Origin of the sequence: Microbacterium sediminicola, from assembly GCF_039531125.1 — a bacterium.
In the GTDB taxonomy this organism is placed as follows: Bacteria; Actinomycetota; Actinomycetes; order Actinomycetales; family Microbacteriaceae; genus Microbacterium; species Microbacterium sediminicola.
Genome location: NZ_BAAAPL010000002.1, coordinates 790975 through 1017695, shown reverse-complemented (window position 1 = coordinate 1017695; position 226721 = coordinate 790975). Strand labels below are relative to the sequence as shown.

The 226721-nt window shown below is 68.1% G+C and carries 223 protein-coding genes (2 of these 223 only partly in view); 78 read left to right on the top strand and 145 right to left on the bottom strand.

The features are described from left to right. From ABD206_RS13410 to ABD206_RS13215, 40 genes are all read right to left on the bottom strand, one after another. Positions 1–2768, bottom strand: partial view of a lamin tail domain-containing protein gene (locus ABD206_RS13410; RefSeq protein ID WP_344073439.1) — the 5' portion only. The gene continues 1120 nt to the left of window position 1, outside the view; the window shows 2768 of its 3888 coding nt (coding positions 1–2768); its start codon is at positions 2766–2768; the stop codon falls past the left edge of the window. Between the two features lie 301 nt (positions 2769–3069). Further along, the gene (locus ABD206_RS13405; RefSeq protein ID WP_344073437.1) at positions 3070–3750 is read right to left on the bottom strand and encodes a DsbA family protein; all 681 of its coding nucleotides are present in this window, start codon (positions 3748–3750) and stop codon (positions 3070–3072) included. Between the two features lie 78 nt (positions 3751–3828). After that, complete coding sequence (gene map, locus ABD206_RS13400; RefSeq protein ID WP_344073435.1) at positions 3829–4665, bottom strand: type I methionyl aminopeptidase; 837 nt, start codon at positions 4663–4665, stop codon at positions 3829–3831. 16 nt (positions 4666–4681) lie between these two features. After that, a complete protein-coding gene (locus ABD206_RS13395; RefSeq protein ID WP_344073433.1) occupies positions 4682–5287 on the bottom strand; it encodes an adenylate kinase in 606 nt (201 codons plus the stop codon). Beyond that, on the bottom strand, positions 5284–6606 hold the full coding sequence (gene secY / locus ABD206_RS13390) for a preprotein translocase subunit SecY (RefSeq protein ID WP_344073431.1): 1323 nt from the start codon (positions 6604–6606) through the stop codon (positions 5284–5286). Before secY ends, ABD206_RS13395 begins: the two co-directional genes overlap by 4 nt. 101 nt (positions 6607–6707) lie before the next feature. Beyond that, positions 6708–7295, bottom strand: a complete 588-nt coding sequence (gene rplO, locus ABD206_RS13385; RefSeq protein WP_344073429.1) for a 50S ribosomal protein L15 — start codon at positions 7293–7295, stop codon at positions 6708–6710. Beyond that, entirely contained in the window at positions 7295–7480 is a 186-nt protein-coding gene (gene rpmD / locus ABD206_RS13380) for a 50S ribosomal protein L30 (RefSeq protein ID WP_344073427.1), read from the bottom strand. Before rpmD ends, rplO begins: the two co-directional genes overlap by 1 nt. After that, positions 7480–8172 carry a 30S ribosomal protein S5 gene (gene rpsE / locus ABD206_RS13375; protein WP_344073425.1) on the bottom strand — a complete coding sequence of 231 codons (693 nt, stop codon included), beginning with the start codon at positions 8170–8172 and terminating at the stop codon, positions 7480–7482. The genes rpmD and rpsE overlap by 1 nt, the downstream gene beginning before the upstream one ends. Continuing rightward, positions 8169–8528 (bottom strand): 50S ribosomal protein L18, encoded by a 360-nt coding sequence (rplR, locus tag ABD206_RS13370; protein ID WP_344073423.1) that lies wholly within the window; start codon positions 8526–8528, stop codon positions 8169–8171. The genes rpsE and rplR overlap by 4 nt, the downstream gene beginning before the upstream one ends. Before the next feature lie 2 nt (positions 8529–8530). Next, positions 8531–9067, bottom strand: coding sequence for a 50S ribosomal protein L6 (rplF, locus tag ABD206_RS13365; protein WP_344073421.1), 537 nt, complete (start codon positions 9065–9067; stop codon positions 8531–8533). Between the two features lie 6 nt (positions 9068–9073). Next, the gene (gene rpsH / locus ABD206_RS13360) at positions 9074–9472 is read right to left on the bottom strand and encodes a 30S ribosomal protein S8 (RefSeq protein ID WP_344073420.1); all 399 of its coding nucleotides are present in this window, start codon (positions 9470–9472) and stop codon (positions 9074–9076) included. A gap of 93 nt (positions 9473–9565) precedes the next feature. Continuing rightward, positions 9566–10156, bottom strand: a complete 591-nt coding sequence (rplE, locus tag ABD206_RS13355) for a 50S ribosomal protein L5 (protein WP_344073418.1) — start codon at positions 10154–10156, stop codon at positions 9566–9568. After that, positions 10156–10515, bottom strand: coding sequence for a 50S ribosomal protein L24 (gene rplX / locus ABD206_RS13350; RefSeq protein ID WP_344073416.1), 360 nt, complete (start codon positions 10513–10515; stop codon positions 10156–10158). Before rplX ends, rplE begins: the two co-directional genes overlap by 1 nt. Before the next feature lie 2 nt (positions 10516–10517). Next, positions 10518–10886, bottom strand: a complete 369-nt coding sequence (rplN, locus tag ABD206_RS13345; protein WP_344073414.1) for a 50S ribosomal protein L14 — start codon at positions 10884–10886, stop codon at positions 10518–10520. Positions 10887–10921: 35 nt separating this feature from the next. Further along, positions 10922–11260, bottom strand: coding sequence for a 30S ribosomal protein S17 (gene rpsQ, locus ABD206_RS13340; RefSeq protein WP_344073412.1), 339 nt, complete (start codon positions 11258–11260; stop codon positions 10922–10924). Beyond that, complete coding sequence (gene rpmC, locus ABD206_RS13335; RefSeq protein ID WP_344073410.1) at positions 11260–11571, bottom strand: 50S ribosomal protein L29; 312 nt, start codon at positions 11569–11571, stop codon at positions 11260–11262. Before rpmC ends, rpsQ begins: the two co-directional genes overlap by 1 nt. Continuing rightward, positions 11571–11990 (bottom strand): 50S ribosomal protein L16, encoded by a 420-nt coding sequence (gene rplP, locus ABD206_RS13330; protein ID WP_018171451.1) that lies wholly within the window; start codon positions 11988–11990, stop codon positions 11571–11573. The genes rpmC and rplP overlap by 1 nt, the downstream gene beginning before the upstream one ends. Beyond that, complete coding sequence (rpsC, locus tag ABD206_RS13325; protein ID WP_344073408.1) at positions 11990–12748, bottom strand: 30S ribosomal protein S3; 759 nt, start codon at positions 12746–12748, stop codon at positions 11990–11992. Before rpsC ends, rplP begins: the two co-directional genes overlap by 1 nt. Beyond that, positions 12748–13143, bottom strand: coding sequence for a 50S ribosomal protein L22 (gene rplV / locus ABD206_RS13320; protein WP_344073405.1), 396 nt, complete (start codon positions 13141–13143; stop codon positions 12748–12750). The genes rpsC and rplV overlap by 1 nt, the downstream gene beginning before the upstream one ends. Before the next feature lie 22 nt (positions 13144–13165). Continuing rightward, positions 13166–13447: a 30S ribosomal protein S19 gene (rpsS, locus tag ABD206_RS13315; RefSeq protein ID WP_194423760.1), complete on the bottom strand. Its 282-nt coding sequence runs from the start codon at positions 13445–13447 to the stop codon at positions 13166–13168. Positions 13448–13460: 13 nt separating this feature from the next. After that, entirely contained in the window at positions 13461–14300 is an 840-nt protein-coding gene (gene rplB, locus ABD206_RS13310; protein ID WP_344073401.1) for a 50S ribosomal protein L2, read from the bottom strand. A gap of 24 nt (positions 14301–14324) precedes the next feature. Next, entirely contained in the window at positions 14325–14624 is a 300-nt protein-coding gene (gene rplW / locus ABD206_RS13305; RefSeq protein ID WP_344073399.1) for a 50S ribosomal protein L23, read from the bottom strand. Then, the gene (rplD, locus tag ABD206_RS13300; protein WP_344073397.1) at positions 14621–15280 is read right to left on the bottom strand and encodes a 50S ribosomal protein L4; all 660 of its coding nucleotides are present in this window, start codon (positions 15278–15280) and stop codon (positions 14621–14623) included. Before rplD ends, rplW begins: the two co-directional genes overlap by 4 nt. A gap of 2 nt (positions 15281–15282) precedes the next feature. Further along, entirely contained in the window at positions 15283–15942 is a 660-nt protein-coding gene (gene rplC, locus ABD206_RS13295; RefSeq protein WP_344073394.1) for a 50S ribosomal protein L3, read from the bottom strand. Positions 15943–15953: 11 nt separating this feature from the next. Next, positions 15954–16262, bottom strand: a complete 309-nt coding sequence (gene rpsJ, locus ABD206_RS13290) for a 30S ribosomal protein S10 (protein WP_013584016.1) — start codon at positions 16260–16262, stop codon at positions 15954–15956. A gap of 510 nt (positions 16263–16772) precedes the next feature. Then, entirely contained in the window at positions 16773–17474 is a 702-nt protein-coding gene (locus tag ABD206_RS13285; RefSeq protein WP_344073392.1) for a hypothetical protein, read from the bottom strand. A gap of 525 nt (positions 17475–17999) precedes the next feature. Beyond that, complete coding sequence (locus tag ABD206_RS13280) at positions 18000–18488, bottom strand: hypothetical protein (RefSeq protein WP_344073390.1); 489 nt, start codon at positions 18486–18488, stop codon at positions 18000–18002. Positions 18489–18789: 301 nt separating this feature from the next. Continuing rightward, positions 18790–19983 (bottom strand): elongation factor Tu, encoded by a 1194-nt coding sequence (tuf, locus tag ABD206_RS13275; RefSeq protein WP_344073388.1) that lies wholly within the window; start codon positions 19981–19983, stop codon positions 18790–18792. Between the two features lie 162 nt (positions 19984–20145). Next, a complete protein-coding gene (fusA, locus tag ABD206_RS13270) occupies positions 20146–22260 on the bottom strand; it encodes an elongation factor G (RefSeq protein ID WP_344073387.1) in 2115 nt (704 codons plus the stop codon). Between the two features lie 105 nt (positions 22261–22365). Continuing rightward, complete coding sequence (rpsG, locus tag ABD206_RS13265; RefSeq protein WP_344073385.1) at positions 22366–22836, bottom strand: 30S ribosomal protein S7; 471 nt, start codon at positions 22834–22836, stop codon at positions 22366–22368. 5 nt (positions 22837–22841) lie between these two features. After that, positions 22842–23210, bottom strand: coding sequence for a 30S ribosomal protein S12 (rpsL, locus tag ABD206_RS13260; protein ID WP_013584051.1), 369 nt, complete (start codon positions 23208–23210; stop codon positions 22842–22844). A 272-nt stretch (positions 23211–23482) separates the two neighbouring features. After that, entirely contained in the window at positions 23483–26236 is a 2754-nt protein-coding gene (locus ABD206_RS13255) for a fibronectin type III domain-containing protein (protein WP_344073383.1), read from the bottom strand. Between the two features lie 138 nt (positions 26237–26374). Beyond that, a complete protein-coding gene (locus ABD206_RS13250; RefSeq protein WP_344073380.1) occupies positions 26375–27694 on the bottom strand; it encodes a DUF5684 domain-containing protein in 1320 nt (439 codons plus the stop codon). A 22-nt stretch (positions 27695–27716) separates the two neighbouring features. After that, on the bottom strand, positions 27717–28373 hold the full coding sequence (locus ABD206_RS13245) for a spermidine/putrescine ABC transporter substrate-binding protein (RefSeq protein ID WP_344073378.1): 657 nt from the start codon (positions 28371–28373) through the stop codon (positions 27717–27719). 65 nt (positions 28374–28438) lie between these two features. Next, positions 28439–29398, bottom strand: a complete 960-nt coding sequence (locus ABD206_RS13240; RefSeq protein WP_344073376.1) for an ABC transporter — start codon at positions 29396–29398, stop codon at positions 28439–28441. Positions 29399–29519: 121 nt separating this feature from the next. Then, entirely contained in the window at positions 29520–30134 is a 615-nt protein-coding gene (locus tag ABD206_RS13235) for a hypothetical protein (protein ID WP_344073374.1), read from the bottom strand. Positions 30135–30330: 196 nt separating this feature from the next. Further along, entirely contained in the window at positions 30331–34203 is a 3873-nt protein-coding gene (gene rpoC / locus ABD206_RS13230; protein ID WP_344073372.1) for a DNA-directed RNA polymerase subunit beta', read from the bottom strand. Between the two features lie 42 nt (positions 34204–34245). Next, a complete protein-coding gene (rpoB, locus tag ABD206_RS13225) occupies positions 34246–37737 on the bottom strand; it encodes a DNA-directed RNA polymerase subunit beta (protein WP_344073370.1) in 3492 nt (1163 codons plus the stop codon). Positions 37738–37978: 241 nt separating this feature from the next. After that, the gene (locus ABD206_RS13220; RefSeq protein ID WP_344073367.1) at positions 37979–39631 is read right to left on the bottom strand and encodes a 5-oxoprolinase subunit B/C family protein; all 1653 of its coding nucleotides are present in this window, start codon (positions 39629–39631) and stop codon (positions 37979–37981) included. Positions 39632–39665: 34 nt separating this feature from the next. Further along, a complete protein-coding gene (locus ABD206_RS13215; protein ID WP_344073364.1) occupies positions 39666–40421 on the bottom strand; it encodes a 5-oxoprolinase subunit PxpA in 756 nt (251 codons plus the stop codon). A 43-nt stretch (positions 40422–40464) separates the two neighbouring features. Between ABD206_RS13215 and ABD206_RS13210 the strand changes: the two genes are divergently transcribed. The 3 genes from ABD206_RS13210 (at position 40465) to ABD206_RS13200 (ending at position 42557) form a co-directional block, all read left to right on the top strand. After that, entirely contained in the window at positions 40465–41337 is an 873-nt protein-coding gene (locus ABD206_RS13210) for a spermidine synthase (protein WP_344073362.1), read from the top strand. A 154-nt stretch (positions 41338–41491) separates the two neighbouring features. After that, positions 41492–42025 carry a hypothetical protein gene (locus tag ABD206_RS13205; protein ID WP_344073360.1) on the top strand — a complete coding sequence of 178 codons (534 nt, stop codon included), beginning with the start codon at positions 41492–41494 and terminating at the stop codon, positions 42023–42025. A gap of 43 nt (positions 42026–42068) precedes the next feature. Continuing rightward, on the top strand, positions 42069–42557 hold the full coding sequence (locus ABD206_RS13200) for a SprT-like domain-containing protein (protein ID WP_344073358.1): 489 nt from the start codon (positions 42069–42071) through the stop codon (positions 42555–42557). Positions 42558–42682: 125 nt separating this feature from the next. On the opposite strand, the gene ABD206_RS13195 is transcribed toward ABD206_RS13200, so the two are convergent. From ABD206_RS13195 to ABD206_RS13185, 3 genes are all read right to left on the bottom strand, one after another. Continuing rightward, positions 42683–45412: a LamG-like jellyroll fold domain-containing protein gene (locus tag ABD206_RS13195; RefSeq protein ID WP_344073356.1), complete on the bottom strand. Its 2730-nt coding sequence runs from the start codon at positions 45410–45412 to the stop codon at positions 42683–42685. Between the two features lie 47 nt (positions 45413–45459). Then, a complete protein-coding gene (locus tag ABD206_RS13190) occupies positions 45460–47001 on the bottom strand; it encodes an Ig-like domain-containing protein (RefSeq protein WP_344073354.1) in 1542 nt (513 codons plus the stop codon). A 189-nt stretch (positions 47002–47190) separates the two neighbouring features. After that, the gene (locus ABD206_RS13185) at positions 47191–47736 is read right to left on the bottom strand and encodes a 2-phosphosulfolactate phosphatase (RefSeq protein ID WP_344073352.1); all 546 of its coding nucleotides are present in this window, start codon (positions 47734–47736) and stop codon (positions 47191–47193) included. A gap of 43 nt (positions 47737–47779) precedes the next feature. On the opposite strand from ABD206_RS13185, the gene ABD206_RS13180 reads away from it, so the two are divergent. Next, positions 47780–48301 carry a hypothetical protein gene (locus tag ABD206_RS13180; RefSeq protein ID WP_344073350.1) on the top strand — a complete coding sequence of 174 codons (522 nt, stop codon included), beginning with the start codon at positions 47780–47782 and terminating at the stop codon, positions 48299–48301. A 171-nt stretch (positions 48302–48472) separates the two neighbouring features. On the opposite strand, the gene ABD206_RS13175 is transcribed toward ABD206_RS13180, so the two are convergent. Continuing rightward, positions 48473–49849 (bottom strand): aminotransferase class I/II-fold pyridoxal phosphate-dependent enzyme, encoded by a 1377-nt coding sequence (locus tag ABD206_RS13175; RefSeq protein ID WP_344073348.1) that lies wholly within the window; start codon positions 49847–49849, stop codon positions 48473–48475. Between the two features lie 140 nt (positions 49850–49989). On the opposite strand from ABD206_RS13175, the gene ABD206_RS13170 reads away from it, so the two are divergent. From ABD206_RS13170 to ABD206_RS13130, 9 genes are all read left to right on the top strand, one after another. Next, a complete protein-coding gene (locus ABD206_RS13170) occupies positions 49990–50838 on the top strand; it encodes a nitrilase-related carbon-nitrogen hydrolase (protein WP_344073346.1) in 849 nt (282 codons plus the stop codon). After that, a complete protein-coding gene (hydA, locus tag ABD206_RS13165; RefSeq protein ID WP_344073342.1) occupies positions 50835–52271 on the top strand; it encodes a dihydropyrimidinase in 1437 nt (478 codons plus the stop codon). Before ABD206_RS13170 ends, hydA begins: the two co-directional genes overlap by 4 nt. Positions 52272–52284: 13 nt before the next feature. Next, positions 52285–53301 (top strand): TIGR03842 family LLM class F420-dependent oxidoreductase, encoded by a 1017-nt coding sequence (locus ABD206_RS13160; RefSeq protein WP_344073340.1) that lies wholly within the window; start codon positions 52285–52287, stop codon positions 53299–53301. Positions 53302–53325: 24 nt separating this feature from the next. Further along, positions 53326–54219, top strand: a complete 894-nt coding sequence (locus tag ABD206_RS13155) for an ABC transporter permease (RefSeq protein ID WP_344073338.1) — start codon at positions 53326–53328, stop codon at positions 54217–54219. Further along, positions 54216–55016 (top strand): ABC transporter ATP-binding protein, encoded by an 801-nt coding sequence (locus ABD206_RS13150; RefSeq protein WP_344073336.1) that lies wholly within the window; start codon positions 54216–54218, stop codon positions 55014–55016. Before ABD206_RS13155 ends, ABD206_RS13150 begins: the two co-directional genes overlap by 4 nt. Continuing rightward, positions 55013–55807: an ABC transporter permease gene (locus ABD206_RS13145; RefSeq protein WP_344073334.1), complete on the top strand. Its 795-nt coding sequence runs from the start codon at positions 55013–55015 to the stop codon at positions 55805–55807. The genes ABD206_RS13150 and ABD206_RS13145 overlap by 4 nt, the downstream gene beginning before the upstream one ends. Before the next feature lie 74 nt (positions 55808–55881). Continuing rightward, complete coding sequence (locus ABD206_RS13140) at positions 55882–57051, top strand: ABC transporter substrate-binding protein (protein ID WP_344073332.1); 1170 nt, start codon at positions 55882–55884, stop codon at positions 57049–57051. Positions 57052–57126: 75 nt separating this feature from the next. Then, positions 57127–58446, top strand: a complete 1320-nt coding sequence (locus tag ABD206_RS13135) for an aspartate aminotransferase family protein (protein WP_344073330.1) — start codon at positions 57127–57129, stop codon at positions 58444–58446. Between the two features lie 9 nt (positions 58447–58455). After that, positions 58456–59538, top strand: coding sequence for a threonine aldolase family protein (locus ABD206_RS13130; protein ID WP_344073328.1), 1083 nt, complete (start codon positions 58456–58458; stop codon positions 59536–59538). A 1-nt stretch (position 59539) separates the two neighbouring features. Here the strand turns inward: ABD206_RS13130 and ABD206_RS13125 are convergent, their stop codons facing one another. From ABD206_RS13125 to ABD206_RS13115, 3 genes are read right to left on the bottom strand one after another with little or no spacing between them, the layout of a single operon-like run. Then, positions 59540–60073: a bifunctional nuclease family protein gene (locus tag ABD206_RS13125; protein WP_344073327.1), complete on the bottom strand. Its 534-nt coding sequence runs from the start codon at positions 60071–60073 to the stop codon at positions 59540–59542. Beyond that, positions 60066–60920: an AlbA family DNA-binding domain-containing protein gene (locus tag ABD206_RS13120; RefSeq protein ID WP_344073326.1), complete on the bottom strand. Its 855-nt coding sequence runs from the start codon at positions 60918–60920 to the stop codon at positions 60066–60068. Before ABD206_RS13120 ends, ABD206_RS13125 begins: the two co-directional genes overlap by 8 nt. An 11-nt stretch (positions 60921–60931) precedes the next feature. After that, positions 60932–61591 (bottom strand): NUDIX hydrolase family protein, encoded by a 660-nt coding sequence (locus tag ABD206_RS13115; protein WP_344073325.1) that lies wholly within the window; start codon positions 61589–61591, stop codon positions 60932–60934. Positions 61592–61613: 22 nt separating this feature from the next. Between ABD206_RS13115 and ABD206_RS13110 the strand changes: the two genes are divergently transcribed. The 6 genes from ABD206_RS13110 (at position 61614) to ABD206_RS13085 (ending at position 72670) form a co-directional block, all read left to right on the top strand. Further along, a complete protein-coding gene (locus tag ABD206_RS13110; protein ID WP_344073323.1) occupies positions 61614–62270 on the top strand; it encodes an alpha/beta hydrolase in 657 nt (218 codons plus the stop codon). Between the two features lie 85 nt (positions 62271–62355). After that, positions 62356–64920 (top strand): cation-translocating P-type ATPase, encoded by a 2565-nt coding sequence (locus ABD206_RS13105; protein ID WP_344073321.1) that lies wholly within the window; start codon positions 62356–62358, stop codon positions 64918–64920. 34 nt (positions 64921–64954) lie between these two features. Then, entirely contained in the window at positions 64955–68227 is a 3273-nt protein-coding gene (locus ABD206_RS13100) for a transglutaminase family protein (RefSeq protein WP_344073319.1), read from the top strand. Next, the gene (locus ABD206_RS13095) at positions 68224–70737 is read left to right on the top strand and encodes a circularly permuted type 2 ATP-grasp protein (protein WP_344073317.1); all 2514 of its coding nucleotides are present in this window, start codon (positions 68224–68226) and stop codon (positions 70735–70737) included. The genes ABD206_RS13100 and ABD206_RS13095 overlap by 4 nt, the downstream gene beginning before the upstream one ends. Positions 70738–70747: 10 nt before the next feature. Further along, a complete protein-coding gene (locus ABD206_RS13090; RefSeq protein WP_344073314.1) occupies positions 70748–71629 on the top strand; it encodes a transglutaminase family protein in 882 nt (293 codons plus the stop codon). A gap of 57 nt (positions 71630–71686) precedes the next feature. Further along, positions 71687–72670, top strand: a complete 984-nt coding sequence (locus tag ABD206_RS13085; protein WP_344073312.1) for a zinc-binding metallopeptidase family protein — start codon at positions 71687–71689, stop codon at positions 72668–72670. Position 72671: 1 nt separating this feature from the next. On the opposite strand, the gene ABD206_RS13080 is transcribed toward ABD206_RS13085, so the two are convergent. Further along, positions 72672–73151, bottom strand: a complete 480-nt coding sequence (locus tag ABD206_RS13080) for a cupin domain-containing protein (protein WP_344073310.1) — start codon at positions 73149–73151, stop codon at positions 72672–72674. Between the two features lie 238 nt (positions 73152–73389). Here ABD206_RS13080 and ABD206_RS13075 point away from each other — a divergent pair, with 238 nt between their 5' ends. Further along, on the top strand, positions 73390–78099 hold the full coding sequence (locus ABD206_RS13075) for an Lhr family ATP-dependent helicase (RefSeq protein WP_344073307.1): 4710 nt from the start codon (positions 73390–73392) through the stop codon (positions 78097–78099). Next, positions 78086–78859 carry a DNA-formamidopyrimidine glycosylase family protein gene (locus ABD206_RS13070; RefSeq protein ID WP_344073566.1) on the top strand — a complete coding sequence of 258 codons (774 nt, stop codon included), beginning with the start codon at positions 78086–78088 and terminating at the stop codon, positions 78857–78859. Before ABD206_RS13075 ends, ABD206_RS13070 begins: the two co-directional genes overlap by 14 nt. A gap of 21 nt (positions 78860–78880) precedes the next feature. Here the strand turns inward: ABD206_RS13070 and ABD206_RS13065 are convergent, their stop codons facing one another. Both ABD206_RS13065 and ABD206_RS13060 read right to left on the bottom strand, forming a co-directional pair. Further along, positions 78881–79492: a YitT family protein gene (locus ABD206_RS13065; RefSeq protein ID WP_344073305.1), complete on the bottom strand. Its 612-nt coding sequence runs from the start codon at positions 79490–79492 to the stop codon at positions 78881–78883. 26 nt (positions 79493–79518) lie between these two features. Beyond that, positions 79519–80064, bottom strand: a complete 546-nt coding sequence (locus ABD206_RS13060; RefSeq protein WP_344073303.1) for a hypothetical protein — start codon at positions 80062–80064, stop codon at positions 79519–79521. A gap of 180 nt (positions 80065–80244) precedes the next feature. Between ABD206_RS13060 and ABD206_RS13055 the strand changes: the two genes are divergently transcribed. Next, a complete protein-coding gene (locus ABD206_RS13055; RefSeq protein WP_344073301.1) occupies positions 80245–80652 on the top strand; it encodes an LbetaH domain-containing protein in 408 nt (135 codons plus the stop codon). A 39-nt stretch (positions 80653–80691) separates the two neighbouring features. Here ABD206_RS13055 and ABD206_RS13050 read toward each other — a convergent pair whose 3' ends face one another. Continuing rightward, positions 80692–81078: a DUF1304 domain-containing protein gene (locus ABD206_RS13050; RefSeq protein ID WP_344073298.1), complete on the bottom strand. Its 387-nt coding sequence runs from the start codon at positions 81076–81078 to the stop codon at positions 80692–80694. Between the two features lie 49 nt (positions 81079–81127). On the opposite strand from ABD206_RS13050, the gene ABD206_RS13045 reads away from it, so the two are divergent. Further along, positions 81128–81751, top strand: coding sequence for a LysR family substrate-binding domain-containing protein (locus ABD206_RS13045; RefSeq protein ID WP_344073296.1), 624 nt, complete (start codon positions 81128–81130; stop codon positions 81749–81751). 13 nt (positions 81752–81764) lie between these two features. On the opposite strand, the gene ABD206_RS13040 is transcribed toward ABD206_RS13045, so the two are convergent. The 8 genes from ABD206_RS13040 to xylA form a co-directional block, all read right to left on the bottom strand. Continuing rightward, a complete protein-coding gene (locus ABD206_RS13040; protein ID WP_344073294.1) occupies positions 81765–82253 on the bottom strand; it encodes a glutaminase in 489 nt (162 codons plus the stop codon). Next, the gene (locus tag ABD206_RS13035; RefSeq protein ID WP_344073292.1) at positions 82250–83437 is read right to left on the bottom strand and encodes a cation:proton antiporter; all 1188 of its coding nucleotides are present in this window, start codon (positions 83435–83437) and stop codon (positions 82250–82252) included. The genes ABD206_RS13040 and ABD206_RS13035 overlap by 4 nt, the downstream gene beginning before the upstream one ends. A 21-nt stretch (positions 83438–83458) precedes the next feature. After that, entirely contained in the window at positions 83459–85261 is a 1803-nt protein-coding gene (treZ, locus tag ABD206_RS13030; protein WP_344073290.1) for a malto-oligosyltrehalose trehalohydrolase, read from the bottom strand. Next, positions 85258–87666 carry a malto-oligosyltrehalose synthase gene (gene treY, locus ABD206_RS13025; protein WP_344073288.1) on the bottom strand — a complete coding sequence of 803 codons (2409 nt, stop codon included), beginning with the start codon at positions 87664–87666 and terminating at the stop codon, positions 85258–85260. The genes treZ and treY overlap by 4 nt, the downstream gene beginning before the upstream one ends. Position 87667: 1 nt before the next feature. Then, on the bottom strand, positions 87668–89881 hold the full coding sequence (glgX, locus tag ABD206_RS13020) for a glycogen debranching protein GlgX (RefSeq protein ID WP_344073286.1): 2214 nt from the start codon (positions 89879–89881) through the stop codon (positions 87668–87670). 58 nt (positions 89882–89939) lie between these two features. Further along, the gene (locus ABD206_RS13015) at positions 89940–90629 is read right to left on the bottom strand and encodes a GTP pyrophosphokinase (RefSeq protein ID WP_344073284.1); all 690 of its coding nucleotides are present in this window, start codon (positions 90627–90629) and stop codon (positions 89940–89942) included. Positions 90630–90744: 115 nt separating this feature from the next. Continuing rightward, positions 90745–92061 (bottom strand): xylulokinase, encoded by a 1317-nt coding sequence (locus tag ABD206_RS13010; RefSeq protein ID WP_344073282.1) that lies wholly within the window; start codon positions 92059–92061, stop codon positions 90745–90747. A gap of 40 nt (positions 92062–92101) precedes the next feature. Continuing rightward, the gene (xylA, locus tag ABD206_RS13005) at positions 92102–93289 is read right to left on the bottom strand and encodes a xylose isomerase (protein ID WP_344073279.1); all 1188 of its coding nucleotides are present in this window, start codon (positions 93287–93289) and stop codon (positions 92102–92104) included. Positions 93290–93379: 90 nt separating this feature from the next. Here xylA and ABD206_RS13000 point away from each other — a divergent pair, with 90 nt between their 5' ends. Beyond that, positions 93380–94552, top strand: a complete 1173-nt coding sequence (locus tag ABD206_RS13000; RefSeq protein ID WP_344073277.1) for an ROK family transcriptional regulator — start codon at positions 93380–93382, stop codon at positions 94550–94552. A 128-nt stretch (positions 94553–94680) separates the two neighbouring features. On the opposite strand, the gene ABD206_RS12995 is transcribed toward ABD206_RS13000, so the two are convergent. Further along, the gene (locus ABD206_RS12995) at positions 94681–95052 is read right to left on the bottom strand and encodes a response regulator (protein WP_344073275.1); all 372 of its coding nucleotides are present in this window, start codon (positions 95050–95052) and stop codon (positions 94681–94683) included. 90 nt (positions 95053–95142) lie between these two features. Here ABD206_RS12995 and ABD206_RS12990 point away from each other — a divergent pair, with 90 nt between their 5' ends. From ABD206_RS12990 to ABD206_RS12960, 7 genes are all read left to right on the top strand, one after another. Continuing rightward, entirely contained in the window at positions 95143–97179 is a 2037-nt protein-coding gene (locus ABD206_RS12990; RefSeq protein ID WP_344073273.1) for a sensor histidine kinase, read from the top strand. Positions 97180–97277: 98 nt separating this feature from the next. Further along, complete coding sequence (locus tag ABD206_RS12985; RefSeq protein ID WP_344073270.1) at positions 97278–97676, top strand: DUF4259 domain-containing protein; 399 nt, start codon at positions 97278–97280, stop codon at positions 97674–97676. Between the two features lie 60 nt (positions 97677–97736). Beyond that, complete coding sequence (locus ABD206_RS12980) at positions 97737–98096, top strand: YidH family protein (protein ID WP_344073267.1); 360 nt, start codon at positions 97737–97739, stop codon at positions 98094–98096. After that, a complete protein-coding gene (locus ABD206_RS12975) occupies positions 98093–98437 on the top strand; it encodes a DUF202 domain-containing protein (RefSeq protein WP_344073265.1) in 345 nt (114 codons plus the stop codon). Before ABD206_RS12980 ends, ABD206_RS12975 begins: the two co-directional genes overlap by 4 nt. A gap of 211 nt (positions 98438–98648) precedes the next feature. Further along, positions 98649–99194, top strand: a complete 546-nt coding sequence (locus tag ABD206_RS12970) for an NADPH-dependent FMN reductase (protein ID WP_344073263.1) — start codon at positions 98649–98651, stop codon at positions 99192–99194. A 32-nt stretch (positions 99195–99226) separates the two neighbouring features. Next, the gene (locus ABD206_RS12965; protein ID WP_344073261.1) at positions 99227–99751 is read left to right on the top strand and encodes a flavin reductase family protein; all 525 of its coding nucleotides are present in this window, start codon (positions 99227–99229) and stop codon (positions 99749–99751) included. A gap of 90 nt (positions 99752–99841) precedes the next feature. After that, a complete protein-coding gene (locus ABD206_RS12960) occupies positions 99842–100819 on the top strand; it encodes a Gfo/Idh/MocA family protein (RefSeq protein ID WP_344073259.1) in 978 nt (325 codons plus the stop codon). Positions 100820–100897: 78 nt separating this feature from the next. Here ABD206_RS12960 and ABD206_RS12955 read toward each other — a convergent pair whose 3' ends face one another. Continuing rightward, the gene (locus tag ABD206_RS12955) at positions 100898–102394 is read right to left on the bottom strand and encodes a multicopper oxidase family protein (protein WP_344073256.1); all 1497 of its coding nucleotides are present in this window, start codon (positions 102392–102394) and stop codon (positions 100898–100900) included. Positions 102395–102537: 143 nt separating this feature from the next. On the opposite strand from ABD206_RS12955, the gene ABD206_RS12950 reads away from it, so the two are divergent. The 5 genes from ABD206_RS12950 (at position 102538) to mtnB (ending at position 108453) form a co-directional block, all read left to right on the top strand. Continuing rightward, a complete protein-coding gene (locus tag ABD206_RS12950) occupies positions 102538–104622 on the top strand; it encodes a copper-translocating P-type ATPase (RefSeq protein ID WP_425561197.1) in 2085 nt (694 codons plus the stop codon). A 159-nt stretch (positions 104623–104781) separates the two neighbouring features. Continuing rightward, positions 104782–106011, top strand: coding sequence for an aminotransferase class I/II-fold pyridoxal phosphate-dependent enzyme (locus ABD206_RS12945; protein WP_344073254.1), 1230 nt, complete (start codon positions 104782–104784; stop codon positions 106009–106011). Next, on the top strand, positions 106008–107117 hold the full coding sequence (locus tag ABD206_RS12940) for a translation initiation factor eIF-2B alpha/beta/delta subunit family protein (RefSeq protein WP_344073252.1): 1110 nt from the start codon (positions 106008–106010) through the stop codon (positions 107115–107117). Before ABD206_RS12945 ends, ABD206_RS12940 begins: the two co-directional genes overlap by 4 nt. Further along, positions 107114–107824, top strand: coding sequence for an acireductone synthase (gene mtnC, locus ABD206_RS12935; protein ID WP_344073250.1), 711 nt, complete (start codon positions 107114–107116; stop codon positions 107822–107824). Before ABD206_RS12940 ends, mtnC begins: the two co-directional genes overlap by 4 nt. Beyond that, the gene (gene mtnB / locus ABD206_RS12930; RefSeq protein ID WP_344073248.1) at positions 107821–108453 is read left to right on the top strand and encodes a methylthioribulose 1-phosphate dehydratase; all 633 of its coding nucleotides are present in this window, start codon (positions 107821–107823) and stop codon (positions 108451–108453) included. Before mtnC ends, mtnB begins: the two co-directional genes overlap by 4 nt. A 15-nt stretch (positions 108454–108468) precedes the next feature. Here mtnB and mtnK read toward each other — a convergent pair whose 3' ends face one another. The 4 genes from mtnK to ABD206_RS12910 are packed head-to-tail and all read right to left on the bottom strand — an operon-like array spanning position 108469 to position 113391. Continuing rightward, on the bottom strand, positions 108469–109695 hold the full coding sequence (mtnK, locus tag ABD206_RS12925; protein WP_344073246.1) for an S-methyl-5-thioribose kinase: 1227 nt from the start codon (positions 109693–109695) through the stop codon (positions 108469–108471). After that, on the bottom strand, positions 109692–110741 hold the full coding sequence (locus ABD206_RS12920; RefSeq protein WP_344073244.1) for an ABC transporter permease: 1050 nt from the start codon (positions 110739–110741) through the stop codon (positions 109692–109694). The genes mtnK and ABD206_RS12920 overlap by 4 nt, the downstream gene beginning before the upstream one ends. Continuing rightward, positions 110738–112300: a sugar ABC transporter ATP-binding protein gene (locus ABD206_RS12915; protein ID WP_344073242.1), complete on the bottom strand. Its 1563-nt coding sequence runs from the start codon at positions 112298–112300 to the stop codon at positions 110738–110740. The genes ABD206_RS12920 and ABD206_RS12915 overlap by 4 nt, the downstream gene beginning before the upstream one ends. Further along, entirely contained in the window at positions 112297–113391 is a 1095-nt protein-coding gene (locus tag ABD206_RS12910) for a substrate-binding domain-containing protein (RefSeq protein ID WP_344073240.1), read from the bottom strand. The genes ABD206_RS12915 and ABD206_RS12910 overlap by 4 nt, the downstream gene beginning before the upstream one ends. Positions 113392–113648: 257 nt before the next feature. Between ABD206_RS12910 and ABD206_RS12905 the strand changes: the two genes are divergently transcribed. Further along, complete coding sequence (locus tag ABD206_RS12905) at positions 113649–114236, top strand: 1,2-dihydroxy-3-keto-5-methylthiopentene dioxygenase (protein WP_344073238.1); 588 nt, start codon at positions 113649–113651, stop codon at positions 114234–114236. Positions 114237–114430: 194 nt separating this feature from the next. Here ABD206_RS12905 and ABD206_RS12900 read toward each other — a convergent pair whose 3' ends face one another. Beyond that, on the bottom strand, positions 114431–115135 hold the full coding sequence (locus tag ABD206_RS12900) for a TIGR00266 family protein (protein ID WP_344073236.1): 705 nt from the start codon (positions 115133–115135) through the stop codon (positions 114431–114433). 49 nt (positions 115136–115184) lie between these two features. Further along, the gene (locus ABD206_RS12895) at positions 115185–115553 is read right to left on the bottom strand and encodes a winged helix-turn-helix transcriptional regulator (RefSeq protein WP_344073234.1); all 369 of its coding nucleotides are present in this window, start codon (positions 115551–115553) and stop codon (positions 115185–115187) included. 78 nt (positions 115554–115631) lie between these two features. Between ABD206_RS12895 and ABD206_RS12890 the strand changes: the two genes are divergently transcribed. After that, positions 115632–116348 (top strand): SDR family oxidoreductase, encoded by a 717-nt coding sequence (locus ABD206_RS12890; RefSeq protein ID WP_344073232.1) that lies wholly within the window; start codon positions 115632–115634, stop codon positions 116346–116348. A gap of 46 nt (positions 116349–116394) precedes the next feature. Here ABD206_RS12890 and ABD206_RS12885 read toward each other — a convergent pair whose 3' ends face one another. The 6 genes from ABD206_RS12885 to ABD206_RS12860 all read right to left on the bottom strand — a co-directional run bounded on the left by ABD206_RS12885 (position 116395) and on the right by ABD206_RS12860 (position 122437). Next, positions 116395–117396: an IS481 family transposase gene (locus tag ABD206_RS12885; protein ID WP_344073230.1), complete on the bottom strand. Its 1002-nt coding sequence runs from the start codon at positions 117394–117396 to the stop codon at positions 116395–116397. 96 nt (positions 117397–117492) lie between these two features. Beyond that, on the bottom strand, positions 117493–118326 hold the full coding sequence (locus ABD206_RS12880; protein WP_344073228.1) for a creatininase family protein: 834 nt from the start codon (positions 118324–118326) through the stop codon (positions 117493–117495). Beyond that, positions 118323–119573, bottom strand: coding sequence for an amidohydrolase family protein (locus ABD206_RS12875; protein WP_344073226.1), 1251 nt, complete (start codon positions 119571–119573; stop codon positions 118323–118325). The genes ABD206_RS12880 and ABD206_RS12875 overlap by 4 nt, the downstream gene beginning before the upstream one ends. Next, positions 119570–120889, bottom strand: coding sequence for an amidohydrolase family protein (locus ABD206_RS12870; RefSeq protein ID WP_344073223.1), 1320 nt, complete (start codon positions 120887–120889; stop codon positions 119570–119572). Before ABD206_RS12870 ends, ABD206_RS12875 begins: the two co-directional genes overlap by 4 nt. Then, positions 120882–121844 (bottom strand): PDR/VanB family oxidoreductase, encoded by a 963-nt coding sequence (locus ABD206_RS12865; RefSeq protein WP_344073221.1) that lies wholly within the window; start codon positions 121842–121844, stop codon positions 120882–120884. Before ABD206_RS12865 ends, ABD206_RS12870 begins: the two co-directional genes overlap by 8 nt. Continuing rightward, positions 121841–122437 carry a helix-turn-helix domain-containing protein gene (locus ABD206_RS12860; protein WP_344073219.1) on the bottom strand — a complete coding sequence of 199 codons (597 nt, stop codon included), beginning with the start codon at positions 122435–122437 and terminating at the stop codon, positions 121841–121843. Before ABD206_RS12860 ends, ABD206_RS12865 begins: the two co-directional genes overlap by 4 nt. A 164-nt stretch (positions 122438–122601) precedes the next feature. Here ABD206_RS12860 and ABD206_RS12855 point away from each other — a divergent pair, with 164 nt between their 5' ends. Beyond that, positions 122602–123927 (top strand): FAD-binding oxidoreductase, encoded by a 1326-nt coding sequence (locus ABD206_RS12855; RefSeq protein ID WP_344073216.1) that lies wholly within the window; start codon positions 122602–122604, stop codon positions 123925–123927. Beyond that, positions 123927–124553 carry a pyridoxamine 5'-phosphate oxidase family protein gene (locus tag ABD206_RS12850; RefSeq protein WP_344073213.1) on the top strand — a complete coding sequence of 209 codons (627 nt, stop codon included), beginning with the start codon at positions 123927–123929 and terminating at the stop codon, positions 124551–124553. Before ABD206_RS12855 ends, ABD206_RS12850 begins: the two co-directional genes overlap by 1 nt. A gap of 4 nt (positions 124554–124557) precedes the next feature. Here the strand turns inward: ABD206_RS12850 and ABD206_RS12845 are convergent, their stop codons facing one another. The 3 genes from ABD206_RS12845 to sigK form a co-directional block, all read right to left on the bottom strand. Then, positions 124558–124968, bottom strand: a complete 411-nt coding sequence (locus ABD206_RS12845) for a DUF4383 domain-containing protein (protein WP_344073211.1) — start codon at positions 124966–124968, stop codon at positions 124558–124560. A gap of 89 nt (positions 124969–125057) precedes the next feature. Further along, positions 125058–125786 carry an anti-sigma factor gene (locus ABD206_RS12840; protein WP_344073209.1) on the bottom strand — a complete coding sequence of 243 codons (729 nt, stop codon included), beginning with the start codon at positions 125784–125786 and terminating at the stop codon, positions 125058–125060. After that, positions 125783–126373 (bottom strand): ECF RNA polymerase sigma factor SigK, encoded by a 591-nt coding sequence (gene sigK, locus ABD206_RS12835; protein WP_344073207.1) that lies wholly within the window; start codon positions 126371–126373, stop codon positions 125783–125785. Before sigK ends, ABD206_RS12840 begins: the two co-directional genes overlap by 4 nt. A gap of 188 nt (positions 126374–126561) precedes the next feature. On the opposite strand from sigK, the gene ABD206_RS12830 reads away from it, so the two are divergent. Both ABD206_RS12830 and ABD206_RS12825 read left to right on the top strand, forming a co-directional pair. After that, positions 126562–127230, top strand: coding sequence for a fasciclin domain-containing protein (locus tag ABD206_RS12830; RefSeq protein ID WP_344073205.1), 669 nt, complete (start codon positions 126562–126564; stop codon positions 127228–127230). A gap of 4 nt (positions 127231–127234) precedes the next feature. Further along, positions 127235–128767 carry a molybdopterin-dependent oxidoreductase gene (locus ABD206_RS12825; protein ID WP_344073203.1) on the top strand — a complete coding sequence of 511 codons (1533 nt, stop codon included), beginning with the start codon at positions 127235–127237 and terminating at the stop codon, positions 128765–128767. Between the two features lie 12 nt (positions 128768–128779). Here the strand turns inward: ABD206_RS12825 and ABD206_RS12820 are convergent, their stop codons facing one another. After that, positions 128780–130126: an MFS transporter gene (locus ABD206_RS12820; RefSeq protein WP_344073201.1), complete on the bottom strand. Its 1347-nt coding sequence runs from the start codon at positions 130124–130126 to the stop codon at positions 128780–128782. 113 nt (positions 130127–130239) lie between these two features. Here ABD206_RS12820 and ABD206_RS12815 point away from each other — a divergent pair, with 113 nt between their 5' ends. Then, complete coding sequence (locus ABD206_RS12815; RefSeq protein ID WP_344073199.1) at positions 130240–131904, top strand: DUF389 domain-containing protein; 1665 nt, start codon at positions 130240–130242, stop codon at positions 131902–131904. Positions 131905–131939: 35 nt separating this feature from the next. Here the strand turns inward: ABD206_RS12815 and ABD206_RS12810 are convergent, their stop codons facing one another. Both ABD206_RS12810 and ABD206_RS12805 read right to left on the bottom strand, forming a co-directional pair. Continuing rightward, a complete protein-coding gene (locus ABD206_RS12810) occupies positions 131940–132815 on the bottom strand; it encodes a GTP-binding protein LepA (RefSeq protein WP_344073197.1) in 876 nt (291 codons plus the stop codon). A gap of 28 nt (positions 132816–132843) precedes the next feature. Further along, a complete protein-coding gene (locus ABD206_RS12805) occupies positions 132844–133500 on the bottom strand; it encodes a DUF2461 domain-containing protein (protein WP_344073194.1) in 657 nt (218 codons plus the stop codon). Positions 133501–133552: 52 nt separating this feature from the next. Between ABD206_RS12805 and ABD206_RS12800 the strand changes: the two genes are divergently transcribed. After that, a complete protein-coding gene (locus ABD206_RS12800) occupies positions 133553–134200 on the top strand; it encodes an IMPACT family protein (RefSeq protein WP_344073192.1) in 648 nt (215 codons plus the stop codon). Positions 134201–134222: 22 nt separating this feature from the next. Here the strand turns inward: ABD206_RS12800 and ABD206_RS12795 are convergent, their stop codons facing one another. Together ABD206_RS12795 and ABD206_RS12790 are read right to left on the bottom strand one after the other, a co-directional pair. Beyond that, a complete protein-coding gene (locus ABD206_RS12795) occupies positions 134223–134789 on the bottom strand; it encodes an ATPase (RefSeq protein WP_344073190.1) in 567 nt (188 codons plus the stop codon). Between the two features lie 3 nt (positions 134790–134792). Then, complete coding sequence (locus ABD206_RS12790; protein WP_344073188.1) at positions 134793–135152, bottom strand: TA system antitoxin ParD family protein; 360 nt, start codon at positions 135150–135152, stop codon at positions 134793–134795. A gap of 140 nt (positions 135153–135292) precedes the next feature. Here ABD206_RS12790 and ABD206_RS12785 point away from each other — a divergent pair, with 140 nt between their 5' ends. Further along, positions 135293–135994, top strand: a complete 702-nt coding sequence (locus tag ABD206_RS12785; protein ID WP_344073186.1) for a DUF2202 domain-containing protein — start codon at positions 135293–135295, stop codon at positions 135992–135994. Between the two features lie 23 nt (positions 135995–136017). On the opposite strand, the gene ABD206_RS12780 is transcribed toward ABD206_RS12785, so the two are convergent. The 5 genes from ABD206_RS12780 to ABD206_RS12760 all read right to left on the bottom strand — a co-directional run bounded on the left by ABD206_RS12780 (position 136018) and on the right by ABD206_RS12760 (position 141181). Beyond that, positions 136018–137145, bottom strand: a complete 1128-nt coding sequence (locus tag ABD206_RS12780; RefSeq protein ID WP_344073184.1) for a sensor histidine kinase — start codon at positions 137143–137145, stop codon at positions 136018–136020. Then, positions 137142–137864, bottom strand: a complete 723-nt coding sequence (locus ABD206_RS12775; RefSeq protein WP_344073182.1) for a response regulator transcription factor — start codon at positions 137862–137864, stop codon at positions 137142–137144. Before ABD206_RS12775 ends, ABD206_RS12780 begins: the two co-directional genes overlap by 4 nt. A 220-nt stretch (positions 137865–138084) precedes the next feature. Beyond that, a complete protein-coding gene (locus ABD206_RS12770) occupies positions 138085–139680 on the bottom strand; it encodes a glycerol-3-phosphate dehydrogenase/oxidase (protein ID WP_344073180.1) in 1596 nt (531 codons plus the stop codon). Further along, on the bottom strand, positions 139677–140510 hold the full coding sequence (locus ABD206_RS12765; RefSeq protein ID WP_344073178.1) for an aminoglycoside phosphotransferase family protein: 834 nt from the start codon (positions 140508–140510) through the stop codon (positions 139677–139679). The genes ABD206_RS12770 and ABD206_RS12765 overlap by 4 nt, the downstream gene beginning before the upstream one ends. Continuing rightward, positions 140507–141181 (bottom strand): class II aldolase/adducin family protein, encoded by a 675-nt coding sequence (locus tag ABD206_RS12760; protein ID WP_344073176.1) that lies wholly within the window; start codon positions 141179–141181, stop codon positions 140507–140509. The genes ABD206_RS12765 and ABD206_RS12760 overlap by 4 nt, the downstream gene beginning before the upstream one ends. Positions 141182–141229: 48 nt before the next feature. On the opposite strand from ABD206_RS12760, the gene ABD206_RS12755 reads away from it, so the two are divergent. Together ABD206_RS12755 and ABD206_RS12750 are read left to right on the top strand one after the other, a co-directional pair. Continuing rightward, entirely contained in the window at positions 141230–141859 is a 630-nt protein-coding gene (locus ABD206_RS12755; RefSeq protein WP_344073174.1) for a TetR/AcrR family transcriptional regulator, read from the top strand. A gap of 41 nt (positions 141860–141900) precedes the next feature. Beyond that, the gene (locus ABD206_RS12750; RefSeq protein ID WP_344073172.1) at positions 141901–142698 is read left to right on the top strand and encodes an SDR family NAD(P)-dependent oxidoreductase; all 798 of its coding nucleotides are present in this window, start codon (positions 141901–141903) and stop codon (positions 142696–142698) included. Positions 142699–142797: 99 nt separating this feature from the next. Here the strand turns inward: ABD206_RS12750 and ABD206_RS12745 are convergent, their stop codons facing one another. Genes ABD206_RS12745 through ABD206_RS12725 form a run of 5 tightly spaced genes read right to left on the bottom strand, consistent with a single transcriptional unit; the run spans position 142798 to position 148240 of the window. Further along, on the bottom strand, positions 142798–143022 hold the full coding sequence (locus tag ABD206_RS12745; RefSeq protein WP_344073170.1) for a three-helix bundle dimerization domain-containing protein: 225 nt from the start codon (positions 143020–143022) through the stop codon (positions 142798–142800). A gap of 32 nt (positions 143023–143054) precedes the next feature. Beyond that, entirely contained in the window at positions 143055–144662 is a 1608-nt protein-coding gene (locus tag ABD206_RS12740; RefSeq protein WP_344073167.1) for a GMC family oxidoreductase, read from the bottom strand. Continuing rightward, entirely contained in the window at positions 144659–146392 is a 1734-nt protein-coding gene (locus tag ABD206_RS12735) for an aldehyde dehydrogenase family protein (protein WP_344073165.1), read from the bottom strand. The genes ABD206_RS12740 and ABD206_RS12735 overlap by 4 nt, the downstream gene beginning before the upstream one ends. Before the next feature lie 43 nt (positions 146393–146435). Continuing rightward, positions 146436–147650 (bottom strand): MFS transporter, encoded by a 1215-nt coding sequence (locus ABD206_RS12730; protein WP_344073561.1) that lies wholly within the window; start codon positions 147648–147650, stop codon positions 146436–146438. A gap of 2 nt (positions 147651–147652) precedes the next feature. After that, the gene (locus ABD206_RS12725; protein WP_344073163.1) at positions 147653–148240 is read right to left on the bottom strand and encodes a TetR/AcrR family transcriptional regulator; all 588 of its coding nucleotides are present in this window, start codon (positions 148238–148240) and stop codon (positions 147653–147655) included. Between the two features lie 127 nt (positions 148241–148367). On the opposite strand from ABD206_RS12725, the gene ABD206_RS12720 reads away from it, so the two are divergent. After that, on the top strand, positions 148368–149399 hold the full coding sequence (locus ABD206_RS12720; RefSeq protein ID WP_344073161.1) for an SDR family NAD(P)-dependent oxidoreductase: 1032 nt from the start codon (positions 148368–148370) through the stop codon (positions 149397–149399). A 23-nt stretch (positions 149400–149422) separates the two neighbouring features. On the opposite strand, the gene ABD206_RS12715 is transcribed toward ABD206_RS12720, so the two are convergent. Next, entirely contained in the window at positions 149423–149998 is a 576-nt protein-coding gene (locus ABD206_RS12715) for an NADPH-dependent F420 reductase (protein ID WP_344073159.1), read from the bottom strand. A 109-nt stretch (positions 149999–150107) separates the two neighbouring features. Here ABD206_RS12715 and ABD206_RS12710 point away from each other — a divergent pair, with 109 nt between their 5' ends. After that, entirely contained in the window at positions 150108–150614 is a 507-nt protein-coding gene (locus tag ABD206_RS12710) for a MarR family winged helix-turn-helix transcriptional regulator (protein WP_344073157.1), read from the top strand. 6 nt (positions 150615–150620) lie between these two features. On the opposite strand, the gene ABD206_RS12705 is transcribed toward ABD206_RS12710, so the two are convergent. The 3 genes from ABD206_RS12705 to ABD206_RS12695 form a co-directional block, all read right to left on the bottom strand. Then, positions 150621–151670 carry a zinc-binding dehydrogenase gene (locus ABD206_RS12705; protein WP_344073155.1) on the bottom strand — a complete coding sequence of 350 codons (1050 nt, stop codon included), beginning with the start codon at positions 151668–151670 and terminating at the stop codon, positions 150621–150623. 125 nt (positions 151671–151795) lie between these two features. Next, a complete protein-coding gene (locus ABD206_RS12700; protein ID WP_344073153.1) occupies positions 151796–152227 on the bottom strand; it encodes a cupin domain-containing protein in 432 nt (143 codons plus the stop codon). Next, positions 152227–152529: a hypothetical protein gene (locus tag ABD206_RS12695; protein ID WP_344073152.1), complete on the bottom strand. Its 303-nt coding sequence runs from the start codon at positions 152527–152529 to the stop codon at positions 152227–152229. Before ABD206_RS12695 ends, ABD206_RS12700 begins: the two co-directional genes overlap by 1 nt. Positions 152530–152605: 76 nt before the next feature. Here ABD206_RS12695 and ABD206_RS12690 point away from each other — a divergent pair, with 76 nt between their 5' ends. Beyond that, a complete protein-coding gene (locus tag ABD206_RS12690; protein WP_344073150.1) occupies positions 152606–153280 on the top strand; it encodes an aspartate/glutamate racemase family protein in 675 nt (224 codons plus the stop codon). Between the two features lie 60 nt (positions 153281–153340). Here ABD206_RS12690 and ABD206_RS12685 read toward each other — a convergent pair whose 3' ends face one another. Genes ABD206_RS12685 through ABD206_RS12670 form a run of 4 tightly spaced genes read right to left on the bottom strand, consistent with a single transcriptional unit; the run spans position 153341 to position 157067 of the window. After that, a complete protein-coding gene (locus ABD206_RS12685) occupies positions 153341–154384 on the bottom strand; it encodes a TRAP transporter substrate-binding protein (protein ID WP_344073148.1) in 1044 nt (347 codons plus the stop codon). 38 nt (positions 154385–154422) lie between these two features. Continuing rightward, the gene (locus ABD206_RS12680; RefSeq protein ID WP_344073146.1) at positions 154423–155175 is read right to left on the bottom strand and encodes a FadR/GntR family transcriptional regulator; all 753 of its coding nucleotides are present in this window, start codon (positions 155173–155175) and stop codon (positions 154423–154425) included. A 42-nt stretch (positions 155176–155217) separates the two neighbouring features. Further along, complete coding sequence (locus tag ABD206_RS12675) at positions 155218–156489, bottom strand: TRAP transporter large permease (protein ID WP_344073143.1); 1272 nt, start codon at positions 156487–156489, stop codon at positions 155218–155220. After that, the gene (locus ABD206_RS12670; protein ID WP_344073141.1) at positions 156486–157067 is read right to left on the bottom strand and encodes a TRAP transporter small permease; all 582 of its coding nucleotides are present in this window, start codon (positions 157065–157067) and stop codon (positions 156486–156488) included. The genes ABD206_RS12675 and ABD206_RS12670 overlap by 4 nt, the downstream gene beginning before the upstream one ends. Positions 157068–157217: 150 nt before the next feature. Between ABD206_RS12670 and ABD206_RS12665 the strand changes: the two genes are divergently transcribed. The 3 genes from ABD206_RS12665 to ABD206_RS12655 are packed head-to-tail and all read left to right on the top strand — an operon-like array spanning position 157218 to position 159927. Next, entirely contained in the window at positions 157218–158252 is a 1035-nt protein-coding gene (locus tag ABD206_RS12665; RefSeq protein WP_344073139.1) for an alcohol dehydrogenase catalytic domain-containing protein, read from the top strand. Further along, positions 158249–159007: an SDR family NAD(P)-dependent oxidoreductase gene (locus ABD206_RS12660; RefSeq protein WP_344073138.1), complete on the top strand. Its 759-nt coding sequence runs from the start codon at positions 158249–158251 to the stop codon at positions 159005–159007. The genes ABD206_RS12665 and ABD206_RS12660 overlap by 4 nt, the downstream gene beginning before the upstream one ends. Continuing rightward, positions 159007–159927, top strand: coding sequence for an AEC family transporter (locus tag ABD206_RS12655; protein WP_344073136.1), 921 nt, complete (start codon positions 159007–159009; stop codon positions 159925–159927). The genes ABD206_RS12660 and ABD206_RS12655 overlap by 1 nt, the downstream gene beginning before the upstream one ends. Before the next feature lie 4 nt (positions 159928–159931). On the opposite strand, the gene ABD206_RS12650 is transcribed toward ABD206_RS12655, so the two are convergent. Next, positions 159932–160231: a MarR family winged helix-turn-helix transcriptional regulator gene (locus ABD206_RS12650; protein ID WP_344073134.1), complete on the bottom strand. Its 300-nt coding sequence runs from the start codon at positions 160229–160231 to the stop codon at positions 159932–159934. On the opposite strand from ABD206_RS12650, the gene ABD206_RS12645 reads away from it, so the two are divergent. After that, positions 160137–160544 (top strand): IclR family transcriptional regulator domain-containing protein, encoded by a 408-nt coding sequence (locus ABD206_RS12645; protein ID WP_344073132.1) that lies wholly within the window; start codon positions 160137–160139, stop codon positions 160542–160544. The two genes, ABD206_RS12650 and ABD206_RS12645, sit on opposite strands and share 95 nt — an antisense overlap. Positions 160545–160560: 16 nt before the next feature. On the opposite strand, the gene ABD206_RS12640 is transcribed toward ABD206_RS12645, so the two are convergent. From ABD206_RS12640 to ABD206_RS12625, 4 genes are read right to left on the bottom strand one after another with little or no spacing between them, the layout of a single operon-like run. Further along, positions 160561–161343, bottom strand: a complete 783-nt coding sequence (locus ABD206_RS12640) for an IclR family transcriptional regulator domain-containing protein (protein ID WP_344073130.1) — start codon at positions 161341–161343, stop codon at positions 160561–160563. A gap of 29 nt (positions 161344–161372) precedes the next feature. After that, complete coding sequence (locus ABD206_RS12635) at positions 161373–162542, bottom strand: thiolase family protein (protein ID WP_344073128.1); 1170 nt, start codon at positions 162540–162542, stop codon at positions 161373–161375. 2 nt (positions 162543–162544) lie between these two features. Continuing rightward, positions 162545–163201: a 3-oxoacid CoA-transferase subunit B gene (locus ABD206_RS12630; RefSeq protein WP_344073126.1), complete on the bottom strand. Its 657-nt coding sequence runs from the start codon at positions 163199–163201 to the stop codon at positions 162545–162547. Further along, entirely contained in the window at positions 163198–163950 is a 753-nt protein-coding gene (locus tag ABD206_RS12625; protein WP_344073124.1) for a 3-oxoacid CoA-transferase subunit A, read from the bottom strand. Before ABD206_RS12625 ends, ABD206_RS12630 begins: the two co-directional genes overlap by 4 nt. 256 nt (positions 163951–164206) lie before the next feature. Between ABD206_RS12625 and ABD206_RS12620 the strand changes: the two genes are divergently transcribed. The 6 genes from ABD206_RS12620 to ABD206_RS12595 are packed head-to-tail and all read left to right on the top strand — an operon-like array spanning position 164207 to position 169757. Then, positions 164207–165685: an MFS transporter gene (locus ABD206_RS12620; RefSeq protein ID WP_344073122.1), complete on the top strand. Its 1479-nt coding sequence runs from the start codon at positions 164207–164209 to the stop codon at positions 165683–165685. Positions 165686–165722: 37 nt separating this feature from the next. Further along, the gene (locus ABD206_RS12615) at positions 165723–166235 is read left to right on the top strand and encodes a hypothetical protein (RefSeq protein WP_344073119.1); all 513 of its coding nucleotides are present in this window, start codon (positions 165723–165725) and stop codon (positions 166233–166235) included. Between the two features lie 27 nt (positions 166236–166262). Continuing rightward, positions 166263–166751 carry an HtaA domain-containing protein gene (locus ABD206_RS12610; protein ID WP_344073117.1) on the top strand — a complete coding sequence of 163 codons (489 nt, stop codon included), beginning with the start codon at positions 166263–166265 and terminating at the stop codon, positions 166749–166751. A 54-nt stretch (positions 166752–166805) separates the two neighbouring features. After that, positions 166806–168014, top strand: coding sequence for a cytochrome P450 (locus ABD206_RS12605; protein ID WP_344073115.1), 1209 nt, complete (start codon positions 166806–166808; stop codon positions 168012–168014). After that, positions 168014–169054 carry a zinc-dependent alcohol dehydrogenase gene (locus ABD206_RS12600; protein ID WP_344073113.1) on the top strand — a complete coding sequence of 347 codons (1041 nt, stop codon included), beginning with the start codon at positions 168014–168016 and terminating at the stop codon, positions 169052–169054. The genes ABD206_RS12605 and ABD206_RS12600 overlap by 1 nt, the downstream gene beginning before the upstream one ends. A 46-nt stretch (positions 169055–169100) precedes the next feature. After that, positions 169101–169757, top strand: a complete 657-nt coding sequence (locus tag ABD206_RS12595) for a TetR/AcrR family transcriptional regulator (RefSeq protein WP_344073111.1) — start codon at positions 169101–169103, stop codon at positions 169755–169757. On the opposite strand, the gene ABD206_RS12590 is transcribed toward ABD206_RS12595, so the two are convergent. The 11 genes from ABD206_RS12590 to ABD206_RS12540 all read right to left on the bottom strand — a co-directional run bounded on the left by ABD206_RS12590 (position 169744) and on the right by ABD206_RS12540 (position 181205). Next, positions 169744–170124: an HtaA domain-containing protein gene (locus ABD206_RS12590; protein WP_344073109.1), complete on the bottom strand. Its 381-nt coding sequence runs from the start codon at positions 170122–170124 to the stop codon at positions 169744–169746. The genes ABD206_RS12595 and ABD206_RS12590 overlap by 14 nt on opposite strands. After that, the gene (locus ABD206_RS12585; RefSeq protein ID WP_344073107.1) at positions 170121–171212 is read right to left on the bottom strand and encodes an NAD(P)-dependent alcohol dehydrogenase; all 1092 of its coding nucleotides are present in this window, start codon (positions 171210–171212) and stop codon (positions 170121–170123) included. The genes ABD206_RS12590 and ABD206_RS12585 overlap by 4 nt, the downstream gene beginning before the upstream one ends. 2 nt (positions 171213–171214) lie before the next feature. Further along, positions 171215–172429: an NAD(P)/FAD-dependent oxidoreductase gene (locus tag ABD206_RS12580; protein ID WP_344073105.1), complete on the bottom strand. Its 1215-nt coding sequence runs from the start codon at positions 172427–172429 to the stop codon at positions 171215–171217. Then, positions 172429–172635: a ferredoxin gene (locus ABD206_RS12575; RefSeq protein ID WP_344073103.1), complete on the bottom strand. Its 207-nt coding sequence runs from the start codon at positions 172633–172635 to the stop codon at positions 172429–172431. Before ABD206_RS12575 ends, ABD206_RS12580 begins: the two co-directional genes overlap by 1 nt. 14 nt (positions 172636–172649) lie before the next feature. After that, positions 172650–173924, bottom strand: a complete 1275-nt coding sequence (locus tag ABD206_RS12570) for a cytochrome P450 (protein ID WP_344073101.1) — start codon at positions 173922–173924, stop codon at positions 172650–172652. A 47-nt stretch (positions 173925–173971) separates the two neighbouring features. After that, positions 173972–175396 carry an aldehyde dehydrogenase family protein gene (locus ABD206_RS12565; protein ID WP_344073098.1) on the bottom strand — a complete coding sequence of 475 codons (1425 nt, stop codon included), beginning with the start codon at positions 175394–175396 and terminating at the stop codon, positions 173972–173974. A gap of 14 nt (positions 175397–175410) precedes the next feature. Then, positions 175411–176832 carry an aldehyde dehydrogenase family protein gene (locus tag ABD206_RS12560; protein WP_344073096.1) on the bottom strand — a complete coding sequence of 474 codons (1422 nt, stop codon included), beginning with the start codon at positions 176830–176832 and terminating at the stop codon, positions 175411–175413. A 29-nt stretch (positions 176833–176861) separates the two neighbouring features. Then, complete coding sequence (locus ABD206_RS12555) at positions 176862–177158, bottom strand: hypothetical protein (protein WP_344073094.1); 297 nt, start codon at positions 177156–177158, stop codon at positions 176862–176864. A 41-nt stretch (positions 177159–177199) separates the two neighbouring features. Then, positions 177200–178330: an oxygenase MpaB family protein gene (locus tag ABD206_RS12550; RefSeq protein ID WP_344073092.1), complete on the bottom strand. Its 1131-nt coding sequence runs from the start codon at positions 178328–178330 to the stop codon at positions 177200–177202. Between the two features lie 85 nt (positions 178331–178415). Next, the gene (locus ABD206_RS12545) at positions 178416–180416 is read right to left on the bottom strand and encodes a DUF7064 domain-containing protein (RefSeq protein ID WP_344073090.1); all 2001 of its coding nucleotides are present in this window, start codon (positions 180414–180416) and stop codon (positions 178416–178418) included. A 192-nt stretch (positions 180417–180608) separates the two neighbouring features. Then, complete coding sequence (locus ABD206_RS12540; protein WP_344073087.1) at positions 180609–181205, bottom strand: TetR/AcrR family transcriptional regulator; 597 nt, start codon at positions 181203–181205, stop codon at positions 180609–180611. Between the two features lie 114 nt (positions 181206–181319). Between ABD206_RS12540 and ABD206_RS12535 the strand changes: the two genes are divergently transcribed. Then, on the top strand, positions 181320–182027 hold the full coding sequence (locus ABD206_RS12535) for a tyrosine-protein phosphatase (protein WP_344073085.1): 708 nt from the start codon (positions 181320–181322) through the stop codon (positions 182025–182027). On the opposite strand, the gene ABD206_RS12530 is transcribed toward ABD206_RS12535, so the two are convergent. Next, entirely contained in the window at positions 182020–182775 is a 756-nt protein-coding gene (locus ABD206_RS12530) for an IclR family transcriptional regulator (protein WP_344073083.1), read from the bottom strand. The two genes, ABD206_RS12535 and ABD206_RS12530, sit on opposite strands and share 8 nt — an antisense overlap. 145 nt (positions 182776–182920) lie before the next feature. Between ABD206_RS12530 and ABD206_RS12525 the strand changes: the two genes are divergently transcribed. From ABD206_RS12525 to ABD206_RS12510, 4 genes are read left to right on the top strand one after another with little or no spacing between them, the layout of a single operon-like run. Next, complete coding sequence (locus ABD206_RS12525; protein ID WP_344073081.1) at positions 182921–184465, top strand: pyruvate carboxylase subunit B; 1545 nt, start codon at positions 182921–182923, stop codon at positions 184463–184465. Continuing rightward, the gene (gene accB / locus ABD206_RS12520) at positions 184455–184949 is read left to right on the top strand and encodes an acetyl-CoA carboxylase biotin carboxyl carrier protein (RefSeq protein ID WP_344073077.1); all 495 of its coding nucleotides are present in this window, start codon (positions 184455–184457) and stop codon (positions 184947–184949) included. Before ABD206_RS12525 ends, accB begins: the two co-directional genes overlap by 11 nt. Then, entirely contained in the window at positions 184942–186303 is a 1362-nt protein-coding gene (accC, locus tag ABD206_RS12515) for an acetyl-CoA carboxylase biotin carboxylase subunit (protein WP_344073075.1), read from the top strand. The genes accB and accC overlap by 8 nt, the downstream gene beginning before the upstream one ends. A 43-nt stretch (positions 186304–186346) precedes the next feature. Continuing rightward, positions 186347–186979, top strand: coding sequence for a biotin transporter BioY (locus ABD206_RS12510; RefSeq protein ID WP_344073073.1), 633 nt, complete (start codon positions 186347–186349; stop codon positions 186977–186979). Between the two features lie 18 nt (positions 186980–186997). Here ABD206_RS12510 and ABD206_RS12505 read toward each other — a convergent pair whose 3' ends face one another. Further along, complete coding sequence (locus ABD206_RS12505) at positions 186998–187654, bottom strand: SDR family NAD(P)-dependent oxidoreductase (RefSeq protein ID WP_344073559.1); 657 nt, start codon at positions 187652–187654, stop codon at positions 186998–187000. Between ABD206_RS12505 and ABD206_RS12500 the strand changes: the two genes are divergently transcribed. The 4 genes from ABD206_RS12500 to ABD206_RS12485 all read left to right on the top strand — a co-directional run bounded on the left by ABD206_RS12500 (position 187582) and on the right by ABD206_RS12485 (position 189820). Next, positions 187582–188289, top strand: a complete 708-nt coding sequence (locus ABD206_RS12500) for a LysR substrate-binding domain-containing protein (protein WP_344073071.1) — start codon at positions 187582–187584, stop codon at positions 188287–188289. The genes ABD206_RS12505 and ABD206_RS12500 overlap by 73 nt on opposite strands. A 47-nt stretch (positions 188290–188336) precedes the next feature. Then, positions 188337–188726 carry a DUF2510 domain-containing protein gene (locus ABD206_RS12495; RefSeq protein WP_344073069.1) on the top strand — a complete coding sequence of 130 codons (390 nt, stop codon included), beginning with the start codon at positions 188337–188339 and terminating at the stop codon, positions 188724–188726. 158 nt (positions 188727–188884) lie between these two features. Further along, positions 188885–189250, top strand: a complete 366-nt coding sequence (locus ABD206_RS12490; RefSeq protein ID WP_344073067.1) for a carboxymuconolactone decarboxylase family protein — start codon at positions 188885–188887, stop codon at positions 189248–189250. A gap of 150 nt (positions 189251–189400) precedes the next feature. Next, the gene (locus tag ABD206_RS12485) at positions 189401–189820 is read left to right on the top strand and encodes an OsmC family protein (RefSeq protein ID WP_344073065.1); all 420 of its coding nucleotides are present in this window, start codon (positions 189401–189403) and stop codon (positions 189818–189820) included. Between the two features lie 78 nt (positions 189821–189898). Here the strand turns inward: ABD206_RS12485 and ABD206_RS12480 are convergent, their stop codons facing one another. Genes ABD206_RS12480 through ABD206_RS12465 form a run of 4 tightly spaced genes read right to left on the bottom strand, consistent with a single transcriptional unit; the run spans position 189899 to position 193316 of the window. Beyond that, positions 189899–190864, bottom strand: coding sequence for a PDR/VanB family oxidoreductase (locus ABD206_RS12480; RefSeq protein WP_344073063.1), 966 nt, complete (start codon positions 190862–190864; stop codon positions 189899–189901). Beyond that, positions 190861–191925: an aromatic ring-hydroxylating dioxygenase subunit alpha gene (locus tag ABD206_RS12475; protein ID WP_344073061.1), complete on the bottom strand. Its 1065-nt coding sequence runs from the start codon at positions 191923–191925 to the stop codon at positions 190861–190863. The genes ABD206_RS12480 and ABD206_RS12475 overlap by 4 nt, the downstream gene beginning before the upstream one ends. 6 nt (positions 191926–191931) lie before the next feature. Beyond that, complete coding sequence (locus ABD206_RS12470; protein WP_344073059.1) at positions 191932–192402, bottom strand: Rieske 2Fe-2S domain-containing protein; 471 nt, start codon at positions 192400–192402, stop codon at positions 191932–191934. Next, the gene (locus tag ABD206_RS12465; protein ID WP_344073057.1) at positions 192399–193316 is read right to left on the bottom strand and encodes a hypothetical protein; all 918 of its coding nucleotides are present in this window, start codon (positions 193314–193316) and stop codon (positions 192399–192401) included. The genes ABD206_RS12470 and ABD206_RS12465 overlap by 4 nt, the downstream gene beginning before the upstream one ends. A gap of 213 nt (positions 193317–193529) precedes the next feature. Between ABD206_RS12465 and ABD206_RS12460 the strand changes: the two genes are divergently transcribed. Further along, complete coding sequence (locus tag ABD206_RS12460; RefSeq protein ID WP_344073055.1) at positions 193530–194054, top strand: MarR family winged helix-turn-helix transcriptional regulator; 525 nt, start codon at positions 193530–193532, stop codon at positions 194052–194054. Here ABD206_RS12460 and add read toward each other — a convergent pair. From add to ABD206_RS12425, 7 genes are all read right to left on the bottom strand, one after another. After that, a complete protein-coding gene (gene add / locus ABD206_RS12455; protein WP_344073052.1) occupies positions 194039–195028 on the bottom strand; it encodes an adenosine deaminase in 990 nt (329 codons plus the stop codon). The genes ABD206_RS12460 and add overlap by 16 nt on opposite strands. After that, positions 195021–195941: an ABC transporter permease gene (locus ABD206_RS12450; RefSeq protein WP_344073050.1), complete on the bottom strand. Its 921-nt coding sequence runs from the start codon at positions 195939–195941 to the stop codon at positions 195021–195023. The genes add and ABD206_RS12450 overlap by 8 nt, the downstream gene beginning before the upstream one ends. Next, positions 195938–197251 (bottom strand): ABC transporter permease, encoded by a 1314-nt coding sequence (locus ABD206_RS12445; RefSeq protein ID WP_344073048.1) that lies wholly within the window; start codon positions 197249–197251, stop codon positions 195938–195940. Before ABD206_RS12445 ends, ABD206_RS12450 begins: the two co-directional genes overlap by 4 nt. Continuing rightward, the gene (locus ABD206_RS12440) at positions 197248–198798 is read right to left on the bottom strand and encodes an ABC transporter ATP-binding protein (RefSeq protein WP_344073046.1); all 1551 of its coding nucleotides are present in this window, start codon (positions 198796–198798) and stop codon (positions 197248–197250) included. Before ABD206_RS12440 ends, ABD206_RS12445 begins: the two co-directional genes overlap by 4 nt. A gap of 65 nt (positions 198799–198863) precedes the next feature. Then, entirely contained in the window at positions 198864–199946 is a 1083-nt protein-coding gene (locus ABD206_RS12435) for a BMP family lipoprotein (protein ID WP_344073044.1), read from the bottom strand. A 79-nt stretch (positions 199947–200025) separates the two neighbouring features. Beyond that, positions 200026–200598 (bottom strand): TIGR00725 family protein, encoded by a 573-nt coding sequence (locus ABD206_RS12430; protein ID WP_344073042.1) that lies wholly within the window; start codon positions 200596–200598, stop codon positions 200026–200028. Beyond that, the gene (locus tag ABD206_RS12425; RefSeq protein ID WP_344073040.1) at positions 200595–201599 is read right to left on the bottom strand and encodes a carbohydrate kinase family protein; all 1005 of its coding nucleotides are present in this window, start codon (positions 201597–201599) and stop codon (positions 200595–200597) included. Before ABD206_RS12425 ends, ABD206_RS12430 begins: the two co-directional genes overlap by 4 nt. Before the next feature lie 136 nt (positions 201600–201735). Between ABD206_RS12425 and ABD206_RS12420 the strand changes: the two genes are divergently transcribed. Further along, the gene (locus ABD206_RS12420) at positions 201736–202521 is read left to right on the top strand and encodes a GntR family transcriptional regulator (RefSeq protein ID WP_344073038.1); all 786 of its coding nucleotides are present in this window, start codon (positions 201736–201738) and stop codon (positions 202519–202521) included. A 15-nt stretch (positions 202522–202536) separates the two neighbouring features. Here the strand turns inward: ABD206_RS12420 and ABD206_RS12415 are convergent, their stop codons facing one another. Further along, the gene (locus tag ABD206_RS12415) at positions 202537–203550 is read right to left on the bottom strand and encodes an aldo/keto reductase (protein WP_344073036.1); all 1014 of its coding nucleotides are present in this window, start codon (positions 203548–203550) and stop codon (positions 202537–202539) included. 111 nt (positions 203551–203661) lie between these two features. Between ABD206_RS12415 and ABD206_RS12410 the strand changes: the two genes are divergently transcribed. Continuing rightward, entirely contained in the window at positions 203662–205020 is a 1359-nt protein-coding gene (locus ABD206_RS12410; protein WP_344073034.1) for an NtaA/DmoA family FMN-dependent monooxygenase, read from the top strand. Continuing rightward, positions 205017–205919, top strand: a complete 903-nt coding sequence (locus ABD206_RS12405; RefSeq protein ID WP_344073032.1) for an amidohydrolase family protein — start codon at positions 205017–205019, stop codon at positions 205917–205919. The genes ABD206_RS12410 and ABD206_RS12405 overlap by 4 nt, the downstream gene beginning before the upstream one ends. Positions 205920–205992: 73 nt before the next feature. Here the strand turns inward: ABD206_RS12405 and ABD206_RS12400 are convergent, their stop codons facing one another. The 6 genes from ABD206_RS12400 to ABD206_RS12375 all read right to left on the bottom strand — a co-directional run bounded on the left by ABD206_RS12400 (position 205993) and on the right by ABD206_RS12375 (position 212244). Further along, positions 205993–207066: a Rieske 2Fe-2S domain-containing protein gene (locus ABD206_RS12400; RefSeq protein ID WP_344073030.1), complete on the bottom strand. Its 1074-nt coding sequence runs from the start codon at positions 207064–207066 to the stop codon at positions 205993–205995. Further along, the gene (locus ABD206_RS12395; protein WP_344073028.1) at positions 207053–208552 is read right to left on the bottom strand and encodes an FAD-dependent oxidoreductase; all 1500 of its coding nucleotides are present in this window, start codon (positions 208550–208552) and stop codon (positions 207053–207055) included. Before ABD206_RS12395 ends, ABD206_RS12400 begins: the two co-directional genes overlap by 14 nt. Positions 208553–208559: 7 nt before the next feature. After that, the gene (locus ABD206_RS12390; protein ID WP_344073026.1) at positions 208560–209321 is read right to left on the bottom strand and encodes an ABC transporter ATP-binding protein; all 762 of its coding nucleotides are present in this window, start codon (positions 209319–209321) and stop codon (positions 208560–208562) included. Continuing rightward, positions 209318–210133, bottom strand: coding sequence for an ABC transporter permease (locus tag ABD206_RS12385; RefSeq protein ID WP_344073024.1), 816 nt, complete (start codon positions 210131–210133; stop codon positions 209318–209320). The genes ABD206_RS12390 and ABD206_RS12385 overlap by 4 nt, the downstream gene beginning before the upstream one ends. Positions 210134–210188: 55 nt before the next feature. Beyond that, positions 210189–211376 (bottom strand): hypothetical protein, encoded by a 1188-nt coding sequence (locus ABD206_RS12380; protein ID WP_344073022.1) that lies wholly within the window; start codon positions 211374–211376, stop codon positions 210189–210191. A gap of 112 nt (positions 211377–211488) precedes the next feature. Continuing rightward, positions 211489–212244, bottom strand: a complete 756-nt coding sequence (locus tag ABD206_RS12375; RefSeq protein WP_344073020.1) for a GntR family transcriptional regulator — start codon at positions 212242–212244, stop codon at positions 211489–211491. A gap of 90 nt (positions 212245–212334) precedes the next feature. Between ABD206_RS12375 and ABD206_RS12370 the strand changes: the two genes are divergently transcribed. From ABD206_RS12370 to ABD206_RS12355, 4 genes are read left to right on the top strand one after another with little or no spacing between them, the layout of a single operon-like run. Then, a complete protein-coding gene (locus ABD206_RS12370; protein ID WP_344073018.1) occupies positions 212335–213690 on the top strand; it encodes an amidohydrolase family protein in 1356 nt (451 codons plus the stop codon). Continuing rightward, on the top strand, positions 213687–214403 hold the full coding sequence (locus tag ABD206_RS12365; RefSeq protein WP_344073016.1) for an FAD binding domain-containing protein: 717 nt from the start codon (positions 213687–213689) through the stop codon (positions 214401–214403). Before ABD206_RS12370 ends, ABD206_RS12365 begins: the two co-directional genes overlap by 4 nt. Then, positions 214393–214935, top strand: coding sequence for a (2Fe-2S)-binding protein (locus ABD206_RS12360; RefSeq protein ID WP_344073014.1), 543 nt, complete (start codon positions 214393–214395; stop codon positions 214933–214935). The genes ABD206_RS12365 and ABD206_RS12360 overlap by 11 nt, the downstream gene beginning before the upstream one ends. Beyond that, complete coding sequence (locus ABD206_RS12355; protein ID WP_344073011.1) at positions 214932–216962, top strand: xanthine dehydrogenase family protein molybdopterin-binding subunit; 2031 nt, start codon at positions 214932–214934, stop codon at positions 216960–216962. The genes ABD206_RS12360 and ABD206_RS12355 overlap by 4 nt, the downstream gene beginning before the upstream one ends. Here the strand turns inward: ABD206_RS12355 and ABD206_RS12350 are convergent. Genes ABD206_RS12350 through ABD206_RS12335 form a run of 4 tightly spaced genes read right to left on the bottom strand, consistent with a single transcriptional unit; the run spans position 216956 to position 220546 of the window. Next, positions 216956–217738 carry a creatininase family protein gene (locus tag ABD206_RS12350; RefSeq protein WP_344073009.1) on the bottom strand — a complete coding sequence of 261 codons (783 nt, stop codon included), beginning with the start codon at positions 217736–217738 and terminating at the stop codon, positions 216956–216958. The genes ABD206_RS12355 and ABD206_RS12350 overlap by 7 nt on opposite strands. After that, positions 217735–218502, bottom strand: coding sequence for a cysteine hydrolase family protein (locus ABD206_RS12345; protein WP_344073006.1), 768 nt, complete (start codon positions 218500–218502; stop codon positions 217735–217737). Before ABD206_RS12345 ends, ABD206_RS12350 begins: the two co-directional genes overlap by 4 nt. After that, positions 218499–220040 (bottom strand): AtzH-like domain-containing protein, encoded by a 1542-nt coding sequence (locus ABD206_RS12340; protein ID WP_344073003.1) that lies wholly within the window; start codon positions 220038–220040, stop codon positions 218499–218501. The genes ABD206_RS12345 and ABD206_RS12340 overlap by 4 nt, the downstream gene beginning before the upstream one ends. A gap of 23 nt (positions 220041–220063) precedes the next feature. After that, positions 220064–220546, bottom strand: a complete 483-nt coding sequence (locus ABD206_RS12335) for a cupin domain-containing protein (protein WP_344073001.1) — start codon at positions 220544–220546, stop codon at positions 220064–220066. A 127-nt stretch (positions 220547–220673) separates the two neighbouring features. Here ABD206_RS12335 and ABD206_RS12330 point away from each other — a divergent pair, with 127 nt between their 5' ends. After that, on the top strand, positions 220674–221393 hold the full coding sequence (locus tag ABD206_RS12330; protein WP_344072999.1) for a GntR family transcriptional regulator: 720 nt from the start codon (positions 220674–220676) through the stop codon (positions 221391–221393). Between the two features lie 86 nt (positions 221394–221479). On the opposite strand, the gene ABD206_RS12325 is transcribed toward ABD206_RS12330, so the two are convergent. The 6 genes from ABD206_RS12325 to ABD206_RS12300 all read right to left on the bottom strand — a co-directional run. Then, the gene (locus tag ABD206_RS12325; RefSeq protein WP_344072997.1) at positions 221480–222274 is read right to left on the bottom strand and encodes an SDR family NAD(P)-dependent oxidoreductase; all 795 of its coding nucleotides are present in this window, start codon (positions 222272–222274) and stop codon (positions 221480–221482) included. Between the two features lie 104 nt (positions 222275–222378). After that, positions 222379–222948: a TetR/AcrR family transcriptional regulator gene (locus ABD206_RS12320; RefSeq protein ID WP_344072995.1), complete on the bottom strand. Its 570-nt coding sequence runs from the start codon at positions 222946–222948 to the stop codon at positions 222379–222381. 44 nt (positions 222949–222992) lie between these two features. After that, positions 222993–223997, bottom strand: a complete 1005-nt coding sequence (locus ABD206_RS12315) for an amidohydrolase family protein (RefSeq protein ID WP_344072992.1) — start codon at positions 223995–223997, stop codon at positions 222993–222995. Then, positions 223994–225127: an FAD-dependent monooxygenase gene (locus tag ABD206_RS12310; protein ID WP_344072989.1), complete on the bottom strand. Its 1134-nt coding sequence runs from the start codon at positions 225125–225127 to the stop codon at positions 223994–223996. The genes ABD206_RS12315 and ABD206_RS12310 overlap by 4 nt, the downstream gene beginning before the upstream one ends. A gap of 35 nt (positions 225128–225162) precedes the next feature. Continuing rightward, positions 225163–226155 carry a cyclase family protein gene (locus ABD206_RS12305; RefSeq protein ID WP_344072987.1) on the bottom strand — a complete coding sequence of 331 codons (993 nt, stop codon included), beginning with the start codon at positions 226153–226155 and terminating at the stop codon, positions 225163–225165. After that, positions 226152–226721, bottom strand: partial view of a fumarylacetoacetate hydrolase family protein gene (locus tag ABD206_RS12300; protein WP_344072984.1) — the 3' portion only. 402 nt of this gene lie beyond the right edge of the window; the window shows 570 of its 972 coding nt (coding positions 403–972); the start codon falls outside the window, past its right edge; it ends in the stop codon at positions 226152–226154. Before ABD206_RS12300 ends, ABD206_RS12305 begins: the two co-directional genes overlap by 4 nt.

The following is a 226721-nucleotide window of genomic DNA, read 5'->3' as shown; positions in this document are numbered from 1 at the left end:
GGGCGGCTCACGCTCGAGGCGTCGTTGTTGCGCTCGCTCGAGACGTACACACCGGTCGAAGAGGATCCATCGACAAGGCCGATGCCCTCGGCATCCACGGTGCCGGTGCCATCCGGATAGGTGAGCGTCTTGCCGTCCGCCCAGTCACCAGCGACCGGCACCCACGCGGTGCCGTTCCACTCGAGCTTGTAGAGCAGACCGTCGCCGTTCTGCACAGCCCACAGCGTGCCGCGACCCTCGCCGGTCGCCTCGTAGGCCAGACCGCTGAGGTCGGCACCGAACTGGTTCTGCGCCGAGGCCAGCGCCACGTCCTCGCCGCCCAGCCACGAGATCACCGCAACCACACCGACACACTCGTTCGCGGCGCCCTTCGTCGGGGCCTCTGAGAGCGCGAAGTCTCCGCTGCCGTCCGGGCAGCGCGCCCAGGTCGTCGCGGCGTGCTCGGTCCAGGTGTAGGAGTCGATCAGGGTCGCGCCGTCGGCGGCGAACAGTCGCGCGGAGTCGGATCCACCGAGACCGAAGCCGCCCTCGACGTCCGTGTCGACCGCGAGGTAGGCGCCGGCGGCGATCGTGGTACCGTCGGCGAGCGCCAGCACGTGCTCGTCGTTGTCGTCGCTGAGCACGTAGCCCGAGACATCCACGGGCTCATCTCCGATGTTGACCAGCTCGATCCAGTCGCTCACCGCGTCCCCCGACGACTCGACCTCGTTGATGCGCACCGGCGAGCAGTCGTTCGCGGAGCCCGCCGTGGACGAGTAGGTCAGGACGAACTCGCCGGTGCCGTCGGGGCAGCGACCGTAGGTCGTCGCCGATGCGTGATCCTCCCAGCCATAGCTGTCGACGAGCGTCACGCCGTCGGGCAGGAACAGGCGCGCCTGATCGGGGTTGCCGAGGCCGAAGTAGTCCACCGGGGCGTCAGTGAATACCGCGAGGAAGGCGCCGGGATCGAGGATCGTTCCTGCCTCGATCGCCAGCTCGTGGTCGTCCGCGTTGTCACGGAGGATCCAGCCGCTCAGGTCAACGGCACTCTCCCCCGTGTTGTACAGCTCGATCCAGTCACCCGGGTCGCCGCCGCTGGACTCGATCTCGTTGATGACGACGCCCTCCCAGCCGGCGGGCGGCGGACAGTCGTTGGCCGTTCCGGGAGTGGCGCTCTCGTTCAGGACGAACGCCCCCACTCCGTTCAGGCAGCGTCCGAATGAGGGGTCCGCGTGGGTATCCGCCGGCCAGACGACCTCGTCGACGAGGGTGACACCGTCCGCGAGGTAGAGGTGGAACTCGTCGCCCTTACCGAGGCCGAAGGGGAAGGCGGCATCCTTCTCCAGCACGAGGTAGCCCTCTGCCGGCACCACGGTGCCCTCCGGGAGCACGGCGGGTTCGGCTGCGCTGTCGGTGACCACCCACCCGGAGATGTCGACGGCGGCGGATGCCGAGTTGTAGAGCTCCACCCAGTCGGGATCCCCCTGCGAGGTGACCTCGTTGATCACGATGCTGTCAGGCCCGGCAGCGGAGGGGCACTCGTTGGCAGCGCCAGGGGTGGCCGCCTCGTTAATGGCGAAGTCCCCGGTCCCGGTGGGGCAGCGACCCCACGAGGGGTCCGCGTGCGTGTCGGCGGGCCAGGCCGCCTCATCCACCGGCGTCACACCGTCCGCGAGGAACAGCCGGAACTTGTCGCCCTTGCCGAGGCCGAAGGTGAAGTCGACGTCCTTCTCGAGGACGAGGTAGCCCCCCGCCGGCACGATGCTGCCGGTCGGAAGCACGTCGTCGCGGTCGGAGTCATCATCGACGTGCCATCCGGAGATGTCGACATCCGTCGCACCCGCGTTGTAGATCTCCACCCAGTCCGCGGGGTCGGAGGAGACCTCGTTGATCACGAGGCTCTCGGCTCCGGCGGGAAGCACGCAGTCGTTGGCAGCACCGGGTGTCGCGGTCGCGTTGATCGCGAACTCCCCCGTCCCGTCGGGGCAGCGACCGTACGAGGGGTCCGCGTGCGTGTCGGCGGGCCAAGCCACCTCGTCTACCAGCGTCACACCATCGGCGAGGTAGAGGTGGAACTCGTCACCCTTGCCCAGTCCGAACGGGAACGCGGCATCCTTCTCCAGCACGAGGTAGCCCTCGGCGGGGACGATCGTGCCCTCGGGAAGAACGGCGGGCTCTGCCGCGCTGTCGGTGACGACCCAGCCCGAGATGTCGACGTCCGTCGTGCCGTCGTTGTAGATCTCCACCCAGTCCGGATCGCCCTGAGAGGTGACCTCGTTGATCACGATGTTCTCGGGTCCCGCCGGGGCCGGGCAGTCATTGGCCGCGCCGGGCGTCGCGGTCTCGTTCATCGTGAATTCGCCCGTCCCGTCCACGCAGCGCCCCCACGAGGGGTCGGCGTGCGTGCCATCGGGCCAGACGACCTCGTCGACCAGGGTCGCGCCGTCCGCGAGGTAGAGGTGGAACTCGTCGCCCTTGCCCAGGCCGAAGGTGAATGCCGTGTCCTTGACGAGCACGAGGTAACCGCCGGCGTCGACGACCGAGCCCTCGGGAAGGGCTTCGAGTTCGCCGGCGCTGTCGCTGACCATCCAGCCCGAGACATCCACGGCGGCGTCGCTCGTGTTGTACAGCTCCACCCAGTCCTCGGGGATGCCCTGCGAGGACGCTTCGTTGATGACGATGGCGTCCTGCGGGGCGACCTCGTCGGCGGCGGTCGCCGAGACCGGCACCGCCGCGACGAGAGAGAGACCGAGGACCGCAGCAAGGGCGGCGGCAAGGCGACGGCGCATGGCGAAGCTCCAGGAGGGGGTGTGGGATGCGACCGGCAGTGTCGATCATCCGCGGCTGGCGCGTCGATCCCCGATTCGCCCCGTCAGCCTCTCGGCGCCGAGTGACGCGTCGGTGAACACTCCCCCAACGCACCGGAACGCCCCGGCATCCACTCGCCCCTCCACCGCACCCCTCCCGCCGAACCCACACGTTATGCGCGAACCCACACGTTCCGTGCGCCACAAACGTGTGGGTTCGCAAGGAACGTGTGGGTTCGGCGATGGTGGGTGGGCGCGCGGGGATCGCGCCTGCCCGGATGCCTCAGCTCAGGTAGGCGATGATGTCGGCGTCCACGTCGCCGGTGAGGGTGATGTACTCGCCGTTGATCAGCATCGTCGGGGTCCCGACCGAACCGGTCTCGGGGTTGGCGGGCATGTTGTCGGTCATCGCGGTCGCGAAGTCCATGTAGGTGCCGGCCATGATGCAATCGACCGCCGCGTCCGCGCCGACCGCAGACGCGATCTCGGCGATCTGCTCGTCGGTGAGGCCCTCGGTGTTCTCTGAGGGCTGGTTCTCATACATCGTCTGCAGGAACGGCAGCACGGCATCCGGGGAGTACTCCGCCACGCAGTACATGGCGCTCGCGGCCCGAGTCGAGAACTCGGTGCCCAGCGACAGGCGGTCGAGGATCGTCACGGGGTGCAGCTCGAGCGTGATGGATCCGTCTTCGATCAGACCCTGGATCGTGTCACCGTAGGTCTGCTCGAACGCGTTGCAGTAGGGGCACATGAAGTCGACGAACGTCGACACGGTGTCGGGTCCGTCACCCACGACAATCGCGCCGGTGGTGGTGTCGATGCCGCTGGCGGTCGGCAGCTCGCCCGGGTCTTTGGCCGCGTTGTTCATCCACACCACGAGCGCTCCCACGAGCACGAGCACGGCGACGACCGCCACACTCACCCAGATCGCGAACGAGTTGTTCTTCTTCGCCGTAGCGGCCATGTGTCGGTTCCTCCGGTGCAGGGGTGGAAAGGATGCTGTGTGTGACGAACGCGTATGCGCTCGAATCAATTCCGTACGCTACGCGATGGGCTGTGGCACGACCCCGAACGGAGCAAGCTCCGCGGCGCCGCCATCGGGTGCGGTGAGCACCCAGACACCCCCATCGTGCACGGCAATGCTGTGCTCCCAATGTGAGCCGTCTGAGCCATCGACCGTGGAGACGGTCCAGTCGTCATCCTCGACGAGGGTCGCCTCACTCCCCGCGACCACCATGGGCTCGATCGCGAGCACGAGACCGGGGCGCACCTCAGCGCCGGCATCCGCCACCCGGTAGTTGAACACCGGCGGCTCCTCGTGCATCTTGCGGCCGATCCCGTGCCCGACGTAGTCGCGCAGGATGCCGTAGCCGCCCTCAGGCGCGTGGGTGTCGATGTACTCCTGGATCGCGGCGCCGACCTCACCGACATGCGCGGCGCGCGAGAGTGCGGCGATGCCCGCCCAGAGCGACCCGCGGGTCACCTCGGACAGCTGCTCGCGCGCGGCGACCAGCTCCGGGCGCGACGGGTCGGGGAGCACGATCGTGAGCGCGGAGTCGCCGTTCCACCCCTTGTACTCGGCCCCGGCATCCACCGACAGGATGTCACCGGGTTGCAGCGCATAGTCGCCCGGGATGCCGTGCACGACCTGCTCGTTCACCGAGGCGCAGACGGTGTGACGGTACCCGCGCACCATCTGGAAGTTCGACTTCGCGCCGCGTCCGGTGATGACCGCGGATGCCGCGGCATCCAATTCCAGGGTCGTCACGCCCGGTCGGGCGAGCTCGCGCACGGCGGCGAGGGCCGCCGCGGTGATCAGGCCCGGCTCGACCATCGCTCGCAACTGAGCAGGGGTCTTGTAGATGGAGCGGCGCAGCACAGCGGGTCCGGCTCTCTCAGCCGGTGATGCCGCGCGCAGCGAGGGCCGCGAAGATGCGCGCGGAGATCTCCTCGAGCGAGCCGACGCCGTCGATGGCGTCGACGATGCCGCGCTCGCGGTAGACGTCGAGGATCGGCGCGGTCTCGCGCTCATAGATGGCCAGACGGTTGGCGATGACCTCTTCGGTGTCGTCCGTGCGTCCCTGCTCGATCGCACGCTGCGCGATGCGGGAGATGGACTCCTCCCTCGGAACCGAAAGCTCGATGACGGCATCCAAGGGCTCTCCCCGACCGTTCAGGAACGTGTCGAGGTCGCCGACCTGGCCGAGGTTGCGGGGGTAGCCGTCCAGCAGAAAGCCGTTCGCGGCATCCGCCTGCGTCAGGCGGTCACGCACGATCTCGCTCGTGAGCGAGTCCGGGACGAGGTCCCCCGCGTCGATGATCGACTGCACCTGCAGACCCAGCGGCGTGCCGGCCTTGACGTTCGCGCGAAACACATCTCCCGTGGAGATCACCGGCACGGCGAGCGCGTCGCCGATCCGCACGCCCTGGGTTCCCTTGCCGGACCCCTGCGGGCCGACGATGAGAAGACGAGCGGAGGGGAGCTCTGCGGATCGCGTCATCGGAGAAGTCCTTCGTAGTGTCGCTGCTGCAGCTGGGCGTCGATCTGCTTGACCGTCTCAAGTCCGACACCGACGATGATCAGGATCGACGCGCCACCGAACGGGAAGTTCTGGTTGGCGCCGACCAGGGCCAGCGCGAACAGCGGGAGCAGCGCGATCAGACCCAGGTACAGCGATCCCGGAAGCGTGATGCGGGTGAGGACGTAGTCGAGGTACTCGGCTGTGGGCCGACCGGCGCGGATGCCGGGAATGAACCCGCCGTACTTCTTCATGTTGTCGGCGACCTCAACGGGGTTGAAGGTGATCGCGACGTAGAAGTAGGTGAACCCGACGATCAGCAGGAAGTAGACCAGCATGTAGATCGGGCTGTCACCGTTGGTCAGGTTGTTGCTGATCCACACGACCCAGGGGGCAGCGGTCTCGCCGGCGGCCGGCTGGTTGAACTGCGCGATCAGTGCCGGGATGTACAGCAGCGACGAGGCGAAGATGACGGGCACGACACCGGCCATGTTCACCTTGATCGGGATGTACGTGTTGGTGCCACCGTATGTACGTCGACCGACCATGCGCTTGGCGTATTGCACGGGGACACGGCGCTGCGACTGTTCGACGAAGACGACCAGCCCCATCACCGCGATACCCACCACGAGCACCAACAGGAACAGCTCGAAGCCGCGGGACTGCCAGATCGACCACATCGAGGCCGGGAAGGCCGCGGCGATCGAGGTGAAGATGAGGATCGACATGCCGTTGCCGATGCCACGCTCGGTGACGAGCTCCGCGAACCACATGATGAGGCCGGTACCGGCGGTCATCGTGATGATCATGAGCATCTGCGCCCACCACGCGTCGTTGGTCAGCAGCTGGGAGCACTCGGCGATGCCGGTGGTGCCGAACAGCTGTCCGCTGCGGGCGACGGTGACAAGAGTCGTGGACTGCAACAGCGCCAGAGCGATCGTCAGATAGCGCGTGTACTGGGTGAGCTTGGCCTGGCCCGCCTGCCCCTCCTTGTAGAGGGACTCGAAGTGCGGGATGACCACGCGCAGCAGCTGCACGATGATCGTCGCGGTGATGTAGGGCATGACGCCCAGCGCGAAGATGGACAGCTGCAGAAGCGCGCCGCCCGAGAAGAGGTTGACGAGGGAGAGAAGACCCTCGGCGCCGGAGGATTCCGCAAGACACTGCTGCACGTTCGGGAAGTCGACGAACGGCGCGGGGATGTGCGCACCCAGGCGATAGATGGCGATGATGGCCAGGGTGAACCCGATCTTGCGACGAAGATCGGGGGTGCGAAACACCCGTGAGATGGCGCTGAACAAGAGGATTCCTCCAAGGCGATGCCGGCACACGCTCCGGTGCGGCCGACGTCCAGGCTAACCGACAAAGGGGCCGGAGATCACTCCGGCCCCTTCTGACGGGATTACTCGGCCGATGCGGCGGTCACGACGGACCCACCGGCGGCGACGATCTTCTGCTCGGCGGATGCCGAGACCTTGTCGACCGTCACGGTGAGCTTCACGGCGATGTCGCCGTTGCCCAGGACCTTGACCTTTTCGTTCTTACGGACCGCACCCTTGGCCACGAGGTCGGCGACGGTGACGTCTCCGCCCTTCGGGTAGAGCTCGGCCAGCGCCGACAGGTTCACAACCTGGTACTCGACGCGGAAGGGGTTCTTGAATCCGCGCAGCTTCGGGGTGCGCATGTGCAGCGGCATCTGGCCACCCTCGAAGCCCACCTTGACCTGGTAGCGCGCCTTCGTTCCCTTGGTACCGCGGCCCGCCGTCTTGCCCTTCGAGCCCTCACCGCGGCCGACGCGAGTCTTGGCGGTGTTGGCGCCGGGGACCGGACGCAGGTGGTGGACCTTCAGCACGCCGGGGCGTGCCGCGGGAACATCCTTCTTCGGCTCGGCCTTGGCAGCCGGAGCCTTCTTGGCGGCGGGCTTGCGCGCCGGCGCCTTCTTCACGGGAGCCTCGGCCGTCTCGGCCTCGACGTTCTCGTTTTCTGCCATTAGTCGATCTCCTCAACCTTGACGAGGTGAGCGACGGTCTTGACGTAGCCGCGCGTCTGCGCGTCGTCGGGACGGACGACGGCGTCGCCGATCCGCTTGAGACCGAGCGAGCGCAGCGTGTCACGCTGGTTCTGCTTCTCGCTCACCTTGGACTTGATCTGCGTGACCTTCAGTCGAGCAGCCATCAGGCACCTACCTTCTGCGTACCGGAGGCCTCGGCCTCGGCACGGACGAGACGGGCGGGGGCGACCTGGTCGAAGTCCAGACCACGGCGCGCTGCGACGGAGCGGGGCTCCTCGAGCTGCTGCAGGGCCTCGACGGTCGCGTGCACGATGTTGATCGTGTTCGACGAGCCGAGCGACTTCGACAGGACGTCGTGGATGCCGGCGCACTCGAGCACCGCACGCACCGGACCACCGGCGATAACACCGGTACCGGCGGCGGCCGGACGAAGGAGCACGACACCGGCGGCTGCCTCACCCTGCACGGGGTGCGGGATGGTCGAGCCGGAACGGGGCACGCGGAAGAAGTTGCGCTTGGCCTCTTCGACACCCTTCGAGATGGCGAGGGGAACCTCACGGGCCTTGCCGTAGCCGACGCCGACCACGCCGTTGCCGTCACCGACGACAACCAGAGCGGTGAAGCTGAAGCGACGTCCACCCTTGACGACCTTGGACACGCGGTTGATGGTGACCACGCGCTCCAGGAACTGGTTGTCGCTGCGGTCGCGCGATCCACGGTCGCGGTTGGGGTTGCGCTCGCGGCTGCCGCGGCGGGGCTCGCGCTCGGTCGAGGGAGCCTCGGCAGCAGCAGCCTGCTCCGGGGCCTCAGCGGTGGCGGTCACGTCGTTCTCCACGTTGTTGTTGTTCTCGCTCACAGGTTCAGACCTCCCTCACGGGCGCCGTCCGCGATAGCGGCGACACGACCCGCGTAGCGGTTGCCGCCACGGTCGAAGACGACATCCGAGACACCGGCGGCCTTCGCGCGCTCGGCGACGAGCTCGCCGACCTTGCGGGCCTTGGCGGTCTTGTCTGCCTCGAGGGCGCGCAGGTCGACCTCGAGGGTGGATGCCGAGGCCACGGTGTGGCCCTTGGTGTCATCCACGACCTGCACGAAGACGTGACGGGCCGAACGGGTGACGACCATGCGGGGACGATCGGTGGTGCCGACGACCTTCTTGCGAAGGCGGGCGTGACGACGCGCGCGCGCGTCGGACTTCGACTTCACAGCCATGGTTACTTACCAGCCTTTCCGGCCTTGCGACGCACGACCTCGCCGGCGTAGCGGATGCCCTTGCCCTTGTACGGCTCGGGCTTGCGGATCTTGCGGATGTTTGCAGCCGTCTCGCCGACGGCCTGCTTGTCGATGCCGCTGACGGTGACCTTGTTGTTGCCCTCGACCGCGAAGGTGATGCCCGCGGGCGGGTCAACCAGGACCGGGTGCGAGAAGCCGAGCGCGAACTCGATCGAGCTGCCCTTCTGCGCGACGCGGTATCCGGTGCCGACGACCTCGAGGCCCTTGGAGTAGCCCTGGGTGACACCGATGATGTTGTTGGCGATCAGGGTGCGGGTCAGTCCGTGCAGCGAACGCGACTCGCGCTCGTCGTCGGGACGAGTGACCAGAACCTGGCCCTCGTCGACCTTGACCTCGATCGGGCGGGCGACGGTGAGCGTCAGCTCACCCTTCGGGCCCTTGACAGCGACATCCTGTCCGGCGACCTCGACGGTCACACCGGCGGGGATGTCGATGGGAAGACGTCCAATACGCGACATGTCAGATCACCACACGTAGGCGAGGACTTCCCCACCCACGCCCTTCTGCTCGGCCTGACGGTCCGTGAGAAGACCGGAGGAGGTGGACAGGATCGCGACGCCGAGGCCACCGAGGACGGTGGGGATCTCGGTCGACTTCGCGTAGACGCGGAGGCCGGGCTTCGAGACGCGCTTGATGCCGGCGATCGACCGCTCGCGGTTCGGACCGTACTTCAGGGTCAGCGTGAGGGTCTGGCCGACGCGGGCGTCCTCGACGGCCCACTCGGAGATGTAGCCCTCCTGCTTGAGGATGTCGGCGATGTGCGTCTTGAGCTTCGAGCTCGGCAGCGACACGGAGTCGTGGTGCGCCGAGTTCGCGTTGCGCAGACGGGTCAGCATGTCTGCGACCGGGTCTGTCATTGTCATGAGTGTTTCCTTCGTTCACCAGGTTTCGACGCCCGTTACACGAGCGGCGACCTGTGGTGGGGTGAGGGCCCGGGGTTCCGGGCCCTCCGGGGATCAGGCCTGCTGGTCGGCGCCGCGGAACGGGAAGCCGAGGTGACGCAGGAGTGCGCGACCTTCGTCATCGTTGGTCGCCGTGGTGACGATCGTGATGTCGAAACCGCGCACACGGTCGATCTTGTCCTGGTCGATCTCGTGGAACACGGACTGCTCCTGGAGACCGAAGGTGTAGTTGCCGTGACCGTCGAACTGCGTGGCCGAGAGACCGCGGAAGTCGCGGATACGGGGCAGGGCGAGGTTCACGAGGCGGTCGACGAACTCCCACGCGCGGTCACCGCGGAGGGTGACGTGGGCACCGATGGCCTGCCCCTCGCGCAGCTTGAACTGCGCGATGGACTTGCGTGCCTTGGTGACGATCGGCTTCTGGCCGGTGATCTTGGTGAGGTCATCGACCGCACCATCGATCACCTTGCTGTCGCGCGCAGCCTCACCGACACCGGTGTTGACGACGACCTTGACCAAGCCCGGGATCTGCATGACGTTGGCGTAGCCGAACTCGTCCTGCAGAGCCTTCTTGATCTCGGTGTTGTACTTCTGCTTCAGGCGGGGCTGGATCTTGCCAGCCTCCACAGCAGTGGCAGTGCTCATCAGAGGTCCTTACCTGACTTCTTCGCGTAGCGCACGCGAACCGTGCGCTTGACGCCGTCCTTGACCTGCTCCTCGACGCGGAACCCGACACGGGTCGGCTTCTTGGTCTCGGGGTCGACGATCTGGACGTTGGAGACGTGGATGGGGGCTTCGATCGTCTCGATGCCGCCGGTCTTGGTGCCGCGCTGGGACTGGCCGACGCGGACGTGCTTCTTCACGAAGTTCACACCCTCGACGATGACGCGATCCTGCTCGGGAAGGACCTCGAGGACCTTGCCCTGCTTGCCGCGGTCGCCGCCGCGCTCAGGCGTTGCGCCCGAGATGACCTGAACCAGGTCGCCCTTCTTGATGTTCGCCATGATCAGATCACCTCCGGTGCCAGCGAGACGATCTTCATGAACTTCTTGTCACGAAGCTCACGGCCGACAGGGCCGAAGATGCGGGTGCCGCGGGGCTCCCCGTCGTTCTTCAGGATGACGGCTGCGTTCTCGTCGAACTTGATGTACGACCCGTCCGTGCGGCGGGTCTGCTTCTTGGTGCGGACGACGACCGCCTTGACGACGTCGCCCTTCTTGACGTTTCCGCCGGGGATGGCATCCTTCACCGTCGCGACGATGATGTCTCCCAGACCCGCGTACCGACGGTTCGAACCGCCCAGCACGCGAATGGTCAACAGCTCCTTCGCGCCAGTGTTGTCCGCCACCTTGAGGCGGGACTCGTTCTGGATCACTTCTTACTCCTTGGGTTCCAAGCAGCCGGCGAGGCTTACTTGGCCTTCTCGAGGATCTCGACCAGGCGCCAGCGCTTGGTGGCGCTCAGCGGCCGGGTCTCGCTGATGAGGACGAGGTCGCCGATGCCGGCACTGTTCGTCTCGTCGTGGGCCTTCACCTTGGAGGTGCGGCGGATGACCTTGCCGTAGAGGGGGTGCTTCACGCGGTCCTCGACCTCGACGACGATGGTCTTGTCCATCTTGTCGCTGACGACGTAGCCGCGGCGCGCCTTGCGGTAGCCACGTGCGTTGGGGTCGCGCACGTCGTGCTCGGCGTGCTCGTGCCCGGCAGTGTCCTCGACGACTGCGTCAGCCTTCTTGCTTGCGGTGGCCATCACTCAGCCTCTTCCTTGGCGGCAGCGTCGTCCTCGGACTTCGCGGCCTTGGTCTTGCGCGCCTTGGTCGCCTTCTCGACGGGTGCGGGCGTGGCACGGATGCCCAGCTCGCGCTCGCGGATGACGGTGTAGAGCCGCGCGATGTCGCGCTTGACCGCACGGATGCGGCCGTGGCTCTCGAGCTGGCCGGTGGCCGACTGGAAGCGCAGGTTGAACAGCTCTTCCTTGGCCTTGCGCAGCTCCTCGACCAGACGCTGGTCTTCGAAGGTGTCCAGCTCGCTCGGGGCGAGCGTCTTGGTGCCGATCGCCATTACGCGTCGCCCTCCTCGCGCTTGATGATGCGTGCCTTGAGAGGCAGCTTGTGGATTGCACGGGTCAGGGCCTCACGAGCGAGTTCCTCGTTGACACCGGCGACCTCGAAGAGGACGCGACCCGGCTTGACGTTGGCGACCCACCACTCGGGGGAGCCCTTACCGGAACCCATGCGGGTTTCGGCCGGCTTCTTGGTGAGCGGACGGTCGGGGTAGATGTTGATCCACACCTTTCCACCACGCTTGATGTGACGGGTCATCGCGATACGAGCGGACTCGATCTGACGGTTGGTCACGTAAGCGGGGGTGAGCGCCTGGATGCCGAACTCACCGAACGACACCTTGGTGCCACCGGTGGCCTGGCCCGAGCGACCGGGGTGGTGCTGCTTGCGGTACTTGACCTTGCGGGGAATGAGCATTATGCCGACGCTCCTTCTGCGACCGGGGCCTCAGCGGCGCGGTTGTCGCGGCGGGGGCCACGACGGTCGCCACGCTCGCGTGCCGGCTTCTGGTTCGCCTGCTCGCGGGCCAGTTCCTTGTTGGTGAGGTCGCCCTTGTAGATCCAGACCTTCACGCCGATGCGGCCGAAGGTGGTCTTGGCCTCGTAGAAGCCGTAGTCGATGTTCGCGCGCAACGTGTGCAGGGGCACACGGCCTTCGCGGTAGAACTCCGACCGGCTCATCTCCGCGCCGCCGAGACGGCCCGACACCTGGATGCGGACACCCTTGGCGCCGGCGCGCTGAGCGCCCTGCAGACCCTTGCGCATCGCGCGACGGAACGCCACACGAGCAGAGAGCTGCTCGGCGATGCCCTGCGCGACCAGCTGAGCGTCGGCCTCGGGGTTCTTGACCTCGAGGATGTTCAGCTGGATCTGCTTGCCGGTGAGCTTCTCGAGGTCGGCGCGGATGCGCTCGGCCTCGGCGCCGCGGCGGCCGATCACGATACCCGGGCGGGCGGTGTGGATGTCGACGCGAACGCGGTCACGCGTGCGCTCGATCTCGATGTTGCTGACACCGGCACGGTCGAGCTGCGTCTTGAGCAGTCGACGGATCTTGATGTCCTCGGCGACGAAGTCGGCGTAACGCTGACCGGGCTTGGTCGAGTCCGAGAACCACCGCGACACGTGGTCGGTGGTGATGCCCAGGCGGAAGCCGTACGGGTTGACTTTCTGTCCCATTACTTGCTCGCCTTCTTGGTCTGGGAAGCGGACGCCTCAGCGACCTCGGGCGTCGAGAGGACGACCGTGATGTGGCTGGTGCGCTTCTTGATCTGGAAGGCGCGGCCCTGGGCGCGCGGCTGGAACCGCTTCAGGGTCGTTCCCTCATCGACGAACGCGTTCTTGACGAACAGCGTGCTCTCGTCGAGGTACTCGTTGGCAGCATCCGCCTTGACCTGAGCGTTGGCCATGGCCGAGGCGACGAGCTTGTAGATCGGCTCGCTCGCGCCCTGCGGGGCGAACTTCAGGATGGCGAGGGCCTCTTCGGCCTGCTTGCCCTTGATGAGCGCGACGACACGACGAGCCTTCTGAGGGGTCACGCGGATGTGTCGCACGCGGGCGATGGACTCCACCATTTCTCTCTCCTCTTGCGTCGCCTTAGCGGCGACGGCCCTTCTTGTCGTCCTTCTCGTGGCCGCGGAAGGTGCGGGTGGGCGCGAATTCGCCCAGCTTGTGGCCGACCATGGTCTCGGTCACGAACACGGGGATGTGCTTGCGACCGTCGTGCACGGCGATCGTGTGGCCCAGCATGGCCGGGATGATCATCGAGCGACGGGACCAGGTCTTGATGACGTTCTTGGAACCCGACTCGTTCTGCGAGACAACCTTGCGAAGCAGGTGCTCGTCGACGAAGGGGCCCTTCTTCAGACTGCGTGGCATCTTCTGTTCCTACCTACTTGCGCTTCTTGCCAGCCGTGCGGCGGCGAACGATGAGCTTGTCGCTCTCCTTGTTGGGGTGGCGGGTACGACCCTCGGCCTGGCCCCACGGAGTGACGGGATGACGTCCACCAGAGGTCTTGCCCTCACCACCACCGTGCGGGTGGTCGACCGGGTTCATCGCGACACCGCGGACGGTCGGGCGAACGCCCTTCCAGCGCATCCGGCCGGCCTTGCCCCAGTTGATGTTGGACTGCTCGGCGTTGCCGACCTCGCCGATCGTGGCGCGGCAGCGGGCGTCGACGTTGCGGATCTCACCCGAGGGGAGACGCAGCTGTGCGTACGGGCCGTCCTTGGCGACAAGGCGGACCGAAGCCCCTGCCGAGCGAGCCATCTTCGCGCCGCCACCGGGGCGCAGCTCGATGGCGTGCACGACGGTACCAGTCGGGATGTTGCGCAGCGGCAGGTTGTTGCCGGGCTTGATGTCGGCCGAGGGACCCGACTCGACGATGTCGCCCTGCTTGAGCTTCGCCGGCGCGAGGATGTAACGCTTCTCGCCGTCGAAGTAGTGCAGCAGCGCGATGCGGGCGGTGCGGTTGGGGTCGTACTCGATGTGAGCGACCTTGGCGTCCACGCCGTCCTTGTCGTTGCGACGGAAGTCGATCACGCGGTACTGGCGCTTGTGGCCACCACCGATGTGACGGGTCGTGATGCGACCCTGGTTGTTGCGGCCACCGGTCTTGGCGATCGGACGAAGGAGCGACTTCTCGGGCGTCGATCGGGTGATCTCAGCGAAGTCCGCCACCGACGAGCCGCGGCGACCGGGGGTCGTGGGCTTGTACTTGCGAATTGCCATGTCTGTTGTCCTCTATCCCGACGGTCAGCCGACGGCCGTGAAGATGTCGATGGTGCCCGACTTCAGCGTGACGATGGCGCGCTTGGTGTCCTTGCGCTTGCCCATGCCGAAGCGGGTGCGACGGGCCTTGCCGACGCGGTTGATCGTGTTGACGCCGGCCACCTTGACGCCGAAGATCTTCTCGATCGCGAGCTTGATCTCGGTCTTGGTCGCGCGGGGGTCCACGAGGAACGTGTACTTGCCCTCGTCGATGAGCGCGTAGCTCTTCTCGGAGACGACCGGCTTCAGGATGATGTCGCGCGGGTCCTTGTTGACGTTGCTCATGCCGAGACCTCCTCAGCGGCCGACTTCGAGGCGACGAACGCGTCGTAGGCGGCCTTGGTGAAGACGATGTCGTCCGAGACGAGCACGTCGTAGGCGTTGAGCTGGTCAAAGGTGAGCACGTGCACGTACGCGAGGTTGCGCACGCTCAGGATGCTCGCCTCGTCGTCACGGGTGACGACGACCAGCACGTTCTTCGTGGGCGCGATGGCCGACAGGACCGCAGCAGCGGTCTTGGTCGACGGAGCACCCTCGATGCCGAACGAGTCCACGATGTGGAGACGCTCGCCGCGGGCGCGGTCGCTGAGGGCTCCGAGAAGCGCGGCAGCGATCATCTTCTTGGGGGTGCGCTGGGCGTAATCGCGCGGCTTCGGGCCGTGGACGATGCCACCACCGGTCATGTGCGGTGCGCGGATCGAACCCTGACGGGCGTTACCCGTGCCCTTCTGCTTGAAGGGCTTGCGGCCGGCACCCGAAACCTCACCGCGACGCTTGGTCGAGTGGGTTCCCTGGCGAGCCGCGGCGCGCTGCGCCACGACCACCTGGTGGATGAGCGGGATGTTCGTCTTGACGTCGAAGAGCGCGGCGGGCAGCTCCACGGAGCCGGCCTTCTTGCCGTCGGCCTTCACGACGTCGAGCGCGAGAGTCGAGTCAGCCATGTTCAGGCACCCTTCACTGCGTTGCGGACGTAGACGACACGACCACGGGCACCGGGAACGGCGCCCTTGACCAGGAGGAGGCCCTTGTCGGCATCCACGGCGTGGATCGTGAGGTTCAGGACGGTCACGCGCTCGCCACCCATACGGCCGGCCATGCGCATGCCCTTGAAGACGCGGCTCGGGGTCGACGATGCGCCGATCGAACCGGGCTTGCGGTGGTTGCGGTGCGCACCGTGCGAGGCGGAGACGCCCTTGAAGTTGTGGCGCTTCATGACACCCGCGGTGCCCTTGCCCTTGCTGGTGCCGACGACGTCGACCAGCTGGCCGGCCTCGAACGTGCCCTCGGCGGTGAGCTCCTGACCGAGTGAGTAGTCAGCAGCATCCGCCGTGCGCACCTCGGTGAGGTGGCGACGCGGGGTGACGCCCGCGGCCTCGAAGTGGGCCGTGAGGGGCTGGTTCACCTTGCGGGGGTCGATCTTGCCGGCCGCGATCTGCACGGCGCTGTAGCCGTCCTTCTCGGGCGTGCGCACCTGGGTGACCACGTTGGGGGCCACCTCGATGACGGTGACGGGAACGAGCTTGCCGTTCTCGTCCCAGACCTGGGTCATGCCGAGCTTGGTGCCCAGCAGACCCTTGGAAACCTTTTCGTTGATGTGTGCCATGGTCGACGTCCTCAGAGCTTGATCTCGATGTTGACGTCAGCCGGCAGGTCAAGGCGCATCAGCGAGTCGACGGCCTTGGGCGTCGGGTCGATGATGTCGATCAGACGCTTGTGGGTGCGCATCTCGAAGTGCTCGCGGCTGTCCTTGTACTTGTGGGGCGACCGGATGACGCACACGACGTTCTTCTCGGTCGGAAGCGGCACCGGGCCGACGACGGTCGCACCGGCGCGGGTCACGGTGTCGACGATCTTGCGCGCCGAGCTGTCGAGCCCCGCGTGATCGTACGACTTCAGGCGAATGCGGATCTTCTGTCCCGCCATAGTCTTCTCACTCTCTCTCGCGTCGTACCTCGGCTGCCTCCGACCGATTCGGGGGCACGGGCATTGGACGCACCGTGGCGCTTGCGCGCCGTGGCACTTCATTCCGCTGCTGCGGATGCTGCACCGCTGTTTTCGTGTCAATCCGGATGCCGGGGCATCCGGCCACACAGTCGCGCGCACGCGCGCCACCCTGATGTCACGACCGAGGTCGTGCCACAGCGCCTCTGCTCATCGCAGCGTCTGTGTGGGAACTGTTCTGCCACCCGCGGCCTAGACCCACGCTCTCGCGCGTTCTATGCACTGCCCTGGTGGTGATCCGGGCGCACGCGAATGCGCACCGGAATGTGGAACCTGACTAGTCTACGTGCATCCCGGGCGTGTCGCAAACTCGCACCGGGGATTCTCGGGTACGCGTCTTCCCCACGCGAGTTGCACCTCCCCCACCCGAGTTGCACCTCCCCCACGCGAGCTGCACGTCATCGATGCGCGTGCGCGCTGCATCCACTGTGCTCAGCGCTCTGCACGGCGCAAGGCGGGGTAGACGCGGATGCTCCGCAAGAACGCCACGAACGCATCGAACGTCTGCATCTTCTCGAATCCCCACCGATGGCATTGCCAACCCGTCACTTCCCGAATCCGGTTCTCCCGCTCCCGCTGGTCTGCCAGGATGCCGTCCCGATCGCGCTCTCCCACGATGCGTGCATCCGAGTACTTCACCTCGCCGTCGAATTCCCCCCATAGCCCGAGCTCCGGCCACGCGAAATCCAACATCGCGTACCTGCCGTCTCCGAGTTCGATGCGGTACTGGAGGTGAGGTGGCATGAGGTCGAGCTGCATCATCCATAGTCGGCTCACGCTCTCGCCAGGAAGCTGCGCGCGCCCGTCGGCGAACGCTGTCACGAATCTCGCTTGAATGATCCCCCGCGCGCCCGCGTGCGACAAAACCCGGTGGCGTACCTGCGCACGGAATTCCTCGGCCGCAGGGTAGTCATACTCGTTCGCATCGGCATCCCATGCCACCAAACGCAGTGCCGCATCGAAGCACGCGACGGCAGCTTCGAGCGACTCCGTCCTGATGACGTCGTACACGGTTCGGTCGAGGCAGGTCACGCGCATCCCGTCGCGCACGACAATCTCGTCATCCCGCAGCGGTGCGAAATGCCACTTCGTGTCTGCTCTGCTTTGCCGCGGATGCGCGCCGTGACGTGTCATGGAAACGCGATCGGACCGCACTCGGTAGAGCGGAAGTGCGTGGAGGGCGGCAGCGGTGGCGTGCGACCACACGCCGGCGTCCGCGCGTCGTCGCCGCTGAACGGCTTGTGCGCGAGTGCGAAGTCGGCCCTCCGCGAAGAGCTCATCCCAATCAGATGCAAGCACGAGGGCGCCTGGACGGATCAGCGTGAAGTGCTCTCTTGCTACACCACGCAGTGGAAGACCACAGCCTGCATCCGAAGGCGCATGTGTCGGTGTGGGCGCGTGTCGATCGACCATGCGCACCAATCTGCACACGCGAGAGGCGCTCAGTCGCCAGGCGTCACGTTGTCGCCGAAAGCCCCACTGCGGCGGGCGGTGGGGAGGAGCCCCTGCTCATGAATCGCGGAGCCCACTCGGCGACGTGAGGTGCAACTCGCGCGGAGGACGTGCAACTCGCGCGAAGGACGTGCAACTCGCGGAGGGGGGAATGGAGGAAGCCCCCGCACCGAAGTGCGGGGGCTTCCTCCTGAAGCGTTGAGGTGCTTAGACCGTCTGGCGCTCGCGACGAGCCGCGAAGACGGTGACCAGCACACCACCGAGCAGCAGCACGCCGCCGCCGATCCAGACGCCGAGCATCGAGCCCGCGTCGAAGCCGGTGCTGGCGATGGCCGCGGTGATCGTGACAGAAACGGAGGTAGCACCCTGGGTGCCGACCAGCGTGTAGGTGCCGGTCGCGTCGGTCGGAAGCGTGACGGTGACGGTCTCGCCCGCAGCCTTCGACACGGAAGCCGAGGTGACAGCGGTCTTCACCGCAGCGATGTTGGCGCCGGTGATGCCCTCACCGGTCAGCGTGTAGGTCACCGTTCCGGTGGTGAACTCCTCGAACAGGAACGTCGCCGAGCCACCCTGCGGGATGGTCGTGCTGGTCCCGCCCGAGGGGACAGGGGTGTACGCCATGGCGGCCGTCGGCGCAGCGACAAGCGCCACGACCGCGATGACGACCGCGGCGATCTTGGTGCGGAGGCTCTTCATGATGGTTCTCCCCGAAGAAGTTGGATGTGTGATGTGCAGTTGTCTCACGAGGTGCGTCGTCTCTTCGACGACTCCCTCTTCGTATGTGTCGACCCGACGTCGACGTGTGCACGTGGAAAAACACCAGCGTGGGAGCCGCCCTCGCTCTTCCCGTGCATTCAGGTTACACACAGGCATGGCGCATGACCAAACGCCTTCAGGCGGTCCCAGCCAAACTTCACTGTCTAGAAACATGCACGATCATGCACAGAGGGGCCGTCCGCGCGATGCGGACGACCCCTCTGTGACAGGGTGCGAAGCCTTACTTCAGGATCTTCGTGACCGTGCCGGCGCCGACGGTGCGGCCACCCTCACGGATAGCGAAGCCGAGGCCCTCCTCCATGGCGATCGGCTGGATCAGCTCGACCGTCATGTCGGTGGTGTCACCGGGCATGACCATCTCGGTGCCCTCGGGCAGCGTGATGACACCGGTGACGTCGGTGGTGCGGAAGTAGAACTGCGGACGGTAGTTCGTGAAGAACGGGTTGTGACGTCCACCCTCATCCTTGGACAGGATGTACGCGGTGCCCTCGAAGTTGGTGTGAGGGGTGACCGAACCGGGCTTGACGACGACCTGACCGCGCTCGACGTCCTCGCGCTTGGTACCGCGCAGGAGCAGACCACAGTTCTCGCCGGCCCATGCCTCGTCGAGCTGCTTGTGGAACATCTCGATACCGGTGACCGTGGTCTTCTGCGTCGGGCGGATGCCGACGATCTCGACCTCGGAGTTGATGGCCAGGGTGCCACGCTCGGCGCGGCCGGTGACGACCGTGCCACGACCGGTGATGGTGAAGACATCCTCGATGGGCATGAGGAACGGCTTGTCCTTGTCACGCACCGGGTCGGGGATCGACTCGTCGACGGCGTCCATGAGCTCGACGATCGCGTCGACCCACTTCTCGTCACCCTCAAGAGCCTTCAGGCCCGAGACGCGGATGACGGGCGCGTTGTCGCCGTCGAAGTCCTGCGAGCTGAGCAGCTCGCGAACCTCGAGCTCGACGAGCTCCAGGATCTCCTCGTCGTCGACCATGTCGGACTTGTTCAGCGCGACGAGCAGGTAGGGGACGCCGACCTGCTTGGCGAGCAGAACGTGCTCACGCGTCTGAGCCATCGGGCCGTCAGTGGCGGCGACGACCAGGATCGCGCCGTCCATCTGAGCAGCACCGGTGATCATGTTCTTGATGTAGTCAGCGTGACCGGGGGCGTCGACGTGTGCGTAGTGACGCTTCGGGGTCTCGTACTCGACGTGCGAGATGTTGATCGTGATACCACGCTGACGCTCTTCGGGAGCCGAGTCGATCGACGCGAAGTCACGCTGCACGTTGGTGGCCGACGGGTACTTGTCGGCGAGCACCTTCGAGATGGCTGCGGTAAGCGTCGTCTTGCCGTGGTCGACGTGACCGATCGTTCCGATGTTCACGTGCGGCTTGGTCCGCTCGAACTTGGCCTTAGCCACTGGGTCCTCCTCAGGACGGTCGTGTAGAAGCTCCGGGCACTGGTTTGCGACCGGTCTTCTACGGGGATGTCTCTCAGTCTAGATGAGAGGGTGTGTGTGTTTCTGGTGTGAAGTTGTGAGCCAGGCGTGGATGCCAAGGCGTGCGCCCCGGCATCCGGGCGATCACTCGCCCTTGGTCTTCTGGACGATCTCGTCGGCGACGGCCTTGGGGACCTCGGCGTAGCTGTCGAACTCCATCGAGTAGACCGCGCGACCCGAGGTCTTCGAGCGCAGGTCACCGATGTAGCCGAACATCTCCGACAGCGGGACCAGAGCACGGACGACCTTGACGCCGGCAGCGTCCTCCATCGTCTGGATCTGGCCGCGACGCGAGTTCAGGTCGCCGATGACGTCACCCATGTACTCCTCGGGCGTACGGACCTCGACCGCCATGAGCGGCTCGAGGATGACGGGCCCGGCCTTGCGGACGGCCTCCTTGAAGCCCATGGAACCAGCGATCTTGAATGCCATCTCCGAGGAGTCGACGTCGTGCGAGGCGCCGTCGTTCAGGGTGGCCTTGATGCCGACCATGGGGTAGCCGGCGAGGACACCCACGTTCATCGCGTCCTGGAAGCCCTGGTTGGTCGGCTCGATGTACTCGCGCGGGATGCGGCCACCGGTGACCTTGTTCTCGAACTCGTAGATCTTGTCGGCCGTGACTTCCATGGGCTCGATCGCGAACTGGATCTTCGCGAACTGGCCGGAACCACCGGTCTGCTTCTTGTGGGTGTAGTCGTGACGCTCGACGGTCTTCTTGATCGTCTCGCGGTAGGCCACCTGGGGCTTGCCGACGTTGGCCTCGACCTTGAACTCGCGCTTCATGCGGTCCACGAGGATGTCGAGGTGCAGCTCGCCCATGCCCTTGATGACGGTCTGACCGGTCTCGGCGTTCTGCTCGACGCGGAACGTCGGGTCCTCTTCGGCGAGCTTCTGGATGGCGACACCCAGCTTCTCCTGGTCGGCCTTGGTCTTGGGCTCGATGGCGACCTCGATGACCGGCTCCGGGAAGGTCATCGACTCGAGGACGACCTGGTTGTCGGCATCCGAGAGGGTGTCACCGGTGGTGGTGTCCTTCAGACCGATGACCGCGTAGATGTGACCGGCGGTGACCGAGTCGACCGGGTTCTCCTTGTTCGCGTGCATCTGGAAGATCTTGCCCACGCGCTCCTTCTTGCCCTTCGTGGAGTTCACGACGGCAGAGCCGGAGTCGAGGTGACCCGAGTAGACGCGGATGTAGGTCAGGCGGCCGAAGAACGGGTGCGAGACGACCTTGAACGCGAGGGCCGCGAAGGGCTCCTCACGGTCGGCGTGACGCTCGATGACGATCTCTTCGTCCTTGGGGTCGTGCGCCTCGATCGAGGGCACGTCCAGGGGCGAGGGGAGGTAGTCGATGACCGCGTCGAGCATCGGCTGCACACCGCGGTTCTTGAAGGCCGAGCCGCAGAGCACCGGGTAGGCGTCGCCGGCGATCGTCATCTTGCGGATGGCGCCCTTGATCTCTTCGGGGGTGAGCTCCTCGCCGCCGAAGTACTTCTCCAGCAGCGCGTCGTCGGTCTCGGCGACGGCCTCGAGAAGCTTCTCGCGGTACTCCTCGACCTTGTCGAGCATGTCGGCCGGGATCTCCTGGATCTCGTACTTGGCGCCCATGGTCACGTCACCCTTGGCGTCGCCGGGCCAGACCAGAGCGCGCTTGTAGATGAGGTCGATGACGCCGACGAAGTCGTTCTCGGCACCGATCGGCAGCTGCAGGACCAGCGGGGTGGCCTTCAGACGGTTGATGATCGTGTCGACCGTGAAGTAGAAGTCCGCGCCGAGCTTGTCCATCTTGTTGACGAAGCAGATGCGGGGGACGTTGTACTTGTCGGCCTGACGCCACACGGTCTCGGACTGGGGCTCGACGCCCTCCTTGCCGTCGAACACGGCGACGGCACCGTCGAGGACGCGGAGCGAACGCTCCACCTCGACCGTGAAGTCCACGTGACCGGGGGTGTCGATGATGTTGATCTGGTTGTTCTCCCAGAAGCAGGTCACCGCCGCCGAGGTGATCGTGATGCCACGCTCCTGCTCCTGCTCCATCCAGTCGGTGGTGGCAGCGCCGTCGTGGGTCTCGCCGATCTTGTGGTTGACACCCGTGTAGAAGAGGATGCGCTCGGTCGTCGTCGTCTTGCCGGCATCGATGTGGGCCATGATGCCGATGTTGCGGACCTTCTTGAGGTCGGTGAGCACTTCTTGTGCCACGGGGTGTCCTTTTCTTGTGGAGCGGAGCAGGGTGTCTCAGCCTCGTCGTTCGCGGGGCGACCGGATTCTACGGCCGCCCCGCGAACGGAACGAGACGAAACGGATTTACCAGCGGTAGTGAGCGAACGCGCGGTTCGACTCGGCCATCTTGTGGGTGTCCTCGCGGCGCTTGACCGCGGCACCCAGGCCGTTCGAGGCGTCCAGGATCTCGTTCTGCAGGCGCTCGGTCATCGTCTTCTCACGACGACCCTTGGCGTAGCTGACGAGCCAGCGCAGCGCCAGCGTGTTCGCGCGGTGCGGCTTGACCTCGACGGGCACCTGATAGGTCGAACCGCCGACGCGGCGGCTCTTGACCTCGAGGGTGGGGCGCACGTTGTCGAGCGCCTTCTTGAGGGTGGCGACGGCATCCTGGCCGTTCTTCGACTCGACGCCCTCGAGGGCGCCGTAGACGATCGACTCGGCGAGCGACTTCTTGCCGTCGATGAGGATCTTGTTGACCAGCTGGGTCACGATGGGGGCACCGTAGACCGGGTCGTTGACGACGATGCGCTTGGGCGCGGGACCTTTACGAGGCATCTGGCTCAGCCCTTCTTCGCGCCGTAGCGACTACGGGCCTGCTTGCGGTTCTTGACGGCCTGGGTGTCCAGGGCGCCGCGAACGATCTTGTAGCGGACACCGGGGAGGTCCTTCACACGACCGCCGCGGACGAGCACGAGCGAGTGCTCCTGCAGGTTGTGGCCTTCACCGGGGATGTACGCGGTGACCTCGGTGCCGTTGCGGAGCTTGACACGGGCGACCTTGCGCATCGCCGAGTTCGGCTTCTTGGGCGTGGTGGTGTAGACGCGGGTGCAGACCCCGGCCTGCTGCGGGTTCGACTTCAGTGCGGGTGCCTTGGTCTTGCTGACCTTGGGCGACCGACCCTTGCGAACCAACTGCTGAATAGTTGGCACTTCTTCTCCTCGTTTGTGCTGCACGGTGACAGCGTTCGTGTCTCCCCCGGCGCAGGCTGATCATTGCTGATCGTTTCGCGTCGGGCTCACGTGGACCCGCCCGCGTGACAGGATGTCTGACACGCTCGTGGGGCGGATATGCCGTGGGGGTGGCCTGTTCACAGACCCTTCCCTGAGAAGTGCATCCGCTCGACTTGCTCCCTGCCTGGGCACGGCGCAAGGCGCGCGCGGACGCACACCCGATCAATGATACGCGGCGTGCGGCACAAGGGTCAAACGTGGGGCGCAGCGCCCCGCCTGCGGATGCCGATCCCCACGCCGAGAATGATCAGACCGAGCGACACCGCGCCCGTCGCCGACCAGACGACCGGCGTCATGTCGGCCGGACCGGTCGCCGGGAGTGACCCGCCACCGCCCGACGAACTGCCCGCGACCGTGATCGGCACCCAACCGATCAGTGAGCCGTCCGCGCCACTCACCGCGAGCCGATGCGACCCCGGCAGAAGCGTCGACGGCACCGTGAACGTCGCCGTCCCCGTCATCCCCGTCCACACCCATTGCGTCGCGGCGGGGGAAGAGAAGAACCAGCCGTACACCCACGACCGGGCCGGCAGACCCGACACCGACACGTCGTCCCCCGGCTGAACGGAACCTGTCGGCCCCGTCAGACCGCCCCGGTCGCCGTCGGTGAGGTCGTCGGCGCTCGGCGCGGTCGGGGGCGCCACCGGCTCGGGCGTGATGTCCGTCTCCGTCGATACCGACGAGCGCGGTCCGAGGTCCGCGTCGTCGTTGAACGCCGTCACCCGGATCTCGTACGACGTCTCGGGCGTGAGGTCGTCAAAGGTGACGGATGTCGTACCCGCGGGCTCGGTGAACAGCTCGGTCGTCCCCCCACCCAGGATCTCCACCTGGTATCCGGCTGCCGCTCGCATGTCGTCCCATTCGACGGTGAGTGTCGTCGAGGTGACACCGGTCAGCCTGAGGTTTTCCACCGCGCCCACCGGCAGCGCGCCGAGCAAGTCTTCCGCGTTGATGAGACCGGCGCCGAACACATACTGATCGGCGTAACCGACGCTCGAGTAGGGATTGGTCAGCGGGTGCGCGGTCACCCGTGCGATGTCGACCAGGTCATCCCACGACGTCCCCGGAGCGTACTGCCGCGCGAGCGCGAATACGGCCCCGGCGTTAGGCGTCGCCGCGGAGGTGCCCTTGAACGTGTAGCCGGTCACGCCGTCGATGTCGACCTCGGGACCGAGGACGACACTCGTGACGACGCCGTCGATGGATGCGATCGTCGGAACGTTCACCGGGAGTGGCTCGGTGAGCGGCGCGGAGGGCGTCGTGCTGCCGGGATCGACGATCTCGAATGCGCGGACTCCCGGCCCGAGCGAGCTGAACGTCTCGACCGTCGAGGTGTCGGTGGAATCGACCGCCGCGATCGACATGCCGTAGCCCGCCGCGTCGTGGCCCCACGCGATGGGTCCCACCACATCGTCTCCGGCGCTCGTGTCATAGGCGCGGGCGAGGAGGTTGCCGCCGTCGTTCTCATTCCACCCCAGCCACAGCGCCGGTGTGGGATATGTCGGCGACACCGCCGTTCGCACGACCACAACCTCGAAATACGTGTTGATGTCGAGATCGTCGTCATAGTCTGCGTACGCGACCGGCCGCGTCGCGTCGGTCTGCGTGGTCTCACCCTGGAACGTGAAGGCCTCATCCTCGTAGAGGTAGAACTGCACGGTGAATCTGCTGCGCACGTCGTTGATCGGTTCCGCCCAACTGATCATGGCGCTCGCGGAATACTCGGACGCGCCGAGCAGCCACTGATCGAACGGAACCTCGCCCTCGCCCGGGTCGAAGTCGAGACAATCGACGACGGTGTCCGCCCCCTGCGGGGTCTGGACCCACTCGGGACACTCCATCGGACGGTACGCTGCGGTTCGCCAGCCTGCGATCGGCAGACCCGCGCTCTCGCCGCCCTCGGCGCCGACGACGTTCGCGTTGAAGATCTCGGTGAGGTAGAGCACGCCGTACTCGCGTTGCACCTTGTCGATCGCCCACGCGACGACGTCAGCCTGGAAGTACGGCTCCGTCGAATAGATGACGTCGTCCACGATGATGTCCGCACCGGCCTCGGCGAGGTCGAGAATCGCCTGCGCCATGGCCGTCGGGCTCTCGCCCGCCGCCGCGAACATGAGCTCTGAGGCCGGTGCCACGCCGTGAATGAGCTGTGCCATGGCCCGTCCCTCATCGGACATCGATGTCGTCGCATCACGCAGCACGTCCACCGGCGTGTCCCACCCACACGGGTTTCCAGGCCCGGGGAGCAGGCCGGCCACAACATCGTCGGCAGCGGAGGTGGGCGTGGTCAACGTCGCGAACGAGTCCGAGATCACACCGACCGACACGCCGGACCCATCCACGCCGAAGCGCTCCCTGGCCGCTGACGACCCGAGCGGGCCATCGGCTTGCACCGGGAGGCTGCGGCAGGACTCCTCGCCCATTTCGGCTGCCATCAGAGCCGTCGCCGTGTCGGCTGCGCGCGCGTGGGCGCTGAGCCCAGTACCGCTGGTCTGCGCAGCGAGGTCGGGGACGACCGCGGTGACCCCGGTCATGCGCTCGACCTCGTCCAACGTTGCCGGATCCAGATACGCCGTGACCGCGGGGGTGAAGGAGTACTGAGCCGTCACCGTCCCCTGGGCTTCCAGTGCGCTCAGCTGGGCGTCCGTGGGCATGGCCGAAAAACGCACCGTCACCGACAGTCGACCCTCGTCGTCGAACTGCAGACTCCCGGCGCCGCCCACGCTCATGCCCAGCGCTGCCGCGAGCGCCGTGGGGCTCGAGTCGATGAGCGCCGCCGCTGCGATTTTGTCAGCGAGCACAGCTGTCGCGCCGTCCGCCTCGTCACCGCTCGCAGCACTCGCCGGGAGGACGCCACCGAACATCACGGCCAGCGTCGCGACAGCCACCAGCGCGACTTTCGGAACGGCAGCGCGACGACGTCGGGGGGTGGGCGGAAGCTGCATCGACGATCACTCCAGACACATCGGTCTTCTCTGTGACGTGACCCGACGTCACGAGCGCGTCCCATCGCGCCTGGAACGGCACCCTATCGAATGTCTATGACGCCCGGATGTCCCGGCATCGGTGGCTGTCGGGACGCGTCAGCGGATGTCGCGTGTGAGCCGCAGATCCAGATCGCCCAAGAGCAGCCGTTCGGTCGCGAGCGTCTCGACCCCGGGCTTGAGTTCTGTCTCGACCCCGCGGGAGGACACCACCACGACGCCGTTCGTCGAGCCGAGGTCGGTCACGAACCACTGTTCGCCGCGCAGTTCGAGGCGCGCGTGCGTCTTCGACACGGTCGGGTCCTCCAACGTGATGAGCATGGCGTCGCTGCGTCCGGGGTCGGGTGCGGGATGCCGACCGAGGATCACCATCGTCGAGAGCAGCTCGAACTTCTCGCCGGTCCGCGTGGCAAGGGTCCACCTCGGCCGGTTGCGAGACGCGAGCACGGTCATTTCCACATCGTCGGGGAGGTCCGCAGCGAAAGCGGCAGCAGCCGATGCTGCGGGGGCCCGGACCGGGGCATCCGCGTCCTGCTCGATGTCGGACGAGGGCTCGCTGCCGTCGTCATCCGCTTCGACGGCCTCACGCACCGGAGGCACCACCGGGTCGTCGGTCAGTCGGCTCGGACCAGACCTCGCCGACACCGGAGCGGGCGCACCCGTCACCGCGCCGGTGACCTCATCGGTGATCTCCGAGGCGAACTCCAGCCCGGTCGCACCGGTCTGCACGGGGCGCACCGACGGGGCAGGCGCAAACACCTGGATCGGCGCCGTCGGGGCCGATCCCGCCCCCGAGGGCGAGGGCCCGGCATCGCCCAGCACACCCGGTTCCGGCTCGGCCGTTGCCTCGTCGACGACCGGAGGCGCAAACGGCGACGTCACCGGACGAGGGGCCGGCGGCGGAGCGGCGGCGGACCGCGTCGCCGGCTCCGCCGGGGCGGATGCCGCAACCGTCGACCGTACGGAGGGCTCGTACGCGGCGTCCGCGAACAGATCCTCGAAAACCAGCGTGTTGCGAGAACTGCGACGAGGTCCCTCCTGCCGGCCGATCCAGGTCGCCGGCCCGAAGCCCAGAACCGTCGCCCAGATCGGGAACAGGAGCGCGGCGAGGACGGTCATCCCCCCGCCGTAACCGAAGGCGACGTTGACGCGGTGGGCCGCCACGATCATCAGCACCCACAGTGCGATGCCACCGAGCACCGGGACAAGGACGATCGACACCCACCACCCGGAGATCCCGGCGATGCTCAGCAGTCGCGCGATGTTGAGGAACGGCACCCAGGCCATCCACCGCCCGCCCCCGGACTTCGCGAACACCGCACCGAGCGCCAAGGCGCACCACACGTACAGCGCCAGGGTGACGACGAGACCCGGCACGAAGAGGAGGAACGTCGTCGAAGAGGAGGCTCCATCGAGCATGGACCCACCCTACTTGCGTGGATCAGGCGTCGAGGGTGTCGCGGGGATCGAACGGCGCGTCCAACGACCGGGTCAGTTCGTCCAAGAGCAGCGCGATCTGCGGCTCGACGTACTCCCCCACCCCCTCCTGGATGCGGAGGCGATGGCGGAGAAGAATCGTGCACACTTCGCGCCCGACCATGTTCGCGTAGTCGTCCGCAAGCCCGACCTCTTGTCGCAACGCCGACTTCGCCTCATCGCTGAGCGGAGGGAGCGCCGGAATCTCAGCGTCAGCTTCGTCCGCCATGCCGGAGATAGTGAAGAGGAACGGCGCGCCCGGCACCGGTTCGGGATCCATCGGAAGCCCTTCGAACTCCGGCTCGAGTCCCTCCGCGGGCCGATAGCTGCGGGAGCGATTACGGGCCGCCTGATGGTCGAGCTCGGTCTGCAGCATCGGCAGATTCTGCGACGTGTAGGTCGCGACGGCGCGATCGACGATCGTCTTTATGCGCGTCGAGAGCCCGTGCTGCACGCCGTGTGGGACATCCGAGCCCAGCCCCGCCGCCGAGAGCACGGGCGACCCGAAACAGCGGCGGCACGGCGCTACCCGACCCCGATGCGTTGCCGGTTCCCACCGGGGAAGCCAGCGCAGCCAGGCGTCGACGGCCTGACTCACCTCGGTCTCGAGCGAGCGCTCCATTCGACAACGGTAACGCCGCGCCGCCCGGAAACCCAGGGCCGACGCGGCGTTACCGTCGATGAATCTCAGTATTGGTGCAGCTGGGGACCCGCCTCGAGCGTGCGCTCGTACTCCCGGCGCGCTTCGACATTGAGCTCGGTCATGCGCTTGCCGCGCGCGGCGACCCAGGCGCCGAACCAGATCGTCAGCTCACGACCGACGATGAAGGAGGCGATCGCCAGCGGCGTGAACAGCTCGGCCTCCACGAGGTCCGCGCCCTGCGATGCTGTGAGCTGCCAGAACGGGGCAGTGAACAGGACGCCCAGAAGGTGGCCGCCGTAGGAGGAGACACCGACCAGGAGACCGAAAATGACCCAACCGGCCCACCGGCCGCGGTTGATGATCGCGCCCAACAGCCAGAAGGCGATGAAGAACACCACGACCGGCACCCACAGGGTCCAGGTGGTCACGACCGACAGCAGCCCGGTGCCGATCGAGTCGACCGTCACCGTCCCCTGCACCAGAGCGATGACCAGCCAGGCAGCGAGGTACAGCACCGCGAAGGAGAGCGCGGCCAGCAGGCCGATGGCCCCCGCAGCGGCGCGGTTTCCGCGCGGAAGAGGTGCCTCGGGGGCCTGCACGAAGATCGGCTGCGGTGCGTAGCCGGGTTCGCTCGCCGTGACGATGGGAGCTGCGACGGCTGCCGCAGCTGCGGTTTCGGCGACGGGCGCGTCGGCGGCGACGCTCTCTTCGACGACGACGGTCTCAGCCCGACCGGCAGCCTCGGCATCCGCGAGGCTTTCACGGGCGCTGCCGACGACGTCGTCGACCGGGGGCTCTTCGGCGACAGGTTCCCCGACGGCATCGGGGGCAGGCGCCGCCTCGGCGACAGGTTCGGGCGCGGGAGTCGGCTCGGGCTCCGCGGGTGCGGCGGCCTCTTCGACCGGCGCCGCCTCGGGCTCGATCGCGGCACTCTCGACGGTCTCCTCCGCGGGCGCGGCGGGCGTCTCGACCTGCTCGTCTTCGATGGGCTTGTCGTCACTCATCGGATACTCCTCCCGAGGGGCATGTCCCCGGCTCGCACACTACCTCGCCGATCGGCTCTGGTCGGGATGGCGTGCCGCATCACGCCGCACTCGTGTGTCGCGGCATTCGCGCGCACCGGATTCAGCCCCACAGATAGGCGACGAGACGGTCGTTGTAGGTGTCCGGCTGCCAGCCGGACTCGACCGTCGACACCCAGAGGTTCCCCGCGACGACCTGGTATTCGCTGCCCGCGTCAGACTCCCCCGTGCACGTCAGCACGTCGTCGTTCTGGGCGCAGCTGAACCCCTGTCCCGCGAGCGATGCCTCGGCGAGGCCGGCTGACCCGTCGCCGACGGCGGCGAAGGTCGTCACGACCTCCCCGCTGCCGTTGCTCCACCGGCACGTGCGCGCCGCTGTCGGCGCCAAGGCGTCGACGAGCCCGGCCACGGCGGTGACGGGACGCTCTTCGGTCTGGGTGAGGATGACATCCGCCGACCAGGTGAGTTCATTCCAGAGCCCCGCGGGATACAGCTCGCGGCAGTCCACGGCCGTGGCATCCAGCCCGTCGATCGCTCGCACTTGCGGCTCTTCTGAGGCGGCGAGGTAGGTGCCGGCGTTCTCGGCGGTGCCCGAGGCCCACCCGATCACCATCGGCACGGCGGGAATCGCAAACCACACCAGGGCGCCGACGATGCCCGCGATGATCACGAGGAACGGGACGGCCACCCGCCAATCGCGTCCGCTCGAACTCGCCATGCGCCACCTCCGCAGGCAACGCTACGACTCGCAGTGGCACACAGACCCATACGACACAGGGCCCCGGGAAACCGGGACCCGTAAAACACAGGGCCCCGGGAAACCGGGACCCTTAAGACACAGGGCCCCGGGAAACCGGGACCCTTAAGACACAGGGCCCCGGGGTAACCCGAGGCCCTGTGTGCGTGGAGCGAGATCAGTTGTAGTTGCCGCTGAAGTCGTCCGTGGTGAAGCTGTCGAAGTCGACGAAGCTCAGATCGGCGTCGCTGTACGCGCCGTCCGAGGCGAAGATGCGGTTGGGGTACCGCTCGCTCTTGGCCTCCTCCGTCGCCTCGACCACGACGTTGCGGTACTTCGCAAGTCCGGTTCCGGCGGGGATGAGCTTTCCGATGATGACGTTCTCCTTGAGGCCGACCAGCGGGTCGCGCTTGCCCTCCATGGCGGCCTGCGTGAGCACGCGGGTCGTCTCCTGGAAGGACGCGGCCGACAGCCAGGACTCGGTCGCCAGCGATGCCTTGGTGATACCCATGAGCTCGGGACGGCCCGACGCGGGGCGCTTGCCCTCGGCCACGGCCTGGCGGTTGATGTCCTGGTAGCGACGGAAGTCGACCAGCTCACCGGGCAGCAGGTCGGTGTCGCCGTGGTCGACGACGGTGACCTTGCGCAGCATCTGGCGCACGATGACCTCGATGTGCTTGTCGTGGATCGGCACGCCCTGCGAGCGGTACACGCCCTGCACGCCGCCGACGAGGTACTTCTGCACCTCGCGGGCACCCTGCACGCGCATGACCTCCTTGGGGTCGAGCGTTCCCACGAGCAGCGGCTGTCCGACCGACACGTGGTCGCCGTCCTCGACGAGCATGGTGGCACGCTTCAGGATCGGGTACACGTGAGCCTCTTCGCCGTTGTCGGGCGTGAGGATGATCTTCTTGCTCTTCTCGGTCTCTTCGATCGTGATGCGACCGTCGGCCTCGGCGATCGGGGACGCACCCTTGGGGGTACGTGCCTCGAACAGCTCCTGGACACGCGGCAGACCCTGCGTGATGTCCTCGGCCGATGCCGAACCACCGGTGTGGAAGGTACGCATCGTCAGCTGGGTACCGGGCTCACCGATCGACTGCGCGGCGATGATGCCGACGGCCTCGCCGATGTCGACGATCTTGCCGGTCGCGAGGGAGCGGCCGTAGCAGGTCGCGCAAACGCCGACACCCGAATCACAGGTCAGCACCGAACGCACCTTGATCGTGGTGACGCCCGCCTCGACCAGCTTGTCGATCAGCACGTCGCCGACATCCGAACCGGCCGGCGCGACGACGGTCCCGTCCTCGGAGACCGCGTCGGCCGCGAGGGTACGGGCGAACACCGAGTTCTCGACGTTCGCGTCGCGCACGAGCGTTCCCGACTCGTCGGGCGCGGCGATGACGAACTCCAGGCCCTTGGCGGTGCCGCAGTCCTCTTCGCGGATGATGACATCCTGCGAGACATCCACGAGGCGACGGGTCAGGTAGCCCGAGTCGGCGGTGCGAAGTGCCGTGTCGGCCAGACCCTTACGAGCACCGTGCGTCGCGATGAAGTACTCCGCCACCGACAGACCCTCGCGGTACGAGGAGATGATCGGACGAGGGATGATCTCACCCTTCGGGTTGTTCACCAGGCCTCGCATACCGGCGATGTTCCGGATCTGCAGCCAGTTACCACGGGCACCAGAGGACACCATGCGGTTGATGGTGTTGTCCTCGGGGAAGTGGGAGCGCATCGCCTTCTGGACCTCGTCGGTCGCCTCGGTCCAGATCTTGATGAGCTCCTGGCGACGCTCGGCGTCGGTGGTGAGACCCTTCTCGAACTGCGACTGGACCTTGGCCGCCTGCTTCTCGTATCCGGCGACGATCTCCGCCTTGTTCGGCGGGGTCAGGATGTCGCTGAGCGCAACGGTCACGCCCGAACGCGTGGCCCAGTAGAAGCCAGCGTCCTTGATGCGGTCCAGCGTCGCGGCGACCTCGACCTTGGGGTATTCCTCGGCGAGCTTGTTGACGATCTTCGAAAGCTGGCCCTTGTCGGCCTGCTCGCGCACGAACGGGTAGCCCTTGGGCAGCGCGTCGTTGAAGATCGCCTGGCCGAGCGAGGTGTTGACCAGGCCGTGGCGGTCGTAGCCCTCAGGTGCGTCACCCTCGAGGAAGGTGAGACCGGGGATGCGGATGCGGACCTTGGCCTGCAGGTCGAGGGTGCCCTCGTCCTTGGCCAGGATCGCCTCGGAGACCGAACCGAACACACGGCCATCGCCCACGGCACCCTCCTTGAGGGTGGTGAGGTGGTGCAGGCCGATGATCATGTCCTGCGAGGGCAGGGTGACCGGACGACCGTCCGAAGGCTTCAGGATGTTGTTCGAGGCGAGCATCAGGATGCGTGCCTCGGCCTGAGCCTCGACCGACAGCGGCAGGTGCACGGCCATCTGGTCGCCGTCGAAGTCCGCATTGAAGGCGGCGCACACCAGCGGGTGGAGCTGGATGGCCTTACCCTCGACGAGCTGCGGCTCGAAGGCCTGGATGCCCAGGCGGTGCAGGGTGGGAGCACGGTTCAGCAGCACGGGGCGCTCGCGGATGATCTCCTCGAGCACGTCCCACACCTCGGGGCGGTGACGCTCGACGGCGCGCTTGGCGGCCTTGATGTTCTGCGAGTGACCGAGGTCGATCAGGCGCTTGATGACGAACGGCTTGAACAGCTCCAGGGCCATCTGCTTGGGCAGACCACACTGGTGCAGCTTCAGGCGGGGACCGACGACGATGACCGAACGGCCCGAGTAGTCCACGCGCTTGCCGAGCAGGTTCTGGCGGAAGCGACCCTGCTTACCCTTCAGCATGTCGCTGAGGGACTTCAGAGCACGGTTACCCGTACCGGTGACGGGACGGCCGCGGCGACCGTTGTCGAACAGCGCGTCGACGGCCTCCTGCAGCATCCGCTTCTCGTTGTTCACGATGATCTCGGGGGCGCCGAGGTCGATCAGGCGACGGAGGCGGTTGTTGCGGTTGATCACGCGACGGTAGAGGTCGTTGAGGTCGGAGGTCGCGAAGCGGCCACCGTCCAGCTGCACCATCGGGCGCAGCTCCGGCGGGATCACCGGGACGACATCCAGCACCATCGCGGCCGGGCTCATGCCGGTCGACAGGAACGAGTTGACGACCTTCAGACGCTTGATGGCGCGGATCTTGCGCTGACCCTTGCCCTCGGCGATCTGCAGGTGCAGGCTCTCGGCCTCGGCGGCAAGGTCGAAGTCCGCGAGGCGGCGCTGGATCGACTCCGCACCCATGTAGGCCTCGAAGTACTGACCGAAGCGGTCCTGCAGCTCCTGGAAGATCTCGTCCTCGGCCTTGAGCGAGCCGACCTCGAGCGTGCGGAACTCCTCCCACACGCGCTCGAGCTTGGCGATCTGCTCGTCGGCGTTCTTGCGGATGGACGTCATGTCCTTCTCCGCGGAGTCCTTGACCTTCTTCTTCTGGTCGGCCTTGGCGCCTTCGGCCTCGAGAGCAGCGAGCTCCTCTTCCAGCTTCTGCATGCGGGTGGCGATGCGGGCGTCACGACGCTCCGCGAGCGTGTTCAGCTCGAGGCGGATGTTGTTCTCCTGCGTCGCGAGGTCGCGGTGACGAGCATCCTCGTCGACCGAGATCACCATGTACGCGGCGAAGTAGATGACCTTCTCGAGGTCCTTGGGCGCCATGTCCAACAGGTAGCCCAGGCGCGAGGGGACGCCCTTGAAGTACCAGATGTGGGTGACGGGGGCGGCCAGCTCGATGTGGCCCATCCGCTCGCGGCGCACGGAGGACTTGGTGACCTCCACGCCACAGCGCTCACAGATGATGCCCTTGAAGCGGACGCGCTTGTACTTGCCACACGCACACTCCCAGTCACGGGAAGGGCCGAAGATCTGCTCACCGAACAGACCGTCCTTCTCGGGCTTCAGGGTGCGGTAGTTGATGGTTTCGGGCTTCTTGACCTCACCGAAAGACCAACGACGGATGTCGTCAGCGGTGGCCAGGCCGATGCGGAGCTCATCGAAAGTGGTTGCGTCGAGCACTAGTTCTCCTGTGTCGAATTCGAAAATTTAGCCTGGCCGGGTTCAGATCTCGTCGATGGACGAGGACTCGAACCGGGTAGAGATGTTGATGCCGAGCTCTTCCGCCGCGCGGAACGCGTCGTCGTCGGTGTCGCGGAGGTTGACCGCCGTGCCGTCGGCCGAGAGGACCTCGACGTTCAAGCAGAGCGACTGCATCTCCTTCATGAGCACCTTGAAGGACTCGGGGATGCCGGGCTCCTGGATGTTCTCGCCCTTGACGATCGCCTCGTAGACCTTCACGCGGCCGAGGATGTCGTCGGACTTGATCGTCAGGAGCTCCTGCAGCGCGTACGCGGCACCGTAGGCCTCGAGGGCCCACACCTCCATCTCACCGAAGCGCTGGCCACCGAACTGCGCCTTACCACCCAGCGGCTGCTGCGTGATCATCGAGTAGGGGCCGGTCGAACGGGCGTGGATCTTGTCGTCGACGAGGTGGTGCAGCTTCAGGATGTACATGTAGCCGACCGAGATCGGAGCCGGGAAGGGCTCGCCCGAGCGACCGTCGAAGAGCTGGGTCTTTCCGGTCGAGTCGATCATGCGCACGCCGTCGCGGTTCGGGAGCGTCGAGTCCAGCAGACCCACCAGCTCCGACTCGAACGCGCCGTCGAACACGGGGGTCGCGACCTTCGTGCCGGGGGCGGCCTCGCGGGCGATCTCGGGCAGGCGCGCGGCCCACTCGGGGTTGCCCTCGACCTTCCAGCCCTGCTTGGCGATCCATCCCAGGTGCAGCTCGAGGACCTGGCCGAAGTTCATGCGACCGGGGATTCCGAGCGGGTTCAGGATGATGTCGACGGGCGTGCCGTCCGGGAGGAAGGGCATGTCCTCGACGGGGAGGATCTTCGCGATGACACCCTTGTTGCCGTGACGGCCGGCGAGCTTGTCACCCTCGGTGATCTTGCGCTTCTGGGCGATGTAGACCACGACGCGGCGGTTGACGCCCGAGCCGAGCTCGTCGTCGCCGTCCTCGGCGTTGAACTCCTTGACGGCGATGATCGTGCCCTGCTCACCGTGGGGAACCTTCAGCGAGGTGTCGCGGACTTCGCGGCTCTTCTCGTTGAAGATCGCGCGCAGCAGACGCTCCTCGGCCGAGAGCTCGGTCTCACCCTTCGGAGTGACCTTTCCGACGAGGATGTCGCCGGGGCGGACCTCGGCGCCGATGCGGATGATGCCGCGCTCGTCGAGGTCCTTCAGCAGGTCCGGGCTGACGTTGGGGAGGTCACGGGTGATCTCCTCCTTGCCGAGCTTGGTGTCGCGGGCGTCGACCTCGTACTCCTCGATGTGGATCGAGGAAAGGGTGTCTTCCTTCACCAGGTCCTGGCTGAGGATGATCGCGTCCTCGAAGTTGTGACCCTCCCAGGTCATGAACGCGACGAGGAGGTTCTTGCCGAGCGCGAGCTCGCCGTTCTCGGTCGCAGGACCGTCGGCGATGACCTCGCCGGCCTCGATGCGCTCACCGGAGGAGACGATCACGCGCTGGTTGTACGACGTGCCCTGGTTGGAGCGGTCGAACTTGCGCAGGAAGTACTCGTCGATACCGCCCTCGTCGGTCTGGATGGCGACGACGTCGGCCGAGACCTCGATGACCACACCCGAGCGCTTCGCGGTGACGACATCGCCGGCGTCGATCGCGGCGAAGCCCTCCATACCGGTGCCGACAACGGGCGAGTCGCTGCGCAGCAGCGGCACGGCCTGACGCTGCATGTTCGCACCCATGAGGGCGCGGTTCGCGTCGTCGTGCTCGAGGAACGGGATGAGCGAGGTCGCCACCGACACCATCTGGCGGGGGGAGACATCCATGTACCCGATGTCCTCGGCGGGGATGAGGTCCACCTCGCCGCCCTTCTGGCGGGCGAGGACGCGGGTCTCCTGGAAGTGACCGTCGGCCTTCAGCGGGGCGTTGGCCTGAGCGACGATGAAGTCGTTCTCCTCGGCGGCGGTGAGGTAGTCGATCTGGTCGGTGACCCGGCCGTCGACGACCTTGCGGTACGGGGTCTCGATGAAGCCGAACGCGTTGATGCGCGCGAACGACGCGAGCGAGCCGATCAGACCGATGTTCGGGCCTTCCGGCGTCTCGATCGGGCACATGCGGCCGTAGTGCGAGGGGTGGACGTCACGGACCTCGACGCCGGCACGCTCACGCGAGAGGCCACCGGGGCCGAGCGCCGACAGGCGACGCTTGTGGGTCAGACCCGCGAGCGGGTTGTTCTGGTCCATGAACTGCGAGAGCTGCGAGGTGCCGAAGAACTCCTTGATCGCGGCCACGACGGGACGCACGTTGATCAGGGTCTGCGGGGTGATCGCCTCGATGTCCTGGGTGGTCATGCGCTCGCGGACGACGCGCTCCATGCGCGACAGGCCGGTGCGCACCTGGTTCTGGATGAGCTCACCGACGGCGCGGATGCGACGGTTGCCGAAGTTGTCGATGTCGTCGACGTCCAGGCGGATGACGGCGGGCTTGCCACCGCGAAGACCCTCGAAGGTCTCGTCGCCGCGGTGCAGGCGCACGAGGTACTTGATCGTCGCGACGATGTCCTCGACCGTGAGCACCGAGTCGGTCAGCGGACCGGCGAGCCCCAGCTTCTGGTTGATCTTGTAGCGACCCACCTTGGCCAGGTCGTAGCGCTTCGGGTTGAAGTAGAAGTTGTCCAGCAGCGCGCGGGCAGCCTCGGCGGCGACCTGCTCACCCGGACGGAGCTTGCGGTAGATGTCGCGGAGCGCGTCTTCCTTGGTGAGGATCGTGTCCTTGGAGAGGGTCTCTTCGATCGAGTCGAAGCCCGCGAACTCCTCGAGGATCTGCTCGCTCGTCAGGCCCAGGGCCTTCAGGAACACCGTGACCGACTGCTTGCGCTTGCGGTCGATGCGCACGCCCACCTGATCGCGCTTGTCGATCTCGAACTCGAGCCAGGCGCCGCGGCTGGGGATGATGCGCGCCGAGACGATGTCCTTGTCGGAGGTCTTGTCGGGGGTCTTGTCGAAGTAGACACCCGGCGAGCGCACGAGCTGAGAGACGACGACACGCTCGGTGCCGTTGATGATGAAGGTTCCCTTGTCGGTCTGGAGCGGGAAGTCGCCCATGAAGACCGTCTGCGTCTTGATCTCACCGGTCTGGTGGTTCATGAACTCGGCCTCGACGTAGAGGGGGGCGGCGTAGGTCTTGCCGCGCTCCTTGCACTCTTCGATCGAGTACTTCTCGGGCTCGAGGTAGGGGTTGGTGAAGCTCAGCTGCATGGTCTCGCTGAGGTCTTCGATCGGGGAGATCTCCTCGAAGATCTCCTCGAGACCGCTCTGGGTCGACACGTCGTTGCGGCCGGCGGCGACCGCGTCTGCCAGGCGCGCCTTCCACGTGTCGTTTCCGACCAGCCAGTCGAAGGACTCGGTCTGCAGCGCAAGAAGGTCGGGGACCGTCAGCGTGTCGGAGATCTTGGCGAACGAGAGGCGGGAAGCTCCGCGGCCGTTCTTGGGGGATGTGGTGGATGCGTGGGGCGCAGCAGCCAAGGGGATTACCTCCGTGGGCCCGGGCGGGGCTCTATCCTTGTCGTCAGATTGATTCGCGCGATCATCCCCACACCCGCACGTCACACACCGCAGAACTGATGCGGGGACACGCAGGCTCAGCCGACCACCATATGAGGGCAGGGGGAATCCAAGAGCGCAACCACCAACTATACGCGGCGCGACCCGCCATGTCCAGCGGGATTCTTGACGAGTTTCGGGTCCTGCGGTATAACCCAGGCCGTCAGTGGGATCTCGCGTGCCCGAAGCGGATGCGCGTGCCCGGGCGGGCCTGCCCCAGCAGGTCGAGGTCCGCGGCATCCACGGTCGCGATGACGGGGTACCCGCCGGTGACCGGGCCGTCGGCGAGGAGGATCGTCGGGGACCCTGACGGTGGCACCTGGATCGCACCGGTGACCATCCCCTCGCTCGGGACCTCGCGGGCACCGACCCGCTCCAGCGCGGGCCCCTGCAGCCGCATGCCGACGCGGTCGGTGGCGGCATCCACGACCCACACGCTCTCGAACAGGGTCGGCAGCGCGGATGCCGCGAACCAGGCATCCCGCGGGCCGACGTGCACCTGCACCTCGATCTCGTCACCCGGGGGCGACCACGGCGCGAGATCGACGGGCGGGACGGGGCCGGCGGTCTCGGTGGCGAGGGTGATCTCATCGCCCGCGGCGAGCGCGGCGGGGCCCAGGCCCGCGAGGGTGTCGGTGGCGCGCGAGTCGAGCATGATCGGCGCGGCGACGCCGCCGCGGAGGGCGAAGTAGGCGCGGGCGCCGGCGGTGAACCAGTCCAGGTGCAGCTCCTCCCCCGCCCGCCACAGGCGCGGTGCGCCGTGGTCGAGGGGGTGGCCGCCGACGGTCATCGGACCCCAGGCGCCGGTGACGGCGATCCAGGTGTCGGCCAGCGCCATCGCGCGGAACCCACCCATCGCGATCTCGATCCCGGCAGCCGACTCGCGGTTGCCGACCAGGCGGTTCGCGGTTCGGAGCGCGCCGCGGTCGAGGGCCCCGGACGGCGAGACACCCAGCGCCGCGGCATCCGGGCGCCCCAGGTCCTGCACCGTGGCGATCAGCCCCGACGCCTCGACCCGCACGGCCGGGGCAGGGCCCGGTGCGGCATCACGTCCCACCGAACCATCCCGTTTCCGTCGAAGTGGCCCGCTCTGCGGGATGGTTCGGCGAAATGTGGATGGTTCGCTGAGCTCGTCGGCCGGCGCGACGGTGCTCGCGGGGCCGGCCGGGGTGCTCGCGGGGCGGGTGGGGGTGAAGCGGACGCGGGCGCCGGGGGCGAGGAGGGCCGGGGAGGCGGCATCCGGGTCGAACAGCTGCGCGGATGTCGTGCCGATCAGCCTCCAGCCGCCGGGCGTCGCACGGGGATAGGCACCCGCGAAGCCGGCGGCGAGCCCCACGGCACCGGTCGGGACCCGGGTGCGGGGGCTGGCCAGGCGCGGCACGTCGAAGGGCCAGTCCTCGGCGACGAGGTAGCCGAAGCCGGGCGCGAAGCCGGTGAACGCGACGGTCCACTCGACACCGGAATGGCGGGCGATCAGCTCCTCGTCCGACACCCCGAGCAGCTGCGCCGTGTCGGCGAGGTCCGGGCCGTCGTAGCGGATGTCGAGTTCGACCACCGGTCCCGCGCGTCGCGACGACGCCGTCGGGGCGGCAAGCGTCTGTTCGATCCAGCTCTGTGCCGCGGCGAGGCTCAACGCGCGCGGGTCGAGCTTGACGAGGACCGTACGAGCGGCGGGGACGAGCGCGATGACTCCGCCGGGGGCAGAGTCGACGAGTCGGGTGTGCAGGGCCATCACCGCTTCCAGCGCGGCCGGGGCGGATGCCGCTGCGGGCACCGGCTCGATCAGCAGCGCCGCACTCCCGAAGCGGGAGATCATCACGGCTCCCCCGGCCCGCACACCACAGTGCTCATCACCACGGGGCCCGCACCTCGACGCCGTCGGCATCCAGGGCGGCGCGTACGGCGCGCGCCAGTGCCACGGACTCGGGTGAGTCGCCGTGAACACACAGGGAAGCCGCGCCGAGTTCGATCGCGGTCCCCTCGACAGTCTCGACGATCCCCTCGCGCACGAATCGCACCGCGCGCGCGGACACAGTCGCAGCGTCCGTCTCGAGCGCGCCGGGCTCCCCCCGGGGGACGAGCGTGCCATCCCCGCGGTAGCCGCGATCCAGGAACGCCTCGGGGACGAAGCTCAGCCCCATGCTCTCGACGGCCACGGCGATCACTCCTGGCATCCCGAGGACCGGCACATCGCGGCCGAGCTGCGCGGCCAGGTCTGCGACGGCGGCGGCGATGGCATCCGCGTGATCGGCATCGGTCATGACCGCGTGGTAGAGCGCCCCGTGCGGCTTGACGTACCGGATGTCGGCCCCGGCTCGGGCCAGCGCGGCCAGCTGCTCGGTGATCGTGCTCCGCAGCTCGGCGGCGCTCATCGCGATCTTGCGTCGACCGAAGCCCGCGAGGTCCGGGTAGGAGGGGTGTGCGCCGATGGCGACCGCGAAGCGGGCGGCCCGTTCGACGGAAGCGGCCATGGACGCCGCATCCCCCGCATGGCCGCCGCAGGCGACGTTCGCGCTCGACACGACCGCGAAGAGCGCCTCGTCATCCGCCGTCGGGACGCCCTCGACGGTCTCGCCCAGGTCGGCGTTGAGGTCGATCACACCCATGCCCCCACGCTACGCCGCGCGCGGGGCGGATAGCGTAGAAGGCATGGCCCGCGCCCATGTCGAGGACCCTCCTGCGGAGGCTCGCCTCAGTGACGGCACCATCGCCCGCATCGTCCGCTCCCCGTACGCCGGCGGCTGGGAACTCGACGTGGACGGCACGCCGCAGTCTCACGTGGACCTCGATGATCCGACGCACGTCCACTTCGAGTACGTCGCGCGGATGGCGGCGGTGATCGACCAGATCGGCCAGTCCGGTCAGGTGATCACCGCGATCCACCTCGGTGCCGGCGCCTACACGCTGCCGCGCTACATCGAGGCGACCCGCCCCGGCTCCCGGCAGCAGGTCGTGGAGATCGAGCCGGCGCTGGTCGATCTCGTCCGCGCAGAGCTTCCCCTCCCCTCACCCCGCGCGGGCGGCTCGATCCGCACCCGCGTCGGGGATGCCCGGACCGTCTTGGGGAAGCTTCCCGAAGGGCTGGTCGGCGCGGCAGACCTGCTGGTCTCGGATGTCTACGCGGGCGCCCGCATCCCCGCGCATGTCACGAGTGTCGAGTTCTATCGGCTCGCCGCACGCTTCCTCTCGGCCACCGGCATCCTCCTCGTGAACATCGCCGACGGCGCGGGGCTCGCGTTCGCGAGGCGCCAGGTGGCGACGATCCGCGAGGTTCTCCCCCACATCGCATTGCTGGCGGAGGTGCAGATCCTCAAGGGCAGGCGGTTCGGGAACCTCGTGGTCGCGGCGTCCGCCTCGCCCCTTCCCACGGAGTGGCTCCCCCGGCTCATGGCGGCGGGCCCTCACCCGGCGAAGGTCGCCCAGGGAGCGGAGGTCGATACGTTCGTCGCGACCGCGCAGGTGACCACGGATGCCGACGCCACACCGTCTCCGGCACCGGCGTCGTCCCTCTTCGAGCGCTGACCAGCCTCGTTCACCAGGGCCGGCCCCGCGACGCGCGACCCCGCCGATGCGACACGCCCTCGGCGTGTGTCACCGCTTCATAGGGTTCGCCACGGCACACTGGGAGCGCATTCGTGCAGCTGGACACACGAGGAACGCGCGGAAGGGAGTGCAGGTGAGCTACATCCACGGCTACGACTCCGAGTCGCTGCGCGAGATCGTGCGGCCGAGCGAGTGCAGGGAGCGACTCGCCGAACTCGGCGACCAGCGCAGCCTCCCCGCCCTGCTCGAACGCGTGTGGCTCCTGAAGGTGCTCGGCGAGCTCGACGAGGCCATCGCCGTGTCGGAGCAGTCGGTGCGCACCGCGCGCATGGCGGGAACCCGCAAAGATCTGCTGCGCGCCCGCATCCTGCACGCCACGGTCATGCAGTACCGCGGCTCGTTCGCCGCCGCCGAGCAGGAGCTGACGACCTGTGCACTCGAGGCGGAGGGCGCCGGCTGGGGCTCTATCGCCGCCTTCGCCTATCAGCACCGAGGGAAGGTCCACTACGAGGCCGGCGACTTCGATGCGGCCCGATCAGACTTCAAGCGCGCGCTCTTCGCGCGACAGAACACGTCCTCCCCGGACTCCCAGCTCGAGTCGACGCTGCTGGCGATCGACGCCGCCGAGCGGCGCCGCGCAGAGCTGGCCGCGGTCGCCGCGAGCTGAGGGCCGAACTCCCCCTGTCGTAGGCCCGACCTACCCTGTCGTCATGTCCGAACCGCAGAGCGTGCGCCGCTGGGCCGAAGCCCTCATCGAGCTGCATCTCAGTCCGGAGTGGAGCTTCGGCTTCGACAATGCCAAGCGTCGCGCGGGCCTGTGCGATTTCACGCGCAAACGCATCAGCGTCTCGCGCTACCTGTCGGCACGCTACGACGATGACACCAATCACCAGACCCTCCTGCACGAGGTCGCCCACGCGCTGGCCGGCAGCGCCGCCGGACACGGCACGCAGTGGCAGGCGATCGCTCGGGAACTCGGCTACGTCGGCGGCACGACCCACCGCGGCGAGACGGCCGTCGAGCTGGCGCCCTGGGTCGGCGTATGCCCGTCCGGGCATGTCGCCTACCGCCACCGCCGGGCGAGTCGCCAGACGTCGTGCGCGCGCTGTTCGCCGCGGTTCGATGAGCGGTACCTACTGACCTGGTCGCGGCGCGAGATCACCCGTGCGACGCGGCTCGCGGCATCCACCCCCCGCTGACGCGTGTGTGCGTGGGGCCTTCGCGATCCCTCCCGTGCGCGAAACCAGCCCCAAAACGCCGAAACCAGGCTCTGCACGCATGGTTTCGGGCGCAGAGCCTGGTTTCGGCGGAGGGGAAGGTGCGACTACACCTGCCGGCGGCGCACCCGCAGGGCCGCACCTGCGGCGACCGCAGCCAGGGCGAAGGCACCGATGATGAAGATCACCGCGAGAGTTCCGCCGGTGGTCGCGAGTCCCTGGGTGCTGCTCGAATCGGATGCCGCACCCGCCGTGTCCGCCACGGTCGGGATGCCGACCGTGACCGATTGCCATCCGATGAGCGTGCCGTCCGCGCTGTACAGCGCGATCCGGTGCGAGCCCAGCGGCAGGCTTGTCGGGATCGTGACCGTCACGCTCGCCACCGCCCCGACCGTAGCCGATCCCAGGGCCGTCGGGTCGGAGAACGCGAACGCATAGACGTCTTCGCCCTCGTGCCCGGCGGGCAGGTCGATCTGCACGGTGTCGCCCGGATCAAACGGGTTGGGGCTCACCGTAATGAGGTTCTCCAGACCCGCGACGAGGTCACCCTCGGCAGGCGTCCAGGACTCGCGCTCACCGATCACGAGCACGGCCTGCACCGCGTCGCCGTCGCGCGACCCGATCGAGGGGGTGATGGTGAGCGAGTAGGAACCGGTGCCGGCGAGGGGCTCCGACAGGGCGACCGTCCACGTGCCGTCGGATGCGACCTCCGCCGTGCCGAGGCTCTCCCCCGCCAGTTCGACGCGGGCCGAGGTGCCCGCGACCCCGGTTCCGCTGATCTCCGACATCGAGGCGTCGTAGGCGTAGACCGAGTCGAAGTCGGTCGTGACCGAGAAGCTGTCACCATCGATCGAGACGCGGCTGGTGAGGAACTCGCTGGTCGAGAGGGCGTGGTCGACGATGCGGGTCTCGCCCACGCAGCCGAACCAGCCGTGGTCGGGCTCGGTGTCCCAGGTCGAGGTGCCGATGATCCAGGGCATGAAGTCCGCGGCCATCATCCCGCCGACGCTGGAGGCGTTGCGGAGCACCGGGACACCATCGACATACATGATCGCGGTGTCGGCGGCCGGGTCGTTCACGATCGCGACGTGGTGCCACGCGCCCTGCATGATCTCACCTGACCAGAGCGTGTACGACGCGCCGTTGGTGCTGTTCGCCGCCGAGTACTGATACTCGCGGAGATTCGAGATACCGATCCACATCGGGCTGGCACCGGCGTCGGACGAGTCGGGGATGCCGATCCACTCGCGCGAGCCGCCGCGGGCCAGGGCCGCGCCCCACCGGTTGTAGGTCTCGGTCCACTCCTCGTCCAGCTGCAGGAACGTCTCGATCGTGTACCCGCTGTCGGCGGTGAGCGAGGCGAAGGTCGCCGGCGCCCCGTACTCGGTGGTGATGTACGACAGCGTGTCGACGCCCGAGTCGTTGCGGTGCACATCGTCGAAGCAGACCGCGCCGGCGTCGGACGAGTAATACGGCACGTTCGTGTGCGTGATCGTCACGTCGTCGAGCTCCTCGTCCGCATCCGTGTTCTCGATCGCGTTGCGATACATGGGACTCTCACCGGCGACATCCGGGATCACGGTGTTCTCGTCGACGACACCTTCAGCGACCGATCCGAAGCGCCAGTGCGCGATCGTTCCGTCGACCTCGATGTAGTCCGAGCTGTCGCCGGCGGCCACAAGCTCCGCGCCGGCCGCGGTGCTTTCCCAGCCCTCGGAGACGATCGCCTTGGCGAGCTCCGACAGGTCCGTTCCATCCTCCTCGGCAGGGATCGCCGAGTACCCGAAGCGCTCTTCGAAATCCATGGCCATGCTGAAGGACTGCCAGGTGCCCTCCAGGTACGGGGCGTCGGACGACGTCAGCGAATCCTCGTCCTTGACGGTGATCCACGGCGAGATCGACTCGACGTCGATCGCGCTGTTCGTCAGGTCGAACTCGAAGGTCGTCATGTAGCCGTTCCCGCCGTCGGCTGCCATCTGGTAGTCGGTGAGCACCTGGTAGACGGTGTGCCCGTAGTCGTTCGTGCGTTCGCGCATCGTCGTACCGTGGAAGTGCCCGTTGACGGTCAGGATGATCTGGTCGTTCATGCGGATCAGGGAATCCCACAGCTCCTCACCAAAGCCCCAGTCGATCGCGGTCACCTGGTCAGTGTCGATGTTGATGATCGCGTGCGACGACAGCACGACCGGGATGCCGGGGTTGGCATCTAGGATGCCCTGCGCCCACGCGAACGTGTCGGCCGAGGCGTTCCACGCCAAGGCGAGCGACATCCACTGGTATCCCTCGGCCTCGAAGATGTAGGCGCTGGAGAGGCCGTTCTGGTAGCTGCCGACGTAGGTATCGCCGCCCTGCGCGGCCATCTCGGCCGCGTTGAACTTCTGCAGGTAGTACCAGGAGTTCGCCTCGGACGAGCGTGCACTCATATCGGCGGTGTCGTGGTTGCCCGGGATCACCGAGTAGGGCAGGCCGCCGTCGGTCAGGATCTGCATCGCCTTGTCGGCGGCATCCCATTCGGTGGTGACCCAGTTCTGGTCGACGACGTCGCCGACGTGCACAACGAACGGGATGTTCAGCGCGTCCTGGTTCTCGACGAGCCACGAGGTCTGCACCTCGAACGGGTTGGTGCCGTACTTGGGGTAGAACTGGCTCGCGCTATAGCGGGAGTAGAACTGCGTGTCGGGGAGGACCGGCAGGGTGAAGCTCGATATCGAGGTGGTCTCGTCCGACGAGGAGTCGTCGGACGCGGTCGCGGCGGTCACGGGTGCGGCCACGAGCCCTGCCACGAGCGCGACGGTGGTCAGCGCGCCGAGGGCGCGACGACGGGAGGAGAAGTGCATCAGGTGTCCTTGTAGGTCAGGAATGCGAGGGGAAGATGTCGGGATGATCAGCCGGCGAGCGCGGGGCCGTACGCCTGGATCTCGGAGAGCGTCATCCACGAACTGGTGGAGGCGTGCTCGACGATGACGCGCATGCCGGTGGCCACGACGGGCGCGGACTCGAACGTGAAGTTCAGTGCGCCGCTCGTGTTGACATAGGGCCAGGTGAGGTCCGTCGCGGGCATATCGATCCAGCCGCCGATGAGGTCGCGGTACTGGACGGTGACCTGTCCGACGTTGCCCGTGCCGCCGTTGTCGTAGACCGCGGCGCCGGTGAGCTGGTGCGGCTGATCGAAGTAGAACGAGACCGAGTTCGGGTTGACACGGTTGGTCGAGCCGCCCGATCGCCAGTCGCTCCAGGCGTTTGTTCCGGTGTTGCCGTCGATGAGGCCGCTCGGCGCGCCGCCGTAGTACGACGTGAGGTGGATGCCCGAGCCACGCAGCACGTTCTCCGACACGGCGGGGGTGAGCGTGATCAGCAGGCGGGCGTCGAATCCAGTGGCGACGGTGGCGGGCACCTCGACGACGCCCTCCGCGGCCAGGTCCTCATCCGTGATCGCCGTCCAGTCCCAGGACACGCTCACGGTGAGGGTGCTCTCGGACCCCGAGATGGTGCGCTCGACAGTCGTGGGCGCGTACATCCTCAACTGCGAGACGGTGATGCCGGCATACGAGGTCATCTCGGCATCCACGGCGTCGCCCACCGTCCCGACCAGGATCTCGGCGGTCACGGGGACCTCTTCGTCGAAGTAGCCGACGCCGGTTCCGGTGACGGTCACGGTTCCGTCGGTGTTCCACACCGCGGCATCCGGCTCGTCCCAGTTCACGAGGGTCATCGGGAACGTGATGCCCCAGTCGTACTTCGCGACCATGGATGTCGGCAGGCTCGGTGCCACACCCGTGTCGGTGCGAACGCTGTAGGTGTCAACGCTCGCGTCGACGGAGTTCAGCACCCACTTCTGCACATTCGCGGTGCCCGCATCGTAAGTCTGGATCTCAGAGCCGTCGGCGGTGGCCCAGTTGTACATGTCGAGCGCGGCGGTGTAGCCGGCCCCATCGACCTGCGCGTTGTGGATATAGACCTGGCCGTTCCCGGCATCCACGATCTTCCACTGGCTGTAGGGGTCGGCCGCGGCATCGTCGATCGACTCGGTCAGGATCTCGATGTAGCGGTAGAGGCCGTCGCCGTCGACGCGGCGGCTGAGGATCTCACCCTCGGCGTTGGCCAGGACGTACGTATCGGTCAGGCCATCGACGGGGTAGAACAGCACCTCCTGCGCCTCGATCGCGGCAGGTGCGGTCGCGATCGTGAAGACCGCCGCTGCGGCGAGCGAGCTGTCGGGCTGGGTGGCCTGAGCGTCCTCCGAGCCGATGACGAGCACCTTGCCCGACGCGTGGACGTTCTCGATCAGGTAGGCCTGCGGCTCACCGACGAGTTCGTATCCGTCATCGGCGGTGGCCATGGACGGCATGAGGAAGACTGCTCCGAGCGCGAGCACACCGAGTGATGCGATGATCGTGCGTCGCGCAGGACGGGGAAGGGTGTTCATCCGGCGAGGGTCCTTTCAGGGGCCGACGCACGGATCCGCGCGGGCCGTCGAAGAACCTATCCAGCTGGATTGATTAGCGAGTATTACCCGGTGATCGGCAGGTGAACTGCTCGGGTCACCAAACTGAAAACCATCTATGACTCGGTTGTGTTGGGCGTGTCCCTCACGCTTCTGCTAGCTTCGCGCAGATTAGGCGGATGCTCCGCTCTTCGCCTCGCCGGGAACATCCAGCTGCGCCGCCGCGAGCACCTCGTCGCGACGCGCCTGCTCGATGAGGATCTGCCCTGAGGCGCTGGCCGTGAAGAGGTGCTTTATCGCTCCGCGGAGCCCCCGGAACGCCTCGCATGCGGCGGCCACCTCGGGAGAGGTGTGGTCGATACCTCGGGCGGCGAGCGCGTCGGCGACCGCACCGGACGCGAGCAGATCCTCGACGCAGAACCGGGTCTGCCCGTGCGTGTCGGTCTCACCGCACGCCAGCAGCGTGACGCTCGTGCGGGCGGCGCGCTCGTGCTGGATATCGAGGACAGCCTGCGCCGCAGCTGCCGCCGTCGGCATCGACGCGCGGATCACCGCGCTCCCCGCTGCGGCGGCTGCACTCGCGACCTCGTCGGACTCCGCCCCGGTCTCAAGCGCGTCGACGATGACGGTCACATCCGCGAGCGCCAGGCGCGCGAGTCCCGCGAGGCCCCAGTCAAGACGGACCTGATAGCGGGACTGATCCGCAGGTGTCGGCATCCGTTCAGCCTACGTCGCGACCACGGATGCCAGACTGGGCCCCATGCGAGTGCTCAGCAAGTTCGCGATCGACTGCGATGCCGATGCCGCCTGGCGAGCCCTCCACTCGCCGCGCGTGCTGGCGGAGGTCTACGGGCCTCTCCTCGACATGCAGCCGCTGGAGGCGATGCCCACCCGGTGGGAGCACGGCGACAACGCGGCGGTGGGCCTGAGCGTCGGTGGGCTCATTCCGGTGGGACGCCAGCTCATCTCGATCACCGACAGCGAGCGTGAGGTGGACGGCGTGCGTGTGCGGATCATCCGCGACAGCGGCATCCCGCTCACCGGCCCGCTGGCGGCGCTGGATGTCTGGGACCACCAGATGGCGGTGTCCGCGCTCCCCGACGGCCGCGCCCTGTGGCGCGAACGCCTGGTCATCGGCGGGGCCGCAGCTCCCGCCCTCTGGCCCGGCCTGTGGGCGACCTGGCAGTGGCGCAGCGCCCGTGTCCGCGCCATCGCCCCCAGCTGGGCCCACGATCCCGGGTCCGGGCCCGACCCCGCCCCACCCGCGCCCCAGGCATCCTGACCGCGTCCTCCTCGCCGAACCCACACGTTTGTTGCGAACCCGTACGTTCGTTGCGCATTCAGCGTGTGGATTCGCAAGGAGGTTGTGGGTTCGGCGGCGTGCGCGGCGGCGTGCGCGGCGGCGAGCGCGGCGGCGCGCACGGGCGAGCGCGGCGGCGTGCGCGGGGGTGGCTCAGCGCAGGGCGCGGGCGATCGCGGGGGCGACCCAGGCGGCGTCGTCGGGGATGAGGCCGACCGTGAGCCGGACGAACGGGCCGGATGCCGCGGCCGAGACCTCGGACACCGCGGCGGTCGCACCGCCAGCCTCCAGGGTCGCGCGGAACGGCGCACCGCCGGCGGCGGCGATCCCCTCGGCGGCCAGGTGCACGAGGGCTGGACGCTCCTCCGCGACGGGGAAGGTGATGTTTACCCCATCGGCCAGCGGCGCCTGGATGCCGTGGCGGCGAAGCCCCTCGGCCAGTCGCAACTGTCGTGAGCGATAGGTGTCGCGAGCGCGGTCGACCACGGCCACCGCGACCGGGTCGGTGAGCAGGTCGTAGAGCACCGACTGCAGTGCCCGCGACGTCCACCCCGGCCCCAGCAGACGCCGGGCGACGACCCGGTCAATGAGCCAGGAGGGCCCGCCGAGCGCGGCGATCCGAAGGTCCGGACCGTGCGATTTGGAGAAGCTGCGCACGTGCACCGTCTGGGCGGGGAGCCACGTGGCCAGGGTCACCGGGGGCGCGGCCGCAATGAGACCCGAGTGGTCGTCCTCGACGATCACGATGCGGTGTCCGTCCCGCGAGGCGCGCACGAGGCGCGCGAGCTCGGCGGCGCGCGCCCTGTCCATCGATGCGCCCGTCGGGTTCTGGGCGCGCGGCTGCAGCACGATCGCGGAGGGACGCGACACGAGTGCGTGCGCCAGGCTCGAAGGGACGATGCCGTCGGCATCCACCGCCACCGGCACCGCGACCGCGCCCAGCGCATCGATGAGGTCGAAGAAGTAGGGGAACCCCGGGTCCTCCACCGCGACCCGGTCGCCGAAGTGGACGACCTGTTCGAGCACGCGGCTGACGGCATCCAGCGCGCCGTCGGTCACCGTGATGGCCTCGGCCCGCGAGGGCCACTGCTCGGCCAGCAGCGCGCCCAGCTCGGGCAGCACGGGAGAGTCGTGGTAGCTGCCGGTGTGCGCCCGCGCCGACACACGCGAGAACGCCGCACCCATGTCGGGCAGCAGCGCCGCATCCGGGGTGCCGACCGACAGATCCAGGCGCGGGGATCCCGGATGCTGCGCCATGCCGTGCACGCGGGGAGTGACCCCCTCGCGCCGAGGCTCCCGCACGAACGATCCCGCCCGCCCGCGCGACACGATCAGCCCCGCCTGCGACAGCGCCTTCCAGGCGGCGCTCACGGTCGCGGGACTCACGCCGAGTTCGGTGGCGACCTCCCGCACGGTCGGCAGACGCTCACCGGGGGCGATCGCCCCCTCGTTCACGAGTCGCGCCAGCTCCGCCGCGATCGCCTGCGGACTCGCCGCGGAGAAGGTCGCGCGGGCCAGCACCGGGTTCATGCGTCGCCCCATTTCCTGCGGTTGATCTGGTCAACATTTACGGTTGCGTCATCCGACGAAACCGTCGGGAAATGTTCAAGCCAGACAGTAACAGAGAGGGCGCGGTCAGCCGCACCCTCCCAGAACTCGGGAGGCTCGACATGACGACGGTGCGCGCAGCGATCACGCAGACCACCTGGACCGGCGACAAGGACTCGATGCTCGACAAGCACGAGCAGTTCGCCCGCGACGCGGCAGCGGAGGGCGCACAGGTCGTCTGCTTCCAGGAGCTGTTCTACGGCCCGTACTTCGGGATCACGCAGGACAAGAAGTACTACCGGTACGCCGAGCCCGCCGATGGCGAGATCGTGCAGCGCTTCGCCGCGGTGGCCAAAGAGCTCGGCACCGTGATGGTGCTCCCCATCTACGAAGAGGCCCAGACGGGGGTCTACTACAACACCTCGGTGCTGGTGGATGCCGACGGCACCATCCTCGGCAAGTACCGCAAGAACCACATCCCCCACGTCGAGAAGTTCTGGGAGAAGTTCTACTTCCGGCCGGGCAACATGGGCTATCCCGTCTTCGAGACCGCGGTCGGCAAAGTCGGCATGTACATCTGCTACGACCGCCACTTCCCCGAGGGATGGCGCGAGCTGGGCCTCAATGGGGCACACATGGTGTTCAACCCGAACGCGACCAAGCCGGGCCTGTCGAACCGTCTGTGGGAGGTGGAGGGACCGTGCGCGGCCGTTGCCAACGGCTACTTCGTCCTGCAGCCCAACCGCGTCGGATCCGAGGACAACGAGTACGGCGACGCGGCCGTCAGCTTCTACGGCACGAGCCAGGTGATCGACCCGCGCGGCAACTTCGTCGGGGCCGTCGGTTCCAGCGAGCATGAGGAGGTCCTCATCCGCGACCTCGACCTCGACATGGTGCAGCAGATGCGCGACGACTGGCAGTTCTATCGTGACCGCCGCCCCGACACCTACGAAGGGATCGTGGCACCGTGAGCACGACACTCATCACCGGCGGCACCGTCGTCTCGGCGACCGGCCGCGCTCTGGCCGATGTCCTTATCGACGGCGAGAAGATCGTCGCGGTGCTCGCGCCGGGCTCCGAGTTGCTGGGCACCGACCTCACCGCCTCCGTCGACACCGTCATCGATGCGACCGGCAAGTACGTGATCCCGGGCGGCATCGACGCCCACACCCACATGCAGCTGCCCTTCGGCGGCACCTTCGCCTCGGACACCTTCGAGACGGGCACCCGGGCGGCCGCCTGGGGTGGCACGACCTCGATCGTCGACTTCGCCGTGCAGACCTACGGTACGAAGGTGCCCGACGGCCTCGCGAAGTGGCACGAGCTGGCCGCCGGCAACTGCGCCATCGACTACGGGTTCCACCAGATCATCGGCGGTGTGGATGACGAGTCGCTGGCGTTCCTGCCCACGCTGATCGATGAGGGCATCACGAGCTTCAAGATGTTCATGGCCTACCCCGGGGTCTTCTACTCGGACGACGCCCAGATCCTCAAGTCCATGCAGGTCGCGGCCGACACCGGGCTGCTCACGATGATGCACGCCGAGAACGGACCCGTCATCGACGTGCTCGCCGAACAGCTCGCCGAGTCCGGTAAGACGTCGCCGTACTACCACGGCATCGCCCGCGCCTGGCAGGCCGAAGAAGAGGCGACCCACCGTGCGATCATGCTCTCCCACATCACGGGAGCGCCGTTGTACGTCGTTCACGTGAGCGCGAAGCAGGCCGTGGAGCAGCTCGCGATGGCCCGGGACAAGGGGCAGAACGTGTTCGGCGAGACCTGCCCGCAGTACCTCTACATGTCTCTCGAAGAGCATCTCGGGGCCACGAGCGAGCAGTGGGGCGATTTCGAGGGCGCCAAGTACGTCTGTTCGACACCGATCCGCTCGCGCGCCGAAGGCCACCAGGACCACATGTGGCAGGCGCTGCGCACGAACGACCTGCAGATGGTCTCCACCGACCACTGCCCCTTCTGCATGACCGACCAGAAGACCCTCGGCCTCGGCGACTTCCGAAAGATCCCCAACGGCATCGGCTCGGTCGAGCACCGGATGGACCTCATGTACCAGGGCGTGGTGACCGGCGAGATCACCCTGGAGCGCTGGGTGGAGCTCACGAGCACGACCCCCGCGCGGATGTTCGGCATGTACGGCAAGAAGGGTGTCATCCAGCCCGGTGCCGACGGCGACGTCGTGATCTACGACCCGAACGGGCACACCTCGATCGGCCTGGGAAAGACCCACCACATGAACATGGACCACTCGGCCTGGGAGGGCTTCGAGGTCGATGGACACGTGGACACCGTCATCTCCAAGGGCAAGGTCATTGTCGACGACAACCAGTACCTCGGCCGCAAGGGCGACGGCAGCTTCATCAAGCGCGGCCTGAGCCAGTACCTGGTCTGACAGAGGAGCACCCATGGATTTCGGCGTCGTCCTGCAGACGAATCCCCCCGCGTCCCGCGTCATCCAGCTCTCACAGCTGGCAGAGAACCACGGGTTCAGCCACGTGTGGACCTTCGACTCGCACCTGCTGTGGGAAGAGCCGTACGTCATCTACTCGGCGATCCTCGCCCAGACCCGCAAGGTCGTGGTCGGCCCCTTCGTCACGAACCCTGCGACGAGGGACTGGACGGTCACGGCATCCGTGTTCGCCACCCTCAACGAGATGTACGGCAATCGCACGATCTGCGGCATCGGTCGCGGCGACTCGGCGGTGCGCGTGACGAACGGCAAGCCGTCGACGCTGAAGGAGCTCCGCGAGTCGATCCACGTCATTCGTGAGCTCGGGAACTCCCGCGCGGTGGACTACAAGGGTGCGCAACTCCAGTTCCCGTGGAGCCGCGGCTCCGAACTGGATGTCTGGGTCGCCGCCTACGGGCCGCTGGCACTGAAGCTCACCGGCGAGGTCGCCGACGGGTTCATCCTGCAGCTGGCAGACGTCGACATCGCGGCCTGGATGATCCAGACCGTCCGAAAGGCCGCGGCGGATGCCGGACGCGACCCCGACTCGATCGCCTTCTGCGTCGCTGCCCCGATGTACATCGGCGATGACTGGGAGCACATGCGCGAGCAGTGCCGCTGGTTCGGCGGCATGGTCGGCAACCACGTGGCCGACATCGTCGCCAAGTACGGCACGGACGGCGATGTCCCCACGGCCCTCACCGACTACATCGCGGGGCGCACCGGGTACGACTACAACTCGCACGGGCGCTCGAACAACGACCACGTCGACTTCGTCCCCGACGAGATCGTCGACCGCTTCTGCATGCTCGGCACCGCCGAGGACCACATCGCCAAGCTCGAAGCCCTGCGCGAGATCGGGGTCACCCAGTTCGCCGGCTATCTGCAGCACGACAACAAGGAAGAGACCCTTCGCGTCTACGGCGAGACCGTCATCCCCGCGATGACCGAGAAGGTCACTGCGAAATCGTGAGGCGTTCGTGAGAGGGCGCGCATCATGAGCCGCCGCACGTCGGGCCTCGGCTGGGGCATCCTCGGCGTGCTCGGCATCGTGCTGCTCTGGGAGATCTACAAGTTCGCAGGGCCCGCCGACGGGCTCGTCATCTTCGCCGTGGAGGGCCAGACGGGCTCGGGCATCATGATCCTGCCCCGCACCCACGACCGGGCGATGCCGCACATCTGGGACATGCTGGCGCGCCTGGTCGCACCCACGAGCGGCGGCGACACCCCGCCCCTGTTCGTGACGGTCTCGATCGCCGCCCTCACCACGCTCGCGATCGCCGCGGTCGGCTGGGTGCTGGGCGTGGCCGTGGGCGGGGCGCTGGCCCTCATGATGCAGCGGTGGCGCCTGCTGGAGTGGGGGCTTCTCCCCTGGATCGTCGTGAGCCAGACCGTGCCGCTGATCGCCTTCGCGCCGGTCATCAACGCGATCGGCAATCAGATCGACCGCGGCGGCACGCCCTGGCCGCAGTGGCTGTCCGTGGCGATCATCGCCTCCTACCTCGCGTTCTTCCCCGTCGCCATCGGGGCGCTCCGGGGCCTCGAGTCACCCGATCGCATCCACGTCGACCTGATGCACACCTACGCTGTCGGCTACTGGCAGACCCTGTGGCGCCTGCGACTTCCCGCCGCCGTCCCGCACCTGCTCCCGGCCCTGCGCCTGGCAGCGGCCAACGCGGTCCTGGGCGTCGTGGTCGCCGAGGTCTCGATCGGCATGCGCGGCGGCATCGGCCGCATGCTCATCCAGCTCGCCGGTCAAGCATCCAGCGACCCGGCCGCACCCTGGGGGCCGATCTTCGGCTCCATCCTGCTGGGCCTGATCGCCGCCGGGTCCGTGGCCCTGCTGGGCGTGGGCCTGCACAAGTACCGCCGAGGAGAAGCGACGGCATGACACAGAACAGCACCCTCGCGGTCAAGGCCACCGGCGTCGGCAAGATCTTCCCGACCAAAGCCGGTGATGTCACCGCGCTCACAGAGGTGGAGCTCGAGGTCGGGGCCGGGGAGTTCATCTCCCTCATCGGGCCTTCCGGCTGCGGCAAGTCGACCCTGCTGCGCCTCATCGCCGATCTCGACCCGGCCACCAGCGGCACCCTCGAGATCTTCGGCAAGCCCGCGCACAAGGCTCGCCTCGACCAGGACTACGGCATCGCGTTCCAGCAGGCGGGGCTCCTTCCGTGGCGCAGCGTCGCCGACAACATCGCCCTCCCCCTCCAGCTGCACAAGATGGCCAAAGAGGAGCGCGAAGCCCGCGTCGCGGAGCTCGCAGAGTTGGTCGGGCTCTCGGACTTCGTCGATCGCTTCCCCGACCAGCTCTCCGGCGGCATGCAACAGCGCGTCGCGATCGCGCGGGCACTGGCCGCCCGTCCGAAACTGCTGCTGATGGACGAGCCGTTCGGAGCCCTCGATGAGATGACCCGCGAGTACCTGCAGTCGGAGCTCACCCGCATCGCCGCAGACACCGGCGCGGCGGTCGTGTTCGTCACGCACTCGATCCCCGAGGCGGTCTTCCTCTCCGACCGCGTCGTCGTGATGAGCCCGCGCCCCGGCCGCATCACCGAGGTCATCCCCATCGACCTGGGCGAGGAACGAGACGACGCCCTGCGCGAGTCGCCGGCCTACTTCGAACGCGTCACCGCGGTGCGCGAAGCTCTGCACGGAACCCGCGTGGAGAGGGCCAACGAGCGATGAGCACCGCCGGATCCGCGGCATCCCGCACCGTGACGTATCCCGCATGGGTGCGCTTCGCGGCGCCCGTCGGCGTCGGCATCCTCGGTCTCGCGCTGTGGATCCTCTACGTGGATGTCGCCCAGGCCGCCCCGCTCATGCTGCCGAGCCCGATCGCGATCATCCAGGAGTTCATCGCGCGGTTCCCCCTCATCCTCGACGGGATGACGATCACGGCCACCAACGCCTTCATCGGCCTCCTGGTCGGATCACTCGTCGCCATCGCACTGGCCGCGCTCGCGGCGACGATCCGCCCGATCGACGGGATGCTGGCACCGATCGTCGCGGCGATCGCCGTGATCCCGATCGTGGCGATCACTCCCGTGCTCAACACGATGTTCGGGGCATCCAGCCAGTTCGGGAGGCAGGCGGTCGCGGCGCTGGCAGCGTTCATCCCCGTGTTCGTCAACGTGCTGCGCGGGCTCCGCCAGAGCCGACCCGTCCACCGCGACCTGTTCCGCGCCTCGGCGGCATCGGGCGGACAGACCTTCCGCCACCTGACCCTGCCGACGGCCCTCCCCTACCTCATGACGGGTCTGCGCATCGCGAGCTCGCTCGCAGTGATCGCCGCCCTGGTCGCCGAGTACTTCGGCGGACCCGCCGATGGGATCGGCACCGCGATCGCCACCTACGCGAAGTCGGGCCGCGCGTCCCTGGCCTGGGCGTTCGTCCTCGGGGGCATCATCATCGGCCTCGTCTTCTTCCTCGTCACCTCGCTCCTGGAGCGATGGGCGACCAGAAGGATGCCGGACTGACCGGCATCAGCGCACCATCCCTGCACCACCAGAACCAGCACCACCCACCTGCACCACCAACCGAAGGGAACACCGTGAGACACAGCATCCGACGCGGCCTTGTCGCCGTATCCGCTCTCACCATCGCCGGCCTCGCGCTGGCAGGTTGCGCGGGCTCGGCCGAGCCCGACGACTCCGAGGGCACCGACGTCGAACCGCTCAGCGAGCTCTCCATCCAGCTGCAGTGGCTGCCGCAGGCACAGTTCGCGGGCTACTACGTGGCGCTCGACCAGGGCTACTTCGAGGAAGAGGGCTTCACCGACGTCACCATCGTCCCCTCGGGCGGTGACATCGTGCCGCAGGACGCCCTGGTGGCCGGCGACGTCGACTTCGCCATCGCGTGGGTCCCGAAGGTGCTCGGCACGCTCGAGGCCACCGGCGTCGAGCTCACCGACATCGCGCAGGTCTTCCAGGAGTCCGGCACCACCCAGGTCTCATGGGCCGACTCGGATGTCTCGACCGTCGCCGACTTCGAAGGCAAGCGCATCGGCTCGTGGGGCTTCGGCAACGAGTGGGAGATCTTCGCGGCCATGGCCGAAGAGGGCCTCGACTCGACCACCGTGTCGATCACGACGCAGGACTTCAGCATGAACGCCCTGCTGGACGGCGACGTGGATGCCGCGCAGGCCATGACCTACAACGAGCTCGCGCAGGTGCTCGAGACGGTCAACCCCGACACCGGCGAGCTGTACACGCTCGATGACCTGAACGTCATCTACTACCAGGACACTGCCGGCGCCATGCTGCAGGACGCGATCTGGGCCGACACCGCGCGCCTGGACTCCGACCCGGCCTACGCCGACGCCGCGGTGCGGATGCTGAAGGCCGTCGCCAAGGGCTGGATCTTCGCCCGGGACAACCCCGAAGAGGCCGCGGCGATCGTCTACGACTACGCGATCAACGCCGAGGCGGCCTTCCCGGTCGGCCCCGTGCACCAGGAGTGGCAGATGAACGAGGTCAACAAGCTCATCTGGAACGGCGCCGAGTTCGGCACCATCGACTCGGCCGCGTGGGACGCGACCGTCGCGGGAGCCCTGGCCGCCGTCAACCAGGACGGCCTGAACCTCATCACGACCGAGCCTTCTTCGACGGCGTACTCGAACGAGTACATCGACCAGGCTCTGGCGCTTCTCATCGAAGAGGGGTATGACGTCTCTGCGGAGTACACCCCGATCGACGTCGTCCTCACCGAGGGCGGCCAGTAACACCTCGTTCCGGGCGGTCGGCCGTGCGTCGGCCGCCCGGAACACCCTCCCCCGTTCCATCGCAAGGACACGACGATGACCCTCCCCACCCCGGTCGACAATCAGACCGCCTTCGACCTCGACCGCGCCCACGTGTTCCACTCGTGGAGCGCACAGGGGGCTCTCGCGCCGCTCGTGATCGCCGGCGGATCAGGCACGGTGCTGTGGGACTACGAGGGCAACCGCTACCTCGACTTCGCGAGCCAGCTCGTCAACGTCAACATCGGCCACAGCCACCCCGCCGTCGTGGCCGCCATCGCCGAGCAGGCCAAGGTCCTCGCCACCATCGCGCCCAGCAACGCGGTCCTCCCCCGCGGCGAGGCCGCCGCCCGCATCATCGAGCGCGCCCCCGAGGGCTTCCACAAGGTCTTCTTCACCAACGGCGGTGCCGACGCCAACGAGAACGCGATCCGCATGGCGCGCCTGTACACCGGACGCGACAAGGTGCTCTCGACCTACCGCTCGTACCACGGCAACACCGGGTCGGCGATCGTCTCGACCGGCGACTGGCGCCGCGTGCCGAATGAGTACGCGCGCGGCCACGTCCACTTCTTCGGCCCCTACCTCTACCGCAGTGAGTTCTGGGCGACGACGCCCGAAGAGGAAGGCGCCCGCGCCCTGCACCACCTGCGCCGGGTCATCGAGTCCGAGGGACCCGCATCGATCGCCGCGATCCTGCTGGAATCCGTGCCCGGGACCGCCGGGGTCATGATCCCCCCGCCCGGCTACCTCGCCGGCGTCCGGGCCCTGGCCGACGAATTCGGCATCGTGCTGATCCTCGACGAGGTGATGGCCGGGTTCGGCCGTACCGGCCGCTGGTTCGCTTTCGAGGGATACGACGTGGTGCCCGACCTCATCACCTTCGCCAAGGGCGTCAACTCCGGCTACGTCCCGATCGGCGGCGTCATCATCTCCGACCCGATCGCCGCGCACTTCGACGAGCGCGTCTTCCCCGGCGGCCTCACCTACTCTGGGCATCCGCTGGCGGCGGCATCCATCGTCGCGACCCTCGACACGATGGCCGCCGAAGGCATCGTCGAGCACGCTGCGATGATCGGCACGGATGTCCTGGGCCCGGCGCTCGCACAGCTGGGGGCGGACCATCCGCTGGTCGGGGAGGTGCGCGGCGAGGGTGTCTTCTGGGTGCTCGAGCTCGTGGCAGACCCCGCGACGCGCGAGCCGGTGTCGGCGGAGATGATGGCGCGGATCAAGAAGGAACTGCTGGCCCGCGGCATCCTGCCCTTCACGATGGACAACCGCATCCACGTCGTGCCGCCCTGCACCGTCTCACCCGACGAGGTTGCGACCGCCGTGGCGGCGATGGACGAGGTCCTAACGCTCGTGGAGCGCGCATAGGCTGATCCGGTGACCGCCGACTCCGCCCTCGATCCGATCCGCCGCGGGTTCGCCTCGGACAATTACTCCGGCGTCCACCCGGAGGTGCTCGCGGCCATCGCCGCGACGAACACCGGACACGAGTCGGCCTACGGCGGCGACACCGTCACTGCGCGGCTGCAGGATGTCATCGCGCGGCACGTCGGCGCGCAGGCCGAGGCCTTCCCCGTGTTCAACGGCACCGGGGCCAACGTCGTCGGGCTGCAGTCGATGCTGCCCCGCTGGGGCGCGGTCATCGCGAGCACCGGCGCTCACATCAACACCGACGAGGGTGGGGCGCCCGAAAAGGTCGCCGGGATCAAGGTCCTCGGCATCGAGACGCCAGACGGCAAGCTCACCCCCGAGCTGATCGACCGGGAGGCGTGGGGCTGGGGCGACGAGCATCGGGCGCAGCCGCTCGTGGTCTCCATCACTCAGCCCACCGAGCTCGGCACCGTCTACACGCCGGACGAGATCCGCGCCATCGCCGACCACGCCCACACGCGCGGCATGCGACTGCACATGGACGGCGCGCGCCTGTCGAACGCCGCGGCCTCCCTGGATCTGCCGCTGCGGGAGTTCACGACCGACGCCGGGGTGGATGTCCTCAGCATGGGCGGGACCAAGAACGGGGCACTGGCGGCCGAGGCGATCGTCGTGCTCTCACCCGAGGCATCCGCAGGGCTCCCGTACCTGCGCAAGATGAACATGCAGCTGGCCTCGAAGATGCGTTTCGTCTCGGCGCAGCTGGTGGCCCTCTACGAGGGCGATCTGTACCTGCGAAACGCCCGCCATGCGAACGCCATGGCGGCGCGCCTGCGCCGGGGGCTTGAGGCGGGCGTCGCTGACGGCTCGGTGCGAGGGGTCTCGTTCATCCAGCCCACGCAGGCCAATGGCGTCTTCGCCACCTTCCCGGAGGGCGTTGCCGAGCGGGTCATCGACCGATTCCGTTTCTACGGGTGGCCGGCGGGCGATGCCGACTCGAACGACGTGCGCCTCATGTGCAGCTTCGACACGACCGAGGCCGACGTCGATGCCTTCGTCGCCGCGATCGGCGCCGCCACTCGCGCCTGAGTCAGCCGCGGAAGTCCTCGGGATCGACCTCGTCGAGGAACTTCATGAAGTCGTCGACCTTCGGCAGTTCACCGGCGGGCATCCCGGATGCCTCGCTCGCCGCATCCTCGTCGTCGGCCTCGCCGAGCATGTCCGGCATGCCGGCCTCATCGAACACCGCCTCGGCGACCTCGATCGCCGCCCCGACCCGCGCGGCGAGCGCGACGGCATCGGAGGGCCGCGCGTCGATCGTGTGCTCCCCGTCGGCCGCGGTCAGCGTGATCTCGGCGAAGAAGGTGCCCTCCTCGATGCGGGTGACCTCGACCCGCGCCACCGTGGCGCCGAGGTTCTCGATCATCGAGCGCATGAGATCGTGCGCGAGCGGGCGCGGCGTGGTGGCGTTCTCGACGGCCACCAGAATGGATGTCGCCTCCTGGGCCCCGATCCAGATGGGAACGACCGAACCCTCACCCTCGGGAGCATCGACGGGCTTGAGCAGGATGACGTGCTGACCCGTCGAGTCGATCGCGACTCCCGCGACCCGGACCTCAACCATGCGCACCCCCCTCGTCGCGGAGCGGGACACGGGGACGCCAGCGCCCCGCGCCGCCACTCCAGTTGCGGGCAACATACTCCACTGCCTCATCGACCGCGAACGACCTGGTCGAATTGCCCACCCGCACCCACAGCTCGGTGGAGGCGCCGTCTTTCGCATGGGTGAGGTACACCGGCCGAGGCGACTGCGGGCACACGATCACGCACAGTGTCTCGCCGTTCGCCGCCTCCAGGAACCGCACGTGCGGAAGGGCTGCGGCGTTGCGCCCGAGCAGGGTCGACAGCAGATCGCGCAGCCACAGCTCGTAGCGATCGACGTCGGGAACGCGCAGCGTCCCGAGATCCCGAGAGATCCCCAACGCGTCGCCGTCGTCGTTCGCGCCGATCACGACCGTGCCACCGCCGCTGTTGAGGAAGGCTGCGATCGTCTTGGCGATCACGAGCTCCATCCGACCGTCCTTGCGCTGTTCGCGCACGTTCCAGCGAGCAGTCTCCTTGAACTCGACCTCGTCGGATTCACCCGCGGCCAGCATCGCATCGATGTCGATGTCGCGGGAACCGCGACGTAACCCCGCGAACAGGCTCGAAGCGATGAGAGTGAAGGCGAACCCGCCGCCGAGGGCAAGCAACAGCGTCGTCAGAGTCCAGATGCCACGGTCCTCGAAGAACCAGCCGGCCAGGAAAAGCCCGACCGCCGCGCCGAGCACGGCGGTGAGTGTCGCCGCGGCGATCGGTAGCGACAGCCGCGCGCCGAAGATGCGACGCATGACGAGCGCGAACAGGTAGGAGATGAGCACGACGATCGGCAGTCCGATCGCGAACTGCACGAGTTCCGGGTTGTACGGCATGACGTCGGGGATCAGCGCAGCGCGCCGACGCTGGCAAGCGCCATGCGCACGAGCGTTCCCCGACCTCCTTCCATTTCCTGGGAGAGCGAGTCGGATGCTGCCTCTTCCGGCGACATCCAGGTGACCTCGAGGGCATCCTGGCGGGGCTCGCAGGTGCCGGTGACCGGCACCACGAACGCGAGCGAGACCGCGTGCTGGCGGTCGTCATAGAACGCGGTGACCCCGGGGATCGGGAAATACTCGGCCACGGTGAAGGGCACCGGCTGCGGCGGCAGGAGCGGGAAGGCCATCGGCCCGAGGTCGTTCTCGAGGTGCCGGAACAGGGCGTCCCGCACCGTCTCGCCGTAGCGGACGCGCCCCGACACGAGCGAGCGGGTGATCTCCCCGAGCGGGGTCGCGCGCAACAGGATGCCGACCTGTGTCACCGCACCGGTGCCGTCAGTGCGCACCGGCACCGCCTCGACGTAGAGCATGGGGAGCCGTCGGCGCGCTTCGGCGAGCTCCAGGTCGCTCAGCCAGGCGGGGTTGGCGGCGCTCTCAGGAGTCGGCGAACCGAAGGATCCGCCGGAGGCACCGGCGCCGAACGCCGCGCGCATGCCACCGAGGGGATCGCGCGGCGTTCCCTTGTCGTCGCGCTCGTTCGGGTCGGGGTCTGGCGTCCGTACCGGCATGTCTCCTGTATACCCTGACCTCATGACGGACAACGACACGCCCGCCCTCGATTCCGATGCCATCGTCTGGTCACACCCTGCCGGCGAGCGCGCCGGACGGCCGATGCTGGTTCTCCTGCACGGATACGGATCGGACGAGCGCGACCTGTTCGGCCTGGTCCCCTACCTCCCTCCCGGGCTGACGATCGCGGCGCTACGGGCACCCCTCACGCCGCCGTGGCCCGCCCCCGGGTATTCCTGGTACCCGATCGAGGGACTCGACGGCCGCGACCCGCAGCGGGTGACCGACGCCGCCCGGCGTGTCCTCGAGTGGCTGGACACCCTCGGGACCACCGACCCGGTCGGACTTCTCGGGTTCTCACAGGGCGGCGCCGTCTCGATGCAGGCCCTGCGACTGACCCCCGACCGCTTCGCGTGCGCCGTGAACCTGTCCGGCTATGTCGCGCGTGGCGGAGACACCGATGACGCCGCGCTCGCGGCGGCGAAGCCTCCGGTGTTCTGGGGTCGCGGGACGCACGACGACGTCATCCCCCGTGGCCTCATCGACCACACCTCGCAGTGGCTGCCCGATCACGCCGAGCTGACCGGGCGGGTGTACCCGGGCCTCACCCACAGCGTCTCCGAAGACGAACTGGTCGATGTCCGGGACTTCGTCCAGAAACACCTCGCTTCGGCCTGAGCATCACCGGGCGCGAGGACCTTCGGCACTGGTCTTGGTTCCGTCACCGCCCTAGCCTGGCTCCCACGCGGGAGGAGTCCAGCGCGTGCGGTACTACGAGGCATCCACGGAATCGGTGCTCGACGACCTCGGTTCGAGCACCGCGGGCTTGCGTGCGGCCGAAGCCAACGCCCGCCTCGATCGCGACGGCCGCAACGAAGTCACGGTGCAGGGCGAGCCGCTGTGGCGCATCCTCATCGAGCCGTTCTGGAACATCTTCTCGGCCGTGCTGCTCGTGGCGGTCGTCATCAGCCTGTGGCACGAGGCGTACTTCGACGCGCTGGTGATCATCGGCATCATGCTCATCAGCGCTGTCATCTCCTACGTTCAGCGCGTCTCCACCGACCGCATCCTGCGCGCGCTGCGACAGCACGATGCACAGACGGCGGATGTCGTGCGCGACGGAGTGATCGTGACGATCCCGGTCACGCACCTCGTCGTCGGCGACCTGGTGCGCCTCGCCGAGGGCGACCGCGTGCCCGCGGATCTGCGGGTGATCACGGCGAGCGGCGTCCACGCCGACGAAGCGGTGCTGACCGGCGAATCGGAGCCGGTGGCGAAGTCCCCGGCCCCGCTGCCGGGCGATCGGGAGGCATACGAGCAGACGAACATGCTCTTCTCGGGCTCGTTCCTCGTGGCCGGCCAGACCACGAGCGTGGTCGTGCGCACCGGAAACGCGACCGAGTTCGGCCGCATCGCCGCCCTGTCGGGTCAGGCGCGCCAATCCGACGTCAGTCCCGTGCAGCGCAAGATCGATCGGCTCATCACCTACGTCGTCGCCGTCATCGGCGCGGTCGCGGTGATCGCCTTCGCGCTCGCGCTGCTGCAGGGGGTGAGCGTCGCCGAGGCGCTGCGCTACGTCATCGCTCTGGCCGTCTCCGCTGTTCCCGAGAGCCTGCCGGTGGCGATCTCGGTGGTCCTCGCCCTCGGAATGCGCAGGATGGCGGCGAAGAATGCCCTGGTGCGGACACTGCGCGCCATCGAGACGGTCGGAGTGGTCACCACCATCGCCACCGACAAGACCGGCACGCTCACCGAGAACCGCCTGAGCGTGCACGCCGTGTGGGCACCCGACGGCGACGACGACGCGCTCGAGGCGACGGCCGCACGCACGGTCGTCCGCCACCGAGACCGCGCCCACGACCCGCTCGATCTCGCGCTGGCGGCCCACGCGAAGGGAGCAGCCGACGTCGAGAGCTCTCCCGCGCTGGTCACCCTCCCCTTCGATCAAGCGCGGGCACTCAGCGGCAACGTGCGCGCACGTGGCGAGGGATTCGAGCTGACCGTGAAGGGTGCCCCCGAGGCGCTCCTTCATCGGTGTGCGCTCCCTCCGCGCGCCCACGACGCGGCCGAGCAGGCTCTGCGCGACCTCACCGGCAGGGGGCTGCGGGTCATCGCAGTCGCCACGGCCACTCTGCCGGCGCCGATCGCGGACTTCGGCGACCTCGACACGATCGTCCCCACGCCGTCCTTAACGCTGGCAGGCCTCGTCGGCATCGCCGACACGCTGCGCTCCAGCGCGCGAGAGGCGATCACCGCCGCCACCCGCGCGGGAGTCGGCGTCCGCATGATCACGGGCGATCATGCCGAGACCGCGTATGCGATCGGCCGGGAGCTGGGTCTGGTGACCTCGCGCTCGCAGGTGTTCGACAGCCGTCGCATGAATGAGCTCTCGGATGCCGAGCTCGGCCGCATCGCACGCGATGCGCGGGTCTTCTCCCGGGTCACACCGGAGAACAAGTACCGCCTGCTCACAGCGCTGCGTCTGAGCGAGGTGGCAGCGATGACCGGCGACGGGGTGAACGATGTGCCCGCTCTCGCGAAGGCCGACGTGGGTGTCGCGATGGGAAGCGGTTCGCAGATCGCGAAGGACGCCGCCGACATCGTGCTCCTGGACGACAACTTCGCGACCATCGTGGAGGCCCTGCGCGAAGGCCGGATCCTGTTCGCCAACATCCGACGGATGCTCTTCTACCTGCTCTCTACCAACCTCGGCGAGGTCCTCGTCGCGCTCGGCGCGCTCGCGTTGGGATTCCCGCTGCCGCTGGCTCCCGTGCAAATCCTGTGGATCAACCTCGTCACCGACACGACGATGGTGATCCCGCTCGGGCTCGAGCCCGCCGAGCGGGACGTCATGACCCAGCGCCCCACCTCCCCGACCGCACCCCTTCTTCGCCGCGCCACGGTCGGGCTCATCGCGGTGATGGCACTGGTCATGGGTCTTGTCGCACTCGGCGTGTATGCGCTGCTGTTCCAGACGGCCGGCGAGGGCGTCGCGCAGACGGCGACCTTCACCTCACTCGTGGTCATGCAGTGGGCGAACGCCCTCACCGCACGGAGCGCCTTCCACTCCGCGTTCGGCCGTCTGCGCGTCCGCAACACGGCGTTCTGGGCGGGCCTCGCCATCTCCCTCGGGCTGCAGCTGCTGGCCATCGCAGGCCCCCTCCAGGGATTGCTGCACGTGACGCCGGTCGCGTGGCCGACGCTCCTGGTCGTCAGCGCGGTGTCGTTCATCATTCCGCTGGCTGTCGCCGAGGTCTACAAGCTCGCCGCTCGCGGCATCCACGCCCGCGGAAAGGCACGGGAGCGGCAAACCGCGGCGAAGAGTTAACCCTGGCGCAACAGTTCTGCGGAAAGCTGTGGTCATGTCGATCAAGGTGGCTCTCGAGCACTACACCGCGTATGAGTTCGAAAAGCCGATTTCCGTGGCCCCCCACGTCGTGCGGTTGCGGCCCGCTCCGCACTCGCGCACGCCCATCGAGGCGTACTCGCTCGAGGTGAGCCCGAAGAACCACTTCATCAACTGGCAGCAGGATCCTTTCGGCAACTGGGTGGCGCGCCTCGTCTTCCCCGAGAAGGTCAAGAAGCTCGAGATCACGGTGGGCCTGGTGGCCGACATGATGGTGATCAACCCGCTCGACTTCTTCATCGAGGACTACGCCGAGCGCTTCCCGTTCGGCTATCGGGAAGACCTCGCCGCCGACCTTGCGCCGTACATGCGCCCCGTGCCGGGCAGCCGTCGCGCCGACACCTGGCGGCGCAAGCTCCCGCCTCTGCCCGCCGACGGCGTCCCGACCGTGACCTTCCTCGCGCAGCTGAACCAGGCCGTCGCGAACGACATCGGCTACAGCGTCCGCATGGAAGCCGGCGTGCAGACCCCCAACCACACCCTGCGCACCAAGATCGGCTCGTGCCGCGACAGCGCGTGGCTGCTGGTGAGCCTGCTGCGCCAGTACGGCTTGGCGGCCCGCTTCGTGTCGGGCTACCTCGTGCAGCTCGCCCCCGACCAGGAGTCGCTCGACGGCCCGAGCGGACCGGCCGAGGACTTCACCGACCTGCACGCCTGGGCCGAGGTCTACGTCCCCGGCGCCGGTTGGATCGGGCTGGATGCCACGAGCGGCCTGTTCGCCGGCGAGGGGCACATCCCCCTCAGCGCCACCCCCGAACCCTCCTCGGCCGCCCCGATCAGCGGGGCGACCGAACCGACGAAGGTCGAGTTCGCGTTCCACAACGTCGTGCGCCGCATCCACGAGGACCCGCGGACGACCCGTCCCTTCACCGACGCGCAATGGGAGCGGATCGACGCCCTGGGCGAGGCCGTCGACGATCGCCTCATCGAGGGCGATGTGCGTCTGACGATGGGCGGTGAGCCGACGTTCGTCTCGCTGGATGACGCGACCAGCGACGAGTGGAACACCGATGCCGACGGCCCCCACAAGCGGGAGCTGGCCGACACCCTGGCCGAACGGCTACGGGAGATCTACGCCACCGGCGGCATCGTCCACCGCGGACAGGGCAAGTGGTACCCGGGCGAGGACCTCCCGCGCTGGAACATCGCCCTGCAGTGGCGCAAGGACGGCGTGCCCCTCTGGAACGACCCGACGCTGTTCGCCGACCCGTGGACCGATGCCGAGCGCCCCCACGCGAAGAAGGACGCAGAGAACCTCGCCCGCGCCGTGACGCGGATCCTCGGCATCCCGAAAGCACACCTGCTGGCGGCGTACGAAGACCCGCTCGCCGCCCTGGCCGCCGAGGTCCGCAAGCCCGTGGGCCCCGCCCCCGACATCGAGGACTTCGACCGGCACGACCTGGCCGCCCTCGACCGCGACGTGAAGGAGCCGACCGGCTGGGTGCTGCCTCTGGCGACCGAGGGCGAGTGGTCGAGCCCGGTGTGGAGCTTCCGCCGCGGGCGACTGGTCCTCACCCCCGGCACGAGCCCCGTGGGCCTGCGCCTGCCGCTGGATGCCATCGCCTGGGCACCTCCCGAGCTCACCGCCGAGCCCTCGTACCTCGAGGAAGCTCCGCTGCGCGAGCCCCAGATCCCGGATGTCGCCCCGCAGGGTCGAGCGACGACGGCGACGACGGCCGTCGCCTTCGAAGCCCGCGACGGTCAGGTGCACGTCTTCCTCCCGCCGATGCCGTACCTGGAGGACTACGCAGACCTCTTGCACGTCATCGAGAAGGCCGCGAGCGCGGTCGGCACCACGCTGGTGATCGAGGGGTACTCACCGCCGCCGGACACCCGGCTCGAGCAGCTCGTCGTCACCCCCGACCCGGGCGTCATCGAGGTCAACGTCCAGCCGGTGTCGTCGTGGGACGAGCAGAAGGAGCTCACCACGACGCTCTACGACGTCGCCCGGCGCGCGCGCCTGTCGACGGAGAAGTTCGACCTCGATGGGCTTCACACCGGCACCGGCGGCGGCAACCACATCACGATCGGCGGCAGCCAACCGATCGACTCGCCCCTGCTGCGCCGCCCCGATCTGCTCGCGAGCCTGGTGACCTACTGGCAGCGGCATCCGAGCCTGTCGTACCTGTTCTCGGGTCGTTTCATCGGCCCGACCAGCCAGGCGCCCCGCTTCGACGAGGGGCGCCCCGAGGCCGTCTATGAAATGGAGGTCGCGCTGAAGGAGCTGCGCCGCTTGGACACGGCAGCGGCCGACGGCGGCGGCACCGCTCGCCCGTGGATGGTCGACCGGGCGCTGCGGCACCTTCTGACCGACCTCACCGGCAACACCCACCGCGCCGAGTTCTGCATCGACAAGCTCTACAGCCCCGACTCCAGCCGCGGACGCCTGGGTCTGCTGGAGCTGCGCGGTTTCGAGATGCCGCCGCACCCCGAGCTCGCGCTCGTGCAGTCTCTCCTGGTGCGCAGCCTCGTCGCGATGTTCTGGGAACACCCCTATGACGCGCCCCTCATCCGCTGGGGCACGCGTCTGCACGACGAGTTCCTGCTGCCGCACGGCAACCTCCTGGACATCGAGGAAGTCGTCGACGACCTCAACCGCCACGGGATCGACTTCGAGCACACTTGGCTCGACTCCTTCGCCGAATTCCGCTTCCCCCGCATCGGGCTGACCCGGATCTCGGCGCCGGGGTCGCGCATCGAGCTGGAGCTTCGGCAGGCGATCGAGCCCTGGCACGTGCTCGGTGAAGAGGCCACCGGAAGCGGCACGGCGCGCTACGTCGACTCGTCGGTCGAACGCGTTCAGGTCACGATTCGCGGCATCGACGAGCGCCGACACCTCGTGACGTGCAATGGTGTTCCTGTGCCATTGACATCCACCGGCGTGCTCGGCGAGTACTACGCGGGCGTGCGCTATCGCGCCTGGCAGCCGTGGTCGGCTCTGCACCCCTCGATCGAAGTGCAGTCGCCCCTCACCTTCGATGTCATCGACACGACCGCCGAGGCCAGTCTCGGCGGGGCGACCTACCACGTCGTCCACCCCGGCGGCCGGGCCTACGAGCGTCCCCCCGTGAACGCCTTCGAGGCGGAGTCGCGCCGGGCCAGCCGCTTCGAGGCGCACGGGCACACGCCGGGGCACGTCGACGTCGGAGCCCTTCGGGAGAAGGCGCGACGGGTCGCGACATCCGAGTACCCGCACACCCTCGACCTGCGCAGGGCCGCGACCGCGTGAGCATCTTCCGCGACTATGCAGCCGCGGTCACCCAGCCAACGCTCCCGCTCGCACCATCCCGGGACTCGTCGGCGCGCTTCGACGAGGTCGTCGCGCCCGACGGCGCCTTGCGCCCGGCGTGGCGAGCGCTGGCTCCCGCAGCGCTCGATCTGAGCATCGACGACGTCGGACGCTTCGAGGCCGAGATCGCAGCCCTGCTCGCCGATGACGGCGTGACCTTCGCCCCGGGCGGCAACACCGAGCAGTGGCGGTTGGATCCGGTGCCGCTCGTGGTGGATGCCCCGACCTGGACACGCCTGGATGTCGGTCTCGCCCAGCGCACCGAGCTGCTGAACGCCCTGCTGGCCGACATCTACGGTGAGCGCAGCGTGCTGCGCGATGGGATCCTCCCGGCCGGGATGGTGGTCGGCCATGCCGGATTCGTACGGAGTCTGGTGCGCACCACCGGCACCGACCCTCACCCGCTGTTGTTCGCCGCCACCGATCTCGGGCGCGACAGCGACGGCGAGTGGCGCGTCGTGGGTGACCGGGTGCAGGCACCCTCGGGCCTCGGCTACGCGCTCGAGAACCGGCGCGTGCTCTCGCAGGTGCTGCCCGAGATGTTCCAGACCGCCCCACTGCACCGCGTGGAGCCGTATTTCGACGCTCTCCGCGAGGCGCTCATCGCCGCCGCCCCCGAGGGCCGCGAGGACCCGCGCGTGGTCGTCCTCTCCCCCGGAACGCTCTCAGAGACCGCCTACGACCAGGCGGCGCTGGCCGGTGTGCTCGGCTTCCCGCTGGTCCAGGGCTCAGACCTGGTCGTTCGCGACGGCAAGGTCTGGATGAAGCCGACCGGATGGCCCGATGTCGCCCCACGCGAGCGCGTCGATGTGATCCTTCGCCGCGTGGATGCCGAGTGGTGCGACCCCCTCGAGCTGCGCGGCGACTCACAGCTCGGCGTCGCGGGTCTCTCGGAAGCCGCACGTCGCGGGGGCGTGCGATTGGTCAACGGCCTGGGCGCGGGCGTCTTGGAGAATCCCGCCCTCCACGCCTTCATGCCTGCGCTGTGCGAACGGCTGCTGGGCGAGCAGCTGCGCCTGCCCGGGATGCCGAGCTGGTGGTGCGGCACCCCCGAGGGTCTCGGCGAGGTCGAGCAGCGCCTCCTGGCCGGCGACCCGAGCCTGGTGGTGCGTACCATCGACGGCTCCCGCGCTCCGCTGGACACGTCCGACCCGCGGACGCTGCTCGAGCGCATCCGCACCGCGCCGCATCGTTACGCCGGGCAAGAACTGCTGCCGCTGTCGCAGGGGCCCGCGTGGTCGCCGGGCGGACGCATCGACCCGCGGGCGATCATCCTGCGGACCTTCACCGTGCTGCACCAGTCGGTCTATCGTCCCCTCATCGGGGGGATGGCATCTGCGCTCGCCGAAGGCACGTTGCCGGCCAGCTCGAAGGACGTCTGGGTGCTCAAGGCCGACCCCGACGAACTCGACCAGGGCCTGCCGGATGCCGCCGAGACCGCCGTCGTCCAGTCGATCCCCGAGCTCTCGCCGCGCGCGATCGACGATCTGTTCTGGTCGGGTCGCTACAGCGAGCGCGCCGAAGATCTGCTGCGGCTCGTGCTCGCGATCCGCTCCGATGCCGATCAGCTGAGCACCCAGGGTCCGGTCGCAACCGTCAGCACCCGGGTGCTCACGGGGGCGGTGCAGCGTCTCACGGGCGCGGCATGGATCGACGTCGACGATGACTTCCGCTCGATTCTGCTGGATGCCGGGCGCAGCGGTTCGGTCGCCCACTCGCTCGCGCGCCTGCGCGCCACGCTCGAGGGGGTGCGCGACCAGCTCTCGACCGACACCTGGCGGGTGTTCGCGGCGACCGACCGGGCGGCCTCTGCACTGCGGCTGACCCGTCACGCACACGGTGTCGGCGAGGGTGCCGGCCGCATGCTCACGGCGCTGCTGGCGCTCCAGGGGACGACCGCGAACATGATCCGCGACGCCGGCTGGCACATGGTGGAAGCCGGCCGCGCGCTGGAGCGCTCGCTGCAGGTGTGCGCGCTGCTGCAGGCCGCCGTCACCCGTGTACAGGTCGGCGAAGTCGAGCAGGAGGTGCTCGAAGCGGTGCTGCGGGCATCCGAGTCGGTCGTCACCCACCGCCGCCGCTACCGCGGTTTCCTGCACGCGCGCGGCGTCATCGAGCTGCTCGTCCTGGATGCCGAGAACCCACGCTCCGTCCGGTTCGCCGTCGACCGTGTCCGCGAGCACATCTCCGCCCAGCCGCTCTCGACCGGATCGACCCGACCCGAGCGGCTGATCGATGAGATCGTCGCGCTGCTGGAGGAGCTGAGCTCGATCGAGCTGGCCCGCGCCACAGAGGGCCGACGTGCGCACCTCGAGCGCACGCTCGAAGACATCTCGGTGCAGATCGCCGAACTCGCGCGCGCGATCGAGGCCCTGCACTTCTCGTCGGGCCCGCCCCCGCAGACGTTCGCCTCACTGTCATTGACCGAGCTCACCGGGGCCGCGTCGTGAGAGGCATCCGATGAAGTACGTGGTCTCGCACCGCACGACCTACGAATACAGCGAGGACGTGCGCAATTCCCTGGGCCTGGCACACGTCGCCCCGCGCACCCTGGCGTGGCAGCAGATCAGCGGGTATGACGTCACCATCGATCCGACACCGGGCGACGTGAGCCACGAGCTGGATGCCTTCGGCAACGTCGTCACCTACTTCCACGTCACCGCTCCGCACACGCGTCTCGTGGTCGACGCGCGCAGCGACGTCGTCGTCGATGTCCCGCGCTACGACGAGGCCGCCCTCGCGCTGCCCTGGGAGCAGTCTCGGCCGCTGCTGCACCCCGAGACGCCGGGAGCGTGGGCCGCGGCGGAGTTCGCGATCGAATCCCCCAAGGCACAGCATGCGCCCGAGGCGCGGGAATACGCCGCAGAATCCCTGACGCCCGGACGCCCGATCGGACAGGCCGCGACCGACCTGATGCACCGCATCAAGCGGGACTTCGAGTACGACAAGACCGCCACGACCGTGACGAGCTCGGTTGCGCACGTACTGCAGACCCGGGCGGGGGTCTGTCAGGACTTCGCGCACCTCGCCCTCGCGTGCCTGCGCAGCCACGGCATCGCCGCGCGCTACGTCAGCGGATACCTGGCGACCCAGCCCCCGCCGGGCAAGGAACGGGTCGTGGGAGCGGATGCCTCCCACGCATGGCTGGCGGTGTGGATGCCGGGCTCGGACGAGTGGCTGGCGATCGATCCCACGAACGACCAGTGGGCGAACGACCGCTACGTCACGGTCGCGTGGGGACGCGACTACGGCGACGTCTCACCCGTCAAGGGCATCATCTTCACCACCGCCAAGCGCTCGACCCTGCGCGTCTCGGTCGACGTCGCCCCCGTCCACGCCTGACGCGCCCCGGCACTCGGCGGTCCGGGGAAACCGGCGCGCGTGTGCGAGGATCGGCGCGTGAAAGCGTTCTGGTGTGGGGTGTGCGGGAACCGACTCTTCTTCGAGAACTCGGTGTGTGTGTCGTGCGAGACGCCGCTGGGATACTCGCGCGCTGAGCGGCAGATCGTTCCGCTGGATGCCGAGACCGGGACCTACACGGACGCAGCGGACATCGTCTGGACGGTCTGCGCGAACCTCGGGCTCTCGGGCTGCACGTGGCTCACGACCGACGAGTCCGGTCTGTGCTTCAGCTGCGGACTCACCCGCACCCGACCCAACGACGCCGATCTCGAGGGCATCGTCAACTACGCGCCGGCCGAGCGCGCCAAGCGCCATCTCATCGCGGAGCTCGACGCCGTCGGCATCCCGATCCTCGACAAGCGCGTCGATGAGCGCGGCGTCGCGTTCGACCTGCTCTCGAGCGTCGCCGAGCCGGTCACGATCGGGCACGCGGATGGCATCGTCACCATCGACCTCGCCGAGGCCGAAGACGCCCATAGAGAGCGGATCCGCGCGATGCTCGACGAGCCGTACCGCACGATGCTCGGCCACTTCCGCCACGAGATCGGCCACTACTACGAGAGTTTCCTCGTCGCCGACGACGCCACCCGTGCCCGCTACCGCGCGCTGTTCGGCGACGAGACCGAGGATTACCACGCCGCGATCGACCGGCATTACGCGGAGGGCGCCCCGGCAGACTGGCAGGCGAACTACATCTCGCAGTACGCCACGATGCATCCCTTCGAGGACTTCGCCGAGACCTGGGCGCACTATCTGCACATCAGCGACGCAATCCAGACGGCGGACGAGTTCGGCATCCTGCGCACCGTCGATGCCGCATCGTTCCGGGAGCTCGTCGTCGACTTCTGGATCCCGCTGTCGACGGCCCTCAACATGATGAACCGATCGATGGGCAGCGACGACCTCTACCCGTTCGTGATCTCAGACCCCGTTCTCGACAAGCTCGACTTCGTCGCGGGGCTCGCTGCGGCACCCGCCTGAGTCACTCCGCGTCGGGTTCGCCCTCGAAGTAGTCGACGTCATCGGCGTCGCGGAAGATCGTGGTCTTGCGGAAGGTCGTGTAGGCCATCGTCTTGCCGGAGTCGGGGTATCCGATGACATCCGGATCGCCCGTGGTGTCGAGATCGACGTAGCGCAGCGGTTCATCACCGGTGGCGGTCATACGGTGGGCGCCCGCAGGCCCGGGCGGGAAGACCACGACCTCACCCGCGGCCACATCGAACTCTCCCTCGGGAGTTCGGACACGGCCGGTCCCCGAAAGGATGACATACGCCTCGGTGATCCCGGCATGCCAGTGATACGGAAACGCGGACTTGCCGGGCGGGATCTCCATGAACGCGACCTGCAGTTGCGTCCCTTCCTTGGCGACCGCGGTGCGTTTGTCGAACGAGAACGCACCCCGCGAGATCCCGCGCCCCGCGAAGTCGTCGTGACCACCGTGCACAACCTTGTCGAACGCCATGTCGGCCCCCTCGCATCTACCGGCGGGCAGGTCCGACAGCACCGCCCGGCTCTCAGGGATTCTCCCCCGCTTCGCCACGATCCGCCACACAACGCAGGAGTTGATGCCACCGCGACGGGCGCGCGCCGCGGAAATCCGGCACGCCGCGCCGCGAGACCCTCCTCACCTCCTGCATTGCGCTGACGGCGGGAGGTCGATACGCGCCGACGATGTCGGAAGGGCGGGGGAAGATGGGGAGATGGGCGACGTGCTCGAGCGATTCAGTCCTGCGACGCAGGACTGGTTTCGCGGTGCGTTCCGCGCCCCGACGCCGGCTCAGGTGGGGGCGTGGGAGACGATTTCTGCAGGCAAGCACGCTGTGGTCGTCGCCCCGACCGGGTCGGGGAAGACGCTGTCGGCGTTCCTGTGGGCGATCGACCGCGTCTTTCGCGAGAAGGCCGAGCGCGCGGATGCCACCACAGGCACCCGCATCCTCTACGTCTCCCCGCTGAAGGCCCTGGGGGTGGACGTCGAGCGCAACCTGCGCTCACCGCTCGTCGGCATCGGCCACGCCGCCACCCGCCTCGGCGTGCCCATGCCCGGCATCTCCGTCGGAGTGCGCTCCGGTGACACCCCGTCGGCGGAGCGCCGGAAGCTCGTGAGCGCACCGCCCGACATCCTGATCACCACCCCCGAGTCCCTCTACCTCATGCTCACGAGCCAGGCCGGACGCACCCTCGCGAACGTGCACACCGTCATCGTCGACGAGGTCCACGCCGTGGCCGCCACCAAGCGCGGCGCGCATCTGGCCGTCACTCTCGAACGGCTCGACGCGCTGATCCGGGGCGAGAATCCGGATGCCGCACCCGCCCAGCGCATCGGCCTGTCGGCCACCGTCCGCCCCATCGACGAGGTGGCGCGCTTCCTCGGCGGCTCTGCCTCCGTCGAGATCGTCGCACCGCCCGCCGCGAAGACGTTCGACCTGTCGGTCGTCGTGCCCGTCGATGACATGCTGAACCCGCCACCCGCCGCGGGAGCGGCACCGCCCGCGCCTGACTCGGCCGGGACGCCCCAGGGGCGTGGCGACGACTCGGGGGATCACCCCTCCGATCCGGCCGATGGGGACTGGTTCGACCCATCTCCCGGTCGACCGGAGAACACCGAGATGACCGGCTCGGTGTGGCCGCATGTCGAGGAAGCGATCGTCGACCGTGTCCTGCAGCACCGCTCGACAATCGTGTTCGCGAACTCGCGACGCCTGGCGGAGCGCCTCACCGGCAGGCTCAACGAGATCTACGCGGAACGGCTCGGTATCGATCTGCCCGACCCGACGGTCCCGGCGGCCACGCCCGCCCAGGGCGGCGCGACCGCCGGCGCCGACCCCGTGCTCGCGAAGGCCCACCACGGGTCTGTCTCGAAGGAGCAGCGGGCCATCGTGGAGGAGGAATTGAAGTCCGGCATCCTCCGTTGCGTCGTCGCCACCTCGAGCCTCGAGCTCGGCATCGACATGGGCGCGGTCGACCTCGTCATCCAGGTCGAGGCTCCGCCCTCCGCCGCCTCGGGCCTCCAGCGCGTCGGCCGCGCCGGACACCAGGTCGGCGAGATCAGCCGTGCGGCACTGTTCCCCACACACCGCTCCGACGTGCTGCACACCGCGATCGTGACCGAGCGCATGCTCGCCGGGCAGATCGAGGCGATCGCGATCCCGCAGAACCCGCTCGACATCCTCGCCCAGCAGACGGTCGCCGCCTGCGCCCTCGCGCCGCTCGATGTCGAGGAATGGTTCGAGACCCTCAAGCGCAGCGCGCCGTTCCGCTCCCTGCCCCGCTCGGCCTACGAGGCGACGCTCGACCTGCTGGCCGGGCGTTTCCCGTCCGACGAGTTCGCCGAGCTGCGCCCGCGTCTGGTGTGGGACCGCGATCACGGCACCCTCACCGGCCGCCCCGGCGCTCAGCGCCTGGCCGTCACGAGCGGCGGCACGATCCCCGACCGGGGCCTGTTCGGCGTCTACATCGCCGGCGAAACCCAGAACGCCCGGGTCGGCGAGCTCGACGAAGAGATGGTCTACGAATCGCGCGTCAACGACGTGTTCACCCTCGGCACCACCAGCTGGCGGATCGTGGAGATCACCCACGATCGGGTCAACGTCCTTCCCGCCTTCGGGCAGCCCGGGCGCGTGCCGTTCTGGCACGGCGACGGCCTCGGACGCCCGGCAGAACTCGGCGAGGCGCTCGGCCGCTTCACCCGCGAGGTCGCCGCCGCGGCCCCGGAGAAGACCCACGCCAGGCTGACGGATGCCGGACTCGACGACTTCGCGCAGGCGAATCTGCTCGCCTACCTCGCCGAGCAGCGCGACGCGACCGGAACCGTGCCCACCGATCGCACGCTCACCGTCGAGCGCGGTCGCGACGAGGTCGGCGACTGGCGCGTGATCCTGCATTCCCCGTATGGAATGAAAGTGCACGCCCCGTGGGCGCTCGCCGTGAACGCCCGCGTGCGCGAGCGTCTCGGCGTCGAGGGCTCGGCGGTCGCCAGCGACGACGGGATCATCGTCCGCGTCCCCGACACCACCGCAGAGCCCCCGGGCGCCGAGCTGTTCGTCTTCGACACCGACGAGCTCGAACCGCTGGTAGCCGACGAAGTCGGAGGCTCCGCACTGTTCGCCTCCCGCTTCCGCGAGTGCTCGGCGCGGGCGCTCCTGATGCCCCGCACCAACCCCCATCGCCGCACGCCGCTCTGGCAGCAGCGGCAACGATCGGCACAGCTGTTGGAGGTCGCGCGGCGGCATCCGACGTTCCCGATCATTCTCGAGACCCTGCGCGAGGTGCTGCAGGATGTCTACGACGTGCCCGCACTGCTGCGCATCGTGCGCGGGATCGGCGAGCGCCGTATCCGCCTGATCGAGGTCGAAACGCCCCAGCCCTCTCCCTTCGCCCGCGACCTGCTGTTCGGATATGTCGGCGCGTTCATGTACGAGGGTGACTCGCCGCTGGCGGAGCGACGGGCGGCGGCCCTCGCCGTCGATCCCGCGCTGCTGGCGGAGCTGCTCGGCACCGTCGAGATGCGGGAGCTGCTCGACCCCGACGTGCTGACCCAGTTCGAGGCCGAGGCCCAGCACCTCGACCCCGAGCGCCGCGTGCGGGGCCTGGAGGGCGTCGCCGACCTGCTGCGCCGTCTCGGCCCGCTGACCGCCTCCGAGACCGCCGCGCGCCTGCGCAGCTCACGCGATGACGCGGCCCCCGCGACCCTAGGTGAGGCCGCCGCCCACCTGGACACGCTCCTGGACACCCGCCGCGCGATCACGATTTCGGTTGCCGGTGAGACACGCATCGCCGCCATCGAGGATGCCGGGCGGCTGCGGGATGCCCTGGGCACCGCCTTGCCGATCGGCATTCCGGTCGCGTTCCTCGAGCCGGTTGCCGACCCCCTCGGCGATCTGCTGGCTCGGCATGCGCGCACCCACGGCCCCTTCCCGACAGATTCCGCGGCCACCCGTTTCGGCCTGGGATCCGCGGTCGCCCGCTCCACCCTGCAGCGACTCGAGTCGCAGGGGCGCGTCGCGAGCGGGTTCTTCCTCCCGACATCGTCCGCCCTGGACGGCGGCGAACCCGAGTGGTGCGACGCGGAGGTGCTGCGGCGACTGCGGATGCGCTCCCTCGCGGCGATCCGCGGCAGCGTCGAGCCCGTGCCCCAGAGCGCTCTGGCGCGGTTCCTTCCCGCCTGGCAGCACATCATCAGGCCGCTGGAGGGGATCGACGGGGTCGCGGCGGCGATCGAACAGCTCGCCGGCGTCCCCCTGCCGGCGAGCGCCTGGGAGTCACTCATCCTCCCCTCCCGCGTCCGCGACTACGCGCCCGCGATGCTCGACGAGCTCACCGCCACGGGCGAAGTGCTGTGGTCGGGCCACGGCACCCTTCCTGGTCGCGACGGGTGGGTGGCGCTTCACCCGGCGGAGGCCGCACCCCTGACCCTCGCCGCTGCGACGGACGACGTCGCCGCAGACTCCCTCGACGCGCAGGTGCTCGCCGCGCTCACCGGCGGCGGCGCGTTCTTCGCCGCGCAGCTGCGCGCGCAGACGGATGCCGAGAACGAGCAGTCCGTCCTCGACGCGCTCTGGCGCTTGGCCTGGGCCGGCCACGTGACCAATGACACCTTCGCTCCGGTACGGGGGCTCCTCGCCGGCGGCTCGCAGGCCCATCGCACGAAGCGCCGCGCACCGCGGGCGCGGCTGTACCGCGGCGTCGTGATGGCCTCAGCCGGGACCGCCACACCGAGGACGGCGCTGACCGGCGGACGCTGGTCGCTGCTGCCCGAGAGCGAGGCGGACCCGACCAGACGCGCGGCGGCCACGGCGGCGATCCTCCTCGATCGGTACGGCGTCGTGACGCGCGGCAGTGTGCAGACGGAAGCCGTTCCCGGAGGCTTCGCCCACGTATACCGCACACTGGCCGACCTCGAACGCGCCGGTCACTGTCGTCGCGGATACCTCGTCGAAAAGCTCGGCGGCGCGCAATTCGCCTCCTCGGCCACAGTCGACCGGCTGCGGGAGTTCGCCGCGGTCGCCGATCCCGCACCGCTGGATGCCCTCACGCTGGCAGCAACCGACCCGGCCAATCCCTACGGCGGCGCCTTGGCCTGGCCCGCACTGGACGGGGTCGGCCACCGGCCGGGCCGCAAGGCGGGTGGCCTGGTCACGACGGTCGACGGGGACCTCGTCCTCTATCTCGAACGCGGCGGTAAGTCGGCGCTCGCCTTCGACGACGCCGACGATCGTCGTGCGGCGGCGGCGGGCTCGCTCGTGCGCACCGCCCGCGAGCGGCAGCTCGACACCCTGACGATCGAGCAGGTGAACGGCACCGCCGTGTTCGGCACACCCTGGGCGGGGATCCTGCGCGCCGCGGGGTTCGTCGAGACCCCCCGGGGGCTGACGTTGCGCCGGGAGTCGGCGGGTGCCCGTGCCCGAGGGTGACACCGTCTGGCGCGCCGCACACCGGCTCGACGAGGCACTCGCGGGTGACACGACGACGAGGGTCGATCTTCGGGTGCCTCGACTGGCCACCGCCGATCTCAGCGGCAAGCTGATCGACAGTTGCGTACCGCGCGGCAAGCACCTGTTGCTGCGCATCGGCGGGTGGACGCTGCACTCGCACCTCAAGATGGAGGGCGAGTGGCACGTGTACCGCCCCGGCGAACGCTGGCGGGTGCCCGCCTTCCGCGCCCGCGCCGTCGTCGAGACATCTCGTACGCAGGCCGTCGGTTTCGATCTCGCTGACCTCGCACTCGTCCCGACCGAACGAGAGCGCGAACTCGTCGGCCACCTCGGCCCCGACCCCCTGTCCGACCGCTGGGACCTCGACGAGGCTGCCCGCCGCGTGGGTGCCGATGCCAGGGGCGTCCACGTCGCCCTGCTCGATCAGCGCAATGTCGCCGGCTTCGGCAACGTCTACGCCAACGAGATGCTGTTCGTTCGCGGCATCCGTCCCTCCGCGGCAGCGACAGACATCGATGCCCGCGCTTTGGTCGACACCGGGGCACGGATGATCCGGACGAACCTGCACCGTGTGGAGCGCACTTTCACGGGAGACAGCCGTCGGGGCCGGCGCACCTGGGTCTACGGGCGCGAGAACCAGCCGTGTCGACGATGCGGGACCCCCGTGCGCGCGGGAGCGCTGGGCGCGGGTGCCACGCGCGAGCGCAATGTCTTCTGGTGCCCACGCTGCCAGCCGTAGACGGCGCCGTGCGGGCGGGAGTCAGTGGCCGATGTAGCGGCCGGGGCGGTGGTTCATCGCCAGGACGAGATTCAGCACGACGGCGCCCGCCGCGCTGAGGACGACGTTCCCCCACGGCACGACGAGAAGGGCGGCCGCGACGATCAGCACATCGAAGATCATCTGGGTCCACCCCGCCCGGAATCCCCAGCGTTCCTGCACGACGAGCGCGATGATGTTGATGCCGCCGAGGCTCGCGCGGTGACGGAACAGGATCAGCAGGCCGACACCGGCCAGCAGGTTGCCGCCGAGGGTCCCGTAGACGGGATTGAGCCACGAGATGTCGAGCAGCGCGTGGTGCACGATCGACCACCCGGAGACCAGGCCGATCGAGATCGCGGTGCGGAGCGTGAAGCTCCAGCCCTTCTGCCAGATCGCCAGCACGGCGAACGGGAGGTTGATCACGGCGAACAACAGCCAGAACGGCCACGCCGTCGCGTACCCGAGCAGCAGCGAGAGCCCCGCCGTGCCACCGGTGACCGCCTCGGAGTTCTGCAGCAGGTAGAGGCCGAGGGATGCCGCGAATGTCCCGGTGACGATCCCGAGCACGTCCTCGAACCAGGAGTGGGCGACGGGCGGCTCGACGGCGGACATGCCCCCATTGTCCGCCAGGGTCGCCGCTACCTCTGACGCGGCTCGACGTCGGGCGGCGCAGAGCGCCGTGCCCGGGTCGGATCGCCGTCACAGCCATAGACCGCCAGGTGAGCGAGCCGACACGCGCGACGGGTGACCTCGGCCTCGGCGTCGGGGTAGCCCGGGGCGCCGCGCAGCTGCCGCGCACGCGCATCCAGCTGCACCTCCGCACGAAGCTGGGCGCCGTAGAGGCGCATGACGGCTTCGATCTTCATGTCCATCGGATCGCGCGGCTGCACGATTGCCCGCCGCGAGGCGCACAACGCGTACAACTCCCGCGCACGCGCGCAGTCGATGGCCAAGTCGTGGAGGCGTCGCAGACTGTCGACGAGCGCCGGGTCCCACGTCCGGGAGAAGAAGCTGTCGGCCGCGGCGTCGCGCTCGCGGCAATCCGCCCCCTCGGGGTGCACGACCGCGGCCGGCGGTAGCTCGACCGCCCGCAGGTGACGGTGGCCGCGGGCCCGACCACTACCGTGCGCCCACGTGCCACCATCCCACGCCGCTTCGGCGCGCATCGCCCTGACCGCCGACATGACCACCCCCTCCCGGCACAGTCCCGACCTGCACCGTCTACAGATCAAGACGCGTACCCGCCCACGGCGTTACGCAGCTCTCCGAAGAAAAGCGGAAATTCATTCGGTCGCATGGGAATGAATCCCGGATGCATATCGTTTCGGTCACCAACAGGGCCGAACGGCCCAGCGGAGGAGATCGTGGGCAAGAACTACATCGACATCGAAGACGACCGCGGTGAGACACTGCGGTACCGCAAACACGCCAACGGGCGTGGCCTGATCGCACACGGGGCCAAAGTGCACCCGAGCGCGATCGTCGAAGCGGGTGCGTATGTCGAACCGGGAGTCCAGATCGCCGCCGGCGCCCACGTCGCCCGCGGCGCATGGGTGGAGACGGACGCTTTCATCGGTCCCGACGTCGAGATCTCGGCCCACGTCCATGTCGGCCCCGGCGCGAAGATCGGTGCGGGCGCGAAGATCGGCGTACGCACGATCGTCGGCGCACACGCCCAGGTCGCCATGGGCTCCCTCATCGGCGACGATGAGTCGATCGACGAAGGCGAGCGCGTGGCGACCGACCGGCGCGGGCTGCGCTTGGCGGCGTAGGCTCGGCACGCCCGACGGCGCTGTGAGGCAAGGCCCGGCTCAGGCGAAGGCGAACAGCACGAGCCCCACGAGTGGGATCGTGCCCTGCACCAGCGCGGCACGGAGGTAGCGGCGCCCGGTCGCCGTCAGCACGAGCGCCGCAGCCACCATCGAGCCGAGCGCGAAGAGCACCAGCGTCTTTCCGACCACCGGAGAGACCGCCCAGAACAGCACGACCCCGAGCGAAGCTCCGAACGCGAGGAAGAGGTTGTAGAAGCCCTGGTTGTACGCCATCGGTCGCACGACGTCGGCGTCTGCCTGCGACCGCAGCCCGAAGATCCGCCAGATGCGCGGGTTGGACCACAACGCACTCTCCATGAGGAAGATCCCCACGTGCACGAGTGCGGCGGCCAGGGCGAAGACGGAAGCGACGAGAGCGAGGGTCACGCTCGCACCCTAGCGCGGGCCGTCGGCCCACGTCAGTAGCCTGGATGCCATGACCTCCGACTCCCCGTCGATCACGCCGCGGCACGTCTTCCGCCTCGGCGCCGTTCCCGGAGCGACGCCGGGCAAGTGGATCGACGTCTGGACGCAGCGGATGCCGCGCACCCCGCTCGAACTGGTTCCGCTGCCGGTCGCGGGTCAGCGTCAGGCTCTCGTGGCCGGCGACGTGGATGCCGCGCTCGTGCGTCTGCCGATCGACAAGACCGACCTTCACGCGATCCCGCTGTACGACGAGGTGCCCGTCGTGGTCGTCCCGATCGATTCGGCCCTGACCGTCGCCGAAGACCTCAGCGACGACGACCTTGCCGGCGAGGTTCTCATTTCTGCACAAGATGACGTCCTCGGCGTCCGCATCGAGGGCACCCGAGTGCCCGACTTCGCGCCGCCGGTAGACACCGCGTCGGCGATCGAGCTGGTCGCGGCCGGCATCGGGATCACGATCGTGCCCATGTCGCTGGCGCGTCTGCATCACAGACGCGATGTCACCTTCCGCCCGCTGGCGGAGGGGCCGACCTCGACCATGGCACTCGCCTGGCTGATCGATGCGACGACACCCAACGTCGAGACGTTCATCGGGATCGTCCGCGGCAGGAGCGCCACCTCCTCCCGACGATGACCGCGCCGTCGGGTCAGGTCGCCCCGAGCGGCGGGTCGCGCAGCAGTTCTGCGCGCTCCGTGAGGTAGGTCGCGAGTGCGACGTACCCCGCAGACGGGCTCCACCTGACCTGCGGCACCCCGTCGATCAGGGCGAGCGGCTTGGCATCCGCTCCGCTCTCGACCGCGGCGAGATCCAGCCGCCGCCACCCCAGGTGGACGGGGACCCCGGGGAGGATTCCGCCCCGAAACGCCGCTTCGGCCAGCCCCGCCCTCTCGCGCTGGGACTCGGCCGTGTACCCGCGACGGGCGGGCTCACGCGATCGGACGACCTCGCCCGTCGCGAAGACCGCGTCCTCCGACAGCAGCAGCACCCCGAGCCGCCACGCCTCGCCACACAACCGGACGCTGGGAGAGCGGGCGATCCCCAGGAGGCGTGGCGTCACCACCTCTCCGAGCAGCTCCCGAGGGGTCCCCGCCAACGCCGTGCGGGTCTCGTCGAGCAGGCGTGCGAGCTCGCTCATGCCATCTCGTCGACGATCCCATCGCCGCGGTTCACGCGGTCGCCGCGGATCGCCATGGCGACGAGGGGGAAGATGAGCACCGAGAGCATGCCGCCGGCCACGAGCACCGCTGCCTGCGCGGAGGTGATGAGCTGCTGATCGACGCCGATCGCCGTCACGGCCACGACGATCGGCAGACCTGTCGCCCCGAACAGCATGAGCGAGAAGCGATCGCGCACCGATGAGCCGGGCGGTGCGGCCAGCAGCGACGGCAGCCCGCGCACCACGAGCATGCCCACGAGCACCACGGGGACGAACAGCAACAGCTCGGGTTGGTCGAGCAGGGAAGTCAGATCGAAGGTGATGCCGGTGTAGAGGAAGAAGATCGGCACGAACAGGCCGAAGGCGATGCCCTCCACCTTGCTCTCGACCGCCTCACGGCTCTCTTCGCTGGCGTCGCGCATCATGAGCTGCCAGATCAGACCCGCGGCGAAGGCTCCCAGCAAGAAGTCGACATCGAACAGCGAGGTCAGCGCGAGGAGCCCGCCGAGAATGGCGAAGACCACCCGGATGGCGAATTGGCTCGACGTGTGCAGTGTCGCCGACACAGCGGCGTGCATCGCGCCGTGGGGGAGCTTGAGCGTGAGCAGCACCCACGCGGCCGCGAGCACGAGGAAGCCCCCGAGGATCACGGTCGAGACGCCCGGGTCGTGCCCGGCGAGGAAAATCGAGATCGCGACCAGGGGGCCGAACTCTCCGACCGCGCCCAGCGCGCCGACCGCGCGGCCGAAGGGTGTGCCGTTCTCTCCGGCATCGCGGAGAATCGGAAGCAGCGTGCCGAGCGCCGTCGACGACAGTGCGATCCCGATGATGATCGCCCCGCTGAGCGAGCCGACCAGAGCACCGACCCCGATACCGAGGGCGAGCGAGAGCACCCACCCGAGGATGGCGTTTCGTCCGGTCTTGCCGCGAAAACTCGCGACATGGATCTCTGAGCCGGCGATGAAGAACAGCAGAGCCAGGCCGAGCTGCGAGAAGACCTGCAAGATCGGCTCGGGGTGGAGCCATCCCAGCAGTGCCGGCCCCACGAGGATGCCGAGCAGCAGTTCGAAGACGAGCACGGGAACCCGTAGCCAGGGCCCGATCAGACGCGCGGCAACGGGGGCGATGACCGCGAGCAGCGGTACCAGGAAGAACGGCTCCATCAGTGCCCAGCGTAGCGATCGTCAGTTGCCGACTGGGGCCACGATGGCAGCGCTGTTCGGCGCGAGCGTGAAGAACGTTGCCGCGTCGATGGCGTCGTGCCGCAGTGCGCGCTGCGCGGCATCCTTCGGGTTCAGGTCCACGAGCGGACTCGTCGTCAGGAGCACGACACTTCCCTCTGCCACCGCGAACGTGTGCGGCCCGTCCGTGAGGTTCACGAGAACGCTCAGCTCGCCGCGGCGCAGCACGAACCAGCGGGCGCCGGGAGCATCCCCTCCCCCGGACAGCGCGTCGAGGTGAGCGAACGCGGGGTCGGTGAGTTCTGGCCGTTCACATCGCAGCCGCGCCAGTGCCCGATACAACCGCAGGATCCGCGCGTGGTCGATCCCGGCGCCGGGCGAGGCGAGGGTCTCCTCCCACCGCAGCTTCGAGCGCAGGAACGTCTGCGGGTCTTGCGGGTCGGGGACCAGGGCCGGGTCCCATCCCATTTGCGCGAACTCCGACATCCGACCCTTCGCCGTCGCCTCGCCGAGCTCGGGTTCGGGGTGCGAGGTGAAGAACTGCCACGGTGTGGAGGCCGCCCACTCCTCGCCCATGAACAGCATCGGCGTGCCGGGGGTGGTGAGGGTCAACACCGCCGCGACGGCGAGGTGGTCCTCGCTCAGCGACTGGCTCAGCCTGTCGCCGGCGGCGCGATTGCCGATCTGGTCGTGGTCCTGCCCGAAGGTGACCAGGCGCCAGGCGGGCACCGCGGGCGGGATCGGGTGCCCGTGCGCGCGCCCACGGAAGGAGGAGTAGGTGCCGTCGTGGAAGAATCCCTCGGTCCAGACCTTGGGGAGGGCGCCGAGCGCGGCGAAGTCCTCGTAGTAGCCGACGGTCTCGCCGCTGACCGCCACGTGGAGGGCGTGGTGGTAGTCATCACTCCACTGCGCGGTGAGCCCGTAGCCACCGGCCTCGCGGGGCAGGATCAGCGTCGGGTCGTTGAGGTCGGACTCGGCGATGAGGCTGAGCGGTCGCCCCTGCTGCGCCGACAGGGCATCGACGGCTTCGGCGAGCTCCTGCAGGATGTGCACGGGGCTGCCTTCGTCGTGCAGGGCGTGGACGGCATCCAGACGAAGCCCGTCGACGTGGTAGTCCCGCAGCCACATCAGCGCGTTCTCGATGATGTAGGAGCGCACCTCGGGGGCATCCAGGTTGACCGACAGACCCCAGGTGTTGCGGGCCGCATCGCGCAGGTAGGGGCCGAACTCGGGCAGGTAGTTGCCGCTGGGCCCCAGGTGGTTGTAGACGACGTCCTGGATCACGGCCAGGCCCGCCGAGTGGGCCGCGTCCACGAAGCGCTGGTACGCGGTCGGACCGCCATACGCCTCGTGGACGGTGTACCAGAGCACCCCGTCGTACCCCCAGTTCCAGGCGCCGTTGAACCCGTTGACCGGCAGCAGCTCGATGTGGGTGACCCCGAGCGAGAGCAGGTGATCGACGTGCGCGGCGGCGGCATCCAGTGTGCCCTCGTCGGTGAACGTTCCGACGTGCAGCTCGTAGATCAGGCCGCCCGCGAGCTGCCGCCCGGTCCACGCCGTGTCGGTCCAGGCGAACTCGGTCGGATCGAACCAGGCAGAGGCCTCGTGGACGCCGCGCGGCTGCCGTCGCGAGCGCGGGTCGGGGCGAAGCACCTCGCTCTCGTCGAGCACGAAGCCGTACTCGTCGCCGGCGGCAAGCGTGACCGGCGCCTGCCACCATCCGGCGCGGGCCGTCATCTCGACGTCCGGCTTCCCCGGTCGACGTAACCGCATGCGGGATGCGCGCGGGCCCCAGACGTCGATCACAAGCTCTCCTCTCCGGCGACAGCAGGCAGTGCGTCCTCCGGACCGAGCAGTGCGACCGGGTAGCTCTCGAGCAGGTCGGCGACCCGCACCTCGCTGCTCTCGAACCGGCGACCGGTGAGCAGGTCGATGGCGGGCCCCGCGTGCCGCAACAGCACCGTCTCACCCCACCCTCCGCGCTGGTCAAGCCCGACCGGGAGTCGTGTCGCTACGGCGACGACCCCGCCCCGATCGAACGCGATGGCGTGCGGGGCGGCTCCTCCGGCGACGGTCATGGGCGTGTAGCGGCGGAACAGATCCGGACGGTGCCGACGAAGTCGCAGCGTCCGCGAGACGACGAGGAGCTTGGCCGCGCCGGTGTCGTCGACCGGCGGCCGCCACCCCTCATCGAGGCGTGTCAGCAGGTCGCGGCGGATGCCGAAATCGACGCTCCTGCGGTTGTCGGGGTCGACCAGGGAATGGTCCCACAGCTCGGAGCCCTGGTAGACGTCGGGGACGCCCGGGCCCGCCAACTGGAGGAGCTTCGCGGCGAGCGCGTTGGACCATCCCGGACGACGGATCTCGGTGACGATCTCCTCGACGAGGGGGCGAGCCGGGCCGAAGGCTGCATCCACGAGCGCGTGCACGCGGGCCTCGAACCCCGGGTCCGGGGATTCCCAGGTGGTCTGCTCGGCCGATTCCCGCGCCGCCTTCTCGGCGTAGGCGTGGAGGCGGTCTGGGCGTGCGGGCCAGGCCCCGATCACTCCCTGCCACAGCAGGTTGTCGAACGGGCCGTTGCCCGTCGAGCCGTGCCGGCGCAGCTGCGTGAGGGCTTCCGCCCAGCGCTCCGGCATCTCTGCCAGCACCGACAGCCACGCGCGGACGTCTTCGCTGCGCTTGGTGTCGTGAGTGGACAGCGCCGTCATCGCCGCCGGCCACGCGGCCTGGCGACGCGCGAGTGCGTCGTGGAATCCGGCGAGGTCCACCGCGAAGACGCTCGGGTCGCCGCCGACCTCGGTCAGCGTGCCGAGGCGGGTCTGCCGATAGAAGCCGGTGTCTTCGACACCCTTGGCCATCACCGGTCCCGCCGTCTGCTGGAACCGGCGCGAGACCTCGTGAGCCGGGTCGGCGAGGAGGGGTGCGAGTGCGGCGATGGATGCAGCGAGGTCGGGCCTGCGCGCGGCCGCGTCCGCCACGGCGGCATCGAGCCACTCCACACCGGCGGGCAGATAGGAACGGTAGACCGGATAGCAGGCCAGGATCTCGGCCAACGCGTCGGCGGCATCCGGGATCGGACGCGGCAGGCACCGCACCAGTCGGTTGATCTCGCTGACCTGGATGGTATCGGCGACGACCCGCTTGGTGCCATGGGACAGCTCCGCCCAGCCGGGATGCGGGGGCAGCCCTGACTCCTCGCGCAGATCGGCGTCGATGGCCGTGAGCCCCGATTCCCCCGCGGGATCGATCAGCACCCGATCGATCTCCGCCATCGCGTCGTACCCGGTCGTTCCCTCGGTGTCCCACCAGGCCGGCAGCACCTCCGGGCGCGAGGTCGCCGAATGCTCGAGGATCTTCTCGACCACCACGTACGGGGCGCCGGCACCCGCGTCGCGGAGTGCGGTATCCAGCTGCTGCAGGTACCCGCCGGGATCGGCAAGTCCGTCCGGGTGGTCGATGCGCAACCCGTCGGCAAGGCCCTCACGGAACCAGCGCAGCACTTCGACATGGGAGGCGTCGAAGACCGGGGCGTCTTCAACGCGGACCCCCGCCAGCCCGGAGATCGTGAAGAACCGGCGGTAGTTCAGGTGCCTGCTCTCACGCTTCCAGAACATCAGCTCGTAGTGCTGGGCGGACAGCACGGCCGCCACGCCAGCGGCATCGTCGGGGACCGGCGCGGGGACGGTGCCCGGAGCGAGGGGAAAGGTCTGGTCGTAGTAGCGGACCACGCCGTCGGGTGCCCCCGGCTGTGGCGCCGGGTCGATGGTGACCGCGCCCGCACCGATCTCGGCACCCAGCTCGGCACCCAGCACCGGAAGGCGCACGCGCCCGCCACCGGCGTCCCAGTCGATGTCGAATGCCGGGGCGTGCGGCGAGGCCTCGCCGAGACGGAGCACGTCCCACCACCACGGGTTCTGCTCGGGCCGGGAGATCCCCATGTGGTTGGGGACCGTGTCGATCAGGATGCCGAGCCCGGCCGCGCGCGCGGCCGCGGCGAACCGCGCCAGCCCCTCGGCGCCGCCCCGGGAGGAGTCGACGCGAGTGGGATCGACAACGTCATAGCCGTGGTCCGAGCCCTCGGTCGCCTGCAGCAGGGGCGAGAGGTAGACCCACCCCACGCCGAGGTCCCGCAGGTAGCCGGTGACGTCGGCCGCGGCATCCAGGTCGAACGAGGCGCGGATCTGCAGTCGGTAGGTCGACGTCGGGCGCATGTCAGCTTCGCAGCTCATCCTTGGGAGCGGCCCCCGGCACCTCATCGATCGCTCCCGTCTGGGGCGCGATCGCGTCGGCGACGAACCGATCGGTCGGCACTTCCTCCTCCGCGATGTGCTCACGCAACACGACGAGGGACTTCGCCTCGAGCCGCAGGGTGGCGCCCGGCGCGAGGCCTTGCTCGTTCGCGTGCACGCCGGCGGTGTCGACCAGCACGTCCCAGAACGGGCTGAACTGCACCTTCGGGAAGTGGAAGTCGATGATCTCGTCGCCGGCGTTGAAGAGGATGACGAAGTGGCTGTCGGTGATCGACTCGCCGCGACGGTCGCGTTCCCGGATGCCGTTGCCGTTGAGGAACACCCCGATCGCCCGACCGAAGCCCGATTCCCAGTCCTCGGGTTGCATCCGTGAACCGTCCGGGCGCAGCCACACGATGTCGGGGACGCGCGCGCCCTCCTCCTGCCGAACGGGGCGACCGTCGAAGAACCGCCTACGACGGAACGTGGGGTGGTCTCGGCGGAGCCGCGCCAGGGCCGCAGTGAAATCGAGCAGACTCGTGTCGATCTCACTCCAGTCGATCCAGGTGGTCTCGTTGTCCTGGGCGTAGCCATTGTTGTTGCCACGCTGGGTGCGACCGAGCTCGTCGCCGTGCAGCAGCATGGGTACGCCCTGCGAGAGCAGGAGTGTGGCGATGAAGTTGCGCTGTTGACGTTCACGCAGCGCGAGGATCTCCGGATCATCGGTGGGGCCTTCGACGCCGAAGTTCATCGAGCGGTTGTCATCGGCCCCGTCGCGGCCGTCCTCGCCATTCGCCTCGTTGTGCTTCTGTTCGTACGAGACGAGGTCGCGAAGCGTGAACCCGTCGTGGGCGGTGACGAAATTGATGGATGCCACCGGCCGGCGCCCCGAGTGTTCGTAGAGGTCGGCCGACCCGGTGAGGCGCCCCGCGAACTCGCCGAGCGCCTGAGGCTCGCCCCGCCAGAAGTCGCGCACGGTGTCGCGGTACTTGCCGTTCCATTCGGTCCACTGCGGCGGGAAGTTGCCGACCTGGTAGCCGCCGGGACCGACATCCCACGGCTCTGCGATCAGCTTCACCTGCGAGACCACGGGATCCTGCTGCACAAGGTCGAAGAAGGCCGCGAGCCGGTCCACGTCGTAGAACTCACGCGCCAGTGCCGCCGCGAGATCGAACCGGAATCCATCGACATGCATCTCGGTCACCCAGTAGCGAAGGGAGTCCATGATCAGCTGCAGCGCGTGCGGGCTCGAGACGTTCAGGCTGTTCCCGGTGCCGGTGTAGTCGGTGTAGTAACGCCGATCGGCTTCTTCGAGCTTGTAATAGGCCTGGTTGTCGATGCCGCGCATCGACAAGGTCGGTCCGAGGTGGTTGCCCTCCGCCGTGTGGTTGTAGACGACATCCAGAATGACCTCGATGCCGACCTCGTGCAGCGCGCGCACCATGCCCTTGAACTCCTGCACCTGCTGACCACGGTCGCCGGATGCCGCATAGTCGCCGTGCGGCGCGAGGAAGGCGATGGTGTTGTAGCCCCAATAGTTCTTCAGGCCGAGCTCCTGCAGTCGGTCCTCGTTGATGAACTGGTGGACCGGCATGAGTTCGATCGCGGTGATGCCGAGTTTCTTCAGGTGCTCGATGATCAGCGGGTGCGAGAGCGCACTGTAGGTGCCGCGGATCTCTTCGGGGATCCCCGGGTGGGTCTGGGTGAGACCTTTGACGTGCGCCTCGTAGATGACCGTCTCGGCGTACGGAATGCGCGGCGGACGGTCGCCGCCCCAGTCGAAGTAGGGGTTGATGACGACGGCCTTGCGCATGGCGGGCGCCGAGTCCTCCTCGTTGAACGAGTCGGGGTCGCCGAAGTCGTATCCGAAGACGGACTGGCCCCACACCGTGTGGCCTTCGACGGCTTTGGCGTAGGGATCCAGGAGCAGCTTGTTCGGGTTGAAGCGCAGTCCCGCCGCCGGGTCGTACGGGCCGTGAACGCGGTAGCCGTAGCGCTGCCCGGGCACGACGTTGGGGAGGTAGGCGTGCCAGACGAAGGCATCCATCTCGACCAGCTCGACGCGGGTCTCGGTGTCATCGTCATCGAACAGGCACAATTCGACGCGTTCGGCCGCCTCGCTGAACAGGGCGAAGTTCGTCCCGTTGCCGTCGAAGGTCGCTCCCAGCGGGTACGGAGACCCCGGCCATGTCTGCACGCGCGCGCCCCTTCTCCTGGTGTCTCCGACACTAGTGGAGAGCGGATGGCTCGGTCGTTCAGGCCTCGAGGACGCGAGCGGTGCCTGTCGGAGGCTCGCCGTGGATCTGCCGGTGAAGGCGCTGCATCCGCTCGTCGAGCTCCGCGGCGCTGGCCGCGGCGTCGCGGAGGTCCTCAAGCAGACCGTCGGGCACCTGTCTGTCGAACTTGTAGTAGATCTTGTGCTCGAGGCTCGCCCAGAAGTCCATCGCGATCGTGCGGAACTGCACCTCGACGGGCACATCGACCCTGCCGCTGGAGAGGAAGACCGGCACCTGGATGATCGCGTGCAGGCTCTTGTACCCGTTGGGCTTCGGCTCGGAGATGTAGTCCTTGACCTGCTGGATCTGGATGTCGTCCTGCGCGGTGAGCAGGTCGAACAGTCGGTAGGTGTCGGTAACGAAGCTGCAGGTGATGCGCACTCCGGCGATGTCGGTGATGTGCTCCCGAATCGAGGCGAAATCGCCCTCGATCCCCTTCCGCCCGACCTTGGCCACAAGGCTGTCGGGGGACTTCACCCGGCCGGAGATGTGCTCGATGGGGTTGTAGTCGTGCAGGTGCTGGAATTCATCGCGCAGGATCTCGACCTTGGTCTCGATCTCTTTGAGCGCGAACTGATACGGCAGCAGGAAGCGCTGCACCTCGTCGCGGGCGGCTCGAAGCTCCGAGAGTGAGACTGTGACTTCATCCTCGGCGGGTGCGGGGCTCATGGTCGATGAATCTACGGATGCCGGGTACGAGACGGCTGTGAACCCGATGACGGTGCGCTGACGGCGCGGAGCGCACCACCGGTCGTCGCGCGAACCCCGCGAGACGAAACGCGCCTCACTCGAGAATGCGAGCCGCCTGTCGCGCGGCCCCGAGGGCGACGTACTCGCCCGGCTTCGGCACCTCGACGGGGATACCGAAGACCTCGGGTGCAATCTGCCGCACCGCGGGCGACTGGGCCGCGCCGCCGATCAGCAGCACCCGATGCAACGGCACACCGAGATCGCGCAGCGCGGTCAGTCCCGCCCGCAACCCCGAGAGCATTCCCTCCACGGCGGCGCGCGCAAGGTTCTCCCGGGTGCTGGAGGCCAAGGTCATTCCGGTCAGCGAAGCGGTCGCGTGGGGAAGATTCGGGGTGCGTTCCCCCTCGAAGTAGGGCACGAGGGTCAATCCGTCGGCGCCGGGCGCAGCCTCGAGCGCAAGCCGACTGAGTTCGGCGTGGTCGACATCCAGAAGCTTCGCGATCGCGTCGAGGACGCGTGCCGCGTTCATGGTCACCACGATCGGCAGGAAGTGCCCATCGGCGTCAGCGAAGCCGGCCACGGTGCCAGAGGAGTCGATCGTCCGATGCTCGCTCACGGCGAAGACGGTCCCGCTGGTTCCGATCGAGACGACGGCATCACCAGGCACTGCTCCCACTCCGAGCGCCGCGCCGGCATTGTCGCCCGCTCCCGGCCCGACACGCCGACCCGCGGCGTCGGTGACCCACTCGCGCGGAGCGAGCACCCTCGGCAAGACGGCGTCGCGCCTCAGCGCGGCGACGAACAGCTCTCGGTCATAGCCGTCTGCTCCCGGGGCCCAGTCCTCGGGGCTCCAGTACCCGGTTCCGGACGCGTCGGATCGGTCCGTGATCAGCTCGTCGAGCACCGGCCCCCGCTCGGACTCCCCCACCGGCCCGTACCCGCGCAGCCGCCAGGTGAGCCAGTCGTGCGGGAGGGCGACCGCGGCGACCTGCGCCGCGTTGTCCGGTTCGTGATCACGGAGCCAGCGCAGTTTGGTGATGGTGAAGGAAGCGACGGGGACCAGACCCGTGCGCTGCGCGAGCGCGTGCGCTCCGAACTCCGCGACAAGATCGGCTGCGGCACCGGCCGAGCGGGTGGAGTGCCACAAGAGCGCAGGCCGGATGACACGGCCGTCCGCATCCAGCGCCACCATGCCATGCTGCTGGCCACTGATCGCCCAGGCCGCGACGCCCTCGAGCCCGCCGGCCTCCGTGATCGCCGCCTGAAGCGCCGTCCACCAGGCCGAGGGGTCAACCTCGGTGCCGACCGGGTGCGGCGCGCGCCCCTCCCGCACGACGAGGCCGGTGGTGGCATCCATCACGACGACCTTGCACGACTGCGTCGACGAGTCGACCCCCATCACGAGCGTCATCCGATCCCCTCTCCACAACAAGCCTCACATGCGCAGGGCCTCAGCGGGCCCCCATCAGGTGTTCGGTGGCCAGCTGCTGCAGTCGGACGAAGCCGAAGCCCTTGCCCCCGAAGTACGGCGCCGGGTCGAAGTCCTCGAACGTCGAGCGGTCGCCGAGCAGGTCGTCGTACGTCTCCCCCGCGGCGAGGGTCGGCTCCGACAGCTCGGTCACGCGGGCGGCGGCGAGCGCCTCTTGCACCTCGGGGTCGGAGCGGAAGGCCGCGGCGCGATCCTTGAGCAACAGGTAGGTGCGCATGTTCGCGGCGGCGGAATCCCAGACGCCGGACTCGTCCTCGGTGCGGCTGGGCTTGTAGTCGAAATGGCGGGGTCCCTCGTACGCGGGGCCGCCGTTCGGCCCGCCGTTTTCGAGCAGATCGACCAGGGCGAAGGCGTTGTGCAAGTCGCCGTGACCGAACACGAGGTCCTGGTCGTACTTGATGCCGCGCTGCCCGTTGAGATCGATGTGGAAGAGCTTGCCGTGGTAGAGCGCCTGGGCGATTCCGGCGGCGAAGTTCAGGCCCGCCATCTGCTCGTGCCCGACCTCGGGGTTCAGGCCCACAAGGTCGGGACGCTCGAGCGAGTCGATGAAGGCGAGCGCGTGCCCGACGGTCGGCAGCAGGATGTCGCCGCGCGGCTCGTTGGGCTTGGGCTCGATCGCGAACCGGATGCCGTAGCCCTTGTCGGTCACATAGTCGCCGAGAAGGTTCACTGCCTCGCGGTAGCGCTCCAGGGCTGCCCGGACGTCTTTCGCCACGTCATACTCAGCGCCCTCACGGCCGCCCCACATGACGAAGGTCTCAGCGCCGAGCTCAGCGGCAAGATCCAGGTTGCGCATGACCTTGCGCAGCGCGAAGCGCCGGACCTGCCGGTCGTTCGAGGTGAACCCGCCATCTTTGAAGACCGGAGCCGAGAAGAGGTTCGTCGTGACCATCGGGACACGCAGACCTGTGGCGTCCAGCGCACCCTTCAGACGATCGATCTGCCTCTGGCGCTGGGCGTCGGTCGAGCCGAACGGGAACAGGTCGTCGTCGTGGAAAGTGAGGCCATATGCGCCGAGCTCGGCGAGCTTCTCGACGGCGTGGACGACATCCAGCGCCGGGCGGGTCGGGCCGCCGAAGGGGTCGGCACCGTTGTAGCCGATCGTCCAAAGACCGAAGGTGAACTTGTCGGCAGGGGTGGGTGTGACCACGGTCGCTCCTTTGCTGAGTGCGCAACACAAATGTTGTGAAAGACAACATATATTCATCCCGCGCGTTCTGCCATCCCCTACGGTGGGCACATGCCAGAGGCCACCGAGGGGATCCGGACCCGCAACCTGGCCCGGGTGCTCGGGCTGGTTCATGGCCTCGGCCCCCTCTCCCGAGCCGAGCTCACCCGGCATACGGGGCTGAACCGCTCAACGATCGCCGATCTCGTCGCCTCGCTGAGCGAAGGGGGCTGGCTCACCGAGCGTGCCCCGGACCCCGCGGGCCGTGCCGGCCGACCATCCCCTGTCGTCGCTGCCTCCCCCGATGTCCTGTGCATCGCTGTGAACCCCGAGGTTGACGCCGTCACGATCGGCGCGGTGCGCATAGACCAGAGCATCGCCATCCGCGAGCGCATCGAGACCGAGGGCCTCATCTCGCCCGCCGAGACCGTAGACCTGATCACGAGCACGATCGACCGCTGGCGCGAGAACATGCCGTCGACGGCATGGATCACATCGGTCGGGGTCGCCGTGCCCGGGCTGGTGCGCGGAGAGGACGGCGCCGTGCGCACCGCGCCGCACCTCGGCTGGCGAGACGTACCCCTCGGTCCGCTCATCAGCGCGCGGACCGGACTGCCGACGGCGGTCGACAACGATGCCACGCTCGGCGCGATCGCCGAGCACCTCTACGGCGCCGCACGCGGAGTCGATGACGTCGTCTATCTCAACGGCGGCGCGAGCGGCATCGGCGGCGGGCTGATCGTGCACGGGATGCCGGTGCGCGGAGCGTCGGGCTATGCCGGCGAATTCGGCCACAACCGCCCGCACGTCGCGCGCAGCGATGAGGGCGGCGGCACCGACGCCGCCCTGGAGGACGAGGTCAGTCGCGCGCGACTGCTGGATGCGGTCGGGCTGCACGGCGCGGACGAAGCCACTCTCGCTCAGGCCCTGGCGGGCTCGACCGATCCCGGTGTGATCGCGGAGATGGCCCGACAGCGCCGCATCCTCGCGACGGCATTGTCGAACGCGGTCAATGTCCTGAATCCCAGCCGGATCGTGCTGGGCGGTTTTCTGGCGACCCTCGCCGATCCGGACCCTGCAGACCTGGTCGACCTCGTGCGCGCACAGTCGATGCCCGGCGCGGCGGCGGATGTCGACATCCGGACCGCAGCGCTCGCCGAGGACCGTCTGCTGATCGGCGCCGCGGAGGCGGCTTTCGCGCCGTTGCTGTCGGATCCGCTGCGCGACCGCGCACCGGGTAGGTGACTCGACCCTGCGAGGTGCAACTCGCGCCTCCGAGGTGCAACTCGCGCCTCCGAGGTGCAACTCGCGCCCGGGAGGTGCAGCTCGACCCTGCGAGGTGCAACTCGCGCGGGGGAGGTGCCCGGGCGGGGTCAGTTGGTGACGGGGAGCAGTGCGGCGACGGCGTCGAACAGCTGCGTCTTCGTGAAGGGCTTGGTCACGACGTCCGAGAATCCCTGGGTGCGGGCATACTCATGCTCCGCCGGATCGGAACGCGCGGTCAGCAGGACCAGCGGGATCGCGCTGGTCGCGCTATCCGCGCGCACCGCCTGCGCGACGGCGATCCCGTCCAGACCGGGCATCATCCAATCGACGATCGCGAGGTCCGGGCGCAGCTCCCGGATCGCCGCAAGGCCCGTCGCACCGTCGTAGCGCTCCTCGACGGTGTGCCCGATGCGAGAGAGGCGGATCGCGGCAAGACGGACGATGTCCCTGTCGTCATCGATTACGAGAATCCTCGCCACACCTGCCTCGCCTTCGTGCGTGTCCGCGCACTCCACGCAATGCTAGGTGAGAATAATCCCGCGAGCGAGCGCACGGACAGGAGGCCGACGATGGCGAGCCCGAGCATTGCCGTGCGCATCCGCACATCCCGCCCGGTCGCTCGAACGATCTGGATCCTCGTCCTCGTGGCGCTCGCTGCGGCGGCGGCGATCTTCTTCGCGCTGACCCAATCCGCCCCCGGTGGCCTCGCCTGGTGGTGGCCGACCGCGGGCATCGGGGTGGTCGCCACCGCCGCCACTCCCCTGCGCTGGCGGTGGCTCACCGCGATCGGTGTGGGCCTTGCCAGCGGTGCAGGATCCTGGGTCGCAGATCGTCCGCTGCTGGTCATCATCCTGGGGTCGGTCGGCATGATCGCGGAGGCATGGATCGTCGCGACGGCCGTCACCAGCGACGGAGATCGCCCGCGTCTGGGATCGCTTCTGGAATTCGGTCGATTCGCCCTCGGCACCGTCGCCGGCGCCGCACTGGTGGCAGCACTGCTGGGCGTGGCGACGGAATTCGGCGGCGGCGCGTTCATGGGGGTGTTCTGGGCGATCTTCGCCTCCCATTTGTCGGCCGTGATCCTGCTCGCCCCGCTCGGGCTCGTCACCCTGCCCGGGCGCCATACGCGCTGGGTATCGTCCGCGGTCATCACTCTCGCCATGCTCGCGGCGACCGCGTTCGCGTTCTGGCCGGGCACTCCGCTGGCGGTGCCGATCATCGCGGTCCCGCTCATGGCCTGGGCGGCTGTCACCTCACCGACGTTCTACGTCGTCGTCCAGATCGTGCTCGTGGTCGGCCTCACCGCGCAGCTGACGGCGCTCGGTGGCGGAATGTTCGCCAGTCCGAGCGTCGGGCTACCGACCGTGACCGCGCTTCAGATCTTCGCGATAGCTCTTTCAGGGATGGCGCTGGCGATCGCCGCCACGCAGAACGACCGCCTCACGCTCGAGAACAAGCAGTCCGCGATCTCCCATCTGCTGCACGATGCCTTCCGCGGCTCGAAGAGCGGCTTCGCGATTCTGCAGGACGATGGCGGCGGCACCTACAGCGTTCTGGAGATCAACGCGGCCGCCGTCGTGCTGCTGCGCGACGAGTTCGAACGAAACGACAGCGGCAAGTGGATCCTGCGCGACACCGCTCTCCTGCGACCATGGCTCGAGCGCGCGAGCTACGACGTGTCCGAGAGCGTCGACTGGGAGGACGTCTCCCCCTCCAACCTCCCCGCCACGATCACGATCGATGCCGTCAATCGCACCGGCCTGAACCGTGTCATCCTGCTCGCAATCCAGGATCTGCGGCCGCTCCGTGAAGCAGAGCGTGAGATGGAGCGTCGGCTCGAGCGCGAACGTCAGGTCAGTCGCACGTTCCAAGCCCTCAACCAGCAGAAGGTCGACTTCGTGGCCAGCGTCACCCACGAGCTGCGCACGCCCATCACCTCGATCCTGGGCTTTGCCGAAGAGCTCTCCGAGGCGACGAGTGATCCCGAGCTGCGCGAATATGTGGAGGTCATCTCCCGCAATGCCACACGGCTGAGAGGCGTCGTCGACGATGTGCTGCTCGTCTCGAAGATGAGCCGGACGCCCGCGGCGGTCAATGCGGGATCCCAGCTCGACGCAGGGGAGATCCTGCGTCGCAGCCTGACCGATGCCACGCACAGCATCCGCAACCGTGGCATCCAGGTCGTCACCGAGATCGAAGACGACCTCGTCGTCCTGGGTCGCGAGAACGACCTCATGCGCGTGTTCACCAACATCCTGACCAACGCCGTGAAGTTCTCCCCCGAGGGCGGCCGCATCGAGGTCGTCGCCTACCGGGCGGAGCAGCGCGCGGTGATCACCATCACCGATCAGGGCGAAGGGATCTCGGAGGAGGACCTCGCGCACATCTTCGACCGGTTCTACCGCAGCGCCTCGAGCACGCAGCGCGGCGTCCCCGGCACGGGCCTGGGACTTGCGATCGTGAAAGAGCTGCTCGCCGGCATGGGTGGGCAGATCGAGCTCTCCCGAGCCGCACCCGTGGGCACGACCGCCCAGATCACCCTCGCACTGGTCACCCCCCGGGCGTCGGCCCCGGATACGACGGAATCGGGCGACAGCGACACCTGAGGGGGACATGCGCCGCTCCCCCATCGCTTTCTCGACGGACATGCGCACGCCACGCAGATCCGCCCATCCGTTCACCGAGACGCAATAGCGTCGCGGATATGGGGGCATGGAGTGTGGAGCCGTTCGGCAATGACGTCGCGGCCGACTGGGCATGGGATCTCGAAGAGACCTCGCAATGGGATGTCGTCGAGGACGCGCTGCGCGACGCGCTCGAGGACGCGGAGGTCGACCATGAGACCGCGCAGATCGCCGTCGCGGCCGTCGAAGTGATCGCCCACGGGCTGGGGCGACGCACGCAGTGCGACGCGTACACCCACGAGGTCGAAGAGTTCGTCGTGCGCGCCGGCCGACCGCCGCGGGATCTCGTCGACCTTGCTGCCGCCTCCCTCGCCGCGGCCACCGGGCCCGCCAGTGAACTGTCGACCGCCTGGGCCGACGCCGGGGACGTCGGCTGGAGCGAGGCGATCACACGGCTGCGGGCTTCCCTGACAGACTGAGGACGTGAGCCCACGCGCACGCGCGGGGCCCCACGAGCCTGACGTCCTGCAAGGAGCCCGATGACGCGCCGCTTCCCGTCCTTCGTCTACAGCCACGGAGATGAGCCGGACGTGCGGTTCACGCTCGCCAACGAACGCACCTTCTTGGCCTGGATCCGTACGGCCCTGGCACTGCTGGCCGGCGGGGTGGCGCTCGAGGTGCTCGGCCTGGATCTCGACCCGAACCTACGGCTGAGCGCGAGTCTGGTGCTCGTCGTCGCGGGACTGCTGACACCGATCCTCGCCTGGGTGGGCTGGATGCGGGCCGAGCGCGCGCTGCGGGACGCCTCACCGCTGCCGGGCTCGCTCCTCGGCCCGGTCGTGGGCATCGCGGTGACGCTCGCGTCGGTGCTGATCCTCCTCGCGATCCTCGTGTCGTGAGCGACCGGCTCTTCGATCCAGGCCTCCAGCCCGAGCGCACCGAGCTCGCGTGGCGACGCACCGAACTGAGCCTGGCCCTCGGCTCGGTCGTCGCGATGCGGCTGCTCCCGGACGCCCTCGGCAGCGGCTGGTGGGTGCTGCCGGGCGCCGTGGGCGTCGCGTTCTCCTTCGTGCTCTGGGTGTGGTCGCGCAGGCGCTACCTCCGCGTCACCCACGCCACCGTGCACGCGCGCGACCACACTCGGGTGCCCGATGGGGCGCTCCTGCTCGCACTGGCGGGGTTCGTCGCCGCGATCGGAGTGATCGCGATCGTCGTGCTCGCCGTCAGCGTCACCACGTAGACGCGCGGCACCGCAGGGCGTGCACCCAGGGCGATGTCACACGCCTGAAACGTGACGAGCCCATACTGAAGAGGCAACGTAAGCCGTTGTGGGCGAGCCGGGCCAAAAAACCTCGGATCGTGTGGAGGAGTCGTGTCCCCACTTCACCCGCGCGGTACGTGGTTTCTCGACACCTCCCGTTTCCTGTCAATCGGTACGGAGTGAGTAGTACATGTCGTTGAAAGTCACGGTCGTCGTCGGTAACCCCAAGGCGATGTCTCGCACCCGCAAGGTGGCCGAGCTGCTGGTGGAAAAGCTCCTGGAGCCGGGCACCTATGAGTGCGAGGTCATCGATCTGGCCGACCACACCGACGAGATCTTCGCCTGGCCCTCCGAGAAGGTCGCCGCGCTCAACGCACAGGTCGCAGAGAGCGATCTGGTCGTGTTCGCGTCGCCGACGTACAAGGCGACCTACACGGGTCTGCTGAAGGCGTTCTTGGACCGCTACCCCGCGAACGGCCTCGCCGGCGTGACCGCGATTCCTGTGCACACCGGCGCCGACTTCACACACGCGATGGGCCCGACCTTCACCCTCTCCCCGCTTCTGGTGGAGCTGGGCGCAATGGTCCCGGGCCGTGGCTTCTATCTGGCTCTGAGCCAGATGGACAAGCTCGACGAGGTGGTGGATGCCGCGGCATCCGAGTACGCCACGAACCTGTCGCGTCTGTCGAACGTCGCCGCCTCGGTGTCGCAGACGACGCTGGCTGCTCAGTCCTGATCGATTGCCCCATATCGAAAAGGAGGAATCCCATGTCGCAGTCCGTCACCACGCCCACAACCTTTGATGCCCGCCATTTCCGAGACACCCTCGGCCACTATGCATCCGGCATCACGATCGTCTCGGGTCACGAAGGCGGTGAACCCGTCGGGTTCACCTGTCAGTCGTTCTACTCGGTCTCGGTCGACCCGCCGCTGGTCTCGTTCAGCGTGATGAAGACATCCACGACCTACCCGCGCATCGCCGCGGACGGCAAGTTCGCCGTCAACGTGCTCGCGCACAACCAGCACCACATCTCGAGCCAGTTCGCCCGCAAGGGCACCGACAAGTGGGCCGGCATCGACTGGGCGCCCGCAGCCTCCGGCAACCCGATCATCGCCGACACCCTGATGTGGGTCGACTGCGAGATCTGGGCCGAGCACGAGGCCGGCGATCACATGATCGTGATCGGCAAGGTCGTCGAGATGAGCCCCGCCGAGTGGCACCGCCACGAGCCGCTGCTGTTCTTCAAGGGCAGCTACCGGCACCTGCGCGAGGCCGACCAGCTCGCCAGCTGACGCTCGGGGATACAGCTACCGGTGGCCGGGGGCGGGGCGTCAGGCCCACTCCCGGCCACCGGTGTGTGTGGCGGCGGTAGTGTCGGGCGGGTGAGCTCGACCTCTGACATCCGCGTCCTGACCATCGGCACCAGCATGATCACGGGGATGTTCGCCGACGCCGTGCGGGACACCGACGGCATCCGCATCGAGGCCGTCTTCTCGCGCGATCTCGCCAAGGCGCGCTCCTACGCCGCGGGGATCGGCGCTCCCCTGGCGGGCGACGACCTCGACGCGTTGCTCTCGCGCGTCGACATCGACGCGGTGTACGTCGGCAGCCCCAACTCCGCCCACGCGGCGCAGGTGCGCGCCGCGATCACGGCCGGAAAACACGTGTTCGTCGAGAAGCCGGCGGTCCTCGCGGCCGCCGAATGGGACGAATTGGTGGATGCCGCATCCGCAGCCGACGTACTGCTGTTCGAGGGGATGCGCACCGAGTACGATCCGGGCACCGCGCTCGTCAGATCGCTCTTGCCCGAGATCGGGGTGCTGCGCTCGGCGACCCTGCGTTACCAGTCGCGATCGTCACGCTACGACAAGGTGCTCGCCGGCGAGTACGTGAACATGTTCGCGCCCGAGATGGGCGGCGGTGCAGTGAACGACCTCGGCGTTTACGTGATCCGCGCCGCGCTCACCCTCTTCGGTGAGCCCGAGACGGTCAGCGCGACCCTCCTCCCGGTGCGCTCCGGTGTCGAGGGGGCCGGTCACATCGTGCTCGGCTACGACGGGTCCTACGTCGCCCTCGACTTTTCGAAGATCACCACCTCACGGCTGCCGAGCGAGCTCCAAGGCGAGGACGGCACGCTCACGATCGACCACATCGCGAGCGCCCGCCGCGTGACCCTCACCCGCCGAAACGGAGAGGTCAGCGAGCACCACCTCGACCTGCCCCAGCACAGTCTGCTCGGCGAGGTCGCGCGCTTCGTCGAGCTCATCTCGACCGACGCAGATCCCACGCGCGACCAGGCACTGACGGGTGCGGTGCTGCGCATCATCGAGTCCTGCCGCTCGAGCGTCACTTCCGCATAGTCGCGGTGCGGTCGCACCGTACGCAGGCGACACTCCAGCGGTGGGGCGCTGTGCGAACAGCGGCCGACACACAACGGGTCAGCTCGCCTCGATGACGCCCATCATGCCGAGATCCTCATGGTCGAGGATGTGGCAGTGGTAGAGGGTCTTCCCGGGAAATCGGTCGAAGAAGAGCCGCACCACGACCTCTGAGTTCGGGGCGACGTTGACGACGTCGCGAACATCCATGCCTCTCGTGGCGACCCCGCCGACCGATTGGACTTGCATCGGCCAGATGTGCAGATGGAAGGGATGATCCATCGGCGAGACGTTGCGGATCGTCCACTCTTCAACAGCGCCCAGCGCGACCGACTGATCGATGCGGTCGGGATCGAACTCCGCACCGTCGATGAGGAACTGCATCCCGGCGCCACCGCCCATGCCCATGCTCATCGTGAGGGTGCGCGATCCGTCGAGGGTCGCGCTTCGAAGGTCCGGCGGGTTGGTCGTGGTCGAGGGCAGGACCGACGGCGCGGGCGCGGCAGAGTCGGGTGTCAGGGTGAGCACGAGTGTCTCGGGCGAGAGCGTGGACGCGCCGCCCATCATGCCGCCGCCCATGCCTCCCTGCGCACGTTCGTAGGCAGCGGTGGTGACGGATGCCGAGGAGTCGGGCATGGTGAGGACGACGTCGGCACGATTCCCGGGGACGAGGAACAGAGTCGTCACCGCCTCGTCGACGTGGCCGGTGTCGATGCCCAGCAGCCGCGCGTAGAGACCGGCGAGCTGCAGGTCGAGGTATCTGCTCGCGCACGCATTCACGATGACCAGCCGCTGTTCCGAACCGGTCGGCGCGCGCAGCTCGGGCCGGGGCTGACCGTTGACCAGCAGCACGTCACCCGTTCGACCGACGCGCCGCTCGGCATTGGTGACCTCGGCGACCGCGCCGCCCGAGAAGGTCACGTCGGAGACGACGGCGACTCGGGGCGCAGCATCCGTCCAATCATCCTCGTCGACGAGGATCGCCCCGTAGAGGCCGCCGAAAAGCTGATCGGCGACCATCCCGTGATGGTGGGGGTGATACCAGCACACGCCGGCGGGGTGGTCATCGGGCAGCACGATCTCGTAGTCGAAGCTCTCACCCGGCTCGATGTGCACGAAGGGGTTGTCGCTGTTGCCGGACGCCGAGACGAGCAGTCCGTGGGTGTGGAGGTTCGTCGCCTCCCCCAACCCGTTGTGCAGGTGCACCAGCAGGCGATCGCCGGGATGCAGGTGCAGGGTGGGGCCGGGGACCGTGCCGTTGAACGTGAGCATGCGCTGGGTCGCACCGCCGACGACGACCTCGGACTCGGCGACGTCCAGATCGATCTCAAGGATGCCGCCCGCGGAGGTCAGGACGGCCGGTTCGACCCAGGCGACAGCCGCATCGCCAGACGATGAGCGAGCCACGGTGGGGTCCGGCTGTGGGGTGCTCGTCGCGCCGGAATCCTGGCTCCCACCGAGGCCACTGGTGGCCAGCCCCGCACCGACGATGACAACGACGCCCGCACCGACACCACCGATCGTCAGCGCCTGTCGGCGGGTGATTCCTTCGCCCATGCGACGCTCCCTCCCGCGCGGAATACCCACTGGGGTATGAGGTGATGACGATCCTACGCCGCACTCGCCACCCTGTCACGGAATACCCTCAGGGGGTATCCTGTTCCACGCGAGGACGACAACCTGACCGCAGGAGCGACACCATGTCCGACCAGCGCCACGATCACGCGATGATGCACGGCCACCACGACGAGCACCCCGACCACGCGGCCATGGGCAACGGACACACGAGCCATGGCGATCACGCCGGTCACGGCGACCACGTCGGCCGGTTCCGCCGCCTGTTCTGGATCAACCTGATCCTCGCCGTTCCGGTCGTGGGCTTCTCCCCCATGTTCGCCATGCTGATCGGATACAGCGTTCCGTCGTGGGCGCTGCTCATCGGCCCCGTGATCGGCACCGTGATGTACCTCTGGGGCGGCTGGCCGTTCCTGACCGGTGCTGTGGACGAGCTGCGCTCCCGCCGACCCGGAATGATGCTGCTCATCGGGCTGGCGATCACGGTCGCCTTCTTCGCCTCGTGGGGGGCGACCCTCGGCATCCTGCATCACGAACTCGAGTTCTGGTGGGAGCTCGCGCTGCTGATCGTCATCATGCTGCTCGGCCACTGGATCGAGATGCGTTCACTCGCGCAGACCACCTCAGCCCTGGACTCGCTGGCAGCGCTCCTCCCCGACGAGGCGGAGCGCGTCGACGGCGATCAGGTCCTGAAGGTCTCCCCCGCGGAGCTTCGCGTCGGTGACGTCGTGATCGTACGCCCGGGCGGCAGCGTTCCCGCAGACGGGCGCATCATCGACGGGCGCGCCGACATGGACGAGTCGATGGTGACGGGCGAATCCCGCCCCACGACCCGCGCGACAGGCGACAGCGTCACCGCCGGCACGGTCGCGACCGACTCCGGCCTGCGGATCGAGATCACTGCGACCGGCGATGACACGATGCTCGCCGGCATCCGGCGTCTGGTGACCGACGCGCAGAACTCGTCCTCGCGCGCCCAACGGCTGGCCGACCGTGCCGCGGCATGGCTGTTCTGGTTCGCGCTGGGCGCCGCGGTCATCACGGCGGTCGTCTGGACGATGCTCGGGGATGCCGACACCGCCGTCATCCGCACGATCACCGTCCTCGTGATCGCGTGCCCCCACGCGCTGGGGCTGGCCATTCCCCTGGTCGTTTCGATCGCGACCGAGCGGGCAGCCCGCGGCGGCGTGCTGGTGAAGGACCGCCTGGCGCTGGAGAGCATGCGCACCGTGGACGCCGTGCTGTTCGACAAGACCGGCACCCTCACCAAGGGCGAGCCGGCGGTGACCGGTGTCGCCTCCATCGGCGGTGTGTCGGACGACGAGGTTCTCACGCTGGCCGCTGCAGCGGAGGCCGACAGCGAGCATCCATTGGCCCTCGCCATCGTTCGCGCAGCGACGGATGCCGGACGTGAGGTCCCCACGGGGACGGGGTTCACCTCGGCACCCGCCGTCGGCGTGACGGCGACGATCAGCGGCGCAGAGGTCCGCGTCGGTGGGCCACGCCTGCTCGAACAGCTCGAGGCGCGCGGCCTGGATGCCGCATCCGGCTGGCACGATGACGGTGCGACGGTGCTGCACGTCGTCCGTGCCGGGGAGGTCATCGGTGCGCTCGCGCTGGCGGACGAGGTCCGGCCGGAATCCCACGCGGCGGTCGATGCCCTGCACGCTCTGGGTGTCGAGGTCGTCATGATCACCGGGGATGCCGAACCCGTCGCGCGCGCCGTGGCCGCCGAGCTCGGGATCGACCGCGTCTACGCCGGGGTGCGCCCGAAGGACAAGTCCGACAAGGTCAGGGAGCTTCAGAGCGAGGGCAAGAAGGTCGCAATGGCCGGCGACGGCGTGAACGACGCGCCCGCGCTCGCCCAGGCCGATGTCGGCATCGCGATCGGCGCCGGCACGGATGTCGCGATCGCCTCGGCCGGGGTGATCCTCGCCACCTCCGACCCGCGTTCGGTGCTCTCGGTCATCGATCTCTCCCGCGCGGCGTATCGCAAAATGCAGCAGAACCTGTGGTGGGCGGCGGGCTACAACCTCATCTCGGTGCCGCTTGCCGCAGGCATCCTGGCGCCCATCGGGTTCGTGCTGCCGATGTCGGTCGGCGCGATCCTGATGTCGGCGTCCACTGTCGTGGTCGCGCTCAACGCGCAGTTGCTGCGGCGTCAGGACCTGGCACCCGAAGCAATCGTGGCTCGCATCTTCGAGCGATGAATGGAGTGCAACTCGGCTGAGGGAGGTGCAACTCGGCTGAGGGAAGTGCAACTCGGCTGAGGGAAGTGCAACTCGGCGCGGGGAGGTGCAACTCGGCGAGTTGGGGGTGGGCGTCATACGGCGACTCACAGAGGGGGACTCGGGCGTGGGCGGGCTAGCATGAACGGTCGGCCGACCGTCGAGCAGGAGGTTCAGATGCCCGAGCGGACACCGCCGGTCCACTTCGCGCCCGCTGCCCGAGTGGATGCGCTGCCCCTGAACTTCTGGGATGCCATCGACCGCGAGGTCGCACGCCTGTCGGCAGAGCCCGGCCCGCGCATGATCGATGTCTCCAAGGGGAGCCCGGATCTGCCGACCCCGCCGCACATCGTCCAGGCGATGCAGCGCGCCGTGGCGAACCCCAGCCACCACCGGTACAACGCGTTCACCGGCTACGCCCCGCTGCGCGAGGCGATCGCGATGCGCTACCGCGAAGACCACGGCGTCGACCTCGACCCCGACTCCCAGGTCGTCACCTTCAGCGGATCGCACGAAGCCCTCATGGCGGCGATCATCGCACTGGCCGATCCCGGATCGACCGTGGTCCTTCCCGACCCCGGCTACCCGATGTACTTCTCGGGAGTGGACCTTGCCGGAGCGACGATCGCGACCCTTCCGCTCGTCGAGCCTGGCTACGCCCCCGACTTCGACGCGCTGCGCGACCTCGACGAGGCGCGCGTGTTGATGCTGAACTACCCCAACAACCCCACCGGCGCGGTCGCCACCCGTCAAATCTTCGAGGATGCCCTCACCTTCTCCCGCCGGGTCGGCGCCGCGTTCATCCACGACTTCGCCTACTCGGCGCTGGGCGCGGGCGGCTCTCGACCGCTGTCGGCACTCTCGGTGGATCGGGATACCGAGCGCACGGTCGAGCTGCAGACGGTGTCGAAGACCTACAGCATGGCCGGGTGGCGGGTCGGCTACGCCGCCGGAAACCCCTCGATCATCGACGCGATGCGCCGCTACCAGGCCCACGCGTACAGCCTCATCTTCGGCGCCACCCAGGAGGCCGCCGCCGCCGCCCTCACCGGCGACCAGTCGGTGGTCGACGAGATCGTCGCGGTGTACGAGCGGCGTCGCACCATCGTCGTCGACGGGCTCCGCGCGATCGGCTGGGATGTCATCGACTCGGTCGGCACCTTCTTCGTGTGGGTGCGGATCTCCGGCGATGCCGTCGAGTTCGCGCGCATCCTGCGCGAAGAAGCCCGCGTCGCGGTCGGTCCCGGCGACGGGTTCGGCTCGCGCGGACGCGGTCACATCCGCCTCGGACTGACCCTGGACGACGACACTCTGCGCGAGATGATCGACCGTCTGGCGCAGATCACGCTTCCGACCGTGAGCATCAGATGACCGACCGCAGCGCCCACTCGCGATCCGCCACCCTCGAGGACTCCGTCGTCTGGGACGGCGAGACCGTCCGCATCCTCGATCGCCGTGTGTTCCCCTCGCGGGTCGAGTGGGTCGTCGCGCACTCGCCGCAGGAGGTGGCGAGCGCCATCCGCGACATGGTGACGCAGAGCTCGGGACCGCTCTACGCCGCGTGCGCCGGGATGTCGCTGGCCGCGTTCCAGGCCCGGGACGAGGATCTTCCCGTCGCCCGTGCACGCCTCGCCGCAGCCGGGGACGCCCTCGCCCACGCGCGTCCCACGAACAAGCATCCGAAGGATGCCGTGGAGGCCGTGCTGCGCCGCACAGAGGCGGCGACATCCACCCCAGAACTCGTGGAACTCGCGATCGACGAGGCCCGCCGCTTCGAGGCCGACTACCGCGACGCGGGGCTGCGCCTCGGCCGAGCCGCCGTCGGCCTCCTCCCCCGGCGCGCGACGATCCTCACCCACTGCTGGGCCGAGGCGTACCTCTTCGGCGTGGTCCGGGCCGCGGAGGAGGCCGGCACCGAACTGACATGGGTCGCCACCGAGACCCGGCCCTACCTGCAGGGCGCCAGACTCACCGCCCATTCGCTGCGAGAGCTCGACAACGATGTGACCCTCATCACCGACGGGATGGCCGCCGCCGCACTGTCCTCTCCCCGCGGGGCAGGGTCGGGCGCGATCGACGCCGCCCTCACCGCGGCCGACCGGGTCGCCATGGACGGGTCCGTGATCAACAAAGTCGGGACCCTCGGCATCGCCGCCGCCGCCCACGCCTTCGACATCCCGTTCATCGGGCTCGTCGAAGCACCCGACCCAGAAGCCCCCACCGGCGCGGATGTCGTCATCGAGGACCGCGATCCACGCGAGGTGCTCGAAGTACTCGGGAACCGCACCGCGAGTGAGCTCGTCACCGACGCCTGGTATCCCGCCTTCGACTGCGCACCGCCGCGGCTGGTGTCGTGGATCGCCACCTCGCGCGGCGCGTTCCGGCCCGACCGGATGGCCGACTACTTCACGACCGACCCCGAGGCGATGGCCGCGCCGCCGCTCTCCCCCGACACCGTGCTGGGAGCCGATCAATGACCGCTGTGATCTCCGCCGATGCCGTCGTGGTGGACCTGGAGGGCACCACGAGTGCCGCCGGGTTCATCCTCGGCGACCTCTATGACCACGCCCGTCCACGACTGGACGAGGTGCTCGCGCGTGCTGACACACACCCCACGGTGGCGCAGGCCCGCGCGCAGGCGATCGCCGAGACGGGCCTCGCCCCGGACGCCACCGACGCCGAGGTCGCCGAGGCGCTTCGGGGGCTCATGGCCACCGACGTGAAGTCGACGCCGCTGAAGACGCTGCAGGGCATCATCTGGGCGGAGGGTTTCGCACGCGGCGAGATCCACTCGCACTTCTTCGATGACGTCCCGCCGCAGCTGCGCGCGTGGCGCGAGAGCGGCATCCGGCTCGCGGTCTACTCGTCGGGGTCGGTGGCCTCACAGCAACCGTGGTTCCGGCACGCACCCCAGGGCGATCTCAGCCCGCTGATCGAAGCATGGTTCGACACCGTCAACGCCGGCCCCAAGAAGCACGCCGAGTCGTACGCGAAGATCGCCGCCGCGCTCGACCTGGCGCCGGGCCGCATCCTGTTCCTCACCGACCACCCGGAGGAAGTGGCGGCCGCCCTCGACGCCGGGTGGCAGGTCATCGCCCTGGACCGTGCCGGAGAGCCGTGGGAAGGCGCGGCGTTCGCCGCGGCATCCGTGCACGACTTCGCCGAGATCGAGGTGACCCGGTGAGCATCATCGACGCGGACGTGCTGCACGCTGCCGGCGCGGCGCTGGCCGACGAGGCGCGTCGCTTCTCGGGTTTCGGCTGGATGCGCGGCACCTCCGGCAACCTGTCGCTGGTCGTGGACCGCGACCCGCTCCTCTTGGCCGTGACGGCCTCGGGCCTCGACAAGTCGGAGTTGACCCCCGCGGATGTCGTGCTCGTGGACGCCCACGGAGCGGCCGCCGATTCCTCCGACCCCCGTCGGCCGTCGGCCGAGTCGGGCCTCCACGCCCACATCGCCGCCCGCACCGGAGCAAACGCGGTCTACCACGTGCACGCGATGGATGCCGTCATCGCCGGCCACCGCTGGCCGGGCGGCGTCGAGCTGCGCGACCTCGAGATGCTCAAGGGGATCGGGCACCTGGCCCACGACGAGACCGTCGTCATCCCCGTCATCCAGAACCACCAGGAAATGGCGGTCGAGGCCGGGCGCTTCGACGAGGTCTACCTGCCCGCCACCGCCGAGGTGCCGGAGGTCCCCGCCATGATCGTCGCCGGGCACGGCATGTACGCCTGGGGCACGGACCGCCTGCAGGCGCGCCACCACCTCGAGATCGTGGAGTGGCTACTGCGGTTCACCGTCGCCACCGCCTGACGGCCCGTACGATTTTCAGACGAACGGGACGGCGGCGGTGACCGCGACGAGTTGGTGCACGTCCGTCGTCGCGAGCCGCGCAACCCCGAGGGCGCGGGCCGTGCGCAGCACCCAGCGGGCCGCGAGCGCGCGCTCAGGCTCGGGCAGGGTCTGGATGTCGGATACCTTCGAGAACCCGACGATGCGACGCACCGCCTTGGCCGCAGCGTAGATCGCCGCATCCGAGCGGATGCGCTCGAGGGTGGCGTCCAGGATCGCGTCGCCGAACACGCGCGCATCGACCCGCTCGTGCCAGTGGGAGCGGAACTCGGCCTCGAAAGCGTCGATCAGCTCGACCGGCAGCTGCAGCAGGAGGTCGGCGTCGGCATCCCGCCCCTGCACGCGCGCGCGAGCCGATGCAAGGATGAGGTTCGCCCAGACCGCGCCGAGATCGAAGCCCGTCGGGCCGTAGGTGCCGAATTCGGAATCGAACGCGCGCACCGATCCACCGGCACCGTCAGCATCGGCGCGGACGAACACGGATCCCGTGTGCAGATCGCCGTGGATGAGGCTCTGGGTGTCTTCCTGGAAGCGGAGCTTGGCCAGGGCGATCTCGTGGACGAACGCACGGTCCGCGCGCAGCTCTGCGACGTCGGGGTCGTTCTCGGGAAGCCACACGTTGTGCTCGTGCTCCACGTACGGCTCGGTGAAGACGAGGTCCTCGGTGATCTCGCTCAGCTCAGGGTTGGTACCGGCGGCGACCAGGCGGCGACGCTCGGGGCCCGGGGTGCCGAATACGCTCGTCGCGAAGGCGGTGGCGCCGACGTATCGCCCCAGCTCGGCGGCGGCGTACGGGTGAAGGCGACCTTCGTTGAGTTCGGTGCGCCAGACGGCGTGGTCGCTGAGGTCCTCGATCGTCAGGACGATCTCGTCGTCGTCGAAGCCGTACATCGCGGGAACATGCCCGGGATCGATCCGCTCATGCTGACCGAGGACGAACGCCTCGCGGCGGGTGCGGGACCGGGTCATGGGCCACGACGGGTCGACGCGCACATGCGGCAACGATTGCTTGACGACCACGCCGTTTCCTGCGGCGTCGGTCACGATGAACACCAGGTTCAGGTTGCCGTCGCCGACCTCGCGCACGTCGGCGATCGCGGCGGGGTCGACCGGGCCGGCAAGCTCGGGGTGGGTCTGCAGAAATGCAGGGACGGAGTCGACGCTCAGCTGCGCGGGTGCGGTGCCAGTGGATGCGGTGGTCATGATGCGGTGGTGCTCCCGGCGACGATCGTGGTGGCGCGGCGACGGAACGTGAAGCTGAACAGCAGTGCGATCAGCAGCACGAGGCCCTTGCCGAAGTCCTGGTAGTAGTACGGCAGACCCGCCATCGAGAAGCCCGTGACCATGACCGCGATGAGCACGGCTCCAAGAGCCGTGCCCCACGCGTTCGGTCGGCCGATGCCGAGCACCGAGACCCCCACGAGCGCGACAGCGACCGAGTCCAGCAGCAGGGAGTTCCCCGCCGAGACGTCCCCCTGTCCGATGCGCGCCGCCAGCAGCAGTCCCGCGATCGAGGCGAGGATGCCGCATCCGATGTACGCGGCAGCGCGGTAGGCCCGCACCTTCACACCGGCCAGGCGCGCGGCCTTCGCATTGGAGCCCACCGCCGCGAGCCCACGACCCCAGCGGGTGCGCTCGAGGATGAACCAGACGAGCACCGTCAGGACGAAGAAGAGGATCACCGGGACCGAGACCGGACCGATCGCACCGCGATCGAACCAGAGGAAGTCCTCGGTGAAGCGGCCCGGTGCCGTGGATCCGTCCGGCAGCATCATCTGCGACGAGATCGACTTGCCGTCCACGATGATCAGTTTCAGCCCCACGACGATGAACATCGTCGTCAACGTCGCCAGCAAGTCGGGGATCTTCGCGAACACGACGAGGGCCGCGTTGACGGCTCCGATGAGCGCACCGGAGACGAGTACAACGGTCACCGACACGGCGCCGACCTGACCGGCCACGACCAGGGTCCAGGCCGCGATCGAGACCGCGAAACCGGCGTTGGCGCCCACCGAGAGGTCGAGTCCGCCGACCGTCATCGCAAGTGTCACCCCGAGCCCCGCGATCCCCACCGGGGCGATGTACTTCAACATGCCGAACGCGTTGTCGATCGTGCGGAAATTGGGCTCGGTGATGACGAAGTAGAGGATCATCGCGACGGTGACGGCGACGAAGCCCCACTTGGCGACGCCGCGGGCGACGCTTTCGCCCAGGCCGGCGCGGCCTGCGACGACAGCCTGGCTGTTCATGCGGACTCCTTCTGGTGGTGCGGATCGTCCAGGAGCGCGGCGACGATCTCGTCGCGCGGGCGGGTGCCGGCGGGGATGTCGAGGGCGATGCTCCCCTGGACCAGGACGATGATGCGGTCGGCGACCTCGAGGATCTCATCGACGTCGCTGGAGAGGACGACCACGGCGCGACCGGCGCGCGCCTGGTCTCGGGCCGCATCGCCGATGGTGCGCCGCGCGCCGATGTCGACGCCACGGAAGGGCTCGTCCAGCAGCGCGAGGCGCGGGCCGGTGCGCAGCCACCGGCCGACGATGACCTTCTGCTGGTTGCCGCCCGACAAATCATCGACCGGCGTCTGCGCCGAGGTCGCGACGACGCCGAAGCGGTCGATGACATCCTCGCCGAGCGCGTTCTCCCGACGCGTGCGGACGATCCCGAGCCGGTCGGTGATCTCGGCGAGCACGGGGAGTCCCACGGTCTGGGAGATCGACCACCCGGGCTGGATGCCGTCGCGCTGCCGGTCCTCGGGCACGAGGACGACCCCCTGCGCGATGGCGGCGGCGGGTGTCCCGGGGGCGAAGATCTCACCGTCGAGCGTCATCTTCGTGCCGGCGGGGTGTCGCTGTCCCGCGATGGTCTCGGCGAGCTCTGTCTTGCCTGCTCCGAGCAGGCCCAGGATGCCGGTGACCTGTCCCGCGTGGACGCGCAGCGACAGGGGGGCGGCCGAAGGGACGACCGCGGCGTCGCGAAGCTCGAGCACGACCGGCCCCGCAGCGAGAGGCTCCGTGACGTGCTGCTGGAGTTCGGTGGGGACCCCGAGCATGGCCTCCAGCGCCGCGTGCCAGTCGAAGGGACGCGGCACGTCGAGGGCGACCGCGCCGTCGCGCAGCACGACGATGCGGTCGGCGAGACGCTCGATCTCGCCGAAGCGGTGGCTGACGAACACGATCGACAGCCCCGCGGCGCGCAGGTCTCGGATGACCTCGAACAATCGATCGGCTTCGGCGGCGGTCAGCGCAGAGGTCGGCTCGTCGAGGATCAGCACCTTCGGCGTCGAGCGCAGGGCGCGGGCGAGGATCAGCAGCTGGGCATCGGATGTTCCGAGCCTTGCGGCATCCGCGGTCAGCACCTCGTCGCTCCACTCCAGCCCGAGTCGAGCCAGGGCCCGTCGCGCCTCGCGCAGGGAGGAGGATCGGCGGACAAGGCGGTGCCCGCCGGAGGCGAGATCCGTGAGCAGGACGTTGTCTGCCACCGACAGCCCCGGCACGATGCCGTCCGCGATGCGCTGATGCACGGTCTCGATGCCGTGCCTGCGGGCGACCGCGGGGGAAGAGAGGTGGCGCACCACCCCGGCGAGAGCGATCTGCCCGGTGTAGTGGGGGTTCGCCCCCGACATCGCGCCGATCAGCGTCGACTTTCCGGCGCCGTTGGTGCCCAGCAGCGCGGTGATGCTACCGGCCGCGAGGCCGAGGGAGACATCCTCCAGCACCCGGTTGGTGCCGAAACGCACGCCGACGCCGCTGAGACGGACGACCTCGTGGTCGCCCGTCTCAGCGGCGTGATGCGTGTCGTTCGTCACTGTGAAACGGCGGGCAGCCAGTCTGCGGTGAGGAAGTCGTTCAGCAGCAGGCCCGGCTCGGCGTCGCGGAGCGCCGCGACGTTGCTGATGCCGTTGTCGAGCAGGAACTGCTGCGTGACGGTGACCGCCGGGAACTGCACCTCGGTCTCTTCGATCTCGCCGGCCAGCGACAGGGCGAGGGCGCGCACGACCGCGGCACCCACGGCGGCGGGGTCGGTCGCGCTGGTGGCCACCCACGGGCTGCCGCCAGCGGTCATGACCTCAATGTCGGCATTGGAGATGTCGATGCCGTACACCTTGACCGAGTCCTGCAGATTGTTCTGGATGACGGCCTGGACAGCACCCTTGGTTAGTTCGTCGTAGGGCGCGAAGATCGCCTGCACGTCCGGGTGCTGCTTGAGCGCGGCATCCACGAGCGGGATGTTGTCGGTCGCGGTGGACTCGGTGACCTCGCCGGTGAAGAAGAGCTCGTCGAGGTCGTACTCGGCGACGTACTCGTCCCAGACCGCCTGGCGACGATCCAGCGGCGCGAAGCCCTCGGCGTTGACCAGGCCCACCTTTGCACCCTCGCCCACATCGGCGATGAGCTGGTCGAGCACGCCCTCGGCCATCGAGGCATCCGACTGGGAGGTGATGATCACGCCGTCGGTGTTCTCCAGCGCCAGATCGTACACGATGACAGGGATCCCGGCGTCGACGGCGTCACGGATGCGCGGCTCCAGGGTGTCGGTCTGGCCGTGGTCGATGATGATCGCGTCGGGGCTCGAGGCGATGGCCTGCTCGAGGTCGGAGGCCTGCTTCGCGTTGTCGTTGCGGGCATCGGTGACGGTCAGCTCGATGTTGATCGCCTCGGCCTGAGCCTTCGCACCCGCCGTCCACGCGGTGAAGAAGTCACCGGCACCGGACTGCTGCACAAGGGCTACCTGGACGGGGTCACCGTCGAAGGGGGCGGGAAGATTCTCAGCGACCGGTGCGGTCGTGGCCTCATCGGTGGTCGACGTCTGCTGCGAGCAGCCCGCCAGTAGAAGCGACGCGGCGACGGTCGCGGCGACAGCGCCGGCGACGCCACGGGGCGTGATGCGAAGGGTCATGGTGGGTCCGTTTCTCGGTGCGGGAAGCGCTGCGGAGCTCGTCGTGCTGTGTCGAGGCATCCGGCGCGGCTCCCGCAGTCAAGCGCCGAGAGGCCGGAGGAGCCAAAACGCGGTTGCGGAATGTTACGCGGGAGGGCGCAATATGACACCCGAACGTGCGGTCGGCGAGCAGCCTGACCACAATCGACAGTGTGCTCGCGCGCAGAACCGCGCACTATGGCACGCCAGCCCACGATCACGCGCACGAGGAGATCAGAATGACGCTGCTGACCATTTGGAACGAGAGCGACCCGACGACCCCGATCGTCGAGACGACTGACCGTGCGGAGATCCTGGCGGAGCTCACGAAGCTCGGCGCCCGCTTCTCGGAGTGGGAGGTGCAGGAGATCCCCGAGGGTGCGAGCCTGGACGAGGTCCTCGCCCTCTACGCCGACGAGGTCGAGAACGTCAAGCAGACCGAGGGCTACACCCTGGTCGACATCGTGGGCCTGTCCCCCGCGCAGGAGAACTACGACGAGGTCAAGGTCGCCTCGCGCCAGAAGTTCCTCTCGGAGCACAAGCACGACGACGACGAGGATCGGTTCTTCGCGAAGGGTGCGGGCGTGTTCTACCTGCACGTGAACGGCAAGGTGCACGCCCTGTACTGCGAGCCCGGCGACCTGGTGTCGGTGCCGGCGAACACGACCCACTGGTTCGACATGGGCACCTCGCCCGAGTTCACCTCGATCCGCTTCTTCCACGACGACGACGGCTGGGTCGGCCACTTCACCGGCAACCCGATCGCCGAGTCGTTCGCGACCTTCGACCAGCTGCACGCCCGCCGCGCCGAGCTCGCCGCGGTCTGACATCCATGCAGAAGCGCCCGTCCTCCCACAGGGGACGGGTGCTTCTGTGTTGACCGCGCCGGCAGTCTCGGGACTCCTCCGCGCGAGCCACCTCGCGGGGGTAGGAGAAATCGCCGGCGTAGGATGGATGCCCGGCGTGTCGTCCTGTCGCGGCGATTTGTCCTACGCTCGCGAGGTGGATGCCGCGCTCGGCGTCAGCGGTTGTCGCCGCCGCGGTCGGGCAGGTAGGGCTCGATGGCCGCGGCGAGCTTGTCGGGGGTCATCGACTGCAGCCAGATGTGACCGGGGCCGTGGATCTCGGCCAGGAACAGCGAGTCGCCGAAGAACTTGTTCTTGATGCCCTTCACCGTCGCGAACTCCAGCGGCATCTCGGCGCGGAACATCGCGAGGTGACCCGGGTGCACAAGCATCGACTGGCCGGCCTGAAGCTCGTACTCGACGAGCTCGCCCGACAGCTGCACCCACGCGGTGCCGTGACCCTGCAACTTCTGGAACACCACTCCCGCACCGCCGAAGATGCCCGCGCCGAGCTTCTTCTGCAGGCCCACCGAGATCTCGATCTCGGGGGTGCTGCACATGTACGCGCCGTTCTGGATCATGAAGCTGTCGGCCGAATCGATCGTGATCTCCCGGATCGTGCCCGGCATGCTCGCCGCGAAGGCGAGCTGGCCGCCGCCGGCGGGTGCCGTGTACTGCGTCAGGAAGAGCTGGCCGCCGCCGATCATCCGCTTGAGACCACCGAGGAATCCGCCGCCGCCCGAGCCGAGACCGGTAGAGGTGTGCATGTCGAAGCCGCGCGAGAGCCAGGACACGTCACCGCCCTGAGCGAGCACACTCTCACCCGAACTGAGAGAAAGCTCGAGAACCGGCATCGTCGTCCCGTGCACCTTGTTGTCCATGGCCGTCAGCGTAGGACGGCGGCGCACCGAGCGTCTACCAGGGACCCGTCTACGCGACGTCGCCGACATCGGCGCGCGCCTGCGCGGCCTCGATGTCCGGTACGTGCGTCTCGGCCCACTCCCGCCCACCGTTCAACGGACCCCACGGTGACCAGCCGAGCGGAGCCATCGCGTACTCGGCACCATCCGGCACGGTGTCGATTTCTGCACGCTCGATCAGGCCATCCCGTTCCAGACTCCGCAGGCTCTCGGTGAGCACCTTCGATGTGATGCCGGGAATGCTCTCGCGCAAGACCGAGAAGCGCGCGGGCCCATCCGACAGCACCGCGAGGATGAAGATCGTCCACCGCGCACCGATGCGGTGCAGCAGTCGGCTGCTCGGGCATGTTGGCGCCAGAACGTTGTACGCACGCGCCATGTCGGTTCCTCGGTTCCTTTGAAATAACCGATCCTACGAGCGAAAAATGGACCGCGGCCTCACGAACGGAGTCTCCCCATGTCCTCAGGTCTTCTCGATCAGACAGTCCTCATCATCGGCGGCGCGAAGCCCCTCGGCCTTGCCGTGGCCCGTGCCGCAGCCGCCGAGGGTGCGAAAGTCGTCATCGGCGCACGGGATGACGCACTCGCAGCCGCCGAGCCCGCGGAGCTGCCCCGAGCCCGCGCCATGCACATCGACCTCACCGACGAGTCCTCGATCGCCTTCGCCGCCGCGGAGATCGGTCACGTCGATCACGTGGTCATCACCGTATCCGCACACCACAATGTTCCCGTCGTGCAGATCGAGCGCAACAAGGCGGCCGCCGCGTTCGAGACCAAGATCATCGGGCCGCTTCTGGTGGCCAAGCACTTCGCGCCTCTCATGCCCCCCGACCGGCTCACTCGTCCTGTTCTCGGGTGTGGCAGCGTGGAATCCCTCGGCGGGAGCAACGATCATGGGCGTCACCAACGGCGCCGTCTCGTTCCTCGCCCCCACCTCGCGGTTGAACTCGCACCCCTGCGCGTCAATGCGATTTCTCCGGGAATCATCGACTCCGGCACCTGGGATGCACTGCCGGAGACCGCGCGCGACGCCCTGTTCCGCACCGGCGTCGAGGGGAGCTTGGCGGGCCGCGCCGGCACGAGAGATGACATCGCCGATGCGGTGATCTGGATGCTGTGCAGCACCTATCTGTCGGGCGAGACGATTCACCTCGAAGGCGGAGCGCGCCACTGATGACCGCCAATTCCTACGCAGTCAGCGGCGGACTGTTTCACCTCGCCTAGGCGTACTTCCCCGTGACGTTGTGAACGCGGGCTGAGGGGGCTTGGCCGCCGATGCCGGTGTGGGGTCTGTGGTGATTGTAGTGATGCAGCCAGGTCTCGTAGGCGGCGGTTCGTTCGGCTTCGCTGGCGTAGGGCTTGGCGTAGGCCCACTCGGCGGCGAGGGTGCGGTTGAATCGCTCGACTTTGCCGTTGGTCTGCGGCCGGTAGGGCTTGGTCCATTTGTGCGTCACGTTCTCGCCCAAGGCGTCCGCGAAGGCGTGTGATCGGTAGCACGCGCCGTTGTCTGTCATCACGGCGGTGACAGCCACGCCGAGGCTGGCGAAGAACGTGTTCGCGCGTGTCCAGAACCCGGCTGCGGTCTCTTTGCGTTCGTCGTCGAGGATCTCCGAGTACGCCACCCTCGAGTGGTCGTCGACGGCGTGGTGGAGGTAGCGGTAGCCGCGAGTGCTGGCCGCGCCGGCCCGCCCGACACGGTCCCTCGCGACACCGGCGCGGCGGTCTTGCGTGGATCCACGGCCGTAAACACGCCAGCCACCGCCATCGGGGATTCGGCCCTGCTTCTTGATGTCAACGTGCACGAGTCGCCCCGGCTTGTCGACTTCGTAGCGCTTCGGCTTCGACTTGCGGACCGGCAGCCCGGTGGCCTGATCGATGTTCGCGAGCTTCGGCATCCGGTACCGGGCGAGAACCCGCCCGACCGTGGAGCGGTGCAACCGGAGGTGGTACGCGATCCGGTGCGGACCCCACCGGCGAGTGAACCGCAACGAGACGATCCGGTGCTCCGTCTTCCGCGGCAAGCGGTTCGGCGACGATTCCGGCCTCGAGCTGCGATCGATCAACGGCAGCCCGGCCCGATACCTGCCCACCCATCGCTTCGCCGTCGCCGGCGAGCACTGGAACCGTTCCGCCGCGCGGCGCAGCGACCAGCTCCGATGAACGACGAGAACAGCAAGGCGACGACGCCCTTCCGGCGTCAAAGGCGCGTTAGCGTGAGACACGAAGACCTCCGTGGTCAGGATGCGAGTGTGGTAACCCACATCCTGCCCGGAGGTCTTCGCTACCCCAGCCGTTCACAACCTGCCGGGGAAGTACACCTAGCGAAGCGGAAGGTGCGCGGCCGCGCGCTGGATCTGCGCGAGTGCGCCGGCGACCTTCGCGACGCTCCCGGCGAAGATCTCGGCACCGGCAGCCGCGGTCGCGCCGGTCGGGTCTCCGATCACACCGCTGGGCCCGAAGTCGTCGCTGGTCCAGCCGAAGGAGACGAACCCGCCGTTGAAGCGGATGTCGTCGAATTCGGCGAGCCAGTCCGGGACGTTGCGCGCGAAGGCGCCGGCGTCCACGAGATCGGGTCGCAGGTGCATCATCACACTGGTCTCGCAGAAGCCGGCATGGATGTCCATGCCGTTTTCCTGGCCGCCGTGCACCGTTCCGGCCGCATCCGTCCACGGCGCAGGGGCGCGAAGGGCTGCCGGCATGGCGAAGGTGCGCAGGCCGAACCTGCGCCGAAGCTCGCGACACGCGACCGCGAGCGGCCCGACGTTGCCGCCGTGACCGTTGACGAAGACCAGCGTGCGGGCGGCGGTCGCGGTGACCGAACGCCCGAGGTCGATGAGGGTCTGCATCATCGTCGACTCACTCAGCCACAGGGTGCCCGCCGACCAGTCGTGCTCGTCGGACTTCGTGATCTGCAGCGGCGGCAGGAGCCACGCATCGACGCCGGCATCGACCGCTCGCGCAACGGCCGCCGCCGCGACCTCTTCGGAGACGACCGCGTCGGTGTTCAGCGGCAGGTGCGCGCCGTGCTGCTCGATCGCACCGACCGGGACAACGAGCAGCGAGTCGGCGGTGATCCGCTTCTCGATCTCGGTGAACGGCAGAGTCGCGAAGGCGCGCGCACGGCGGCCCTCGTCGGTCGTGATCTCACTCATCTGATGCGTTCCTCTCCTACAGCGCCGGGGGCGCCGTCCAATTCCTGGGCCGAATCGTGCTCGACGCGCGTGCGCGCGATGACGCGTCCCCGACGGAACACGGTCCGTTCGGCGGGGGCGTAGGCGATCGCTTCTTCGATGGATACCGCCCGCACCGCCACCAGATCGGCCACCGCACCGACGTGCGGGCCCGCCGCGGGGAGCCCGAGCACGTCGCGCGCTCCGGTCGTCACGGCGGCGAGCGCGTCAGCAGGCGCGAGATGGGCGGCCGCGACGAGCAGGGATGACGTCTCGAACGGGTCGCAGCGCCCGACGGGGTTGAAGGGGTCGCGCACATTGTCTGCGCCGGCGGCGACGCGCACACCGGCCGCAGCAAGGGCGCCGATCGGGGCGATCCCGCGCCCCTGAGGACCGGTCGTGGCGGCATCCCGGCCCTGCAGGTAGAGGTTCGTGATGGGCAGCGCCACGACCCCGATGTCGGCATCGCGCAGCGCGGCGGCGACCTCGGCGAGGCGCTGCGGGCTGAACGTCGACAGCCGGCTGCAGTGGCTCGCCGTTCGGGGCTGTTCCCACCCGCGCGTCAATGCGGCGTAGGTGTCGATCGTGATCGGGCCGTCGAGGTTCTCGTCGGTGTGGATATCCATCCCGATGCCGCGCTCCGCGGCCAGCGCGACCAGCCGCTGGAGGTCCGCGATCGGGTCGGGGGAAAGGTGGGGCGCACCGCCGACAAGGTCGGCTCCGGCATCGAGTGCGGCCGCAAAGACCTCCGTGGGCTTGTCCGCAAGACCCAGGACGACGATCTGCAGGTCCAGCACCTCGGCGACGCGCTGCTTCACCCGGGCCAGGGCGCGGATGCCACGCACCGGGTCGTCACCGGGCAGAAGGTCAGCGTGCGTGCGGACCGCGGTGAAGCCGGCACGCACCATCCGGCGCAGTGTCGACAGCGCCCGACGTTCGATGTCGTCCTCGGTGAGGATCCCGGCGAAGTCGTGCCAACTGCGCACGGCCTTGGGCAGGTCACCGAGGGGCGGCTGAATCGCATCCCACGACTGGGACTTGTCGAGGTGGGCGTGCGGCTCGGCCGCCGCGGGGAGCAGCAGTGCGCCGTCAAGGTCGAGCACGGCGCCACCGGCCGAGCCCTCGAGGGATCCGGCCTCGTCGATCTCCGCCACGAGCCCGTCGACGATCCGCACGTCGACCAGCTCACCCGAGGCCAGCCGTGCACAATGCAGGAGTTCGGCGTTCATCGCCCGACCCTCCGATGCAGGTCCGCGGCGATCTCTCGCTCGCTATCCTGCACGAGCACGCCGTCTGCCACGACCTCGCGACCGGCCACGTAGACATCCCGCGGGCGCCTGCCGGGCGATGTCCACAACAGCCCCGCGACCACGTCGCCGACGCCGGCATCCGCGACACCAGAGACATCCCAGACGCAGAAATCCGCGGCAGAACCGGGGGTCAGCCGACCGAGTTCCGGTCGGCCGAGACCATCGGCGGAGCCCGCGGTCGCCATCGTGAGGACGTCCTCGGCCGTCAGTGCATGCCCCGACAAGGGAGAGACCTGCATCGCCAGACGAGCGTCCGCGAGCAGGTGCCCGGCGTCGTTGCTGCCCCCGCCGCTCGTGCCGAGACCGACGCGAACTCCTGCATTGTGCAACGCGCCGGCCGGAGCCACGCCCCACCCCATGACGACGTCGCAGCCGGGGGCGTGGGTGGCGGCGGCGCCGGATGCGGCGACCCGGGCCAGCTCGTCGTCGGTGATGGCGCAGAGGTGCGCGATCGTCACGTCGGGGGCAAGCCAGCCCCAGTCCTCGAGCAGGTCGAGGGGACGCCGACCGTAGCGCTCGCGGGCGATGTCGACGTCGACCACCTCGTTGGCCTGGGTGCGGCGCACCAGGCCGTAGCGGGCTGCGACCTCACCGAACAGGCGGAAGGTCTCGGGGCTGTCGGAGTGGACGCCGGCAGGGCCCACGCCGAGCTGCAGCGTGCCATCGGCGCTGATGCCGGTGCTCGTCCCGGGCAGCAGCGCGTTCACGATGTCCTCCGCCGAGGCGGCGGCGGTCTCGGGGTCGTCTGCGGCGCTCCCTCGCACGTGGACGAGGCGGATGCCGACCCCGGCGGTGCCATCGACGACGGCCTTCGCGATAGCGACGCTCGAGGCGTCCTTCGGCCAGTGCAGCTGATGGTCGGCGATCGTCGTCACGCCGTACAGGGCCGCCTCCGCGGCGCCGGCGCGGGCGGCAAGCCCCGCCAGTTCGGCATCCACCGCCGCGGCGGCGTAGGCGGCGTTCATGAGCTGCAGCCACTCGCGCATCGGCACACCACGAGTGCCGGGAAGTGTGCGGAAGGCGGTCTGCAGCAAGTGCGCGTGGGCGTTGACCAGACCCGGGGTGACGATGCAGCCCGCGGCGTCGATGATGTCGGCGGCGACGCCGGCGGGAAGCGCGTCGACGACCGTGCCGTCAATGACGACAAGATCACCTGTGCGCGAGGTTGCGCCGTCGACCACCACGGCCTCGGCACCACGGACGACCAGCGCGTGCGGGGTGGCAGCCTCAGACATCCAGCACCAGCCTCGGGCACGCGGCGCGCGAGACGCAGACCATCATGAGGGTGTTCTCGGCGCGCTCGCCGGGGGTCAGGATCGCGTCGCGATGGTCGACCTCCCCCTCGAGCACCATGGTCTCGCAGGTGCCGCACGTGCCCTCGCGGCAGGAGGAGACGACGAACACGTCGTTCTCCTCGAGCACCTCGAGCACGCTCTTGTCCTCCGGGACCGTGAGGACCTCACCCGAGGAGGCCAGCTCCACCTCGAAGGGTCCCGGCCGCACGGGTGCGGCCAGCTCGCCGGCCACGAACTGTTCGGTGTGCAGCACGCCCTCCTCCAGCCCCGAGGCCGCGTCGCCGAGCGCATCCAGGAGCCTGGTCGGCCCGCACGCCCAGATGCGGCCCTCGCCCCGCTCCGCGACAACGGCGGCGACATCCAGTCGTGCACCGGTCGAGGCGTCGTGGAGCCGCACGCGTTCGCCGTACGCATCGGCGAGCTCCGCCGCGAAGGCGGCCCGTGCGCCCGAACGCACGGCGTAGTCGAGGCTCCAGTCGGCACCGGTGGATGCCGCGGCGTGCACCATCGGCAGGATCGGCGTGATGCCGATGCCGCCGGCGACGAGACTGACCCGCTCCCCCGCCACGGGCGGGGTGAAAGCGAAGTGCGAGCGCGGGCCGCGCACCCGTATGATCTGGCCCGCGCTGAGATCGTGGGCGGCGACCGAGCCGCCGCGCCCCTCAGGTTCGCGCAACACCGCGATGCGCCAGAAGCCGCGTTCAGCCGGGACGCCGCACAGCGAATACTGGCGCTCGGTGCCGCCGGGCAGGCGCAGGTCGATGTGGGCGCCGGGCTCCCAGAGCGGCAGTGGGCGTCCGTTGGTCGGAACGATCTCGATCATCAGAATGTCGTCCGCGATCAGTTCGGTGCCCCGCACCTGCATCTCGCGCTCGACGTCGCTGAAGAAGCTCATTGCTCGTCATCCTCTCGGAAGGGGGTGCCAGTGGGAGAGATCCGCTCTTTCACGACGATGAGACGGTAGGCCGATCCGTCGATGCTCGCCCAGCGGTGCGGAAGACCTCCGGGGAAGTAGACGGAGTCGCCGGACGCGAGAAGGTGCTCACCGTGCTCGCCGAAGTCCACGCGCACCCGGCCGAACACGACGAAAACGAATTCGTCCTCATCGTGCGTGTAGAAATCCTCGTGCTCCTGCGACGACGAGCTGTAGTCCATCGGCGTGAAGCGGGTGTCGCCGGTGGCGAGGATGCGTGCGTGACCGCGGCCGTAGAGTCCGATCGGGCTGTCCGCGCGCGTCAGCTCGATGCGGGGCCCCGCACCGGCGGCGGTCGTCCCGCTGAGCAGTTCGACCTGACTCGATCCCAGCGCCCGCGCGATGCGCGCGAGCGACTCCAGGCTGGGGCTCGCGTGACCCCGTTCCACCTGGCTCAGGAACGAGTGGCTGAGTTCGGCGGCATCCGCGAGCTGCACGAGGGTGAGGCCGGCCGTCTTCCGGCGAGCACGGATGCTGCTGCCGAGCGCGCGGCTGTCACTCAGGTCCGTCGTCACGGGGCCTCCTCCAGAACCGGACACGCGGATGCACGCGTGATCCTGTCGGCGAGTGTAGCAAGACAAATTGTGTTTGCATCAACATTTGCGATCGTTTACTTGCCGGAAATCAGGACTGACGTATGCTTACCGTCGGTCTCATCAACATTCTCGAGAGTGGCTTCATGACTTCCCCGAACATCGACGAACTGGAAACACGCCTGCGCGCACTGCTCGGCGACCGCAACGTGTCGCGCGAACAGCGCATGCTCGAGCGCGCCTCTGTGGATGGCGCTCGCATGTCTCCGGTGATCAGCGAGCTTCTCCCCCTGGGCCACGCAGAGCTGGTCGCCTTCCCGACCGAGGCCGAGCAGGTGGGTCACGTCGTCGCTGCGGCGGTGGAGCTCGACATCCCCGTCACTCCGCGCGGCAAGGGCACCGGCAACTACGGCCAGGGAATCCCCAGCCACGGCGGCCTCGTGCTCGACTTCTCACGCCTTCGCACGATCGTCGAGGTGGGCGACGGAGTCGTCACGGCCGAGGCCGGCGTCACCTTCGTCGCCCTGGAGCAGGCCGTGCGCGAGTCCGGCCAGGAGCTGTGGATGTATCCCTCCACGCTGAACTCCACGCTCGGCGGGTTCCTGTCGGGAGGTTCGGGCGGCACCGGCACGATCGAGCACGGTGCCAACCACATGGGGTTCGTCGTGGCTCTGGATGTCGTCCGCGCCGATGGCGACCCGTCGCTGCACCACGTCGAGGGCGATGAGGCCCAGCACTACGTCCACAACTACGGCACGGCCGGCTTCATCGTCCGCGCCACCGTGCGGTTGGATCCACTCCACGACTGGCGCGGCCTCTACGCCTCGTTCGACGACTTCGCCACCGCGATCAGTGTGATCCGCGAGATCGGACGCCTCGAGCCCCTGCCGCGCCTGGTCTCCGCCGACACGGTCGAGGTCAGCCGCGCGCTGCCGGCCGACCCCGGCATCATCCACGGCCGGGCGAGCCTTCGCTCGATCATCCGCCCCGAGGCGATCCCCGCCGCCGTCGCTCTGACCGAAGGCGCGGGCGGGCGCATCGAAGAGGTGCGCGAGGGCGTGCAGGTCGCCGCGAAACTCAGCGCCATCAGCTACAACCACCCGATCGAGTGGCTCATGAAGACCCGCCCGGGCTTCTACTTCCACGTCGAGGTCGGCGGCGACACGCTCGTCGAGGCGATCGACGAGGTGCACGCCGCGGTGCCCGGCGGCGGGTACCTGCACATCGAAGCGGGCAACACCGTCCCCATCGGGATGCTCGCCGGCGAGTACCGCGGCCCGGAGGAGGTCTACGCGACCATCGCTCGCCTGGAGGCCATGGGGGTCGGCGTGCACAATCCCCACCAGTGGAACGTGGACTTCGAGTTGCAGCGCACGATCGAGATCGCCCAGGCGACAGACCCCAAGGGACTGCTCAACCCCGGCAAGCTGAACGCGGACTACACGGGGCCGGTCAAGGGAGCCATCCGCTGATGGGTGCGCCGAATTACACGCCGGGGGCCGCCGCCCCCGCGGGCCCGGTGCGCCTGGGCACCGAGCCCGCCGATCCGTTCGAGCTGCTCCGCGATTGGCTCCCCGCGAACGACGACCCGGTGCGCCCGCTCTCCACACTGGCGACGGTGGATGCCGAGGGCCTGCCGAACGCGCGGACCGTGCTGCAGTCTGCGCTGCTCGATGATGCCGTCACGATCCACACCGATGCCCACAGTCGCAAGGCGGCCGAGATCGCGGCCCACCCGAAGGCGGCGCTCGTCATCCCGTTCCCGCAGGTTTCCCGCCAGATCGTGCTGCGCGGCGCGATTGCCCGCTCTACGCCGGAGGAAGAGACCCTCGCCTACCAGCGCCGCAGTCGCTACCTGCAGGTGCTCGCCTGGCAGAACACGGTCGAGACCGCCCAGCTGCCCGAAGAGATGCGGCAACAGCTGTGGGGCGACTTCGATGCGCAGCATCGGACTCTCACGGCGCCGGAATCCTGGGCGGGCTACGCGCTGCGCCCGAGCGAGATCATCTTCTGGGAAGGCACGTCCGACGCGCCGAGCCGACGCGCCGTGTATCAGCGCGCCGGCTCCGGCTGGGTCATCCTCCACCTTCCGGGCTGAGACCTCAGGCCGTGCGCGGTACGCGGGCGCCGCGGTCCGCGCCGATGCCCACGCCGAGCAGCAGCACCGCGCTGGCGAGGTGCAGGAAGTGGTCGGGAGTGTTGAGCGCGAGGAAGTTGACCGGCGAGGCCACGAGGAAGAACCCCGCCACCCCGAGAAGCAGGTAGGCCGCGCCGATGATGATGTTCACGGCCTTCGCAGCACGAACGCCCGCAAGCCCCGCCACCAGGAGTGCGGCCCCGATCGCGATGTGGGCGATGTTGTGAGCCGGATTGACCATGAAGATCCCCAGCAGCATGCCACCCTCGTTGGCGAGGAATGCGACCCCTCCGGTCACGGCGAAGCCCAGCACCCCAACGAGCAGATAGACCGCACCGAAGACGATCGCGAGCAAACGGTTCAATGACGTACGCATGATTTCCTCCTGGACGGAGGCGACGATCTGCCGCCTCCGGGAGTTGTTCGGGGCGTACCCAGAATCGGATGGGAGACGATTTCCGAGGCTCAGGTCGTGATGACGAAAAGCGGCGTCGTCGTGGGTGAGCCGGTGGGCGAACCGCCGGCGGCTTCGACCGTCACGGCAATGGCGTCGCCCGAGACGAAACCGCCGGCCAGTTCCGCCACGACGGATCCATCGGTCGTGTCGAATGTTCCCGCGGGGATTGCCTCGTCGCCGCGAACGAACCACAGTTCGTACGTCTGGTCACTGGCCAGCGTGGGCATTCCGTCCGTGGTCAGCACCGCCTCGCCGAGTGAGGCCGACCAGTACGCCGTGGCCTGCGAACCGTCGTCCATCGTCACCGACGCCGACTGCGCATCCGCGGCGGCCTCGATCTTCTCGAGCGCGACCACGGCAGCCGGCGGCGCCGTCAGCGAGGAGACGACGAGCGTTCCGAGCCCGACCACCGCCACCAGCGCGATCGAGGCCGCGAGCGCGAACCATCCGCGCCGCCAGCTTCCCGTCGACGCCGACCCCACGGGTGCGTCGGATGCCGGCACGCCGGCGGGCGACGGAGCCTCCAGGCTCGCGAGAATGGCGGAACGCAGGGACGGGGGCGGCTCGACGTCGGGAGTCGCGTGTGCCAACAGCGCAGCGGTGTCCACCGCGGCAGCGACATGGTGTGCCCACTCAGGGTGTGACGCCTGAGCCTCCACAAAGACGTCGCGGTCATGATCCGACAGCGCGTTCAGCGCGTAGCCGGCCGCGAGCTCTTCGAATTCCTGCTCTGTCATGACGTCACCCCCAGTGCGCTCCTCAAGCGCGATATCCCGTCTCGCATTCTCGTCTTCACGGTTCCGAGCGGAGCTCCGACCATCGCGGCGATCTCACTCTGGCTGTAGCCGCCCCAGTAGGCGAGCGTGATCGCTTCACGCTGCGCATCCGGCAGCGCCTGTAGAGCATCCGCCACGCGCTGGCCCTCGATCTTCAACTCCACTTCTTCGGCGACCCCGTCATGAGCGACGTCGCGGTCCCGCATGCCCACGCGCACATCGCGATCAGTCGCCGTCTGGGACGAGCGGACCCGATCGACAGCCCTGCGGTGGGCAATCGTGAGAACCCATGATCTTCCTTGCCCCTTGTTCGGAGCGAAACGGGAGGCGGATTGCCAGATCTCGAGAAACACCTCTTGCAGCACCTCCTCGCTCTGCGCCCTGTCGACGAGCACCCGGAGGATGAGGCCGAACATGCGTGACGCGAGCGAGTCGTAGAGCGTGGCGAAGGCCGCGCGATCGCCCGACGCGATCGCTCCCAGCAGCTGTCCGACGTGGTCGGTCGACGACTCGCCGTCCTCGGGAACGTCCCACCCGTCGATGACCATTGCCCCAGCATGCCGCATCCGACGCGGACTCATCGGATCGTCCCTCCTCGAGAATCTCGGAAAATCTCCAATCCGATCTGTAGACGGCGTCGAACCCCCGGTATGCGCCACCTCCACGGCGCACCGAACCCGGCACCGGGGTCGGACCTGCAGAACCTGACGGTTCATGACAACGGAGGCAAGAAGAGATGTTCACCACGACGCGCACGTTCAAGGTCGGAGCAACGGCCATCGCCCTCGCATCGGCTTTCACCCTCGCCGCTTGTTCGAGCGGCTCCGGATCGATGACGACCGATGACATGTCCAGTGACGACATGTCCACTCCGATGGAGACCGAGGAGATGGACACGATGGATCCCGCCGCCTACCTGGTCGGTGCCGGCTGCGCCGACTATGCCGCCGCCGTCCCCGACGGCGCGGGCTCGGTCGAAGGCATGTCCCTGGACCCGGTCGCGACAGCGGCGTCCAACAACCCGCTGCTCACCACTCTTGTCGCGGCCGTCAGCGGAGGCGTCAACCCCGACGTCGACCTCGTCGACACCCTCAACAGCGGCGAGTACACCGTGTTCGCACCGGTCGACGATGCGTTCGCGAAGATCGACCAGGCCACGATCGACACGCTGGCCACCGACAGCGATCTGCTGACCTCGATCCTCACCTATCACGTGATCTCGGGTCAGATCCTGCCCGATGACATCGACGGCACCCACACCACGCTGCAGGGGTCGGATGTCGAGGTGACCGGCATGGGCGACGAGATCATGGTCAACGGCGAGGCTGCCGTCATCTGCGGCGGCGTCCAGACCGCCAACGCCACGGTGTACCTCATCGACACCGTTCTTCTCCCCCCGATGTGATCTCGTGAGATCACGCATCCTGGCCCCGGCCCTGGCCGCGGTCGCGGGACTGATCGCCGCGGGAACACTGCTGGCTGTCAGCGAGCTCGCCGCCCTGCCCCTGGCAGGCGCGGCGAGTCCGCTGTTGGCCGCGGGCTCCTTCGTGGTGGACATCGTGCCACGACCGCTCAAAGAGTTCGCGATCACGACCTTCGGCACCGCCGACAAGCCGGTCCTTCTGGCATCGCTCGGAGTCGCCGCGGGAGTCGCCGCCGCCCTCATCGGCATCCTCGCGCGTCACACACTGCGCTGGGCGCTGGTGCTTCTGGGCGCGGTGGGTCTTGTCGTCACCGTCCTCGTGGTCACGAGGGCAGGAGCCGGGCCACTGGATGCCATCCCCACCGCTCTCGGCACGATCGCCGCCGCCATCGTGCTGGCCGTGCTGATCCGACGCCTGCGTCCCCGCGAGGGGTCCACCACCGAGCAGGGCGTGGACCGGCGCGGGTTCTTCCTCATCGCGGGGGCCGCCGCGGCGGGTGCAGTGATCGTCGGTGTCGGCGCGCGGGCGTTGTCCTCGGTGCTGACATCCGTGCGGGCGGCGCGCGAAGCCCTCCGCATCCCCTCCCCGCGCACCACCGTCACCGTGCCCGCCGGGGCGGAATTCGATATTCCAGGGCTCACCCCCTTGTTCACGTCGAACGCCGACTTCTACCGCGTCGACACGGCATTGAGCGTGCCCGAAATCGACCCGGGCACGTGGCGTCTGCGCATCGACGGCCTCGTCGACCGCACGATCGAACTCGACCTGGACGACCTCTTCAGCATGGGGCTGGACGAATACGCGATCACCCTCACCTGCGTCTCCAACGAGGTGGGAGGAAACCTGGTCGGAAACGCCACCTGGCTCGGTGTGCCGGTGAGAGACGTCCTGCGGATGGCGGGCCCGCAGTCCGGCGCCGACATGCTGCTGTCGCGCAGCGTCGACGGCTACACCGCCAGCACGCCGCTCAGCGCCGTCACCGACGACGGCATCGACGCGATCCTCGCCGTGGCGATGAACGGCGAACCGTTGCCGCTGGAGCACGGCTTCCCGGTGCGGATGGTGGTGCCCGGCCTCTACGGCTACGTCTCTGCGACCAAGTGGCTCACGGGCCTCACCGTGACGACATTCGCCGACGACGAGGCGTATTGGACGCCGCGCGGATACAGCGCGCGAGCCCCGATGAAGTTCTCGTCTCGGGTGGACACCCCCAAGATCGGAAGCCCCGTGCCGGCGGGCACCGTCCCCATCGCGGGCGTCGCCTGGGCGCAGACCGTAGGTATCGAGCGCGTCGAGGTGCAGATCGATGACGGTCCGTGGCAGCACGCGCGGCTGTCGCAGGCCGTCAACAACGACACCTGGGTGCAGTGGATGCTTCCCTGGGAGGCGACGCCCGGCACCCACTACCTCACCGTGAGAGCGGTGAACCGCGATGGTGAGATGCAGATCGAAGAACCTGCACCGATCGCGCCGAACGGTTCGAGCGGCTGGCAGCGGACGCTGGTCACGGTCCGGTAGCGGTGCGACGTCTCACCGTCGCGGGTTCCTGGCGCTCCGCTCTCGCGGGACATCCAATCCGACGCGGATCCGGGTCAGACGCCGCTCCCGCACGATGAAGATCGCACCCACCAGCCACAGCGGGAGCTGCGTCAGGAAGGCGACGCGGAAAGCCTCCAGCGTGTAGGTGGCCGGGGTGCCCGCGCCCTGAAGATCGAGGGCGAGACCGATCAGGTAGACGGCGATGAGGGCCGCCAGGAACCCACCGACGTTCGTGATCCCGGTCGCCGTGCTGAGGCGGTGGGCCGGGTTGTGGGTTCGTGCGTGATCGAAGCCGATCATCGACGCCGGTCCGCCCATGCCGAGCGCGATCGCAAGGGCGAATAGCAGCCACAGCGGCGCCGGGCCGGGGTACGCGATGACCGCGACCCACGCGACCGCCTGGGCGATCACGGACGGCAGGACAAGCGCGCGCGACCGCAGATGCGGCACTCGCTGGGAGACCGCACCCATCACCGGCCCGAGCGCCATTCCCACAACGACATATGTCGAGAGCACCAGCGAGGCTTCTGCCACGGTTCGACCCTCTCCCGCGGTGAGGAAGGGCATACCCCACAGGATGACGAAGACGGTCCCAGCGAAAGGACTTGTGAAGTGCGACCAGAATGCGAGTCGTGTGCCGGGGTGCCCCCAGGCGGCCCGGATGCCGACGCCGGTGTCGACGGTGGAGGTGACGACCTTGATCGCCCCCGTGTCGGTGTTGATCGAGACGTCCTCGGTCAACGCCGGCGGATGGTTCCGCAGGACGAGGAGCATCAGGACGGCGAAGAGGATGCACAGCCCGGCGATGCTGCCGAACGTGATCGACCACGTGGTGGCGTGCAGGAGCGCCGCCAGCGGAATGACAGCCACGAGCTGCCCGGACAGGCCGATGATCCCCGTCAGCTGGGTCATCACAGGGGCACGCTGCGCGGGGAACCAGGTCGCGATCAGACGCACGAGCCCGGGGAAGATCGCGGCATCTCCCGCGCCCAGCAGCACGCGGGCGAGGAGGGCCACGGCGACGTTGGGGGAGACCGCGATGAGAAGCTGGCCGATCGCCATCAGGACCATGCCGATGACCATGATGGGGCGCGATCCGAAGCGGTCCAGCAGCACGCCGATCGGAATCTGCATGCCGCCGTAGACGCCCAGCTGGACGACCGCGAACAGGGACAGCGTCGAGGCATCCACCCCGAACCGGTCTGCGGCATCCACCCCGACAGCGCTCAGCGACGTGCGGTTCATCACCGCCAGGACGTAGCCGGCGACCGCGACCGACCAGATCAGCCATGCCTGCCACCGCGGGCCCAGCGACGCGGGGCGAGCGACGGATGTCACAGGACAACGCTACTGCGGCCCAGAGCACTCGGCGCCGATTCCCGAGCGCGACGCCGAGGTCAGCGCTCTCACAGAGGCCCTGCCATCGCACCTATGCTGAGCCCGGAGAGGGGATGGCAGTGGACAACGAGGACAGCGCCGCGGCGGTTGCACCGGCCGGCAACGACCGCCTGCGCGACCAGCTGCACGATCTCCTCGCCGCGCTCTCGAACACCGTCGCGTTGCGCGGCCTGGTCTGTGTCGCCGTCGGTCTGGTCGTCCTCCTGCTTCCGGATGCCACGACCACGGTCGTCAGCGGCATCGTCATCATCCTGCTCGCACTCGCCGGGCTGGCCGACATCTTGTACTCACTCACCGGTATCCGCTGGTTCGGCCATCGAGCGAACCGATGGCTCACCGCCCCTCGGGGGCTCGCCTCCCTTCTGTTCGCCGTCATTCTGGGCTTCCTCGTCTGGGCCGGTGCCGGCGATGCCACGCTCGCCCTGACGGTCGGCGTCCTGGGGATCTATGTCGGGCTGCGGGGCCTGGTCGCCATCATCGGCGCCCTGGGGCGGCGGAAGACCCGCGACCCGCTCCCGGGGATCGCCGGCGGCGCGCTCGCGGTCATCGCCGGCGCGCTTGCCTATCTCGTGCCGGATTCGATCACGACGACGGTCATCATCTCCGCCGCCGTCGCGTCCCTCATCGTCGGGCTGCTGCTGATCTCATGGAGCCTTCGCCGCGCCTCGCGGGGGACGAGCCTCGACCCGGCCACGGCGTCGATCCCCGATCTGCTGTGGGATTGGATCGAGGGGTCAGACATCGGGCGCAAGGAACGGGCCGAGCAGGCCCGCGGGCTGTACTTCGAGCAGCCGCAGCAGCTGACGAAGCTCGGCACCTGGTGGGTGATGCTCGCCCTCTCCGTCGCGATCGCCTCCTTCGCCGTTCTGGCCGACTCCACCGCCGTGGTCATCGGCGCCATGCTCGTGGCACCCCTCATGACGCCGATCCTCGGACTTGCAGGCGCCCTTGTGAACGGGTGGGGTCGGCGCGCGGTCGAGTCGGGCATCCTCGTCGCAGCGGGGGCGCTCGTGGCGGTGATCCTCGCGTACGGGATCGCCGCCTGGTCGCCGGTGGCGATCGCGTTCTCGACGAACTCGCAGATCGTGTCGCGGGTCTCGCCCAACACCGTGGACATGCTGATCGCGCTGGCAGCCGGCGCCGCCGGCGCATTCGCCACCGTCAACTCCCGTGTCGCCAGCGGAATCGCGGGGGTCGCGATCGCGGTGGCACTGGTCCCCCCACTCGCCGTGGTCGGCATCTGCCTCAATGGCGGACGGTTCGACGAGGCCGGCGGTGCAGCGCTGCTCTTCCTCACGAACTTCGTGGCGATCGTGCTGGCCGCCGCGGGTGTCTTCGTCATCACCGGGTTCGCACGACCCTACGCGCTGCGCAACCGCCCGCGGCAGATCCTGCAGACCGTCGCGCCGTTCGTGGCCCTGGCAGGGATCGTGCTGCTGCCGCTCATGCTGACCTCCGAGGGCCTCCTGCAGAACGCGACGAGCGTGCGCGCCGCGCAGAACACCGTCGAGGAGTGGCTGGGCGAGGACAGCTCTTTCGTCGTGTCCTCCGTGACCGTGTCATCGTCCGAGATCGAAGTGACGATCACGGGACCCGGAACTCCCCCGGCGGCGGAAGAGCTTGCGGCCGCGTTGCAGGACGACTTCTTCGAACCGGTCGCGCTGACACTGACCGTCGTGCCGATCGATGTGACGGTCGTTCCCGCCCCGACCGGATAGGAACGGCGAGGATCCGGGAACGCCGGCACCCGACATCACGCCGCGATGTCGCCGAAGCCTCGCTCACGGTACAGCTCGATGCTTTCTCGCAGCGCCGCGAGCACGTAGGGAGGAAACTCCATTCCCTGTTCGTTCGCCCACAGTAGCTGCGCTTCGATGCGCCCCACTTCGCGTGCGTACTTGGCGAGGTCGGCGTCGAAGCCCAACGCCGACACGACGCCGCCCATCTGCGCGCGGTACCTGTCTTGCCCGTTGGTCCCGACGAGGTTGTACGTCTTCTGCCGCAGCACGCGGGCGAGATAGAGCTGCCACGGGCGCAACGCCCCGCTGCGGATGAGCTCGGTCGCGCTCATCCGATAGAACGCGAAGTGTCCCGGCTCCTGGCGTCGGATCGGCGCGATGATCGTGTCGGCGATGGCGGGCTCGGCCATCTCTTCCATCCCGGCGTGGATGACGTTGTAGGCCAGCACCGCCTGACGTTCCGTGCTGGCTCCCGTGAGGTAGTAGAGCAGCCGGGCGACATCCTGGATGGAGGAGAAATGGGCGAGCGCACCCATGATCTTCATCTTGTACGAGACCTCGAGCTGCGGCTCGGCCGCCGGGCGACCGAGATCCTGCTGCAGACGATCGAGGATCAGCCCGTGCTGGATCTCCTGTGGCTGCCAGACGTCCGCGTAGAACATCCGATCGACCTCACTCACATCGGGCAGGAGGACCAACAGCTCGAGGACGTTGCGGTCCACCTCCAGCTCGACGCGCGCCAGGTAGTCGATGACGTGCCCGTACCGATCAGCGACAGTCTGCGGGTCGCGGATGAACCGGTCGACCGAGTCCAGCTCTATCGGCGGGTGCTCTTCTCCCAACCGCTGGACATGCTCGCGAATGCGCTGATCGCTGCTCGGATGCGTCATGTCCGCCCCAGAACCTCCGCCGCGGCGTTCATCGGGCGTGAGGTGCGTCGGCGATCAGTTCCCCGAGGTTCTCGCGCATCCAGTCACACCAGATCTGCACCGTCCGCCACCGGGTGCGGATGGCATCGAGGGCGTCCGGCGTCCACATCCAGTCCGCCGGCGCCTCGCTACGACCGATCGCGAGGCGTGTGAGCCTGAGCAGGTGGATACGGGGGTGATCGGCGGTGAAGCCGCGCGGCGCGGTCCGCAGCGCACCGTCGGTCATCAGTGTGAAACCCGCCTCGCCGACCTCCTCGAGGGTTGCCTCGAGGTCACCGAACAGGCGGACATCATCGACGATCTCGCGAAAGCGCTTGATCGCGGGCGTCGGCACGGCGTAAGAGCCTCCGCCCACGAGGAGCCCGTCGTCGCTGAGCTGCATGTAGTGGGCGATGGGGGTGCGCGAGACCAGTCCGATGTGCAGCTTGTACGGCGACTTGTCGGCGCTGAAGCGCACGTCACGGTAGGGGCGGAAGATCTTCACGGGACCGAACTCGCCGGCAAGTTCTTCGCCGATCGCCTCGAACGGCGCGCGCACGTGCTCGTCGTAGCGCGCTTTGTTCGCCGCCCACCACTTCTTCGTGTTGTTGTCGCGCAGTTCAGCGTAGAACGCCACCGCGTCCGGGTTCAGCCCGTCGAAGCTCATGCGGCGATCGTAGACCGCCGGCGCGACATCCCGCCGGACTATCGTCGAAGGGATGAGCCGCCCCTACCCCGCCACGATCGCGGCCGGTGTCGACCGTGAGCTCGTGATCCGCAAGTCGCGCTTCATCGCGCGGGTCGAGCCGGTGGGTTCGGTCGATGAGGCGGATTCCGTCATCGCGGCGGTCCGGAAGCAGTATTGGGATGCCCGACACAACTGCACGGCGATGGTCACTGGTCTCTGGGGCGACCAGGCTCGATCATCGGATGATGGCGAGCCCTCGGGGACGGCGGGGATCCCGATGCTCGAGGTGCTGCGGCGCCGGGAGCTCACGGATGTCGTGGCCGTGGTGACGCGCTACTTCGGCGGGATCAAGCTCGGCACGGGTGGTCTCGTCCGCGCATACTCAACAGCGGTCTCGGATGCCCTCGACGAGGCGCGGCTGGTTCGAAGGCTCGCACTCACACAGGTGCGAATCGATGTGTCCCACGCGGAGGCGGGACGCTTCGACAACCTGCTGCGGGACTGGGCGCAGCGCTCAGGCGCGACGCTCGGTGAGACGACGTATACGGCGCACGCCACCCTTGAACTCTGGGCGCCCGCCGCTGCCCTCAACGCTCTGCGCGATGAGATCGCGGCGGCCTCCGCAGGCAGCATCGCAGCCGTGGTGGGCGGCGAGCGCATCGTGGATGTCGCGGACTGAGCCCGCGCGCTTCGCGGTCGGCTCAGTCGATCAATTCGGTCGGCGCCCACGCAGGCCATGTCGCTCGCCCGTCGAGACTCCCGCCTCGGTAGGACGCCACCGGCCGGAAGGGCGTGGACGCCCGGCTGTTGTCGAAGATCTCGGTGCGATCCGCGATCTCTCGCGCCCGGGCGATCAGAGCCCAGAGCCTCGCATGGCGCTCACGGATCTTGTGCTCAGGCACGTCGTGGCCGCCATCCCGCACTCGCTCCGCGACCCGTCGCACGCTCAGCTCGACCGGCACCATCATCACGTGCAGATGAACGAGGTAGCCCCGTGCACTCGCGGCTTCGACGAGCGCGTTCTTGCTGGGGTGGCTGAACACCGTCTCGGTGATGAAGGACTCTCTGCGGGCGAGGAGCTCCTCACGCATGACCGCCGCAGCGTCCGATGCCTCCCGCGCGTGGGTCAGCTGCGCACCGGGCCAGCGCTCGGCGGCGATGACATCCGCGTTGATGAAGGGCAGATGCGTGATCGGCTGCAGCACCTCAGCGACGTACGTCGACTTGCCAGAGCCGTTGGGCCCGGCGAGAAGGTGAAGGACCGGCACTGATCAGTGCGTGTTCTCGCCGCGAGTGACAACCTGGCCGTCGTCGTCGACCTCCGACCAGGTGCGCCCCTGTTCTTGGAAGCGTCGAGCGAGGTTCAGCGCAGCGCGGCGCTTCTGGATCTCCTCGTCCCAGGTGTTGCGCACCACGGCCTGCTCATGTTCACCGAGGTCGTCGTATGACCCGCGCCCCTCCAGAACACGGCGGATGTCGACAAGACTCGCCGTGGGCGAGGCTTCAAGCTCTCTCCCGAGACGCGCCCAGTGTGCGAGCTGCTGGGCCGCACTCCGGCTCGCTGTTGCACCCGCTGCTCGCGCAGCCTCGAACAATTCGCCATCCACTCGCGTGGGCATCGTCCCAGCCATGGGCCAATTGTAGCAATCTGCTACGTGGTTGTCGCGGACTGGTCCACCTTCACGGAAGCTTCACCGTCCCCGCGGTTCTGGCTTCACGGCGGTCGAGTTGTCTGTATCTCGACAGACACCGACCCCTTGAGGTGAGAGACATGAACAAGACAACCCGTACCGCCACCGCCGTGAGCCTGAGTGCCCTCGTCGCGTTGGGGCTGACCACCGGCGGCGCGCTCGCCGCCTCCGCCACCGTCGCCGACACGGCGGCCGCGGCATCCGTGTCCGAGGACATGGACATGACCCTCGCGTACATGCGCGAAGAGGAGCGCCTGGCCCGTGACCTGTACGCGGCCATCGCCGAGTACTACGACGGCGCGCGCCCGTTCAGCATGATCACCAACAGCGAAGACCACCACTTCGACGCGGTCGGCACGCTGCTGGAGACCTACGACATCGACGACCCGTCCGCGGGTCTTGCCGCCGGCGTCTACGCCGATGACGAGCTGCAGGCTCTCTACGACGAGCTGCTCGCCAAGTCGCAGACCTCGATCGAGGCCGCCTACGAGGTGGGCATCACCATCGAGGAGACCGACATCGTCGACCTGCAGGCCGCACTCGCCTTCGACTACCCGAGCGACGTCGACGCGGTTCTCCAGAACCTGCTGAACGGCTCCGAGAACCACCTCGCCGCTTACACAGCGGCAGCCGACGGCACCACCGTCAGCGGCAGCGGGTCGATGCGCTCGGGCACCGCGTCCAAGCGCGGCCAGGGATCGATGGCAGGTCGCAGCACGCAGAACACTGCGAACGCCCAGCATCGCGACGGTGACGATGACTGCATGGCCGACGCCAGCTGACTCTCACCGATCGACGGAGCCGGTCAGGACCCTCGGTCCTGGCCGGCTCCGTCGTGCAGCGGGAGTCCGATGACGAACGCGGCACCCCGACCCGGCCCATCCGACTCCGCCATCAGCTCCCCTCCGTGCGCACGGACGATGCCACGGGCGATCGTGAGCCCCACACCTGAACCCGACGCCCCGCCGCGCCGGCCCGGGACGCGGTAGAAGCGCTCGAAGATGCGATCGAGGTCGGCCTCCGCGAGGCCTTCGCCGGTGTCGGCGACGGTGATCTCGGCCCTGGCGCCGCGCGTCGCGACATCCACCGAGATGCTCCCGCCCTCCCCCGTGGCGCGCACTGCGTTGCCGATGAGGTTGGTGATGACCTGCCCGATCCGGTCGGGGTCGACCAGCACCGGAACGGGGTCGTCCGCCACTGTGACCGTGAGGTGGATGTCGGCATCCTCCGCCTGTGGACGCAGGCGCTCCGCGACCGCGGTCACGAGCATCCCCAGCTCAATCGGGACCTCCGCCAGGCCCAGCCGCCCCTCTTCGGTGCGCGAGAGCGCCGAGAGGTCGTCCGACAGGCGGCGCAGTCGCCGCACCTCGTCGCTCACCTTCGCGAGCTGCTCGGACTCGGTCGGCAGGATGCCGTCGATCATGCCCTCGACGTACCCGTCGATCACCGTGAGGGGCGTGCGCATCTCGTGCGCAACCTCCCCCAGCAGGCGGGTGCGACGCTTCTCGGTCTCGGCGAGCGCCCGCCCCAGGGTGTTCACATCGTCGGCGAGCGCCGCGAGCTCCTGCTCGCGGGGCGCGACGACGCGAACGTCGTAGTCTCCCTCGGCGATGCGCTGCGTCGCCTCAGACATCTCGCGCAGCGGCCGCGACAGCCGCGTCGCCAAGAAGATCCCGGCCGCGGTCGCGGCGAGCACGCCGACGACCAGTCCCACCAGCAGGGCCTGGCTGACCGCGATCGTGACATCGGTCAGCAGCTGCTGGCGCGTCCCCGAGCCGCTGCCGTTGCCCATCGATCCGGTGCCGGTCCCCATCCCCATCTGCCGGTCGAAGATCAGCGGCGCGAGGATCAGCACGACGACAAACGTGGCAACCCCGCCGAGGAGGGCCACGATGAGGTGCGAAAGCACCAGGCGGGTGCGAAGGCGTGTCATGGAGCATCCTCGGGTTCGAGCAGGAACTTGTAGCCGACACCTCGCACGGTGCCGATCACTCCGGGGTTGGTCGCGTCGTCGCCGAGCGCGCGACGGAGGCTGCGGATGTGCACGTCGACCACCCGCTCATCGCCGTAGAAGTCGTACCCCCACACCTCTTCGAGCAGCTGCGCCCGGGAGAAGACCCGCCCGGGAGAGGATGCCAGCGCCCGCAGCAGGTCGAACTCGAGCGCCGACAACGCCGTGGGGGCGCCATTCACCGTGAGTTCGTGGCGCTCGGGGTCGATTGTGAGCCCGACGAAGCGCAGCACCGGGCCATCCGCCAGAGCGGGGGCACCGGGCTCATCGCGCATCCGCCGCAGCACCGTCCGCACCCGGGCCGCGACCTCCCGCGGGCTGAACGGCTTGCGGATGTAGTCGTCCGCGCCGGTCGAGAGCCCGATGAGGGCATCCGCCTCCTCCGCGCGGGCGGTGACCAGGATGACGTACACATCGGAGGTTCGTCGGAGGGTGCGCAGCACCTCGAGCCCGTCGATGTCGGGCAACTGGATGTCGAGGAGGACGAGGTCGGGCGCTGTGCCGTCGGTCGCGAGAACCCGGTCGAGCGCATCCGCACCCGTCGAGGCCTCGGTGACGAGGTTGCCGTCGGCTTCGAGGTAGCCGCGCAGGACGATGCGGATCTCCTTCTCGTCATCGACGACGAGCACGCGACGCGCCATCCTCGACCTCCTCGCCGGCGGGTGCTGTCCACGCTACTCGCGGGGCGGCAGGTTGCGACGGACGAAGGTCACCGCCGCCATCGGGCGCGATCACCTGCAGCCAACTCCTCAGATCTGGGCTGTTCGGCCGCCCCAGCGGCTCATCCGGGCCTACGAACGCCGAATGTGAGGAGTTAGCGACAGCGGGGCGCCGGGGCGCAGGCCGGCGAGACCGCGCGGGTCAGTCGACCGGCAGTCGGACCACGGCACGCGCGGCGCTGATCTCCTGGCCGGTGCGCGTCGCATCCCACCCGTGCGCGGCGGCCATGATGTCGGCAGCGCGCTGGAGCACGGCATCTCCGGGGTCTCCGACGCACCCGATGCCAGTGCGCCGCAGCAGCACGTCGGTGAGGTGCTGGGGAGCCTCGTGCGCCACGGCGTAGGCGACCGTCGCCAGCGGCTCGCCGTCGGAGGTCACTCGCTCGGCCAGGCTCGGATCGCTCTCGATGAGGGTCAGGATGTCGCGCGCACGGGTGCCGTAGTGGGCCATCAGCAGGTCGGCGGCATCCTGGGCAAGGCCCACGGCGGCAGCCTCGCGGCGGATCAGCGACTGCTCGACACCCCGGTCCGCGATATCCCCGCCCGGCAGCGGAAGGCGGGCGGAGCTGCTGGGCGCGACGGTCATACCGGTCCGCCCGATCCGGTCGACCACCCGCTCGGCGAACTGCCGCGATGTCGTGTACTTGCCGCCGATCGCCGAGAACAGGCCCGGCACACCGTGGTCGACCAGATCGGAGGCGCGCGAGGCGCGATAGGTGTCAGCACCGGTCGACTCGGCGAGGGGTCGCAGACCCCCGTACGCGGCGGTGACATCCTCGATGCCGATGGGCTCGGGGAGACGCGCCCCGCTGTTGATCTGGTCGATGAAGGTCTCGATCGACCGCAGGGACAGTCGCCAGTCGGCGACGGCGCCCGTGTACGGGGTCTCGGTGGGGCCGATGAGGCTGCGATCTCGCCACGGCGCGACGCTGAAGTGGCCGCCGGATGAGACGGTGAGCACCATCGTCTCGCCGAGGCGCCTGGTCACGAGGTAGATGCCTTCCGAGCGCACCTCGGGGGCGGGCGGAACGACGCCGCGCAGCTCCGGTGTCGAGGCGAGGAAGTCATGCGAGAACGATCCGGTCGCGTCGATCGTGACAGCAGCGCTGATCTCCCCGCCTGTGCCGTCTTCCTGCACCACGCGCGCTCCAACCACCCGCCCGGCGCGAACAAGGAGCGCGTCTGCCCGGGTGTACGTCGCGATCGTGGCACCCTGTGCCGCTGCCGCCTCGGCGAAGGCGAGCGTCAGCCGCTCGGGCGAGAGCATCATCGCGTCGTAGTAGAGGATGCCTCGCCGCGTCCACTCCAGCCCGCGCTCGTCGAGCTCTGACCTCGACAGCGATCGGTGCGCCGGAATGTGCGAAGCCGGATCGGGGATGCGATTGCGATCGGCCGAGAGCGCGTCGTAGGCGGTGAGCCCGAGGTGCTCGACGATCCCAGGCTCGGGGAGGACCATGCCGATCGGGCGGACGAGGTGCGGGGCGACGCGCATGAGGGTGCGCCGCTCGGCGAGGGACTCGCGCACGAGCCGGATCTCAAGGTTCTTCAGGTAGCGGAGCCCGCCGTGGATGAGCTTGCCCGTGGCGGCGCTGGTCGCTCCCCCGATGTCGGAGGCTTCGACGAGCGCGACACTCAGCCCACGGCTGGCCGCTTCGTAGGCGATCGCGACGCCGGTGATGCCGCCCCCGACGATGAGGACATCGACGGTGCCGTCAGGGAGGGAACGCCGCAGACTCACGAAGCCGCCAGGTCCTTGCGGATTCCCGCGAGCATGCGCTCCCGCTCCGACGGGATGTCGAGCATGCCCAGGCGCAGCACGCGAGCGGCGATCTCCCATCGGTCGAGCTCGGTCACGGTGACGGTGCCGGCCTTCAGGTATTCGCCGAGGTAGTACTTCAGCAGCACCCGACGAACGGCCGAATAGACGACCTGCATGGGCAGCGAGGTGCCAGGAAAGAGCTCCGCCTCGCGGAACAGCAGACGAGTCAGGGCGACATCCGACGCGGCCTGCCCGCGCACCGCGGTCTGCCAGTCGATGACGACCGGGCCTTGTCCTGTCGGTGCGTCCTCGAGGACGAAGACGTTCTGCGGATGGAAGTCGAGGTGCACCACCGTGTCGCCGTCGGGAAGCGCCCGGATGCGGCGCGCCACCTCGGCCCGCTCCTGTGGCGTCAGCGCGGAAAGCGGCGGAGTCTCCAGCAGCTCGACGGCGAAGTCGCGCACATCGGGGAGGCGGTCGGTGTGGGCGCTGTGCACCCGCAGGTGCTCGGTCGCAAGCGTCCGCCCGACCTCGGGCAGACGCAGGATGTTGCGCTCGGCGAGGGTCGTCAGCGGCACCCCGGTGATCCGATCCAGCACGATGCCGTGGCGGCCGTCCTCCTCGGTCAGGCCGTAGCAGCGCACGGGGGTGAGTCCGAGCTCGAACGCGACCTCAGAGGCGGCTGCCTCCTGAGCGACCGACTCTGCGTCGATGCCCTCGAAGGCGAGCTTGACGACGCGGTTCGGACCGAGGGCGAACACCTCGGCAGAGCGCCCGTGGGCGAGCGGCTGCTCGGCGATGGCGTTCATGCGTCGACCCGCTTGGTGCGGCCGTAGTCGATGCGGGTCGCGGCCTCGATCACGCTGCGCTGCTGCGCGGCATCCAGCACGCGCGGCTCGCCGATCGACCGAGCCCGCCAGTACAGCTCGCAGATCCACTCGGTCAGCAGCGCGTTCGACACCGCCTGCGCGAGGTCGGCGCCGAGGGCGACGGCCCCGTGATTGGCCATGAGGGCCGCGAGCCGTCCATCGAGGGCGCCGCCCACCGCCTGGGCGAGTTCGGGGCTGCCGAACGGGTGGAAGCCCGCGACCCGCACTGATCCGCCGAGCAGCAGCTGCTGATAGTGGACCACGGGGACCTCGTCGAGGACGAGCGAGAGACTCGTCGCCAGCGGCGAGTGGGTGTGGACGACTGCGCCGACCGCTTCGGCAGGTGCGGCGCGCAGGATGCCGAGGTGCAGCCCCGTCTCGGATGTCGGTGCGAGTTGGCCATCGATGATCTCGCCGTCCATCGAGACGATCGTGACCTGTTCGGGAGTGAGCTCCGCGAGCACGGCCCCGGTCGCGCTGATCGCGACGTGGTCGCCGACGCGGGTGCTGACGTTGCCCGCTGTGCCGACGACGAGCCCGGCCGCTGCCAGGGTTCGGGATGCCTGGACGACCGCGGCGCGCGCGGATTCGTATGGTGACGACGTTGTCATGGCGCTAGCATTGCGACATCGCAGAACCAAAGTCAAGTTTGATTTCTTATGACCCTCGATCTCAGCGTTGAGCCCGACTGGAGCCGCATCCCGCTCCAGCGTCAGCCACGCCAGCAGCGATCGCGCGACAAGGTCGCGCGGGCTCTGGCCGCGGCATCCCGCATTGCGAGTGACGAGGGCGTCGATGCCCTGACCCTCCCTCGCGTGGCCGACGACGCCGGCGTGAGCGTGGGCGCGCTCTACCAATACCTCCCCGACCGGGAGGCGATCGTGCGTGCACTGGTGGACGAGTACCACGCGCGCTTGGAGACGCTGATGGCCGAGACGGTTGCGCTGACGCGAGCCAGCACCCCACCCGCTGACCCGATCGCACACGTGATCGGCGCTGTCATCGAGATCTATCGGGACCGCGGCGCTGCGCGCGGCCTTGCCACCGCCTCGGGTCCGGAGATCGATGCGGATCGCCGCGACCACAAGACTCGGATGGCCGCCGCGACCGCCGAGCTGCTGAGCGCGAGCGGGCTGGCAGCCGACGGCGCAGACGCGCAGGCCCGTGCGCGCATCGCCTTTCTCACCGCCGACGCCGTGCTGCACGACGCCTTCGCCGCACCGCCTGAGGTCCGTGAGCGGCTGCTGGGCGAGCTGCGCGATCTGTTGCACCGCTACCTTCGACCCTGACCCAGAGCCCCTCTGCCCCAGCCACCCACAAGGGAGTCACCGTGACCCAGTCAGATCCCACCCGCCGACCAGTCGCCGTCATCACCGGCGCGAGTTCAGGCCTCGGGCGCGGATACGCCACGGAGTTCGCGGCGCGGGGCGCGGACGTCGTCCTCATCGCCCGCCGCGCCGAGCGCCTGGAAGAGCTCGCTGCGACCCTCCGCTCACTCCATGGCGTCGCGGTGGATGTCCTCCCCGCCGATCTCGCCGATCCCGCTGCACCACAGGTCATCGCCGATCGCCTGGGCGAACTCGGCGTCCGAGCGACGGCGTTGGTGAACTGCGCCGGTTTCGGCACGGCGGGCCTTTTCGAGAACGAGGACCCGGCGCGCATCGCCCAGGAGATCGCGGTGGATGTCACCGCGCCCACGCTGCTCGCGCGGCTGCTCATGCCCGATCTGCTGGCGGCCGAGCGCGGCATTCTGCTCATGGTCTCGAGCACGGCCGGACATCAGCCGACCCCGAACCTCGCGGTCTACGGCGCGTCGAAGGCCTTTGTCACCTCGCTCACCGCCGCGATCTGGCGCGAGAACCGCGGCAGCCGCTTGCGTGTGCTGGCCGTGTGCCCCGGTCCCACCGCGACCGAGTTCTTCGAGGCGGCGGATTCGCGGCAGTTCGTCGTGGGCCGCATCGGCACGATCGCCGAGGTGGTCTCGGCGAGCTTCACCGCGCTCGATCGACACTCAGGGCCGGTCCGCACGATCGGGTTCGGCAACATCGCGCGCTCGGTCGGCGCGAAGTTCGCCCCGCGCCGCCTCACGCTGATGGTCGGCGACAAAGCAACTTCGGGCAAGAAGTAGCAGCCAGAGCCTCACCTCTCACGCGAACGGTCACAACACGCCGTCTGTGACGCATGAGCGACGACAGATTGCGACCTCTCGCGATGAGTGCGCAAGAGATCATGCCGGCACCGTGAGCGGACCGGGAGCGCGAAGCCGTCGCAGCACCCGCGCCTCGACCATGGCCGGGATGAAGTGACGCAGGCGCGCGCCGGTGAGTGCCGCCACTTCTTCCGCGATCATCGATCGAACCTCATCCTCGTCCGCCCAGGGGATGCGACGGACGAGCCGGTCAACGGCGTGGCCCAACGCCTCGTACTCGTCCCTCGGGTTCGTCGCACTCACCCCATCAGAATGCGCCCACGCGTGGGAAACCGCTAGAGCAAGAGGTCTGCAGCTTTCTCGCCGATGACGATCGAGGGGGCGTTGGTGTGTCCGCGGATGATGGTGGGCATGATCGAGGCATCCGCGACACGAAGACTCTCGACACCGCGGACCCGCAGCGTCTCGTCGACGACGGATGCCGCATCCGACCCCATCCGTGCCGTGCCGACCGGGTGGTACAGGGTCTGGGCATGCTCGAGGATCGCCACCTCGTCGCGTTCCTCGAGCGACATCCGCTCGGCACCCTCGGGCTGCACGAAAACGCCAGTGGTCACACCCTGAAGGGCGGGCGTCGCAAGCAGCTCGTCGCAGACGTGCAGTCCCGAGAGGAGAGCCTTCCGGTCCTTTCCTTCGGGATCGGAGAGATAGCGAGGGTCGATGAGCGGCTTCTCGAAGGGGTCCGCGCTCGCCAGCGAGATCACCCCGCTGCTCTCGGGCTGCACGAGGATCGCCCCCAGGGTGAGGGCGTGTCCGTCGGGCGGGATCAGTCCCTCTCCGACGAATCCCACAGGGGCGAAGATCAGCTCGACGTCCGGCAGAGGGTTTGCGGGATCGGTGGAGATGAAGCCGTACGCCTCACCGACGTTGGAGGTGAGCATCCCGCGCCTGCGCGTGAGATACCGGATCAGCTCGCGCGGCGTCTCGGCGGAAAAGAGGGTGTCGCCGGTCGTTTCGACGGCAAAGCCGGTGAGCAGGTGGTCGCGGAGATTCTTTCCCACCTCGGGGCTGTCGGCGACCACGGGGATCCCGAGCTCCTCCAGTTCGGCGCGGTCGCCGATCCCCGAGAGCATGAGCAGCTGCGGGGTGTTGACGGCGCCGCCCGAGAGCACCACCTCCCTGGATGCACGGGCGATGCTCGTCGCACCGCGCTGGACGTACTCGACTCCGATCGCCCGCGTCCCCTCGAAGACGACGCGGGTGGCCTGAGCTTCGGTGAGTACGGTGAGGTTCGGTCGCTTGCGCGCGGGCTTCAGATACGCGTCGGCGGTGCTGAAGCGCGACCCGCCCTGCTGACTGAGCAGGGTCTGACTGAACCCGCGTTGGTCACGTCCGTTGGCGGGGACCACGTCCCTGCCGACCTGCTGCGCGGCATCAAGGTACGACAGGGTGTGCGAACGCGGGCTGCGCTGCGCGTTGATGTGGATCGCACCGCCCCGGCCGGTCTCGTCCTCGTTGTCGCGGGGGATGTCGGCGGCGACGTCCTCGGCGCGACGGAAATACGGGAGCAGACCCTCCCACGACCACTCGGGGCCCGCCGCCTCACCCCAGGCGTCGTAGTCCTCGGGGAATCCGCGCACCCACATCATCGCGTTAATCGATGAGCTTCCTCCAAGGACCCGTCCGCGCGGCCAGAACACCCGGCGTCCGCCGAGGTGCTCCTGCGGCTCGGTGTCGTAGTTCCAGTCGACCTCCGACCGGTAGAGCTTCGAGAACGCCGCGGGGATGCGGATCTCTAGCTTGGTGTCGGCGGGGCCTGCCTCCAGCAGCAGGACGGTGACGTTCGGATCCTCGCTGAGTCGTCCGGCGAGCGCTGCTCCCGCGGATCCCGCACCGACGATCACGTAGTCGTGCGCACCGGCGACCCCGCGCGACCGGCTCATGCGCGCACCGCCGAGAGGAACACCCGGAGGATCCGCCGCCAGCTCGGTCGCACCGCGTAGGCGGCCAAAAGTCGCCCGGTTTCGGCCGCCCGCCGATTCGTGACGAACCACGGCGGGAGGGGGAACAGCGCGAAATGCCCGTGGGCGAGCGAGCGCGGGAACGGCCGGAAGGGGCCGGTCACGACGGTGCGCTCGGTGGCGTCGATCAGCAGGGCGTTGTGGACGACGCCGAGGCCGCTTTGGATGTCATCCAGGGTGTGGCCGGGGAAGGCCCCCCAGGGGACTGCGGCGGTGTTGAACCCGACGCCGGTCCAGGCGTTGATGCCGATGGTCCCGTAGCGCAGGGCGGCGAGGGCCGTCTCGAAGCCGGCGCCCAGTGTCCGGCGCTCCCGGGGCGAAATGAGGATGTTGGCACCCAGAGTGCCGTCGAGCTCGTTGTTCGCGAGGTCGACGGCGGCATCCAGGAATTCCTGCCCCGTTCCGGCGACCTCCCTCACACCGAGGACGGGAGCGAAGTACTCCGTGCTCTGCAGCGGGGTCGCATCCGCGCCGTCGCCGATCCCCACCAGCAGCCGCTCGCCGCTCTCGCCCACGCGCGTCGCGTCGGGGTAGGTTGCCGATGCCGACGCGACGCGCTCATCCGCCCCGGGGTACCACGCGAGGCGGGCGGGAGCACGGTCGAGCGCATGCCGCAGCTGCGCGAGGAACGCGTCTTTGAGCGCCCAGTCGCGGCTGACGATGACCAGTTGGCCGGCGATGCAGTTGAAGCCGCCGTTGTGCAGGCGCATCGTCGCGATGTGCTCGGCCTGGTAGCGCAGGTCTTCGCGCGTCCATGCCCCGGGGACGACGATGACGGGCGACACTCCTCCGAGCTCGCTCGTGATCGGTTTCGTGAGGATCGGGGTGCCGGCGGCCTTGCGGGCGTGGCCGTCTTCGCCCGGCCCGTAGACGATCGCATCGTGCGTCCGGGCGCTGCCGGTGATGTGGATGTGTGCGATGTCGGGGTGCTGGGTCAGGTAGGCGCCTGCTTCCGCCCCACCGCGCACGATGCGCAGGACACCCGCTTCGATGAGAGGCGCGAGCGCCGGCTGGAGGACCGAGAACATCTCATCCATCACCGGGTTGAGTTTGAGAAGCACCACGCGATTGTGGGCGATGAGCTCGTACACGGCATCCAGCAGCGCGATCGAGGTGATGTTGCCCGCCCCAAGCACCAGGGCGACACCCTGCGTACGATGCGGATGCAGCTGCGCCAGACCTGCCCGCGTCCGCGCGGTGGAGGCGGCCACCCCCGGACGCAACCACACATCCGCGCGGAAGCCGTGGAGCAGCACCGACTCGTAGGCGCTGGAGGGCATCACCCTGACCGTGACGCGCTTTCCGGGGGCTGCGCCGAACTTCGCCCGTGCCAGCGGGCTGCGACGTGCCGCGAGGTCGGCGAGCGTGTCCGCGAGCTGGGCGACGGTGATCATCGCGGCGTAGGGACCGGTGATCCACTCCTCACCCATGAGCGGGGATGCCGGGTCGAGCCCCTTTATCCGGCCCGCGGCCATCGCCCATTGCGGTGCCGTCCGGGCGATGCTCGCGTGCGTGCGGCGCAGCAGCGTCGCACGCACAGCCAGCGGCATCTTGGCCCACCGCTTCTCCCCCGCGCCCAGTTCGCGAAGCGCGGCATCCAGGCCCGCGCGATCAGTCGGCGCGCCCGCGTCCGTGGCGGTGGTGGTGGTCATGGATCTCCCTCGATCACTCCGAGTATGCCGTCGACGGGCGCCCTCAGGTGCGGATGGGGGCCGGCGCGCGCCATGAAACGACCGCGGTCGCCGCCGCCAGCAGAGCGACCCCGGCAAGCACGAGAGCCGTCAGAGGGAGTCCAAGCCAGGCGCCGAGGGCGCCGGCGAGCGGATAGGTCACGATGTAGCAGGCGTGAGAGAGCGAGAACTGCGCCGCGAAGACCGCCGGCCTGTTCGTCTCGTCCGATCCGCGGCGCAGCAGGCGTGCGGACGGCGTGAGCACCAGGGATGTCGCAGCCCCCAGAAGCAGCCAGAGCGCGAGCGTCACGATCCAGACAGCGGCGCTTCCCGGCAGCGCGGTCAGCACGGCGACGGCACCGAGTCCGAACGGCAGCACGATGGCGCCGGTGAGCATGACGTGACGGTCCGGCATCCGATCGAGCGCCTTCGGCAGCGCAAGTGCGACGATCATCGACCCCGCGCCGTACGCGGCGAGCAGCAGCGCGACATCCTCCTGCCCGCGGCCGAGCACGCCCTGGACGAGCACGACCGTGTTCACGAGCACCATCGCGGTGGCTGCGGCCACCACGAGGTTCAGCGCGAGGAGGCTCCGCAGCTCGACGCTGCGCCAGAATGCGCGGACCCCGCGGGTCAGTCGGTCGAAGAAGGGGGCGGGCGGCGACACCGCGATCGCCGGGAACCGCGTGGCGAGGACGAGGATGGCGGAGGCGACGAACCCGGCGAAGGTCCCGACGAAGAGGTTGTTGTAGCTCACGAGCGTCAGTAGCGCCGCCGCGAGGATCGGGCTGACCAGCGCTTCGAGGTCATACGCGAGCCGGGAGAGCGACAGCGCTCGGGTGTACTGCCGCTCGTCGGGCAATACCTCGGGAATCACGGCTTGGAACGCGGGGGTGAACGTGGCCGACGCCGCCTGGAGCACGAAGATCAGGACGTAGATCTGCCACACCTCGGTGACGAAGGGCAGGCTGATCGCGACGGCCGCTCGAAGAACGTCGGCGGATACGAGCAGAGTCTTGCGGGGGATCCGCGAGGCGACGGCCGCGATGAGGGGGGCGACACCCACATAGGCGAGCATCTTGATCGTCAGCGCCGTGCCGAGGACCAGGCCCGCGTCGCCACCGGCCAGAGCGAAGGCCAGCAGCCCCAGCGCGACCGTCAGCAGCCCGGTGCCGAGAAGCGCGACGACCTGCGCGCTGAAGAGCTTCGCGTAGGCGGGGTTTCTCAGCACCTCGAGCATGATCAACACCCGCCCCAGGAGAGCACCGCGATGCGAGCGACCATCTCGGCGAGCGCCTGCAGTTGCGCCTCAGGATCGCCGTCGCCCGTGGCGGCACCGTCGAGGCGCAGCATGACATAGCCGTGCATCATCGACCACATCGCCATCGCGCGGGATTTCTCGGCCGGGCGAGAGGGCGACGATGCAAGGCGACCGATCACCGCCTCCAGCGCGACAGCACGACGCGCGTCAAGGTCGGCGAATCGCGACGGATCGTCGAAGCGTCGCGCCATCATGAGGCGGTAGCAGCCCGGGTTCTCGAATGCGAACGTCGCGTACTCCGCGGCAAGGGCGGAGATCTGATCGACGATCGCGCCTTCGGCATCCACGGCCTGCAGGCGCGCGGTCAGGTCATCCCACCCGACGCGAGCACAGGCCGCCAGCAACCCCGCCTTGTCGCCGAAGTGGTGATACGGCGTTCCGGAGGCCACACCCGCTCGCCGGCTGACCTCGCGGATGGACAGCTCATCGGGTCGATCGGCGTGCAGCAGCTCAAGCGCACACGCGACGATCCGGTCACGCCCGGTGGTGGTCTCGGCTGTGTCGGGCACTGCTGCCTCCTCTCCAGCTCTGCACGACCTCTGGATTCAGGGTCGCCACACTGAGCACTGCTCAGTAGTATGTCACCGACCCGGCTGATCACTGCTCAGTCGGGGCCTCGATCGGACGGAGATGCCCATGACCCCGCGCGACTACCTGCCACCCACCGCTCGCCACTACGAGACAGCGGTGGCGCAGCTGCCACGACTCGACGGACGGACCGTCGCGATCACCGGTTCGACAAGCGGGACGGGAGCGGTGTTGGCGCGCACCGCAGGGCGTCTCGGCGCGCGACTGCTGCTGCTCAACCGCCCGTCCGACCGAGCCGCATCTTCCGCCGCCGAGTTGGAGCGCAACGGGATCGACGCCACACAGATCGATTGCGATCTGCAGTCATTCGACAGCGTTCGCGCCGGCGCGGCCGCTGCGCTGGCGTGCACCCCTGCCGGCATCGACGTCCTGTGCAACAACGCCGGAGTCATGGGACTGCCCGACCGCGCGACAGTCGACGGATGCGACATTCAGATGCAGACCAATCACCTCTCGCACTTCCTGCTCACCTCGCTGCTGTGGCCGGGCCTTCGCCGTGCGGCCAGCGAGCGCGGCGAGGCGCGCGTCGTGAACCACAGCAGCGGCGCCCGCCACGGGGCGGCACTGCAGGCTCGCTACCTCGAGCACACCGGAGGCCAGCTCGGCGGCGACGGCTTCCCAGGATTGGCCAAGTGGCGGCGCTATCAGCAGTCCAAACTCGCGAACCTGCTCTTCAGCTACGCACTCTCTGATCGAATGCCCGCTGAGGACCGAGCGCGCGGCATGAAGGCGCTGGCGGCTCACCCCGGGCCGACGAACTCCGGTCTGCAGGCGAAGACCGCGAACGCCGGCGGAATGCGCCTGCTCGACCGCTACATCCTGGCGCGGACCCTGAAAGTCGCCCACGCGGTGGAAGACGGTGCTCTCGGAATCATCCGCGCATCATTCGACCCCGACGCCCAGGACGGTCAGTTCTATGGACCCGCGGGACGAGGTGAGCCGGGCCCCGCGGTGCTCCTGCCGTCCGAGCGGGACGCCGGGGCCGAGAAGCTCCTCTGGGACGTGAGCCTCCACACAACGGGGGTAGACGACTACTGGCCCCGCCCGGACCGACCGCAGTCGATCGAGCGAGGCCAGTGACGTCGTCGTGGCGCGACCTGCGATCAGCGGGCGACGGCGAAGCCGCCGGTCCAGCCGACCTTCTCGCCCACGGCGAGGGTCAGCTGCAGGAAGCCGAGCGCCTCGAGCTCGTGCGCGCGAGAGAGGGCGCCGGCGTCGATGGCGCCGAGTCCACCGGCGGTGAGCACTGCGGCGAGCTGCTGCTTGGCATCCGCGTCGTCACCCGCGATGAGCACCGTGGTGGGCAGGCCCCCGACGGTCTTGGCGGCGAGGGTGGCGGCGAACGTGGTGTTGAAGGCCTTCAGCACGCGCGACTCGGGGAGCTTCGCCTGGATCTCGGCGGCGGCGGAGCTGCCGACCGGGACGACGAGGGAGTCGAAGGTCTCGAAGTTGAGGGGGTTGGTGATGTCGACGACCACCTTGCCGGCCAGCTGCGCGCCGTACTGGGCGATCACGCTGTCGACGGCGGGGTACGGCACCGCCAGGACGACGATGTCGCCCACGATCGTCGCAGCGGCGGCATCCTTGGCGACGTAGTCGACGGAGTTGCCGCCGTCGGCGACGGCGCCGCCGATCGCGTTGGCCATTGACCCGGTACCGATGATGGTGATGTGCGCCATGAGCGCTCCTTTCGCCTGCGGTCCGGTCTGGGCCGCTTTAGTTGCAGTTACAACCATTACAGTACACGTTTCAGTTGTATGTGCAACTTAATTGCGTAGAATGGCCTCGATGGACGGTCTCAACATTCAGGAGCGCACTGCAGTGGCTCGCCTGCGGGCGCTGCTCGAGCTGCTGCCGTCCGCCCTCGACAAGGAGCTCGCACCGGCCGGGATCACGTTCTTCGAATACGCAGTGCTCGAATCGCTCGCCGAGAGTGAGAACCACCGCATGCGGCTGAGCGCACTCGCGTCCCGCACGAACGCGACGCTGCCCCGACTCTCGCGTGTGATCACCGGACTCGAGCGCAAGGACTATGTCCTGCGTGCACCGTGCGAGGCGGACGGCCGTGCCACGAACGCCGTCCTCACCGATGCCGGCGGCGCGGCGCTCGAGGGCGCACTGCCGCTGTACACGAGCGCGGTGCGCTCGAAGATGCTCGACGGACTGGAGCCGGAGACCGTCGACTCCCTGGCCGAACTCAGCCTCGAGCTGCTCCGACGCCTCGACCCCGACAAGCGCATGGCCGTCACCGCGGATGGCCCCGCGTGCGCGGCGGATCCGATCGACGCGCACTGACGATCGTCAGACCGTGACCATGACCTTCAGCGCTTCGCGGGCGTCCATCGCGGCGTAGCCAGCAGGAACCTCATCGAGCGTGACGGTGCGGTCGAAGACCTTGCCGGGGTCGATCTCCCCGTTCAGGACCTGCTGGATCGCGGGCTCGAGATACGCGCGCACGGGAGCGATGCCCCCGGCGAGGCGCGCGTTCTTGCGGAAGAGGGACTGCGCACCGATGGGAGCCGCTTCGTACTGCGGCACTCCGACGCGTGAGATCACGCCGCCCACACGGACGATCCCGTACGCCTGCTCATAGGCCGGCATGTGACCCACCGCCTCGAGAACGACGTGAACACCCTCGCCGTTCATGAGCTCCTTGACGGCGGCGACACCGTCCGCACCGCGCTCCGCGACGACATCCGTTGCACCGAATTTGATGCCGAGGTCGGTGCGATCGGCGTGACGGCCCATCAGGATGATCCGCTCAGCGCCCATCTGCTTCGCCGCCAGCACCGCGCTCAGCCCGACCGCCCCGTCCCCGACCACGGCCACGTTCTGACCCGGCTTCACATCGGCCATGTAGGCGGCGTGGTAGCCGGTCAGGTAGACATCCGACAGCGTCAGCAACGACTTCAGCAGCGCTTCGTCCGCCGCGTCGGGATCGATGTCCGGGACGACGACCAGCGATCCGTCGGCCTGCGGGATGCGGGCAAGCTCGGCCTGAAGACCCGCGGCGGCCGGAGTGCCGTACCAGCCGCCGTGCACGCACGAGGTCTGGAATCCCTCGCGGCAGTACACGCAGGTGTTGTCGCTGAACGCGAACGGGACGACGACGAAATCACCCTTTCGCACGTTCCGGACATCGGCACCCACCTCTTCGACGACCGCGATGAGCTCGTGCCCGATCGAACGCCCTTCCTCGGACGCGGGCGCCGAGTGGTAGTGGTGCAGGTCGGAACCGCAGATGCAGGAGCGCACCGTCCGCACGATCGCGTCGGTCGGGAACTGGATGACGGGGTCGGCGGTCGTCTCGACGCGGACATCGCCGGCACCGTAGATGAATGTGGCCTTCACGAGGCTCCTTCGTCGTTCGGGTGGAGTGCAGAGACCTGCTCCTCTCCACCCTGGCACCGTCCAGACCCCGTGAGGCCCGGGTACGGACACGTCGACGTCCCCACCCGGGCCTGAGTCCGCTTCCCCTAGAGCGGAAGCGGATCGTTCGCGCTGTCGAGGTGCTCGACGGTCGTGAAGATCAGCTCGTTGTCGCCGATGTTCTGGATGTCGTGCAGGAGGTACTCGCCCTTGCCGAAGGTGTAGTGCTTGGTCGTGCCCTGCGCGTATTCCACCTCGCGGGTGGTGCCGTCCGCGGTGTGCTGCAGGCTGCGCCCCGGCGTCACGGCCGTCCAGAAGTAGTCGAGCACGTGACGGTGCGCGTGCCAGCGCTGCCCCGGCTGCAGTCGGATCTCCCACACCCGGACCCGCTCGTTTTCGCTCAGCAGCCGGGAACCGACATTCCCGTCCATCGCGTGGGCCTCGAAGTCGGCCATGAGCTCTTCCGACCACGCACCGATGTCCTCACCGGTGAGGTCACCGGCCAGGGCGATGCCCTGCGGCAGATTGCTTTCGATCATCACTGCACCTCCATTGGTTCCAGCACCCGCACCTGCAGGCTCTCGACGTAGGTCCCGCGCACATCGCCCAGTGCGATCCGCTCGGGCGTGCTGAAGAACTCCCGCTCCTGTTCCTCCACCGTCTCGGCGCTGCGGAACTCCCGGATCCACACGAACTCCTGCGGATCGGTCGTGTTGCGCCAAGCGGCCGGCACCGGAATGCCCACCAGCGCGTGGAGGTCGATGAGCTTTCCGAAGAACAGGTCCAACCACTCATCCATGAGTCCTTCACGGATGCGATAGATCCTCAGTTGCGACACCATCGTCGTTCCTTTCTCTGTTCTTCCAGCTTGGCAACCCGTAGTCTAGAAGTCAACAGATCCTCTGAGGAGTTTATCAATGACGATTTCCTTGACCTTCATCCATACGATTCCGGCGCTCGTCGACAAGTTCGATGCGCTCGCCAGAGACGCACTCGGCGATGTGCAGATCTACCACGTCGTCGATGCGGGCTTCGCCGAATCCGAGTTCGCGCGCGGCGTCCTGAGCGATGACGAGGAGGCGCGCCTGCTCGACTACGTGCGCCTCGCCGAGAAGCGGGGCGACGACGCCGCTGTGGTCACCTGCTCGTTCCTCGGCACCAGCGTCGACAAGCTCCACGACGAGGTGTCCATCCCCTGGCTCCGGGTCGACGAGGAGATGGGGCGTCGTGCGATGGCGGCCGGGTCGCGCATCGGCGTCATCGCCACCGCGCCGTCTTCATTGGAGTCGACCGTCGCACTCATCCAGCGTCTCAGCAAGGCGCAGGCCGAACCCGCGACCGCCGTCCCCTGGCTGTGCAAGGGGGCCTTCGAGGCGCTCCAGGCGGGGGATGCCGATACCCACGACGAGGCGGTGCGGGAGGGTCTTCGCGCGCTGGCGTCGCAGAGCGATGTGATCGTCCTCTCCCAGGCCTCGATGGCTCGGGTGGCCGCACAACTCGACCCCGCCGTGCTTCCCGTCCCGGTCCTGTCCAGCCCCGATCTGTGCATGGCTGCACTCGCACGCGACTTCGCGCAGCCTGCCGTTCCGTAGCGCGCACGAACAGAAGAAGGCGCCAGGGTGATTGCCCTGGCGCCTTCTTCGCGCACCCCGCTACGACTGGGCGGCGACGAACGCCTCATACCGCTCGAGGCTGAATCCGGGGTTGTCGGCGGCCCACTTCTCTGCGGCGCCCTCGGTCGCAGCGCGCAGGTCGGCCTGGTCGAGCACCGTGATCTGCATGCCGGCCTCTTCGAGGCGGTCAAGGGCTGCAGCGTTCTCGGCGATCGCGATCTCGGACTGCACCTGTCCGGCTGCCTGGAGGGCCGAGGTGATCGCCTCCTGGTCCGCGGCGCACAGGGTCTGCCAGATCGACTCGGAGAACAGTGCGATCTCCGCCTGGGTCATGTGGCCGGTCACGGCGAGGTAGTCCTGCACCTCGTACAGCTTGGTCGTCTCGATCGTGCTGGCGGGGTTCTCCTGGCCGTCGACCGTGCCGGTCTGCAGAGCGAGGTAGAGCTCGTTGAACGCCAGCGGGGTGACCGAAGCGCCGAGCGCTTCGAGAGCGAGGAAGTGGATGGGCGCGTCGGGTGTGCGCAGCTTGAGCCCCGCGAGGTCGTCGACGCTCTCGATTGCTCGGACGCCGTTGGTGATGTGGCGGTTTCCGTACCACCACGTCCAGTCGACGGGACGCATGCCCTGCTCTGCGGCCATCTCTTCGGTCATCTCTGCGACGACATCGGATGCCGCGGCGGTCTGCAGCGAGACGTACTGCTCTGCTTCGCTGTCGCCGTCGATGACGAACGGCATCGCGAGGATCGCCGCGTCGGGGTAGGTGTTCGAGATCACGGCGGGCGATGCCAGGACGATGTCCAATGCGCCGGATCGAACCTGTTCGATCATGTCGGTCTCGGAGCCGAGCTGGCTCGCGGGGAAGATCTCGACCGTCAGGCGACCGTCGGTCTCCTCTTCGATGATCGACTGGAATTCCTCGGCGCCGACCTGCAGCGGCGAGGTGGTGGCGATGGCGTGGCCGATCTTGATGGTGTGTTCGCCGCAGTCGTCTCCTGCGGCTTCGCTAGCGGACGCGCAGCCGGAGACTGCGATGCCGGTCAGCGACACGGTGATGCATGCGATGAACGCCTTCGTTCGATTCATGTCCTCTTGTTCCTCTTCTCTGGGTGGTGGTGCGGTCCTCACGCATGATCGTTCTCACGCGCTTCCCGCTCGCGCCGCTGCTGAGGTGGCAGCAGCTCGAGGGCATCGTGGTATTGGAAATCGAGGTGTCGCCGAAGCGCCGCTTCGGCCTCGTCGGGGTCGTGGTGGCGGATCGCCTCGAGCAGTTCGAAGTGGTCCGAGACCGCGCGCGCGGGGCGCCCCTCGTGCGAAAGGCCGGTCGCGCGGGTCTCGGCGATGATGCTCGCCACAGAGTCCCCGAGCCAGACGAAGAGCTGGTTTCCGCTCGCCTCGGCGATTGCGCGGTGGATGAGTCCGTCCTCGTCGACGCCGCGCCCGCCGGCGGCGACGGCGTCGGCCATCGCCTGGGCGGCCGCCTCGATGTTCTTGATGTCGGCCTCGGTGGCGCGCTCGGCGGCGAGCCGGATCGAGGCGGTCTCGACCGCGAGGCGCACCTCCCAGACGTTCATCGCCATCGATCCGTCGAGCACGACGGGACTGATGCGGGCGTCCGCGATGGCCGAGAACGTCAGGCCGCGCACCTGGCGACCGGCGCCGTGGCGGACCGCGATGACACCGAGACCCTGCAGGGTCGCGAGCGCCTCGCGCACGGACGACATCCCGACGCCCATCTGCTTGGATATCGCGGACTCGGACGGGAGGGAATCACCGGGTTTGAGATCGCCGGAGACGATCATCTTGACGATCCCCTGGATCACCAATGTCGAGACATTGGCGATCCCCGGAATCGAGGGAAGGACTGGGCCACTCATCGTGCATCTCCTTTGGCTGACGGCATGAGTCTCACCATGCAATCAGAACAGGCTCGGAAGCCAGGTCGAGACGGCCGGAACGTAGGTAACGAGGGCGAGCATGATCCCGAGGACCAGGAAGTACGGCGCATTCGCCTTGATGAACTGCCCCACGGTCACTCCGGCGATGCGGTTGGTGATGTACATCACGACACCGAGCGGCGGGGTGATGGTGCCGATCATGAGGTTGAACACGACGATGGTGGCGAAGTGGATCGGATCGATGCCGGCTGCCATGACCGCCGGCATCAGCACGGGGGTCAGCAGGATGATGACCGCAAGGCCCTCCATGAAGGCGCCGAGCACGAGCAGGACCACGTTGATGAGCAGTAGGAACAGCCACGGCGTCGCATACAGCGGCTCGAGCAGCTCCACCAGATGCAGCGGCACCTGCTCGACCGTGAGGACGTATCCGAACGCGGCAGCGGCGGCGATGATGAACAGCACGGACACCGAGGCGGACGCGCTCTCGACGAACACGCTCCAGATGTTCCGTCCGAACTGGCGGTACAGCAGGGCGCCGATCACCAGCGCGTAGACGCAGACCGCCGCTCCCGCCTCGGTCGGTGTGAAGATCCCGCCCACGATCCCGACCACGATGATGGCGGGGGCAAGGAGCGCGGGCGCTGCGACGACCGTGCGCTTCACGAGTTCCGGGAATCGGGTCCGCGGCTCGACGGGCCAGGCGTAGCGGCGCGAGAGGAAGAAGGTCGCGACCGCGAGGGCGACGGCGACGAGCAGCCCCGGCACCGCACCCGCGAGGAACATGTCCCCGACACCGAGGCTGGCCGCCGTCGCGATGACGACCATCGGAATCGACGGCGGCACGAGGGGTCCGATGACCGCGGAGGAGGCGGTGAGTGCCGACGAGTATTCGCGGGAGTACCCGGCCCGGCGCATGGCGGGGATCATCATCGAGCCGAGCGCCGAGGCATCCGCGACGGCGGAGCCGCTGACGCCCGACATCAGGACGCTCGCTCCGATGTTGGTCTGGGCGAGCCCGCCGCGGACGTGTCCGACGTAGGCCAGCGCCGCGTTGACCATGCGGCGGGTCATGCCGCCGGAGTTCATGAGGTTTCCGGCGAGCACGAACAGAGGAAGGGCGAGCAGGACGAACGAGTCGACGCCGCTGATCATCCGCTGAATGCCGACAGTGGGAGGCAGCGTGCTCAGCGCGAAGACGTAGAGCAGCGAGACCGCGAGGATCGAGAACGCGATCGGTACGCGCAGGAAGAACAGGACGAAGAGCAGACCGATGATGATCGCGATGGTCATGATGCACGTCCCTTCGACGTCTTCATCGCCCGGACGGCATCGAAGCCGTCGCGCACCGTGTACGCCGCGATCAGCAGCCCCGCGACCGGAACGATCGCGTACACGAGGGACAGGGTGACGAACGGCACGGCCGTCGTCGCCGGCGTCGACAGGGCAAGCGCCGTGCCGAACACGATCATGTAGACAGCGACGGCCATCTGGACCAGGACGACGAACAGATCGATCCAGGGCTTCACTCGAACCGAGGCCATGTCATAGACGAAGGTGATCTGGATGTGCGCGCGGTGCTTGACCAGCACAGCGGCGCCCAGCATCGTCAGCCAGATCAGCAGGTAGCGCGCCAGGGGTTCGGTCCACGGCAGCGGAGCGGAGAGAACGTAGCGCGACAGCACACCGGCGCTGGCGATCACGAGGATCAGGACGAGCAGCGCGCCGAGGATCGACTCCTCGATGCGGGTCCACCAGCGTGTGCCCACACGGATCGTCGCCGTGTTCGCGAAGTCGTCTTCGTCCGTCGTGTCGCCGCCTGCGCCGCCCGACTGGGGGTGGGCGTCATCGGCTCCGGGGTGTCTCTTCATTGAGTCCTCAGATGATCTGTTGATAAGAGGTTCAGTCCTGTGTACCGTACAACTGACATCGCCGCAATGGCCAGCACAAGAAACTCCCTTGATGCAGGTAGCGGTCAATGCGGCTCATAGGAGAGTCGCGGAAAACGGAGAAGTTCCCCGATGAAAGCGATCGTTAAGACCACCGCAGAGCCCGGCGCAGAAGTGGCGGATGTCGACATCCCGACGCCCGGTCCCCGCGACGCCCTGATCCGCATCGAAGCCGCATCCGTCTGTGGGACGGACCTCGACATCGTACGCAACTGGGACGCCGCCGCCGCGACATGGGGCTCGAAGCTCCCGATGATCCTCGGCCACGAATGCTCCGCCACCGTCGTCGAAATCGGCGACGAGGTGGACGAGGTCTCGGTCGGGGACGTCGTGGTCGTGGAAACCCACATCTTCTGCGGAGAGTGCGCCGCGTGTCTGAACGACGCGCGCCACAACTGCCTGCGCATGGCGATCCCCGGCGTGAGCCGCGACGGCGTGTTCGCCGAGTATGCGGTGATCCCCGCCCGGTCGCTCTACGTCGTCGCACCCGGAGTCGATCCGGGGCTTGCCGCCCTCTACGAAGCAGCGGGTGTCGCCGCGCACGCGACCCAGCGCGCGGGTGACGTCACGGGCGCGACGGTCGCCGTCACCGGTGCGGGCCCGGTCGGCCTGTTCCTGGTCGCCCAGCTCGCCGCCGCCGGCGCCGGCGACATCGCGGTGTTCGAACCGGAGCCGACCCGGCGTGCGCGCGCGGCCGAACTCGGCGCGACGGCTTTCGGCCCCGAGGAGTCCGAGCCGTTCCTGGAGTTCGTCCGCGCTCACGGCAAGGTGGCGGGAGCCGATCTGGCCTTCGACGTCTCCGGCGCCCCACCGGCCTACGGGCTCCTCTTCCAGGCGCTCGGCAAGGACTCCCGCCTGGTGTCGATCGGCCACATGTCCACCCCGCTGCCGGTGAACATCTCCAAGGACCTGAACCTGCGCGTGCTCGATTGGAAGGGGACGTTCGGGCGGCACATCTGGTCGTCGTGGGACATTGTCGACTCGCTCGTACGATCGGGCAAGCTCGATCTCGCGTCCTTCGTCGTCGACGAGCTCAGCCTCGATGAGCTCCCTGGACGACTCGATGAGATCGGTCGCCTCCCCGGCAAGGTCCTGGTCCGCCCGTGAGCGCCGCGGCGCCCGAACGCGTTGCGATCGTCACGGGCGCCGGGCGGGGCCTGGGAGCGGCGATCGCCGGCCGACTCGCCGAGTCCGGGTACGCGGTGGTGGTGTGTGACATCGATGGAGCGGGTGCACAACGCACGGCGGCACAGCTCGGCGAGTCGGGACACACCGCGCTGGGAGTGCGCACCGACGTCACGGACGCGCTCAGCGTCGCCGCCCTGACCGAGGCGACACTCGCACGGTACGGACGCATCGACGCACTGGTCAATGCCGCGGGCGCGTTCCGCCCGCCGGTGTCGACGGTCGATCTGGCTGAGGATGTCTGGGACCTGGTCGTGGATTCGAACCTGAAGGGCTCGTTCCTCACCATCCGGGCCGTCCTCCCGGCAATGCTCGGCGCAGGCTCCGGCGCGATCGTCAACATCGCGAGCAATGCCGCGAGGTCGACCGCGACCGCTCTCGGTGCCGAGTACACCGCAGCCAAGGCCGGCGTCCTCGGGCTCACGCGTCACGTCGCCCGCGAGGTGGCCGGGCGCGGCATCCGGGTCAACGTCGTGGCGCCCGGGCCCATCGACGGCGAGCGCCTCGCCCACCTGGGAGATACCGAAGAGCGACAGGCGATCGCGGCGACCATTCCCGTCGGGCGGCTGGCCGCACCGACGGATGTCGCGGAGGTTGTGGAGTTCCTGCTGTCGGATCGGGCGAGGTTCATGGTCGGCGCGACGGTGGATGTCAACGGCGGCATCGTGATGGTCTGATGGGCGAGGTCCTTCTCGCGTACGGCGGGATCGCCGTCATCGTCGCCGCGGGGTATGCCATCTCCCGCACCGGGGTGCTCGGCGATCGCGCACAGTCCACGCTCGTCGGGCTGGCGTTCTACCTGCTGATTCCGCCGCTGCTGTTCGAAGCGGTCGCGGACGTCGATCTGGGTCTGCTCCTCTCCCCCTACATGGGAGTCGTCGCCGGCACCGCGCTCGCGGCCACCTCCGTGGGCGTGGTCTGCGGACTTTCACGTCGAGGCGCGCGCGACTCCGCGGTGCCGCTCGGCCTGGCCGGCAGCTACCCGAACGCGGTGAACATGGGCATCCCGATCGCGACCCAGCTGTTCGGAGACATCCGATTCATCACGCCGCTCGTGCTGTTCGAGCTGGTGGTGATCATCCCGGTCTCGCTCTTCGCCTTCGAGTACATCGCTCACCGACCGGTCCGCTGGCGGAGGCTCGGATTGGCGCTGGCGACCAATCCTCTGCTGCTGGCGAGCATTGCGGGCCTCACGTTCGCGGTGGCGGGGTGGAGTGTGCCCGCGATCATCGGGGTGCCGTTCGGCATCCTCGGGGGCGCCGCGATCCCCCTCGTGCTCCTGAGCTTCGGGATGTCACTGCACACCCTGCCTCCGCTGCGCTCGGGCGCTGTCGTCGCCACCGGACTCACCTCCGCGGCAAAGCTCATCGTCGCTCCGCTGGCCGCGCTCGGGCTGGGTCTGCTGTTCCACCTCGAGCCGGGAGAACTGTTCGCCGTCGTCGCCCTCTCGGCCCTGCCGACAGCGCAGAACGCGTTCGTCTTCGCCCAGCGCTACGGGAAATCGGCCCCGGCGGTGCGCGACACCGTGTTCGTCACGACGGTTGCAAGCGGCGCCGTGATGATCGCGATCGTGGGAATCTTCGCCGCGCTCGGCTAGCGACTCACCCGCCCTCGAGAACCCCCTGAAGCCCACGCCGCAGGGCCGACAGGTCTCCCTCCGACAAGGGGGAGGTGAGCTCCGCGTCTGCCGCCTCGACGAGCGGCCGAAGACGCTGACGCTCAGCCAGCCCCAGCTCGGTCAGGGTCACATTGTTGCGCCGGGCATCCTCGGCGTCGCGCTGCCGGACGATCAGCCCGCGGCGCTCCATGCGGCGCACCAGATCGGCGACCGTCGAACGGTCGAGGTCGACCTCGGTGAACGCCGGAGCATCCGCCCTCGTCCTGCTCGCATGGAAGCGCAAGGACGAACTCGACAATCTGCTCCGGCGCCCGCTCGGCTACTTCAGCCCCCACACGCTCACCGATCGGGATGCGATCCGTCAGAGTCTTGACCGCATCCGGACGGCAGGATCCGCCTTGACGGTGTCAGACGTCGACGAGGACGCCGTCGGCATTGCCGTCCCCGTCGTCGCCAGCGGCGAGGTGGTCGCCGGCCTCAGCCTCGTCGCTCCACGCGCGAACATGGGCAGCGCGCAGCTGCATCGGGCGCAGGCCGATCTCCGGGTCGCCGCCAGCTCGATCGCTGAAAAGTACTCACTCGCCCACACGCTCTAGCTCCTCGGGGCCAGATTCACAGTCTGGCGAGGTCCGCCTGAGCCGTCCGCACGGTCTCCAGCAGGCGCGGGAGGTAGATGCTCTGCACGTGCTCGACGGTGTCGCGCGTTGCGCTGGTCGAGACGTTCACCGCGGCCACAACCTCACCCGAGCGCGCGCACACCGGCGCCGCGATCGACCGCAGCCCAGCCTCGAGCTCGCCGTCCACCAGCGCCCAGCCCTGTTCTCTCACCTGCGCGAGCTCCTCACGCAGGGCGCCAGGGTTCGTGATCGTGCGGTCGGTATGAGCTCTCAGAGGTGACGCCTCAAGCACAGCATCCAGCGCCTCGGGCGACAGCGACGCCAGCAGCACACGACCCATGCTTGTTGCGGCGGCAGGAAAGCGCGTACCGATCGTGATCCGCACACTCATGATCCGACGGGTGGGGACACGCGCGATGTAGACGATGTCGGTTCCATCCAGCACCGCTGCCGACACGCTCTCGTCCACCTCGCGCGAGAGTCGCTCCAGGTGAGGCTGCACGATCTCGGGCAGCGAGAGCGCCGAGAGATAGCTGAAGCCGAGATCCAGCACACGCGGCGTGAGAGCGAACAGCCGGCCATCTGATCTGACGTACCCGAGCGTCTCGAGCGTGTGCAAGAACCTCCGCGCCGCGGCACGGGTCAGTTCGGTTCGCCGCGCGACATCGCTGAGGGAGAGGTGGGAGTTCGTCGCATCGAACGCACGGATGACCGCAAGCCCCCGGGCGAGCGACTGGACGAACTCCCCCGAGCTGCTCTCGGCGCCGACATCGCTCATGTCCAACATCCTGGCAGGGATGTCTCCGATCACCGCTCGAGGACGACTGCCAGACCTTGTCCGACGCCGATGCAGATCGCCGCTACCGCGACCCCTCCGCCACGGCGGGCGAGCTCGTGAGCGGCATGCCCGATGATCCGTCCGCCCGATGCGCCGAGCGGATGACCGATGGCGATCGCGCCACCGTGGACGTTGAGCTTGTCGGGATCCAGCCCCGGCCAGCCCGCCAGGCACGCGAGCGACTGTGAGGCGAAGGCCTCGTTCAACTCGACCAGGTCGACGTCTGCCCAGGTCCGCCCGGCCGCGGCAAGCGCCTTGTTCGCAGCCTCAATGGGGGCGATCGGGAAGTCGTCCGGATCCACACCATGGGCAGCACGACCGGTGATGCGTGCAAGCGGTTCGCCGGGCAGCACACCCTCACCAGCCAGCAGCACCGCAGAGGCGCCGTCATTGATCGACGAGGCATTGCCCGCTGTCACCGTCCCGTCGGCCGCGAACAGGGCCTTCAGACCAGCCAGCTTCTCGATCGATGTGTCACCGCGAATGCCCTCATCACGGGCGAGTGGGGCGCCGGGCACCTGCACTGTCTCGGCGTCGTAGATCCCGTCCGCCCAGGCCGCGGCGGCGAGCCGGTGCGAGCGCACCGCGAATTCGTCCTGCGCGTCGCGGGTTATTCCCCACTCGCGGGCGATCTTCTCCGCCGACTCGCCGTTGGAGATCGTCCAGTGCACCGGCAGAGCCCGGTTTGTCATCCGCCATCCGATGGAGGTGTTCCACAGAGTCTGGTTACCCACTGCGGGCCACGGCTTGGGGGACTTCTCGACGACGAACGGTGCCCGGCTCATCGACTCGACCCCGCCGGCCAGGACGATCTGGGCATCCCCCGACTCGATCGCCCGCGCCCCCTGAATGACGGCCTCGACCGAGGACGCGCACAGCCGGTTGACCGTGACGCCGGTCACGCTCGTCGGGAACCCGGCCAGAAGCGCACCGAAGCGCGCCACGTTGCGATTGTCCTCGCCCGCTTGATTCGCGTCACCGAAGATGACGTCGGCGATCTGTGCAGGATCGAGGTCGTTGCGCTCGACCGTGGCTCGCATCACCACTGCGGCGAGGTCGTCGGGTCGGATGCCCGAGAGCGCACCCCCGCCGCGACCGAACGGCGTGCGCACGGCGTCGTAGACATAGGTCGCCGGCATGGTCAGGCATCCTCTCGTGTCGCATCGACGAGCGCCAGACCGGTGAGCGCCGACAGCGACTCGACGGTGTTCTCGCCGAATGCCTCGCGCACGGCGAACCCGTCGGGGGAGACGTCGAAGATCGCGTGGTCCGTGTAGACCCGGGTGACACACCCGACACCGGTCAGCGGGTAGCTGCACTCCTCGACGAGCTTGGAGTCACCCGTTTTGGTGAGGAGGTCGGTCATCACGTAGACGCTCTTCGCGCCGATCGCCAGATCCATCGCCCCTCCGACGGCAGGGATGGCGCCCGGTGCTCCGGTCGACCAATTCGCGAGATCGCCGTTCTGCCCGACCTGGAAGGCGCCGAGGACGCACACGTCGAGGTGGCCGCCGCGCATCATCGCGAACGAATCCGCGTGGTGGAAATATGCCGCGCCGGGGAGAGCTGTGACCGGCTGCTTACCCGCGTTGATGAGGTCCGGGTCGATCCGGCCGTCAGCTGGTGACGGCCCCATGCCGAGGAGCCCGTTCTCCGTATGAAGCAGGATCTCTTCGTCCTCGGGCAGGAAGTTCGCAACCAGCGTGGGGGCGCCGATGCCGAGATTGACGATCGACCCCTCGGGAATGTCCGCGGCGATGCGCTGCGCGAGCTCCTCACGCGAAATTCGAGTTGTCACCGTGCCTGCTCCCGTCCCACCGAGCCGAGCGGATTGCCGTCGATGTCCACACCGCCCACGAACTCTCCCGCCTTCAGCCACGGCCGCTCCCCCACCGTCACCAACCGATCGACGAAGAGCCCCGGCGTGACGACCGACTCGGGATCGATGGTCCCCAGCGGGACGATCTCGTCGACTTGAACGATCGTCGTTCTGGCCGCCGTTGCCATGATCGGGCCGAAGTTGCGCGCGGTCTCGCGGAAGACGAGATTGCCCCACCGGTCGGCACGGTAGGCGCTGATGAGAGCGAAGTCCGCGCGGATCGGATACTCCAGGACGTAGGAGCGCCCTTCGATCTCGCGAGACTCCTTACCGATCGCCAGCTCTGTGCCGACGCCGGTCGGGCTGAAAAACGCCCCGATGCCGGCGCCGGCCGCGCGGATGCGTTCGGCAAGGTTTCCCTGCGGCACAAGCTCAAGTTCGATTCTGCCGTCGCGATACAGGCCATCGAAGACCCACGAATCCGTCTGGCGCGGGAAGGAGCAGATGATCTTGCGGACAGCACCGGAAGCGAGGAGCGCGGCGAGGCCGACGTCCCCGTTGCCGGCGTTGTTGTTCACGATCGTGAGGTCTCGGGCACCGTGGGCCATCAGCGCGTCGATGAGCTCGACGGGCTGCCCGGCGCGCCCGAAGCCGCCGATCATGATTGTCGAGCCGTCGGGAATGTCTGCGACGGCGGATGCGGCATCCGCCACGGACTTGTCGATCATCGGAATTCCGTTCGTCTTGCGAACATGCGTACGTATATCGAACACTTTAGAGGCGATCGCCGCCCCTCTCAAGACACCCCCATGAGAAGAGAACCCGGTATCGCAATCTGACGCGTGCCCCGCATTCACACGCAGGCTAAACCAGAACGTGTTCTCGTAAATACTTGACGCTGTCCGGTTTACTGGCCTAGCGTCATGCGTGCCGGGTAGTGCTGCCCTCGCAGGCGACAGGGACGTCGCAGAAAGGTGTGAACCAATGACAAGCGTCACAACCGACGCGAGCCCCGTGCTCGGACGAGGCCGCCTCGTCGCCATCGTGTTCGTTCTCGTCCTCATCGAGGGCGCCGGGATCTTCGAGCAGACGATGGTCCTGGGTGGACTGCCGTTCTTCGCCAAGACCTTCGACGTCGACCTCGCCGCGATCTCGTGGATCGTGACGGTCTTCACGCTCGTCGGCGCCGGAAGCGCCGTGCTCGCGGGACGCCTCGGCGACATCTTCGGCCGCAAGCAGGTGCTCATCGTCATCCTGCTCGCCTCGCTAGTCGGTTCGCTGCTGGCCGTCTTCTTCCCCACCTACCCGATGCTTCTGGTCGGCCGTGCGCTCCAGGGCCTGAGCGCCGGCATCATGCCGCTGCTGATCGGCATCGCGCGTGAGGTGCTTCCCCCGAAGCGCATCCCCTCGACGGTCGCTCTCCTGACGGCGACCGCGACTCTTACGGCCGGAATCGGCGTGATGGTCGGGGCCGTGCTCATCGACGCCGGCAATTGGCACGACATCTTCATCGTCGCCGCCGTGATCTGCGCCGTGAGCATCATCCTCGGCGCAACGGTGATTCCGAAGTCCCTCCACCGGGCCGCCGACCGCCGTGTCGACTGGCTGGGCGCCGTGCTCCTCGCCCCCGCGCTGGCGATCATCCTCTTCGGATTCACCATGATGCGCTCCGCCGGCCCCTTCTCGCCTCTCGTACTCGGTTCGATCGGCGTCGGAGTCGTGCTGCTGATCGTCTGGATCGTGTGGGAGCTCAAGATCCCGGCGCCTCTGGTGAACCTGCGGGCGCTCGCGCAGCCACGGCTTCGCGGAGTGATGATGTCGGTGTTCATCGCGGGGCTCGCACCGCTCGCGGGAGCCGCTCTGTACGGTGTGATTCTCGCGACCACCCCCGCCGACATGCCGGTGGGCCTCGGACTTACACCGACCATGTTCGGCATCATCTCGCTCGGCGGCACGGTCGTCACGTTCGCGCTGACCCCCATCGCGGGTGTGCTCGCGGCGAAGTTCGGCGGCGCCAGCGCTGCGGCGACCGGCGCGGCGCTCTTCATGGTGATCTTCCTGGTCTTCCTCACACCGGCGGGCCACAGCTACGCGCCGGTGGCGATCGCCGCGATCATCGCAAGCTCGGTCGCCAACGCCTTCCTCGTCTCGGGCTTCTACAACATGGTCGTCGAGCGCATCCCGGCCGAGGCGACGAGCGAGTTCGTCAGCGTGCAGCAGGTCGTGCGCAACATGGCGATCGCGATCGGCACGGTGATCATCTCGCTGATCCTCTCGTCCTCCACGATCGACGGGACCACCGCTCCCACGGTCGATGCGTGGAACAGCATGGCCATCTACTGCCTGGTCGTCACTGCGATCGTCTTCGTCTTCCTGATCGTGGCGCTGGTCCGCGGCAAGCGCGCGACCGCTGCGGTCGAGGCCGCAGGAACGAGCGACGACGCCATGGTGACCCAGCCGTGATCGCCGCACGGCGAATCGAATGCAAAGGAGCATGAGCATGAGCGAAGAGTTCGACCTGTCAGGTTTCGAGGGCACGTGGGCGATCGATCTCAGCCGGTCCCAGGTTCTCGACGAGAAGACGGGCGAGTGGGTGCCCGAATGGCTCGAGAACCAGGACATCGAGATGCGCCACGAGGGCGACGTGCAGGTGTATCGCGGCGAGGTGAAGGCGGCAGCCGACCTCACGATGTACATGGGGTACACGGCGACGTGGAGCGCCGCCGAGTGGGTGCCCTACACGATCGTGCAGATCGACGGCCCCGAGGATCATCCCCTCCTCCAGCCGAACGCCACCCTCAAGGCGGGCACGAAGCTCGGGGCACCGATCGCCTGGGTCAAGCAGATCTACGTCGACCCGCGCACCCACTACCGCATCAGCAAGAACCTGGATGGCACGCCGCAGTACGTCATGGAGCGCCGACTCCTCGACGACGGCTCGATCCTGTCGACAGTGATCGCGCCCGGCGGCATCCCGACAATCCGCAAGTACTTCACGCGCATCGCGGGCTGAGGCGGAACGGTGGACGTAGGAGCGCACGTGGACGGGGCACGCAGCAGCACCCTCAGCGCGCCGCGCACGCGCGAGTCCTTCGGGATCTGGGCGGTCAAGGCATCCTTCTGCCGATATGTCGAGGCGCTGCCGGACGGGTTCTGCGCGGTCTCATACGACGTGCGGCGGCTGGAGGGCGGACAGTTCGTGCTCCCCGGCACCCTGAGCGAGTCCGGGGATCGGATCACCTGGTCCTCACCCGCGTCCCTCCGCTTCACGGGGCACGGCGGGATGCTCTCCGTCGGCGTGGGCGAGCTGCGTCTCGAGCTCGCACACACCCCGGGTTCGCTGTTCGTCACGCCTGAGCCCGACGCCGACCCGCTCCGGCTCGCCACGGCGTCGGTCGCCGCGCGATCGGACTCAGCAGTCCTCGTCGACCTCGCCCTCACGGCCGAGGGTGCCGCGCTGTTCGGCGACAACTATCCGCCCGGAGAACCCCTCGATTCCCTGCGCCTCGTTGTCGCACCCGAGTCGTAGCGCCGGTCGCCCTCCCTCTTTTCGCAGACCCTGATCAAGAACGGATGTATCGAAATGGCTCCCTACAAGCTGCCGGTGAAGCAGAACCTCGCCAACTGGTGGGACGCACAGAACGACTATGCCGAGCTCCGCGACGAAGCCGAGGTGGTGCGCATCGACTTCCCGTTCGGGGGCGAAGGCTGGATGACGACGACCTATGACCTCGTCAAGCAGATGTACACCGACCCGAACTACAGCATCGAAGTGCAGAGCGACGGCAAGGAATACCCGCGCATGCGCTACATCGAGCGGGACAACAGCAAGAACCCCTCGTTCATGCAGTACGACGGCGCAAAGCACCAGGCCAAGCGCGCCGTACTCACGAAGTACCTCACCGTCAAGCGCGTGAACGCGCTGCGGGAAACCACGCAGAAGGCGATCGAGGAGACCCTCGACGATCTCGAGGCGATGGGAAACCCGGTCGACTTCACGCACAACTTCGCGAAGCTCCTCCCCCTCAAAGTGCTGTGCGCACTGCTCGGCATGCCGACCATCACCGATGAGGCCTTCCTCGACGCGTGCTACACGATCGTGGACTCGCGAGTGGAGAACCCACAGGAGCTCATGGCGGCGTTCGGCACGATCGTCCCCTTCTTCAACGCCCTCTACGAGGAGAAGACGACGAACCCGGGCGACGACCTGATGAGCGCCATGATCCAGGACAAGAACGACGGGCTCTGGAGCGAGGATGAGCTGAGAAACCTCGGAACCACGCTTCTGCTCGCCGCACACGATGCCACCGGGGTCATGCTGAACGGCCAGATCGAGTGGCTCTCCCACGACCCGGAGCTGTACGCGCGGCTGCGGGCCGAGCCGGAGCTCTTCCCGCAGGCGTTCGAAGAGCTGCTGCGACTCAACAGCGTCGGCACGAGTGCGCCCCGCGGTCGCGTGGCGCTGGAGGATGCCGTGCTCGGCGGGGTCACGATCACGGCCGGCGAAGCCGTCAACGGCAACCTGCTGGCGGCCAACACCGACCCGGCCGTCTATCCCGACCCCCTCACGCTGAACATCGACCGCGAGCGCACGCAGCCGCATGTCGTCTTCGGCGTCGGACCGCACACCTGCCCGGGAATGCACCTTGCGCGCATGGAGATCACACTCTCCCTGCAGGAGATCCTGCGCCGCTACAAGACGTTCGAGAACGTCGTCGAGTCGCAGGAGTGGCCGAAGGACCGCCTGTGCAAGAGCGCCCCCGAGGTCGTCGTGAAGTGGGAGCGCGCCTGATGTCGAGCGAAGTCGCCTACGTCATCAGCGGCAGACGCGAGCTCTCCGCTGTGCCGGGGACGCCGCCGGAGCAGGATCTGCTGCCCGGCCACGTGCTGATCGCCCTGCGCCTGACAGGCATCTGCGGATCGGACATCGACGGCTACGGCATGGGCATCGTGCTGCATCCGACCCTGTCGGGCCATGAGTGGGTGGGCGTCATCGAGCGCGTCGCCGCCGACGTCGAGGCCTTCGCGGTCGGCGACCGCGTCGTGCGCACGAGCCTCCCCGCGTGCGGCGCGTGCGCCATGTGCGAATACGGCAAGTACGACCTCTGCCTCAATAAGTCGCTGCGGGCCGCACCGAGCGCGCCGACGCACGGCGCGTACGCCCGCTACATCCAGGTGCCGGCAGCGTTCGTGGCGAAGCTGCCCGACACGGTCACGTTCGAGACCGGCAGTCTGGTCGAGCCCGCCACCGTCGCCCTGCACGCGGTTCGCCGCGTCCGTCCCGACCTCGGTGACACCGTGGTCGTGTCCGGCGCCGGCGTCGTGGGACTCACCGCGCTGCAGCTCGCGAAGCGCCTCGGGGCGACGGATGTCATCCTCGTCGACCCCACCGAAGAGCGACGCGCCATCGGCGCGACGCTCGGGGCCGACTACACCTTCGCGCCCGATGACCCCGCCCTGGCGGAGACGGTGCGGGCGGTCTCGGACGGCCGGGGCGCGGACGTCGTGTACGAATGCGCGGGAAAGCTCGCCGCCATCGAGTCCGGAACCTCCCTCCTGCGCATGGGAGGTCGCCTGATGCTCGTGGGCATCCCGTTCACGCCGGTGCCGATCGCCCTGACAAGCTGGCTCGTCAACGAGATCGACGTCAGCACCTCGCTCGCCCATTCCCGCGACGAGTTCCTGCTCACCATCAAGCTCATCGAACGCGGCTGGATCCGCACGGATCCGATCACCTTCGACACGCACGGACTGTCGGAGATCCAAGACGTCTTCGCGAACCTCGACAAGGGCGCCCCCGCCATCAAGACCGCGTTCGACGCAACGCGTTGAGACGCGTTGAGAAGAAGGAGCACGAACGCTTTGGCATGATGACGAGGTGAGCATCCCTCGTTTCGCACCGCGCACCGAGCAGCTGCCGTCGGCGTCGCAGCCGTCGACGCCGGCACAGCGCCAGCGCTATGCCACGCTCATCGCCGAGGCGAAGTCGCTGCTCGAGTCCGGCGGCGATGATGCGCTGCAGATGAAGGAGCTGTCACGGCGCACCGGCGTGGCACTCTCGACGATCTACCGGTACTTCCCCTCGAAGCAGTGGCTGATCCTCGCGGTCGCGGTGCACCGGCGGCGCGAGTTGGCGGCCGACCCATCGCGCATCCTCTTCCACGAGGGGAAGGCATCCGAGCGCGTTGCCGGCTTCCTCCTCGAGAACCAACGTCGAGAGCACACCGAACAGTCGCTGATCGAGGCAGTGCGCGGAGCGGGCTATGTGGCAAGCCGCGACATCCGCGACGTCATCGAGCAGCTGCGCGACGAGTTCCTGCAGCACCTCATCACCGACGCCGGGCCGTTCTCCGCCGATCAGCTCCCGATCCTCGACCTCATCATCGAAGTCGCAGATCAGGTCTCTTCGCGCTCGAGTGCAGGATTTCTCACCGCGCGCGAGGCGCGATTCCGGCTTCTCATGATCTGCGAACTGCTCGACCTGAGCCCCGAACACATCAGCGAGATCGCGACCTCGGCCGTCACCGCCCGCTGATGATCGGCGCCAGAGCGGTGCCGATCGGGTAGGTGAAGTCGAAGACGACGGCCCCGGTTGCGGCAAGAACCGCGTTCCCGTCGGCGATGTCGGCCACCACGATCCGCCCCTGCTCACGTCCGTGGTCGTCGTACTCCACGCTGAGCTCGGATGCCGTCACCCGTGGGTCGCGGAAGACGACATCCATCGCGCCGTGGTGCGCCCGGAAGGCGACGGACCCCCGGTACCCGTCCCGATCGGCTGCAGCGGGAAATCGGAACGCGCCGTCGTCCTCCCGTGTCGCAGGTGCGATCACCTCGATCTCGCCCAGCGCCTCGACATAGTCGACAAACGACGTCTTGACGGCCCAGACCAATGCATCGGTCATGAGAAGAGGAGCACGGGCTTGATCGCGTCCCCCGAGTGCGAATCGGCCTCGGCCTTGTCGATCTGGTCGAAGGGGTAGGTCCTGATGAGCCTGTCGAAGGGGAACTCCCCGGCCTGCCACTTCTCGACCAGGTAGGGAATGAATTCCTGCGGGTCGGCCGCGCCCTCGAGAACGTACGAGATGGTCTTCCCCGTCAGCTGCGTCGGGTGCAGCGACAGCCCCGCCTCACTCGCTGCCACGAGCATGACCGCGCCACCGGGTCCGACGGAGTCGATCGCGGCTTCCATCACGGATGAGACGCCGGTGGTGTCCAGAGCGAAATCGAGGCCGGGTCCGTCATCCGTGATCTTCTCGACGAGCCTGCGGTCGCTTCCGAGCACGACGCGGGTCGCGCCGAGTTCGAGGGCGAGGTCGAGCCGCGACTGGTGGAGATCCACCGCCACGATGTCGGCAGCACCCGCCAGCTTCGCGCCGAGCACGGCGGCAAGCCCGACGGCTCCGGCGCCGAAGACCACGATCGACTGTCCCGGCTGCAGGTCCATCGCGCGCAGCACCGTGCCGGCACCGGTCTGGATGCCGCATCCGAGGGGACCGACCTTCGTCAGATCGACATCCGGCGCGACCCGCACCGCGCTGTTCTGATCGACGATCGCACGCGTGGCGAACGAGGACTGCCCGAACCAGCGATTGGCGATCTCGTTGCCGTCGGCATCTGTCGCAGAGACAGTGCCGTCGAGATTTCGCGCCGACATGTTGAGCGGCGTGAACAGCGCACAGTACGAGGGCGTCCCCGAGAGGCACTGATCGCACGCACCGCACGAGGCGAACGACAGCACCACGGCGTCACCGACCGCGACGCGGTCGACATCGGACCCGACAGCGGCGACAGTGCCCGCACCCTCGTGGCCGAGGATGGCCGGAAGCACGTAGGCGGCCATGCCCCGGGCGACGACGTCGGTGTGGCAGAAGCCGACGCTCACGAGGTCGACGAGGATCTCGGTCGGGCCGAGATCGGCGAGGGCCACCTCCTCGAACGAGAACGGGCTCTCGGGATCGCGCAGGACGGCGGCGGTTGTCGTGGTGGTCACGGTCACTCCTTCGTGACGAGTTCAGGATGGACGATGGCGAGTGCGCCGCTCCGGTCGCCGCGCTCTGCGATGAGTCGGCGCAGCTTCATGATCTTGCGCGGCTCGTTCACCGTGGCGGCCGCGATCACACGGTCGCCGTCGACGAAGATCGCGACGAACCTGTCGTCGTCGGGGGAGCCGCTGATGAATTCGACCTCGCCCGATGCGACCCCGACGAATTGGATGCGGTGGCCGTACCAGTCGGACCAGAAGTACGGGACCGTCTGGTACTCGTCGGCGTGCGTGGGATCCGCGGCATTCGCGCCCGCCCGCAGGCCCTGGTCCGAGGCGTTGGTCCAGTTCTCGAGCCGCATGCTCTGGTCGTAGACGGCGTTGGGCCAGTGGACGATGTCGCCCGCGGCCCACACGTCGGGAAGCGACGTGCGCAGGGCGACGTCGCAGACGACGCCGCGATCGCGCGGATGAAGCTCGATGCCGGAGCCTTCGAGCCACGACGTCGCCGGGGCCGCGCCGATGCCAATCACCACGAGATCTGCCGGGAGAACCTCTCCGGTCGAGAGCACGACCTCGGTGAGGCGGCCGCCTTCGCCGCGGTACTCGCTGATGGTCGTCGCGAGTTCCAACCTGGTGCCGTTGCGCGGGTGGAGCTCGGCGAGCGCGGCGCCGACGACCTCCCCCACGGCGCGCACGAGCGGAACCGGGGCCCCCTCGATAACGGTCGCAGTCGCGCCGAGCTTGCTCGCCGACGACGCGATCTCCGACCCGATGAAACCCGCCCCGAGCACGACGATGTTCGCGCCCGGGGTGAGACGGTCTCGCAGCTCATCGGCATCCTCGAGATTGCGGAGCGTAACGATTCCCTCGAGATCGGGAAGCCCCGGAAGGATGCGCGGCGCAGCGCCGGTGGCGAGGATCAGGCGGTCGTAGCCGATCTCCCCCGCGGTGGTCTCGATGACGCGACGCTCAGGGCGGAGCGCGGTCGCCGTTTCACCCAGCCGCAAGTCGACGCGCAGGTCGTCCCGCAGCTCTGCCTCGGTGCGCCAGAAGTCCGCCTCGGCTTCGCCGACCAGGTATCGCTTCGAGAGGGGCGGCCGGTCATACGGCAGATGCGTCTCCTGGCCGATCAGCACGATCTCGCCGTCGAAGCCCGCCCTGCGCGCGGCTTCGACGGCGCGCAGACCGGCAAGCGAGGCGCCCACGACGACGAGTCGAGTCATCAGCTCACCGCAACGATCTTGAGCGCCGACGCCGGGCACGAGAGCGCGATGTTCTCGAACTCGGCCTTCTCGGCCTCGGTGACCGCGTCGTCATGGACGATGAGGGTGCCGTCATCCCCCACCTCGAACCGGTCGTCGCGCATCGACTCGCAGATGCCGATGCCGGTGCAGCGGCCGCGGTCGACTTCAATACGGAAAGCGGTCATGATGTTCGCCTTTCTCAGCGGATGGTGACGGGAAGCGTCTTGACCCCGTTGATGAAGTCGTTGACGAGGCAGGTGGGCTCACCGAGCTCGATGTTCGGGAGCTTGGTGAGGATGTTCTTCATGAGGGCGCGGAGCTGGGACTTGGCCACCCCGTTGCCCAGGCAGTAGTGCACACCGCCGCCGCCGAATCCCAGATGCGGGTTTCGTGCGCGTGACAGGTCGAACTTCCACGGATCTTCGAAGAGCCGCTCATCGCGGTTTCCCGAGCAGTAGAAGATGCCGACCTTGTCGCCTTCAAGGATCCGCTGACCGCCGAAGTCCATGTCCCGCGTCGCCGTGCGCGCGAATTGGATGACAGGGCTGGCCCAGCGCACCATCTCTTCGACGGCACCGTTGATCCGTGCGTCGTAGTCGTCGAGGAGCCACGCCTTCTGGTCGGGGTTCTGGACAAGGTTCATCACCGACCAGGTCGTCGTCTGCTTGGTGGTGTCATTCCCCGCCGTCGACAGCAGCAGCATGATCATCGTGATGTCGCTGATGTCGAGCTTGCTGCCGTTGACGTCGGCCTGCACGAGCGCGGTCATGATGTCATCCGTCGGATGCTTCTCCCGTGCCTCCGCCATCTCGGTGCCGAGCTCGGCATAGAACCCGAAGGCCTCGGCGACGACGCCCATGCGCTCCTCCTCCGTCTCGCCTGCATCCGGATCCTGGAGGGCGAGGAGGTTGTCGCCGTTCTCGCGGAAGGCCTCCATGTGCTCCTCCGGCACCCCGAGCAGGTCGGCGACGGTAAGCATCGGGAGCCGGGAGGAGACCTCGGAGACGAACTCGATCTCGCCCGCGCCCACGACGCGGTCGACGATCTGCGCCGCACGCGCCTCGATCTTGTCGCTGAGTCGGGCGATGGCCTTCGGCGTGAAATACGAGCTCATGACCTTGCGGAAAGCGGTGTGCTCTGGCGGATCCTGATCGAGAAAGGCTGCGGCGACGGCCATCTCGGGACGGCTCGGATGCAGCATCGTGTGCCCCTTCGCCGACGAGAACAGCTCGTGGTGCTGGGAAACATACGAGATGTCCTCCGCCCGTACGACCGCCCAATACCCGGCCTGACCGTGGTCCTCGTAGCTCAGGTCGAGGTCTTCCATCGGCTTGTGCCAGCTGACCGGCGCCTCGTCGCGCAGGCGCTGGAACGCCTCGTCACGCTCCTGGAACGTCTTGGACCAGAAGGCCAAAGACGAGATGTCGACGTCGGTGGTGAGCGCGTGCTCGTTGGTGAACAGTCCAGCTGGCATGGCCCTTGTCTTTCGTGTGTGTCGGGAATGGGGGGAGAGAGATATCGCTACACGCTGCGGAGCAGCTTCTCTTTCTTCGGCGTGTAGGGCGGGAACGTCATCGCGGCGGGGTTCGGGCCCGGCGCCTTCTTGAGCACCGAGCGGTTGTGGCTGAAGATCTCGATGGACTTCTCACCGTGGTACGACCCCATGCCGGAGCCTCCGACGCCGCCGAAAGGCAGTGTGTCGACGCCCAGCTGGATCATCGACGCGTTGATCGCGACGGACCCGGACGAGGTGCGATCGAGGATCGCCTCGACCGGCCCATCGGACTGCGAGAACACGTACAGGGCGAGGGGCTTGTCTCCGGCGTTGATGCGGGCGATCGCCGCATCGATGCCCGCGACCGGCACGATCGGGAGCACCGGCCCGAAGATCTCCTCCTGCATCACGGGGTCGGTCATCTCGACGTCGACGAGCAGTGTCGGTGCGACATACCGCGTCTGCACATCGACCTCCCCTCCCAGGGCGATCTCGGCGCCGTCGATGAGTGCGGCCAGCCGCGCGGCGTGCCGCTCGTTGACGATGCGTCCGTAGTCGGGATTGCTGCGCGGATCATTCCCGTAGAAGTTCGCGATCTCGGTCTTGAGCGCGGCAACGAGCTTCGGCTGCATCTCCCGGGTCGTCATCACGTAGTCCGGAGCAACACAGGTCTGACCGGTGTTGAGGAACTTGCCCCAGGTCAGCCACTGCGCCGCCTTCGCGATGTCGGCGCTCGGATCGATCCACACCGGCGACTTGCCGCCGAGCTCGAGAGTGACGGGCGTGAGGTGCTTGGCGGCCGCAGCCATGACGATGCGCCCCACCGTGCCGTTGCCCGTATAGAAGATGTGGTCCCACGCGAGATCCAACAGCTCCGTGGTCTCGGCCACTCCACCTTCGATCACCGCGAACGCGCGTGGGTCGAGGTACTGCGGCACGAGGCGGGCGAGCACCTCCGAGGTGGCGGGCGCGAGCTCGCTCGGCTTGAGCACCACGGCATCCCCGGCGGCAATGGCTCCCACCGCCGGCATGAACAGCAGATCGACGGGATAGTTCCACGGCGCGATGACGAGGACGGTGCCCAGCGGCTCACGCTGGATGAATCCCCTCGACCACAGCGTCGGCATGAACGGCACGCGCTTGGGCCGCGTCCACTTCTCGAGGTTCTTCAGCAGGATCTTGACCTCGGTGAGCACCGGGCCGAGCTCGGTCATGTATCCCTCGACCGGGGGCTTGCCGAGGTCAGAGAAGATCGCGCGCTCGAGTTCCTCGTGGTTCTCGCGCAGCATCCGCTCGACGGCGCGGAGCTGCTCGCGTCGCCACGCGAGTGGCCGCGTCACCCCCGCGGCGAAGCCTGCGCGCACGGCGGCAACGCGTTCCGCGATGGTCGCGACCACCCCGTCGCGCGCGGCGGGATCCGCAACTGTCGCTGTCGAATCGATGTCGGTCATGTCGTCCCCCGCGGCTACGCGTTGCGCAGCTGCTTCTCCTTCTTCGGGGTGAAGGGCGGCTGGCTGAACTTCACGAAGTTCGGCAACCACGTCACCTTGTTGACGACGGAACGGTCGTGGCTGAACACCCGGACGCTCTCCTCACCGTGGTAGGCCCCCATACCGCTCGCTCCCACCCCGCCGAACGGCAGCGTGGAGACGCCGTTCTGGATGAGGTTGGCGTTGATGGCAACAGAACCGGACGAGGTCTTGCCGAGGAACGCCTCGACAGGCGCACCATCGCGCGAGAACAGGTACATCGCGAGCGGCTTGTCGCCGGCGTTGACGTGGGAGATCGCCGCTTCGGCGCTGGCGACGGGAACGATCGGGAGGATGGGGCCGAAGATCTCCTCCTGCATCACCGGGTCAGCGAATGCCACGTCCTGCAGCACGGTCGGAGCGATGTAGCGCTGGGCCACATCCACCTTGCCTCCGATCGCGACCTTCGAGCCCGAGATGAGGCGCGCCAGCCGGGTCGTGTGGCGTTCGTTGATGATGCGCCCGTACTCGGGGCTTCGCTCGGGGTCCACTCCGTAGAGTGCGGCGATCTCCTTCTTCAGCGCCTCGACGAGCTTGGGCTGCACCTCCGGGGTGGTGAGCACGTAGTCGGGTGCGACACAGGTCTGACCGGTATTGAGGAACTTGCCCCACGTCAGCCAGTTCGCGGTCTCGGCGATGTCGGCGGACGGGTCGACCCAGACAGGCGACTTTCCGCCGAGCTCGAGCGTGACAGGCGTGAGATGTTCGGCGGCGGCTCGCATCACGATGCGCCCCACCGCGCCGTTGCCCGTATAGAAGATGTGGTCCCAGGGCAGTGAAAGCAACTCCGTCGTCTCGGGGACGCCGCCATCGACGATCGCGATGGCGCGAGAGTCGAGATAGCGGGGAACGAGGCGTGTCATGAGGTCGCTGGTCGCGGGCGCGAGCTCGCTCGGCTTCATCACGACCGCATCCCCTGCGGCGATGGCACCGACGACGGGCATGAGCAGAAGGTGGACGGGATAGTTCCACGGAGCGATGACGAGCACCGTACCCAGGGGCTCGCGCTGGATGAAGCCGTTCGACATGACCGTCGGGACGAAGGGGATCTTGCGCCGCTTCGTCCACTTCGCAAGGTTCTTCAGCGTGTGCTTGATCTCGGTCTTGACCGAGCCGATCTCGGTCATGTAGCCCTCGACGGGATGCTTGCCGAGGTCGGCGAGCACCGCCTGCTCGATCGCTGTCCCGTTCTCGACGAGCAGGCGGGTCAGCGCGTTCAGCTGCTGACGCCGCCACTCCAGCGGCCGGGTGATGCCGGCCTCGAACCCTGCGCGGACCTTCGCGACCTGGTCGGCGATCGAGCCCCCCGCGTCTCGGGGGGCGTCGACCGCCGACGTCGCGACAGTGGTGTCGACCATCGATGGGCCTTGCGTCGTCCGGGCCGCGCTCAGGCGCGCGTCCCAGTGACCTTCTGCGCCGGGAACATGCCGGGCTTGACGGTGCCGGAGATCTCATCACCCTCGACGAGGAGGTTCCACTTCATGTGAAGCTTCATGGGCTTGAGCGTGTCGTTCTCGAACGTGACACCGCCGTCGTCGTCGAAGGCGACGACGGGGATCTCCGCATCGCCTTCAGGACCGTCGATGACGAAGCCCTTCGGGCCCTCTTCGAAACGGAGCGAGAAGTTCTGCGCCCCGGTGGGGGCCTTGACGGTGAGGTTCCAGGTGCCGATCTGCGTGGACATCTTTGTCTCTCTTTCTTGTTGGATGGGGGTGGTGCGGGAGGTCAGACGCCGCGCGGCGCCGTCAGTGCGTCGGGGTGCTCAGCGAGGTACTGCGCGCGCACCTCGCGTGCGTGCTCGATGAGACGGGCGCCGTCGGGACCCCAGAGGGTGCGGATCCACTTGCGTTCGACGAAGCGGCGCTGCAGCACCCAGGCGACGGGCAGGAAGAGCTTGGCAGCGATGGCCGCCCAGGTCGCCTTCGCCGGGCTCAGGCCGTGGGCCAGGCGGTATTCGCGCGGGAGGGCGCCCAACATGGGGAGCTCCATCCCGAGGATCACGAAGTAAATGACCTTCAGAGCCTTCATCTGGGTCTTGTCCCAGTTCTTCTTGCCCACCTTGTTCTGCAGCTCGAGCATGCTCTCGCCGGTGTCGAGCTGGTTCTGGACGGTGTCGCTGTGCTGGAAGAACTTCGCATACTTCGCGTACAGCGCGTCGAGCTCAGCCATGCTGTGCGGGACTTCGGCCGGGTCGGCGCCGTGCAGGATGGCGTACTTCGACGACTCGTCGATGAACATGTCGCGCTTCCACGCCGGGAGCTTCTTCGGCGGACGCCAGCCGTTGAAGGCGAATGCCTCATACGCGCACAGCATGGGGTGCATTTCGGTGTACGTGGCCCACAGCGACTCTCTCGGGCCGACCGCGTCGTATCCGCCGAGCTCGGGCTGGCCGGGATCCATGACATCACCCTTGAGTGGCGTGTGGATCTTGTGGAGCCACGCGGCCATGTGCTCGGCGGTCGGGGTGTCTCCGAGCCACAGGGGAACATGCATTCCCGCGCCGCGCGTCACCCGTTCCATCGCGTCGAACAGGGTGAAGACGCCGGCTCGCGCCTTCTTCGAGAGCGGCTCATAGTCGCGCACGGCACCCTGAATCGGCAGGTAGACATCCTGGGCGAGCTTCTGCGCGGCGTGGTGGAAGATCACCATCGCCGGATTCGTGAAGACCTCCCAGACCACGGTGTCGGGTCCGAAGATCCCGTAGTCAGGCGTGCCGTCCGCCTTCGTCGACTCGCCCGCCGCGACCGGGACCATGCCGCGGCGCCAGCGACGCTCGTCGCCCTTGACATCGGCGTCGGTGATCGGCTTGAGGACGGGCTCCTCATGCCTCTCGGTGATCTCGTAGATGCTGCTCATGGCTCAACTCCCTCGTTGGACCGGACGCTGTCCTGTATTGGTCTGTGGTCGATAATACAGGACAGTGTCCTGTATTGCTATCTGATCACTCCGCCGTGCGAATTCGGCTGAGGTCCTCCCACTCGATCCAGCCGATCCCGTCCCGGCCGTCATCGGTGTGGAACTTCGCGAGCGCGCGGATGAAATGCGCCTCGCGACCGTCCTCTGCGAGCAGGCGCAGACTGCCGTAGGCCAGCGGCTCCGCGTCGAACTTCAGGTGGGCTTCGTTGAGCGTGATGCGAGCCCGCGTGAGTGTGCCTGTCTCCCCGACCTCGATCTCGGACCTGCCCGAAAGCAACTCCGTGACGTCCTCACCCTGCTGCGAGTACCCCCACGCAAGACCTGGTGTCTCTTCGACGGTGACCGCGTGGACCTTCTCGCCGTCCTCAAGTCGGAACGCCGTCCACATCCACGCGTTACCCCACCAGTCGCGAATACCCCACGAGTGATCGCGCTGACCGTCGCCGGCGAAGGTAATCTCCTCACCGTCGATGGTGATCGTTCCGGTCACGCGGCAGGGGATCTCATACCGCGTCGTCTGGCGCCAGCGATAGTCGACCCCATCCCGTTCCCAGGTCAGCTTCACGGAGACCGCGACAGCCTCCCCCTCCTCGCCCCGCAGGATCGCGGCGTCGTCCGCGTAGATCCGCGCCTCGCCCTCGAACGTCACGACGAACTCGTCGACCGGACGGGGGATGCTGTAGTCGAGCGTGTACGTCGGCGCATCGACGGTCAGCCGCACGCCCTCCGCCGCCCACTCCGGCAACGGCGCTTCCGCGTCAGAGAGGATGATCGGGCGGTGGCCCGGACGCACGAGCGCGAGCGATACGAGCGACGTGCCCAGATTCCGCGTGTCGCCGATGCGGGTGTACACGCCGAGCTGGCCGTCATCGCTCACCGCGTCGAGGTAGTAGCTCTCACTCCAGAGCTTCGCCTTGCCGGTGGTGTGCGCGCCCTCGTCGATCGGATCGACGCGGAGCGGTTCGACTTTCTCGGGCTCCGGAAGCAGGTCGAGGGAACCGAGGTCGATCGCCTGCTGGCAGGAACGGATCGCCCAGTTGAGAAACATCTCCTCGGTGCGCTCGGTCCCTTCGACGAAGACGGCAGAGACCAGGGGCATCGCGATTCCCCAGAAGACCTGACGACGATACTCCTCCCATGCGTGCTCCCAGGCGAAGTCGGTCACGCCGTTGGCGATAAGCGTGTCGTGGTAGAGGCGCACGAGGCGCGCTTCGTGTTCGCGGCGCTCCTCAACCGTCAGACTGCTGCCGAGGAAGTAGGAGACGTCTGTCATCACGTGTCCCCACTGCACGGTCTGCCAGTCGACGAGCAAAGCCTCATCGACGCCACCGAACAGCACATTGTCGAGCCGCGCATCGGCATGGACGAGCCCGAACGGCGCTCGGCGGTCGGCATTGTGCTGATCCGCGACTGCGGCATAGCGGCGCAGCACGTCGCCGAGTTCATCCGGGAAGCGATCGCCATACTTCTCGGTGAAGGTCGGCACCGTCCCGGAGAGCAGTGCCGTGCTCATGAAGTTCGTGTCGTCCCCGGCGAACGGCGAAATCTCCCCGAATTTCTCGTCATTCCAGACCGGCGCGTGCACTTTTGCGAGCGTTCGCATCACGATTTCCGCCTGCGCAACGGTCGCGCCGACGAGCTGGTCGCCCGGGACCGTGTCTGTCGCGTCGTGCATCACCAGGGTGAACCACCCCTCCGCATGATCGAGTGCTGAATAGTGATGCCCGGGCAGAGGGCCGACGATGTGGTCACGGATGTTCTGGTAGAACGCGACCTCGCGCACGTAGGCGCCCATCATGAGTCCGAGGTTGCGCACCGACTCGTCCTCAGAGGCGAGCTTGACAATCACCGTTCCGCTCTCGGCGCCGGAGTAGCGAACGCGCAGCGTCAACGCCATCGCCCCCGTGCCGATCCCGGTCACCTCCTCGACACGCAGCCCTCGCGTGCCGAGGACCTGCGAGAGCCACTCGTCGGTGATCTCGGAACGATCGTGGATGAGCAAGGACTCGTCGGTTGCCACAGCCATGTGTACGGACCTTTCGTCTGGATCGCATCGTTGCGTTCCGACTCGAGGCAGCACTCGTCGCTGCGCGCGCCTCGGTACGGGTAGTACTACATAACAGGACAGTGTCCGGTTTAGCAATACCGGACACTGTCCTTTTCGTGACAGCGCAAAGCATCGCTTCTCAGACTGCGAGGGATGCGGGCGTTACGCGCGTCAGGAGTGCGGGGCGGCCTTTGCTGCCGTTGCGAGCAGCTCGCGCAACGCATCGACGATCGGCTCCGGGTCGAGAGTCGAGTCGTAGAGCAGACGCAGCTGCAGCCCGTCGACCACCGACGAGATCAAGACCGAGAGGACGCGGAGGTCCATATCGCGCGGCACACCGCCGGCGCGCTGCAACTCGGCCAGCTCAGCGATGCCGAAAGTCTCGAGGCGCTCGTAGCGGTCGACGAAGAATTGGTGGGCGACGTTCTGCGGGTCGGTGGCCTCGGCCGCAAGTCGGATGTAGAGCTCGGTCAGCCCAGTATCCTTCGCGTTCCTGGCGAGAACTTCGCGGATCACCTCGAAGATCAGGTCGACGCCCGCGTCGTGCGTGGCCTCGACGCCCGACTCATCACGGCGCGCGAGAACGGCGGTGAGCAGCTCATGCTTGCTCGCGAAGTGGTGCCCGACACCCGTCTTGCTCAGACCGGCCGCGTCGGCGATCGTGCGAATGGTCGCGGCGTTGTACCCGTTCTCGGCAACAGTCTCGAGTGCGACGTCGAGGATCTCCTCGCGCTTCGCCGCACCCTTCGGGTAGTTGCGCCTGGCCATTACGGGAGTGTATCGCCAGCGAAGCGCGGCTAGTCTCGACTCGATGCCGGACACAGTCCTGCATCTGGCCTCGAGCCGAAGGGAAGTCGAGTGCAGCCACCTCGGAGGGAATCGATGAGTCGCCTCGACGTACCCGGAACCTTCAACTTCCGCGAAGTCGCCCCCGGTCGAGTGCAGGCAGGCAGCTTGTTCCGCTCCGACGCCCTGGATCGACTCGGCGAGCCCGGCCGAAGGGCCGTAGTCCAGCTCGACCTCCGCGTCATCATCGATCTGCGCAGCGATCTCGACCTCCAACTCGGAGGTCGAGATGATCTGGACGGCATAGACGCGGAGTACGTGCGCCATCCGATTCTGAGCGCGGGGATGAACCTCGACCCGGAATCACTCGATCTTCGCCGGATCTATCGCGGGATACTGACCGACCACGGCGACGAACTCGCGCTTGCCATGCACGCCGTTGCACAGGCGACCGGCCCGGCCCTCGTTCACTGCACCGCCGGCAAAGACCGGACTGGGCTGGTCGTCGCTCTCACTCTGGATGCCGTCGGCGTCGACCGCGAGACGATCCTCGAGGACTATGCCCTGACGACCGCGAACCTGGCGGGCGCATGGAGCGACGGCATCTTTGCCAAGCTGCGCGGATACGGGGTCGAGGTCACAGATCCTCTGACCGAGGTGATGGCGAAGGCGCCCCCGGCAGTCCTCAGGGACACCTTCGCCTGGCTGGAAAGCGCGCACGGCGACGTGAGAAGCTACCTCGCGTCGATCGGTGTCGACGACGTCGCCATCGAGGCGCTGCGCCGAAAGCTGCTCGTCAGCTGACGGAAGGCGCGGAAAGACCATCGGCAAGCTCGATCAGCTCCGCCGCCCACCGCTCGCCCTTGTCGCGGGTGAACCGCGCGATCGGCATCGAGATGCTGATCGCCGCGCGCTGGCCGCCCAGGTCTCCCGTCGCGATCGCCATGGCGGCGATCCCCGGCTCGCTCTCCTCGAAGTTCCACCCGATGCGCGTCTCGCGCACGTCGGTGATCTGCTCATGCAGCGATTCGAGGTCGACGTCGACCCGGCCGCGGCGAGGGCTGGCCATGGCCATCCGGTAGCGCGCGTCGATCTCCTCATCCGTCAGCTCGGCCAGCAGCGCCTTTCCCGCGGACGTGCGGTGAGCCGGTAGCCAGACGCCGACCCGCAGACCGAACCGCAGCGAGTGCGACGTCGCTTCGATGCCGTCCAGATGCTGGATCTGCGTCCCGGCCAAGGTCGCGATGTGGACGGTCTCGTCCGTGCGCTCGTACAGTCGCTCCAGCGCCGGCCGAAGGCGCATGACGAGCGAGGGCTGAGGGAAGGCCGCGTGGTCGACGCGCAGCGCGGGCCCGACGGAGTAGCGCTTGTCCGCGCCGCGCTCCACGAAGTCCTGCATGGCCAGCGTCGCGAGCAGCCGGTATGCCGTCGACACGTTGACGTCGAGTGCCGAGGCCGCCTCCGTCACGTTCACCGAGCCCTCGTCCAGAACGAGCGTCATGAGCGTCAGCGCGCGGCTGACGGACTGGATGGGTTCTACTTTGCGCTCCACGCAAACTATTCTAGTTGCTTTTGCTCCTGGCGCGCGTAATGTCGATGACGCAACGGGGCACAGACATCGAGATTCGCAAGATTCCGATGCAGAGGGGTCTTCTCGAGCCCGTTCGCACAGCCGACGTCAACGAGCAGAGGAAGTCATGTCACCGACCAACACGGAGTCCATCACCTCGGTGATGAGCGGGGGCGGAAGGCCGGCGAACAGCCGCCGCGAGATCAAGATCGTCGAGACCTCGCTGCGCGACGGGCACCAGAGCCTCTGGGCGACGCGCATGCGCACCGACCACATCGTCTCGATGGCCGAGCACTACGACCGGGCGGGCTTCGAGCAGGTCGACCTGGTCGCGCCCATTCAGTTCGATGTCGCCGTCCGCTACCTCAAGGAGGATCCGTGGGAGCGGGTGCGCCTCGCGCACGAGCACATGCCCCACACGAAGCTGCGGGCCCTGATCCGCTCGCGCAACATCGCCGCGTTCGACTTCCTCCCGGACGACGTGATCATGGCCTGGGTCGAGCGGCTCTACGCGAACGGCTTCCGCGTCATCGGGTCGTTCGACGGCCTGAACGACATGGACAACATCGTTCCGGGCCTGATCCGCGCAAAGGAGCTCGGCGCGTCCACCTTCGGCGCGGTCTCGTTCTCCGAGAGCCCCGTGCACACCGACGAGCTGTTCATCACGAGGGCGCGCGAGCTCATCGAACGAGCCGACGTCGACGCGATCATGCTGAAAGACGCGGCAGGACTGCTCACCCCGGACCGCATCCGAACGCTCGTTCCGGCTCTGAAGGACGCGATCGGCGACCGCACCCTCGAGGTGCACACCCACTCGCTGACCGGACTCGCGCCGCTCGTCTACCTCGAGGCGGTCGAGCTCGGCGCCGACCAGATCCACACCTCCATCTGGCCGCTGGCCACGGGGAACGCCCAGCCCTCGACGCAGACCCTCGTCCGCGATCTGCGGGCGCTCGGATACCAGGTGAACGTCGACCTCGATGAGGTGGATGCCATCAGCCGCGAGCTGGTCACGATCGCCGAGACCGAGGGCAAGCCCCTCGGCGCACCGGTCGAATACAACGGCGTGCACTATATGCACCAGATCCCGGGCGGCATGCTCGCCAACTTCCGCTCACAGCTGGAGACGGCGGGACTCTCCGACCGCTACGACGATCTTCTGGTCGAGGTCGCACGGGTCCGCAACGAGTTGGCCTACCCGATCATGATCACGCCCTTCGCGCAGTTCGTGGGCGTGCAGGCGGTCATGAATGTCATCACGGGCGATCGGTACTCCGCGGTCCCGAACGAGATCAAGAAGTACGCCCTCGGCTACTACGGCGAGCTGCTCGCGGAGATCGACCCCGAGATCCGCGAGAAGATCATCGCCAACGGCCCCTCCGACATTCCGCTCGAACCGCCGACGACAATCCCTCCCCTGCTTCCGACGCTGCGCGAGCAGTACCCGGACGAGGACATCGACACACTGCTGCTGCGCGCGATGTTCGCCGGCTCGCAGGTGGATGAGATGAAGCGGACCGTCGCTGCGGGCGGGAACCCCGACGAGATGTCCGGCCCCTATCTCTCACTCATCAAGACGCTCTACCAGAAGCTCCCGACCGGGACGCGGACGCTGAGCGCCGGAGAACTCACCATTCGCATCGAAAGAGGAGACAGCGAAAATGTCGCATAACTCACCCGACCTCGCCGAGCTGCGAGCGATCATCGACTGGGTCAACATGACCGACGACGTTCGCGAGCTGTCGATCACCTTCGGCGACGTGGACCTGTTCATCTCCCGCGACCGCCAGTCGACGGGCTCGAAGGCAGCCGTCGCCGCGGCGCCGACACCGGTCGCCCCCGCACCGGCCGCCCCCACGGTCGCGGCTCCGCCCGCAACCGCAACTCCCGCCGGCGCCGAGCTCGGCCCCAAGGAGGTTCTCGTGAAGGCCCCGATGGTCGGCATGTTCTACGCCTCACCCAAGCCCGGCGCACCCACGTTCGTCAGCGTCGGCGACCAGGTCGAGGTGGGGTCGGTGCTGTGCATCGTCGAGGTCATGAAGCTGATGAACAACGTCGAGGCCTCGGTCGCGGGCACCGTCTCGCGCATCCTCGTCGACAACGAGCAGGCGGTCGAGTACGGTCAGCCGCTGATGGTCATCACGCGCAATGACTGAGCCCCTGAAGAGCGTCCTCATCGCCAACCGCGGCGAAATCGCCCTGCGCGTCATCCGGGCCTGCAAAGAGCTGGGGATCAAGAGCGTGCTCGCCTACTCCGAGGCGGACGCGCAGTCCCTGCCCGTGCAGCTCGCCGACCAGGCGGTCTGCATCGGTCCGGCTCAGGTGGCGCAGAGCTACCGCAACGCGCAGGCCGTGATCAGCGCCGCACTCGCCTACAAGGTGGATGCGATCCATCCCGGCTACGGGTTCCTGTCGGAGAACGCCGACTTCGCCGCCCTGTGCGAGGACGAAGGCGTTACCTTCGTCGGCCCGGCATCCGATGTGATCCGTCGCATGGGCGACAAGATCGAGGCGAAGAAGATCGCCCGCCGCGCGGGCGTTCCCACCGTGCCCGGCTCCGTCGGCGCGGTCAGCGAGTACCGCGAGGCACTCGCGATCGCGAACGAGGTGGGGTACCCGATGCTGATCAAGGCAGCAGCCGGCGGCGGCGGCCGCGGCATGCGGGTCGTCGAGACCGCGGAGACGCTCGAGCGCGACCTCGCCGAGATCATGTCCGAGGCCGAGACCGCGTTCGGTGACCCGTCCGTCTATATCGAGCGCTACCTCACCGACATCCGCCACATCGAGATCCAGGTGATCTCCGACGGCGAGACCGTCCTGCACCTCGGCGAACGCGACTGCACGGCGCAGCGGCGAAACCAGAAGCTGATCGAGGAATCCCCCTCGCCGGCCTTGGACGACACCCTGCGCCGGGGTCTCTCCGAGGCGGCAACGGCCTTGTGTCGCGAGGTCGGCTATCGGAACGCCGGCACGGTCGAGTTCGTCTTCGACAACATCGATCGCACCTACTACTTCATCGAGATGAACACCCGCATCCAGGTCGAGCACCCGGTGACGGAGATGGTGACCGGGCTCGATCTCATCAAGATGCAGCTGCAGATCGCCGGCGGACAGCCGATCACGCTGACCCAGGACGACGTACGTCTGAACGGGCACGCGATCGAGTGCCGCATCAACGCCGAAGACCCCCAGAACGGCTTCGCCCCCAGCCCCGGGGTCGTGGGCGCGTTCCGCGCTCCCGGCGGCTTCGGCGTGCGGTTGGACTCTCACGTCCAGGCCGGGTACGCGATCCCCCCGTTCTACGACTCAATGATCGGCAAGCTCATCTGCTGGGGCAACGACCGCGACGAAGCTATCGAGCGGGCGATCCGTGCCCTCGACGAGCTGGTGGTCGATGGCATCATCACCACCGCCGACTTCCACAAGGAGATCCTTCGCAGCACGAAGTTCTCCCACGGGCACTTCAACACCGCGTTCGTCGCCGAGCTGCTCGCCGCCCGGGTGGGCTGACCAGCACACCTTCCCATCCCCACCACTACGAAAGGAGAGCCCCATGTCTCTCGCCACCACCCCGCAGCGTCGCGTGCTCGCGGACCTCGTCGCCCGTCCTTCGAGCCGAACGCGGGCGTTCGCCGTCGATACCGGTCTCGTGATCACCGGCGTGATCGTCGTCGCCCTGCTTGCCAAGGTCTCGTTCTTCATCGGTCCCGTGCCGATCACCGGACAGACTCTCGGCGTCATCGTCGTCGGCGCGGCGCTCGGTGCACGACGCGGCGCCGCAGCACTGACGACCTACATGCTCGCCGGCCTCGCCGGTCTTCCGGTGTTCGCCGGCATCGCCGCCGGCCCCGCCTATGTGCTGTCGCCGTCGTTCGGCTTCATCCTCGGCTTCATCCCCGCCGCCTTCGTCGCGGGATGGTTCGCCGAGCGCGCCTGGGATCGCAACCCGATTCTGGCCTTCGTCGGATTCGCCGCAGCCACGGCGATCCCCTTCCTCATCGGCGTCCCCTACATGGCGCTGATCCTGGCCACCGTGCTCGGGCAGGAGATCACCCTCGGCAGCGTGATGGCCGCCGGCGTCCTGCCGTTCATCGTCCCGGGTCTGATCAAGGCGGGCTTCGCCGCCCTCCTCGTCCCGGCGGCGTGGAAGCTCACGAAGGCCGTCGATCGCGCGAAGCGGCAGTAGACCCGGCGCGGGTGGTCGTCAGACCGCGGTGAAGCCGCCGTCGACGACCACCTGGGACCCCGTCATGAAGCTTGCCGCGTCGCTCAGCAGGAAGACCACGAGGTTCGCCACCTCTTCGGGCTCTCCCAATCGACCGATCGGATGCTTCGCCACAAGTTCCTCATATGCCTCGCGCGGCATCGCAGCCAGCAGCGGGGTCTCGATGTAACCCGGGTGTACGGAGTTCACTCGGATGCCCTGGGCGGCGTAGCTCGCCGCGGCGGACTTGGTCATTCCGGCGACACCGTGCTTGGCCGCCGTGTAGGCCGCGACCTGCGACTCACCCACGAGGCCCAGGATCGATGAGTTGTTCACAATCGCGCCCCCTCCGGAGGCGATCATCGCCGGCATCTCGTACCGCATGCCATAGAACACCGAGTCGAGATTGACCGCCATCAGCTGCCGGTAGGACGCGAAGCCGTCGGAGTCGTCATAGTCGCCGATCGGTCCCTGCCGGCCTGTGATGCCGGCGTTGTTGAATGCGAGGTGCAGACCACCGAAGTCCGACTGGCTATCCGGGGTTTCGCGACGCGATCGCGCGCATCGATCGCACCATCGATGAAGTGCACACCTTCGACCCGGCGGATTCCCGCCGGACGGTGCGCATCGCGCTGTCCGAGCTGGGCGAGATCGGATGGCTCCCCGCGATCCTGTCGGCTCTGCGCGCTCGAGCCCCCCACGTTCGGGTGGAGGTCGTCGCCCTCGACGTCGACGCCCTGCCCGAGTGGCTGGCCCGGGGAATCGTGGATCTCGCCGTGACAACCGCAACCATTCCTGGCCGCTTCGAACGCCGCATCCTGAAATCGCAGCGGTACGCAGTAGTGATGTCGGAGAGCAATCCCCTCGCCGACGCTCCCATGGATCTGGACGCGTACGCGGGCGCCGAACACGTCGTCGCGAGAGAGGACTCCGGTGCGCCCCTGCTGTCGATGGCACAGCGGCGCGCGGGCCTCGCGATCGAGCCGACCGTGTCCCTCCGACATGTGACCACCCTGCCGCCCGTGATCGCCGCGAGTCGCGCGCTCATCGCGACGGTCCCGGACACGATCGGCGAGGGGTGGGCCGCCACGTGGCCGTTGGCTGTACGACCGCTGCCGTTCGACATGGCGCCGGTGGATGTCGCGCTCTATCGACGGGCGACGACGCAGCACATGGCAGCGCTCGACTGGCTGTACGCGACCGTCGCACACGCCATCGAAGGCTCCTCAGGCCGTTTCTTCGTGATCCACGGCGATAGCATCCCCGAGACACGCGTCGCAGCTGGGCGCTGACTGCGGGCCAATCTGGACCCGCCTTCACACACGAACAGGGGGATGACATGGCCGACGCACAGGCGGGGTGGTACGACGATGGCTCCGGAGCTATGCGGTGGTGGGACGGCACCCAATGGACAGATCAGTTTCAGCCTCCCGCACCGAAAGAGCCGGGGCTCGGCGGGATGATCAACCGCGCACAGGCCGACGCGGTGGCGGGAGCCCAGCCCCGACCTGCTCCGACGGGCATGAGCTACGTGGTGCTGCAGGTCGTCCTGAAGGAGAAGTTCTTCGGCACGGGGTCCGGCAACCTCACCGAGCTCGAGCGGGTGATCAACACGCAGGCTGCGCTCGGCTACCGGCTCCACACGATCAGCACCGCGTCGTCGGGAAGCACTGGATTCGGCGGAGGCGACCGCATTCAGGCGACGATGGTGTTCGAGAAGCTCACGTAGCGCGCCGTTGGAGGCCGGGTGGCCGCACGGACCAAGGTCCCTATGTGGTCTGACCATAACTGCCTAATCTGAAGTCAGTTGATCCCCACAGAGCATCAGACACCAGAGGGATCGAAGACATAGCCACCCACGCGATGGCACAGAGGAAAGGAAACATCATGTCCAAGAACTTCGTCGCCATCGAAGCAGAGGTCATGAACGGCATGAAGTCGCTCAGCACCGAGATCCCCGGCACTGTGAGCGCCTTCGCGAACCTGCACCACAAGGCACTCGCCGACGGTGCACTGGACGCCGCGACCAAGGAGCTCATGGCGCTCGCGATCGCCATCGCCATCCGCTGCGAAGGCTGCATCGCCTGCCACGTGAAGGACGCTCTGAAGGCCGGCGCGACCGCAGCCCAGGTGAACGAGACCATCGGTGTCGCGATCCTCATGGGCGGTGGCCCTTCGGTCGTCTACGGAGGCGAGGCGCAGACCGCCCTGGCCCAGTTCCTCGCGGCCAACGCGGAGCCCGCACTCGCCTGATCCACCGAGAAAGCGGGGACCGACGGACATGATTCCGTCGGTCCCCGCTTTCTTGCGATCACCATCGCCGCCGGAATAGCAAGCATGCGGCATGGGTTGCACTCTCCATATGTCCACCATCCTCACCGTGAGGATGACAGAGGGAGGGTCATGTCCGACTCCACATCAGCACTCGGTCTCGAACGTCTGGGAACGCACTCGTACATCGCACGCAATGAGCGCGGTGCAGAGGTGCGTGTCGGCACGCCGGGGACCGCGGGGGCATTCGCTCCGGGCGAGCTGCTGCAACTCGCCCTCGCCGCGTGCGCGAGTCTCTCGGCCGACCACACCCTGGCGAGCAAGCTGGGCTCGGACTTCTCAGCGACAGTCGGCGTCAACGGCAGCACGCATGCCGAGGACAACCGCTATGAAACGGTCGGCGCCACGATCCAGGCCGACATGAGCTCGCTCTCCGCCGAAGAGGTCGACGCGCTGGTCACGCGCGCACAGCGGGCGATCGAACGCCTGTGCACCATCGGGCACACGATCGACCACGGCGCCGTGCGATCGATCGATATCGTCCCGGCCTGATCCACAAGACACAGGGAAGAGGCCGAGGCGATTCGCCTCGGCCTCTTCCCTGTGTCTCACGCGTTATCCCCCGCGAACCTACGCGTCGATCACCAGCCGCCGGCTGAGCGAGCGCGAGACGCAGATCATCATCGTGCCCGTGTCGCGACCGCACAGGACCGAGTCGCGGTGGTCGACATCGCCCTCGATCACGCGCGTCTCGCACGTACCGCAGATGCCCTCCTCGCACGAGCCGAACACGTCGCCGCCGGCGTCCTCGGCCGCGGCCAGGATCGTCTGCCCGGGCTCGACCGTCACGGTCACGCCGGTGCGCGCGAGGTGCACGTCGAAGGGCTCGTCATCGGGGCGCAGGATGTCGGCACTCGCGTCTGCAGCCGCGGCGAAGCGCTCGATGTTGCCCTGCTTGCCCGCCGCAACGCACGCCTGCTCGAAGGCCTCCGTCAAGCGCGCCGGACCGCAACAGTACAGCCCGGCATCCGCAGCAGCCCCGGCGATCAGTCCCTCGATGTCCGCGCGCTCGCCGGACTCGCTCGCATACAGCGACACCGCCATGCCGTGGGTGTCGCGCAGCACGTCCGCGTATGCCATGGACGAGGTCGCGCGCCCCGAGTAGTGCAGCTGCCAGGGCCTACCCTCACGCTCGGCGGCTTCGATCATCGGCAGCAGGGGCACGATGCCGATGCCTCCGGCGACGAAGACGTACTCGGGCGCCGGAGCGAGCGGGAAGTGATTGCGCACGGCGCGAACCGTGACCGGTGTTCCGACCTCGAGAGCGTGCACGGCTTCGGATCCACCGCGGCTCTCCTGCTCGCGCAGCACCGCGATCCGCAGACGCCGACGGTCGGCGGGGTCCCCGAACAGCGAGTACTGACGGATGAGACCACCGGGCAGCTCGATGTCCAGGTGCGCGCCGGGCTCCCACAGGGGAAGATCCTCGTCGAGCGCACGGATCGTGAGCGCGATGACCTCATCGGCCACCCGCACGCGGTCATCCACGACGGCGTCGATCACCACCCGCCCGGGGATCGCGGTGTCAAGACTCATCGCTGCGCCTGCGCCTCAACACGCGCGGCCTGCAGGAACGGCGTCGCCCAGACGCGGTCCGGCGGCACCATCGAGCTCTCCTCGGCGAGCTCGGCGAGGATCTTGCGGTACTCGACCGTCATCCGGTCGGTGCGCGTGTGCATCTCGGTCTGGATCTCGAGCGGGAACTCGGGACGGATCGACTGCAGCAGGTTGCGGTCCTCGTCCTGGATCTGACGGTCCAGCGCGACAATCCCGGCCTGCTTCTCTGCGTCGGGGTTGTCGTTGCGGGCGATGAACTGGCAGAACAGGGTGTTCTCGTCGTCGATCGGCGTCGCCACCTTCATGAGGACGTGGTTGACGCCGTTCTCGTACTCCATGCGGTCACGGAAGACGAACGGCTGGATCAGCTCGGAGTTGGTGACACGCTCGGTGTACTCCCCCTCCAGACCGATGTTCTTGCGCAGCGCATCGGTGACGCGCGCACGGTAGGTCACGCGCGAGGAGAGGTGGTGACCGTCACGCTTGACGACCATGTTGTTCATCTTGGGCGCGGACGAGTCGCCGATCGTGTTCTTGTGCGTCCAGGCGACGTGCGAGACATCCAGCGCGTTGTCGACGATGCGCGGGGCCGAGGCGTTCCAGTGCTCGAGGATCTCGTAGATCACGGTGTACTCGGGGTCCTCGGCCTCGGGAAGCTCGGGGATGTTCGCGCGCGGCATCCCGGGGCAGACCCACACGAAGCCGTACTTCTCCTGCACCAGCACCGACAGGGCGCGGGCGCGCGGCGGGATCGGCTTGTCGTCGTCGTTCTGCGGGATGCGGGTGCAGGCGCCGCTGGGGTCGAAGGACCAGCCGTGGTACGGGCAGACGATGTCGCCGTTCTCGACCCATCCCTGAGAGAGGCGCGAGCCACGGTGGGGGCACTCGTCGAGCGCTGCCCCGACCAGGCCCTTGCGGCCACGCCAGATGACGTAGTCGTCACCCAGCAGGCGCACCCGGGCGGGCTTGTTGGTGATGTCGGCCGAGTAGGCCACGATGTACCAGAACTCTTTGAGAGCAGGAACCTGGCTGACGAGCATGGTCGTCTACCTTTCTTCGTCGTCGAGCTGTTGTGCGGGAAATTCGGTGCGGTCAGTGCGGTCGGGGAGGGGACCCGGGGCGGCATCGGTGGTGCCCCAGACGACGCCGTCGGCGACCGCGGTGGTCAGCACGGCGACACTGCCCATACCCCGGGGCACGACGTTCTCGCCGAGCGCGGGGATGCGCGCGCACGCGCCCGAGGCGCCGTACGACCAGCCGTGGTAGCCGCATTCCAGCACCTCGGCGCCGTCCGGACCCGGGGCGACCTTGCCGGCCGACAGCGGGACGCGACGGTGGGGGCACACGTCGTAGAGGGCTCTGACCTCGCCGTCGAGGATCACGAGCGCCCAGGGCGACCCGAGGGCGGTGACCGGTACCGGGATCGGAGCGGATCGCTCGATCTCGGCGAGCTCGACCAGCGGCACCCAGCCGGCGGTCTCGGTGCCCGTGTCGACGAGGGCGGCGTCGGCGCTCATGCGAGCACCTCCTGTCGGTCAGCGGCCTGAGCCAGCCCGCACTCCTCGAGGAAGTCGAGCAGGGTGCGGCGCATCTCGACACTGGCCCGGTCGGCGCGCGTGTGGAACTCGGCGCGCACGGTGAGGCACAGGCGTGGGTCGGGCATCCTCGACACGATGATGAGGTCCTCGTCGAGGACCTGTCGCGAGAACGTGACCTGGTCGTCGAGTCCGGGGTCCGTGCGCGGCACGATCACTGTCACGAAGACACGGGTGGATGTCGCCGACTCCGGCTGGCACACGATCGTCGCGGCTGCACGAGCACCGTCCGAGGGGAAGTACATCTGCAGGTGGCAGATGTAGGGCGGCCAGAAGGTGTAGGTCGCGATGCGACGCTCCCCGAACCCCCCGTCGCTGTTGCGGCGGCCTTCCTGCAGGATCGCGTCGTGCTCGAGCTGCACGAAATCTCCACGGGCGATGATGCTGTAGCCGTCGTCCGTCACCGGGCGTGCCCGCCCGAACGACTGCCGGTGCAGGTAGGAGAAGTGGGTGACGTCGAGGAAGTTGTCGATGACGATGCCCGCCGCGACATGTGTCTGACGCGTCAGGACATCGGACTGGTACGTCTCGTCGAACCACTCGGGGTAGTCCGGGATCGGGGCGATCGGCGGTTCGAGCGCCGCCCAGACCAGGCCGTACTGCTCGCACACCTCGAACGCCGAGTCGTCGAGGATCTCGATCGGGTCGGCGGCATCCGCCGGTTCGCCATGCCCCTGCCACGCGCGGGTCCCGGCGCGACGCACACTCACGGGCGAGCCGAGCAGCTGCGTCGTCCACGCCTCGTTCCCGATGTCCTTGCTGCGTCCGATCGGATGCCACGCGCGCCGCAGGCGGGGGTCGTCGTTGTCGAGCAGGACGGGTGTGATGTCGACCACTCGCGCACCTCCAGAATCGTGGGAAACACTTCGCGCATTAAGTATCTGCGTATACTTCACGCGTTCAGTAAGAGCGTAGAGCGCCCCTGTTACACACGTGTTTCACTCCTGCGATAGTCGCGCGACATCGCTCCCGCACTGGCACGGCGACATCGTTCGCGCATGGCACGGCGACATCGTTCGCGCATGGCAGAGTGACCTGGTGGAGGACTCGTGAGCATCGACAACGTGAAGCACCCCGACGCCGGAGAGCGCGATATTCGGGAAGCGCTGCGCGACCACTCGGCGGGCCGCAGCCTCGGCTTCATGCTGTGGCACACGACGCTGCGGTGGCAGCGCGGGGTCGCGGCCGCGCTCGAGCCCTTCGACCTCACCCACGGGCAGGCGCTACTCCTGACGTCGGCGTGGTGGCTGGGCCGTGACGGCACGATGCCCAACCAGCGCCAGGTCGCAGAACATGCGGGCGTCGGGGAGGTCATGACCTCGCAGATCATCAAGGTCCTCGAGCGGAACGCCCTGATCGAGCGCACCACACACCCCGATGATCCGCGCGGCAAGGCTCTCCGCGTCACCGACCACGGGCGGGCGATCGCCGAGAAGGCCGTCGTGGCGATGGATGCCTGGGACGCAGAGTTCTTCGCCGCCGCCCCGGATGCGGACGAGCTTCTCGCCGCCCTCCAGTCACTCGCCGGACGCGGCGCTCCGGATGCCGTTGCGGGGAGTCAGTCGGAGGTCTGAAGCCAGCGCTCGATCCCGGCGAGCCCGGCCTCGATGAGCTCCGCGGGTGCGGCGGAGTGCCGCAGAGAGGTGCGCGCGAACTCGGCGATCACCTCGTCATCGAACCCGAAGACGTCGCGGCACAGTTCATACTCGCTGAGCAGGTCGCAGCCGAAGCTGACCGGGTCGTCGGCGTTGATGCTGATCGCCACGCCGGTCTCCACCAGAGCCGGCAGCGGGTGCTCGGCCAGATCGGCGACGGTTTCGAGGATGACGTTCGAGGTCGGGCAGACGTCGAGACACACACCACGCTCGCGCACAAGAGCGATGACATCGGGATCTTCGATGGCGCGGATGCCGTGCTGGATGCGGTGGGCGCCCAGGTCCTCGATGCTGCGCCGCACGCTCTCGGCGCCCGCGAGCTCGCCCGCGTGCGGTGCACGCAGCAGACCGGTGCCGTCGATGGCGGCGAACGCGGCGACGAAATCCTCCGCAGGGAACCGGGACTCGTCATTGTGCAGCCCGAGCGCGACGACACCTCTGCCCTCCCAGCGGCGGGCGATCTCCGCCTGCTCCAGTGCCTGCGCGGGATCCTCGTTGCGGTTGATGGCGAGGAGCCATCCGATCCCGACGCCGGTCTGGGCTGTCGCCTCACGGCTGGCGTCGAGCAGGATCTCGAGCGTCTCCTCGTCGGTGCCGATGAAGGTCCGGTGCAGTGGCAGCCAGACGGCGGGCTCGATCCACACGGCACCCTGGGCCGCGGCGTCCTCTGCCATCTCGATCACCATCCGCCGCAGGTGGGCGGGGGTGCGCATGACGTCGATCGCAGCCTGACACAGCTCGTCGAACTCGATGAATGACGTGAAATCCGTCATCCGCGGGATCGGCTTTCCCAGTTCCTGCGCGAACTCACCCAGGGTCGACTGCCGGACCGTCTCTTCGAAGTGCACGTGCAGGTGCGCTTTGGGCAGGTGGGCCAGCGTCCGCTCAGGCACGGGCGAACTCCTTTCCTACGGCGGCGGGCGCGGTGCCCTTGCCGACGAACGTCGCCAGCGCCACCAGCGCCAGGATGTACGGCATCGCCTGTAGAAGATTGTGCGGGATGTCGGGCGACACGATCTGCGAGCGCAGCGCGATGGCATCCGCGAAGCCGAACACGACGCAGGCGGCAACCGCCGGCCAGACGCGCCACTTGCCGAACACCAGGGCGGCGAGCGCGAGGTATCCGCGCCCCTGGGTCATGCCCGCTTGGAAGGCGTCGAGCACCACGATCGAAAGGTACGCGCCGCCGATGGCTGCGAACACGCCCGAGAACACCACGGCACCCCAGCGCGTGCGCACGACGTCGATGCCGGCGGAGTCCGCGGCCTCGGCGGACTCTCCGCACGCGCGGACCCGGAGACCCAGATCCGTGTGGAACAGCACCCACCACACGAGGAAGACGAGCGCGAGCACGCCGTAGTCGACGAGCGTGAGCTGCGCGAACAGCGCACCGACGACGGGGATCGCCGACAGTCCCGGAATCTCGAGGGGCGTGATCTTGTCGACGCTCGGCGAGATGCCGTCCACGCCCCAGATGATCGGGACGAGAGCGGCCGTGACCCCGGCGCCGATGAGGTTGATCGCCGTCGAGGCCACGACCTGATTACCGCGCAGCGTGACGGTCATGAAGGCGAGCGCTGCGCCGGAGACACCTCCGGCGACGATCGCGGCGAGCATTCCCAGCCAGGCACTCCCCGTCAGGAACGAGAACACGACCGCGGTGAGGGCGCCCACCAGCATCATGCCTTCGAGGGCGATGTTCATGACACCGCTGCGCTCGCTGATGAGCCCGCCGAGCAGGGGCAGGATGATCGGGACGGCCAGATGGATCGCCGCAACGACGAGGGAGATGGTGAAGATACTCATCGGGGGGCCTCATTCTCGGCGAGCGATCGGGACATCTCATCGTTGGCATCGGCCAGGGGCGGCGGGAGCACGGTGTCGATCGCGTGCGTGATCTCACCGCTCGGGCGGTCCGCGACCGCCTCTCCCTTGTCCCGGCGGAGCGCGCGGCGCGCACGCCAGGAGCGCAGCAGCCGGAGGACGGCGGGCTGAGCTGCCACGAAGGCGACGACGAGTCCCGAGATGACGCTGACCATCTCGCGGCTCATGCCCGCCTGCGCCTGCAGGTAGACGGCACTCGAGTCCAGCGTTCCGAAGAACAGCGCCGCGGCGGCGATCCCGATGGGCGAGAGTGCCCCGAGAAGGGCGACGGCGATCGCGTCGAAGCCGTAGCCGGGCGAGAACGCATCGTAATAGCGACCGAACAGACCGAAGACCTGCACGGCACCGGCGAGCCCCGCAATACCGCCGGAGATCAGCATGGCCCGGATCACTGTCGCACCGACGCGGACACCGGCACCCTCGGCGGCGAGCCGGTTCGCGCCGGTCAGGCGCAGCCCGAAGCCGAACGGCGTGCGAAACAGCAGCCACGCCATGATGATCACCAGCGCGATGGCGATGAGCAGACCCGCGTGCAGGCGCGTTCCGGGGACGAGAATCGGCAGTCGCGCGGCCGCGTCGATCTTCTCGGTGGCCGATGGCTGGGTCTCCGAGACGAAGGGGCCACTGGGCGAGACGAGATACGTCGAGACGTTGAAGGCGATGTAGTTCATCATGATCGTGGTGACGACCTCGTGAACCCCCCGGTAGGCCTTGAGCAGTGCAGGGATGAGAGCCCAGAGCGCGCCGGCCGCCGCTCCCCCGAGCAGGCTCACGACCAGGAGGAGCGGACCGGGGAGCGGGAGCGTGGCGCCGAGGATACCGGCGGCCAGAGCCCCGATGACGAGCTGCCCCTCCACACCGATGTTGAACAACCCCGCGTGGAAGGCGATGGCCACCGCGAGCCCCGTGATCAGGAGCGGAACGGCCTGGACGAAGGTCTCGGCGATGGCGGTCGGTGATCCCCAGCTTCCGCGCACGAGAGCTTCGAGAGCGAGTTCGCCGTCCGCACCGGAGAGGCTGATGAGGGGAAGGGAGAGGAGAAGGGCCGCCACCACGGTGACGACGAACGATGCCACCTTCGCGGTGGTGGTCCCCGCGGACGCTCCCGCGCGCGCGAGGAACTCGGCACGCCATCCGGCCGTCCCGGTGCGGTTGGCCGCGGTGATCTCACGCAGCAGCGTCTCGTCCATGCGACCGGCGCGTCGGGCTCGACGATCTGTCGTGGCGCTCATGCTGCTTCTCCCTGCTTGCGGGCGCCCGACATCCAGGCACCGAGTTGTTCGGGGTCGGCGTCCTCGATGGATACCTCGCCCACGAGCCGCCCCTGCCGCATGACGACGATGCGGTCGGCGACCTCGAAGACCTCCGCCAAGTCCAGGCTCAGTAGCAGCACGCCCGCTCCTTCGGCCCGAAGGCGCAGCAGCGATTCGTGGACCGCGGCCGTCGAGGCGATGTCGAGGCCTCGCGTGGGCTGGGCCGCGATCATCAGGCGCGGCGCGCGCGCGAGTTCTCGACCGACGACCAGCTTCTGCTGGTTGCCGCCGGACAGGCTTGTCAGCGGCACATCGACTCCACCCGCGCGCACACGGCGTTCACGGATGATCGCCGTGGTGAACCGGCGGCGGCGCGAGCGCGACAGCCAGAACGGGGTGCCAGCAAACGGCGCGCCCGAGGTGAAGCCGATTGTCGCGTTGTCGATCAGATCGAGCTCATCGGCGACGGCGCGCGCGTGGCGATCTTCGGGGATGTGGGCGAATCCAGCATCGAACCGGCGACGGGTGGACAGTCGCCCGACTTCGACACCGTCCAGCGTGATCGATCCGGCGGTCGGCCGGCGAAGTCCCATGAGCAGATCGACCAGATCACCTTGGCCGTTGCCCTCGACGCCGACCACGGCGAGGATCTCGCCCCCCTTGACATCGAACGTGACAGGGCCGAAGGTGCCACCATCCTGCAATCCGCTGACTTTCAGGACTGCGGGCATGCCGAGATGTTCTCGCTCGGGGGTGACGGGCCTCGGTCGGCCGATCATGAGACGCACGAGGTCCGCTTCGAACTCCGGAGTCGGGTGTTCGCGTTCGTGCGCTGAGATCTCCCGCGAGCCTTCGACACGGCCGTCGCGCAGCACGGTGACGCCGTCGCACAGGCGCATGACCTCGGGCAGCTTATGGCTGATGAGGATGACCGTCGTGCCGTCGGCGCGCAGTCTCTCGAGGAGGCGGTACAGCTCTTGCGCCTCGGGCGGCGACAACGCCGCCGTGGGCTCGTCGAGCACGAGCGTACTGGCTCCCGCCCAGAGCGCCTTGACGATCTCGACCTTCTGGCGCGCGCCGACCGAGAGGTCGTCGCAGAGCGCGTCGGGGTCGAGGCCGAAGCCGAAGCGGTCGGAGAGCTCGCGGGTCCGCTGGCGCGCGGCGGCGAGGTCGAGGCGGCGCAGCGATCGGCGGAAGACGCCACCACGCCCACGACCGAGGATGAGGTTCTCGGCGACAGAGAAGCGGCCGATGAGGCTGAAGTGCTGTTGCACCATGCCGATCCCGTGTGCAAGAGCATCGGCCGAGGACCGGAGGTCGACGGTGGTTCCGTCGATCTCGATCGTCCCCTCGTCGGGGCGGATCATCCCGAAGAGGACCTTCATCAGCGTGGATTTGCCGGCGCCGTTCTCTCCCAACACACCATGGATCGAACCGGCGGGCACCGAGAGGGTGACATCCTCATTGGCGATGACCGCGCCGAAGCGCTTGGTGATGCCGCTGAGCCGGACAGCAAACACTGACATGTGATCGTCTTTCTCGAGATGACGGAAGCGGAGGGAGCCCGTCGGGCCCCCTCCGCTTCGAGGAATCAGAGCGCGGGAGCCGTGAAGGTCTCGAGCTCTTCGGGCGTTGCCGGCGGCACCAGGCTGCCGTCGATGATCGCGGTGGTCGCCTCGTCGACGACGCTCACGATGTCGGCCGACAGATCATCGATGTTGTCCTGGCACAGGCCCACACCACCGTCCGCGAGGCCGAGCTGGACGGTACCGCCGACGAACGTGCCCTCGACGGCTGCCGTGTTCTCGCGCAGCACCGTGCCGGCGACGTCCTTGACCGCGGAGGTCAGGAAGTTCTCGGGTGCCAGGTCGATCTTGCAGGTGTCGGTGCTGACGACCCAGTTGCCCGTGCCGAGCTCTGACGCGGCGTCGAAGACGCCGATGCCGCTGCCGCCGGCGACCTCCATGACGATGTCCGCACCCTGGTCATAGAAGCCCAGTGCGAGCTCCTTGCCCTTGGCCGAGTCACCGAAGCTGCCGACGTAGGCAGCGGTGACGGTCGCGTCGGGGTTCACCGACTCGACGCCGGCGACGAAGCCCGAGTAGAAGCGCAGGACGGCGGGGATCTCCATGCCGCCGACGAAGCCGATGGTGTCGGTCTCGGTGGTCATGCCGGCGACGATTCCGGCGAGGAAGGAGGCCTCCTGCTCCTTGTAGATGACACCTGCGACGTTGTCGAGCGGGTTGCCGTCGGCATCCAGCGCCTCGGAGTCGATGAGCGTGAACAGCGAGTCGGGGTTCGCCTGCGCGACCTCGACCATCGCGTCGGCCAGCAGGTAGCCGACACCGGTGGTGACGGTGGAGCCGGTCTGGATCGCCTGCTGCAGGTTGGTGACGTACTGCGACTGGTCGGAGGACTGCAGAACCTGCGCCTCGCCGCCGAGCTCTTCGGCGCTCATGTCGATGCCGAGCTTGGCGAGGTCGTTGAAGCCCTGGTCACCCAGGCCGGCCTGGTCGGTGACCATGGTCCAGACATAGTCCGAGGTGGCCTCGTCGGTGGCGGCGGGCTCTGCGTCCGCGCTCGAGGAGCAGGCCGAGAGGGCGAGGGCGCTGACCGCGACCAGCCCGAGGGCGGCGAAGGGCGCACGCCGCAGGCGTGAGAAGCGAGTTGTCATGACAGGTCTCCTATGTTCGTGGGGGACGGTGCGAGGGATGGGACGGGTGGTGCGGTGCGGTGGAGCTGGATGGGATGGCCTACTGACCGGCCCATCCCGTGAACGCGCCGAGCCGGGAGCCAGCCCGGGGTTCGCGCGCACGGGTGAGTGCGATCTCGACCGCTTCGGCGGGGTCGGACGCAAAGCTGAGGGGGGTGACGCGGCGGTCGTCGAGCCAGATGCCCTCGTCGATCGTCGAGCGCAGGCGGTCGGCCCAGCCCGTCGAGCCTTCGACGACGATGAGCGGCACACCGGAGTCGTACGCGATGGTGACCTCGTTGAGGGTGCCGACTCCGCCGCCGACCATCACGATCGCATCGCAGCAGCGTGCGGTCAGGATGTTGCGGATCGTCCCCATGCCCGTCGGGAAGACGAGGGAGACATACGGGTTGGCCTTGGCCGGATCGTTGTAGGGCAGGAAGCCGATCGTGAGGCCGCCGGCTTCGAACGCACCCTTGCACGCCGCTTCCATGACGCCCGCCGTGCCGCCGGTGACCAGCGCGGCGCCGGCGTCGGCCACGCCCCGTCCCACCAGTTCGGCCGTCTCGAGCACGTGCTCGGGGAGGTGCTCTCCCTCGCGCCAGCTGCGTCCGATGACACCGATCTTGATCACTGGGTTCCTCCGGGGATGAGTTGTGGCTGAGAGATACGCGCGCGCAGCTGTCGGGCACGCTCCTGCACGGCGGCCGGATCGACGTCCAACAGGGCGAGGGGATCGGTGACGTCGACGGCGAAGGATGCCGCGGCGGCGCCCAGCGCTGCCGCATCCGGCAGGCTGAGACCGCTGGCACGGCCCGCGAGGAAGCCGCCGCAGAAGGCATCGCCCGCGCCGGTCGGATCCACGGGGGCATCCGGGTGGGCGGGCACCTGCCAGCGGTCGGCGCCGTCGACGATGTAGGAGCCCTCGGCACCGGACTTGAGGACGATCGTTCCCGCGCCGGCATCGATGAGACGGTGCAGCACGGCATCGATCGGAACATGGGGGTCCACGACGTCGAAGTCGGAGGTGCTGGGCAAGAACACGTCGATCTGCCCGACGGTGGCGGCGAGCTTGCCGTAGGGATCGCCCAGGATGTCGGAGCGAGCGGGGCAGTCGGTGTGAAGCGTGCCGCGCGCCGCAGCCAGGTAGGCGACCATCGGACGGTGCCGAGCGAGGGGAAGCAGCGGAAGATGCCAGTACGCCACCTCGTCAAGCCACTCGACGGGGACATCGCCCGGTTGCGGGGCGCCCTGGATCAGGGTGGCAGGGTCGGTCGTGGTGTCGACGAACTGCGCGCGCGTCTGAGGATCGAATCCGGCCAGCATCGCCGCCGGCACCGGCTGGACACGTCCCCCGTCGGCGAGATGCGCGAAGGTCAGGCGCACAGGGTGGCTGCGCGCGATGCGGCGGATCGCGGAGGTGTCGATGCCGGCGGCGGTCAGCCGCTCGACGACCTCCTCGGGATAGTCCTCCCCGATGATCGTCACGATGCGCGGTGCGACGCCGGCGATCAGGGCGCCGAGGCCCGACCACAAGGCGTTTCCGCCGACCTTTCCGGTCAGCGGCGCGCCGTCGGGCGCGATGACGCTGTCGAAGCTGAACGATCCGCAGATCGCGATGGGGGAAGAGCTCATTCCTCCATGTTGTTCATTGTTGAGCAATGAGCAAAGCTGAGACAGGAGTTGTTTACATGTCATTTACGTTCGAAATCTGAACGTCATATCGACGGTCACGTACTAGACATAGATGTAGCGAGAAGGAGGTCGTGCATTGTCCGACGAATCAGTGCTCACCGTCAGGCCCGTCCGTGACCGCCGACCCCTCTCGGTTCAGGTCTACGACCGACTCGTCGAAGCCCTGCGCGAGACGGCGCGCCCCGGCGACACGATTCCTCCCGAGATCGAGCTGGCCGCAGAGCTCGGCGTGAGCAGGACCGTGCTGCGCGAGGCGCTCCGACTGCTGGAGGAGGACGGGGTCATCGAGCGCGGCGCCGACCCGCGCCGCAGGCAGCTCGCACACCCCGGCACCCGCCCACCCTCGTTCAACGCGCCGCTCGAAGAGATGCTGCGAGCGCAGAACGCCATCACCGTCGAGGTCGTGCGGACAGAACGCCTGGATGTCACGAACTGGAGTCGCGCCCTCCTGGAGCTCGGCGACAGCACCGAGCAGCTCCTGTGTCGCGAGAGCCTGTTCCGTGTGGACGGCGAGCCCGTCGCATCCGCTCTGGAACTGGTGCCCACCCGCGACGGCGCGGTCCCCCTCGCACTGGTGGATCGGCCCGAGGCAGCCGACCAGACGCTCCTGGCCAGCCTCGGAGCGCAGTTCCGCGCGCGCTGCGTGCCGTCGCTGTGGCGGATGAGCGCGGGAGGGTCGGCGGGATCACGCGTCGGGCTGAAGGATGTGCCGCGCGATCGACTGACGAGCCTGACCACCACTCTGAGCAAGAGCGGGCGACCGGTGTTCCTTGCGAAGTACCTCATCCGCCTGGACGCGGTCGTCCTCACCGTGGGCGAGAACCCCGATGCTGAGGATTCTTTCGACCTCGAGACGCCCTAGGCGCGCTCAGTGCCGTCAGCTCGCGACGCGGCGGCGCGCGGGAGCGGCGAGAGCAGGTGAGCTCCACCCCTCGTTGCGCGGATCCACGCTCGTCCCCGGCGCGACGACCTCGTCGATCGCGTCCAGCGTCGCCGCCGACAGCCGGGTCTGAGCCGCAGCCAGCAGCTGGTCGAGCTGTTCGATCGTGCGCGGGCCGACGAGCACCGATGAGATCGCGGGATGCTCCTGCGCCCACCCGAGCCCCAGCTGCATCAACGAGAGCCCGGCCGCATCGGCGATGCGCGCGAGTCGTTCGGTCACCGCGAGCTTGGCCTCGTCATCGGCGCGCACGAACGGGTTTCCGGATGCCGCGCGACTGCCCTCGGGCGCGGCGACTCCGCGACGATATTTGCCCGTCAGCCATCCACCGTTGAGCGGACTCCACGCGATGACGCCGACGCCGTGCGCCTGGGCGGCCGGCAGCACCGCCCGTTCGGTGCCGCGCACGAGGATCGAATACGGCGACTGCTCGCTCACGAACGGCGCGACGCCCTGACGCTCGGCCGCCCACTGTGACTCCACGAGCATTTCGGCGGGGAACACCGACGAGCCCGCCCAGCGGATCTTGCCGGCCTGGCGCAGCTCGTCGAACGCCGCGACCGTCTCATCGATCGGTGTCGACGGGTCGGGGCGGTGAAGCTGGTACAGGTCGATGTGATCGGTCTGCAGTCGTCGCAGGCTGTCTTCGACCGCACGCACGATCCAACGGCGCGAGCCGCCCGCACGCTCGGGGTCGCCGTTCATCGGCAGTCCGACTTTCGTCGCCAGCACGACGGCATCGCGCCGAGAGGCGAGGAGACGCCCGAGCGCGCTCTCCACCTCGCCGTCGCCGTAGACATCCGCGGTGTCGACGAGCGTGACGCCGGCATCCAGCGCACGTCCCAGCAGCTCGCCCGCCGCCCGCTCGTCGTTCGTGGTCATGAGCGACATCGTCCCGAGACCGATCGCGCTGACCGCGGGTCCGGCACTACCGAGGTGACGCATTTCCATGGTGGACTCCCTGTGTCGTGTAACGGCTGCGTAAACAGATCGACGACGCTTCTCGTCATTGACCAACAATGAACAATACTTATCACGAGCTTGAGAAGTAGGGAGAATGTGATGGAACGCATCTACGTCGGTGTCTTCGAGATGTTCGGTTCGCCGAGCGCGCGAGGCGTGAGCGCGTGGACCCATCCGCGCAGCGACCTCACGAAGTTCCACGACACGCAGCACTGGATCTCGCTCGCGAAGACGCTCGACGACGCCGGCTTCGACTGGCTCTTCTTCGCCGACTCGTTCGGGTACCCCACGATCGACGGCCAGATGGTCGGAGCGGCAGCGCGCTACGGCATCAACTTTCCGCTCATGGATCCGCAGCTGCTGCTGCCGATCCTGGCCGAGCACACGACGAACCTCGGCCTGGTCGTGACGGAGACGACGGGCCTGCACCACCCCTTCGAGACCGCACGCCGCTTCGCGACCCTCGACCACCTGTCGGGCGGGCGGCTCGGCATGAACGTCGTGACCGGCAGCATCCAGAACGTCGTCGCCGACCTGTTCGGGCACGAGCGCATGCGCGAGCACGACCTGCGCTACGACATGGCACAGGAGTACCTCGACCTCACGCGGCGGTTCTGGGAGGAGTCGTGGGATGACGGCGCCCTCGTCAACGACCCGAGCGCACCCGTCTACGTCGACCCCGAAAAGCTCCACATGATCGAGCATGAAGGGCAGTTCTACCGGTCGCGCGGGTACCTGACCGTCGACCCGTCGGCCCAGCGCACGCCCGTCATCTTCCAGGCAGGATCCTCGGGACGCGGAAAGGAGTTCGCCGCGGCGAACGCCGACTGCGTGCTGCTGCAGAGCTCGGCGCCCGAGCAGATGGCGGCGAACATCGCCGACATCCGCCGCCGCGCCGAGGCCAACGGTCGCGACCCCCGCAGTGTCAAGGTCGTCGCCACCCAGTCGTTCTTCGTCGCCGAGGATGCCGCGGATGCTCGCGCTCTCCAGCAGGAGTTCCGCGACATGCAGACCGTCGAGGTCGCCGCCGCGATGTTCGTCTCCAACACCGGCATCGACCTGCTCGCGCTCGACCCCGCCAAGCCGCTCTCGCAGATCCCCCTCGATGAGGTCGTCGGCCAGATGGGCCAGAGCAACATCGACCGCTTCGTCGGCCCCGACGGCACCGGGCCGAGCGTCGGCGAGATCCTCGAGCAGTTGCGCGTGCGCGGCATCCGCGGCTCGCAGATGGTCGGCACCCCGGTCGAGGTCGCCGACCAGATCGAGGAGTTCCTCGAAGCCACCGACCTCGACGGCATCATGGTCGACCCGTTGTTCGGAGCCGAAGACATCCGCGACTTCGCACGTCTGGTCATGCCCGAGCTGCGCCGGCGCGGACGCCTGGGCGACCAGCCCGCGGGAACGACGCTGCGCGACCGCCTGTTCGCCGAGCAGCCGCAGGTGACGGTCGCGTCTTGACGACGACCGCGATCCGAGGCGCCCTGCTTCTCACTCCGGAGGGAGAGAAGCAGGGCGACCTGCTGATCCAGGACGACGCGATCTTCTCGGTGGGGCCGGCAGTGCGCACCGCGGATGTCGAGATCGACGGTGCCGGCATGACGGCGAGCGCCGGCCGTGTCCTCCCCCATGCCCACCTCGGGCGCACGCTCCTCACGGGCGACGAGCACGGCTGCACGAGCGCCGAGCGGGCGCAACGCGAGCGGGACCTCACACTCGCGGATGCGGCACACGCCTACCGATCGGGGATGCAGGCACTCGTGAGTGCGGGCTTCACATCCGTCCTGACGATGGCCAGCAACGCGCACGCCGAAACTGCGCTGGCGTGCGCCGCCGAGGTCGGCCTGCGCGCGACGATCGGCATCGATCTGTCGGATGCTGCGGCCGCGACAGCGCACGAGTGGGACACCCTGCTCCGGCTGACGCGCGAATGGCACGGCGCCGAACGCGGCCGCCTGCGGATCGCGATCGCCCCCGCGACCCACGACGCCATCCCGGACGCGCTCTGGGCTGATGCGCTTGACCTCGCCATCCGCGCCGACGCCCTGGTCCACACCCACGTCACGCAGGCGGAGGGAGATGCCGCGGTCACGCATCTCGACCGGATCGGTGCCCTCACCCGTCGCACCGTACTGATCAGCGACGGCGCCCTGTCGCCATCCGCGACCGCTGCCATCTCCCACGCGGGAACGACCCTGGTGGTCGGCTCCGACACGACGCCGACGCTCGCGCGGATGCTCGGTCCGGGCCCCCGCTTCGGCACCCTTCGCCCGGGGGCGAAAGCAGATGTGGTGGTCTTCGAGGGGACCACAGCACGCACGGTGCTGGTCGACGGCCGCTCCGTCGGACCCGCGAGCTGAACGGGAGCGCGCGACACGGGTGACACGCGAAGGGGCCGGAGAGATCGACTCCCTCCGGCCCCTTCGCGATTTCTCAGTCCTCGTACGTGGGGACAAACCGCCCGAGCATCATCTCCTGCCACACCGCGCGAATCGCCAGCGAGGTGCGGTCCGCGTGTGCGTGCGCATTGAGGTGGCGAGCGATGGGGAACTCCTTGGGAAGCGAGTTGAGGATCACCTTGTCTTCGTCTTCCGCGACATCGTCGAAGGCCAGCACCTTCGACGCGGGCATGTCGGATTCCTTGTCGTTGCGGAGGACGATTTGGACGTTGACAGAGCGGAAGTCGTCGATCGGCGTGATGGCCTTCACCATGACCTGAACGAGACCATCGGGGAACGTCGTCCGGATCGACCCGAAGAACGGCGCGTAGAACTTCGACAGGGAGATCCTCATGGACTCCCCCGTCTCTCCGGGGCGCGCGCGGACCGGGACGTCCGCCTTCATCAGGATGCCGTAGTCGGTGCGCTCTGCCGTGCCATCCGTCAGCTCGGGGTTGTTCCGGTCCCCGAAGCTGTTCGCGTGCACAAACGAGACGTGGCCGGGGTCGAAGTTGTTCTCGAGGAGGTGCATGGCGGAGCACTCGAACTCCCAGGCGCGCTCCGGGATCACTCGCCATCCTTCCTCGCTGTACTCCGGCAGCGGCGGAATCCCTGCAATCGGCCCGCCCTCTTCATCGTCGGCGAGACACACCCACACCATTCCGTACTTCTCGTCCGAGTTGACCATACGAAGACTGCTCTTGACGGGAATCCGCGAATCCGGGAACTGCGGGATGCGCTGGGTCGTCCCGTCCGCGTCCCACTCCCACCCGTGATACATGCACACCAAGCGGCAGTCGACGACCTCTCCCAGCGACAACGGCGCGTCTCGATGTCCACAGCGGTCGTAGGCGACGCTGACGGGGGCACCCTCCGAGGGCCTCCACACGACGATGTCCTGGCTCAGGACGCGACGGCGTTCGGGCCGCGCCTCGAATTCCGAGCTGAATCCGATCGCGTACCAGAACCGTCGGAACAGCGGGTGCTCCGAAATCACCAGATGAGTGGGCCCCTCGTGCCGAGCCTCGCGGAAGCTCTCGAGGTCTGCGAACTGATCAACCTGCGACATGGTGCTCTCCTCTTGTTGTCGACGTGGACGCGGGCGTGGTCGCCCCCACGGTCTCGGGAATGAAATCTTCTATGAAGGCAGAGACGCAGCGGTCGGCGCCGGTGCGGTGGGATCCGATGCCGCCGCGCGCACCCCCTCCGGCCCAGCCGACGACGTAGAGACCGCGCAGCGGACTCCCCTGGACAGAGTCGGTCACCCTACCCTCGGTGTGGCATACGATGCCCTGATCACCGATCGTCGGCGCGCCGTCGATCACCTCCGGCCGTGATCCCAGCGCCACCACCACCAGGTCGGCATCGAGATCGGCCTCCCCGGCGCTGTCAGAGCTGACACGCAGCCCACGGACGCGACCTTCCGTATCCGACAGGACCGCCTGCGTCCCGGTATGGAAGCGGAAACGCAACACCTTGTCACCGGTCGCGCGCGGTGCGCGCGAGTAGCCCGCTGCTGCGGCCACCTTCTGTCCGTAGTCGCTCGACGGGTCATGAGCGACGCCGTCGCGCACCGCGCGATCGACATCATCGTTCGCGATGTCGATCGCCACACCGTGGAGACCTTCCAACGCCACGAACTGCCCGACCGTGAAGGCCGCATCGCCGATGCCGCCGCGGATGAGCACATCCACTTCACGAAGTCCCCACGCGGCGATGGTGTCGACCACTGCCGCAGGCGCATCCGAGGCAGCAAGCTCCGGCTCATCGAGAAGGACCATACGCGCAATGTCGAGTGCGACATTTCCGCCACCGACGACGACGAGCTTCCGTGGGCGCAGGCCTTCTTCGAAGGGGGCGATGCCTGCCCCGTTGTACCACTGTGCGAAATCGACCGCACCCACGACGTTGACAGCGTCGGCTCCATCGACAGGAAGCCTGCGACTCTGGGACGCTCCGTGGGCGAGGAAGACGGCGTCATATTCCTCTCTGAGCGCGTTCATGGGAATGTCGATGCCGACGTTGACGCCGAGCTTGTACGACACCCGCGGGTCACGACCGATCCGGTCGAACTCGCGCTGCATCATCCTCGTGCGCACGTGATCAGCCGCAACTCCGGTGCGCGCCAGACCGAACGGCACCTCGTCACGGTCGAAGATGTCGATGGTGACGTCGGCGCGGCGGAGCAGCTCCTCGGCCACGAAGTGTCCGGAAGGACCTGCCCCCACGATCGCCACGCGCAGGCGCGCAGGCTCAGGCGTACGCGCGGGCGGGAGGACGTAGAGGGGAAGCAGCGGTCGTTCGCGCTCGAAGTAGTTCGCATTGACCTCTGCGAACTTCTTCTGCGCGCCGCCGAGCTGTGCTCCGTCGAATATGACCCCGATCGGGCAGGCATCGACGCATGCACCGCAGTCGATACACGTCTGCGGGTCGATGTACAGCATCTCGGTCATTCCGAAATCCGGCTCGTTGGGCGCCGGATGGATCGCGTTGACAGGGCATACCTGAACACAGCTCGCGTCGGAGCAGCACTCGGGCGTGATGACGTGTGGCACTGTCCGCTCACCCCTCCATCGCGCGGGTCACGCTGTGGCAGAGCTCCACGAACTGCTCGTCGAAACGCAGCTCGGAGTCGCGCGGCGCGTCCAGCTCGACGCGGAACTCCGCGGCGATCTGACCCGGACGACCTGTCATGACGATGACCCGGTCGGAGAGGAAGCACGCTTCGGCGATCGAGTGTGTCACGAACATTCCGGCGAACGGCGACCGCTCACGGATCCGCAACAGCTCTCCCTGCAGGCGCTCGCGAGTGATCTCATCCAACGCACCGAACGGCTCGTCGAAGAGGAAGACATCGGGCTCGCACACCAGGGAACGGGCCAGCGACACCCGCATCTTCATGCCGCCCGAGAGTTGGCGGGGCAGTGCGGACTCGAACCCGGAGAGCCCGACCAACGCGATCGCCGCGGCGGCCTTCTCGCGCCGAACAGCCCGTGCCTCGCCCTTCAGTTCCAGCATCAGCTCGACGTTCTGAAGAACGCTCCGCCACGGCATGAGCGCCGCTTCCTGGAAGACGAACTGCGGCTGCGATACGCGCTCGTAGGTTCCCACCGTCGGCTTCTGAAGCCCCGCGGCGATTGACAGGAGGCTGGATTTTCCGCAGCCCGAGGGACCGACTACCGAAACGAATTCACCCGGTTCGATCGCGAGCGTGACGTCGCGTACCGCCTCGACACCACCCTGGTAGGTGAGTCCGATGTGTTCGAAGTCGAGAGCAGCCGTTGCCGTCGCAGGAGCCTCGGTCGCTGAGTTCATCATCGTCATGCCATCGCCCTTACCGACGTGCTCCATTTTCCCGTCGCCGCCCTCTCTGCCCAGCCGACGATCCAGAAGACCAGGACGCCGAGGAGCACAGAGACTCCCACCGCGGCGAAGAGTGCGGCCGACTGCAGGTTGTTGAGGTAGGTCTGCAGGAGTCGCCCGAGTCCAGGGCTTCCCGACCGGAAGAAGTAATCCGCGACGATCGCACCCACGACCGCCGCACCTGCGGAGATCCGAAAGCCCGTGAACATCGCGGGCAGCGCCGACGGGAACTCCAACTTGAACAGTCGGGTCGTCCGGCTCGCGCCGGCGATGGTGAGGAGGTTGTGCAGCAGCGGGTCGGCCGATTTCAGACCGAACAGGGTGTTCGTGACGATCGGGAAGAAGGCGATGATCACGCAGACCAGCACTCGGCTGGCGAAGTTGAATCCGACCCAGAACCCCACGAGCGGAACGATCGCCAGAATCGGGATCGTCTGCACGAGAATCGCGTACGGGAAGATCGTCGCTTCCAGCCAGTCGGCGAGATTCATGAGCACCGCGATCGCTATCGCGAGAATGGCGGCCACCGTGAAGCCCACGACGGCGATCACCACGGTGTTCCAGGTGCCGACGGCGATCTCTTCGAGGATGATCGAATTCATGAAGCCGTCCTGCACGACTGTCACAGGAGACGGCAGCAAGAAGGACTTGGAGGGCTCGACGAGAAACGTGCTCGCCAATTGCCAGAGCACGAGAGCAACCACGAGCAAGATGCCCGGGGCGATGATCCTGCGCGACAGGAGGCGGTCTTTGATGGTGGGGGTGGTAGCCATATCGCTTTCCCGACTTTCGGCCGGGCCGTGACGGCCCGGCCGAAAGCTGTGGTTACTACTGGGCGTCCGTCCAGGTGATGGACGGGTCGATGAACTCGTTGGTGACGATGTCCGCCGCAGTGAGGTCGGTCGTCTCACGGCCCGTCGCTTCGAGAATCGGCTGGTAGTCCGCGATCACTCGATCGACGCGATCCAGATCGAAGTCTCCGTACGTGTCGGTCGTGCCGGCGAACACATAGCCGTTGTCGCGGATCATCTCGGCGGTCTGGGCGAGGTGGTCCATATCCATCGTCCAGAAGCTGTTCTCAGCGGCGACCAGGTCGTTGATGACCTGGTTGATCGGCTCCGGGTCGGCGAGATAGTCGAGCTCGGCCTGCTGGACGAGGGGAATCAGCGCGCTGAGGCACTCGCTCTGCTCCTCGATCACCTCGGGTCGCACCGTCCAGACCTCGCCGTACACCTCGTAGCCGAGATCGGCGAGCGGCACGGACTCGAGCGGACGTCCGCCCCACTCTTCCGTGCTCTCGACGAGGCGGTACGGCTCGTTGGTGGCGTACCCGATCAGGATCGCGTTCCCGTCCTCGGTCACGAAGCGACCCAGCGAGCCGTCGTAGGAGAAGTCGGCCTGGGCCGAGTCGACCACACCGTCCGCTTCGAGGAGCTTCATCATGTCCTGCTTGTACTCCTCGGCGAGGATCGTCGCGCCCGAGTCCTTGAACGACGACGGGTCAGACGCGTCGATGTCGAGCACTGCGGGATCCCAGATGAACGCTTCGAAGCCCATCTCGTAGGGGGCGAACACCCCGACGACCGGAGTCGTGGGGTTGACGACGATGGTCGAGAGGGTGGAGTCCAGCCCGAACATGATGTCGGTGTCCTGATACAGCATCGAGCTCATCGGCTGGTAGCCGATGTAGGTCGCGCCCGAGCGAACCTCGACCGCGATTCCGGTTCCTTCGATCTCGCCGGTGTAGGTGCCGGCCTCACCGTCGATGACGCCGTCCGGCCCCGCGAGCTGATAAGCGGCGGCGTGCTCCGCCTCGGGGAACCAACCGGTCTGGATGACGACGGTCGAGGGACACGTGGCAAGCGGCGAATCCGCCGCGACATCAGCCGTGTCAGCTGTGTCGGTGGAGGTGGAGCATCCCGCGACGGCGAGAGCGGTCGCGGCGGTGAGGACGACCGCGCCTGCGCGAACAGGAAGCAGTCGGGAGCGGGCATGTGTGGAGGCGCGGTGCAGCATGGAGATCCCTTTCGGAAGCAGGTGCTATGACAGACATAAAGAGTCGCTTTATGTTTGACAAAACAATCACACTGCTTCTTGTTGCAGGGATTTCCCGCTCGTTACGATCGCGTTACTCGTTGCCCAGAGAGAAGTCCCGCTGCCGAACGGGCCGGGTGAAGCCGAGGTCGACCTCACGGTCGACATGCAGTTCCCGCGCGCTGAACAGCACATGTCCATCCGCGTCCAGCCCACGGACGTCGAGCTTGATCACCGCGTCGCGCTCCTCGCGCTGGCACCACGAGGCATCGCGCGCATCCAGAAACTCCACCCCCATGGTGACGTTGATCCACTCGAGCGCACCCGCGACGCCCGGCAAGGCGAACGCTGATCCGAGCGCGAGTTCGGGCAGGGCGGGGAGGGTGGTCGTGGGAACGACGACATACGCGTCTGCGACGCGGCTCGGGCCCGAGGGTGTGTCCCATCGCTTCACGATCCGCACGACGGAGCTGCCCTCACACGGCTCAATTTCCTTGTTTTCCTGGGGTTCGAGATCGACGAGAAGCAAATTCACCTCGAACGGCCGCCCGATGGCGCGAAGGGAGTCGCTGTAATCGATGTCGCGGTCGAGCCTGAGAACGGGATCGGCCAGCGAGGGGTTGACCGCAGTGCCGCGCCGCCGTCGCCGCCTGATCGCACCCCGCGACTCCAGCACAGCCATCGCCTCGCGCAGCGTCGGCCTGCTCACCCCGAGGCGCACAGCGAGTTCCGGCTCGGGCGCAAGGAGGGCATGCGCCCGCGCGGCCGACTCGCATTCGGCGAGGAGGCGGGCCAGCAGCGACTCATCGCCGTGTTCGCCGTCGCCGCGGACTGATTCTCGTTCGCTCACATTCCGACTCTACGATCCGGCCCCGTCAGCCACTCACCTCAGCGTTGCTGACCTGCGTGTTATTGTCTGACCAATCAACGGGAATGAGGAGTGGACGAGTTGCAGGACGACCATACGATCGTGATTCACGGCGGCACGGTACTGACGATGGATCCGCGTCGTCCGGTCGCAGAGTCCGCGAACGTCGTGATCCGTTCGGGGAGGATCGCGGCGATCGATCCGCGCTCCCCCGAGGAACTCTCTGCGGCGGCGGACGGCCCCTGCGAGGTCATCGATGCGCACGGGCACGCGGTCTTGCCGGGTCTTGTCAACGCGCACATGCACAGCGGTCTGTTGCGCGGCACCACAGAAGGACACTCGCTCGAGGACTGGATTCGCCTGTTCATCGATCCCGCACATCGTGAGCTCACCCCGGCTGACGCGCGCGCGGCGGCTCGCGCGTGCTACGCGGAGTCGCTGCTGGCAGGAACGACGAGTGTGGTCGATCTCGGGCGGTTCGGCGCGGAATCACGCGACGCGGCGATCGAGACGGGCATCCGACTCAACTTCGCACCGTATGCCGGCTCGGACGGCGAAGGACTCGAGACCGTCTCGTCGTCCCGCGCATTTCTGGAGGCAGCCGCCGCCGACCCGCACCCCCGGATCCATCCGTGGGTCGGACTCGAGCACGTGAGCTACGCGGATCGAGCGACCACGGATGCGCTGCTCGATCTGATGTACGAGTTCGACGTGAGATTCCACACCCACACGTCGGAGTCCGCAGAAGAGGTGCGGTCATCGCTGAGTCGGTACGGGCGCACACCGGTCGAGGAGCTGACGCACCGCGGACTTCTCCACGAGCGCACGCTGCTCGCGCACGCGGTGCACCTGACCGACAGTGATCGGGCGGCCATCGCCGCCGCCGGCGCCGCTGTGACGCATTGCCCCACATCGAACCTCAAACTCGGATCTGGCGTGGCCGATGTCCCGCGCCTCCACGACGCCGGCATCACCGTGGCGCTCGGCTCCGATGGCGAGAAGGAGAACAACAGCCTCAACATGCTCGCCGAGATGAAGCTCTCGGCGCTGCTTCGCGCCGGGATCACCGGCACACCCGAATCGACCGACGCGCTCCGCACACTCCGGATGGGGACCTCCGACGGCGCGAAGGCGCTGGGGTACAGCGACATCGGAACCCTCACCGCCGGCTACCGGGCCGATATCGTGTGCATTGACCTCCACAGCCCGGGGATGACTCCCCTCTTCACGAGCGGCCCCTACATGAACGTCGTCGAGCACATCGTCTACTCGGCGAGCCGACGAGACGTTCGCACGGTCCTCGTGAATGGTGAGGTCATGGTGCGAGACGGCAGGCTCACGCGCGCGGACATCGCTGAGATCCAGGCCGAGGGCACCGAACGGGCGCACCACCTTCTGCAGCGATCCCGCGGCCACGTACCGGTATGAGCACACGCTGGTTCCGGGCCGAAACCCCCGAGTGCGCGTTGTGGCACCTCGCGCAGGGCGCAACGGCGGTCGCGGGCGGAACCGCACTGCTCTCCGCAGCGTTCTCACCGACGATCGGCTCGCGCGCGGTGGCGCTCGCGTGGCCCGACGACCCCGCGACGATCGGCGAGGTCACCGCACGAAGGACCCTCGCGGCTCTCGCTGACGATCCCGGCGCACCTGCCGCGCTGTCGATCGCCGCGCAGTCCGCGGGCAACCCCGCAACTCGCCGGCGCGCAACGCTCGGGGGGTGGATCGCCCTTCGCGCATACGCCACCGATGTGGTTGCGCCACTGCTCGCGCTGCGCGCGAACGTCGAGCTGATCACCGGCGCAGGTCGGCACACCATGGCGTACGACACCTACCTCAGAGACAGCCCCTCGACGGTTCACCTCGTCGCGGGCGTCACCTTTCCCGAGCGGCCGCTGTGGAGCCAGTACTCCCGGCACGCCCTTCGCGCGACACCGGGCCCGCTCGGCGTCGGAGTCGCCGCCGCGACGTTTGCCGATGCGACCGAGATCGCCGTGTCGGGCGTCGGCATACCGGCAGTTCAGCTCCGCTTCCCCCGGGATCTGACCCTCGGCGAAGCGCGCGACGCACTGCGGAGTCGTCTTTCGCCCGACGATCATCGGGCCGCGTCTCGACAGCTCGAAAGGATCTTCCGTGAGCTGTGAGGATTCCGAGATCACTCGAGCGACCTTCGCGGTCAATGGTCAGCCCTGCTCGGCCGACGCCGACGATCTCACACTCCCGCTGTCGACGTGGCTGCGGACGGCCGCGGGATGCACGGATGTGAAAGAAGGCTGCAACGAGGGCGCGTGCGGTGCGTGCATGGTCATCATGGACGGTGTCGCGACCAACAGCTGCCTGGTCCCTGTCGCACTGTGTGACGGCGCCGAGGTGACGACGGTGCGCGCAGCGCTGTCGTCCTCCGAAGGCGCGCTGGTCGCGCGGGCCTTCGCCGACGCGGACAGCGCGCAATGCGGGTTCTGCATCGGTGGCATGATCTGCTCGACCGTGGCGGCACTCGCGGGCAGCCGCGCGACGCCGCCCCCCGTCCGCACGGATCTCCCCGACGCTCGGCACGGCAGCGACGCACAGCTGGTGCTGGACGCACATCTGTGTCGCTGCGGCGGGTATGCCCGCCATCAGCAAGCGATCTCCACCGCTCTTGCGGCCTCACCTGACTCGGCGGACAGCGAGTGACGGATTCACCCTGGTCGCCGCTCGACTACACCGCTGACCTCGCGCCGCCGGACGTGTTGTACGCCGCGCCGATCCCCGCGCTCAGCGCGGGCAGGGTCACCGCGCACAATCTCTCCGAGATCAGAGGGATCGCGGGGGTGGTCCTCGCCGTGGACAGCTCGGCGGACACCTTCCCGATGTGGAGCGGCGTGCCCCACGGCGGCGTACCCGAGCGACGCATCCTCACTTCCCACCCGAAATCCGCCGGCGACATCGTCGCGGCTCTCGTGGCGGACTCGCCCGCTGCCCTGCGTCAAGCGGTGGCGGCGACGGTCGTGACCATCGAGCCCGACAGGAGTGCGGCCGACAGGACTGTGGAGGGCCCGCGATATGGGGACGCCGAGTCTGTCGTCCGTGCCGCACTCGCGGCCGCACCGCTGTCGCGCTCGGACACGCTTCGCATCGGCTCCGGGCCCAACGGTGCTCTTGAGCTGCCGGCCGCTCTCGCGACATGGCGCGGATCCTGCCTCCAGGTCACGTCGACGACGCAGACCCCGCAGCCCACAGCGGCGCGGCTCGCGGAACTGTTCGCGCTCCCCGCGAACGCGGTGACCGTCAGCCCCACGCGCCTCGGCGGTGGGTTCGGCGGCAAGGAGGAGATCATCCTCGAGCCGCTTGCCGCGCTGTTGTCCCGGGCGCTCGAGGGTCGTCCGGTCATGGCGCAGCTCAGCAGGGCGCACTCCCAACAGCTCTACCGAAAGCACGATGCGTCGGTGACCGTCCAGACCGGCTACGACCCCAGTGGGCGGCTCATCGCCCGATGGGTGGATCTCACGCTCGAGTGCGGCGCCTACCTCGGACACTCCCCCCACGTCGCCGCGAACGGCTTGCACGCGCCGCTGTCGCTGTACGAGTTCACCGCTGTCGGAGGCGCCTCCGTCCTGCATCTGGACGATTCACCCGTACGTGCGCCGTTCCGCGGATACGGATCGGCGCAGGTCCACGCCGCGTGCGAGCATCAGATCGATCTGATCGCACGCGAGCTCGACATCGATCCCATCGAGTTTCGGCTGCGAAACCTCGACGCGAACACCGGCGCGGCGGAGCACTCACTCACCGACCGAACCCGGCTGTGCCTGGAGCGACTGCAGCATCAGCTGAGCACCCGAGGACTGGACGCCCGCCGAGGAGTGGGCGTCGCCGTGGCCGCGAACATCAGCTCGACGACTGGCGGCGCCGAGGTCGACAGCGCTGAAGCGCGCTGTCTCATCTCCCCCGCGGGTCTCGTCGTCGACACGGGGCTGATCGACATGGGTCAAGGCATCCTGCGTGCCGCGGCCGCCGTCGTCGCCGAAGAGTGTCGCATCGATCCTCGGCTCGTCACCGTGACATCCATGACGACGAGCGACGCTCCGACCGATCGTGGCGCCTTCGCGAGCCGAGGCGCATACGTCTCCTTGGGTGCAGTGGCGTTGGCCGCGCGCGATGTCGCCGCGGCGCTCGAGGCACATGTCCTGGTCGAGAAGGGGGCGCCTGTGGATCACCTGGACTCGGCGGGAATCCACCTGCGCGACGGCCAGCTCGTCCGCTGGTCGGAGGCGCCGTCTTTCAACGCGCACGCCCGCTTCGACGCTCCCGACCAGGCGATGGCGGCGTGTGCACAAGCCGTCGTCCTCGCCGAGACCACACACGCCCCGCCCCGGCCTGAGCTCGTCATCTCGGTCCACGACGCGGGCCGCGTCATCGACCGCTCGCGCGCAGACCTCCAAGTTCAGGGCGGAGTTCTGCAGGGACTCGGTTGGGCGCTGTTCGAGGCGGACGAGCCGCTCGACGACTCGCTCCTTCGCGCGGGGATGGCCACTGCCCGAGACATGCCCGACGTAGAAGTGCACTTCGTCGAAGTCCCCAACCCCCAGTCACCGATCGGTGCCCGCGGGCTGGGTGAGATTCCGATCGTTCCGACCCTCGCGGCAGTGGCGAACGCGGTGTTCTCCCTCAGTGACGAACCCGTCCGCGCCGTGCCTCTCCGCGAAGGCTCCTCTCAGTAGAGCGGATAGCGGAATCCGGCGATTTCCCCGAAGGCCTCGGCCAGCCGGGTCGACCACACGTCGACAAGCACGTCACCGACCTCACGGCTCGCCGTGGTGGGGTCGCCGAGGATGCCATTGTGGGTGACATCGTCCGTCAGCCACGCACTCGGGACGACTCCCTCGAGCGTGAGGTGCTGGAAACGCCCGAACTCACGCGCGACCCCGATGCCGCCCGCCTCAGCGCACTCCATCCGGACAAGCTCCGGGGCGAGCGCGAGCATGATGGATGTCTCGACGTGTCCGCCGTGATAGCCGTATTCATCGTCGGGAACCACGAGATCCTCGGGCATGCCCAGTCGCGCCGGCATGATCGAGAACACCTGCAATCCTGTCTCGGCGCGGATGTCACGCGCGACGACGTCGAGCAGCGACGGCTGCCCCCCGTGTCCGTTGACGAACACGAGTTTGGTGAACCCCGACGCCGCCACCGACCGGCCGACATCACGACACACCGCCAAGAGGGTCTCGGAAGACATCGATATCGTTCCCGCCCAGCCGCGGTGCTCGATCGACCTCCCGTAGCTCAGGGTCGGGAGGATGCTGACGTCGACAGCTGAGCGGGCAGCGGCTCGGCGGGACAGGGCCTCCGCGACCAAGGCGTCCGTCACCAGCGGAAGGTGGGCGCCGTGCTGCTCGATGGCTCCGATCGGCTGCACGATCACCGTCTCCGGCGAAAGCGCGGCCGCGTCGTTCGTCGACAGCTCGGCGAGGAAGGTGACCGAGGGGCCGCTCATGCCTCGGCCCCGATCGCACATGGCTCGGAGGGGAGCGCGGTGAGGAGCGCGTCGGGCGTCGTCGTGAATCCGAAGCACTGCCTCACGTTGTAGATCGTCGCATCGAGGCAGAAGGAGGGCGAGGTCGTAGCACTCGCTCCCTCGATCAGGACGACGTCGTATCCCAGGCACGCGGCGTCGGTCAGCGTCGCGAGCACACACTGATCCGCGTTGACCCCGGCGAACAGCACGGTGTCGACCCGGAGGGAACGAAGGATCGAATCCAGCGGAGTGTCGAAGAATCCGCTCATGCGGTACTTCGACACGTGGATGTCATCGGGATGGACCTCGAGGTCATCGACGATCGCGGCCCCCCAGCTTCCCTCGGTGAGGACGGCGTCGCTCGCGCCCACCCGGTCGCCGATCCCCCCGCCCGCGCCGTCGGGGTCGTAGACGTGCAGGACGTTGGGAGGAAGGTTGGCGCGATCGCGACGGTTCCCCCAGTTCAGCCAGATCACGGGGAGGCCGGCCTGACGAGCCGCGGGGAGGATCCGCTGCAGGTGCGGCACAGCGGCGGCGGCGGCGGTGACGTCGACGCCGATTCCATCGAGCCACCCACCGCGCGCACAGAAGTCGTTCTGCATGTCGACGACGATGATCGCGGTGCGGGAGGCATCGAGAGTGAGCGACTGGGGGTGCGCCTCCAGCGGCACCGGCTGTGTGGGGCGCTGTTCTGTGAGGTCCACCGCGTCGGGACGCAGGTGCCAACGGCGAGAGCGATTCATGATTCTCCTTGGCCTGAAAACGAAGCGTGCAGGTCACCGGCGACCTCGAGAAGTGCAAGGTCACTGCCGGCAGGGCCGACAAGACACACCGATGTCCCGTCGTGTCCGACGGGGAGGGCGACAGCCGGGAGCCCGGCGAGGGAGGCGATGCAGTTCAGACGCAATGTGCGCGCTCGGTGCGCGTTCATCTCTTCGTCCGACGCGTCGAGCGGGGGCGGTTGAGTGCTCGTCGTCGGCAGAACGAGGATGCGGTCCCCCAGCTGATCCCGCAGCGTCGCGCGCACCTCATCGATCACCGCGTACGCGCGGTGCGCGTCCGCGTCCGCGACCGTGCTCGCCAGCGCGAACCGCTCCGCGACATCGTCACTGAGCACGCCGGGGTGATCGGTGATCCATGCGCCGTGCGCGTGCCACGCTTCAGCGGCCTGCACCGTCCGGAAGGCGGTGAACGCCGCGTCGAGATCGATTCCCCACTCACACTCTCGGGCGCCGGTGTGTCGAGCGATCTGGTTCACGAGGCTTCGCGCGTCGTCGTCCGCGAGGCGTGTGAGCGCAGGAACGGTCATCCACCCCCCGGGTGCCTGTCGGCTCGCCGAGGGATTCAACTCGCGTATGGCGCGCTGCAGGGTGTCGACATCACGGGCGAGCGCACCCACCGCGTCGAAACTCGGGGCAAGGGGGAGCACGCCGTCCCGAGGAACCATTCCGTGCGTCGTTCGGATGCCCCACAGGCGCTGGTAGGCGGCGGGGACCCTCAGCGACCCTGCGGTGTCAGTTCCGAGCGCAAGGTCTGCCCACCCGAGCGCGACCGCCGTCGCGCCACCGCTCGTAGACCCACCGGGGACGCGGTCGGGTTGTGCAACGTTCAGCGGTGTCCCGAATCTGCCGTTCTGACCGGCGAGTCCGTACGCGAACTGGTCCGTCTGCGCAATGCCGGTGACATCTGCCCCCGCGGCGAGGAGTCGATCCACCGCCCACGCGTGCGCGCTCTCGCGCGGTGCGAGCGCCGCACGCTCGGGAATGCCCGCCCCAATGGTCATACCCGCGACGGCAAACAGATCCTTCACCGCGACCCTGAGCCCCGCGCACTCTCCTTCGGACGCGCCCGCCACCAGCGGCGCACCCAACACGCGCCAGACCGAGCGATCGAACGGCGCCTGCGTCGAGGTCACGTGCGCCGCCACGACCCGCCAGCGGTCATCCCGCCGCTCCCAAAGCTGTGTCTGGGTGCCGCGCATACCCTGCGGCGAGCGCAGGCTGGCCATCACCAACGCCCCATCGGCGCTCGACGGCACGACGTGGACCGACGTCACCGCGCGCCGGGGGATGACGGCGCGCACTCGACGCATCCGCGCGATCTCACTCGCGCCGACGGTGACTGTCGTCCCATCCGAGCGCAGTGCGCTCTCGCCGGCAGAGAAAGCCTCGTCGAGCGCGTCGACGTCATTCGCTTTCAGCGCGCGTTCGTACGCCCAGAATGCCTCGAGCACGTCGCGTTCGAGATCGCTGTGTGGACGGGGCGAGGCCTCTGCCGCCATGAGTGGAGCCTCCTCGGCGCCGGTCAGGACACGTACTTCGCGACGGTCGTCGCGTGGGCACCGATGACGGCGAGGTCGGCCTCATCGAGCTCGACCTCGATGCCCGCGGTGACCAGTGCGTGGAATCCCGGCATGTCGGACTCCTCCGGCTGCGATCCGAGATCGTTCGCCATGACGGTCAGGGCATAGAGGCGTTCGCTGGAGGAGGTGTTGGTGATGTGATGCACCGAGCCTTCCGGCAGGACCAGAACGTCACCGGCCTTCACCGGGGCGCTGTGCTCATCGCTCTGCGCGACACCTTCGCCCTTCAAGAAGACGAAGATCTCCACGGACTCGGGATGCGAGTTGTCGGGCTGGCGGCCCTCCGGATCCCAGATCTCCACGAAGACACTTGTCGGCGACTTGTCGTCGGGACCGGTGAGGGGCACGAGACGCACGGTGTCCTGCGGTGTGATGCGGTACGCCGGCAGCGCGGAAATGTCCTTGAGGAGAGGCTTCTCGGCCACGGAGGCTCCAATCGTCAGCGCCCGGACCTACCCGGACCAGACGACGGTACAAAATCGATCAGACAAGTACGTTACGACTATGTTTCGTACCCATGTCGCGTCGCCGGGATCGCTATCGTGGATCGCGATGACCGACCGCGTCGCACCCTCCGTCCGTGACCGGCTGATGTCGATCTGGCGAGAGGCCGCGACCCAGTCGGTCCCCCTCCCCTCCGAGCCGCAATTGGCCGCTGAACTCGGCGTCTCGCGCTCGCGGATTCGCGAGGAACTCCTGCGCCTCGAAGGCGAAGGCTTGGTCATGCGCAGCGCCGGAAGCGGAACATTCGCAAACGCGGGCGCCCTGCACCTCGGTCTGCGCCTGAATCAGTCTTTCGAATACGCGCACATGCTCGAAGAGGCGGGGTTCGAGCCGACAACGGAGGTCCTCGCTGCAGGATGGGCAGCCCTTGATGCACGCGACGCGGACGCCTTGGGCCTCGCCGTCGGACACAGCGCATACCGCACGCAGAAGCGTTGGCTGGCGGACGGAGTTCCCGTCATGCTCGCGGTCGACCTGATCCCCGCCCACCCCAGGCCCACGCCTGTCGACCCGGCGACATCCGTATACGAGCTCGTTCACGAGCTGCGCGGCATCTCCGGTGAGTGGGAGAACGCGAAGGTGCTCGCCCGGATTCCCACGGCGGATGAGCGCGATCTTCTTGTAGAACACACCGCAGAGGCCGCCATCCTCGATCTGGAGATGACCGGCACAGACCGTTTCGGGACGGCGATCTACCTCTCCCGCGAAGTCCACCGACAGGGTGTCATCGACTACAGCGTGATCCGCCGGGTGAGGACCACCCTGTAGCCAGTCCCAGCGACCTGCACGAGGAACGCCCACAACGACTCCTTCGAGGGTCGTTGTGGGCGCCGGCTCGTGTGCGAGGCGCAGTCCTACTGCTTGAGCGCTGCGGGGCTCGGGTAGACCTGCGCGGTGATTCCGCCATCGACGGGCAGCTCGATGCCCGTCATGTACGCGGAGGCATCGCTGAGAAGGAAGAGGACGGCCTTCGCGATGTCCTCGGGAACACCCGCGCGACCACCGGGAGTCGAGCCGTCCATCATGGCCTCGACGATCGCCGGATCCATCCCGGCGGCACCCGCCATCGCCATACGGGTCTTGATCGTCCCGGGCAGCACGGCATTGACGCGCACGCCTGCAGCGACGGACTCGAGGGCCGCCGTCTTGGTGAGCCCGATCACGCCGTGCTTGGAGGCGGAGTACCCCGTCTGTCCGGGAAGACCGCCGACGCCGCCCATCGACGAGGTGTTCACGATCGAGCCGCTGCCCTGCGCAAGCATGACCGGCAGCACGTACTTCAGCCCGAGGAACACGCCGCGCAGGTTGACGGAGATCACCTTGTCGAACGCATCGACCGGGTAGTCGGTCAGCGGCACCATCGGGCCGAGGATTCCCGCGTTGTTGAAGAACCCGTCAATCCGGCCGGTGATGCCCTTGGCGACCTCGACGTAGCCCTGCACCTGCTCCGGGTCGCTGACGTCGGCGACACACGTCACCGCAGCCCCCGACGCGGCCTCGATCATCGCCTTCGTCTCGTCGAGGCCGGCGGCATTGACGTCGACGAGGACGACGGTCGCGCCCTCACTTGCCAGCAGCATGCTGGTCGCCCGGCCGATACCGTCGCCCGCACCGGTGACGATGGCCACCTTGTCTTCGAGAAGTCCCATAGTGATTGTCCTTTCCGGCGAAGTCCCGGGGAGCCAGCTCAATCAGGAGGTTCTCCATCGACCCCACCGCCATGTGGTTTCGTCGGTGAATCCTAAACGGGGATTCAGTCCCCACTTAGTGTACGCGCGCGTATCCCCTCGAGCACGATGTCCACGAACGTCTGGGTACTCTCTACCGATACTCCCGGCTCGGTGGCCACACGGGCGACGGCGAGGAAGATGGCGTCCATCTCTGTGCGCGAGAGCGCGCGGACAGCTCCCGCATCCTGAGCCGCCTGGACCAGTTGCCACGCGCGGTCTTCCAGCTCACGCGCCCGACGCCCGAGGTCGGAATCGTAAAGATCAGGGGCGAAGATCGTGTCGACCAACGTCACGTCGGGACGATCGGCAATCCACTGCACCAGCGCAGCGAGGCGCCCCCACTCGTCCAGGTCGTCAGCCATCCCGTCCAAGAACGCCGCGGTCTCACTGAGACTCGCCTCTTGGATCGCCGCAAACAAGGCCTCCCAGGTGGGGAAATGGCGGTAGACGGTCGCGTTACCCACACCCGCCTCTCGCGCAATCGCATCGAGCGGGACATCCCTCCCTCGCGAAGCGAACAGCGCCCGCGCCGCCGCGACAATACGGGCGCGGTTGGCTTCCGCGTCCTTCCGACGTCGTGGGGGGTTGGGCACCCGCCCATGCTATTGCGGGAGATCCCGCGGCACGGGTGGGCGTGTCAGGCGTGTGCGACCACTCCCGTGAGGCCTTCGGCATTGGATCCGAGAACCTGCCCTTCGACCTCAGCAGAGAGTCCCGCCTCACGGATGAACGCGACCGGATCGTCCAGACCCATATCGAAGGGGTAGTCGCTGCCGAGCACCACCTGCGTCTCCCCCACGCTTTCGATGAGCCTGCGAAGCGCGAGCGGATCGTGCACGACCGTGTCGAACCAGATCTTCCTGAGGTACCACGACGGCTCGTGCGCGCACATCTGCGCATCCGATCGCACGCGCCAGGCGTGGTCCGAACGTCCGATCACGGTGGGGAGATACCCGCCGCCGTGGGCCGCAACGATCTTCAGGTCGGGATGCCGGTCGAGCACGCCCGCGAAGATCAGGTGCGACAGCGCCACCGCGTTCTCGACGGGCTGGCCGACGGTGTTCGCAAGGTAGAAGCGGTCCAGACGCTCATCGAGCGAGCAGCCGAACGGGTGCAGGAAGATGACCGCGCCGAGCTCTGCCGCGCGCGCCCAGAAAGGCTCCAGCCGTTCATCCGACAGCTCGACGTCCCCGGCGAAAGAGGAGATCTCCACACCCACCAGTCCGTGGGTGAGAACAGCGTCGTCGAGCGCCTCGACGACGCGGCCAGGATGCTGCAGCGGCACTGCGCCGAGGCCGACGAGGCGTTCGGGCGCGTGCGCGACGTGCTCGGCGATGGATCGGTTGATCTCCCGCGCCGCCCACACCGCCAGTGCTTCGGGCGCCCACGGGTAGAAGTGATTCGGCGAAACCGAGACCCATTGACGATCGATCCCCTGGCGATCCATCTCGGCCAGGCGGACAGCGACATCGGTGAGCCTCGGGATGCGCGCCCCGACCATCGGGCCCGAAACCGCCTGGCTCGCAGCGCCGTTGCGGCGCAGCTCGAGCTCCGCCGCCTCGGCGACCAGATCAGGCTCGCGACGCGCGACTTCGGCCTGCAGCGCCGGGATCAGCAAGTGGGAATGGACATCGGTGGTCATGGGTTCTCCGCCATTCTCTGTGCAATTCCAAAAATGAGCCCGCCCACATCAGCGTCGCGGTCACCGTCCATCTGCCATCGACCCAACTGCACCGAGGCCTCGACCACCGCCGCCGCGCGGGGCAGTCTGCGCGCGTGAAACTCACCCCACAGCCCCGGCTCGAGCTGATCGCGACCAGCGAGCAGCTCCGTGAGCACCAGCGCGTCCTCGAGACCTTGCGCAGCTCCCTGCGCAATCGTCGGAGGACAGCTGTGCGCGGCGTCCCCGATGATGACGACCCGGCCGCGGTTCCACGGCTCAGCCACGATGTGCGATGTGAACAGTGTGTAGTTCGCGTGAGCGCCGGGGGCCAGGTCGGCACGGATCACATCCCAGGGCCCGTGGTAGGCGCGGGACTCTTCGACCATGATGCAGGTGGCCTCCTCGTCAGACACACCGAATCTGTCTTGGGCGCTCTCCACCAGGAACGCATACATCGAGTCATCACCGGTCGGCGTATAACCGGCGATGTAGACGGGACCGCCGTAGTAAAGCTCGGTGCGGACCACCTCAGACGGCCGCGAGACGAACGCGCGCCAGATACCCATGCCTGTCGGCTCAGGTCGTGTATCGATGCCGATGAGGTCCCGCACCGTCGAGTGGATTCCGTCGGCACCGATCAGGAGGTCGTAGGTACCGACAACCAGGTTGTTCACCTGCACATCGACACCGTCGTCCGCCTGCGCAAGACCGGTGACCCGGGATCCGAAGTGCACGTTCACACCCACTTGCATCGCGCGCTCGTGCAAGATGTGGGCGAGCGCTGGGCGCGGCATCCCCATCGCCGCCGGGTAGTCAGGGCCACCGGTCTTCACGTCCGGCAGCTCCGCCACGATGGGTGCGCCCGGGCCGGGGGCGCGCAGATTCACACCCTCAAAGGGATAGCCAGCGGAGCGGAGTTCTTTCCACACTCCTAGCGCGTCAAGGGCGCGTAGCGCGTTGCCCTGCAGCGAGATCCCCGACCCGAGCGTGCTGAGCTCGGTTCGGGCCTCGAACAGGTCGACGATCACGCCTGCTCTGGCGAGCTGAATGCCGGCTGCCAGCCCGGCCACGCCAGACCCGGCGATCGCCACGTTGTGTACCGCGGTCACATCTGAACCTCTCTGTTCGTGGTGTCCCTTCTCAGCTAGAGGATCGCCACCGGATTTATCGGCGACCCCACCGCCCCCGTGATCGGCAGGGGGGCCGCGGAAAGGAGGAAGTCCCAGCGACTGGCCATGGCGCACACCTCGCCCAGTTCTTCGAGGTTCCACATCTCCCCGATGGTGAGGCCGAGGTTGGGGATGACGACCTGGTGGAGGGGTTGGAAGGCCGGCGCGTCGAACTCGTTCGGCCGCACCTCAAACCCCCAGGTGTCCGTCGCAATCGCAGCGATCTCGGTGCGATGCAACCACCCGGCTGTCGTGATCGATAGCCCCGGTGCAGGACCGCCGGCATACTCTCCCCAGCCGTCCCGCCGGGTGCGGGCGTACTGGCCGGTGCGCACGAGCACGATGTCGCCGCGTTCAACCGTCAGGCCCTCTGCCGCCGCACAGGAGTCGAGGTCTGCCGCGGTGATCGCGTAGCCGTCTTCCAGTTCGCACGTGTCGGGACGAAGATGGCGGCCGATGTCGAGCAGGATGCCACGCGAGACGACCACAGCTGCCGCGTGCTCGATCCCGGTGACAAGATCGCCGTCGCTGGTGACGACGTCCCCGGCGCGACGGCCGTTCCAGGCGTTGCCATGATCGAAGATGTGCCCCAGGCCATCCCACTGCGTGGAGCACTGGAGCGGCATAGCGATCACATCGTCGGCACCGCCGATACCGTGCGGGAAGCCCTGATTGCCGCGCTCGGCATCCGTTCCCGTGTCGGTCATGGTGTGGACGGGGTTTGTGCGCCGCCGCCAGCCGCGCTGGGGTCCATCCGTGTCGAACGCTTGGGCGAGGGAGACCACCCGACCTTCACTGACAAGGGACGCCGCTGACACGCGCTTGTTCGCGTCGATGAAGTTGAGGGTGCCGAGCACGTCGGCGTCCCCCCACCGTCCCCAGTTGCGATACGCCGTCGCGCGCGCGGCGATCTCGGCCTCGGGATTGCTCCGGTCAAGGTCGATCGGGTTCTCGCTGGGCACGGTCATGCTGTTCTCTCTTCCGCGACGCAACGCACGACCTGAGCACCCAGGCCCTCGATGCCGCCGGTCATGACGTCGCCATCGCGCAGGAATCTCTGCCAGTGCTGGCCGTTGCCTGGGGGACTTCCGGTCAAGAGCAGGTCCCCTGGCAGCAGCGGCATGTTCTGGGATGCGCCGGCGATGAGGGTCGGGATGTCGAACATGAGATCGCTGGTGCTACTGTCCTGCATCCGCTGGCCGTTCAGATCCAAGGTGATCGCGAGATTCCCGCCGTCCACGTAGGGGGCGGGCACGAGGAACGGGCCGGTCGGAAGGAACCCCGGGGCGTTCTTGGCGCGATACCAGTCGGTGCCGATCTCCTTCATGTCGGGGCGGAAGACCAGATCCCTCGTGGTGATGTCATTGACGATCGTGTATCCGGCGACGTGACTCATCGCCTCATCGCGAGATACGCGAAACGCTTCGCGGCCGATCACGACGGCAAGCTCCAGCTCCCAGTCGTGCACGTCGCTGTATGCGGGCAGCACGAGTGGGACGTCGTCACCGACAACGGCCGTCGGAAGTCCGATGAA

Bases quoted from the DNA above. Each gene is read 5' to 3' on its own strand.
- ABD206_RS12600 (WP_344073113.1), top strand. From the start codon at position 168,014: ATGTCGAGCGAAGTCGCCTACGTCATCAGCGGCAGACGCGAGCTCTCC.
- ABD206_RS12685 (WP_344073148.1), bottom strand. From the start codon at position 154,384: ATGAATCGAACGAAGGCGTTCATCGCATGCATCACCGTGTCGCTGACC.
- ABD206_RS13155 (WP_344073338.1), top strand. From the start codon at position 53,326: ATGAGCCGCCGCACGTCGGGCCTCGGCTGGGGCATCCTCGGCGTGCTC.
- ABD206_RS13075 (WP_344073307.1), top strand. From the start codon at position 73,390: ATGGGCGACGTGCTCGAGCGATTCAGTCCTGCGACGCAGGACTGGTTT.
- ABD206_RS12635 (WP_344073128.1), bottom strand. From the start codon at position 162,542: ATGCCGGCGACCTATGTCTACGACGCCGTGCGCACGCCGTTCGGTCGC.
- ABD206_RS13170 (WP_344073346.1), top strand. From the start codon at position 49,990: ATGACGACGGTGCGCGCAGCGATCACGCAGACCACCTGGACCGGCGAC.
- ABD206_RS12620 (WP_344073122.1), top strand. From the start codon at position 164,207: ATGACAAGCGTCACAACCGACGCGAGCCCCGTGCTCGGACGAGGCCGC.
- ABD206_RS13015 (WP_344073284.1), bottom strand. From the start codon at position 90,629: ATGAGCCCCGCACCCGCCGAGGATGAAGTCACAGTCTCACTCTCGGAG.
- rplD (WP_344073397.1), bottom strand. From the start codon at position 15,280: ATGGCTGACTCGACTCTCGCGCTCGACGTCGTGAAGGCCGACGGCAAG.
- rpsS (WP_194423760.1), bottom strand. From the start codon at position 13,447: ATGCCACGCAGTCTGAAGAAGGGCCCCTTCGTCGACGAGCACCTGCTT.
- ABD206_RS13200 (WP_344073358.1), top strand. From the start codon at position 42,069: ATGTCCGAACCGCAGAGCGTGCGCCGCTGGGCCGAAGCCCTCATCGAG.
- ABD206_RS12475 (WP_344073061.1), bottom strand. From the start codon at position 191,925: ATGCTCGTCAGCCAGGTTCCTGCTCTCAAAGAGTTCTGGTACATCGTG.
- sigK (WP_344073207.1), bottom strand. From the start codon at position 126,373: ATGGTCATCGACGGGTGGGACGTTCCCGAGGACGGCGAGTCGTCGACC.
- ABD206_RS13240 (WP_344073376.1), bottom strand. From the start codon at position 29,398: ATGAGTGACGACAAGCCCATCGAAGACGAGCAGGTCGAGACGCCCGCC.
- ABD206_RS12425 (WP_344073040.1), bottom strand. From the start codon at position 201,599: ATGAGCTCTTCCCCCATCGCGATCTGCGGATCGTTCAGCTTCGACAGC.
- ABD206_RS12640 (WP_344073130.1), bottom strand. From the start codon at position 161,343: ATGAGCGATGTCGGCGCCGAGAGCAGCTCGGGGGAGTTCGTCCAGTCG.
- ABD206_RS12315 (WP_344072992.1), bottom strand. From the start codon at position 223,997: ATGACCACCGATGTCCATTCCCACTTGCTGATCCCGGCGCTGCAGGCC.
- ABD206_RS12765 (WP_344073178.1), bottom strand. From the start codon at position 140,510: ATGAACGCCATCGCCGAGCAGCCGCTCGCCCACGGGCGCTCTGCCGAG.
- ABD206_RS12695 (WP_344073152.1), bottom strand. From the start codon at position 152,529: ATGGTGTCGCAACTGAGGATCTATCGCATCCGTGAAGGACTCATGGAT.
- ABD206_RS13185 (WP_344073352.1), bottom strand. From the start codon at position 47,736: ATGCCGACACCTGCGGATCAGTCCCGCTATCAGGTCCGTCTTGACTGG.
- ABD206_RS12890 (WP_344073232.1), top strand. From the start codon at position 115,632: ATGTCCTCAGGTCTTCTCGATCAGACAGTCCTCATCATCGGCGGCGCG.
- mtnC (WP_344073250.1), top strand. From the start codon at position 107,114: ATGACCGCTGTGATCTCCGCCGATGCCGTCGTGGTGGACCTGGAGGGC.
- rplB (WP_344073401.1), bottom strand. From the start codon at position 14,300: ATGGCAATTCGCAAGTACAAGCCCACGACCCCCGGTCGCCGCGGCTCG.
- ABD206_RS13065 (WP_344073305.1), bottom strand. From the start codon at position 79,492: ATGTCCGCCGTCGAGCCGCCCGTCGCCCACTCCTGGTTCGAGGACGTG.
- rpsQ (WP_344073412.1), bottom strand. From the start codon at position 11,260: ATGGCCACCGCAAGCAAGAAGGCTGACGCAGTCGTCGAGGACACTGCC.
- ABD206_RS13285 (WP_344073392.1), bottom strand. From the start codon at position 17,474: ATGACACGTCACGGCGCGCATCCGCGGCAAAGCAGAGCAGACACGAAG.
- rplX (WP_344073416.1), bottom strand. From the start codon at position 10,515: ATGGCGAACATCAAGAAGGGCGACCTGGTTCAGGTCATCTCGGGCGCA.
- ABD206_RS12510 (WP_344073073.1), top strand. From the start codon at position 186,347: ATGTCTCTCGCCACCACCCCGCAGCGTCGCGTGCTCGCGGACCTCGTC.
- ABD206_RS12895 (WP_344073234.1), bottom strand. From the start codon at position 115,553: ATGGCGCGTGCGTACAACGTTCTGGCGCCAACATGCCCGAGCAGCCGA.
- ABD206_RS12740 (WP_344073167.1), bottom strand. From the start codon at position 144,662: ATGAGCCGGTCGCGCGGGGTCGCCGGTGCGCACGACTACGTGATCGTC.
- ABD206_RS13040 (WP_344073294.1), bottom strand. From the start codon at position 82,253: ATGAGCGAGCTCGCACGCCTGCTCGACGAGACCCGCACGGCGTTGGCG.
- ABD206_RS13190 (WP_344073354.1), bottom strand. From the start codon at position 47,001: ATGAACACCCTTCCCCGTCCTGCGCGACGCACGATCATCGCATCACTC.
- ABD206_RS13160 (WP_344073340.1), top strand. From the start codon at position 52,285: ATGGATTTCGGCGTCGTCCTGCAGACGAATCCCCCCGCGTCCCGCGTC.
- ABD206_RS12445 (WP_344073048.1), bottom strand. From the start codon at position 197,251: ATGAGCGCCACGACAGATCGTCGAGCCCGACGCGCCGGTCGCATGGAC.
- ABD206_RS12985 (WP_344073270.1), top strand. From the start codon at position 97,278: ATGGGGGCATGGAGTGTGGAGCCGTTCGGCAATGACGTCGCGGCCGAC.
- ABD206_RS12700 (WP_344073153.1), bottom strand. From the start codon at position 152,227: ATGATCGAAAGCAATCTGCCGCAGGGCATCGCCCTGGCCGGTGACCTC.
- ABD206_RS12735 (WP_344073165.1), bottom strand. From the start codon at position 146,392: ATGACCACCACCACCGCCACGGACGCGGGCGCGCCGACTGATCGCGCG.
- ABD206_RS12965 (WP_344073261.1), top strand. From the start codon at position 99,227: ATGTCGCAGTCCGTCACCACGCCCACAACCTTTGATGCCCGCCATTTC.
- ABD206_RS12330 (WP_344072999.1), top strand. From the start codon at position 220,674: ATGACCGACCGCGTCGCACCCTCCGTCCGTGACCGGCTGATGTCGATC.
- ABD206_RS12880 (WP_344073228.1), bottom strand. From the start codon at position 118,326: ATGAGTGAGATCACGACCGACGAGGGCCGCCGTGCGCGCGCCTTCGCG.
- ABD206_RS12710 (WP_344073157.1), top strand. From the start codon at position 150,108: ATGGACGGTCTCAACATTCAGGAGCGCACTGCAGTGGCTCGCCTGCGG.
- rplC (WP_344073394.1), bottom strand. From the start codon at position 15,942: ATGGCACACATCAACGAAAAGGTTTCCAAGGGTCTGCTGGGCACCAAG.
- ABD206_RS13135 (WP_344073330.1), top strand. From the start codon at position 57,127: ATGACCCTCCCCACCCCGGTCGACAATCAGACCGCCTTCGACCTCGAC.
- ABD206_RS12535 (WP_344073085.1), top strand. From the start codon at position 181,320: ATGAGTCGCCTCGACGTACCCGGAACCTTCAACTTCCGCGAAGTCGCC.
- ABD206_RS12385 (WP_344073024.1), bottom strand. From the start codon at position 210,133: ATGGCTACCACCCCCACCATCAAAGACCGCCTCCTGTCGCGCAGGATC.
- ABD206_RS12540 (WP_344073087.1), bottom strand. From the start codon at position 181,205: ATGGCCAGGCGCAACTACCCGAAGGGTGCGGCGAAGCGCGAGGAGATC.
- ABD206_RS12560 (WP_344073096.1), bottom strand. From the start codon at position 176,832: ATGGTCGACACCACTGTCGCGACGTCGGCGGTCGACGCCCCCCGAGAC.
- ABD206_RS13080 (WP_344073310.1), bottom strand. From the start codon at position 73,151: ATGGCGTTCGACAAGGTTGTGCACGGTGGTCACGACGACTTCGCGGGG.
- rpsJ (WP_013584016.1), bottom strand. From the start codon at position 16,262: ATGGCGGGACAGAAGATCCGCATTCGCCTGAAGTCGTACGATCACGCG.
- ABD206_RS13195 (WP_344073356.1), bottom strand. From the start codon at position 45,412: ATGCACTTCTCCTCCCGTCGTCGCGCCCTCGGCGCGCTGACCACCGTC.
- rplP (WP_018171451.1), bottom strand. From the start codon at position 11,990: ATGCTCATTCCCCGCAAGGTCAAGTACCGCAAGCAGCACCACCCCGGT.
- ABD206_RS12900 (WP_344073236.1), bottom strand. From the start codon at position 115,135: ATGGACAACAAGGTGCACGGGACGACGATGCCGGTTCTCGAGCTTTCT.
- rplR (WP_344073423.1), bottom strand. From the start codon at position 8,528: ATGGCTGTGAAGTCGAAGTCCGACGCGCGCGCGCGTCGTCACGCCCGC.
- rpsC (WP_344073408.1), bottom strand. From the start codon at position 12,748: ATGGGACAGAAAGTCAACCCGTACGGCTTCCGCCTGGGCATCACCACC.
- ABD206_RS12920 (WP_344073244.1), bottom strand. From the start codon at position 110,741: ATGAACAGCCAGGCTGTCGTCGCAGGCCGCGCCGGCCTGGGCGAAAGC.
- rpmC (WP_344073410.1), bottom strand. From the start codon at position 11,571: ATGGCGATCGGCACCAAGACGCTCGCCCCGAGCGAGCTGGACACCTTC.
- accC (WP_344073075.1), top strand. From the start codon at position 184,942: ATGACTGAGCCCCTGAAGAGCGTCCTCATCGCCAACCGCGGCGAAATC.
- ABD206_RS12525 (WP_344073081.1), top strand. From the start codon at position 182,921: ATGTCACCGACCAACACGGAGTCCATCACCTCGGTGATGAGCGGGGGC.
- ABD206_RS12955 (WP_344073256.1), bottom strand. From the start codon at position 102,394: ATGGGCGAAGGAATCACCCGCCGACAGGCGCTGACGATCGGTGGTGTC.
- ABD206_RS12945 (WP_344073254.1), top strand. From the start codon at position 104,782: ATGAACGGTCGGCCGACCGTCGAGCAGGAGGTTCAGATGCCCGAGCGG.
- ABD206_RS12390 (WP_344073026.1), bottom strand. From the start codon at position 209,321: ATGACGATGATGAACTCAGCGACCGAGGCTCCTGCGACGGCAACGGCT.
- ABD206_RS12910 (WP_344073240.1), bottom strand. From the start codon at position 113,391: ATGACCCTTCGCATCACGCCCCGTGGCGTCGCCGGCGCTGTCGCCGCG.
- ABD206_RS12905 (WP_344073238.1), top strand. From the start codon at position 113,649: ATGACGCTGCTGACCATTTGGAACGAGAGCGACCCGACGACCCCGATC.
- ABD206_RS12720 (WP_344073161.1), top strand. From the start codon at position 148,368: ATGACCCCGCGCGACTACCTGCCACCCACCGCTCGCCACTACGAGACA.
- ABD206_RS12865 (WP_344073221.1), bottom strand. From the start codon at position 121,844: ATGAGCTTCTTCAGCGACGTCGAGCGCGAGATGCAGGTGCGGGGCACC.
- ABD206_RS12580 (WP_344073105.1), bottom strand. From the start codon at position 172,429: ATGACTCGACTCGTCGTCGTGGGCGCCTCGCTTGCCGGTCTGCGCGCC.
- ABD206_RS12625 (WP_344073124.1), bottom strand. From the start codon at position 163,950: ATGATCGACAAGTCCGTGGCGGATGCCGCATCCGCCGTCGCAGACATT.
- ABD206_RS12805 (WP_344073194.1), bottom strand. From the start codon at position 133,500: ATGAGCTTCGACGGGCTGAACCCGGACGCGGTGGCGTTCTACGCTGAA.
- ABD206_RS13035 (WP_344073292.1), bottom strand. From the start codon at position 83,437: ATGGAGCCGTTCTTCCTGGTACCGCTGCTCGCGGTCATCGCCCCCGTT.
- rplV (WP_344073405.1), bottom strand. From the start codon at position 13,143: ATGGTGGAGTCCATCGCCCGCGTGCGACACATCCGCGTGACCCCTCAG.
- ABD206_RS12785 (WP_344073186.1), top strand. From the start codon at position 135,293: ATGAACAAGACAACCCGTACCGCCACCGCCGTGAGCCTGAGTGCCCTC.
- ABD206_RS13150 (WP_344073336.1), top strand. From the start codon at position 54,216: ATGACACAGAACAGCACCCTCGCGGTCAAGGCCACCGGCGTCGGCAAG.
- ABD206_RS13060 (WP_344073303.1), bottom strand. From the start codon at position 80,064: ATGTCGGCGGTCAGGGCGATGCGCGCCGAAGCGGCGTGGGATGGTGGC.
- ABD206_RS13180 (WP_344073350.1), top strand. From the start codon at position 47,780: ATGCGAGTGCTCAGCAAGTTCGCGATCGACTGCGATGCCGATGCCGCC.
- ABD206_RS13250 (WP_344073380.1), bottom strand. From the start codon at position 27,694: ATGCTCGATGGAGCCTCCTCTTCGACGACGTTCCTCCTCTTCGTGCCG.
- ABD206_RS13100 (WP_344073319.1), top strand. From the start codon at position 64,955: ATGTCGATCAAGGTGGCTCTCGAGCACTACACCGCGTATGAGTTCGAA.
- ABD206_RS12815 (WP_344073199.1), top strand. From the start codon at position 130,240: ATGGCAGTGGACAACGAGGACAGCGCCGCGGCGGTTGCACCGGCCGGC.
- ABD206_RS13045 (WP_344073296.1), top strand. From the start codon at position 81,128: ATGACCTCCGACTCCCCGTCGATCACGCCGCGGCACGTCTTCCGCCTC.
- ABD206_RS12790 (WP_344073188.1), bottom strand. From the start codon at position 135,152: ATGGCTGGGACGATGCCCACGCGAGTGGATGGCGAATTGTTCGAGGCT.
- ABD206_RS12325 (WP_344072997.1), bottom strand. From the start codon at position 222,274: ATGGGACTTCTCGAAGACAAGGTGGCCATCGTCACCGGTGCGGGCGAC.
- ABD206_RS12345 (WP_344073006.1), bottom strand. From the start codon at position 218,502: ATGAATCGCTCTCGCCGTTGGCACCTGCGTCCCGACGCGGTGGACCTC.
- ABD206_RS12480 (WP_344073063.1), bottom strand. From the start codon at position 190,864: ATGAGTCTTGACACCGCGATCCCCGGGCGGGTGGTGATCGACGCCGTC.
- ABD206_RS12655 (WP_344073136.1), top strand. From the start codon at position 159,007: ATGGGCGAGGTCCTTCTCGCGTACGGCGGGATCGCCGTCATCGTCGCC.
- ABD206_RS12775 (WP_344073182.1), bottom strand. From the start codon at position 137,864: ATGGCGCGTCGCGTGCTCGTCGTCGATGACGAGAAGGAGATCCGCATC.
- ABD206_RS12875 (WP_344073226.1), bottom strand. From the start codon at position 119,573: ATGAACGCCGAACTCCTGCATTGTGCACGGCTGGCCTCGGGTGAGCTG.
- ABD206_RS12690 (WP_344073150.1), top strand. From the start codon at position 152,606: ATGACGATTTCCTTGACCTTCATCCATACGATTCCGGCGCTCGTCGAC.
- ABD206_RS12350 (WP_344073009.1), bottom strand. From the start codon at position 217,738: ATGAGCGGCCCCTCGGTCACCTTCCTCGCCGAGCTGTCGACGAACGAC.
- ABD206_RS13255 (WP_344073383.1), bottom strand. From the start codon at position 26,236: ATGCAGCTTCCGCCCACCCCCCGACGTCGTCGCGCTGCCGTTCCGAAA.
- rpsG (WP_344073385.1), bottom strand. From the start codon at position 22,836: ATGCCTCGTAAAGGTCCCGCGCCCAAGCGCATCGTCGTCAACGACCCG.
- ABD206_RS12410 (WP_344073034.1), top strand. From the start codon at position 203,662: ATGGAACGCATCTACGTCGGTGTCTTCGAGATGTTCGGTTCGCCGAGC.
- ABD206_RS13405 (WP_344073437.1), bottom strand. From the start codon at position 3,750: ATGGCCGCTACGGCGAAGAAGAACAACTCGTTCGCGATCTGGGTGAGT.
- ABD206_RS12400 (WP_344073030.1), bottom strand. From the start codon at position 207,066: ATGTCGCAGGTTGATCAGTTCGCAGACCTCGAGAGCTTCCGCGAGGCT.
- ABD206_RS13000 (WP_344073277.1), top strand. From the start codon at position 93,380: ATGCCAGAGGCCACCGAGGGGATCCGGACCCGCAACCTGGCCCGGGTG.
- ABD206_RS12850 (WP_344073213.1), top strand. From the start codon at position 123,927: ATGGGTGCGCCGAATTACACGCCGGGGGCCGCCGCCCCCGCGGGCCCG.
- ABD206_RS12970 (WP_344073263.1), top strand. From the start codon at position 98,649: ATGTCGTTGAAAGTCACGGTCGTCGTCGGTAACCCCAAGGCGATGTCT.
- ABD206_RS12575 (WP_344073103.1), bottom strand. From the start codon at position 172,635: ATGACCGCTTTCCGTATTGAAGTCGACCGCGGCCGCTGCACCGGCATC.
- ABD206_RS13090 (WP_344073314.1), top strand. From the start codon at position 70,748: ATGAAGTACGTGGTCTCGCACCGCACGACCTACGAATACAGCGAGGAC.
- ABD206_RS13115 (WP_344073325.1), bottom strand. From the start codon at position 61,591: ATGCCGGTACGGACGCCAGACCCCGACCCGAACGAGCGCGACGACAAG.
- ABD206_RS12845 (WP_344073211.1), bottom strand. From the start codon at position 124,968: ATGCGTACGTCATTGAACCGTTTGCTCGCGATCGTCTTCGGTGCGGTC.
- ABD206_RS12555 (WP_344073094.1), bottom strand. From the start codon at position 177,158: ATGTCCACGCAGATCGGCACCTGGAACCTCACCGTCAAGGCCCCCACC.
- ABD206_RS12565 (WP_344073098.1), bottom strand. From the start codon at position 175,396: ATGACCGACATCGATTCGACAGCGACAGTTGCGGATCCCGCCGCGCGC.
- ABD206_RS12755 (WP_344073174.1), top strand. From the start codon at position 141,230: ATGACCCTCGATCTCAGCGTTGAGCCCGACTGGAGCCGCATCCCGCTC.
- rpmD (WP_344073427.1), bottom strand. From the start codon at position 7,480: ATGGCTGCTCGACTGAAGGTCACGCAGATCAAGTCCAAGGTGAGCGAG.
- rplO (WP_344073429.1), bottom strand. From the start codon at position 7,295: ATGGCAGAAAACGAGAACGTCGAGGCCGAGACGGCCGAGGCTCCCGTG.
- ABD206_RS12675 (WP_344073143.1), bottom strand. From the start codon at position 156,489: ATGACCATCGCGATCATCATCGGTCTGCTCTTCGTCCTGTTCTTCCTG.
- ABD206_RS12950 (WP_425561197.1), top strand. From the start codon at position 102,538: ATGTCCGACCAGCGCCACGATCACGCGATGATGCACGGCCACCACGAC.
- ABD206_RS13210 (WP_344073362.1), top strand. From the start codon at position 40,465: ATGGCCCGCGCCCATGTCGAGGACCCTCCTGCGGAGGCTCGCCTCAGT.
- ABD206_RS12665 (WP_344073139.1), top strand. From the start codon at position 157,218: ATGAAAGCGATCGTTAAGACCACCGCAGAGCCCGGCGCAGAAGTGGCG.
- ABD206_RS12570 (WP_344073101.1), bottom strand. From the start codon at position 173,924: ATGCCAGCTGGACTGTTCACCAACGAGCACGCGCTCACCACCGACGTC.
- ABD206_RS12830 (WP_344073205.1), top strand. From the start codon at position 126,562: ATGTTCACCACGACGCGCACGTTCAAGGTCGGAGCAACGGCCATCGCC.
- ABD206_RS13245 (WP_344073378.1), bottom strand. From the start codon at position 28,373: ATGGAGCGCTCGCTCGAGACCGAGGTGAGTCAGGCCGTCGACGCCTGG.
- ABD206_RS13220 (WP_344073367.1), bottom strand. From the start codon at position 39,631: ATGATCTCCCGCTTCGGGAGTGCGGCGCTGCTGATCGAGCCGGTGCCC.
- treY (WP_344073288.1), bottom strand. From the start codon at position 87,666: ATGCGCCCGACGTCGACCTACCGACTGCAGATCCGCGCCTCGTTCGAC.
- ABD206_RS12990 (WP_344073273.1), top strand. From the start codon at position 95,143: ATGGCGAGCCCGAGCATTGCCGTGCGCATCCGCACATCCCGCCCGGTC.
- ABD206_RS12470 (WP_344073059.1), bottom strand. From the start codon at position 192,402: ATGAGCGCCGACGCCGCCCTCGTCGACACGGGCACCGAGACCGCCGGC.
- ABD206_RS13010 (WP_344073282.1), bottom strand. From the start codon at position 92,061: ATGACGCTCGTGATGGGGGTCGACTCGTCGACGCAGTCGTGCAAGGTC.
- ABD206_RS12485 (WP_344073065.1), top strand. From the start codon at position 189,401: ATGTCCGACTCCACATCAGCACTCGGTCTCGAACGTCTGGGAACGCAC.
- ABD206_RS13120 (WP_344073326.1), bottom strand. From the start codon at position 60,920: ATGCCGTACAACCCGGAACTCGTGCAGTTCGCGATCGGACTGCCGATC.
- ABD206_RS12645 (WP_344073132.1), top strand. From the start codon at position 160,137: ATGCGGCGCACCAGATCGGCGACCGTCGAACGGTCGAGGTCGACCTCG.
- ABD206_RS12450 (WP_344073050.1), bottom strand. From the start codon at position 195,941: ATGAGTATCTTCACCATCTCCCTCGTCGTTGCGGCGATCCATCTGGCC.
- ABD206_RS12415 (WP_344073036.1), bottom strand. From the start codon at position 203,550: ATGGAAATGCGTCACCTCGGTAGTGCCGGACCCGCGGTCAGCGCGATC.
- ABD206_RS12440 (WP_344073046.1), bottom strand. From the start codon at position 198,798: ATGTCAGTGTTTGCTGTCCGGCTCAGCGGCATCACCAAGCGCTTCGGC.
- ABD206_RS12760 (WP_344073176.1), bottom strand. From the start codon at position 141,181: ATGACAACGTCGTCACCATACGAATCCGCGCGCGCCGCGGTCGTCCAG.
- rplF (WP_344073421.1), bottom strand. From the start codon at position 9,067: ATGTCGCGTATTGGACGTCTTCCCATCGACATCCCCGCCGGTGTGACC.
- ABD206_RS12855 (WP_344073216.1), top strand. From the start codon at position 122,602: ATGACTTCCCCGAACATCGACGAACTGGAAACACGCCTGCGCGCACTG.
- ABD206_RS12810 (WP_344073197.1), bottom strand. From the start codon at position 132,815: ATGACGCATCCGAGCAGCGATCAGCGCATTCGCGAGCATGTCCAGCGG.
- ABD206_RS12545 (WP_344073090.1), bottom strand. From the start codon at position 180,416: ATGGCTGTGGCAACCGACGAGTCCTTGCTCATCCACGATCGTTCCGAG.
- ABD206_RS12715 (WP_344073159.1), bottom strand. From the start codon at position 149,998: ATGGCGCACATCACCATCATCGGTACCGGGTCAATGGCCAACGCGATC.
- ABD206_RS12800 (WP_344073192.1), top strand. From the start codon at position 133,553: ATGAGCCGCCCCTACCCCGCCACGATCGCGGCCGGTGTCGACCGTGAG.
- ABD206_RS12590 (WP_344073109.1), bottom strand. From the start codon at position 170,124: ATGACCGATGCATTGGTCTGGGCCGTCAAGACGTCGTTTGTCGACTAT.
- ABD206_RS12305 (WP_344072987.1), bottom strand. From the start codon at position 226,155: ATGACCGTGCCCAGCGAGAACCCGATCGACCTTGACCGGAGCAATCCC.
- ABD206_RS12550 (WP_344073092.1), bottom strand. From the start codon at position 178,330: ATGAGCAGCATCTACGAGATCACCGAGAGGCATGAGGAGCCCGTCCTC.
- accB (WP_344073077.1), top strand. From the start codon at position 184,455: ATGTCGCATAACTCACCCGACCTCGCCGAGCTGCGAGCGATCATCGAC.
- mtnK (WP_344073246.1), bottom strand. From the start codon at position 109,695: ATGACCACCGCATCCACTGGCACCGCACCCGCGCAGCTGAGCGTCGAC.
- ABD206_RS12940 (WP_344073252.1), top strand. From the start codon at position 106,008: ATGACCGACCGCAGCGCCCACTCGCGATCCGCCACCCTCGAGGACTCC.
- rplE (WP_344073418.1), bottom strand. From the start codon at position 10,156: ATGAGCACTGCCACTGCTGTGGAGGCTGGCAAGATCCAGCCCCGCCTG.
- ABD206_RS12670 (WP_344073141.1), bottom strand. From the start codon at position 157,067: ATGAAGAGACACCCCGGAGCCGATGACGCCCACCCCCAGTCGGGCGGC.
- ABD206_RS12605 (WP_344073115.1), top strand. From the start codon at position 166,806: ATGGCTCCCTACAAGCTGCCGGTGAAGCAGAACCTCGCCAACTGGTGG.
- ABD206_RS12780 (WP_344073184.1), bottom strand. From the start codon at position 137,145: ATGACACGCCTTCGCACCCGCCTGGTGCTTTCGCACCTCATCGTGGCC.
- ABD206_RS12870 (WP_344073223.1), bottom strand. From the start codon at position 120,889: ATGTCTGAGGCTGCCACCCCGCACGCGCTGGTCGTCCGTGGTGCCGAG.
- ABD206_RS13395 (WP_344073433.1), bottom strand. From the start codon at position 5,287: ATGACGCGATCCGCAGAGCTCCCCTCCGCTCGTCTTCTCATCGTCGGC.
- ABD206_RS13280 (WP_344073390.1), bottom strand. From the start codon at position 18,488: ATGAAGAGCCTCCGCACCAAGATCGCCGCGGTCGTCATCGCGGTCGTG.
- ABD206_RS12365 (WP_344073016.1), top strand. From the start codon at position 213,687: ATGAGCACACGCTGGTTCCGGGCCGAAACCCCCGAGTGCGCGTTGTGG.
- ABD206_RS12680 (WP_344073146.1), bottom strand. From the start codon at position 155,175: ATGAGTGGCCCAGTCCTTCCCTCGATTCCGGGGATCGCCAATGTCTCG.
- ABD206_RS12495 (WP_344073069.1), top strand. From the start codon at position 188,337: ATGGCCGACGCACAGGCGGGGTGGTACGACGATGGCTCCGGAGCTATG.
- ABD206_RS12730 (WP_344073561.1), bottom strand. From the start codon at position 147,650: ATGCTCGAGGTGCTGAGAAACCCCGCCTACGCGAAGCTCTTCAGCGCG.
- ABD206_RS13145 (WP_344073334.1), top strand. From the start codon at position 55,013: ATGAGCACCGCCGGATCCGCGGCATCCCGCACCGTGACGTATCCCGCA.
- rplW (WP_344073399.1), bottom strand. From the start codon at position 14,624: ATGAGCAACGTCAACAAGGACCCGCGCGACATCATCCTGAAGCCGGTC.
- ABD206_RS12435 (WP_344073044.1), bottom strand. From the start codon at position 199,946: ATGACAACTCGCTTCTCACGCCTGCGGCGTGCGCCCTTCGCCGCCCTC.
- ABD206_RS13175 (WP_344073348.1), bottom strand. From the start codon at position 49,849: ATGAACCCGGTGCTGGCCCGCGCGACCTTCTCCGCGGCGAGTCCGCAG.
- ABD206_RS13125 (WP_344073327.1), bottom strand. From the start codon at position 60,073: ATGGTTGAGGTCCGGGTCGCGGGAGTCGCGATCGACTCGACGGGTCAG.
- rpsH (WP_344073420.1), bottom strand. From the start codon at position 9,472: ATGACAATGACAGACCCGGTCGCAGACATGCTGACCCGTCTGCGCAAC.
- ABD206_RS12380 (WP_344073022.1), bottom strand. From the start codon at position 211,376: ATGCTGCACCGCGCCTCCACACATGCCCGCTCCCGACTGCTTCCTGTT.
- ABD206_RS13215 (WP_344073364.1), bottom strand. From the start codon at position 40,421: ATGGGTGTGATCGACCTCAACGCCGACCTGGGCGAGACCGTCGAGGGC.
- ABD206_RS13110 (WP_344073323.1), top strand. From the start codon at position 61,614: ATGACGGACAACGACACGCCCGCCCTCGATTCCGATGCCATCGTCTGG.
- ABD206_RS12490 (WP_344073067.1), top strand. From the start codon at position 188,885: ATGTCCAAGAACTTCGTCGCCATCGAAGCAGAGGTCATGAACGGCATG.
- ABD206_RS12615 (WP_344073119.1), top strand. From the start codon at position 165,723: ATGAGCGAAGAGTTCGACCTGTCAGGTTTCGAGGGCACGTGGGCGATC.
- ABD206_RS12980 (WP_344073267.1), top strand. From the start codon at position 97,737: ATGACGCGCCGCTTCCCGTCCTTCGTCTACAGCCACGGAGATGAGCCG.
- ABD206_RS13235 (WP_344073374.1), bottom strand. From the start codon at position 30,134: ATGGCGAGTTCGAGCGGACGCGATTGGCGGGTGGCCGTCCCGTTCCTC.
- ABD206_RS12340 (WP_344073003.1), bottom strand. From the start codon at position 220,040: ATGGCGGCAGAGGCCTCGCCCCGTCCACACAGCGATCTCGAACGCGAC.
- ABD206_RS12840 (WP_344073209.1), bottom strand. From the start codon at position 125,786: ATGACAGAGCAGGAATTCGAAGAGCTCGCGGCCGGCTACGCGCTGAAC.